Below are 210,770 nucleotides of genomic sequence, written 5' to 3' on the forward strand. Positions count from 1 at the left end.
CGCGATCATCCCCGCCCTGCTCACCTTCACCCTTCGATCCCTCGGGAGCCCGACATGAGTGCCACACACGAGGTCTTCAACCAGGTGCCGCCGCTGATCAATTTCGACGCGGCCGATTACGCGCCGATCCTCGAAGCGCTGCAACGCGACGGCGCCCACGACGCGCTCGAGGAACTGCACGACGTCGGACGCCTCGCCGGAAGCGAGGAGGCGCAGCGCTGGGGCGATCTCGCCGAGGCGCACCCTCCCGTCCTGCGCACCCACGACCGCTACGGCAACCGCATCGACGAGGTGGAGTACGACCCCGCGTACCACCAGCTGATGACCACCGCCGTCGAGATGGGCCTGCACGGCGCACCATGGGCCGACCCGCACCCGCGCGCCCACCTGCTCCGGGCGGCGAAGATGGCGGTGTGGGGCCAGGTCGACGCCGGACACGGCTGCCCGATCTCCATGACATACGCCGTCGTTCCTGCTCTGCGCCACAACCGTGAGCTGGCGGAACAGTACGAACCGTTGCTCACCGCCCGGGTCTACGATCCGGTGCTGCACCCACCACTGACGAAAGCCGGGCTGATCGCCGGGATGTCGATGACGGAGAAGCAGGGCGGCTCCGACGTCCGCGCGGGCACCACCCGAGCCGTGCCGCAGTCCGACGGCAGCTATCTCCTGACCGGCCACAAGTGGTTCACGTCGGCGCCGATGTCCGACGTGTTCCTGGTGCTGGCCCAGGCGCCCGGCGGACTGTCGTGTTTCTTCCTCCCCCGGGTGCTGCCGGACGGCACCCGCAACCGGATGCACCTGCAGCGCCTCAAGGACAAGCTCGGCAACCACTCGAACGCCAGCAGCGAGGTCGAGTACGACGAGGCCGTGGCCTGGCTGGTCGGCGAGGAAGGCCGCGGCGTTCCGACGATCATCGAGATGGTCAACATGACCCGCCTCGACTGCACCATCGGCACGGCCACCGGCATGCGCGTCGGCACCGCGCAGGCCGCGCACCACGCCGTGCACCGCAGCGCGTTCGGCGCCCACCTGGTGGATCAGCCGCTGATGCGGAACGTGCTCGCCGACCTCGCCGTCGAGTCGGAGGCGGCCACGACCGTCGCCCTGTGGCTGGCCGCGCTCACCGACCGGGCGACCGCGGGCGACGAGCACGCGAACACCCTGCGTCGCATCGCGCTGGCGGTCAGCAAGTACTTCGTCTGCAAACGCGGTCCGATCCACGCAGCCGAGGCCCTGGAATGCCTGGGCGGCAACGGGTACGTGGAGGAATCGCGGATGCCGCGCCTGTACCGGGAGGCTCCACTGCTGTCGGTGTGGGAAGGGTCCGGCAACGTCGCCGCCCTGGACACCCTGCGCGCGATCGCGAAACAGCCGGAGACGCTTCAGGTCTTCTTCGACGAACTCGATTCCACCGCGGGCGTCGACGCGCGACTCGATGCCGCGGTCGCGGACCTGAAGGCGAGTTTCGGCGATCTCGACACGCTCGAGCACCGGGCGCGGCGGGTCGTCGGCGACATGGCGCTCGCCCTGCAGGGTTCCCTGCTCGTCCGCCACGGGCACCCCGCGGTGGCCGACGCGTTCTGCGTCAGCCGGCTGTCCGGCGACTGGGGCACCGTGTTCGGGACGCTGCCGACCGGCGTCGACACCGCCGCCATCATCGATCGCGCCACTCCCAAGGTGGGATCGTGACCGGCCACGACGACCACGCCGGCACCCGCCCGGCGGCCTGGCGCGACGGCTGGGACGAGGGCGGCGACTCCCTGTTCTCGGATCGTGAACCGGACCGGGCGGACCACCCGGCGGAGTATCGGACCCTCACCTACGAGGTGACCGGGCGCATCGCCCGGATAGCGTTCAACCGTCCCGACCACGGCAACGCGATCACCGCCGACACTCCTCTCGAACTCGCCGCGACCGTGGAACGCGCCGACCTCGATCCCCGCGTGCACGTGATCCTGCTGTCGGGGCGCGGCAAGGGATTCTGCGGCGGATACGACCTGGGCATCTTCGCCGAGCACGGCGGCCACACCGACGAGGGAGCGGACCGCACGACCGGCACGGTGCTCGATCCGATCGTTCAGGCGCGCAACCACAATCCGTTCGGCAACTGGGATCCGATGGCCGACTACGCGATGATGAGCCGATTCAACCGCGGTTTCGCGAGCCTGCTCCACGCGAACAAGCCGACGGTCGCGAAGATCCACGGATTCTGCGTGGCCGGCGGCACCGACATCGCGCTGTACTGCGACCAGATCGTCGCCGCGGACGACACGAAGATCGGCTATCCCCCGACCCGGGTGTGGGGTGTGCCGGCGGCGGGCATGTGGGCGCACCGCCTCGGCGACCAGCGGGCGAAACGACTCCTCCTCACCGGCGACTGCATCACGGGGCGGCAGGCGGCCGAGTGGGGACTCGCGGTGGAGTCCGCGCCCGCGGAGGAACTCGACCGTCGCACCGAGGACCTCGTCGAGCGGATCGCGAGGATGCCCGTCAATCAGCTGATGATGGTCAAACTCGCACTGAACAGCGCGCTGCTGGCGCAGGGCGTCGCCAATTCGACGATGGTGAGCACCGTCTTCGACGGCATGTCCCGGCACACCCGTGAGGGGTACGCATTCCAATTACGCTCGGCCACCGTCGGATTCCGTGAGGCTGTCCGCGAACGCGACCAACCGTTCGGCGATCACAAGTCGCAGCAGTCGCAGCCGGGATCCTGACCGGCCGCGCGACCACCCACCGGCGCGGGGCAGCAGGTATCGCCCTTCCACGCATTCACGCCTTCCTTCACCGCGATGACCGCGATCACCAGGGCCGCGATCGGATCGGCCCACGACCAGCCGAGGGTGCTGTTGAGCAGCAACCCGACCAGCAGCACCGCGGACAGGTACGTGCACAACAGTGTCTGCTTGGAATCCGCGACCGCGGACAGGGAACCGAGTTCACGGCCGGCCCGGCGCTGCGCCCAGGACAGGACCGGCATCACGGCCAGACTCGCTGCGGCCAGGACGATTCCGACTGTCGAGTGTTGCGCTTCGCCGACGCCCAGCAGCGACCGCACCGCGTCGACGCTCACGTACGCGGCAAGGCCGAAGAACGAGAACGCGATGACGCGCAGCGCGACCTTCTCCCGCGACTCGGGATCGCGTCCCGCGAACTGCCACGCGACCGCGGCCGCCGACGACACCTCGATCACCGAATCCAGGCCGAACCCGATCAATGCCGTCGACGACACCCGCGCACCCTCGGTGAGTGCCACGATCGCTTCGATCACGTTGTAGGTGATCGTCGCGGCGACGAAGAACCTGATCCGGCGGGACAGGATCTGCCTGCGTTCGCCGGACGGCCTGGTGGGGATGCCGAGTTCGGACGCCATCAGCAGCAGCCTTCGGTCTCCGCGTCCGGGCAGCACGACGGATCGACGGCGAGCACCAGGCCGAGCAGGTCGTCGAGGGCACGTGCAATGCGCGGGTCGGCGAGTTCGTACCGGCTCCGCCTGCCCTCCGGCACCGCGACGACCAGACCGCAGCCACGCAGGCACGACAGGTGGTTCGACAGAATCTGCCGGGACACTCCGATCGTCTCGGCCAACTCCGACGGATACCCGGGCCCGGACCGCAGGCTCAGCAGAATCTGCGTGCGGGTGGTGTCCGACAGCGCGTACCCGAAACGTGCGAGAGCGTCCCGATGGACCAGAGTCTCCATGAGCCTGACTGTACATTGGTTTCTGTATTCAGGAAATCATGAATCAATGGTCGAGACTCACGGTTCGGCGTGCTCGGACGCGGCGGCCGCGCGGGCCATGAGGAGGTTCCGTTCCCGGCGGGTGGGTGCGGTCGCCGCGGCGTCCTCGAGGGTCCGGGCCGCCTCGTCGTAGCGGCCGAGGCGTTCGAGGACTTCGCCCCGCACGGCGCCGTAGAGGTGGTGGCGCGCCAGCCGAGGGTCGTCCCGCACGGCGTCGAGCGCAGCGAGCGCGGCCTCGGGCCCGTCCGAATGCAGCAATGCCACCGCACGATTGAGTTCCACCACCGGCGACGGCGCCACCTGCGCCAGCGCGTCGTACAGGGCGACGATCGCCTCCCAGTCGGTGTCCTCGAAACGTGGCGCCCTGGCATGACACCCGGCGATCGCGGCCTGCAGCGAGTAGGGGCCGAGCGGGCGGCCGAGCCCGACAGCCCGTTCCAGCGCCGCATTGCCGTGCGTCAGAAGAGTTCGATCCCACCGCGACCGGTCCTGATCCTGCAGCAGGACCTGCTCGCCGTCGGCACCCGCCCGGGCAGCGAACCGTGAAGCCTGCAACTCGGTGAGCGCCACCAGTCCGTGCACCTCCGGTTCCCCGGGCAGCAGGCCGGCGAGAACACGGGCGAGCCGCATCGCCTCCGACGCGAGGTCACGCCGGATCCAGTCCTCGCCCGACGTGGCGGAGTAGCCCTCGTTGAACACCAGATACACCACCTCGAGCACCGCCGACAACCGCGCCGGAAGTTCCTCGCGTGCGGGCACTTCGAACGGCACCTTCGCCTCCGACAGCGTCCGCTTGGCCCTGCTGATGCGCTGCCCCATCGTCGCCGAGGGGACGAGGAACGCCCGCGCGATCTCGTCGGTGCGCAAACCCCCGACCAGGCGAAGGGTCAATGCCACACGCGATTCCCGCGGAAGCACGGGATGACACGCCACGAAGACCAGAGCCAGCAGGTCGTCCTCCACGCCGTCGACGGCGTCCGGCGCGGGCATCGCGCTCGGCGGTTGCGCGGACGGGTCGGCGGCGATCTCCGTGTACTTCGACTGCCGCGACCGCTCACGGCGAATGCGATCGATCGCCTTGTGCTTGGCCGTGGCCGTCAGCCACGCACCCGGTTTGTCGGGAACGCCCTGCTCCGGCCACTGCTCGAGCGCCAGCACGAACGCGTCCTGAGCGATCTCCTCGGCGATCCCGACGTCACGGACGAGGCGGGTGAGCGACGCGATGAGGCGCGGGGACTCCATGCGCCACACCGCCTCGATCGTGCGCTGGACATCCACCGGACTCAGCCGTTCGGGTGCTGCTCACGGATTCGCGCCGCGAGTGCCTCTTCCTTTTCCCGCAGTTCCGGCGTGAACTCGTCCCCGAAATCCTCCGACTCGAAAATCGGCCGCACCTCGATCAGCTGGCGCAGTCCGGTGCCGGGGTCGGCGGGGCACTTCTTGACCCACTCGATCGCCTCTTCGAGGGATCGCACCTCCCAGATCCAGTATCCCGCGATGATCTCCTTCGACTCGGTGAACGGGCCGTCGACCACCGACGTCGTGCCGCCCTCGAACACCACCCGCGCCCCCGCGCTGGTCGGCTTCAGACCCTGGCCGTCGAGCATGATGCCCGCGTTCACCAATTCCTCGTTGTACGCACCCATCGCCGCCAGCATTTCCTCGGTCGGGGCGATCTTGTCTTCGTCGGCACCTGCACCCTCGATCATCACCATGACTCGCATGATTTCCTCCTCGATTGTGGTCGGTCCCGGCCTTCTTGCCGTGGACTCACACAGTACGTCGAACGGGCTACCACGGATTTCGACATTCGTGGCCCGTGAGTACTTATTAACCGCCCGCGGTTAATAAGTACTCACGGGCGGGACTGCAACACGATGCAACGCTTGCCGCCCGCCCCACTCCGGAGTGTGCTGTATGTCACATACCAAGCGAAGGAGAGGTACATGACACAGACGGTCCAGCCGACTGCGGTGCAGACGTCCCTGACACCTCAGGAACGAGTCGACCTGTGGTTGGCGAGCTTCGAATCCGCTCTCGCCGCACGCGACGTCGAGCGTGCCGCGGGCATGTTCGCAGTCGACAGCTTCTGGCGCGACCTGGTGGCGTTCACCTGGAACCTCAAGACGGTCGAGGGACGCGACGCCGTCGCCGCGATGCTGCACGCACGCCTGGACGACACCGACCCCGTCAACTTCCGCACCACCGAGACCCCGGACGAGGCCGACGGCGTCACCTCGGCGTGGATCGAGTTCGAGACCGCGACGGGCCGGGGCAAGGGACACCTGCGCCTGAAGGGCGACGAGGCGTGGACCTTCCTCACCACCATGCAGGAGTTGAAGGGTCATGAGGAACGCCGGGGACGGAACCGCGTCAAGGGTGCCGTTCACGGTTCCGGCGGCGACACCCTGAGCTGGGCGGAGAAGCGGGAGATCGAGGAGCGGGAACTCGGCTACACCCGCCAGCCGTACGTTCTCGTGATCGGCGGCGGCCAGGGCGGCATCGCGCTCGGCGCGCGGCTGCGCCAACTCGGAGTCCCGGCCATCGTCGTCGACAAGAACGAACGCCCCGGCGACCAGTGGCGCAACCGGTACAAGTCGCTGTGCCTGCACGACCCGGTCTGGTACGACCACCTGCCCTACATGCCGTTCCCGGACAACTGGCCGGTCTTCGCGCCGAAGGACAAGATCGGCGACTGGCTCGAGATGTACACGAAGGTGATGGAGATTCCGTACTGGTCGTCCACCACCTGCACGTCCGCGACGTTCGACGACGAGACCAAGGAGTGGACCGTCGTCCTCGACCGCGACGGCGAGGACGTGGTGCTCTACCCGAAGCAGCTGGTGCTCGCCACCGGCATGTCGGGCAAGCCGAACGTTCCGTCGTTCCCGGGCCAGGACGTCTTCCAGGGCGAGCAGCACCATTCGAGCCGGCACCCCGGTCCGGACGCCTACGTGGGTAAGCGCGTCGTCGTCGTGGGTGCCAACAACTCGGCTCACGACATCTGCAAGGCGCTCTTCGAGAACGGCGCCGACGTGACGATGCTGCAGAGGTCGTCCACGCACATCGTGAAGTCGGATTCCCTGATGGACCTCGGCCTCGGCGACCTCTACTCGGAGCGCGCCGTCGCAGCGGGCATGACGACGGAGAAGGCCGACCTCACGTTCGCGTCGCTGCCGTACAAGATCATGCACGAGTTCCAGATCCCGATCTATCGGAAGATCGCCGAACGGGACAGGGACTTCTACGACCGACTGGAAAGGGCCGGATTCAAGCTCGATTTCGGTGACGACGGGTCCGGTCTGTTCATGAAGTACCTGCGCCGAGGGTCCGGCTACTACATCGACGTCGGCGCATCCGAACTCGTCGCGGACGGCAGCATCCACCTCGTGTCCGGGCAGGTCGACCATCTCACCGAGGACGCTGTGGTTCTGACCGACGCGACGGAATTGCCGGCCGACCTCGTCGTCTACGCCACCGGCTACGGGTCCATGAACGGATGGGCCGCCGACCTCATGGGTCAGGAAGTGGCCGACAAGGTCGGAAAGTGCTGGGGCCTCGGCTCCGACACCACCAAGGATCCCGGACCGTGGGAGGGCGAGCAGCGCAACATGTGGAAGCCGACCCAGCAGGAAGCGTTGTGGTTCCACGGCGGCAACCTGCACCAGTCGCGGCACTACTCGCTGTACCTCGCATTGCAGCTCAAGGCCCGGCACGAGGAGATCCCGACACCGGTGTACGGGCTGCAGGAGGTGAATCACCTCAGCTGATCGGCCCCGACACGCAGCGGCGCCCTCACTCGTCGAGAGTGAGGGCGCTGTTGAAAACTCTGATACCGCTTACCTCGCTTCGAGGACCTCGGTCATCTGTTTGACGGTCTTGGCCGCGAGTACCTCGAACGCGAGTCGGGCGACGGGGTCGGCGAATCGCGCCAGGCCGGTGAATTCGAGATGCGCGCTGTAGGTGATCGACGTCGAGGCGTCGTCCACTTTCTCGAACGCCAGATCGTCCGACGTGGCTGCGGTCTCGTTGCGACCCTCGAAGACGATGTGATCGGGGTCGTCGCGGGTCATGCGGTAGGTGAGTTCGGTGGTGCGCCCGAAGAACGACGAGACGTTGTGCCATTCCGTGCCCACCGCCACCGGACCGGGGGTGGTCTGCTCGCACTTGCCGGTCCCGGGATCCCAGGCCGTGGTGTTCGCGAAGTCGCGCAGGTACGCGACGACCTTCTCGAGCGGTGCGGCGACGGTGAACGTTCTACTGACCTCGGCCACTCGGGCCTCCTATGCGCAGTCGCGGCAAATCAGCTGTCCACCCTCTTCGGACGCGAGACGCGACCGATGATGGACCAGGAAGCAACTGCTGCAAGTGAATTCGTCGGCCCTCTTCGGAATGACGCGGACCGTGAGTTCCTCACCGGACAGGTCGGCGCCGGGCAGTTCGAAGGACTCCGCCGTGTCGGTCTCCTCGACGTCGACGACGGACGACTGCGAGTCGTTCCTCCGTGTCTTCAATTCTTCGAGCGAGTCCGCGGCGAGTTCGTCGTCGACGGTAACCCGTGGTGCGTCGTAGTCGGTTGCCATGACTTCCTCCCTTTGGCTCATGTTCCCCGTGTCGTGAAATTCCACACTTGCGGGGCACGGTTGCTAGACAACGCACCGATCCCGCGTTTTGTTCCCGGGCGGCCACAGCTCGCCCCGTGGTTGCGGGATGCCCGTTCCGGGTACCACTCAATCAGCCGATCGGAAGGTGGTCAGTTGATGACGAGTGCCCGCGACGAGCTCGGCAATCCCGTGCCGGACCCGGAGCCGGTGCCGCCGGATCCGGGCCCGCCTCCTGTGCCGCCGACGCCGACTCCGCCTCACCCGTTTCCTCCCGAGCCGGGCCCGGAACCTGCACCTCCAGAGCCCGGGCCGCAACCGGGGCCGCCGGGACCTCCGACGCCGCCGATTCCCGAGCCGACTCCCCCGTTTCCGCCGCAGATGCACGGCCGGAACCACTCCCTGTAGGTTAGCCTCACCTACAGGGAGGCATGTGGATGCGAACGCTCGACCGCCGCAAGTTCCTGATCGTGAGTGCCGGGGTCGGCCTGGCCGCCGTCGCCGCAGCGTGTTCCTCGGGAACCGCCGCGGACACCGAAGGCAGCACCCGGACGGTGACGCACAAGAAGGGAACGACCGAAGTCCCGGACAACCCCCGGCGGATCGTCACCATCGGCTACTCCGACCAGGACACGCTCCTCGCGTTCGGACGTCAGCCGGTCGGCGTCACCGACTGGTACGGCGACTATCCGGACGCCACCTGGCCCTGGGCCCAGGACGCGCTCGGTGGGACGCACCCCGAAGTCTTCAACCGCGGACAGTTCACCGGTGAGGCCAATTTCGCGTACGAGAACATCGCGAAACTCGATCCCGACCTGATTCTCGCGCTGTACATCGACGTCGACGACGACGCGTATCAGCGGCTCTCGGCCATCGCGCCCACCGTGACGACGTCGCCGGACTACCCCGATTTCGGCATGCCGTGGCAGGACGCCGTCCGGATCGTCGGCACCACCCTGGGTGAGGACGAGAAGGCGAACCAACTCGTAGCCGGCGTGGAGGACCTGGTGGCGCAGCAGCGCGCCGCCCACCCCGAATTCGAGGGCAAGACCGTCGCGGTGGCCGAACTGGGCGACGCCGGCTCGTTCTACGTCCGGTCCCCGAACGACCCGCGTTCACGCCTGATGACGTCGCTCGGGTTCGTCGTCCCGGAGCAGATCGCGCAACTCGCAGGCGATCAGGACGCGTTCACCATCAGCAAGGAGCAGTTCGACATCGTCGACGTCGACGTCCTCGCCTGGAACGTGGGCAGCAGTCCCGGCGCCGAAGCGAAGATCGCCGCCGACCCCGTCTATCAGTCGCTACCGGTGGCGAAGGCCGGGCGAGCCGTGTTCGTCGACGACCCCACCGTCTCCGGCGCTCTCACCTGGGGCACCGTCCTCAGCCTCCCGTACGCCGTCGAGGCACTCGTGCCGAAACTGGCGGACGCCGCCGCCAAACCGGCCTGACGCCGCGGTCACCCGGACTGGTCTTCGAGTCGGGTGAGCGCGACCAGCGTTCGGACCCCGTGGATCATGGCGCGTTCGTCGAGGTTGAAACCCGGCTGGTGAAGCTCCTGCCGGGTGCCAATGCCGTCCCACACGCCGAGTCTGGCCATCGCGCCCGGAACCTTCTCGAGGTACCACGCGAAATCCTCGCCGCCGCTGGACTGATGCGCCTCGGCCAGGTGGTCGAAGCCGACGACCGATTCGATCGCCTCCCGTAAGTCGGCGGTGCAGTCGGGATCGTTGACGACGGGCGGGACGCCCTGCAGGTAGGAGAGTTCGTACCGCACGTTGTACGGCGCGAGCAGATGACAGATCGCGTCCGTGACCAGCGGTTCGAGCGAGGCCCACGTCTCACGGGACGCGCTGCGCAGGGTGCCCACCAGTTCACCCGACTCGGGAACGGAGTTCGCGACCTGCCCGGCGGCCACCTTCCCCCAGGTGAGCACGGTCGCGGTGCGGGCGTCGATCCGGCGGTCGAGTACGGACGCCAATCCGGTCACCAGGACGGCTGTCGCGTGGATGAGATCGCCGGTCAGATGGGGTCGTGCGGTGTGCCCGCCCGCCGACCACAACCGCACGGTGACGGAGTCGTTGGACGACGTGATCGGCCCGGTCCTGGTGGACAGCTTGCCGACCTCGAGGTGCGGGTCGCAGTGCAGTGCAAAGATTTTCGCCACCCCGTCGAGTGCGCCCGCAGCGATCGTGTCGACCGAGCCGCCGGGGGTGGTCTCCTCCGCCGGCTGGAAGACGAGGCGGACGCGGGTCGGCGGCGGGTACTTCACGAGGACGGATGCCGCGCCCATCAGCATCGTGGTGTGGGCGTCGTGACCGCACGCGTGTGACACTCCGGGCACCCTCGACTCGAACGGGAGACCGGTCGTCTCGGCGACCGGCAGCGCGTCGAGGTCGGCCCGCAGCGCAATGCGCTCGCCCGTCTCCGGACCGAGATCGCACCAGAGGCCGGTTCCGCCGGGCATCATGACGGGTTCGAGCCCGAGACCGACGAGATGATCGCGCACGACGCCGGTGGTCCTGCGTTCCTCGAACGACAGTTCCGGATGCGCGTGCAGGTCCCGGCGCCACTCGATGAGCTTCTTCTCGTCGAGCTCCGTCGACTCCGTCCAGGTCATGTCGGCGGTGTCGCCGCGGTCCCAGAACCTCGCGCTCCAATATCTCCGGGTCCGGCCGGCGCCGGTCGACTTCGGGCCGGGCTCGCGCGGCGGCGGCGCCTCCACCTCGGGGAGGTGCTCGGTGCGGCCCGCCGTCTCCGCGAGCAGCAGATCCACCACGTCGGTGAGCCGGCCTCGGCGACCGAGCGCGTGACGTTGCCGGGCGGCGGAGCTCCCGTGGGCGGTCGCCTCGGCGGACAGCGCCACCACGCGGTCCCAGTCGCCGGTCTCCTCGAGCTGCGGGCGCAGCGAATTCACGAAGTCGCCGACGAGATCCGACGCGGGACGTGCCTGCGGAACCGTCACGTCGACGAGCTCTTCCTCCAAACCCGACCGGGCCGCCCGCCACAGTGCCGCCCGCGTCAGGGTCGGGACGACCTCGACGCCCTTCGTCCCGGCGCGCAATCCCTGCACCTCGCGTTCCACGAGTGCCCGGAACAGGGCGGCGATGAGCAGGACCGTGTCCAGTCGCGGGCAGCTGTCGCACACCCGCAACTCGAGGGTCGGAAGTTTCACCGACGGCCGGACGTCGAAATATGCCATTCCGGGATCGCTGATCACCCCGCTGGCGACGAGGTCGTCGATCAGGGCGCCGTATTCGGCGGCCGACGAGACGGGTGCGGCCGGGCCGGTACTGGGCCAGCGCAGCCACAGAAGTGTCCGCGCGCTGGCATAGCCGGTGTCCGCGCCGTCGGACCGGAACGGGGAACTCGCGCTGAGCGCCAGGAGGATGGGCATGTGCGGAGCGACGCGGTGCGCGACCTGCACCGCCTCGTCGCGATCGGGCAGGTCGACGTGAACCTGCGTGCCGCAGATCAGCTGCTCGCGGGCGAGCACCTGGTAGTCGGCGAGCATGCGCCGGTAGCGCTGCGTCCCCGTGACGTGCATCTCGGCGGGCAGCGACAGCGGCATCGAGCCCGCGGCGGCCACGCCGATGCCGAGGCCCTCGGCCGCGTCGATGAGCAGCCTGCGGTGCCGCTGCAGATCGTTCCGCAGGCCGTCGAGGTCGGCGTACACACCGCTGTTGACCTCGACGACGCACTGCTGGAGTTCGTCGACGTACACGTCGTCGGGGAGTCGTGCCAGCAACTCCGGCGCGCGGGTGGTCAGGCGCCGGGTCTTCAGATCGATGAGGTGAAATTCCTCCTCGACGCCCACTTTCCGTGGGTCGCTGGCGAGCACGATGTGCCTCTATTTCTCCGTGGCGCCCTCGGTGTCGTCGAAGAACGCCCAGGTGCCGTCCAGGGGATCGATCACTCGGTATTTCGCCATGGTCGTCGGGTTCCCCGCCCACCCGGGTCTGAATCATCGGACGGAATATCCCGTCCGGCCGCGCAGTTACATCATCTAATTGATCCTTCAACTATCTGGAATCAGGGGTGTCGCATGGAACTCGGGTTGACGACGTTCGCGGAGGTCGGTTCCGGCGGGGTCGGGGCGGTGTCGCCGCGGCAGCGCCTGAAGGATCTGCTCGAAGAGGTCGTCCTGGCCGAGCAGGTCGGCCTCGACGTGTACGGCGTCGGTGAGCACCACCGGGCGGACTTCGCCGCGTCGGCGCCGGCGGTCGTGCTGTCGGCCGCCGCCGCCCGGACGTCCCGCATCGCATTGACCAGTGCGGTCACCGTCCTGAGCTCCGACGACCCGGTGCGGGTGTTCGAGGAATTCGCCACCCTCGACCTGATCTCCGACGGACGCGCCGAGGTGATGGCCGGTCGCGGCTCGTTCACCGAATCGTTCCCGCTCTTCGGTTACGACCTGGCCGACTACGACGACCTGTTCGTCGAGAAACTCGGCCTGCTGCTCGCCCTCCGCGACTCGGAGACCGTGAATTGGTCGGGCCGGCACCGGCCGGCGCTGACAGACCAGTCCGTCTACCCCCGCCCCGAACGGCCCCTTCCCATCTGGGTCGGGGTCGGCGGCAATCCCGAGTCGGTGGCCCGCGCCGGACTGCTCGGCCTACCGATGGCGCTCGCGATCATCGGCGGACAACCCGCCCGCTTCGCACCGCTGGCCGACCTGCACCGCCGTGCGGTGTCGGAAGGCGGGCACGCACCGCAGCCCATCGCCGTCCACGCGCACGGTTACGTCGCGGACACCGAGGACCGGGCGGTTTCGGAGTTCTACCCGTCGTACGCCGCGGCCATGACCGGCCTCGGACGCGAACGCGGATGGGCGCCGATGAACCCGCAGGCATTCGACGGTCTGCGCGGACCCGGCGGTTCGCTCGTGCTCGGCAACCCCGAGCAGGTGGCGGAGAAGATCGCCGGTATGCGCGACACCCTGGGCATCGAGCGGTTCATGCTGCACCCCAGCGTCGGGCCGCTGCCCCACGACAAGGTGATGCGCGCGATCGAACTGCTCGGCACCAAGGTGGCCCCGCTCGTCGAGCAGGCGTGATTCGGGCGGTGGCGGTGCCTAACCCGTACCGTCACCCATCACCGCGCCCTCCCGTCGTGGGTCCGCGCCGCCGACCCACCCCGAGCCCTGGCGCTGCAGCGCACTGAGCCCGCTGGACTGCGGCGCGACCGACACCTGGTGTCCCATCGCCCGCAACTGCACGATCAACGGGTCGTCGGCGCCGTCGTTGGCCGCATTGATGTTCGGATGCTCCCCGCCGACGCCGGTGACCGGGGTGTTGGCGGCCCCGAAGTCGACCGCCGACACCGCCTGCTGCGGGTTCAGACCCCAATCCAGCATTCCCACGAGCGTTTTCACCACGAACTGGATGATCACCGAACCGCCCGGCGACCCCGTGACGTATTGGACGTCTCCCCGCGAACCGTCGCTGCCGCGGTCGAAGACGAGCGTCGGCGCCATCGAACTGCGGGGCCGCTTACCCGGTTCGACACGGTTGGCGAGCGGCGTCCCGTCCGGACCGACGGGCTGCGCCGAGAAGTCGGTGAGCTGATTGTTGAGCACGAAGCCGTCCGTCATGTGGAACGAGCCGAACGCCGATTCCACCGTCGTCGTCATCGACGCGACGTTCCCGTATTTGTCGGCGATCGAGATGTGGCTGGTGCCGTGTTCCTTGTCCTGCGGCTGGACACCGAGGGGGACCGGCCCGAAGTTGCCTGGTTGCGCGGTGCCCATGCTCTTACCGGGGTCGATGAGGACGGCCCGCTGCTTCAGGTAGTCGTCGTTCAGCAGCGTGTCGAGGGAATTTCCCGGCAGCGGAACGAAATCGGAGTCCGCGACGTACTTGTCCCGGTCGGCGTACGCCAGTCGCTCCGCCTCGGAGATGAGATGCACGGCCTCCGCCGTCGGCTTTCCGCCGTTGTCGTCGAGGTTCGTGGGCCCGTACTCCGACAGGTCGAAGTTCTCCAGGATGCCGAGCGTCGCCGCGACCGCCGTGCCGCCGGACGACGGGTTGGGCATGCCGCAGATCTCGTGGTCCCGATACGGCGTGCACAGCGCCGTCCGCTTCTTCGCCTGGTAGTTCGCGAGGTCGTCGAGAGTCATCTGTCCGGGGGTGCGCCCGCCCGACGCCGTCGCCGTCGCATCGACGATGCCCTGGGCGATTGCCCCGGTGTAGAAGGCGTCGGCGCCGCCCGCCGCGATCGCACCGAGCGTCTTGGCCATGGCCGGGTTCGTCAGCTTCGTGCCTGCCGGCTTGGGGCTGCCGTCCGGATTGAGGAAGTACGCCTTCGACGGCTCGTCGAGCGCCAAATCGGGTGCGGACTCGGCGATCTGCCCGGCCATCCGGGGGCTGATCTCGAGTCCCTGGTCCGCGAGCGAGACGGCCGGGTCGAACAGTTCCCGCCACTCGTCCCGGCCGTGCTCGCGGTGCGCCAGTTCGAGCATCCGCACCACCCCGGGAACCCCGATGGACCGTCCGCTCGCCCGGGCGTCCGGCTTTGGCTCGGTGCGGTCGGTGTCGCTGATCCAGCGCAGGTAGTTCTCCGTCGCCGCCATCGGCGCGACCTCGCGCCCGTCGTACGCCTCGACACTCTTCTGCCCGGCGTCGTAGTAGAGCAGGAACGCCCCGCCCCCAATTCCGGAGGACTGCGGTTCGACGAGCCCGAGAACGGTCTGGGCCACGATCAGCGCGTCGGCAGCCGTGCCCCCGTCCCGCAACACCTCACACGCGGCCTGCGTCGACACGGGATTGGCGGTGGAGACCGCGTACGACGCGGTGTTCACCGGCACCATCCCGGAGCGGTAGACCGTTGCGATCTCGGGGTTGGTCGCGAGGTTCTGGGTGGTCGGCGCCGGGCCGGGAGGCGGTGGAGCCTTGGCGATCGGGGTGCCGTTGGGAACGTCCGCACACGTGGCCGCCGGATCGCTCTGCGGTTCCTCGTCCGACGCGCACGCGGCCAGCATGCCGACGCAGAGAGCCGCGGCCAACGAGGCCCGAATTGCAGTTCCGATTCCCGTCACAGGACCCATCAACGAACCCTAACAGCGGGGATCCGGTGCCGACCGGCTAAAGACGAGGTCCGAAGTGCCGGGTCAGGATTCGGTAACCGAGCTCGTGGAGGTGGTGGTGCTCGGGCCACCGGTCGCGGGTCCACGCCGGGTCGGTGTGGGCGGCGGTGATCGCGGCGGTGGTGGAACTGTGCAGATCGAACTCGAGATCCCGGCAGAGTTCCGCGACGGCGGCCGGTTCCCGCGCATCGCCGAGCCGCCCGATCGTCCCGGCCACCTGTTCGTCCGCGTCGCGCAGGATCCGCCGGTACGAACCCGGAAGCACGGTCCACAGCACGAGGATCGCCACCGCCACGCCCAGGACGGTCTCGAGAAGCCGGTCCCGGGTGACGACGACGAGGTCGACGTGGGTTCCGAGGCCGCCGAGAACCAGCGCGAGCGGGGTGATGAACACCATCGCCAGGCCGTAGTTGCGGACGAGGAAGGCCTCCGTCCCCGCCATCAGGAGCGCCACGACGAGTACCAGCGCGGCCGCCGGCAGGTCGAGCGTCGCCAGCGCGGCGAGCAGAACGAGTCCGAGCACCGTTCCGAAGAACCGGTGCAGCCCGCGGTACGTCCCCAGCACGCGGTCGGGGCCCTGGTGCAGGATCATCGCCGCGGTGATCACCGCCCAGTCGGGCCTGCCGACGCCGAGACCCAGCGCCAGGAGACCGGCGGCGGGGCACGCGACCAGCAGTCGCGCGACGATCGTCCAGGATCGGCCCCGCAGATGAGCCGCCCGCGCGAGCCGGTAGCGGATCGACGGCCTGGGCAGCGGGACCTGCGGCCGCAGGTCGTCGACGTCGGAGGCGTGATCCGCGCCCAGACCGTCGACCGCGGCCGCGCACCGCAGGTGAGCCGCACGCAACGTGCGGGTGAGCGGATGATCACGGCCGACGAGGGCGGCGTCGTGGAGGCACTGCCACGCGGCGTGCAGCGACCGCACCGCGTCCCGGCGGGAATTCGGTGCGAGCGTGTCGGAGAGTGCGGCCTCGACTGCCCCGACAGCGGCCGCGACCGCGGCACGCTCGGGGGTGCGTGGGCGCGCGAGCAGCCCCGACATCGACACGAGCAACGCCGACACCGCACCGACCGCCGCCCAGGACGTCACCTCCACCACGGAGACACCGAGGGCGGGCAGCGCGGACGAGATCTCCACCGTGAGCAGCGGAAGGAAAGCACCCGGCGCTCCCAGCCGCAGCCCGTCGACGACGAAGGCGCAGACGGCGACGACGACGGTCATCGCGAGGACGAGCGCCATCCCCCACAGCGGGGAACCGCCCGCCGCGGTCACGTCGTGCACGAACGCGCCGACCGCGGCGCCGACACCGGCCAGGAGGACCATCACAGCGGCGGCGATCGAGACCACCCGCCACCGCACCCGGTACGCCCTGCCCTCGCCGTAGACGACGGCGAAGGCTCCCAGCGTCGCCGTCGCGGCGACCGCAGAGTGTCCGAGCGCGACCCCCGCCAGCGCGGGCAGACACGCCGCCACCCCGGCGCGGACCACGCCCGGCCAGCGCCGGCCATGCTTGGGCACCCCCAGAAGCAACGACCGTGCCGGGGCCGGCGCAGGGATCGGCACACCGCTATCCCGCGACCCGGTTCCCTGGTCCTGCGCTCCTACCGACACGACCACACAGACTACGAGCGGTCGAGTCACTCGAAACAGTCGATGAGGTGCATCTCACGTCGGGTGCGCGGTACCGATCAGGTGTGGGGGTGGTGGAGCGGGCGCCCGTACTCCGCGGCGAGCAGGGCGAGGGCGACGGCACCGGCAAGCAACCCGAAGTCGCGCAGTGCGACGTCGTAGTACCCGGACAGCGTGACCAGGTTGACGATGATCCCGGCCAGCCAGGCCGCGACGACCCAGGCACCGATCCGCGGCGCCACGGCGACGAGGATTCCTGCGACCACTTCGATCACGCCGACGGCGTACATGCCCTGCTGCGCCGTTCCCGGCAGGATGCCGTCGATCCACGGCGCCAGGTAGTTCGGCCAGTCGGTGAGCCAGTTCGTGAACTTGTCCAGCCCGAACAGGATGGGCGCCACGGTGAAGACCGTGCGCAGCACGAGAAAGGCCTGATAGCCGGGGTCGGCCAGGGTGTGCGAACCGTGGCTGACCTCGTGGGGTGTGTTGGTAGTCATGACGACTCCTTCTAAAATCTATGTGTATTGACTATAGAATTCCCGGCAGAATTAAGTCAACGATTTTCGGTTTTACAATGGGTCCATGGATGACACTCCACGCTCGGACGTCTCCGCCGTCTCCTCCCTCGACGAGCCGGTGCGCAGGCGGGTGTACGACCACGTGCGCGCGCAGATGACGCCGGTCAGCCGCGACGACGTCGCCGAGGCGCTGGGCCTCGCCCGCTCGACGTCCGCGTTCCATCTCGAGAAGCTGGCCGACGAGGGGCTGCTGGCGGTCGAGTTCGCGCGGCGCGGGGGACGCTCGGGTCCGGGCGCGGGACGGCCCGCCAAGCTCTACCGACGATCCGACCGTGAGTTCTCCGTACACCTGCCCGAGCGTGCGTACGCGCTCGCCGGGGAGTTGTTCGCCCGGGCGATCGAGGACGCCGATGCCACCGGCACATCACCGCGGGCCGCCCTCGCGGCGCTTGCGCAGGACTTCGGCCGCGGCCTCGGCGCCGACACGGGATGCACGGACGCCGACCTGGTCGCGGCGCTCGCGACGTGCGGTTACGAACCGCGCCTCGCCGACGGCACCATCGTCCTGGTCAACTGCCCGTTCCACGCGCTCGCCCGGCAGCACACGGACATGGTGTGCGGAATGAACCTCGCGCTGCTGTCCGGACTGCTCGACGGCGCGGGATGCGAGGATCGCCGCGCCACATTGGCACCCGCCGAGGGGTACTGCTGCGTGCGGATCGAAGGCGGGGAGCCGGGCCGATCCGCACGTGAGTGACAATGCGTGCCCCGGGACGCTTCGGCACTCACGTGGGGTGGGCGCCGACGACGACGGTGGCGTCCATGTCGTCCGACGTCTCGATCCGGGTGATCAACCCGGCATCCGCGAAAGCCTTCGCGGTGAGAGGGGCCTGACTCTCGCTGGTCTCGATCAGTAGATGACCACCGGGCGCGAGCCAGTCGCGCGCCGCGAGGGTCACCCGCCGCTGGATGTCGAGCCCGTCCACGCCACCGTCGAGTGAGACCCGTGGTTCGTGGAACCGCGCCTCCGGTGGCATCAACCGGATCGCGTCGGTGGGCACGTACGGGGCGTTGGCCACCAGGATGTCGATGCCTCCCCTCAGCGTGGTGGGCAACGGTTCGTACAGGTCGCCCTCGAACACCCGGCCGGGGTCCGCGACGTTGCGTCGCGCGCAGCGGACGGCGGCGGGGTCGATGTCCACCGCGTACAACTCGATGCCGTCGAGCGTCTCGGCGAGCGCGGCCCCCACCGCGCCCGAACCGCAGCACAGGTCGACCACGACAGCGTGCGGGCACGCGAGGGCGGCGGCCTGCTCGACGAGGAACGCGGTACGACGACGCGGCACGAACACCCGCGGATCGACTGCGATCCGGAGCCCGCAGAACTCGGCCCAGCCGAGGACGTGTTCGAGGGGGACACCGGCGACGCGGCGGTCCAGCATCGACGCGAGTTCGTCGGACGTCCGGGCCGCGGAGACGATCAAGCGGGCCTCGTCCTCGGCGAACACACAGCCGGCGGCGCGAAGCCTCGTGACGAGAACGAATTCGAGGGACGGTGAGAGAGACACTGACATGGGAGAGCCTTCCGGAATGCCGAGGGGCGCTCTCCCGGTCACCTTATGTCGGTACGACCGCGCGGTCGCGAAGTGAGAGCACCCGACCTGAACGAACGGACACCGGTCTCACCTCCTCGATACGGATCCTGCTCGGAGTCGCCACACTACCTCCACGAGCGCTCGGCGGGCAGCCGAATAACCGGAAGTGGTGTGGACCGGAGCAAGGGCGGGTACCCCATGTGGCCTGGCCGAATTGACCAGGGAGATCGATCGAAGGTGATGCTCGGACCGCTGCCTCCGCATGGTGGTGGCGGATACAATCGAGGTTTCCGCGCTACGTACGGCGGATCTCGGATAGGACCCCCGATATGGCCGATCAGGCGAAGCTCCTCGACTATCTGAAGCGAGTCACCGCGGAGCTCTACCAAGCGCGGGAAAAGCTCCGCGAGGTCGAGGGCGTGAGCCGCGAACCGATCGCCGTCATCGGTATGGGCTGCCGGTACCCCGGCGGGGTGCGATCGCCGCAGGACCTGTGGCGCCTGGTGGAGTCGGGCACCGACACCGTCGCGGGGTTCCCCGACGACCGGGGCTGGGGCCTGGCGGACCTCTACGATCCGACGGCGGAGCAGGCCGGCAAGACCTACACGGTGCAGGGCAGCTTCCTCGACGACCCGGCGGGGTTCGACCCCGAGGTCTTCGGCATCTCGCCGCGCGAGGCGCTGGCGATGGACCCGCAGCAGCGACTTCTCCTCGAGACGAGCTGGGAGACGTTCGAACATGCCGGCATCGATCCGCGGTCGGTGCACGGCCGCCAGGTCGGCGTCTTCACCGGGCTGTCCGGCATCGACTACGCGGCGCGAGCGGGCGGCATGCCGCCCGAAGACCTCGAGGGGTACTTCATCACCGGCAACGCCATGAGCGTCGCGTCCGGCCGCGTGGCCTACAGCTTCGGCCTGAACGGGCCCGCGATCACGGTGGACACCGCGTGCTCGTCGTCGTTGGTGTCCATCCACCTCGCCATGCAGGCGCTGCGCAGCGGCGAGTGCGAGCTGGCGCTGGCGGGCGGGGCGACTGTCATGGCGACCCCCGCGGTGTTCGTGGAGTTCAGCCGCCAGCGCGGACTGGCCCGGGACGGCCGGTGCAAGGCATTCTCCGCCGCAGCGGACGGCACGGCGTGGGGCGAGGGCGCGGGGATGGTCGCGTTGGAACGACTGTCCGACGCAGAGCGCAAGGGTCGCCGGATACTGGCCGTCATCCGCGGCAGCGCGGTGAACCAGGACGGCGCCAGCAACGGCCTGACCGCCCCGAACCGGCAGGCTCAGGAGCGGGTGATCGCGCAGGCTCTGGCCAATGCGGGAATCGGCCCGGGCGACGTCGACGTGGTCGAGGCGCACGGCACCGGCACGAAACTGGGCGATCCGATCGAGGCGTCCGCCCTGCTGGCCGGTTACGGCCGCGACCGCCCCGCCGACCGGCCGCTGTGGCTCGGCTCGGTGAAGTCGAACCTCGGGCACACCCAGGCGGCCGCCGGCGTCGCCGGGGTGATCAAGATGATCATGGCGATGCGGCACGGCGTCCTGCCGAAGACACTGCACGTCGACCGGCCGACACCGCACGTCGACTGGTCCGCCGGTTCGGTCTCGTTGCTCACCGAGAATCGGGAGTGGCCGGGGTCCGATCGGCCCCGGCGGGCGGCGGTCTCGTCGTTCGGCATCAGCGGCACCAACGCACACGTCGTCCTGGAGGAGTCCCCACCGGTCGAGCCACCGGCGGGTGAATCGTTTACTCCCCCGGACGAAGTCGTGGCCTGGTTCGTCTCGGGTCACACCGAGCTCGCGCTGCGCGCCCAGGCCGAGCGCCTACGCGACTACGTCACCGAGCACCCCGAGCTGACGCCCGCCGCGGTGGCAGGCGCACTGCTGGGTTCCCGTGCCACGTTCGACCACCGCGCCGCCGTGATCGGCGCACGGACTCAGAGCCTGCTGAACGGCCTCGACGCACTCAGCCGGGGCGCGCCCAGCGCCGACGTCGTCACCGGCGTGGCGTTGGAAGCCGGCGACCGGCCGGTGTTCGTCTTCCCCGGTCAGGGTTCGCAGTGGGTGGGCATGGCCACCGAGCTACTGGACACGTCGCCGGTATTCGCCGACACCGTGCGGGAGTGCGCCGACGCGCTGGCCCCGTATACCAACTTCTCACTGCTGGACGTGCTGCGCGACCGTGACCCCGCGGCGCTGGACCGGGTCGACGTGGTGCAACCGGCGCTGTTCGCGATGATGGTCGGTCTCGCGGAACTGTGGCGCTCCCACGGCGTCGAACCGGCGGCCGTCGTCGGACATTCACAGGGCGAGATCGCGGCCGCCTATGTCGCGGGCGCGCTGAGCCTTTCGGACGCGGCACTCGTCGTGGCCGCACGCAGCAGGGTGATCGGCGCGTCGGCCCGGCGGGGCGGCGGGATGGCTTCGGTGGCACTGCCGCAGGACATCGTGCGGGAGAAGATTCAGCCCTGGGCCGGCGCTGTCGAGGTCGCGGCGATCAACGGGCCGTCCGCGACGGTGATCTCCGGACCTGTCGACGCCCTCGACATCCTGGTCGGGCAGTTGCAGGGCGACGGCGTCCAGGCCAGGCGGATCGCGGTGGAGTACGCGTCGCACTGCGCGGACGTCTCCGTCCTGCGTGAACCTATTCTCGACGTCCTCGCCTCGATCACTCCCCGCCGGTCGCGAATTCCGTTCTACTCGTCGGTGACCGGTGGCGTGCTGGACGGCACCGCACTGGACGCGGACTACTGGTACCGCAATCTGCGACGGACGGTCCGGTTCGAGCAAGCGACGAGATCGCTGGTCGCGGACGGGTATCGACTGTTCGTCGAGTCGTGCAGCCATCCCGTCCTCACCGTGCCGTTGCAGGAAACCCTCGATGCGGCGGGTGTCGCCGGCCGAGCCATCGGGACCATCCGGCGCGACCGCGCGGGCCTGCGCCAGTTCACCGCCGCACTCGCCGAGGCACAGGTCCACGGACTGCACGTCCAGTGGGATCGGGTGAGCTGGGCTCGACACGACGATCGGCAGTGGGTGGACCTACCCACGTACGCCTTCCAGCACCGCCGCTACTGGCTGGAAAGCCCCGTGCCGCAGGGCGATTTCGCGTCGACGGGTATGGAAACCGGTGGACATCCGATGCTCGCCGCGTCGGTCGAGCTCGGTGACGGCCGAGGCGCCGTGTTCACGGGTCTGCTGTCGCCACAACGCCTTCCATGGCTGAGCGACCACGGTGTCAGCGGCACCGTCATTCTGCCGGGCACGGCTTTCGTGGAGCTCGCCCTGCACGCCGGGAACCGCGCGGGGTGCGGCCGTCTCGACGAACTCGCCATCGAGGCACCCCTGGTGATTCCCGCCGAGGGTGAGGTCGCATTGCAGGTGAGCGTGCTCGCCGACGGTGAGGCGGGCCGATCCACGGTGTCGGTGCACTCCCGGCCTGCGGATGCCCCGCAGGACACCCCGTGGACCCGGCACGCCACCGGCACGCTCACGGCGGCCGTGGACACCGCCGACTCCCCCGAACAGCAGTGGCCGCCCGCCGATGCCACGCCGATCGACGTCCGAGGTCTGTACGACGTGCTCGACGATGCCGGCTACGAGTACGGCCCGGCCTTCCGTGGTCTCCGGGCGGCCTGGCGGCGCGGCGACGACCTGTACGGCGAGGTGCGACTGAGCGGAGAGGACCCGGTTGCGGCGGTCGCGGGATACGGGATCCACCCGGCGGTGCTCGACGCGGCGCTGCACGTGATTGCGCTCGGAGCCGCAGACTCCGGTGTCCGGCTGCCGTTCGCCTGGGACAAGGTGCAACTGCACGCGGTGGGCGCCACCGCCTTGCGCGTTCACGTCACCACGACCGGACCCGAGCGCTACCGGGTCTCCGCGTACGACGCGGCAGGCAGACCGGTGCTGACCGCCGAATCGCTGGCGCTGCGGCCGCTCGGGGACGCGGGTGTGCCTGCCGCCCGGGTCCGGGACAGCCTCTACCGCGTGGACTGGATGCCGGTGGGTGCGTCCAGCACGGCTCCGGCGGACCTGATGCCGCTCGAGGAGGCGCTTGCCGGCGGTGATCCGGAAGGTCGCGTGCTGTGGCTCGACCGCGATCCGGGCGACGAACCGGACATCCCCGCTCGTGCGCACGCCGCCGCGGAGGCGACGTTGCGGGCGGTCCAGTCCTGGCTCCGCGAGGATCGCCTGGCCGAGACTCGCTTGCTGGTCACGACGAGGCTCGCGGTGGCGGTCCGCGACGACGAACCGGTCGACGACGTGTCTGCCGCCCCCGTGTGGGGGCTGATCGGCGCGGTGCAGAACGAGCACCCGGACCGCATCACGCTGGTCGACCTGGACGTGCCCGCCGGTGATCCTTCGTTGATCTCCATGGCCCTGGCCTGCAACGAGCCTCAGCTGGCCATCCGGGACGGTGTGTTGCTGGCGCCCATGCTCGCCGCGGTGACGCCCGCCGCGGCGGCGCCCGCCGCGGCGGCGCCCGAACCGGGACCCGCACTCTTCGGCCCGGACGGCACGGTCCTGATCACCGGCGGCACCGGGACCATCGGCAGACTGATCGCCCGTCACCTCGTCGCGCGGCACGGGGTGCGCCGACTGGTGCTGACCGGCCGGCACGCGCTCGATGCCGAGGGGGCGGCCGAACTGCGTGCCGACTTCGCCGAGTCGGGGGTGGAGGTCAGAGCTGCCGCCTGCGACGTGGCCGACCGCGCCGCGGTGGCCGCTCTCCTTGCCGGCATTCCCGACCTGTCCGGCGTGATCCACGCCGCCGGGGTGCTCGAGGACGCCACCGCCGCCAGCTTGACCGAGGACCAGTTGCACGCCGTCCTTCGTCCCAAGGTGGACGGTGCCTGGCATCTGCACGAACTCACCCGGGATCGCAACTTGTCGGCGTTCGTACTGTTCTCCTCCGCGGCGGGTGTGCTCGGCGGCGCAGGCCAGGCGAACTATGCGGCGGCGAATGTCTTCCTCGACGCACTCGCGCAGCACCGCCGCGCCCGCGGGCTGCCCGCGACGTCCATGGCCTGGGGACTGTGGGACCGGCCCAGCGGGATGACGTCCCATCTGAATGCGGCCGATCTCGACCGGTTGCAGCGCAGCGGCATCGACACCATCAGCCCGGAGTCGGGTCTGGCCCTGTTCGACGCTGCTCTCGCCGTGAACCGTCCGTTGATCGTGCCGATCCGGCTCTCGACGCGGGCCTCTCGATCCGAGGGTGAGTCGCTGCCGCCGATCCTGCGCCGGGTGCTCGGGGTCCGTCGTCGCCGCACCGCTGCCGCCGATTCCCCGACCGGCCTGGCCGAGGAGTTGCGGGCACTGGACCCCGGCGAGCGGCACAGCCGGGTGCTGGACATCGTCACCACCCACGTGGCGGCCGTACTGGGTCACGAAGGCAAGGAGGCGATCGACCCGGAACGTGCCTTCAAGCAACTCGGTTTCGACTCGCTGACCGCCGTGCAACTGCGCAATCAGCTGGCGACCGCCACCGGTGTGCGACTGGCCGCGACGGTGGTGTTCGACCATCCCACCGCAGACGCGCTGACGCAGGAACTGGTGGCGCGCCTGCTCGGGGACGATGCGGCTCCGCAGCCGGCCGGTCCGACACGTGCCCGCAGGGACGACGATCCGATCGTGATTGTGGGAATGGCGTGCAGATACCCCGGCAAGGTGTACTGCCCGGAGGACCTGTGGCGGCTCGTCCGCGACGGCCGCAACGCCGTGGGCGCGTACCCTCACAACCGGGGCTGGAATCTCGACGAGGTGTACGACCCCGACCCGAACCGGGCCGGTACCACGTACATGAAGGAGGGCGGGTTCCTCTACGACGCAGACGAATTCGATGCCGCGTTCTTCGGCATCAGCCCGCGCGAGGCGATCGCGATGGACCCGCAGCACCGGCTGCTCCTCGAGAGCGCCTGGGAAGCCTTGGAGCAGGCAGGAATCCGGCCGACCGCTCCCGGCCTCACCGACACCGGCGTGTACGTCGGGCTGATGGGCGGCGACTACGGCTTCCATCTGATGACTCAGCGCAACGTCGACGCCGAGGGCTATCTGATGACCGGGACGAGCAACAGCGTGGCGTCCGGCCGGATCTCCTACTCCCTCGGCTTCACCGGTCCCGCGGTCACCGTGGACACGGCCTGCTCGTCGTCGCTGGTGGCCATGCATCTCGCGGCGCGGGCGCTCCGCGACGGGGAATGCACGCTGGCGCTGGCCGGTGGGGCGACGGTGATGGCCACACCCGGTGTGCTGATCGAGTTCAGCCGCCAGCGCGGGCTCGCCTCGGACGGACGCTGCAAGCCGTTCTCCGACCGGGCCGACGGCACCGGGCTCAGCGAGGGCGCGGGAATGGTGGTGCTGGAGCGGCTCAGCGACGCCCGGCGCAACGGCCACCGGGTGCTGGCGATCATCCGCGGATCGGCGGTCAACCAGGACGGGGCGTCCAACGGATTGACCGCCCCGAACGGGCCGTCCCAGGAACGGGTCATCCGCCAAGCGCTGGCCGACGCCGCGCTCGGCCCCACAGACATCGACGCCGTGGAGGCACACGGCACCGGCACGACGCTCGGTGACCCGATCGAGGCGCAGGCGCTGCTGGCCGCGTACGGGCAGGGCCGGGAGGGCCGGCCGCTCTGGCTCGGCTCCGTCAAGTCGAACATCGGCCACTCCCAGGCGGCGGCGGGCGTCGCAGGCGTGATCAAGATGGTGATGGCGATGCGGCACGGGGTGCTGCCACCGAGCCTGCACGGCGACGTCCCCACCCGGCACGTCGACTGGACCGCGGGCGAGGTCTCGCTGCTCGCCGAATCGGTTGCCTGGCCGGAGACCGGACGGCCCCGTCGGGCGGCCGTCTCGTCGTTCGGCATCAGCGGCACCAACTCGCACATGATCCTCGAACAGCCGCCGGAGGACGCGGCGCCGGAGGTCTCGCCGCCGTCGGCGTCACCACTGGTCTGGGTGATCTCCGGAAAGACCGGGGATGCAATGCGGGCACAGGCCACCCGGCTGGCGGAGTTTCTCGACACGGACGAGTCCGAACTCCCGGATCCGGCCGACCTCGCCTACTCGCTGGCCACCACCCGATCCGGTTTCACCCACCGCGCCGCGGTGATCGGAGAAACACTGGCCGACCTGCGCGACGGCCTCGCCCGGATCGTCACGAGTCGACCCGGCGGCAACGTCGTCACCGGGACGAGCGCCCGCGGCAAGACGGCCTTCATGTTCACCGGCCAGGGTGCTCAACGCATCGGGATGGGCCGCGGCCTCTACGACGCCTACCCGGTGTTCGCGAGGGCACTGGACGAGGTGTGCTCCGCACTCGACGAGCACGTGGAAACCCCCGTACGGCAAGTAATCTGGGACGAGTCGGACGGTGGCGGCGCGAAGCTCGACAGCACCGAGTACACCCAACCGGCACTGTTCGCCATCGAGGTCGCGCTCTATCGGCTGCTGCGGGACTGGGGCATCACGCCCGACTATTTGATCGGCCATTCGATCGGCGAGATCACCGCGGCACACGTCGCGGGGGTGTTCAGCCTGCCCGATGCCGCCGCTCTGGTGGGTGACCGTGGGCGGTTGATGCAGTCGACCAAACCGGGTCTGATGATCGCCGTACGGGCACGCGAGGAGGACATCCTGCCGCGGATCGACGGCCGCGTCGATCTCGCGGCCGTCAACGGCGCCGAATCCGTCGTTCTCGCGGGCGCCGAACGCGACGTGCACGCCGTCGCATCCGAACTGTCCTCCGCCGGACTGAAGACCACGACCCTGCGGGTCGAGCGGGCCTTCCATTCGACCCTGATGGACCCCATCCTCGACCAGTTCGCCGCCGTGGTGGCGAGGCTGACGGTGCAGCCGCCGAAGATTCCGGTCGTCTCCAACGTCACCGGGCGCGTCGCCACCGCCGACGAACTCATGTCCCCGGAGTATTGGACCCGACACATCCGGCACGCGGTGCGTTTCCACGACGGCGTCTGCGCCCTCGACGAACTCGGCGTCACCCGCCTCGTCGAAGTCGGTCCCGGCGCGGCCCTGGCGGCACTGGCTGCCGAGGTCGTCCCGAACACGATCGCCACGCTGCCCGGGCGCGGGGACGAAACACACGGGATCATCGAGGCGGTCGCCGCCGCCTACGTGCAGGGCGCAACGATCGACTGGGACCGGGTACTGCCCGGTCGCCGCCGGGTGGCCCTGCCCACCTATGCATTCCAGCGCCGCTCCTACTGGCCGACGGCGTCCACCCGGCACACCGGCGATCCGACCGAACTGGGTCTGACCCCGGCCGATCATCCGCTGCTCGGTGCCGCGGTCACGCTCGACGACGACTCGACACTGTTCACCGGACAGCTGTCGCTGCACCGGGATCCATGGCTCGTGCCACCGACGATCGACGACGGCGACCAGCCGTCGACCGGCGACGCGAAGACGCTGTTGCCTGCGGTGCCGGTCGAACTCGCCTTGCACGCGGCCCACTATGTCGGTCTCGACCACATCGACGAACTCACCCTGCACCAGCCGCTCGTCCTCCCGCCATCGGGACTGGCCTCGATTCGCGTGCTCGTCTCTCCGCCCGGCACCGACGGCGCTCGCACCGTCACGATCTCGTCGAAGCCGGGAGACATCGACGGTCCGGACAGCTGGGTTCGGAACGCCTCGGCGACGATCGACGACGTCGTCGGCCCTGCCGCCGGAGTGCCGCACCAGGACCCGGGCGACACCGAGACCGAGGTGCGCCTCGACGAGGGCACCGACACGAGTGGATTCGGCATCCACCCGGAACTGCTGCAGGCGGCCATCGAACCGCTCCTCGGGTGGGACGGCTGGCCGCTGACCTGGTCGGGGATCCGTCTGCACACCGTCGGCGCAGAGGCGATGACCGCCCGGTTCACTCCCGACGAGGACGGACGGTACCGCGTTGCCGCCGTCGACCCCGCGGGCGAGCCGGTGCTGACCGTCGATGCGCTGCGGGTGGCCCAGCGGGCGGTCGACGGGCAGGACGCGGGCAGGTCGGCGTCTCTGCGACTGCACCGGGCGGCCTGGATCCCGGTGGAGGTGGCCTCGTCCGAACGGCCCCTCGGACCGGCGGTCGTCCTCGGCGCCGAGGGGTTCGGCGACCCGGGTGTGGGTTCGACGTTCCCGCGTTACCCCGACCTCGAGGCGTTGCGGACCGCGATGGAGTCCAGGCCGGACGACGACGACCTGCGTCCGTGGACGGTGCTGGTCGGGTGTGCGACCGAGGGTGACCACGGTCCGGACGCGGCCCACGACCTGTGCGCTCGGGTACTGCGACTGCTCCAGGAGTGGCTCGACGACGAGGCCGTCGCCGACAACCCGCTAGTGATCGTGACGCGCAACGCCATGGTCACCGACGACGGGCAGGACCACGACGCCCGTCCCGACCTCGCCGCCGCGGCGGTGTGGGGTCTCGTCGGCTCCGCACAGAACGAGAACCCGGACCGGTTCGTGCTGATCGACCTCGACGACGCATCCGACGCCGAGGCCGCGATCACGTCGGCATTGGCGAGCGGGGAACCGCAATCGGCGGCCCGGACCGGCACCTTGCGCGCACCTCGGTTGCGGCGCATGCCCGCCGTCGACGAATCGACAGCGTTCGATCCCGGCGGCACCGTTCTGGTCACCGGCGGCACCGGCACGGTCGGATCTCTCGTGGCCCGGCACCTGGTGACCGGGCACGGGGCACGGCACGTGCTGCTGACCAGCCGGCGCGGACCCGACGCCGAGGGCAGCGACCCACTGCGCCGCGAACTGAGCGGTCTGGGCGCCGAGGTGAGCATCGTCGCCTGCGACACCGCGGACGAGTCGGCGGTCGCCGCGCTGCTGGCCGGGATACCGCCCGAACACCCACTCACGGCGGTGATCCACGCGGCCGGCGTGATCGACGACGGCACCCTCGCGTCGCTCACCCCCGAGCGGCTCGACGCGGTCCTGCGGCCGAAGGTCGACGCGGCCTGGAACCTGCACCGGCTGACCGCGAACAGCGACGTTCGGGCGTTCGTCATGTTCTCGTCGCTCGCCGGCATCCTCGGCGCTCCCGGGCAGGCGAACTACGCGGCCGCGAACATGTTCCTCGACGCCCTCGCCCATCACCGTCACGCCCTCGGGCTGCCCGGGCTCTCGATCGCGTGGGGCATGTGGGCGACACCCAGCGCCATGACCGACAACCTCGGCGCGATCGACCTCGCCCGAGCCCGCCTCAGCGGAATGATTCCGATGCCCGCAGCCGACGGCCTGGCCCTCTTCGACAGCGCGCTGGCTGCCGGTGCACCCACGGTCGCGGCCGCACGGTTCGACCACTCCGGTTCGGCCGCACCGTACGTTCCCGCCCCGCTGCGTGGCCTGATCCGGGAATCGCGGCCGCACGCCGCGGGGTCGGACGCGGTCGTGACCGGAGCGAGCGGGTCCGGGCCGTCGGATTGGGCGCAGCGCCTCGCCGACCGGTCGATCCCCGAACAGCGGCACCTGATGCTCGATCTGGTGCGAGGCGGGGCAGCCACGGTGCTCGGCTACGACGCATCGGACTCGGTGGACCCCGACCAGGCGTTCAAGGAACTCGGCTTCGATTCACTGGCGGCCGTGGCGCTCCGCAATCATCTCGGTGCCGCCACGGGGCTGCGGTTGCCGCCGACCATGGTGTTCGACCACCCGAGTCCGCGTGCCGTCGCCGAGTTCCTGCGCTCGGAACTCGTCCCGGATCCGATGTCCGTCGCTCTCGCCGACGTCGACCGGCTTCGCGCGACCATCGACGAACTCGGCGAGGACAGCGAGGCGCGGTCGGCCATCGCGCAGCGCCTCGGAAGTCTGCTGGCGGAGGTCGGCACGTCCGACGATGCACATGCGGCCGCGGTCGACAAGATTCACGCCGCGACGAGTGAGGAGATCCTCGACCTCATCGACCGCGGTCTCTGACCCGGAACAGTGCGGGTGATCGCCGCCGGGAACACCGGCCCCGCAGGCGATACGATCGTCGCCGTCACAGGCCTCGAAAGGAATCACACGCCCCATGCGCCGCACCCTTGCTCTGACCGCCCTCACCGTCTGCTCCGCGGCACTCCTCACCGCCTGCGGTGGCGACAGCGACACCGCCGCCGCCCCCGAGACGACGTCCGCCTCGGCTTCCGTTGCGGCGAGGACGACTGCCGCCACCGCCCCCGGCAGCCGCGTGTTCTCGGTCGCCGACGACCCGCAGACGGCCGCCGACTACCTGGCCTACCTGCGTGCGAACAACCAGACCGTCACCAACGACGACCTGGCGGTCCATCAGGCCGGTGAGATCTGCACCGCCCTCGACGCAGGCAAGCCCCTCGATCAGGTGCGTGAGGAGTGGACGCCGATGCTCACCAACGACGGCGTCTACCCGTACATCATCGGCGCGATCACGCGGTACTGCCCCGATCACGAGAACGTTCTCAACTAGTAGGCGCTTCGCGCCCGTGCGCCTTTCTGGTTGTCGGAGCTACCAAAAAGGCGCACGGGTGGCGGAGCCGCTGCCTTGGGAATACCTGGACGCAGCGGGTGTTACACACCATGAAGTAGTTGAACAATCAATTACCTGAGTACGAGGAGACACCCCATGCCTGCCGTGACGGTCGACAACATCCTTGCCCTGCCGCGTATCGACGCACCCGCTCCCGGCGCCGTCGACCGCCCGGTCCGTTCGCTCACCACCGCTCCCGTCGGATACGAGGGCGAAGGCTTCCCGGTCCGCCGCGCGTTCGCAGGCATCGACCTGTCGGCCCTCGACCCGTTCATCCACATGGACCAGATGGGCGAGGTCGACTACGCACCCGGTGAACCCAAGGGAACACCGTGGCATCCGCACCGCGGCTTCGAGACCGTCACCTACATGATCGACGGCATCATGGAGCATCAGGATTCCAACGGCGGCGGCGGGACCATCGGTGGCGGCGACACCCAGTGGATGACCGCGGGCGGCGGCATCCTGCACATCGAGACCCCACCCGAGCACCTGGTGATGAGCGGTGGCCTGTTCCATGGCGTCCAGCTGTGGGTGAACCTGCCGCGCGACAACAAGATGGCCGCGCCCCGCTACCAGGACATCACCGGTCAAAAGGTGGCCCTGCTGTCCTCGACGGATGGCGGCGCGCTCGTTCGCGTGATCGCCGGCGACGTGGACGGACACCACGGACCCGGGTCCACATACACGCCGATCAGCCTCGTCCACGCGACGATCGCACCGGGCGCCAGCCTGACGCTGCCGTGGAACCCCGAGTTCAACGCGCTCGCCTACGTCCTCGCGGGCGAGGGGCTCGTCGGGTCCGAGCGCCGTCCGATCCGCATGGGCCAGACGGCCGTCTACGGGCGCGGTGACACCCTGACGATCGCCGCGGCCGACACACAGGATTCGCGGACCAAGTCCTTCGAGGTGTTCCTCCTCGGCGGCAAGCCGATCCGCGAGCCCGTCGCGATGGCCGGACCGTTCGTCATGAACACCAAGGCCGAGGTGCTGCAGGCGTTCGAGGACTTCCAGGCCGGCCGCCTGGGTTCCGTTCCGGCAGCACACGAGACGCTCGACTGACCCCACGTGAGTGGCAAAGCGTGCCGGGGCACACAATGCCACTCACGTGCGGAAGGCCCTGCACGACAGACGGTTCGGCGCCCGATCAGGGGCGCCGGATCTTCGCGTCGATACGGTGGATACGCAGGTCGCCCTGCGGGATCCGGAACGTCTCGACCACCCGGACCGTCACGAGGGTGCGGCCGAACAGTCCGGCGTCGAGGAGGTAGTCGACGGTGACGTTCTCGCCGTCGACCGACCACACACAGTCGCGGATCGCCCGGATCACCCGGTACTGGGGACCGCCGGACAGGCTTCGGCGCAGGTGATTTCCGGAGAATGCCGTCTTCAGCCCCACCTCGTACCGCACAGCCCGCGGCTCGATGGGCACCGAGTTGCCGTCGTGGCTGAGCAACGCGTCCAGGTAGGCCCGGGCGACATCGACCTGTGTGTTCATGTCAGTAGTCGAACATTTCGGCCGCGGCGAGCACCAGCGTTTCCGCGTCGTCGCAGCTAGGCGCGGACGCCGCCACGGACGCCGTCAGCCGATTGCTGCGTTTGTCCCGTTCGCTCACCGGACTCGACGGCCGGTTCGTGTCGAACACCGCACCCGGGTAGAAGTAGTAGTGGCATTCGAGTGCGTCCCGGAAGTACGTGAACGTCTTGCCGTCGAGTTCGACCGATTCGGGGCCGCCGGTCTGCGACGGTTCGGGCGACAGCGCCAGTTGCACGGACGCCGCGTCGCCGCCGCGGAGGGTCAGAAGGCACTCGTAGGGACGGCTGCCGGGGGCGAATGTCTCTACTCCCCGTCCGGACATCTTCTCGATCGCCCGGCACGGATCCTGCTGTGCGAGAGGGATATCCGAACGCACCGGCACCGGGGTGCGCAGCCTGTCCGCGACCGATCCGAGCACGGTGCGGGCCTCCGCGCAGTCGTCGCCGGCGGCGGAGTCGCCCGTTCCGCCCGCCCCGTCGAGGTACGAGACGTGCCCCCACCGCCCAGCGGCGTCGTCCGGCACCCCCGGAACCGGGGGCAGCGAGAAGTAGAGGGTGCACGTGCCCGGGAGCGCGCCGACCGCGGGACGCACCTCGATTCCCGACGTCGCCTCGCCCGCACCGGTTTCTTCCGTGGGTTCGCGTTCGCCCACCGTCACCTCGACCCAGACGGGGTTGGCGGGCGTGCCGCGGGGAGGCACCAACTCCGCGTGGCACGTCGACAGATCGCCGACCGGCCCGAACGCGGTGACCTGCCCGAGCGAGGCGACCAGATTCTCGTCGAGCAGTCCGCACGGGGCGATGTCTCGGGCCGCGGCGGCGACGGCCAACTCGACGCGGCTGTGGTCGCTGACCGGCAGGCCGTAGATCGGCTCGCCGACCCCGGCGACGCTCGGCGCCCCCTCCACCACCCCGGCACACGACACCAGCAGCGTCGCAAAAAGCGCGGCCACCAGCGGTGATACCACCGTCGCGCTGCGGCCCACCGCTCTCTCCTCACTCGGACTTCGAACCCCGGCACGCGAACGATGGTGCCCGGAGTACAGTGCTGAGTATGCAGCGCGCACTACTCCTTGGTTGCCGCGACGGGGTCTGATCCAGACTGGCTTCCCGTCGCGGGGTTTCGCGTGCGCCGGTCGACACAGCCGTTGGACTCAGAAAGTCCACATCGAACCTGGAGATCAATCCCATGTCCCCCGCTGACGCCTTTACCTCCGGATCGCGCACCATCACGCCGCCTTCCAAGCCTGCTCCCTCCGATCAGCCGAACTGGAACACGCAGAAGAATTCGTCGATGCCGACGTTCCGCTACCGCTCCTTCTCCGAGGAAGTGGAGCCGGTGTCGCTGCCGGACCGTTCGTGGCCCGACAAGATCATCGACCGCGCGCCGCAGTGGTGCGCCGTCGATCTCCGTGACGGCAACCAGGCGCTGATCGACCCGATGAGCCCCGCCCGCAAGCGCCGCATGTTCGAACTGCTGGTGCGGATGGGCTACAAGGAGATCGAGGTCGGCTTCCCGTCGGCGAGCCAGACGGACTTCGACTTCGTCCGCGAGATCATCGAAGACGGCGCGATTCCGGACGACGTCACCATCCAGGTGCTCACGCAGTCCCGGCCGGAACTGATCAAGCGCACGTTCGAGGCCTGCGAAGGCGCGAACAAGGTGATCGTCCACTTCTACAACTCGACGTCCATCCTGCAGCGCCGGGTGGTGTTCAAGGCCGAGCGCGACGTGATCAAGAAAATCGCGACCGACGCGGCAACCCTGGCCCTCGAAGAGGCGAAGAACTACCCCGACACGCAGTGGCGCTGGGAGTACTCCCCCGAGTCGTACACCGGCACGGAACTCGCGTACGCCAAGGAGGTGTGCGACGCCGTCACCGAGGTGCTGCAGCCGACGCCGGAGAACCCGGTGATCCTGAACCTGCCCGCCACCGTCGAGATGGCGACGCCCAACGTGTACGCCGACTCCATCGAGTGGATGCACCGCAACCTGGCCCGCCGCGACTCGGTCATCCTGTCGCTGCACCCCCACAACGACCGCGGCACCGGCGTGGCCGCCGCCGAGCTGGGCTACCAGGCCGGCGCCGACCGCATCGAGGGCTGCCTGTTCGGTAACGGTGAGCGCACCGGCAACGTCTGCCTGGTCACGCTCGGACTCAACATGTTCACCCGGGGCGTCGACCCGCAGATCGACTTCTCGAACATCGACGAGATCCGCCGCACGGTCGAGTACTGCAACCAGCTGCCCGTCCACGAGCGTCACCCGTACGGCGGCGACCTCGTGTACACCGCGTTCTCCGGCAGCCACCAGGACGCGATCAACAAGGGTCTCGACGCCATGAAGTTCGACGCCGACTCGCAGGACTCGGACGTCGACGACATCCTGTGGGCGGTTCCCTACCTGCCGATCGACCCCAAGGACGTGGGCCGCACGTACGAGGCCGTGATCCGAGTCAACTCGCAGTCCGGCAAGGGCGGCGTCGCGTACATCATGAAGGCCGATCACGGGCTGGTGCTGCCGCGCCGCCTGCAGATCGAGTTCTCGCAAGCGGTCCAGCGGATCACCGACGGTGAGGGTGGCGAGGTGTCGCCCAAGGAGATGTGGGACGTCTTCCACGAGGAGTACCTGGCTCCGATCACGCCGCTCGAGCGGATGAAGCAGAAGGTGACGGCGTCCGAGGAGGACGGCGGCACCGACTCCATCACCGCGACCGTGAAGGTCGACGGCAAGGAGCACGAGATCTCGGGTTCGGGCAACGGCCCGCTCGCCGCGTTCGTCGACGCGCTCGCCACCGTCGACTTCGACGTGCGCGTTCTCGACTACTCCGAGCACGCCATGTCGGCCGGTGACGACGCCCAGGCGGCCGCGTACGTCGAGTGCGCCGTGACCGCTCCCGACGGACGGAACACCGTGGTCTGGGGTGTCGGCATCGCGACGTCGATCACCACCGCGTCGCTGCGCGCCGTCGTTTCGGCGGTCAACCGGGCGCACTGACCGCTTCCCGACCCTCGCTGCCGCAGGCGCGCACCACGCGCACCTGCGGCAGCGTCGTTTCCGCCCGCGGAAAGCGGCTCCCTCCGGCCGCCGGGTGACTACCCTGGTAACGGAGTCCACACCGGACCCGAACCGCCTCGGACCCTTCGGGGGGCGTCGTGAATCTGGCATTTCAACAGCATCGCCCGGTCCGTCCGTTTCCGGCCCGGCGCCGCTCCAAGGGCAGCTTCTTCTACAAGATGATCACGACGACGGATCCCAAGGACCTGGGGATTCTGTACCTGGTCACGTCGTTCGTCTTCTTCCTGGCCGGCGGTTTGATGGCCTTGCTGATCCGCGGCGAACTCGCCGTCCCGGGTTTGCAGTTCCTGTCGAACGAGCAGTACAACCAGCTGTTCACGATGCACGGCACGATCATGCTGCTGCTGTACGCGACGCCGATCGTGTTCGGGTTCGCGAACTACATCCTGCCGCTGCAGATCGGCGCCCCCGACGTCGCGTTCCCTCGTCTCAACGCGTTCAGTTACTGGGCGTTCCTGTTCGGCGGCACCATCGCGATCGCGGGCTTCATCACCCCTGGGGGCGCCGCGGACTTCGGCTGGACCGCGTACTCGCCGCTGACGAGCGCGCTGCACTCGCCGGGTGTCGGCGCCGATCTGTGGATCATGGGGCTGGCGCTGTCCGGCCTCGGCACCATCCTCGGCGGTGTCAACATGATCACCACCGTCATCTGCCTGCGAGCCCCGGGCATGATCATGTTCCGGATGCCGATCTTCACGTGGAACATCTTCGTCACCAGCATCCTGATCCTGGTGGCGTTCCCGATCCTCACCGCCGCGCTGATGGGCCTGTTCGTCGACCGGCATCTCGGCGGGAACCTGTACGACCCGGCCACCGGCGGTGTGCTGCTGTGGCAGCACCTGTTCTGGTTCTTCGGTCACCCCGAGGTGTACATCGTGGCGCTGCCGTTCTTCGGGATCGTCACGGAGATCTTCCCGGTCTTCAGCCGCAAGCCGGTGTTCGGGTACAGCGGGCTCGTCTACGCGACGATCGCCATCGCGGCCCTCTCGATCGCCGTGTGGGCGCACCACATGTACGCGACGGGCGCGGTGCTGTTGCCGTTCTTCTCGTTCATGACGTTCCTGATCGCGGTGCCCACCGGGGTGAAGATCTTCAACTGGATCGGCACCATGTGGAAGGGGCAGCTGACGTTCGAGACCCCCATGCTGTTCTCGCTCGGCTTCCTCATCACGTTCATCTTCGGCGGCCTCACCGGTGTCATCCTCGCGAGCCCGCCGCTGGACTTCCACGTCACCGACAGCTACTTCGTCATCGCCCACTTCCACTACGTGCTGTTCGGGACGATCGTCTTCGCCACGTACGCCGGCATCTACTTCTGGTTCCCGAAGATGACCGGACGCATGCTCGACGAGCGTCTCGGCAAATGGCATTTCTGGACCACGTTCACCGGTTTCCACGGCACGTTCCTCGTCCAGCACTGGCTCGGCGCCGAGGGGATGCCGCGCCGCTACGCCGACTACCTGCCCTCGGACGGCTTCACGGTCCTCAACTCGGTCTCCACGGTGTTCGCGTTCGTCCTGGGCGCGTCGACCGTGCCGTTCGTCTGGAACGTCTTCAAGAGCTACCGCTACGGCGAGGTGGTGACCGTGGACGACCCGTGGGGGTTCGGGAACTCCCTCGAGTGGGCGACGACGTGCCCCCCGCCGCGGCACAACTTCACCGAGCTGCCACGGATCCGCTCCGAGCGTCCCGCGTTCGAACTGCACTATCCGCACATGGTCGACCGGATGCACCGCGAGGCACACGTCGGCGTGCGGGGCGCGGTGGCGCACGCGACCGAACCCGCGACCGCCGACCCGAAGATGAACCGCCAGTAACGTCCGCGTGAAAGTTCCCTTCCCCGAGAACTTCTCGAGGAACCGGATGAAACCGACTCTGTGACAACGGGTTGCAGATACATCTCCGGACGACGCCCAGTTCGCCCGAATTCCGGCCTCATTACTCTCTCGTAGGGTCGACACGCAAGTCCTTGAACGCTTGACAAGCCGATCGGGGCCTCGCAGAAGTTACGCGCGGGTACATTTTTTCGACGTTATGCTCGCATTCCCCGAGCATCGGTCCCGCAATGGCGCAGGTCCGACGATCGCGTTCGGGGCGCCCCTGGAGGTAGTCAAGTGGGTTGTGCAGGGGTGCACTTGTCCGCGAAGGCGGCACCCAGTCCTCGGCGGACATGGCCTTGGCCATCGAAACACTCTGCGGATCAATGAGTTTTACGGAAACGGAGCGATAACAGATGTTCAAGCGAATAGCGATAGTCAACCGCGGCGAAGCGGCGGTCCGCCTGATTCGTGCGGTGCGCGAACTGAACGCCGAGCACAACTACGGCATCCGCACGATCGCCCTCCACACCGAGGCGGAACGCCGCGCGATGTTCGTTCGGCAGGCCGACGAGGGTGTGTGCTTGCGCACAGTCAAGACCGGCACGGCCTACCTCGATCACGCCGAGCTGGCCCGCGCGCTGCGCGAGAGCAAGGCCGACGCCGTGTGGGTCGGCTGGGGCTTCGTCGCCGAGGATCCCGCGTTCGTCGAGGTCTGCGAGCAGCTCGGCATCACGTTCATCGGCCCGCCCGCCGAATCGATGCGCCTGCTGGGCGACAAGGTGGAGGCCAAGCTCCTCGCCGAGAAGGTGGAGGTCCCGGTCGCGCCGTGGAGTGGCGGCCCCGTCGCCACCCGCGCCGACGCCCGCCGTCACGCCCAGGCCATCGGCTACCCGCTCATCATCAAGGCCCGCTCGGGTGGCGGTGGCCGCGGTATCCGCAAGGTGTGGTCGGAGGACGAACTCGAACTCGCGCTCGAGCGCACCCAGGGTGAGGCCCAGCGGTCCTTCGGCGACCCCGTCGTGTTCATCGAACGACTGGTCACCGACGCACGCCACGTCGAGGTACAGGTGATTGCCGACAACTTCGGCAACGTCTGGGCTCCCGGTGTGCGCGACTGCTCCATCCAGCGCAAGAACCAGAAGGTCATCGAGGAGTCCAGCTCGCCGCTCCTCACCACCGAGCAGGCGAACCATCTGCGCACCGTCTCCGCCGAGCTCGTGCGCGCCGCCGGCTACCGCGGCGCCGGCACGGTCGAGTACCTGTACCAGCCCGAGCAGAAGACGTTCACGTTCCTCGAGGTCAACACCCGCCTGCAGGTCGAGCACCCCATCACCGAGGCCACCACGGGCATCGACCTGGTGAAGCTGCAGATCCTCGTCGCCAGCGGTGAGCCGCTGGTCGGCGACTGCCCGCCCGAGTTCGGTCACGCCGTCGAGGCCCGCCTCAACGCGGAGGACGCCGCCAACGGCTTCGCTCCCGCGCCCGGCGCCGTGCAGCTGCTCAAGTTCCCGCTCGGCAGCGGTCTCCGCGTCGACACCGGCATCGCCCAGGGCGACATCATCCCGCCCGACTACGACTCGATGGTCGCCAAGGTCATCGCCTGGGGTCGCGACCGCTCCGAGGCGCTCGCGCGTCTGCGCACCGCTCTCCGCGAGACCACGGTCGTGCTGCAGGGCGGCACCACCACCAAGTCGTTCCTGCTGGATCTGCTGGACCGCGAAGAGGTCATCTCCGCGTCCGCCGACACCGGCTGGCTGGACCGCACCGACGCAGGCACCTCCAACGTCCCGTCCCGGACCGCGGATGTCGCACTGATCGCCGCCGCCATCGACGCCTACGACGCCGAGGAGAAGCTCGAGCGTGAGGCGTTCCTGTCGTCCGCTCGCGGTGGACGCCCCCGCGCCGGCCACGCCATCGGCCGCAAGGTGGAGCTCAGCTACCAGGGCCAGGCCTACGGACTCACCGTCACGCAGGTCGGCGCCCACACCTACCGCGTCGACGGGGACGCCCCCGAGACCGAGGTCGAGGTCGACCGCCTCAGCGAGTTCGAGAGCCGCCTGGTGATCGGCGACCGCCGCCACCACGTCGTCTCGGTCGCAGGCCGCGCCCAGTACCTCGTCGAGGTCGACGGCATCAGCCACCAGATCAGCCAGGACGAGGCCGGCGTCGTCCGCGCACCGGCTCCTGCAGTCGTGGTCGCGGTGCCCGTGTCCGTCGGCGACGAGGTCGAGGTCGGCGCCACGCTGGTCGTCCTCGAGAGCATGAAGATGGAGACCGCGGTCCGCGCCCCCGTCGCAGGCAGGGTGCGGGAAGTTCTCGCCATGGTCAACTCCCAGGTCGACGCCGGAACGGCACTGCTGCGCGTCGAGGAGAGCTCCGAGGAGTCCACCGCTCCGAAGTCGCCTCGCGTCGAGTTCGATCTCGGTGCTCCCGCTTCGCACGGGAACACCCGGGCCGACGCCCTCGAGCAGATCGACGCGCTCGCCGCGCTGCTCACGGGTTACGACGTCAGTGCGAAGCGGGCCGGAGTGCTCCTCGCCGAGTACGAGAAGCTGCGCGCCGAGATCGCGGGCGACCCGGATCTCGTGCAGGCGGAGCTCGCCCTGCTGAACACGTTCGCGGACATCTGCGAGATCGGACGTAACCGTCCGACCGCCGACGAGGAGGACGGTGACGAGCGCGTCCACAGCCCGCGCGAGCACTTCCACACCTACCTCCACACCCTCGACGTCGAGCTCGAAGGCCTGCCCGAGTCGTTCACGACCCGGCTGTCGCGGGCACTGCGCCACTACGACGTCACCGACCTCGAGCGCACCGCCGAGCTGGAGGAGGCGGTCTACCGCCTGTTCCTCGCGCAGCAGCGCATGGACAACCAGGTTCCCGTCATCGCCGCCCTGCTCGATCGGTGGCTGAACGAAAAGAACGCTCCCGGCCGCGCACCCAGCGGACTCGGTGAGGTCCTGGACCGGCTGATCATCGCCACCCAGGTCCGTTACCCGGTGATCGGCAACGTCGCCCGCAACGTGCGGTTCCGGTTCTTCGACGAGCCGCAGATCCGCAAGGCCCGCGAGCAGGTCTACGACGGCGTCCGCGGCAGCCTCGAGTACCTCGCCGAGCGTCCCGACGCCGCCGACTACCAGGAACGCCTCGAGGCACTGGTCGCCACCCCTCAGTCGCTGACCGAGCTCCTCGGGCAGCGGATCGCACGCAAGAGCACGACCGTCGGGCCGCTGCTCGAGGTCGTCACCCGTCGCTACTACGACATCCGCACGCTCGAGGACGTCACGTCCTTCGACCGCAACGGACGGCGTTTCGTCACCGGCAACTTCGATCTGCTCGGCGAGCGCCTGAACCTGGTGTCCGCCGTCGCCGAGTACGCCGAACTGCCCGGTGCGCTCGACGAGATCGGTGCCGTCGCCGCGGAGAACCCCGACAACCTCGTCCTCGACCTCTACCTGTCGTGGACCGCACCGCCCGCCGACCCGAACACCATGTCCGAGGACCTGCGGAAGGCGCTGGCTGCACTGCCCCTGGCCGCGACCTGCCGCCGGGTCACGGTGTCCGTCTTCGGCGGAACCGACATGGACGTCCGCAAGTTCACGTACCGCCCGGACGCAGGTGTCCTGGCGGAAGAGAAGCTGATCCGGGACATGCACCCGCTCACCGGCCAGCGACTCGACCTGTGGCGCCTGAAGAACTTCGACGGCACCCGCCTCCCCGCGGTCGCCGACACGTTCCTGTTCAACCTGGTCTCGCGCGACAATCCCACCGACGAACGCCTCATCGCGCTCGCCGAGGTCCGCGACATCACGCCGGTCCGCAACGAAGACGGCCAGGTCATCGGTGTTCCCGCCGCGGAACGCGTCCTGCAGTCGTGCCTCGACGGCATCCGCCGGGCGCAGGCCACCCGCGGCAGCAAGCGCAAGCTCGACGCCAACCGCGTCGTGCTGTACGTGTGGCCGAAGATCGACGTCCCGGTCGAGGACCTCGAGGCGTTCGCCCGGGTCGCGGCACCGCTCACCGCGGGCGCCGGACTCGAGGAGATCACCGTGATCGCCCGGCTCCAGGGCGAGCCCGGCACGGAGTCGCGGGAGAAGGCTCTGCGCTTCTCCTACCGCACCGGCGCCGGCGTGGTCGTCAAGGTCACCGAGCCGCCGACCGAGCCGCTGCAGCCGCTCGACGCGTACACGCAGAAGGTCCGCAGCTCACGTGCCCGCGGCACCGTCTACCCGTACGAGCTGATCCCGCTGCTCACCGGCCGCGACGGCAGCTTCGTCGAGCACGACCTGGACGAGTCGGGACAGCTGGTTCCCGTCGAGCGTCCGTACGGGCAGAACAAGGCCGGCCTCGTCGTCGGTCTGGTCACAGCCCGCACCGACCGGCATCCCGAGGGAATGACCCGCGTCGCGCTCTTCGGTGACCCGACGAAGGCACTGGGCACCGTCGCGGAAGCCGAGTGCGCCCGCCTCGTCGCCGGTGTGAACCTGGCCGAGAAGCTGGGGGTGCCGGTCGAGTGGTTCGCGCTGTCGTCCGGCGCGACGATCTCCATGGACAGCGGCACCGAGAACATGGACTGGGTGTCCCGCGGCCTGCGTCGCCTCATCACGTTCACGCAGAACGGTGGCGAGGTCAACGTGATCGTGGCCGGCATCAACGTGGGTGCGCAGCCCTACTGGAACGCCGAAGCCACGATGCTGATGCACACCAAGGGCATCCTCGTCATGACGCCGGACAGTGCCATGGTGCTCACCGGTAAGAACTCGCTCGACTACTCGGGTGGCGTCTCGGCCGAGGACAACTTCGGTATCGGCGGTTACGACCGCGTGATGGGCCCGAACGGTGAGGCGCAGTACTGGGCGCCGAACCTGCCCGCCGCGTGCGAGATCCTGTTCGCGCACTACGACCACGCATATGTCGTTGGCGGAGAACGCTTCCCGCGTCGGGCGCAGACCAGCGACCCGATCGGGCGCGACGTGCGGTCCTTCCCGCACATCCACCCGTCCAGCGACTTCACCACGGTCGGCGACATCTTCTCCGCGGAGACGAACCCGGAACGCAAGAAGCCGTTCGACATTCGCACGGTGATGCGTTCACTCGTCGACCAGGACCACACGGTGCTGGAGCGGTGGGCCGACATGGCGGACGCCGACACGTCCGTCGTGTTCGACGCACACCTCGGCGGTTACCCGGTGAGCGTCATCGGCATCGAGTCGCGGGCCATCGCCCGTAAGGGATGGTCGCCGGCCAACGGTCCCGACCAGTGGACCGCGGGAACGCTGTTCCCGCAGTCGTCGAAGAAGACGGCCCGGGCGATCAACGCCGCCAGCGGGAGCCGTCCGCTCGTGGTGCTGGCCAACCTGTCCGGCTTCGACGGTTCCCCGGACTCGCTGCGGCACATCCAGCTCGAGTACGGTGCCGAGATCGGCCGCGCCATCGTCAATTTCGACGGCCCGATCGTGTTCTGCGTCGTCTCCCGCTACCACGGTGGCGCGTTCGTGGTGTTCTCCGGAGCACTGAACGACAACATGGAGGTGCTGGCGGTCGAGGGTTCGTTCGCGTCGGTCCTCGGTGGTGCCCCCGCCGCGGCCGTGGTGTTCACCCGCGAGGTCAACTCTCGGGTGGCAGCCGACCCGTCGATCCGGGAGCTCGAGGCCAACCTGGCGGGCGCCCAGAACGACGCCCAGCAGGCTCACCTGCGGGTGGAGCTGGCGGCCCAGCAGGCTGCGGTGCGCAACGAGAAGCTCGGTGAGGTCGCGGCCGAGTTCGAGGCCGTGCACAACATCCAGCGGGCACAGCGGGTCGGCTCCGTCGACGCCGTCATCCCGGCCGTCGAGCTGCGCCCGTACATCATCGGTGCGGTCGAGCGCGGCATGCGCCGGGCGGTCGAAGCAGGCAAGTAGTCCCCACCCGAACGGCCGCGGCACCTACCGGGTGTCGCGGCCGTTCGGCGTTTCCGCGACCGTGGGCGGGAAGTCTGCACCGGCCGCATTTCACCTGTTTCGGATGACGCGGGTGCCCCGGCCCGGTGCGATAGTCAGCGCAGAGCGAATTCGACTGTGAATGGAGCGCTGCAATGGACTCTTTCTGGGACTTTCTCTGGGTGATCATCGTCACGTTCGGCTTCGTGGCCTACCTGATCCTGCTGTTCTCCATCATCACCGACCTGTTCCGCGACCATAAGACGTCGGGCTGGGCGAAGGCCATCTGGATCATCTTCCTGTTCTTCGTCCCGCTGCTGACCGCGCTCGTGTATCTGATCGTCAAGAGCGACGGCATGGCCCAGCGGTCGATGGCGGCCGCGCAGGAGGTGAAGCAGGCGCAGGACAGCTACATCCGTTCCGTGGCGGGCAAGTCCTCGGCCGAGCAGATCGCGGACGCGAAGGCCCTGCTCGATGCAGGCACCATCACTCAGGCGGAGTACGACACGCTGAAGGCGAAGGCGCTGAGCAGCTGAGCACCCGATCCACCAGAAGGCCCGCCCACCCGGCGGGCCTTCTTCCGTTTCCGGCCCGCTCAGTCCGCGATCCGTGCCGCGACGTCCCGGAACGCCTGCAGCACCGTGGCCACCGCGGGAACGTCGTCGGCTGCCGGCCGCCGGGCCAGCTCGTAGATGCGGGCCGCCCGCACACCCGAGAGCGGCAGCTGAACCACCGCGCGGCTGGTCACCGCATGACGGGCCAGCAGGGCCACCCCGTGACCGCCGGCGACGAGTTCCTCGATGACACGGAAGTCGTTGATGCGCATCACCACATGCGGCTGCACACCGGTCGCGGCGGCCACCGACATCAGCACGTCGTCGACGGGGAACCCGCCGCGCACACTGATCCACCGCTCGTCCGCCAACTGGTCCGGACGCACCGCATCCTGTCCGGCGAGCGGATGGCCGGGCGGCAGGATGAGGTCGATGGGTTCGCGCATCAGCGGTTCCGCCGTCACCCGCGGCGAGGACGTGTCCGGGGCCCGCTCGTCGCGATGCGTCAGCACCACGTCGTAATCGGCGAGCAGGGTGGGCACCGCGGCGGCGGGCAGGTCCTCGTCGCGCGCCTGCACGTCCACCCCACTGCCCGCGAGCGCGTCCAGCAGTCCGGGCAGCAGCAGCGCGGCACCGGACGGGAACAGCGCCACCCGCACCCGGCCGCGCGGCGAACCGCGGTAGGCGCTCATCTCCGCGGCCGCACGGTCCAGGGCGGCCACGACGTCGTCGGCGCGGACGACGAGGGCCTGACCGGCATCCGTCAGCCGCAGCCGGCGTCCGGCGGGTTCGAGCAGGATCACCCCGGCCTCCCGCGAGAGGATCTTGAGCTGTTGCGACACCGCCGACGGCGTCATCGACAACGCCTCCGCGGTCGCCGCCACCGTCCCGCGGTCCGCCAGCTCGCGCAGCACGCGCAACCGGGTCGCATCCATGTAGCAAAACTACATCGATGATGCACTTTAATGCGCTTGTCCTGATTGTTTCCGGCCCTCACGATGGAATGCATGACCTCCCGCGACCGGCTGCTCGGACTCACCGTCGTCGTCCTGTGGGGGCTCAACTTCCTCGCCATTCGCGCGGGCCTCGATCACTTCCCGCCGTTCTTCTTCGCCGCGCTGCGATTCTTCGTCATCGCGATCCCGGTGATCCTGTTCGTTCCCCGGCCGCAGGTCCCGCTGAAGTGGCTGCTGGTGTACGGCCTCGGGTTCGGCGTCGGCCAGTTCGCATTCCTGTTCTGGGCCATGCACGTCGGCATGCCCACCGGGCTGGCGTCGCTGGTCCTGCAGTCCTCGGCGCCGTTCACCGTGGTCCTCGGCGCGGTCCTGCTACGGGAGCGGCTGCGGCCGACGCAGGTGTGCGGACTGCTGGTGGCGATGGCCGGAATGACACTCATCGGCTGGGACCGCGCCCAGCACGCCGCGCTGCTGCCGGTGGCCCTGACGTTGCTCGCGGGACTGTCGTGGGCGCTGGGCAACATCGGCAACCGCAAGGCCGCGTCGGACCAGCCGATGCGGCTGATGCTGTGGATGTGCGTCATTCCGCCGCTGCCGATGCTGGCGCTGTCGCTGGGCGTCGAGGGTCCCTCGGCGGGCTGGGACTCCCTGACGTCGTCGCTGGAGGGCAACGGCCCGCTCGCGCTCGCAGGCCTCGCCTACATCGTGATTCTCGGCACGGTCGCGGGCTCGGGTCTGTGGACGGCCCTCCTCAGCCGCTACCCCGCCGGGATGGTCGCGCCGTTCTCCCTGCTGGTTCCCATCGTCGGGATCGGGGCGTCCTGGCTGGTGCTGCACGAGGAGCCGAGCGTCCTGTCGCTGATCGGCGGGGCCGTCGTCATCGCCGGCGCCGCCGCCACCCAGGTGCGCGGCAAGGTGCGTCCGAGCACACTTTCGCACTCACCTGCCCCTGCGCGAGTCGGCGTCTGACCGGACCCTGTGCAAAACTCGCGGAGTGAGTACTGGAACTGGGATCACGACGCGTGGCAAGGTCGCCCTGCGCGCAGCGGCGACGGCCTCCTGGGCGTCGCAGAAGGCGGGCCGCGGCAAGGGCTCGATGATCGGCGGCCTGATCGCCCTGAAGATCGACCCGACGCTGATGGAGCAGCTGGGCGCCGGCCGGCGCACCGCGGTGATCACCGGCACCAACGGTAAGTCCACCACCACCCGGATGACGGCGGCGGCGCTCTCCACGCTCGGTGAGGTCGCGACACAGGCCGACGGCGCCAACATGGACGCCGGCATCGTCGCGGCACTGAGCACCCGCGTCCACGCGCCCCTCGCCGCCCTCGAGGTCGACGAACTCCACGTCCCGCACGTCAGTGACGCCGTCAATCCCGAGGCCCTGGTTCTGCTCAACCTCAGCCGCGACCAGCTCGACCGCGTCGGCGAGATCAACATGATCGAACGCAAACTCCGCGCCTGCGTCGCCGCGCACCCGGAGTCCGTCGTGATCGCCAACTGCGATGACGTCCTCGTCACCTCGGTGGCCTACGACGCGAAGAACGTCATCTGGGTGGCCGCCGGCGGCGGGTGGGCCAGCGACGCCGCCAGCTGTCCGCGCACCGGCGAACCCATCGTCTGGGAGGGCTCGCACTGGCGCAGCACGGGTTCCGACTTCGCGCGCCCAACCCCCAACTGGTGGCTCGACGACGAAAACCTGTACGGGCCCGACGGTCTGAAGATCCCGATGACCCTCGCCCTGCCCGGGCGCGCCAACCGCGGCAACGCCGCGCAGGCCGTCGCCGCGGCGGTCGCGATGGGCGCGAAGGCGGACGACGCAGTCGCCGCGGCGTCCACCGTCCAGGAGGTCGCGGGCCGCTACAGCACCGTCGAGGTCGGGTCGCACTCCGTGCACATGCTGCTCGCCAAGAATCCCGCCGGCTGGCAGGAAGCGCTGTCGATGATCGACCCGACCGTCGACGGACTCGTGATCGCCGTCAACGGGCAGGTTCCCGACGGCGAGGACCTGTCCTGGCTGTGGGACGTGCGGTTCGAGCACTTCGAGGGCGTCAAGGTGGTGGCCGCCGGCGAACGCGGCACCGACCTGGCCGTCCGCCTCACCTACGCCGGCGTCGAGCACACGCTCGACCCGAACCCGTTGCGGGCCATCGCATCCTGCCCACCCGGCCGCGTCGAGGTGCTCGCCAACTACACCGCCTTCCGCGACCTGAACACCGCCATCGCGAAGGAGGCGCGCAATGCCTGACTCGACCGTACGCATCGGCCTGGTGCTGCCCGACGTGATGGGCACCTACGGCGACGGCGGCAACGCCCTGATCCTCCGGCAGCGACTGCGCATGCGCGGATACGACGCGGAGATCGTCGAGATCACGCTGAACGACCCGGTCCCGGAGTCCCTCGACGTCTACACGCTCGGTGGAGCCGAGGACTCGGCGCAGCGCCTCGCCACCCGGCACCTCGCCAAGCACCCCGGACTGCAGAAGGCCGCCGAACGCGGCGCCCCCGTCCTGGCGATCTGCGCCGCGATCCAGGTGCTCGGCAACTGGTACGAGACGTCGAGCGGCGAACGCGTCGACGGCGTCTCGATGCTCGACGTCACCACGTCCCCGCAGCCGACGCGTTCCATCGGTGAAGTGATCACGACACCACAGATGGACGGATTGACGCAGCCGCTCACGGGGTTCGAAAACCACCGCGGCGGAACCACACTCGGCGCCGACGCCCGCGGCCTCGCCCGGGTCACGCACGGCGTCGGCAACGGCGTCGGGGACGGACTCGAAGGCGTCGTCCAGGGTTCCGTGATCGGCACGTACATGCACGGACCCGCGCTCGCCCGCAACCCCGAACTCGCCGACCTGCTCCTGAAGCGGGCACTGGGCGTCGACGAACTCGCCCCCCTCGACCTGCCCGAGGTCGCACAGCTGCGCCGGGAGCGCCTGCGCGTCTAGGCATGTGAGTGGCAAAGCGTCGCCCCGCACTCTTTCTCACTCACCTGCGCACGTGAGTGAGAAAGAGTGGCCGGGCACTCTTTCTCACTCACGTGGGCAGGCCGGACAGCGACGCGACGCATCGGCCCAGCCTTCGCGGACCAACACCCGGCGCACTTCCTCGAATACCCCGCAGGGGTCGCGGGTCGTCTCCTCCCACCCATAGACCAGCCGTGGACGGTCGGCGAGCTCCGCCGCGTTGTCGCGCCGACGGTCACGGAAACGGGACTGTTGTGCGCTGTGATACTGCTGCCCGTCGAGCCGGACGATCAGCGGCACACCCCTGGGGCTGTAATCGACGTCCTCGTACAGAATCCGGCCGTCCACGACGTGCGGCATCTGACGTTTCCCGCTCGGCAGCCCGTGCGCCCGTTCGACGTCGACTGCGTAGCGATGTTCGAGGGCCGATTGAACGCCGTCGCCGAGCAGCATCACGGCGTCGGCGATGTCGGTCGCATACCGGTGTGGACGCCGGACCTCGAGTTTCCGCCGGAGCACCTCGACGTGGATCTTGCCACTGGTAGCGGCCTCGACGAATCGCAGGGCCGCCTCCCGCGGGGTGGCCTCGGACACCGCAAGGTCGATCACCGTGTCGGCCAACGATGTCCGTGGCCGGCGAAACGGGACCCAGATGTGCTCGAACGCGCGGGACCGATGGACCACGACGCCACCGTGAACGAGTGCGTTGCTTGCCGAGGTCGGGCGCGGACCTCCGGGTGCGCGGACCGTCGGCCTCTGATTCACGGCCGAGCAGTTGTAAGGGACGGTGATGTGGACCGGCGCCGACGGGTCGTCGACGCGGAGCATTCCCCACTCCTCGGCCGCGGTCCGGTGACTCAGGATCGCCCGGCCGCCGTACAGGAGTGCGGCGGAGAGGGCCATCGGGCGGGTGAGTGGACCGTTGGTGACCGCGATGACGCGCGGCAGCACCCGCAACCACTGGCCGGACACCACACGATGCCGGAGTGCGGTGGCACTGACGCCGTGCGCCCGGAGCTGTGCCGTGGTGACGACGCCGTCCTGGGCGTCGAGAATGGCCTGCCATGAGTCGTGTTCCATGCCCGGAACGGTGTCGGCCCGCCCCGACAGGAACCGCCCCTTTCAACCACGTTTTCCACAGCCTGTGGATAACCCATGTGAGTGCCAATGTGCATTCGGGTACACATCGGCACTCGCATGCCGGGCGCAACCGAAGGGTTGCAGAACGGCAGAAAGAGTGCAACCATGGAGTTGCACATCAACCGTCGTCGAAAAAGGTGGCCCACCATGGACGCATCGAGCAGCATCACCCGGACCGTTGTCGTGAACGCCCCGAGATCGGCGGTGTGGGCGGCGATCACGGATCCCGACAAGATCAGCCAGTGGTTCGGGCAGCGCACGTCGCTCGACCTCAGCGTCGGCGGCAAGGCCGCCTTCACCTGGGACGAGCACGGCACCGCCCGCGCCGTCGTCACGGAGGTCGACGAACCGAACGCCTTCGGCTTCCGCTGGGCCGCCGACATCGACGCCGACCCGGTGGTCGGCAACTCCACCCTGGTGCGGTTCACGCTGTCCGAGCACGCCGCCGGCACCGAACTGACCGTCGTCGAGACCGGGTTCGACACCCTCGACCGCGACGTCGCCGACCAGAAGCGGGCCCGCGAGGGCAACGTCCAGGGCTGGCACGCCGAACTCGACGAACTGGTCGCGTACCTGCACGGCGTGAAGGCATGACGGTGGGCACGTACGCCGAACTGGCCTCGGTGTTCGCGGCGCTGTCCGACGAGACCCGCTGGGAGATTCTGACCGAACTCGGCCGGGCCGACCAGTCGGCGTCGTCGCTCGCCACCCGGCTTCCGGTGTCGAGGCAGGCCATCGCGAAGCATCTGAATGCGCTGCAGGCCTGCGGGCTGGTGGAGTCGGTGAAGGTGGGCCGCGAGATCCGCTACCGCGCGCTGGGCGCAGAGCTCAACAAGACGGCGCGAACCCTGGAACGGATCGGCGCCGAGTGGGATCGCCGCCTGGCCGCCATCAAGCAGATCGCGGAATCGATGGAGGAGTAAAGACCCCAGACAGGGGTTCGGCCGGGAATGCTTCTGCATTCTCGGCCGGATCTCTGCTTCTCGAGTTTTCTCTGCTCACAGGTACATTTCCTCGATCCGCATCACTGACGATACACGCGAGTGATCTACGTCACAAGAGGTTCCAGCGGAGTTTTCTTCGTCCGATCGTGTCCCGGCATCGCGAGGGAGACCGCGAACACCAGGACCGCAAGGACCGCGCACACCCCGTAGGCCAACGAGAATCCGGCAGCCGAGGCGACACCACCCACCATGCTCGCCGCCAGGACGGTCGCGACCACCGCGCTGCACATCGTGGTGCCCATCGTCCGCAAAAGCACGTTGACACCGTTGGCCGCAGCCATCTGCGTGGACGGCACGGCCCGGACGATCAGCATCGGCAGCGTGCTGTACACCAGGGCGGTGCCGACGGCCGCGACACCGAGCGCGGCGATCACCATCCACAACTCCTTGTGCGGCACGGTGTGCAGCGCGTAGCCGAGGACGAGACAGATCGCGCCCGACAGGATCGTCACCTTCGACCCGTAGCGTTCGGACACCCGGGCCCCTACCTGCGCGAAGACGATCATCGACAGGCTGGTCGGCAGCTGGCACACCGCGGCCTGGAGGATCGTCAGGCCGTAACCGGCGTCCCCGCGGGGCGCCTGAAGCAGCTGGGTGGTGATGAGGGCATTTCCGTAGAATGCGAAACCGACGAGCAGCGCCATGACGTGCGGCAGCAGCACCGACCGTCGCGCAGACACCCGCAGGTCCACCAGCGGGTTCCGGTTGCGTAGCTGCTGATATCCCCACAGCGCGAACAGGAACACCGCGGACGCGAACATGCCCAGCACAGCGGGACTACCCCAGCCCCACGAGCTGCCCTGGGTGATCGGGACGAGCAGGCAGACGAGGGCCGCGGTCAGACCGACGGCGCCGACCCCGTCGAATCGTCCGCCCGACCGCACCTCGGACTCGCGGATGAACAGCACCGCGGCCGTGGTGACCGCGAGCCCGATTCCCGCGATGACCCAGAAGAGGACGTGCCAGTTGGAGTACTCGGCGACGGAGGCCGCGAACGGCAGTCCGAGCGCTGTGCCGATCCCGAGGGTCGAGCTCATCATGGCGATCGCGCCGTTGACCTTCTCCCGCGGCAATTCGTCGCGGAGGATCGAGATTCCGACCGGGATGACGGCGGCGCCTGCCCCCTGCAGTCCCCGCGCGAAGATCAGGAACGCGATGTCGGACGTCACAGCGCAGATCAACGCTCCGAGCGTCATGAAGACGAAGGCGACGAGGAGCATCCGCTTCTTGCCGAACATGTCGGCAAGCCTGCCGAAGATCGGGGTGACGACCGCACCGACCAGGAGGGTGGTGGTGATCAGCCACGACACCGACGTCTGACTCGCGCCGGTGAACGTCGGCATGCTGGGCAGGAGGGGCACCATGACCGTCTGCAGGACGGCCTGGAACACGCCCGCGAACGCGAGAATCGGGAAGAGGTAACGCGATCCGCCGGCAGAGTCCGGCGGTGCGACCGGCTGATTGGCTAGCACCGACAGTGGGCGCGGCAACGAGATCGTCAAGCGTCACCCCTTGCACAGCTGGTAAATGGCTGTTCACCACATTAGGTGAACAACCATTTACCCCGCAAGCCGGACAATCCGCCCTCAGCCGTCGAGCAACTCCTGCACCAGCGGGGCGTAGTGCGCCACCACCTCTTCCGGGGTGCCCGTCGCGTGCTCCTGCATCATCTTGCGACGCATGACGGCGAGACCCGTCAGCATCGACATCACCAGTTCGGCGCGCAACCGGGCATCCGGACCGGGCAGTCGTTCGGCCAACGCGTCGATCATCTGCGTCGAATAGTTGGCGCGCAGCTTGCGGCTGCTCTCCTCGCTCGGCCCGCTCATGAACAGGATGTTCAGCGACAGCGGCTTGTACGGTTCGAGCGGCCGCGCGAACATCGACACCATCCGCTCACCGAGACCGTCCAGCGGACCGCTGAACACGACCTCCGCGGCCGCACGGAAATCGACGAGCGCATCGAACAACTGCTCCTTCGACCCGAAGTACTTGATGATCAGGGGTGCGCTGACCCCGGCGTCCTCGGCAATGTCCTTGAGCGTGATCTCCCGGTACGGACGCGTCGCGAACGCCCGGCCCGCAGCGTCGACGATCAGCGACCGCGACTGCTCGGCCGTCCGCTTCACCGGCGCGGCAGTACCCGGATCCGACGTCACAGCGTGCGTCTCCCCGACAACGCCCTGCCCAGCGTGAGCTCGTCGGCGAACTCGAGGTCGCCGCCCATCGGCAGACCCGACGCGAGCCGGCTGACCGTCAACCCGGGAAAGTCCCGAAGCATCCGCACCAGATACGTCGCGGTTGCCTCCCCCTCCGTGTTGGGGTCGGTCGCGATGATCACCTCGGAGACGTCGACGCCGTCCTCCTGATTGCCGATGCGCGCGAGCAACTCCCGGATACGGAGCTGATCGGGGCCCACTCCGGACAGCGGATCGAGCGCCCCGCCCAGCACGTGATAGCGGCCCTTGAACTCGCGTGTGCGCTCGACGGCCTGGACGTCTTTCGGCTCCTCGACCACACAGATCACCGTGCGGTCACGGCGCGGATCGGCACAGATGCGGCAGTGCTCCTTGTCGGAGACCGTGCCGCACACCACACAGAACTGGACGCCGTCGCGCACCCGCTGCAGCGCATTCTTGAGCCGGTCGATCTCCGGCGGTTCGACGCTGAGCAGGTGGAACGCGATGCGCTGTGCGCTCTTCGGCCCGACGCCGGGCAGCTTGCCGAGCTCGTCGATCAGATCCTGAACCGGACCTTCGTACACGCCGCGCCTCTAGAAACCGGGAAGACCGGGCAGGCCTCCCCCACCGAATCCACCGGCGAGCGGACCGAGCTTCTGCGCCGCGATCTCCTGCGCCTTGTTCGACGCGTCCTCGATCGCACCGATCACGAGGTCCTGCAGAGTCTCCACATCGTCGGGATCGACGACCTTCGGATCGATCTTCAGACCGACCACTTCACCTGTCCCCTTGACCGTCGCGGTCACGAGTCCGCCACCGGCCTGCCCGGTGACCTCGGCCTCGGCCATCTCCTGCTGAGCGGCCATCAGCTGCTGCTGCATCTGCTGCGCCTGCGCGAGGAGCTGCGACATGTCGGGTTGTCCACCTGGTTGCACTGACGTGGTCCTTTCTGCTGTTTCCCCTGCCAGAGTAGACCGTGACCGTCAGTGCGGTCCGGCGCCGACGCCGTCGTGGGACTCACGCCGACGGCGCCGGAGCGAACCGGCGTCGCGTCAGGCGAGTTCGCGCTCGAGGTTCGCCAGCACCTGCGCCTGAATCTTCTTCAGACCCAGCGGGGCGAACGTCTTCTCGAAGAAGCCGCCGATGCCGCCCGCGCCCTTCCACTCGCTGGACGTGGTGACCGTCGAACCGCTGCCGCTCGGGGCCACGACCCAGGTGGTGACGAGCGACGAGTTCGCGTCCGTCTCGGTGATCGTGTTGCCCGCCACGGTGACCGTGGCCTTGATGTCGCGGGACCGCTTCTCGGTGGCCTTCAACGTCCACTGCGCGACGGTGCCGCCGCCCTGCCCGCCCTCGAGGACGCGGTAGTCCAGGTACTGCTCCGAGAGGATGCGCGGACGCACCGTCTCGTAGTCCGTCAAAGCCGCGAGCGCCTTCTCCGGTGTGGCTGCGACGGTGATCGAACTGCTCGCGCTGACCTGGCCCACTGTTCTGACTCCTCTTGTACGATTTGTACGAAACTGCTTCCTCCTCCCATCCTGCCTTCCGTCCGCGAGTCCGGGCGATGACGTGGCAATCTATTGTGAGGTAGCTCACTTCGACGTGGTCACGACCCGCACATTGATGAGACATTTGTGTGAATCTTCGGTCGACCGCGCCGATATGCGTGGCCTGAACCCGCGGAGAGGGATAGCGTCAGGGTGTGGCTGCCTCTTCGGTTGAACTACTGAAAAGCATGCGGGAGGGTGGACGCCCCTTCCGTGCGCATCGCACTCTGCCCGTCACCGGGATCGACGCTCACCGCGCCGGCGTCGAACGGCTTCTCGCGTCCTACCGCGCGATTCCCACGGACGCCACCGTGCGACTCGCGAAGAAGACGTCCAACCTGTTCCGCGCGCGGGCCCAGACCAGCGCGCCCGGCCTCGACGTCTCCGGCCTCGGCGGAGTCATCTCGGTAGACCCCCAGGCCCGGACCGCGGATGTCGCCGGAATGTGCACGTACGAGGACCTGGTGGACGCCACCCTGCCGTACGGGCTGGCGCCGCTGGTGGTTCCGCAGCTCAAGACCATCACGCTCGGCGGCGCGGTCACCGGTCTCGGCATCGAGTCGACGTCGTTCCGCAACGGGCTCCCCCACGAATCGGTCCTCGAGATCGACGTCCTGACCGGTAGCGGCGACATCGTCACCGCGACACCAGAAGGCGAGAACTCCGACCTGTTCTGGGGATTCCCCAACTCCTACGGAACCCTCGGCTACTCCACACGACTGCGCATCCAGCTCGAGCCCGTCAAACGGTATGTGGCACTGCGCCATCTGCGTTTCGACTCCCTGGACGAGCTGCAGTCGGCGATGGATCGCATCGTCTCCGAACGCGTCCACGACGGCATCACCGTCGACTACCTGGACGGCGTCGTGTTCACCGCGAGCGAAAGTTATCTGACGCTGGGCCATCAGACCGACGAGGGCGGCCCCGTCAGCGACTACACCGGCCAGAACATCTTCTACCGGTCCATCCAGCACAGTTCCGTGAACCACCCCAAAACGGACAAACTCACCATCCGAGACTACCTGTGGCGCTGGGACACCGACTGGTTCTGGTGCTCGCGCGCCTTCGGCGCCCAGAACCCCACCATCCGCCGCCTGTGGCCGAAGAACCTCCTCCGCAGCAGCTTCTACTGGAAGCTCATCGCCCTCGACCACAAGTACGACATCGGCGACCGACTCGAGAAGCGCAAGGGCAACCCGCCGCGCGAACGCGTCGTGCAGGACGTCGAAGTGCCCATCGAGCGCACCGCGGACTTCGTCCGCTGGTTCCTCGACGAGATCCCGATCGAACCGCTGTGGCTGTGCCCGTTGCGGTTGCGTGAACCCGCCCCCGCCGGCGCGTCCGCACAACGCCCCTGGCCCCTGTACCCCCTCGAACCGAAACGCACGTACGTGAACATCGGATTCTGGTCGTCGGTGCCCATCGTCCCGGGCCGACCCGAGGGGGCAGCGAATCGGCTGATCGAGGACAAGGTCAGCGACTTCGACGGACACAAGTCCCTCTACTCCGATTCGTACTATTCACGAGAAGACTTCGAACGCCTCTACTACGGCGGCGATCGATACACGGAACTGAAAAAACGCTACGACCCGAAATCACGATTACTGGACCTTTTCTCCAAGGCGGTGCAACGTCGATGACAACCCTGAAAGCTTCACACTCCCAAGACCACAAGCTGACCATCGCAGAGATTCTCGAAATTCTGTCCGACGGCATGCTCCCCCTGCGGTTCTCCGCCTACGACGGCAGCGCCGCCGGCCCGGAGGACGCCCCCTACGGACTCCACCTCAAGACGACCCGGGGCACCACCTACCTGGCGACCGCCCCCGGCGACCTCGGCATGGCCCGGGCCTACGTGTCCGGCGACCTCGAGGCCCGCGGCGTCCACCCCGGCGACCCGTACGAGATCCTCCGCGTCATGGGCGACGAACTACACTTCCGTCGTCCGTCCGCACTTACGCTCGCCGCCATCACGCGCTCACTCGGCTGGGATCTGCTGCGCCCCATCGCCCCTCCCCCGCAGGAGCATCTCCCTCGGTGGCGTCGAGTCGCGGAAGGGTTGCGGCACTCCAAGTCCCGCGACGCCGAAGTCATCCACCACCACTACGACGTCTCGAACACCTTCTACGAGTACGTCCTCGGCCCGTCCATGACGTACACGTGCGCGTGCTACGACAACACCGAGCAGACCCTCGAAGAGGCGCAGGACAACAAGTACCGCCTCGTCTTCGAGAAGCTCGGCCTCCAGCCCGGCGACCGACTGCTCGACATCGGTTGCGGCTGGGGATCGATGGTCCGGTACGCCGCCCGCCGCGGCGTCAAGGTCATCGGCGCCACCCTGTCCCGCGAACAGGCCGAATGGGCACAGAAGGCCATCGCCGAAGAAGGACTGTCCGACCTCGCCGAGGTCCGGTTCTCCGACTACCGCGACGTCCCCGAGACCGGATTCGACGCCATCTCCTCGATCGGCCTGACCGAGCACATCGGCGTCGGCAACTACCCCGCCTACTTCGGCCTGCTGCAGAGCAAGCTCCGCGAGGGCGGCCGGCTGCTGAACCACTGCATCACCCGGCCCGACAACCAGAGTCAGGCGCGCGCAGGCGGCTTCATCGACCGGTACGTCTTCCCCGACGGCGAACTCACCGGCTCCGGACGCATCATCACCGAAATCCAGAACGTCGGACTCGAGGTGCGGCACGAGGAGAACCTGCGCGAGCACTACGCACTCACCCTCGCCGGATGGTGCCAGAACCTCGTCGACAACTGGGACGCCTGCGTCGCCGAGGTCGGCGAAGGTACCGCACGTGTGTGGGGTCTCTACATGGCCGGGTCGCGACTGGGCTTCGAACGCAACGTCGTTCAGCTGCACCAGGTCCTCGCCGTCAAGCTCGGCCCCAAGGGCGAGGCGCATGTCCCGCTGCGTCCGTGGTGGCAGTAGGCGGCTCCGCCGCCCGTGCGCCTTTTTGGTAGCTAGGACAACCAGAAAGGCGCACAGGCCCGGCAGGGGTTTTCGCCGGGCCTGATCCACCCCTCCCTCACCAGCACGGTCTCCACTTCGCCGGCCACCACGCAGGGGTTCTTCGTCACCTCGTCGAACCCTTAGACGAGTCGCGGACGCCCCTGCAGTTCCGCGGCGTTATCACGTCGACGGTCCCGGAACGCGACCTCCGCCATGGCATGCGCGCGGCGACCGTCGAGTCGCACGATGAGCGGCACACCGTGATCGGTGTAGTCGCAGTCCTCGAACAGGGTGCGCCCGTCCACGACCACCGGCGACTGCCGCCGAGCCCGGGGAAGCCCGTGCGCGTCCTCGACATCGATCGCGTAGCGGTATTCGAGCACCGACTGGACGCCGTCGGCGAGCAGTCGCACCGCATCCACAAGCGCCTTGCCGTAACGACGCGGTCGTCGCTCCTCCATGCGTCGCCGGATGTCGCGCAGTGGGATCCGGGCACTGGTCACGAGAGCGATGAGCCGGGTGTAGGCGTCCCGTGCCGTGGGCTCGGCGATCGCGAGGTCGAGTGCAGTGTCGGCTCGCGTCGTGCGAGGCGGATCCGTGTCGACGGCAATGTAATCGTGGGCCCTCGACCTGTGCACCACGACACCGGGATGCAGCGGTGAGGACAGAGCGATCGGATTACCCGGCTTACGCGACGGACGCATGCCCGTCTCACTCTGGCACCGCGACGACTTCCCGTAGGGCACCGTGATGTGGATCGGCTCGCCGTCGCGGCGAGGGACCATCCCCCATTCCTCCGCGGCGGTGATGTGGCTGAGCATCGAATGGCCGCCGCCGTAGAGGAGAGCGGCGGACAGGATCATGTCCCGGGTCAACGGGCCGTTGGTGACGGCATAGACGCCTTGGAGGACACGGCGCCACTGCCCCGAGTCCAGGAGATGACGAACCCTCCCCCGGGAGAAGCCGAACGGCTCGAGTTGGGACTGCGTGACGATCCCGAACTGGGTGTCGACTAGGCGCTGAAAGTCGTGGAGATCGATGTCGGTCATACGGCGCATCGTCCGATGCGCATCCGACTCCGATGCCGACAAAAACGCGGTTATCCACGATGCCTGTGGATAACCGCGAAGTTGTGGATAACCCGCCCCGTGCGCCTTTTTGGTTGTTGCAGCTACCAAAAAGGCGCACGGGCGGCGGAGCCGCCTATTTCAGCGACGCCGGCGGGGTGAAGCGCTCACCGTACTTGGCGGCGAGTTCCTCGGCGCGCTCGACGAAGCCCGCCTGGCCGCCTTCGTAGCCCTGGATGTACTGCGACACACCGCCGGTCCAGGCGGGGAAGCCGATACCCATGATGGAGCCGATGTTGGCGTCGGCGGTGGTGAGGAGCACGCCTTCGTCGAAGCACTTCTGCGTCTCGATGGCCTCGATGAACAGCATGCGCTCGATGAGGTCCTGGAACGGGACCTCGAGTTCCTTGGAACCGAAGTTCTCCCGGAGACCGGACCACAGGCCGGTGCGCTTGCCGTCGGCGTAGTCGTAGAAGCCGGCGCCGCCGAGTTTGCCCTTGCGGTCGAACTTCTCCACGAGTGTGTTGATGACGTCGCCCGCCGGGTCGGCTGGCAGTTCCTTGCCCTCGGCGAGCAGCGCGTCCGCGGACTCCTTGCGGATCTTCTGCATGAGCGTGAGGTTCAGCTCGTCGGACAGCTGCAGTGGTGCCGCCGGGTAGCCGGCCTGCATGCCTGCCTGCTCGATGGTGGCGGGCTCGATGCCCTCCGCCAGCATGGCGATGGCCTCGTTGATGAACGTGCCGATGACGCGCGAGGTGAAGAAGCCACGCGAGTCGTTGACGACGATCGGCGTCTTGCGGATGGCCTGCACGTAGTCGAAGACGCGCGCGAGGGCTTCATCGGACGTCTTCTCGCCGCGGATGATCTCGACGAGCGGCATCTTGTCGACGGGGGAGAAGAAGTGGATTCCGATGAAGTCCTCTTGGCGCTTCACGCCCGTCGCCAGGCCGGTGATCGGCAGGGTCGACGTGTTCGAGCCGAGCAGGGCCTTCGGGTCGACGATGTCCTCGATCTCCTGGAACACCTTGTGCTTCAGGTCCTGCGACTCGAACACGGCCTCGATGACGAAGTCGACACCGGCGAAGTCGGTGGGGTCGGCGGTCGGCGTGATGCGGTCGAGCAGCGTCTTCGACTTCTCCTCGGTGGTCTTGCCGCGCGAGAGTGCCTTGGCCTCGATGCCCTCGGAGTACGCCTTGCCCTTGTTGGCGGCCTCGATGGTGACGTCCTTGAGGACGACGTCGAAACCGGCCTTCGCGGACACGTAGGCGATGCCCGCGCCCATCATTCCGGCACCGAGCACACCGACCTTGGTGATCGGGGTCTTCTCGATGCCCTCGGGGCGGGAGGCGCCGGAGTTGATGGCCTGCAGGTCGAAGAAGAATGCCTGGATCATGTTCTTCGCGACCTGGCCGGTGACCAGCGACGTGAAGTAGCGGGCCTCGATGAGGAGCGCGTTGTCGATGTCGACCTGCGAACCCTCGACGGCGGCGGCCATGATGGCGCGCGGTGCCGGCATGGGAGCGCCCTTGAGCTGCTTGCGCAGGTTCGCGGGGAACGCGGGCAGGTTGGCTGCGAACGCCGGGGTGGACGGGGTGCCGCCGGGGATCCGGTAGCCCTTCTTGTCCCACGGCTGGACGCCGCCCTCGGGGTTGGCCTTGATCCACGCCTTCGCGGCGGGCACGAGCTCCTCGACCGAGGACACGACCTCGTCGACGAGTCCGACCTCCTTGGCCTGCACCGGTCCACGCTGCTGGCCCTGGAGCAGCACCTGCATGAGCGCGTTCTGCAGGCCGAGCATGCGGACGGTGCGCACGACGCCACCGCCGCCGGGCAGCAGGCCGAGGGTGACCTCGGGCAGGCCGATCTTGACGCCCTTCACGTCCGCGGCGACGCGGTGATGCGTGGCCAGGGCGATCTCGAGTCCGCCACCGAGTGCGGCACCGTTGATGGCGGCGACGACGGGCTTGCCGAGCGTCTCGAGGCGGCGCAGGTCCGACTTGATCGCGACGCTGTGGCTGTAGATCTCGTCGGCGTTCTCCGGACCGACCTTGATCATGTTCTTCAGGTCGCCGCCGGCGAAGAACGTCTTCTTACCGGACGTGATGACGACACCGGTGATGGAGTCCTTCTCGTCGACGAGGCGGTCGACGGTCGCCTTCATCGAGGAGATGCAGGCGTCGTTCATGGTGTTCGCGCCCTGGTTGGGATCGTCGATGGTGAGCACGACGATGCCGTCGGCGTCCTGCTCCCAGTTGATGATGTTCTGCTCGCTCACTGCTTCAAGTCTCCTGATGGTCCGGGCGGTCAGACGCGCTCGATGATGGTGGCGACGCCCATACCGCCGCCGATGCACAAGGTGATGAGGGCGTAGCGCGCGTTACGACGCTCGAGCTCGTCGATCATGGTGCCGGTGATCATGGCGCCGGTGGCTCCGAGCGGGTGACCCATCGCGATGGCACCGCCGTTGACGTTGAGCTTCTCGTCCGGGATGTTCAGGTCCTTCTGGAACTTGAGCACGACGGACGCGAACGCCTCGTTGATCTCGAACAGGTCGATGTCGTCGACGGTCAGACCGGCGGCGGCGAGGACCTTCTTCGAGGCCGGGGTCGGGCCGGTGAGCATGATCGTGGAGTCGGCACCGCTGGTGGCCGTCGCGACGACGCGGGCGCGGGGGGTCAGGCTCATGTCCTTGCCCGCCTGCTCGGATCCGACGAGGACCAGTGCGGCGCCGTCGACGATGCCGGAGCTGTTGCCGCCGTGGTGGACGTGGTTGATCTTCTCGACCCAGTGGTACTTCTGCAGCGCGACGGCGTCGAAGCCGCCCATCTCGCCGACACCGGCGAACGACGGGTTGAGGCCCGCGAGGTTCGCGAGTGTGGTGCCGGGACGCATGTGCTCGTCCTGGTCGAGGACGGTGAGGCCGTTGATGTCCTTGACCGGGACGACGGACTTGGCGAAGTAGCCGCCGGTCCACGCCTTCGCGGCGAGGTCCTGCGAGCGGACGGCGTACGCGTCGACGTCCTCGCGGGAGAAGCCCTCGATGGTGGCGATCAGGTCGGCGCCCACGCCCTGGGGAACGAAGTAGTTGTCGTAGTTGGTGGCCGGGTCGAGCGCCCACGGTCCACCGTCGGAGCCCATCGGCACGCGGGACATCGACTCGACGCCGCCGGCGATGACCAGTTCGTCCCAGCCGGAGCGCACCTTCTGCGCGGCGGTGTTGACGGCCTCGAGGCCGGACGCGCAGAACCGGTTCAGCTGGACGCCGCCGACGGTGTCGGGCAGTCCGGCGTCGTTGACCGCGACGCGGGCGATGTCCATGCCCTGGTCGCCGACGGGGGTGACGACGCCGAGGATCAGGTCCGAGATGCGATCCTCGTCAAGGTCGGGAAAGCGGGCGCGGAGCTCGTCGATCAGGCCGGTGACCAGCGCGATCGGCTTGACCGAGTGCAGCGAACCGGTCTTCTTTCCGCGGCCACGCGGGGTGCGGATGGCTTCATAAATGAATGCCTCTGTGGTCACTGTGGAGTGTTCCTTCCTTATCTGCGTCGACGCCGACCGTGCACACGGCGCTCTGCACGGGGCATACCCCGGCACGTCCACCTTAGAACGTGTTGCAAAACGGAAGGAAGGACCGAAGCGATCCTGGATCGTGACCCAGGCGATCACGCCCGGCCGATCGGCGCGCTGCCCGGCCCGCCTTTTCGTGCTGTAATGACGCCCACCCGCAGTTCGCAGCACCACTACCACCGGATGTTCGCCGAGCACCGGCTGGATGCGATTCTGCGTCCCGGCTCGCTCACCCACGGGGTGCGGCGCGACGCACTCCTGAAACTGCCGCGGCGGTGTGACTCCGCGCGGTCAGGCGTCGAGACCGAGACCCGCGTCCCGTGCCCGGACGATCGCGGTGGGACGGTCGGGCACACCGAGTTTGGCCAGCACGTTCGACACGTGATTGCGTACCGTCTTGGGGCTCAGCACGAGTCGCCGCGAAATGCTCGCGTTGTCGTAGCCGCGGGCGACGAGGTCGAGGACCTCACGCTCCCGGTCGGTCAGCTCGGGAAACACCGTGGGACCCACCCTGCGTGAGGCGGCCATGAAGCTCATCGCACGGGCCGCCACCGCGGCGCCGAGGATCGCCTCACCGTTGGCGACCGCCCGGACCGCCCGTTCGACCTCCCCCGGATCGGCCCCCTTCACCAGATAGCCGCGAGCCCCGGCGCGCACCGACGCGACCAGTGATTCGTCGTCCTCGTGCATGGTCACCACGAGCACCCGCAGTGCGGGATGCCGCTCGACGAGCCGCCGGGTGGCGTCCACCCCCGAGCCGTCCCCGAGTTCGAGGTCCATCAGCACCACGTCGACGTCCCCGTCGACGACGTCGAGCGCCTCGGCGACGGAGCTGGCCTGCGCGGCCACCTCCATGCCGTCCAGGGTCGACAGCAACGCGACCATGCCCAGCCGGAACACCGGGTGATCGTCGACGACGGCGACCCGGATGGACGAGGTGGTGGAATTCGTGGTGCCTGCGCTCATGATGCGGTCAACGGTAACCGGGCCGTGACCACCGTGCCTGTCGGACGGCCGGATTCGATGTGGAGCGTGCCGCCGAGTTCGTGGGCACGCTCCCGCATCGACCGGGTTCCGACGCCGCCGCCCCCAGCCGGATCGAACCCGCACCCGTCGTCGTGGATGACGACCGTCAGCATCTCCCGCGCGAACGTGGCGTCGACGCGGCAGCCGTCGGCGCCGCTGTGCCTGCGCGCGTTGGTGACGGCCTCGACGACGATCCCGTACGCCGCGGCGCTGATCTCGGCCCCCAGCCTCGGCGGCGAATCGGCTTGCACCCGCAGCTGGAAGCCGCTGCGAGACTGGTTGGCTGCCAGTTCGTGTAGCGCCGGGACCAATCCGAGCTCGTCGAGCACCGGCGGGAACATGCTGCGCGACAGCTGCCGGACCCCCTCCACCTGATGGTCGAGTTGCTCCTGCAGCGCGTCGATGAGTTCCGCGGCGGCGGCCGGATCCGAGCCGAGCAGGTTCCGGGCGCCCTGCAGGCCGAGTCGGATACCCGCGAGCGACGGACCGAGCCCGTCGTGCAGTTCGCGGCGAATCATCTGCCGCTCCTCCAGTCGCACGGACGCCAGCCGGCGTCGCGCCTCCTGCAGGTTCTCCGCCGATTGCAGCACGACGAGACCGGCCGTCACCACTGCCGACAGCTCGGTGAGCGACCGGCGGGTGCGCGCCCCCAGCGACTCCCCCGGCGGCGCCGTCACGACCATCGTCCCCAGCACCGCACCGCGGTGGACCAACTCCACCGACTCGGCGTGGCCCGTCGCCGAACCCCACACCGCGGCAACCCCGCTGGTGCGCCGCACGGACACGGACTCGAGCCGCAACGCGACGCCCACGCCTGCAGCCAGTCCCTCCAGGAGTTGTTCCGGGGTCTCGGCACTGCCGAACTGCCGGCCGAGCGTCCGGACGGCTCGCGCCGGATCCTCGCCCTCGCCGTAGACCAGACGATGCACCCTCCGCTGCAGCCACAACCGGACCGGCTGCACCGCGACGGCGACGACACCCGCCGCGACCACCTGCGCCCCCACCGAATCGCCCTCGGGCAGCAGCGCTGTCACGACCGTGGCCACCACCACGTAGAGCACCAGCAGCAGGACGGTCAGGGTGCCGGCCACCGTCGCGCGGCTGACAGCCAGATTCAGCCCCCACATGCGCTGGCGCAGGATGCACACCAGGATCGCGACCGGATAGAACGCCTGAACAGCCAAGTGCACCAACGGGTTGAGCACCCACAGTCCCGGCAGCGACGCGGGCAGCGCCAACGGTATGTACGCGGCCGTCATCAGCGCCGTGCCGAGGCACATCCATCCGAGCCCGACGCGCTCGTCGGGTGGGCCGTGCCGCCACCGCCACCCGCAGTCCGCTGCCGCCGCGAAGCCGACCACGAGGACGGGCACGATCACCCACACGGCGGGGATCCCGGTGAACGTGCGGGACCAGAAGTACCAGGCCGTCGCCGCGGTGCCCGCGAGGACGCCGAGTTTCGCGCCGACACCGAGCGGATGGTCGCGGATCAGCCACGGCACGATCAGGAACAGGCTGAGCGTCCCGGGAATCCACGCCGTGTTCTGCAGCGGCGACAGCACGTCGACCCACGGCAACCCCGGACGCACGAGCGCGAGTTGCGAACAGCTGTAGCTCAGCGCGGCGAGACCCACACCGATCGCGGTGAGCCCCATCATGATCGGCACCGGGTGCACCCGCCGCGCGAGGACGACGCCGGCCACGGTCCCGTAGACCGCTGCCCCGACGACGTCCACCAGGAAGAACAGCTGGTTCGAATCGATGCCCGGATCGGCCCGGACGAACGCCACCACGGACAGGACGACCAGAATCCACGCGGACACCGCCATGACAGCAGCAGGGACGGGCGCACCGCCCGTACCTGCCGACCCCTCGGTCATTCGAGTGTCCTTCTGCTTCACCATGATGCGAACGAGTATCTCCTCTACTCGCGCACGGTGTCGGCGAAAGCGAAACCGATCGCGCTCACCAGCACCCACAGCGGTCCGGTGAACCCGGCGAGGTACTGCAGCGGCGAGACTCCGATGACGGCCGTCACCAGGCCCAGGACCAGGCTGACCCAGCCGATCCACCGCGGGCCCGCCTGTCCGCGAAGCAGTGCGACGGCCACCGCCAGCGCGCTGACCCCCGCACCCACCCACAACCACGGGATGGTGCCCATCCAGTGGCCGCCGACCACCGCGAACTCCGGCACCAGCTGGTCTGTGTCACCGAACCCGAACACCAACTCGGTGGTCAGCCCGGTTCCCAGCAGGCACGCCGATGACGTCAGGACCAGACCGAACGCCGCGACCGACGGCAGGATGCTCTCGGCGGGCAACGCAGCTCGCAGTCGCTGGGAAAGACCGGCCGCGAAGACGAGGATCAGCAGCGCCGCCGTCATGATCGACACGTGCATGACGAGGATCCCGGTGCGCTGTCCGGCGAGGCCGTTCATGATGGCGACCGCGTCGCCGGCCGACGCCTCCGCGTAGACCGCGTCGATCGACATGCTCGCCTGGATGCCGACGATTCCGGCCACGCCGGCGACGACCCCGATGTAGGCCCACCACCGGGCACTTCGCGGCCGCGCGGTCGCCGGGACCACGTTCTGCACGCCGTCTGGAACGTTCACTGTGTTCATGGGACGAGAATCGGACACCCGGCGTCCCGGGCACCAGGGGCGGATGTCCCGATGTGGTGGGACCGGCGGCGCCGGCCCCTTCGGGTCAGCCCTCGAGCTTCTTGGCCCCGAGCATGTCCTTGAGCAGTTCGAACGCCACGTCTTCCGGGTCGCGGCGAGTCGCGGGGTCGGCGGGTTCCGCCGCCTCCGCGAACATCTCTTCCTCGTCCTCGGGTGTGGAGACGGGCGGTGTCGTCGCCGAGGCCTCGTAGTCGATCGGCCCGGGATCGTCCGGGTAGTCGGGTGCCTCCGGCGGCGGAATGTCGTCGTCCGGCTCGGACGACGGACGTGCCTGGCCCGCACCCGGACCCGCATCGGAGCGCCGCGTGTCGGACTGCTGCTGCGGCGGGCGCTGTGCGGTCTTCTCCTGGCTGGGCCGGGAGAACCGCGGGGCGCCTGCCGGCTTCGTCGACGCTGCAGCGGCTTTCGCGACCGGTGGGGGCGGGGCCGTCGGAGCACCGGCCTGATACTCCACTTCCCAGGTGCCGCCGAACATTTCGGCAAGCACCTCGGTGATCACCTGAGCGTTGTGCGGTGACGCGATGCGAGCGCCCAGGTTGGGGACGGGGTGCGCCAGAATCAGTCGGGTGCCTTGAACGTCGTGCACCGTCGCCGCCGACAACATGGCAGGCAGGATCTTGTTCCGCTGACTCACCTTCTCGCGCAGCGAATTCCAGGCCTCTCGCAGCGCAGCAACATCGGGACCGGCCGATGCGACGGGTTCCGTCTCCACCTCGGGGGCGAGCGGCGGCTCCGGCTCGGGAGTCGGCTCCGGAACAGGCGTCGGTTCCGGTACGGGAGTCGGCTCGGGCTCCGGCGCGGGAACAGGGGCCGGCTCGGGCTCCGGCGCGGGAACAGGGGCCGGCTCGGGCTCCGGCGCGGGAACAGGGGTCGGCTCGGGCTCCGGAACAGGCGTCGGCTCGGGAACGGGCTGCGGCGTCGGCTCCGGAACAGGCGTCGGTTCGGGCTGCGGCTCCGGTTCGGGAACGGGTGTCGGTGCGGGCTCGGGAACCGGCCGCGGCATCGGTTCGGGTTCCGGCTCGGGCGGCGGGGGCACGGTGTCAGCCGCGGCCTGGCGCATCGACGGTCGCTGGAACTTCGGTTCCGCTTCCGGCTCGGCTGGCGGTTGCGGCGCACGTGCAGGAGCCGCCGCGGGCCGCTCGGCCGCGTCGACGGCCGGCGCGGACCCGGCGGGCGGAAGTCCGCGTTCGACGCGTTCGAGTCGCTGCAGCACAGCGGACTCCGCATCGGACGCCGCGGGCAGCAGCATCCGGGCGCACATCACTTCGAGCAGCAGGCGGGGGGCGGTGGCGCCGCGCATCTCACCGAGCCCTGCGTGCATCACCTCGGCGTAGCGGGTGAGCGTGGCGGGACCGATTCGCTGGACCTGGGCGCGCATGTGCTCGAGCACGTCGCCGGGCGCGTCGACCAGGCCACGTTCGGCGGCGTCGGGCACCGCCTGCATCAGGATGAGGTCGCGCATGCGCTCGAGCAGGTCGACGGCGAACCGGCGCGGATCGTGCCCGGCGTCCATCACGCGGTCGACCGTCCCGAACAGCGCTGCACCGTCGCCGGTGGCCAGCGCGTCCACGGCGTCGTCGATCAATGCGACGTCCGTGACGCCGAGCAGCGCGAGCGCGCGTGGGTAGGTGACGCCCTCGTCGCCCGCTCCGGCGAGCAGCTGATCGAGGATGCTCAGCGAGTCACGCGGCGAACCGCCGCCCGCGCGGATGACCAGCGGATACACCGGGTCGGCGACCGGCACGCTCTCCTGGTGGCAGATCTTCTCCAGCAGCCCGCGCATCGTGGTCGGCGCGAGCAACCGGAACGGGTAGTGATGGGTGCGCGAACGGATGGTCGGCAGCACCTTTTCGGGTTCGGTGGTGGCGAAGATGAAGATGAGGTGTTCCGGCGGCTCCTCGACGATCTTGAGGAGCGCGTTGAAACCGGCCGTGGTGACCATGTGGGCCTCGTCCACGATGAACACCCGGTACCGCGACTCGGCGGGCGCGTAGAACGCGCGGTCACGCAGCTCACGGGTGTCGTCGACGCCACCGTGGCTGGCCGCGTCGAGTTCGGTGACGTCGAGGTTGCCCGATCCGCCGGGGCCGAGCGCCACACACGAGGAGCACTGGCCGCACGGCGTCGAGGTCGGGCCCTCGACGCAGTTCAGCGATCGGGCCAGGATGCGGGCAGACGACGTCTTGCCACAGCCGCGGGGACCGGAGAACAGATACGCGTGGTTGATCCGTCCGGCGTCGAGAGCGGTGCTCAGTGGTTCGGTGACGTGCTCCTGCCCCACCACCTCGGCGAAGGATGCGGGTCGGTACTTCCGGTACAGGGCCACGCGGAAAGACTACCGGCGGTCCCCGACAGTCCGGTCCGGGTGGTCGAAGCGCCCGCTCGGCACCCGCTCGGGGCGCTACTCACAGGCAGAAATCCGAACGTGACCGCATTGCGTAACACGTTCGCAACGCAGCGGCATCACGGTCGAAACCGCTCGCGGTCATCGTGACTTTCCGCGCCGGGTTTCGTCCCGGTGTGTGAGGAGAATGTCGTGCCTGCAATCGACGCCGGAGCAACCGCCTGGCTTCTGATCAGTACCGCGCTGGTCCTTCTGATGACGCCGGGGCTCGCCCTGTTCTACGGCGGAATGGTCCGTTCCACCGGCGTACTGAACATGATCATGATGAGCTTCGTGTCGATCGCGCTCGTCACGGTCGCGTGGCTGGTGGCCGGCTATTCCCTCATCTTCGGCGACGACATCGGCGGCGGACTGATCGGCGGGCTGGAGCACCTGGGGATGGTGGGCATCGACCCCACCACCGTCCACGGGCAGGTCCCCGAGATCCTGTTCGCGACGTTCCAGCTGACGTTCGCGATCATCACCGCCGCACTGATCAGCGGTGCGATCGCCGATCGGGCCAAGTTCTCGGCCTGGATGATCTTCGTTCCCGTCTGGGCCCTCGTCGTCTACGCACCCGTCGCGCACTGGGTGTGGAACCCGCAGGGCTGGATCGCGCAGTTCGGCGCCCTCGACTACGCGGGCGGACTGGTCGTCGAGATCGTGTCCGGCGCGTCGGGCCTGGCGTTGGCGCTGGTCCTGGGTCCGCGCCTCGGTTTCCGGTCCGAGTCGATGCGCCCCCACAACCTGCCGCTGGTGCTGCTGGGCGTCGGCCTGCTCTGGTTCGGCTGGTTCGGTTTCAACGCCGGCTCCGCGCTCGCCGCCGACGGCACCGCCGCCGCGATCTTCCTGAACACTCTCGTCGCCGGGTGCACCGGTCTGCTCGGCTGGCTCCTCGTCGAGCAGAAGCGGGACGGCCACCCCACCACGTTCGGTGCGGCGTCCGGCGTCGTCGCGGGCCTGGTCGCGATCACCCCGTCCTGCGGCACCGTGAGCATGGTCGGGGCGCTCGTCGTCGGTGCGGTGGCCGGTGTGGTCTGCTCGTTCGCCGTCGGCTGGAAGTTCCGTCTCGGGTACGACGACTCGCTCGACGTCGTGGGAGTCCACCTGATGGGCGGCATCGTGGGCACCATCCTGATCGGCCTGCTGGCCACCGAGGTCATGACCGGCGGGCCGGAAGGCCTCTTCTACGGGGGCGGGTTCGCGCAACTCGGCAAGCAGATGCTGGCCGTCGTGGTCGTCGCCCTGTACGCGTTCGGCGTGACGTACGCGCTGGGCAAACTGATCGACCGGATCTTCGGGTTCCGGGTGAGCGCGGAGGACGAGTCGTCCGGCATCGACCTCGCGTTGCACGCCGAATCGGCGTACGAGCACGGTGTGCTCGGGCACGGACCCCACGGCGGCGGCCAGGGAAACAGCGTCTTCCCGTGGATGCACGAGGCCGAACGCCGGCGGCACCTGGACGCCGAACGGAACCAGAACCCGCCCGATTCCGAGTAGCCGCGGCTACTTCTTCTTCGCTGCCGCAGCCTTCTTCGCCTCGGCCTTCGCGGCCTTCTTGAACTCGCGGACCTCGTGAAGGCTCTTGTCGTCCACGACGTCCGCGATCGAACGCCGGGACCCCTCGGTGCCGTAGTCGCCTGCGGCCTCACGCCAGCCCTTCGGCTCCACACCGATCTGCTTGCCTAGCAGCGCCAGGAAGATGCGGGCCTTCTGGTCGCCGTAGCCCGGCAGCGCCTTCAGCCGCTTCAAGACCTCTCTGCCGTCGGGGTCGCCGCTGGTCCACAACGCCTCGACGCTGCCGTCGTAGTTCTCGACGAGGAATCCGCACAGCGACTGGATGCGAGTGGCCATCGATCCGGGAAACCGGTGGACCGCCGGTGTCTGCGAGCAGACGGCCGCGAACCCTTCCGGATCCATCTCCGCGATGCGGTGCACCTCGAGGCCGCCGAGCCGGTCGTCCAGCTTCTTCGGACCCGCGAACGCCGTCTCCATCGGAACCTGCTGATCGAGCAACATCCCGATGAGCAACGCCAGCGGGTCACTCGCCAGGAGTGCGTCGGCGTCCGGATCCCCTACCAGATTCAGCGTGCGTGCCATGGTTCGATCCTGCCATCCCACGATCGGGCCGGTGCGCCCTTCACCTCGACGCGCGGTTTATTCACAGAGTTATCCACATCACTGCATTACTGCCGGGTAGGGCCGAGCATCGCCGCCATTCCGCCGAGGAGACCGTCGCGCCAGTGCAGGACGTCGTGGCCTCCGCAGAACTCGCGATACCGCACGTCGTGGCCGGTCCCGGTCAACAGGTCGCGCACCTCGCGGTTGGGTTCGGCGAGCATCCATTCGAGTGTCCCGACCTCCACGCTGAATCGGCTGTTCGACGGTGACGTGCTGCGCACGCGGTCCTGGAACGGGATGCCCTCTCCCGAGCCTGGCCACCAGAACGATCCGGAGAGGCTGACGGCACACCCGAACACCTGCGGGCACGTCAGCGCGAGGTAGCAGGCGGTCAGTCCGCCCAGGCTGCAGCCGGCTGCGATCGTCGACGCCGGGTCGTCGGTGACGTCCCATTTCCTCCGTAACCAGGGAAGCAGTTCGCCGGCGAGACCGGCAGCGAATGCGGGATTGCAGCCGAGCTCCTCGGATCGCAGTTCGGGTCCGACACTGTCGACCATCACGACGAGCGGAACCCGGTGCCCGGCATGTCCGAGCGCGTCGACGGCACCCGTGATCGGCAGGTCGACCGCCCATGTCCGGCCGTCCAGCAACACCACGACCGGTCGATTCCGAGCAGTGAGCCCGGGCGGTTCGTAGACCCACACCGACCGTCGCGTGCCCGACAGCGTGAACGTCGTCTCGTGGAGCGCGCCGCCGCCGGGCCGGTCCGTCCACCAGCGCTGCGCGGGCGCCGCCGGCATCACCGCCTCGGAGCTGTCGCCGGTGTGCGCCACCCGCGTCGGGTGTGGGTTGAACGGGTCGGACTGCGCGTCGGCGAGCACACTCCGCCACCACTGGCAGCCCGGGACGTCGCCGGGAACCGTCAATGGTTCCGCGCGGGGGATGAATCGGTAAGCGCCCCGCCACTTCTCGGGGACCTCGACCGAGAGGGACCAGAGGTCGGTGCCGGGTAGCCGCGACAGCGCGGCACGTTCCAGGCGGGAGCGGTCGGTGATTCCGTTGGCGTCGAGGTAGACGTGCCGCGTGCGCGACGTGCGCTCGTCGCCTTCCGGATCGCGCCAGCAGAACGTCGCGACCACGCAGCCGGGGTCTGCCCCGTCCGGTTCGATCACGGGACTGCCCGCGGCGGCGAGACGGTCCCAGAACGCGGGGACGTCGTCGCGCGTCAGGTCGTCGATCGACCGTGCGCGCACGACGCGACGCTCGGGTCCCGGCACTCGTTGCAGCATCCACTTCCCCATTCGAATGTAGGTAACGCTAGCCTAAATTAGTTTCCTTACCCGTGCGAAAGAGAGCCTTACCGTGAAACTTCGTCGCTCACTGGCAGCCGTCGCTGTCCTCGCCGTCGGGATCGGCGCTGCCGCGTGCTCGTCCGATCCCGATTCCGACGCCGCGACCACCGACACCACCGCCGCGTCCGACCAGAGCTGGCCACGCACCGTCACCGACGAGACCGGCAGCGTCACCATCGAACAGAAGCCCGAGCGGATCGTGTCCACCAGCGTCACCCTCACCGGCTCGCTGCTCGCCCTCGACGCCCCGCTGATCGGCACCGGCGCGCAGCGACCGAGCGACGTGACCGACGAGAACGGTCTGTTCACGCAGTGGGCCGACATCGCCGCCGAGCGCGACGTCGAGACGCTGTACCAGGGGGAACCCAACGTCGAGAAGATCACCGCCGCCGATCCGGACCTCATCTTCGTGTCCTCCACCGGCGGCGACTCGGCACTCGACCGGGTGGACACGTTGAAGCAGATCGCACCCGTCGTGGTGCTGCGGTACGACGACAAGTCGTGGCAGGACCTCAGCGGACAGATCGCCGCGGCCATCGGGGCCGAGGAGCAGGCGGGCGCCCTCGTCGCGAAGTTCGACCAGCAGCTCGACGACGCCAAGTCGGCGCTGGGCGACAAGGGCGCTGCGGCGAACCCCGTGAATGTGCTCGCGTACAACTCGCCGGAGGAGTCGCGGATCTTCACCGCCGAATCGGCGCAGGGCATCCTGCTGGAACGCCTCGGATTCTCGCTCGCCGAGCTGCCCGCCGACCTCACCGCCTCCGACAAGGGCATCATGGCCGGCCGCAAGGACGTCGTGCCGGCCGGGCAGGAGAACCTGCCGCGAGCGGTGCCCGGCAACACCACGTTCATCGTGATCGGTGAAGCAGCGGACGCCGAGAGGTTCCTGGCGGATCCGACGTTGCGGGAGACGCCGTCCGTGGAGAAGAAGCAGGTGATCGGGCTCGGGAAGGACAGCTTCCGCCTCGACTACTACAGCGCGTCCAACCTGATCGACCGGGTCACGAACGCAGTGCGATAGCGCTCACCCCGTGTCGGCGCGGCCCATCCCGGGTACCTCTAGGTCAAGGGACTCCGGTCCGTTCGCACGACCCCGAAGGACACCCGATGGCCCAGAACGAAACGAATCGAGCCAGCGGGATGAGCCGCGCCGTGGACAAGGCAACCGACAGCACCACTTTCGAACGGATCGCGCGCGCGGGCCACGTGATGAGCGGTTTCGTCCACCTGCTGATCGCGTACATCATCGTTCAGCTGGCGTTCGGCACCGGCGGCAACGCCGATCAGTCCGGGGCCCTCGGCGCGCTGGCCGCCAAACCCGGTGGCCGGCTCGTGCTGTGGGTGGCGATGGTCGCGTTCATCGCCATGGCGCTGTGGCGGCTCGCCGAAACAGTTCTCGGACCCCACGCCACCGAGAATTCCGAAGCCGACGGCGACGACACGTCCCTGCTGGACCGCGCGAAGGCGTTCGGCCTGGCCGTCGTCTACTTCGCGTTCGCCTTCTCGGCCTACCAATTCGCGAGTGGCGGCGGGAAATCGAGCGGCCAGCAGAACGCCGGACTGAGTGCACGCCTCATGGAGTCCGGGGCAGGCAAGACTCTCCTCGTGGTGGTGGGCCTCGTCGCCATCGCGATCGGCGGGTACCACATCTACAAGGGGGCGGCGAAGAACTTCCTGGACGATCTGAAGGGCACCCCGTCGAGGCTCGTCGAGCCCCTGGGAGTGGTCGGCTACGTAGCCAAAGGCCTCGTCATCGCGGGTGCGGGAGTGCTGGTGATCGTGGCGGTCCTGAACTCCGACCCGTCCAAGGCCACCGGCATCGACGGCGCGGTGAAGACCCTGGGCTCGGCGCCGTTCGGACAGTTCCTCCTGGTCCTCGCCGCACTGGGCATCGCCGCGTACGGGCTGTACAGCTTCGTGATGGCGCGGTACGCCAGGATGTAGAGACACGTCCGGCCGCTCACCCGGCGAGGGTGAGCGGCCGGACGTCGTCTACTAGGACTTCGGCAGGTCCAGGCGTGATTCGGTGGCCGCGAGCAGCACGCACGTCGCGACACCGTTCATCGACTTGTCCAGATCCTCCGTCGAGGGGAAGCTCGGCGCGAGCCGAATGTTCTTGTCCTCGGGGTCGACGCCGTACGGGAACGCCGAACCGGCGGCGGTGAGCGCGATCCCCGCGTCCTTCGCCAGAGCGATGACGCGCTTCGCAGTGCCCTCGACGACGTCCAGACTGATGAAGTACCCGCCCTTCGGCTCCGTCCACGACGCAACCTTCGACGCGCCGAGACGATCCTCGAGGATCTTCAGGACGAGCGCGAACTTCGGCGCCAGGATCTCGCGGTGCTTCTCCATGTGGGCGCGCACGCCCTCGGCGTCACCGAAGAACCGCAGGTGACGCAGCTGGTTCAGCTTGTCGGGACCGATGCTCTTCTTACCGAGGTACTTCTGGTACCAGGCGAGGTTCGCGGTCGAGGAACCGAAGAAGCTGACGCCCGCACCGGCGAACGTGATCTTCGACGTCGACGCGAACACGAGCGGCCGGTTCGGGTTACCCGCTTCCGCGGCCATCCCGAGGACGTCCAGCGACGGCGCCGTCTCGCCGACCAGCGGGTGGACGGCGTAGGCGTTGTCCCAGAACAGCCGGAAGTCGGGGGCGGCGGTCGGCATCGACGCCAACGCCCGCGTGACCTCTTCCGAGTACACCGCGCCCGTGGGGTTGGAGTAGTTGGGAACGGCCCACAAACCCTTGATCTGCGGATCGTTCGCCACCAGCTCGGAGATGACGCCGACGTCGGGGCCGTCCGGGCGCATCGGGATCGGGATCATCTCGATGCCGTAGGTCTCGGTGATCCCGAAGTGGCGGTCGTAACCGGGTACGGGGCACAGGAACTTGACCTTCTCCTCCTGCGACCACGGGCGCGGGGAGTCGGGGGTGCCGTGCAGCAGGGCGAACACGACGTTGTCGTGCATGATCTCGAGGCTGGCGTTGTTGCCGGCGAGCAGGTTCTCGACGGGGATGCCGAGCAGTTCACCGAAGATGGCGCGCAGCTCGGGTAGACCGGTGAGCCCGCCGTAGTTGCGGGTGTCGGTGCCGTTGCCGTCGCGGAAGTCGCCGTCACCGGGCAGTGTCAGCAGCGCCGCCGACAGATCCAGCTGCTCGGGCGAGGGCTTGCCGCGAGTGAGGTCGAGCGTGAGCTTCTCCGTCTTCAGCTGCGCGTAACTCGCAGTCTGGCGCTCGTGCTCCGAAAGTAGTTCCTCATGGCTCATCAACCCGATCTGGGTCTGGTTGGTCATCAGGAGCGGCCTCTCACCGACATCGTGGGTCGGGTATGCGAAAGATAGGGGACCCCGCGCACCCGGCAGAGCCCGTTGACCCTTGCTGCCTTCCGGCCCTGGGGGAGTTCACAGGATGCGCGCCGCGCGGGATCCACCACAGAGTGTAGACGGCCCCGAGCCGTGGTCGGGATCCACCCCGGCCCGGGCCCGACGCCGCACCTCTGACCTCGGCCAGTGCTACCGTCGCCCCGCATTCGGCCACCGTCGGCAAAGGATCGGGATGAAACTCAGAAGGACAGCACATGCGGTGACGCTCGCCGCCGTCGTGGCAGCACTGTCGGCGTGCGGCGGAGGCAGCGACGACGCAGCCACGTCGGACGCGGTGAGCTGGGACGCGGCCGAGCCGTGCACGCTCGCGGACGATGCGACGCTCGCACCGCTTCTCACGGCAGGTGCGGGCGAGGGCACTGCCACCGACAGTCCCGAACGTCGCGCCTGCACGTGGGGCAAGCCCGAGGCACTGAACACCGTGACGATCACCACTACGAGCGCGCCGGAACCGGTCGACCCGCTGCGCACGATCGACGTCGGCGGATTCGAGGCACGGGCGCTCGCCGAGAGCAAGTACCAGTGCATCCTCGAGGTCACCACCGATTCGGGCACCCTGTCGATCGAGACGAAATTCGGTCTCGACGCCACCGCGAACCCGGACACGTCCTGCGACCGGTCCGTCCCCCTCACCGAGCATGCCCTCACCCAGCTGAAGTGGGCCTAGAACGGGCGGCTACCTGGTCGTTTAACGGTGAGCCGCCGTCGTTGGGTATGCTCCTCCACGGAGGATTCGCCTAGTGGCCTATGGCGCTCGCCTGGAACGCGGGTTGGGTTAACGCCCTCAGGGGTTCAAATCCCCTATCCTCCGCCACAGGAACCCCTGTGAACTGCTGAGAAGCGGTTCACAGGGGTTCCTTTTTTGGTCCTCAGAGCGACCACCGACCGGCTGCCGGAGCCGAAAGTCCTGGCCACAGCGGGCGCAACCCGTTATCTTCCTGTTATCGTCTGCGGTGCAGCGTTCGCTGTGCTGTGTGTCGATTCGAGATAAAAGGACATTCGTATGGCGATTCGTCGCACCCGCGCACTGATCGTGGGCTTGGTCGCAGTGTTGGCATCGGGCCTCGTGTCCGTATTGGCCGGAACCGGCGTCGCCCACGCCGACTCGGCCCTGATCTCGGTGTATTCACCGTCGATGGGCAAGGACATTCCCGTCAAGGTGCTCAAGGCCGCGGGCGGCGGCCCCGCGCCGACCCTGTACCTGCTCGACGGTCTGCGAGCACCGGACGACAACAACGGCTGGCTGATCGAGACCGACGTGGAGAGTTTCTTCGCCGGCAAGCACGTCAACGTGGTCATCCCGTTCGGCGGCGGCGGCACCTTCTACTCCGACTGGCAGCGCGACGACCCGAAGCTCGGCCGTGTCAAGTGGGAGACGTTCCTGACCAATGAGCTGCCCCCGGTGATGGCTTCCCAGTTCGGCAGCGACGGGGTGAACAACGCGGTCGCGGGTCTGTCGATGAGCGGCACCTCCGCGTTGAACCTGGCCACTCACCGCCCGGACTTCTACAAGGCGGTCGCGTCGTACAGCGGTTACCCGACGGCCAGTTCGCCCGGCTTCGCGCAGGGCATCCAGGTGTCCGTCGCCCAGATGGGTGGCAACGCGCTGAACATGTGGGGCTTCTGGCCGTCGGGTGCGTGGCTTCGCAACGACCCGCTGCTCAACGTCGGCGCGCTGCGCGGCAAGTCCGTCTACATCTCGTCGGGCGCAGGCTCGACGGCCAGCGATCCGACCGTCGACCCGGACAGCGCCTCGTTCGACCCGGTGAAGTTCTCGCAGACGGTCCCCCTCGAGACCGCCTCCGGTCTGAGCAGCAAGGTTTTCGTGCCCGCGGCGCAGCGCGCAGGCGCCAAGCTGCAGACCCACATCACCGATGACGGTCTCCACACGTGGAACTACTGGCAGGACCGCTTGCACGAGTCCTGGGCCAACACGCTGGCGCCCGCCCTCGGGACCTCCTGAGCCAGGCGTTCGGATCGCCTGACCTACGCCCCAGTGGCCCCCGATCTCCGGATCGGGGGCCACTGTCGTCGGCTGCGGTGTTTGATGTGTGGTGTGCCGATCGACGACAGCAGGCAGATGCTCGCGCTGGCGGTGGCGCTGTCCACGCTGGCCGGCTACGTCGACGCGCTGGGGTTCATCACGCTCGGCGGGTTCTTCGTCGCGTTCATGAGCGGCAATCTCACCCGGTTCAGTGTCGGGTTCGCGGACGCCGCGTGGGCGCACGCGGCGACGGCTGCCGCGGTGATCGGCATGTTCGTCCTCGGCTGTGCCCTGGGAGCCGTGGTCGTGCACCTGTCCGATCGTCGGCACCTGCCCGTCCGGACGACGGTGCTCGCGGTCGTGTCGGGACTGCTGATCGTCGGCGCGGTGGCCGCGACCGTCGGCGCGAGCACCGTGGCCGTCGGCGCGATGCTGCTCGCGATGGGCGCCGAGAACTCCTTCTTCCAGCGCGACGGCGAGGTCACCATCGGTCTCACCTACATGACGGGCGCCCTCGTGAAGATGGGACATCGGCTGGCCGGGGCACTGTTCGGCGGGCCGCGGTGGGCGTGGCTACGACATTTCGCGTTGTGGGCCGGTCTGGTGGTGGGAGCGGTGGCGGGCGCTCTCGCGCACCATTGGATCGGGCTGGACGCCCTGTGGTTCGCTGCCGTGCTGTCGACAGCGCTGACCGTCACCGTCCATCTGAGGATCGACCGCGCTACTCGCCGCCCGCAGTTGTCGTGACCGGGTTGCCGGCGGAGTCGAGGGTCCACCACACGCTGCCGACCGCCTGCCCGTATGCGTCCCCGGGTTCGTTGTCGTCCTTGTAGCGGTACACGGGGCGACCGTTCACGGTGAGCTGATGGGTGCCGTCCGCCGCCGGGATGGTGTCGATGACGACTTCCTGCAACCCCTGGACCGTCGGGTTCTCGGTGACGGACGTGACCGGCGGCCACGACTGCAGGCACGTGTCCCGGCACGAACTGGCGCCGGAGCCGACCTCATCCTTGTCGTACACGTAGACCGTCATGCCACCGTCGTCGACCATTACCTCGCCGAGCGTCGTCGGTCCCATCTTCAGGATCGGTGTTCCGGGCGCGGCGGGCGGGGACGTCGGCGTCGCCGACACCGGGGCGTTGCCGCCCGTGTCGCCGGAATCGGTGCTGTCGTAGGCGCAACTCGAGAAGGTCAGGCTGACGGCGGCGATCGCTGCCAGCGCCCATGTTCGTCTCATGGAGTCCTCGTTCTCTGTGACGGCGAAGTGGCGGGCCTTCAGGGAACCTCTGCGGACCCGTGCATACAGTTCACCTCGAGTTGCGTGCCGGTGCGGGCACTTCGGGCGATTGACCGGCCCGCACGTGTCGGTATCCGTGATTAGGCTCCTGTGCATGGGCTGGTACACGCCGACCTCACCGTCGCCCGACCTCACCGACACCCTGGTGTGCGGGTGGTCCGCGCGCATTCAGGGCGAGCATCTGCTGGTGCCGGACGCGTGCATGGACCTCCTGTGGATCCGGGGTGTGGGAATCCGCGTGTGCGGTCCCGAAACCACGGCGTGGTCGTTCACGCTGCCGCCGGGCACCGAATCCGTCGGCGTCCGTTTCCGTCCCGGCGCCGCCTCGCATCTGCTGCGGACGTCGGCGGCCGAGGTTCGCAACATCCGCGTCGGACTCGGGGACGTGCTCGGGTCCGCGTGGGAACGGACACTGACCGACCGGCTCGACAACGCGCCCGGTTACGCGGAACGAATCGCCTTGTTCGAGAACGCCGTGCGCGCGTGGCGGAACCGCGGACCGGAGGCCGACCCGCTGATCGGCACCGTCCGGCAGGCTCTCGCCCGGCACTCGTGGAACGTGGGCGCGCTCGCCGACGCCGCCTCCGTCACGGAGCGGCAACTGCAGCGGCGATGCAACGACGCGTTCGGATACGGGCCCGCGACCCTCCGCGGAATCCTGCGGCTGCAACGGTTCATGGCGCTGGCGCAGTCGGGGACGCGGACCGGACTCGCCGAACTCGCCGCCACCGTCGGCTACAGCGACCAGGCGCACCTGTCGCGGGAATGCCGGCGGATCTCCTCGCTCACCCCGTCCGACCTCCTCGCCAGTGAGGCCCCCGACTGGCACGGGACGGAATCCGTCGTCGATGTCGGAAATGTTCAAGCCCTCGGGCCCCGGACGGGGGAAGAATCGGCAGCATGACCTCGACAACCGAAACCCCCGCAGCCCACTACCGCGACCTCGCCGCGAAGTTCACGAAGCGAGTCGAATCCGTGCCCGCCGAACGCTGGGACGACGCGTCCCCGTGTGACGGCTGGACGGCCCGCGACGTCGTGCGGCACGTGATCGACACGCAGCGCTACATCGTCACCGTCGTCGATCTGGAACTGCCGGAGCCGCCGTCCGTCGACGAAGACCCGGTTGCCGCGTGGGCGGCCACGCGCGACGGCATGCAGGAGATCCTGAACGACCCGGCTCTCGTGAGTCGCGAGTACGACGGGCACTTCGGCCGCACCGACCTCGGCAAGACCATCGACAGCTTCTACTGCTTCGACCTGGTGGTCCACGGCTGGGACCTCGCCCGGGCCACCGGCCTCGACGAGACCATCCCCGCCGATGACCTCACCTGGGTGAGTGGGGTGGCGGAGCAGCTGGGCGAAAGCATCCGGACGGCCGGGGTGTGCGGCCCCGCCGTAAACGTCCCCGCGGACGCCGACGAGCAGACCAGGGTCCTGGCCTTCCTCGGCCGCAAGGCCTGACCCGAGCGCCTGCCCGGTCGCGCTTGTAACCTCGGGTCATGAGCGTGCCGGGCAGGATTGCCGCGCTGACGGCGGTGTCACTCGCCGCGGTGCTGCTCGGCGGTGACGTGGTCGCGGTGGCCGATCCCGAACCCCGGGGCGCGTCCGGGCTGCCGGCGCGTGGCCTCGTCACCTCGGCGCCCCTCACATCCGCGGTCATGTTCGCCGGGACCACCGGCGAGGCCGCTCCCTCACAGCGGGTTCCGGGTGAGGAGTCGGACGGGATGTCGGCCACGAGCCACCGCTTCGACGAGTACCCGTACATGCGGTACGAGGTCCGGTTCGGCCCGGAGTCCGCAGGCACGGACGTGACCTGGCACGGGCGTTCGGTGAATCTCGACGACCTCGCGATGCACGTGTGGGACGACGAGAAGGAGAGCTGGGGTGAGCCGGTCGCGACGGCGCAACCGTCCGATCCGGGCGCTCCGGTCACTCTGACCACCCGGATCGAGGGCGAGGACTCCGCGCAGATCCTCGTCATCGACGGTCCGCGACGGGACCGGAGTTTCCGCGAGGCCAACGCGACAGCCGATCAGCAGTTCGCCGACCCGAACGCGTACGACTTCGCGCTGCAGCACATCACCGACACCCAGTACGTGTCGCGGGACCGGCCGCAGGTGTACTTCGACATGACCCGCTGGACCGCCGAGAACGCCGCCGAACGCAAGATCGCGTATTCCATGCACACCGGCGACCTCGTCCAGAGTTGGATTCGTCCGGGAGCACCCGAGTCCCGCGCCCGGCCCGAGTTCGAGGTCGCGGACAAGGCGATGGCGACGCTCGAAGAGGCCGGCATTCCCTACGGCGTCCTGCCCGGCAACCACGACAACCTGTGGAACGTCGGCGGACGGCTCATTCCCGGCGAGCACGAGAAGAACCACGCCCTCTACAACGAGTTCTTCGGGCCGTGGCGGTACCGCGACCAGCCGTACTGGGGCGAATCCGTCACGGACACGGACAATTCGGCGCACTACGACCTGCTCGACATCGCCGGCGCGAAGTTCCTGATGCTCTACATCGGCTACAACCCGCCCGAGCACGTGCTGCAGTGGGCGGAGGACGTGCTCGCCGACCACCCGGACCGCAATGTGGTGATCGGCAGCCACTACTACCTGGACGAGGACGGCTCGCTGCGGATGAGCGGATTCGGCGACATCGGTAGCAGTGCGGGACAGCAGATCTGGAACCGGCTCGTCGTTCCCTTCGACACGGTGTTCCTTGTCCTCGCGGGACACGTCGACGGGCAGACGACGGTCGCCGATCGGAAGGTGGGCGACACGGACCGGAAGGTCGTGGAGTTGCTCGCCGACTACCAGTACTTCACGGTGGACAGCCGCCGGGAGACCGGGTTCCAGCGACTCCTGCAGTTCGATCTCGACGGCGGAACGCTCGCCGTCACGACGCACTCTCCCACGCTGGACAGCTTCCGGGTGGAGGACTTCGATCCGCAGCGTCGCTACCAGCCCGGTGACGGGGACTTCGTCACCGATGTGGAGCTGCGGGCCGACCTCCCGCGCGCCGTCATGCCCACGCCCTGAGATGTAGGTCGATCAGCTGCGCGACGAAACTTTCCACGTCGAAGTCGCCGACGATCACGTCGATGCTGCGGGTGACGCGGAGGGTCGCCACCCCGTGCAGCTGGGTCCACAGGTTCAACGCGACCAGATGCGGGTCCGCGGCGCCTGCGTCCGCGACGAGTGCGACGACCGTCTCGAACAGGGGTTTCGAGTGTTGCCGCAGGTCCTCTCCCGACCCCTCGAGCAGGTCGTGCCGGAACATCAATTCGAACAAGGTGCGGTGGGTGTCGGCGAAGGAGAGGTACTGCCGTGCCGTCCGCCGCACGCGTGCGCGGGGATCGGCCTCGGACGCGATCGCCGACCGGAGTTCATCGGACAGCGCGGCGAATCCCGATGCGGCGATCGCGGCGAGCAGCGCCTTGTGGGTGGGAAAATACCGTCGCGGCGCGCCGTGCGAGACACCCGCGTGCCGGGCGACGGCGCGCAGCCCGACGGCGTCGATGCCGCCCTCGTCCAGCAATTCGCGGCCGCAGTCGATCAGCCGCACGCGCAGGGGTTGTGCTTCTCCACTCATGTAGACAGTGTCTATCATTGCGGTAGTAGACAATGTCTACTCCACTTTGGCGCCCGAGTCAGGAGTTCACCGTGTGGTACTGGATCTTCAAGTACGTGCTGATCGGACCGGTGCTGCGGATCTTCGGGCGGCCCACGATCGACGGCACGCACCACATTCCGGCGTCGGGCCCGGTGATCCTGGCGAGCAACCACCTCACCGTCGTCGACTCGTTCTTCCTCGTCCTGATGGTGCGCAGGCGCATCACGTTCGTGGCCAAGAGCGAGTACTTCACCGAGGGCGGCGCGAAGGGCCGGGCAAAACGCTGGTTCTTCACCGCGGCCGGCCAGGTGCCGATCGACCGGTCCGGGGCCTCCGCGGCGGAATCCGCGCTGAACACCGCGAAAAAGATCCTGGGCGACGGCAAGGTCTGGGGAATCTACCCCGAGGGCACCCGGTCGCCCGACGGCCGACTCCACAAGGGCAAGACCGGAATCGCCCGGGTCGCGCTCGCAACGGGCGCCCCGGTCGTGCCCGTCGCCATGCACGGCACCCGGCAGGTCAACCCCGTCGGATCGCGGATGTGGCGGTTCGGCAAGGTGACGGTGACCGTCGGCGAACCGCTCGACTTCTCCCGATTCTCCGAGCTACGCGACAACCGGCACGTCGTCCGGGCCGCGACGGACGAGCTGATGCACGCCCTCATGACACTGTCGGGCCAGGAGTACGTGGACGACTACGCGCTCAGGCGTCCGGCGTAGCGACGGCACGCGTCACGAGATCGGCGACGAGCCGCTCCGTGTCGACCCCCTCGAGCACGCCGGGCAGCGTCAGGTGCTCGACGATGAGCGCGTTCATCGCTAGGTAGAGCATCAGCACGGTGCTGCGATCACCGGGCAGTCCCGAGTCGAGGTGAAACCCGATGTCGCGCTCCAGATTCTCGGAGATCGTGCGCGTCAGCGTGGTCCGCAACTCGGGCCGCCGGACCGCTTCGAGTCGCAATTCCTGCAGCGCGAGATAGCCGGTGCGGTCGCGGGTGATCCTGCCGAACAGCCCCTGCATGTACTCGATCGCGAGCTCGAGATTCTGCGGCTTGCGACCGCTTTCCGCGATGACCGAGGGGTCGGGGCCCATCCGCTCGTGAATCTGCTTGCCGACCTGGTCGAACAGGTCGTCGCGGCTGGCGAAGTAGTTGGACGCCGTCCCCTTGGGGACGCTCGCCTCGATGTCGACTGCGCGGAAGGTGAGGCCGCGCGCACCCTCTCGCGCGAGCACTTCGATCGCGGCGTTCACGAGCGCCGCACGTCGTTCCGGATTCTGCGCCATCGACACTCCTCGACAAAAGGACTTGCAACCACTGCAGTCATAGTACTACAAATGGAGTAGTTACCGACCACGGGAGGACTCACATGCGAAAGCTCGTCTACTACGTCGCCGCCACCATCGACGGATTCATCGCCGGCGCCGACGGCACGGACCCCACCGGCACCATCTTCGAGATCGACGGCGACCACATGCCCGTGATGATCGCCGAGTACCCCGAGACGGTTCCCACCCACATGCGGGCACCGCTGGGAATCGATGCCCCGAACAAGCATTTCGACACACTGCTCATGGGCCGCGCCAGTTACCAGCCCGGCCTCGACCTGGGCGTGACCAGCCCGTACGCACACCTGCGGCAGTACGTCTTCTCGACCACCATCACCGACTCGCCCGACCCGGACGTCGAGATCGTCTCGGGCGATCCGATCGAGAAGGTGCGCGAACTCAAGCGGGAGGACGGCAAGGACATCTGGCTGTGCGGCGGCGGCAAGCTCGCCGCCGCAGTGCAGCCCGAGATCGACGAGCTCCGGATCAAGCTCAATCCCGTGGCGATCGGCACCGGCATTCCGCTGTTCGACGGCGAATTCGGCCCCCAGCGGTTCCGGCTGGCCGCGAGCCGCGCCTTCGAGAGCGGGATGATTTTCCTGACGTACGTCCGCCGATAACCGAAGTCACACCCGCCACTCGAGGCAACACGGGCGCCTGACGCGTGTATTGATTCAATACGTCAGTAATGTTCGAGGCATGCGCGAACGCCGATACTCGTCCACCAGCCCCGAACGCCTGGCCGCAGCCCTGTTCGACGTCGCGGCCGAGTCGGGTCTCGAGGGCGCCAGCGTGCGCGAGGTCGCCAAGAGGGCGGGTGTGTCCATCGGAGCCGTGCAGCACCACTTCTCCACGAAGGACGAGATGTTCGCGTTCGCCCTGCGAACCTTCGTCGACACACTGCTCGCCCGACTGTCGGAGGTCGAGCGCGGCGGGGATCCCGCCCGGGCCCTGTTCGGCGCGATGTCCCAGTTGCTGCCGCTCGACGAGGCGCGGTCGCGGGAGGCGCACGTCATGGCGGCATTCGCCGTCCGGGCCGCGACCTCCCCGTCGCTCGCCGAGATCCGGCGCAAGACCCTGTTCACCATCCGCACCGGACTGTCCGCCGTGCTCATCGGAATCGGCACCCCGGAGGCGGAAACCCGTGCGGCGCTTCTCCTCGCCACAGTCGACGGCCTCGCCCTCGATGCGATCGGCAGTCCGGCGCTGTACCCGCCCGCGTACCTCGAGCACGCCCTCGACATTCAGATCGGCATGATTCTGCAGGGCGCCGACGTCGTGCCGTCGTCGTCGATCGAACTGGCCAGCTGACCCCTCGGCCGATGTCACATCCCTCTCGTCGAAGTGAGCCGCTGTCACATCGGGTGGAGGGTGCGGGACGGTTCGCGCCCAGCCCGTCCGGCGACCTGCACCTCGGCAACCTGCGGACGGCCGTGCTGGCGTGGCTGTTCGCCCGGTCCACCGGCCGGCGGTTCCTCATGCGCGTCGAAGACCTCGACCGCGTCCGCGAGGGCGCCCGGGACCGGCAACTGGCCGACCTCGCGGAACTCGGCCTCGACTGGGACGGCGACGTCGTCTCGCAGTCGCACCGACTGCCGCGGTACGACGCGGCCATCGCCGAACTCCACGCCGCCGGCCTCACGTACGAGTGCTTCTGCACGAGAAGAGAAATCCTGAAAGCGGCGTCGGCGCCGCACGCACCGCAGGGTGCCTACCCGGGGACCTGCCGCAACCTGACGCCGGACGAACGCGCAGACCGGCTCGCAGGCGGACGACCACCCGCGCTGCGTCTGCGCTCCGGCGTCACCTCGTTCACCATCGACGACGTCCTGCACGGCAGCTATTCCGGCATGGTGGACGATCTCGTGCTGCGTCGCGGCGACGGAACACCCGCCTACAACCTCGCGGTGGTCGTCGACGACGCCGCCCAGGGAATCGATCAGGTGGTGCGCGGCGACGACCTGCTCTCGTCCGCGCCCCGCCAGGCCTACCTCGCCGGGCTGCTCGGGTTGACCGCCCCCACCTACGCGCACGTGGCCCTCGCACTCAACGAGGACGGCAAACGGCTCGCGAAACGCGACGGCGCCGTCACCCTCACCGACCAGAAAGCGTTGGGACGCACCCCGAGCGACGTCCTCGGGGTGCTGGCGACGTCACTCGGGCTCGCGGAACCGGGCGAGGTGGTCGATCTCGGGATACTCCTCGACCGGTTCGACCCGGCCCGCCTGCACCGCGAACCGTGGGTGGTCAGGCTCCCGACGCCGCCGCAATCACCATGATCACGAAGAACAGGATCCAGCCGACGACGTAGGCACCGCCGATGGCGATTCCGGCGATCGCGAGTCCTCGGCCCTCCTGCCCGGACTGCTTGATCTGGCCCAGCGCAATGATGCCGAGGATGATGCCGACGATGGAGCCGAGGCCGTAGAAGCATCCACCGACGATCGACGTGATCAGCGACGCGATCGCGAGACCGTTCGTCCCCAGCGGCCGCGGGTAGGGCGCGCCGTACGGGTTCGGTGCGCCGTACTGCGGGGCGGGACCGCCGTATTGGCCCGGAGCCCCGTACTGGTTGGGGGCGCTGTACTGATTCGGGGCGGCATACGGGTTGGGCGTCCCGTACTGCTGGTTCGGAGCCCCGTACTGGTCGCCGCCGTACTGATTCTGATTGGGCGAGGCATACGGATTCGGAGAAGTCCCGTACGCGCCCGGCGGCTGATAGTCGGGGTACTTCTCGGTGGGCGCCGAATAGGTGGGGTAACCGGATTCGTCGACCCCGTATCCGTCCCGCGGCAAGCCGGGAACCTCGCCGTAAGTGGGTGGTGTTTGCCCGTCGTACGGATTCGAATCGTCCGATCCCCCAGAATTAGTCACGATAACCAGCGTAAAGCATCAAAACCGCAGGAGAAGAAGCAGACCAAAGGGAGGCGAGTAAAGGATTGTCCACGTAGTGTTTATTCGCACTGTCACGCGCGAGCATTCAACTCTTGCTGAGGGGATCACATGACGACTGGTGGATACGACCCTAACGACAAACCTGAAGGTGGTGACCAGGGCGGATACCCCCCGCAGGGCAATCCTCCACCGCCGCCCGGTGGTTATCCGCCGCCCCCGGGGAATTACCCTCCGCCGCCGCAGGGACCGCCGCCCGGCGGATATCCGCCACCGCCGCCCGGCGGAAACTACCCGCCCCCGCCCGGCGGAAACTATCCACCGCCCCCCGGTAATTACCCGCCGCCGCAAGGACCCCCGCCCGGCGGAAATTACCCGCCGCCGCAGGGCAATTACCCGCCGCCGCCGCAGGGACCGCCGCCCGGCGGTTATCCGCCGCCCCCGCCGATGTCGGGTTACGGCACGCCCGGGCAGACGCCGGGGCAGTTCTCCGTGGGCGACGCGATCGGCTACGGCTGGAACAAGTTCAAGGACAACGCGCTCATCTGGATCGGAATTCTGCTGATCGCTGCCATCATCCAGGTGGTGCTGAACCTCGTCTTCGGCGGCTTCAGCACGTCGTCCGACATGAGCGCGGCCTTCTCGGTGTGGCGCATCGTCGGCACGATCGTCACCACCATCGTCGGCTACCTGATCAATGCGGCTCTCGTGCGGGGCGCACTGCACGAGGTGGACGGGAACAAGCCGGCCTTCGGGTCGTTCTTCCAGTTCACCAACGTCGGGGCGATCATCATCGCCAGCGTGATCATCGGTGTGGCCACCACCATCGGTTTCGTCCTGCTCATCATCCCGGGTCTCATCGTGATCTTCCTGACCTGGTGGACGCTGCAGTTCGTCATCGATCAGAACGAGGACGCGATCACCGGCATCAAGTCGAGCTTCCGCGTGATCTCGCAGAACGTCGGCCCGGTGCTGCTGCTGGCCCTCGCTCTCGTCGGCATCAACATCGTCGGTGCAATCCTCTGCGGCGTCGGACTTCTCGTCTCGATCCCGATCACGATCATCGCGTCGACCTACGCGTACCGCGTGCTCACCGGCCGTTACGTCGCGGCCTGACCGCTCGCTCCCACGGGTGGGCGTGCTTCCTGTCTTCGAGGACGGAAAGTACGCTCACCCGTTTTGCTACTCCCGTCACTCGAGTCACTCCCACCCCTTGCGTAAGGTGCTCAGGCGTCATCCGAGACATTCAGGACTCGAGATTCGAGGGGGAACACATGACTACCGGTGGATTCGATCCAGGCCAGGGACAACAGCCGTTCGGCAGGCAGCAGTACGGGCAACCGCACAACAACGGGGCGGAGCAGCAGCAGTACGGACAGCAGTTCGGGGCACCGCCGCAGTTCGATTCGGCGCAGCAGTTCGGCACCCAGCCGTTCGCGCAGCCGGACTTCGGGTTCGACCCGTCCCGCCCCGGTGAACTTCTTCCCCGCCTCGGCGCGCGGGTGATCGACGGCCTGATCGTCGGCATCCCGATGGCCGTGGTCAGCACCGTCCTCGCGCTGGTGCTGGGCAACTTCCTGGGCAGCGTCCTCGGCGCGATCCTCACCGCGGCCGCCGCCGTCGGCTACTTCGTCTTCCTCGAAACGACGAAGGGGCAGACCCTGGGCAAGCAGATTCTGGGCCTGCGCGTCGAGGGGCCGAACGGCGGACTCCCCACCCAGCAGCAGTCGCTGACCAGGAACGGCTTCTACGTCCTGTCCGCACTCGGCGGGTTTCCGCTCCTCGGGTTCCTGTTCGGACTGCTCGGTGTCGTCGCCGCGATCGTCATCGGGGTGACCATCAACGGCAGCCCCACCAAGCAGGGCAAGCACGACGAACTGGCCGGCGGCACGCGCGTCGTCCAGGGCTAGTCCCGGGCTAGTCCGAACCACGTCCTACCGTGCGGGTGAACGTACCTTTCGTCGCGTCAGATCGGACAAAAGGTACGTTCACCCGTTCCTGATTCGCGCCCCTCCACCTGCAGGTGCTTGGATTGCGGCGTGACAGCCTCAGATCAGCAGACCAAACAAGACGACCACGCGTCGTTCGCGCACGTCAGCCGGGGGTATTACCCGACGTTCGTTGCCCTCTTCACCGCGACGCTGCTGATCTCGAATATCTGCGCGACGAAAGGCGTCGCATTCTTCGCCGACTCGTCGCTCACGCTCGGGCCGCTGCAGATCCTGCCGATCATCACCGACGGCGGCTTCTTCCTGTTCCCGCTGGCCTACATTCTCGGCGACGTGCTCAGCGAGGTGTACGGGTTCAAGTCGACGCGTCGCGCGATCTACCTGGGCTTCGGCGCCCTGATCCTGGCCGCGTTCTGCTTCTGGCTCCTCATCGAACTGCCGTCCGCCGACTTCTACGAGAACCAGGAAGCGCTGCGGTCCGTCGTCGGCGTCTACCCGCGACTGCTGCTCGCCGGGCTGGCCGGTTACTTCGTCGGGCAGATGCTGAACTCGGTGACGCTGGTCCTCATCAAGGAGCGCACCAAGGAGAAGCACCTGTGGGCGCGGCTCATCGGTTCCACCATCGTCGGTGAGTTCGCCGACACCCTGATCTTCTGCTCCATCGCCGCCGGCGCGATCGGCATCAGCACGTGGAGCGATTTCGTCAACTACGTGATCGTCGGCTTCCTGTGGAAGACCCTCGTGGAGGTACTGGTCATGCCGATCACGTACCGCGTCATCGCCTACGTGAAGAAGCGCGAACCCACCTACCAGCTCTGACCCCCACGTGAGTGGGAATGTGTGCCCGAGGACGCTTTCCCACTCACGTGCGGTAGAAGCGGCCCAGGGTGTCGGCTTTGAACTCGTCGAAGTAGCCACCTTCGATGCTGGCGCGGATCTGATCGACCAACCGGACGGTGAAGCGTTCGTTGTGAATCGTGCACAACGTCGACGCCAGCATCTCCTTCGCCTTGAACAAATGGTGAATGTAGGCGCTGGTGTAATTCGCGCAGGTGTAGCAATCGCAGTTCTCGTCGATGGGCGTGAAATCACGACGGAATCGGCTGGTGTTGATGTTGAACCGGCCGTCCGGGTGGTAGATCGCGGCGTTGCGCGCGACGCGTGACGGATTCACGCAGTCGAACGTGTCGGCGCCGTTCTCGATGGCCACGAAGAAGTCGTCCGGCTCGCTGATGCCGAGCATGTGCCGAGGCTTGTGCTCGGGCAATTCCTCGTTGCACCAGCGGACGATGGTGCCCAGGTTCTGCTTCTCGAGCGCTCCGCCGATGCCGTACCCGTCGAAACCGCGGCCGCTCTCCCCCGTGATCGACTCCAGCCCCCGGCACGCCTGCCTCCGCAGGTCCTCGTACTGCGCGCCCTGCACCACCCCGAACAGCGCCTGATACGGGCGGTGGGAGCGCTCCACGGTTAGCTTCTCGTGCTCGGCGATGCAGCGCACCGCCCACGCCTGCGTCCGCTCCACCGACTGCTCCTGGTACCCGCGGGTGTTCAGCAGCGTGGTGAGCTCGTCGAACGCGAACATGATGTCGGCGCCGAGCTGGTGCTGGATCTGCATCGACACCTCGGGAGTGAACCGGTGCCGCGATCCGTCCAGGTGCGATTTGAACGTGACGCCGTCGTCGTCGACGGTCGCGAGGCGTTCCTTACCCTTGGCGATGACGTCATCGGAGCGCACCCCGACGGCTTCCATCGCGAGGACCTTCTTGAACCCGACGCCCAGCGACATGACCTGGAATCCGCCGCTGTCGGTGAACGTCGGGCCGTCCCAGTTCATGAACTTGCCCAGACCCCCGGCCTCGTCGACGATGTCCGGCCCGGGCTGCAGGTACAGGTGGTACGCGTTGGCGAGCAGCGACTGCGCGCCCAGCTCCTTCATGCTCTCCGGCAGCACCGCCTTGACGGTGGCCTTGGTACCGACGGCCACGAACGACGGCGTCGCGATGTCACCGTGCGGGGTGTGAATGGTTCCGGTCCGGCCCAGCTGTCCCTCGAGTCGGGTACCGACGGTGAAGAACGGATCGGGCGGGGTCGGGACTACGGCATTCACGGATGTATCCAATCACGGGCGACATTTCCGACGACACATCACTACTTCGTTCGAAAATGGGTACAGAGAGTGTGACGATCCCATCCCTTCGACCGGAGGAACCGCCATGAGCGAGGAGAAGGCCGGCCATCGGATCGACAGGCGAACGTTTCTCTCGGGTGCGGCGGTCGCCGGCGGGGTGACCGTGATGTCGGGCCTCTTCGACCGTCGGGCGGATGCGTCGGAGCTACCGCTGCGCCGCCAGCCGAATAGTTACGTGCAGCCCAACATCGTGTTCATCGTCGTCGACGAGATGCGGTTTCCCCAGGTATTTCCGGCCGGGATCAGCACTGCGGACCAGTTCCTGCAGCGGTTCATGCCCAACCTCTACAAGCTGTGGGCGCCGGGGGTGAAGTTCACGCAGCACTACACGGCCGGGGTGGCGTGCAGCCCCGGCCGTGCGTGTTTCGTCACCGGGCTGTATCCGCTGCAGAACTGGATGTTGCAGACGCGGACCGGCAATCGGGCGTCCCCCGTCCCGTCGCCCGCGATGGGGAGGGAGTTCCCGACGTACGGCAAGCTGCTGCGGCAGGCGGGCTACGTCACGCCGTACGTCGGCAAGTGGCATCTGTCGCCGTCGCCCGACGAGGACTCGGGGCTCGCCCCCGGCTACCTCGAGGAGTACGGGTTCGACGGACTGACCATGCCCGACATCATCGGATTGAACGGTGAGGGATTCGAATTCGACGGGCACATCGCCGACCAGGCCGCGGCGTGGTTGTCGACGCGTAAACCCGGGGACGGCCCGTTCTGCCTCACGGCGAGCTTCGTCAATCCCCACGACCAGCAGTTCTTCTGGGCCGGAACGGAAGCGGAACGGTATCAGTCGCTGTACGCGAACAACGTTCCCCCGCTCAGCCCCGCCCGGGCCTGGTCGGTGACCACCGCCGAGAGCGACCCTCCACGGCTGGGTTATCCGTCCGTGCCCCCCAACTGGGAACCCGAGAAGGCGCTGCAGTCGAAACCGAGCACCCAGGTGTTCGCGCGGGAGTTCCAGGCCCTGGTGTGGGGCGGCGTCACCGACGACGTCCAGAATCTGTCGAACTACTACCTCCAGCCCTACGGTCAGGGCACCGATCCCGACCGTCACATCGCGTTCGCGCCGTACACGTACTGGGAGCGGGCCCTGGACAGTTACACCAACGTGCTGTCGATGGTCGATCACCACATCGGCACGGTGATCAACTCGCTACCGGAAGACGTCGCGGCGAACACAGTTTTCGTCATGACGTCCGATCACGGCGAATACGCCGGGGCGCACGGCTTCGTCGCCGGCAAGCTGTCCACCGCCTACGACGAGGCGTTCCACATCCCGCTGATCGTCGCCGACCCGACCGGGCGATTCACCGGCGACACCGACACCCCACGCGGCCAGTTCACGTCGAGCGTCGACGTGGTGCCGCTGCTCGCGACGCTCGGGCACGGCGACCGGAACTGGATGTCCGGAGACCTGTTCGCCACGTACGCCGAACGCGTCGACCTCATGCCGTTGCTGCGGAGCAACGCCGCGGCCGGCCGCGACCACGTCGTCCTCGCCACCAACGAGCACGCACCGCAGGGGATCAACTGGAACAACTCCCCCACCCACATCTACGTGTTGCGCACCCCCGAGGCGAAGGTCGCGGTGTATTCGAAGTGGTTGGGGCCCACCGCCTACGTCGACCCGGCGTCGTTCCAGTACGAGTTCTACGACTACGCCACCGAACGCGGTCGGGCGGAACTCGACAACACCTTCGATCACGACCCGCGCGGTCCGGCCATGGCCGCCCAGCTGATGACCCAGTACCTGCCGACTCAGCTCGCCGCGCCGCTACCCCCGGCGTTCGCTCAGCAGGGTGCCGACGCGATGGCCCGGTACCTCGCCTACATCCAGCTGATCAACCGGTACACGCCCGGCGAGATCGACCGCGAGGGTATCGACAAGCTGACCGCGTTCGGGGAGGTGTTCTGACGGCCATGGCCGAGAGAGTCGTTGCCGCCGTACTGGTTCTGCTGCTGTGGTCCGGTGGGGCCTCCCTCGCGTCCGCGGCGCCCCCTCCGACGGCGCAGTGCGCATGGCAGTTCATGTCCAACTCGACCGTGCTCGACGTCGCCTTCCCCGACGCCAACGCGACGTACTGGGTTCTGCCCTACGCGTTGGGGCCCGGTGACACCATCGAACTGAGCGGCACCTACCCGGCCGCCCGCTACTTCTCCCTCAACACGTACGGGACGAACTTCGACACCGTCGACACGTTGCGCGACAACCAGATCGGACCCGACCCCGGCAGCGGAAACCCGTTCGACGACGCCGCCGCCGGTGCCCTGCCCGCAACCCAGAAGCGCTGGCACGCGACGGTCGTGACCGGTCCGGCCGATCACTCGCGCAACCAGATTCAGGCCCTGCCCGACGGCACCGACGCGCAGTCGGTACCCGTCGGCTTCCTCATCATCCGGGTGTACGTGCCCGACGACCCGGCATCGCCGACCGGCGGCGTTCCGCTACCCGACGTGACGCTGACGTTCGGGGGCCGGACGTCGCCGGTGCCGACGTGCGGATCCGAATTCGATCCCTCCGCCTACGACAACGGCCCACTCGGACAGGTCGCGGAGGCCGGTTTCGACCAGATCATCGCCGGCGCCGCGTCCGGCGCGTTCCCCGGCAACGTGCCCGAGGCGACGTTCGTGAACCCCGCGAGCACGTCGGGCCTGTTTCCCAACGGCGACAACAAGTATGTCGGGGCGGGGCTGACGTATCGGCCCGGACGCATCGTCGTCGTGCAGGGCCGGGCGCCGACGTTCCCCGACACCCGTGCCGGCCAACCCGTCACGGCACCCGGCCGGCAGGTGCGGTACTGGTCGATGTGCCAGAACGATCAGGTGACGCCGTACCCGGTCGTCGCGTGCGCCGCCGACTTCCAGACACGCACCGACGGCGACGGCAACTACACGTACGTCGTCGCCGCGCCGCAGGACGTCCCCGCCCGCGCCGCGTCCGACCCGACCGTCACCGTGATCCCCTGGGGTTCCACCGACGTCGCGAAGAAGGTGCTGTTCCTGCGGTACATGCTGCCGTCCGACGCCTTCTACCCACAGTCGGTGCAGGCGTCGCAGAGCAATCACACCGACCCCGCCACCACGATGGGTCCGTACTATCCGCGCTCCGCCTACTGCGACACCGCCACGTTCCAAGCCGGGGGAAGCACTGCGTGCCTGTGAGTACTTCTTAACCACGGGCGGTTAATAAGTACTCACGGGCGGTTGCGCAGATCGAGGGCGACATCGGTGATCATGTCTTCCTGTCCGCCGACGAGGCCTCGCGCGCCCACCTCGACGAGGATGTCTCGGGTATCGAGACCGTAGGTCGCCGCGGCATTCTCGGCGTGCCTGAGGAAACTCGAGTAAACCCCTGCATACCCGAGGGTCAACGTTTCCCGGTCCACCTGCACCGGCCGGTCCTGCAGGGGCCGGACCAGGTCGTCGGCCGCGTCCTGCAGCGAGAACAGGTCGCACGAGTGCTTCCAACCGGACAGGTCCGCCACCGCCACGAAAGGCTCGATCGGACAGTTGCCGGCCCCGGCACCATGCCCGGCCAGGGACGCATCGACGCGGATCGCACCTTCCTCGACCGCGACGACGGAATTCGCGACGGACAGCGAGAGGTTCTGGTGTGCGTGGATCCCTATCTGAGTACTCGGCTCGAGGATGTCCCGGTAGGCACGGACTCGATCCCGGACGCCGCCCATCGTCAGCCGGCCACCGGAGTCGGTCACATACACGCACTGTGCGCCGTAGGACTCCATCAACCGGGCCTGTGCCGCAAGTTCCTGCGGTGATGCCATGTGGGACATCATCAGGAACCCGGACACGTCCATGCCCAGTTCGCGTGCGGTCGCGATGTGCTGGGCGGAGACGTCCGCCTCGGTGCAGTGCGTGGCCACTCGGACGGATGCGACCCCGATGTCGCGCGCCCGCCTCAGGTCGTCGATCGTGCCGATGCCGGGGAGTAGGAGTGTGGTCAGTTTCGCCGACTTCAGCACGGACGCCGCTGCTTCGAGCCATTCCCAGTCGGTGTGCGAGCCCGGACCGTAGGTAAGCGAATGCCCGGCCAGTCCGTCTCCGTGCGATACCTCGATCGCATCGACGCCCGCCCCATCGAGAGCACCGGCAATCGCCGCAATGTTCGCGGGAGTGATCCGGTGCCGGATCGCATGCATCCCGTCTCGCAGGGTCACGTCCTGGATGTAGAGAGCCGCCCCCTCGGTGACGTACTCGCGCGTCTCGACGGTCACGAAACCACCTTTTCTTTCGTCTGAGCTGCGATCTCTCGGGCCACACCGAGCGCCGCCGAGGTCATGATGTCCAGGTTTCCCGCGTACGCGGGAAGATAGTGCGCGGCGCCCTCGACTTCGAGGAATACCGAGACCTTCCACAGCGGACCGACGTGATCGGTCAGAGTGAGCGTCGACTCGGTGACCGCGGTGAACTGAACCTGCTGCTTGAGCCGATACCCCGGAACATACGCGGCCACCTTCGCCACCATCGATTCGATCGAGGCCACGATCTCGGTCTTCCTGTCCTCCCCGACCAACGCCAGGACGGTGTCCCGCATGATCAGGGGCGGCTCGGCCGGATTCAGCACGATGATCGCCTTACCGCGCGCGGCACCGCCGACCTTCACGATCGCCTCCGACGTGGCCTCGGTGAACTCGTCGATGTTCGCCCGGGTTCCCGGTCCTGCCGACTTGGATGCGATCGACGCCACGATCTCGGCCCAGTACACCGGCGTAATCTGCGAAACGGCCGCAACGATCGGGATGGTTGCCTGACCGCCGCAGGTGACCATGTTGACGTTCGGCGCCTCGAGGTGCTCGTCGAGGTTCACCGACGGCACCACGTACGGTCCGATCGCCGCGGGCGTGAGGTCGATCAGGCGTTTTCCGAAGGGACGCAGCATTTTCTCGTTGAACTCGTGCGCCTTCGCGGACGTGGCGTCGAAGACGATCTCGATCTCGTCGAACCGTGGGTGGTCGATCAGCCCCTGCACACCCGTGGAGATTGCGCCGACCCCCAGACGCGCCGCGCGCGCGAGCCCGTCCGAGGTCGGGTCGATTCCGACGAGCGCGAGAACCTCGAGTTCACCTTCGGCCAGCCGTTTGATCTTGATCAGCAGATCGGTGCCGATGTTGCCCGGACCGATGATCGCCACTTTCGTGCTCACAGTGATGCTCCAGACGTGAAAGAGATGGACACACAGCCGATACCGCTGATCGTCGCCGTGTAGGTGACGCCGGGTGCGACGGGCACCATCGGTCCGAGTGCGCCGGACAGCACCACCTCACCGGCACGGAGGGGCGAGCCGAGCTCGCGGGACGTGTTCGCCAACCACGCCAACGCCGCCCACGGCGAGCCGAGACAGTCGGAACCCCTACCGTGCGAGACGACGGTGTCGTTCGCGGCCATCGACATCGAAATCGCGGTCAGGTCCGGCAACTCGGATGCGGTAACCCGATCTCCCAGTACGTACAGTCCCGAGGACGCGTTGTCGGCGATGGTGTCGCCGAGGGTGATGTCCCACGCCGCAACACGTGAATCCACGATCTCGAGGGCGGCCACACCACACTCCACATACGTACGTACGGTGACTGCGTCCACCTCCACATCGACGTTCGCACTCAGGACGAACGCGATCTCGGCCTCGACCTTCGGCTGCAGCAGCCGGCTCACATCGACCGGTTCCGCCACCGGGCAGTTCATATCCGAGAACAAGACCCCGAAGTCGGGCTGATCCACTCCCAGTTGCGCCTGAACCGCGGGCGACGTCAATCCGATCTTGCGGCCGACGGGCGTTCGGCCGCCTGCCACGAAGTCCGCGACGATGCGTGACTGCACCGCATACGCTGCCGCGATATCCGAGCGGCCGATCAGGTCTCGCACCGGCGCACACGGCACACCGTCACGCTGTGCGGTCGACAACCGCGCCGCAGCCTCCGCGATCTGCCCGAACTCCACCGTCGATGGGCTGGTCATCGATTCGCGCCTCCGTCAGATTTGGTCCCGCGCCTCTACCGCTCGGGAGATAGTGGCAACGTGCCCCAGCGGGACTGCCCGGTCAACGCACTCGGTCCGCTCAGCTGACCGGTCACGCGGCGCGGACACCCACCGGATCTGTCCCTCGGTTTACTCACCGAACCTCATTCGTGTTGCAGACCGGCCGATAAGTCGATACTGACTCCTCAACGAAACTGTTCGACCGTCACTTCTACACATCGAGGTATGCACCTGATGCCAGAGCCATCGAGACTCACCTCCGCCTTCCTACGACCCGCGGTGTCGGATGGAATCGCGACCATCACCATCGACCGCCCGCCGGCCAACGCTTTCAACCCCGCGCTGATCGCGGAATTCCTGCAGGTGCTTCCGCCGCTCGCCGACGACCCGGACGTTCGGTGCATCGTCCTCCGAGGCACGGGCCGGTTCTTCGTCGCCGGCGCGGACATCGCCGTCATGCGCGATCTCACCGAGGCCACCCAACGCGCGATGCGCCCATGGGTCGACGTCCAGCGTTTGCTCGAGACCGCCCCGAAGCCCGTCGTCGCAGCCCTGAACGGTCATGCCCTCGGCGGCGGTGCCGAACTGGCTCTGGCCTGCGACATGCGGGTGATGACGGAATCCGCGACCATCGGCTTTCCCGAGATATCGCTCGGTTTGTTCCCGGGCGCGGGTGGCAGTCAGAGACTGCCCCGGCTGCTGGGTGCGCACCGGGCGAAACTGCTGATGATCGAAGGTACTCGGCTCACATCCGCCGAGGCATTGCGCATCGGACTGGTGGACCGGGTTGTCCCCGACGCGGAATTCGACGAGCACATCCGCTCGACCGCACACTCGCTCGCGAACAAGCCGACCCGGACGATCGGCTTGCTCAAGCGCGTCGTCGAGGAGGGCCGGACGTTGCCCCTCGACCAGGCGCTGGACGTCGAATTCTCCGCCGTGCTCGAGCTCATCGCCACCGCTGACACCGCCGAGGGACTACAGGCTTTCCTCGACAAACGGGCGCCCACCTTCACCGGGCGCTGACACTAACACCGTGACACACCATGTTCTGAAGGGAACCGCATGAAGACCAATTTCTGGCGACGCGGGGTAGCGGCTGTGGCGGCGCTCGCCGCCGTCGCCGTCGCCACCACAGCGTGTACCCGTCCCGCCACGACGGCGGCCACCACCGCGGGCGACCTGGTGCGTATCTCGGTGGGTGTCGACCCGTCCTATGCACCGATCTTCCTTGCCGACCGCGAAGGGATGTTCGAAGCAGCGGGCCTCGATGTACAGGTCATCCAGACCGAGGGTGGCGCTGCCGGTGCACAGAACGTCGTCGCCGGCATGTCTGAACTGTCCGGAAACGCGAACTCGACTGCGCTCACCGTCATGGCCGGCAATCCCGGGCTGCGTGCGCTGGGTGTGTACGAGGAGTCCGACCGCTACTTCCAGGTCGTTCTCCGCGACGGCGTCACGCCCGACTCGATCAAGACCATGGGGGTCTTCCCCGGCATCGGGCTGTACTTCACCGACCGGTATCTACGGAGTCTGGGACTCGATCCCGCCGGGGTCAACCTCGTGACGACGAGTCCGCCCGAACAGCCCGCGCTTCTCGCGCGCGGCGACATCGACGGGTTCATCTCGTTCGATCCCTGGGTCACGCAAGCCGTCGACTCGGGAAGTCACGTCGCCGGGACGACGGGCGACTTCGGGGCCAAGTACTCGCAATGGCTGATCGCGTCGGACAGCTGGCTGAGCACCCACGAGGAACTCGCCGGCCGCGTGTTCCGCGTGATAGCGCAGGCCGCAGACATCGTCGACGCAGATCCTGACCGGGCCGCGACGGCGGTAGCCGAAGCAATCCAGATGGATCCGGCCGAAGTGCGTAACCAGGTCACCCAGATCGACTTCCGCGGACGCGATTTCACTCCCGACGACATCGAGCAGGCACGGCAACTGGTCGACTTCTTCCGCGCTCAGGGGAAGATCCCGGGTGACATAGATCCGCAGGAAGTCCTGCTGAGCGGCTGGTTCGACCAGAACACGCAGTAGCTGCGCCGACCACTCTGCTGACCGGACCGGTACGGGTCCGGTCAGCAGAACAGAATGATGCCCCTCCGCTCGGCCTGGTCATAGTGTCTATCCCACGCTCCCGGACGGAGGGCACGCATACCAGTACGGAATGGAGCAACCGTGGTCGAATCCGCTATTCGCGTCGTGGAACTGTCGAGCCCGTTCGCCCGGTTCGCGGGCCGGGTCCTCGTGGGGCTCGGGTACGAGGTCATTCTCGTCGAGCCGCCGGAGGGCGATCCGACGCGCCGCGAACTCGACGGATACGCCTTCGCCCATTGGCATGGAGGCAAACGCTCGGTCGTGCTCGACCTGTCTACCGACGCCGATCGCGGCGTACTCGACGAACTGATCGCGGGGGCGGACATTCTCCTCGACGGCAGCACTGTCGGTTCGGAACCATCTGTTTCCCAACATGATTCACTCGTCCACGTGCGGGTCACACCGTTCGGCATCACCGGCCCGCGGAGGACCTGGGCGGCAACGAACCTCACGGTAGCGGCATCGGGCGGGATGATGGCGCAGGTCGGCGAGCCCGACGGTCCCCCACTCTCGCTGCCCGAGGGCCAAGCCGAGCAACTCGCCGGCGTCAACGCGGCGATCGGCGCCCTGCTCGGCCTGCGGGCCAGGCGGTTCGGCCCCGCGCCGTTCATCGACATATCGGCCCAGGAATGCGTGGCGGCAAGCCTCGAGGCGGCGACGCTCGCGTACGTGCACGAAGACCGCATTCCCGGTCGGCCGGGCCGCGTGCACCCGCTGGTCCCGCACGGATTGTTCCGCGCCGCCGACGGGTTTCTCGGGGGTGGACTCGGCGGCAGTCCCCGAATGTGGGATGCCACCCTGCAGTGGCTGATCGAGGAAGGCGTCCAGGACGACCTGGATCACCCCCGCTGGAGCGACCCCGTCGAACGGAAAACCCACCAGGATCACCTCTTCGAGGTTCTGCAGCGATTTCTGTCGAAATGGCCGAAGGAGGAGTTCGCCGTCCGCGCGCAGGACCGCAAACTTCCGTGGGCCGCGGTGGACGGCCCCGCCGAACTGCTGATCAACCCCCAATTGAACGATCGTGACTTCTTCCTCGACGTAGTGTCCGACGACGGGGTGACCCGCGATCTCGGATTCGGATTCGCGTTCCCCGAGGGTCGGCGGGTCCGTGAGCTCGTCGTCCCGGGACTCGGCTCAGACCAGTCGCTGGCGACCGAATCTCGCACTCCCGCAGTACCACCCACAGAAGGGACGCAACCAGGGAGGCGCAGCCTCGACGGGATCCGAGTGCTCGACCTGACCTGGGTTCTCGCCGGTCCCTACTGCACCCGGATCCTCGCCGACCACGGTGCCGAGGTCATCAAGGTCGAATCGTCGGGGCGGCCCGACCCGACCAGGTTCGCACCCGCCATGCACCTGTCCCGCGGTCCGCACGACGATCCCGATACCAGTGGCTACTTCAACGACGTCAACCGCAACAAACGCAGCATCACCCTCAATACCCGCTCACCCGAAGGCCTCGCGGTGCTCGCCGACCTGATCGCCGAGAGCGATGTCGTGATCGAGAACTTCAGCTCCTCCGTGATGGAGAAGATGGGGCTCGGATACGAGCGGCTCCGCGAACTGCGTCCCGATATCGTGTACGTCTCGATGTCCGGCATGGGCCACACGGGTCCGCGCAGCAGCTGGGTGTCGTACGCGGACATCGTATCCGCCAGTACGGGACTGACGGCATTGACAGGATGGGGCTCCGAAGACGTCGTCGGCGTCATCTACGGTCACGGCGACATCGTGGCCGGGTTGCAGGCTGCGACCGCGACCCTGGCCGCCCTCGAGCACCGGGATCACACCGGCCGAGGGCAGCACGTCGACCTGTCGCAGCTCGAGGCGATGGCCGCACACATGGGGACCAGCGTCATCCAGTCGACCGGCACGGGCCGGCTGCCGGAACCGAACGGAAATGCTCACGCCGAGTATGCGCCCCATGGGGTGTTCCGCTGTCTGGGCCCGGACCGCTGGACGGCAATCGCCGTGCGGGACGAGTCCGACTGGCGCTCACTGTGCGAGTTGATCGAACGCCCGGAATGGTCGGATGCCGAGGGCTTTCGTACGGCCGGGCAACGCCGGGTGCGGAACCCGGAGATCGCGGCGGCCGTCACGGCGTGGACCAGGACGCTGCCCGCGGAGGCAGTCACCGAGATGCTGCAGCGCGCGGGCGTGCCCGCGGGCACCGTGCAGGACGGCAGGGACCTGGTCGAGGCTGATGCTCATCTGCGCGACCGCGGCTTCTTCGTACGACGGACACACCCCCGCGCGGGCGCCTTTCTGCACGAGGGGGTACCTGTCCGCCTCGATCGCGCGGCCGGCGAAGTACGCAGTGCCGCACCCCTTCTGGGTGCCGACACCGACGAGGTTCTCGGCGGCGTACTGCGGTACTCGAACGACAAGATCGCCGACTTGCGTGCGAACGCAATTCTCAGCTGAAACCCGCACATTCATCCGAAGGAGACATATGCGCGCCGCGCGGCTACACAATTTCGGTCAGGCCCCTGTCATCGACGAGATCGACACCCCCACCCGGGAGACGGGGCAGACGCTGGTCCGCATCGATGCGGCGGCGCTCGGCCACCTCGATATGACCGTCGCGAGCGGGAAGTTCAACGTCAAGCCCCCGCTGCCCCACATCGGCGGCACCGACGGCGCTGCAACGGTGGTCGAATCGGACACGTTCGCACCCGGAACCAGGGTGCTCGTGCGTGGTGGCGGCATCGGCCTGTTCAAGAACGGATGCTGGGCCGAGTACCTCGTCGCAGCAGACAAGGTTTTCACGCCGTTCGATTCCGGTCTCGCGCCGGAGATGGCCGCGACGTTCTTCCTGCCGAGCACCACCGGATACGTCGCCGTGAACGATGTCGCGAAGGTCTGCGCCGGGGAACGGGTGATGGTGTCCGGCGCGTCGGGTGCGGTCGGGTCGATGGCCGCCCAGTTCGCTCAGCTCGCCGGCGCCGCCGAGGTGATCGGAATCGTGCCCCGGCCCGATCAGGTGGATCTGCTTCCCGCCGGTGTGCGGCCGGTCGTCGGTCGCGGTGCCGAGTTGGCGAAGGCGCTCGGCGACGAACCCGTCGCCGAAGTGTTGATCGACACCCTCGCGGGTGACTCCCTCCCGCCGCTCCTCGAGCGCGTCACGCCCGGCGGTCGGGCTGCGCTCATCGGATACACGCTGGGAACCGAACTCACTCTCGACCTCCCCAATTGGCTGCTCAGCGACGTACAGCTTCTGCCGGTGAACATGATGCGCAAGGGAGCACGGCAGGCGGAGCTCGCCCCAGAATTGATCGGCCGACTCGTGGCGGGCGAATTGCAGCTCGCGGTGCAGCAATTCGCACTCGACGACATTGCCGACGCCCTGCAGTCGATGCGTGAGGGCAAAGTGGCCGGGCGCGCCGTAGTCGTACCCTGACGTCATGCCCGTAGAGAAAGTGGAGCCGCACCTCCCCGAGGCGATGACCATCCCGGCACTGCTGATCGCCAGGGCCGAGGTCTTCGGCGATCATGTTGCACTCCGCGCCGGAGACGTCCAGGTCACCTACCGCGAACTCGTCGGCAGGGCAGCGTCGATGGCCGCTTCTCTCTTCCGGCACGGCGTTCGCAGCGGCGACCGGGTCGCCGCGATGTCGGCCAACCGTATCGAAATCATCGATCTGCTCCTCGGCTGCAGTTGGCTGGGCGCCACAGCGGTGCCGCTCAACATCGCGTTGCGTGGCGACGGACTGAAGCACGTGCTCGACGAGTCCGGCGCGGGGCGGTTGTTGGTCGAGCCGGAGTTTCTCGAACGAGTGGATTCGGCAGGATTCGCGGGCGAGCGCTGGGTCCTCGGATCCGCGGCGGCTCCGCACGCCGACCCCGGAGCCGCGCATCCACTGTGTGGCCCGGCACCCGTCGGCGCACTCGATATCGCCGCCGTACTCTTCACCTCGGGCACCACCGGGATGCCCAAAGGTGTGCGGTGCCCGCACGCCCAGTTCCTCTGGTGGGGCGAGGGCGTCGGCCGGTCGCTCGATCTCGGAACCGAGGATGTTCTCTACAACTGTCTTCCCCTCTTCCACACCAACGCCATCAATGCTTTGTTCGCGGCGCTCGCATGGGGCGGCACTTTTGTCATGGGCGAAAGGTTCTCGGTGAGTCGGCACTGGACACAGGTCGAGGAGTGCGGTGCGACGGTGATCTATCTCCTCGGCGCGATGGTGGCCATGCTGATGAACCAACCGCCGTCAGCGGCGGATCGTGCGCACCGCGTGACGCGTTCGCTGTCTCCCGCGACGCCCGCGCACCTGTGTGAGCCGTTCCGGGAGCGCTTCGGAATCGAACTCGTCGACGGCTTCGGGTCGACCGAAACCAACCTCGTCCTGGGGACGCTTCCGGGCAGGCGGCGGCCCGGATACCCCGGCAGGGTGATGGACGGATACGAGGCCACCGTCGTCGCCAACGGCGTGGTGGTACCTGACGGGGCCCCCGGGGAGCTGGTAGTTCGCAGTCTGCGGAACGGCGGATTCGCCGACGGATACCTGGGAGATCCCACCCCACCCGCAGGCTCCTGGGTGCGCACGGGTGACCGCGTGATCCGTGAACCGGACGGCTGGTTCCGGTTCGTGGACCGTATCAAGGACGTCATCCGACGCCGCGGCGAGAATGTGTCGGCGACCGAGGTCGAGTCGGTACTGTCGCAGCATCCCGGTGTCTCGCAGGTGGCCGTGTTCCCCGTGCCGTCCGCGCTCGCCGAGGACGAGGTGATGGCGGCGGTGGTGCCGTGCGAGGGAATCACCCTCGAGCCCGCGGACCTGTTGCGCTTCGCCGAGGCACACCTTGCCTACTTCGCACTCCCCCGGTACATCGACCTCGTGGATTCGCTCCCGCTCACCGAGACCGGCAAGGTGCGCAAACCGGAACTCCGTTCCCGGGGCGTCTGCGAGAACACCTGGGACGCCGAACGGCAGGGGTATCAGCCGCTCAGAGACCGCTGAGTTCGCCGGTCGACGTCATTTTCCGCACCCGTTGAACGAGCACATCGTCGGACTGCAGGTCACGTCACGGGTAGCCGCGTCGCCCGGGGAGTGCGCGCATTTCATCGCATGCAGGGTCCGGGTGATGCCCACGCCGGCGGTCCGCAGGGCGCCGGTGATCCGGCTGACGTTCAGCCGGGCAGTGGGCGCCGTGACAGAGAGAGCACCGGCCAGGGTGCGCGGTCCGCTGAAGACCGGCACGGCGACGCTCATGTAGCCCAAACGGGTCTCTTCCACCTCGACCGCGAGTTGGTCGTTGCGCATGCGGTCGAGCTGCTGACGGAGGACGCCGACCGACATCGTGGTGCGGTTGGTCAACGCGGTGAAGCCCTGCTCGACTACCTCGTCGAACACGGACTGCGGCGAGAACGCCAAGATCATCTTTCCGGTCGCCGTGCAGTAGAGAGGCAACCTGCCCGCGACCCGCGACTGCTGGTTGAGTCCGCGATGCCCGATGATCTTCTCGATGTACAGGACGTCGATACCGTCGCGGACCGCGAAATGCACCGTCTCCTGAGTCGCGAGGAGCAGATCCTCCATGTACGGGAGCGCCGCATCGCGCAGGATGCGCTGCCGAGGCACCAACTGACCCAGCTCGAACAGTCGCAGCCCCAGTCGATACTTGGTACCCGCACGCTCGAGGAGACCCCACTCGACCAGTTCCCCGGCCAGCCGGTGCACCGTCGCCTTCGCGACACCGCTGCGACGGGCGAGCTCGGTCAGCGACAGGTCGCTGTGGTCGCTGTCGAAGGCATCCAGGATCAGACGCGCCTTACCCAGGACGGACGACAGGTCTGCGGAAGCCGGCTGTCCGGCCGACTTGATGGGTACTACCGATCCGAGTTCGACGGATTTCCGTGCGGCTGTCGTCATGGGTGCCTCCTGGCGAGTCTGGCGAGCAGTACGGTCGATCGACTTCCTGGGTGCGCTGTGCCCACCTGATGTCGCGACGCTACGGGACCGGCCACCTGAGACGCACGCCACACGGTCCGTTCAGTGGACCCGTTCCACAGAGTTTACATTCGGCGCCCCGACCTGGATCGATGCGAGAAATTCACGCACCGCCGACGCGACGGCCACCGCCTCGCGTTCGATGAGGGCCACCGTGCCCTCCTCGATCACGACGCAGTCGACTGACGGCGCCGCCGCGAGTCGCGAGCGCAGGGTGGGGACGTTCGGCATCGAGAACGGGTCCTTGCCGGCGCAGATCAGGAGCACAGGTACCGCCACCGATCCGATGCGGTCCTCCATCCGGTATCGGGCGCACGCCCGGTGGCCCTCGGCCGGGTCGACCCCGGGCGCGAGCGCGTCGTGGATGAACCGGTCCAGCAGTCCGGCGGCCGGCTCGGGATAGTACGGACGACGCAGCTCCCACAGGGTCTGCAGGTGCGCACCGTCCTCGGCTCGCTGCGCCCGGTCGACTCCCCCGCTCCCGGAATGTCCGGTCCGATAGTTCTCGTCGGCCCACGGACAGGACGACAGAACCACCGCATCGAGTCTGTCGCTGTGCGCGGCCGCCATTTCCATGGCCACCGCAGCACCCGTGTGGTGTCCGAGGACCACGAGGCGGTCCACACCCAGCGAGTCCAGCAGTTCCCAGGCGCCACGCGCGAAGGCCTCGATGGTCTGCGGCGCCCGCAGTGGGGCACTGGCGCCGAAACCCACCATGTCCATCGCGATCACCCTGCGATCGACGGCGAGCAGGGGAATCAATTCACGAAACTCGTCCCAGGACCGAGGCGTCTGGTGCAGGAGAAGCAGCACCGGCCCGTCGCCCTGCTCTGCGTAGTGCACCTGACCGAAAGAGGTGTCCGCATAAGCGAACCGGAGGTCCGTGCCCATCAGTACGACGCGACCATCGGGGTATCGACGCCGACCACGTCGATCTTCGCGGCACCGCCGGGGTTACCCACCGGCTCCGCGCGGGTCGGCAGGATGTCGAGGAAGAACTTCTTGTTGTCTTCCTTGAAACCCGGCTCCGCCTTGCGATCGACTGTGATCGCCTCCACGGGACACGCCAGTTCGCAGGCCCCGCAGTCGATGCACTCGTTCGGATTGATATAGAGCTTGCGCTCGCCTTCGTAAATGCAATCGACCGGGCATTCCTCCATGCACGAGCGGTCGGTGTAGTCGATGCATGCCTCGCCTATGACAAAAGCCATTGTTCAGCCTTCCTGCTCGGTGGAATGTCCGGGAAAGATCTCCGCCTCCGGGTCGAGTACGGCCGCGGCATTGTTGACGGCGGTCGCGGCCTCGCCGAAACCCACGGCGATGAGGCGGACCTTGCCGGGATACTCGGTGATGTCACCGGCTGCGTACACGCGCCGCACGTTGGTTTCCATGCGCGTGTTGACAACGATGTGGCGAGTGTCGATATCGATCCCCCACTCCGCCATCGGACCGAGGTCTGCCGTGAAACCCAGTGCCGCAATGACGGACTGGGCGGGAATCGTGGTCGTGGTCTTGTCGAGCTTGTGGGCGATGTCGACCTCGGAGATCCAGCCGTTGCCGCGCACGTCCGACACGTCGGCGTTGACCAGCACCTGCACCGAGCTGTCGTATACCTTGGCCACGGTCGACTTGTGTGCCCGGAACTTGTCGCGACGATGCACCAAGGTGACCGAGCGGGCCATCGACTCCAGGTGAATCGCCCAGTCGAACGCGCTGTCGCCGCCCCCGACGATCACCACGTCCTTGCCGACGTGAGCCGACAGGTCCGGCACGAAGTAACTCAGACCGCGGTCGAGGAAATCGAGTCCCCTCGTCAGCGGACGTGGAGTGAAGGTGCCGATGCCGCCCGTGACGATCACCGCCCCCGCCGTGATGGACCGGCCTTTGCTGGTGCCGACCACTGCGTTACCCGCTGCGTCGTGAGTGAGACTCTGCGCCTGCTCCCCCAGCAGATAGGTGGGGCCGAACTGATCAGCCTGCGCGAGTAGACCTTCGACGAGATCTCTGCCTCGCACGGAAGGGAAGCCTGCGATGTCGAGGATCGCCTTTTCGGGGTACATGGCGCTCACCTGACCGCCCGGCTCCGCAAGTGCGTCGACGACGGCGACCCGAAGACCTCTGAAGCCCGCGTAATACGCTCCGTAGAGTCCGGCCGGCCCGGCGCCGATGATCAGAATGTCGACGTCGAGCTCGGTTCCGGTCGACGCGAGGGGCGTAGTAGTCATGTCCGGAACGCTAATCATCCTGCGGTAGTGAACAAATGAAATCGGTCCGGTGAGCAGACTGTGTTCACTGCGGCGCCGGGACACGACAGAGCGGACCTGCCGCCCGGAAATGTGGGCCGGCAGATCCGCTCGAAGTGTGCGAGTAACCGAGCTGAGACTCAGGTCATGCTGCGAAGACCTCAGGCTCCTCGGCCGCGATCTTCTGAATGATGGTGGAGTAGGCGAACCAGCCCACCTTCTCGGTACCCACGGCCTCGTACGTCTGGGCCGCGATCTTGTCGTGCAGTTCAACCGGATCACCGGCGGCTCGGGCCGCGAGCTCAGCCTGCATCGAACGCTCCATAGACACGTACCACCACACCGCACTCTCCACCGACGTGCCTACGGTGAGATGACCGTGGTTGGTGAGGATCACCGCCTTGCCGGATCCGAGTGCGCCCGCGATACGCAGGCCCTCCTCCTCGTCCAGCGCGACCCCGTGATACTCCTCGTAGAGCGAATGGTCGTCGTAGAACGCGCACGCGTCCTGCGTGATCGGCGACAGCAACCGGTGCAGTGAGGAAAACGCCTTGCCCTGCAGTCCGTGGGCGTGGACGGCGCCGATCACGTCGGGTCTGGCGTCGTGCACCTTGGAATGGATGACGAACGCGGCCCGATTGAGCATTCCGTGACCGGAGAGGATCGTGCCGTCCGAGTCCACGTGCAACAGTTCGTCGGGCATCACCTGCGAGAAATGACGTCCGAAGGGCGCCGTCCAGAAGGTGTCGGTCCGTTCCGGGTCGCGCGCCGTGATGTGACCGGAGATGCCCTCGTCGAGACCGAATTGCGACAGGATTCGGTATCCGCCGATGACCGCGATCTTGCGGCGGCGTCGCTCCTGCTCGAGATCGTGATATTCCGGTGGGCCGGGAATGCCGGCGAGCTCGGCGATGGTGGGTGACTGATTCATTGCGCCCCTTACTATTTCACACCGTAGCGAGAGAGGAACTTCGCCGAGAACATCCGCAGGATACGGTCGAAGATGAAGCCCATGATGCCGAGAACGATGATTCCGACGAACGTCCAGTCGATGCGACCGTAGTTGCGGGCCTGCCAGATCATCGAGCCGATCCCGTGATCAGCGGCGACGATCTCGGCGGACACGATGGTGAGAAAGCTGTTGCCCATTGCCAGCCGAGCTCCCGTGACGATGCCCGGAACCGACGACGGCAGCACGACCGTCTTCATGAGCTGCAGTTTGTTTGCGCCGAGGTTGGTCGCGGCCTGAAGTTTGTTCTCACTGATCGCAACCGTGGCCGCGATGGTGCTGACCGTGACGATGAAGACCGACGTGTAGAAGATGAGCACTACCTTCGAGGTCTCGCCGATGCCGAACCACACCACCGCGAGCGTCACGAACGCGATCGGCGGGATGAACCGAAAGAACTCGATGTACGGATCCAGCAGTTGACGCACGATGTTGATGCGCCCCATCAGGATTCCGATCGGGGCACCGATCACGACACCGAGGCTCCATCCGACGAGGATCCGCTGTGCAGACGCCCAGATCGAGGTCCACAGCACGCCGCTCTCCGCGAGTTCCACCGCGGCCGTCCACACCTCGATCGGCGAGGCGATGGTCGTCGGCCCGTACCACCACGCCAGGAACGACCAGATTCCGAGACCGATCACACCTGAGGCCACCCACAGCAACCCGGTGCGGGCCGCCGCGCCGGCGACGCCCACCGACCGCTTCTGCGCACGTTTCGCTTTCACGCTGCGGGTCGGCACGGCCGGCCCCTGGACAACGGCGGTCATAGCTGGTCCTCCTCGATCCCCTGGTTGCGCAACGACGCCACCACTTCGGCGCGAATGTCGTCACGTAGTTGTTCGTACAGATCGATCACGTCCGGATGGGCTCGGTCGCGCGGTCTCGGCGCATTCACCTCATAGACGCTCTTGATGCGCGCCCGTGGTCCCGCAGACATGACCACCACTCGATCGGCGAGCGTGAGTGCCTCGTCGATGTCGTGGGTGACGAAGACGACGGTGCAACCGGTGTGCCGCCAGATCTTGTCCAGCTCGATCTGCAGCACCTGGCGGGTCTGCGCATCGAGGGCACCGAACGGCTCGTCCATCAAGACGAGGGAAGGCTGATTGGCCAGCACGCGGGCAATCTGTACCCGCTGGCGCATGCCCCCGGACAGCTGCGACGGAAACTTCGCACCCGCATGGGGAAGACCCACCATCGCCAGATACTCGGCCGCGATCCTTGCCTGCTCGGCCTTGCCGGCGCCGTGCATGCGCGGGCCGTAGGCGACATTCTGGCTGACGGTCATCCACTCGAAGAGCGCTACCGAGCTCTGGAACACCATGCCCGCGTGGGCGTTACTTCCCCGCACCTCCTCGCCAGCGCAGATGATCTCACCCGCGCTGGGGTCGACGAAGCCCGCCATGGAGGACAGCAGCGTCGACTTTCCGCAGCCGCTGGGGCCGAGGAGGCAGACGAACTCTCCCGGCTGCACATCCAGTTCGATACCGGAAACGATCTCTGCGGCGCCGAAACTGATTCCCAGATCACGTATTTCGACGGGAACACCCTTGATCGTTGCGACGCTCATTGCGCACTCTCCTTGTACCAGTCGAGGAGCATCGCCGAGGCGAGGTCCGGCTGTTCGGTCAGGACGCCGATCTTCTCGTAGAAGTCGACGACGGATTGGGCGGACTCGATATCCTTCGTGGTGAGATTCTCGACCGCGAAATCGATTTCGTCGATCGCGGCAATCGTCTGATCTTCACCGACATTGACTGCGGACCTGGTCGCTGCGGCGGCGACCCGGGGGTCTGCTTCGACCCGCTCGGTTGCCTTGTCGAGGACCTGGGCCACTGTGCGGGCGGTGTCTTCGTTCGCGTCGAGCCACGGCTGCGTGGTGATCGTCCACTGATGGTAGAACCAGTCGTAGTCCCCGGTCCGCGCGACGACATGCCCGGTGCCCTGGTCCAGGGCGGCAGCCGGCCACGGCTCCCACATCACGAAGCCGTCGATGTCGCCCCGGCTGAGCAACGCGGGCATGTCGGTAGGGGTGGCCGTGATCATCTCGACCGAACCGGCCGGAACGCCGTTGGCCTCGAGATACTTGTCCGTGGAGATCTGGCTCAGTCCGGGAACGATACCCATCTTCTCGACGTCGGCCGCCGAGTTCACCCCGTTCCGCAGGACGACCTTGATGTAGTCGCCGGAGGCCTCGTACGAGTACATGGCCCGGAGTGACGGGTTCTGGCGCAGCTGGGCGATCGTGGTCGTATCGGAGCTTCCGGCGAGCTGAACCTGACCCGTCGAGAGGGCGTCGACCGCTTCACCGCCACGGCCGAACTGCACCAGCTGCACATCCAGACCCGCGTCCGCGAACATGCCCTCCTGGTCGGCCACGAAGAACGGCGCATACGAGGCGTCGATCCCGACAGCAATCCTGATCGGTCCGCCGCCGGCCGAATCCGCGGTGCTCTGGGTTGCGGGGCGACTGCACCCACCGATCGTGACCGTGAGGAGCAGTGCTGCCGACGCAAGGGCAGTCTTGCCGAGTTGTGATCGCCAGGCCATTAACCGACACCTTCGTTCTGTGATCTGGGCCGCAAATGCGGGCGTGCATGAAGAAACCTAACCGCGCTGACCAGGCCCGAGAATCATCTCGGTCCACCATGCGGACCCCGGTGCAAAACTTACTTCGATGCAACATTCGGCCACGGTGCAGTGCAGTTTCCGGAAACGACGACGAAACATCGACCGCTTCAGGCTCTCGCTACACCGTCCACCTGGGGCTGTCTCCCGCGCACACTCGTGCGACATTGTCGGCCGTCATCGAGTAGATCCGCTGCCGCGCGGTAGCGCTGCCACCGGCGATGTGAGGGCTCAGCAGGACGGTGTCGAGGGTCCGTAGTTCACTGCCCGGGTCGAGCGGCTCCGTCGCGAACACATCGAGTGCGGCGCCCGCCACCGTTCCCGAACGCAGTGCCGCGACGAGTGCGGTCTCGTCCACCACCTCCCCGCGTGAGACATTGACGACGAGCGCCCCGCTCCGGAGCGTCGACAGCGCTGCCGCCGATATCAGCCCACGCGTCTCTTCGGTCACCGGCACGGCCACGACCAGCACTTCTGCTGTCTTCAGCAGATCCCGCAACGGCAGGAAGCGAGCTGTCCCGTCCCGGCGAGGGGTGCGAGCCGAATACGCTACGTCGCATCCGAATGCCGCGAACAGCGCCGCGCACCGGCGCCCGATCTCACCGAAGCCGACGATCCCGATCCGGAGTTCGCCGAGGTCACGGCAACGCCTCGACAGTATCGCCTCCTGGGGCCAGCGTCCCGCAGCCACTTCTGCGTGGGCCCAGTGAACGGACCTGCTCAGGCTCGCTGCCGCGACGACCGCCCATTCGGCGACCGACGCCGCATTCGCGCCCGGAGTGTTGGCAACCGGAACCCCCACGGAAGCCCACGCACCCACGTCGATGAAGTTCACGCCGACCCCGGGCTGCTGAATCAGCTTCAACCGGGACGCGAGAGCTGCCTCGGCGGAGCCCAGCGGCAGCGCGCCGCTCCAGTCGCCGACGACGATGTCGGCCTCCGGCAGCAGTTCGCGTAACTCACCGACGGTACGGAACCTCGGACGAACCACGTAATCCGTGTCGCCGACCGCACGCCGGATCGCCGAACCCAGCCCATCGTCCTCGTCGGCAGCCAGCACCAGGATGCGATTCACCGATCGTCCCACTCTCGTCTCGTATGCACGACTGGCCGGCCACGCGCGGAATGCGTGGCCGGCCAGTGGTGCACGGCTCGGTGAGCTCAGGCAGGCGCTTTCGCCTGGGCGGAGGCCTTCGCAAGGAACTCGAGGCTCAGCGGGTTATACAGCGCCGCCTGCTCGTGCTGCGGCCAGTGCCCGCACTCGGGGTAGAGCTGCAGCTGAGCTCCGCGGATGTCCTCGGCCATCTTCTGCGCCTCCGGGACGTCACCGAACGGATTGTCGTGACCCCATACGACCAAGGTCGGCGCTTGGATCTTCGCCAGCCGATCCGGACGCAGCAGGTTTCGCTGACGAGTGTCCATCTCCTGCAGCGACAGCAGGTTGTGGATGTTCGCAACGAAGTCGGGCTGATGGTAGATCCGATGGCGTGCCTCGACCAGTTCCTCCGTCGCGTCCGCCGGGTCGTGCATGAGGAGGTGCAGCCGGGCCCGGGTCAGCTCGATGTCGTCGCTCTGGACCGCCTTGGTTGTCGAGGACTTGATGCGCTCCATGACGGCAGGGTTCGCGACTGTGCCTCCCGCAGCGAGCAATTGGAGCGAGAGGACACGATCCGGCAGCTCGCTCGCCAGATGAGCGGCGACCCAGCCGCCGAGCGACTCGCCCACCAGGTGGGCCCGGTCGAGTCCGACGGCATCCAGGTAGTTCACGAGATGCTCCACGTATCGAGGGATCTCGTAGGCGTAGTCCGGCTTACCTGTATAGCCGTGCCCGAGCATGTCGATGGCGTGGCATCGGTAGTACGGCGCGTGCGCGGCGATGTTGCGGGCGAACGCTTCGAGGTGGCCGCTGGTGCCGTGCAGGAACACCACCGCCTCGTCGCCGGAGCCCGCCTGAAGCGAGCGCGTCGGCACTCCGGCGGCGTCCACCGTCTTCAGTGTGAAGTCCAGTCCGGCCAGTTCGTTCCAGATTGTCATTGTTGAATCCTTCGCTACGGTGAGTACGAATGGGAGGGGTCGAGCACGGCAACGCCCATTCCGGTGAGCCATTCCGGAATCGCCTCATAGGCAAGGCGTTCGGCGGGGATGTAGTCCATCATCGCGGCCATCATCAGCCACGTCCGCAGTTCCTGCGCGCCGTTGCCTGCCTGCTCCTCGATCTCGCTCGTGGAGTAGCCGGCCAGTTCCGACGCCTTTCCCGCGGTGAACAGGTCGAGGATGTGATCGTCGAACTCCGGGGTGATAGCGGCCTCCGCGGCCCGGATGATCTGTCGGCGGCGCACGTCGTAGTCGGACCAGTTCTCCCGGCCGTCGAGCCATGCCTGGACCATGAAGTCCTCGTCCTCACCGTGCGGGTCACGCCAGTCCGGCCACGGGAGCCGATGCGAGAGACCGCCGGAGGCGACGACGACGACCCGTGTGTCGGCGGGGTAGTCGGCGATCGCCGCACGCAAGGCGTCGGCAAGTTCCGCGCACCGCTCGAACGTCGGCAGCGGCGGCGCGAACACGTTGACCACGAGGGGGACGATCGGCACGTCGAGACCGTCGAGCAGGTACTGGATCGCATGGGACTGGCCGTGATCGATCTGCAGGCGGGCCGAGTACGCCAGGTCGAACCGTCCACTTTCGATCAATTCGTTCGCCAGGTGCCGGGCGAGGTCGACATCGACCTTCTGCGGTCCCTGTGGGGTCCCGGACTCACCGCTCGAATTACATTCGCCGACACCGAGAGTGAACGCAGGAATGAGGTCGAGCCAGAATCCACGGAAGTGGTTCGAGCCGAGAATCAACACCACATCGGGTCTCGCGGCCGCGATCCGGTCCCTCGTGGCGTACAGCGCGTCGCGGAACCGCTCGGCCTCGGCCTTGTGGGTGGTCTCCTCCCAGTGAGTGTTCATCAGGGTGCTGTGGGACGCCCCGACACCCAGCACGATCTTCGCCATCAGTCCACTCCTACTTCGTCGAGCGAGCGGGTGACCGTGTCGAGGGCGACACGGATGAGATATCTGGTGAGCTTCTCCGCCTCCCCGAGGTCCACCGTGTTCATCCCCATCGCGAAGTCCACCTCGAAAGGCGCATCCACCACCTTCGGCATCCCCACACGCACGGTGGGGATCCCGCGCCCGCGAAGGATGTTCGCATCCGTAGCACCGCTCGCGTCGTGGAACTCCGTGTGCGGGGCGCCTTCCACCGCTTCCCACGCCTCGACGGCGCTGCGGCACAACCACATCTGTGGATCCGAGCCCTCACCCGGAATCGACAGGACCTGTTCCACATCGATCCGGATTCCGCCGAGTTCATCGGAAATCTCCCGCACAGCCGCGACGAGCTCGCGCTTGGCGGCGCTCGGTGTGGTGCGCGGGCTGAGCCGAAGATCCACCATCATCCGGACGTTCTCCGGCGTGAACGAGGCAGTGCGCTCCCACCCGCCCCGGATATTCGCAACCATCCCCTGGGGCATAACGAGGCCGTCTCGGTGGGCCTGCGAGTACTTGGGGAACCACTCCTCGAGTCGTGTGGCCACTGCACCGGCCAGGGCAACCGGATTCCGGTAGGGCAGCCGGTGGCGGGAGCCCACGTACGTGTGGCTGCCGTGCACGGTGATCTCGAACCAGGCGAGGCCGACCTCCTCCCAGGACACTGTCCAGCCCGGCTTGGCGATCAGCGCGAAATCGGCCCTCACACCCTGTTCGAGCAGGTAGGAACAGCCCACACCCTGTCCGGTGTTTCGCCGCGGGTTCCCTACGCCGGGGCGGGCATTCGTCGGCATTCCACCCGCACCGAACCCCAGCAGGAGATCGCCCGACAGTGGGATGCCGGCCGCGCGGATGGCCTCCCCGGCGGCCATCACGCAGGCCGCGTGTCCCTTGGGATTCGAGGCGCCGAGTCCGATGACGTAGTCATCGTCGGCCACGGCGCGCGGAAGCATGTCGGCTCGCAGCGACTCCCCCGCCCAGGGAAGATCTTCCTCCGGGTTGCCACTGGTCACCGTGTCGATCGGGGCATACAGCAACAGATCCGGCCCAGTGCCGTTCCCGCGGACGCGTCCCCACGAATTCGCCTGCCGATCATCGAGATACATCGTGTGCGACTCGATCCCCGACGCCTCGAGCGTCGCGGTGATGTGCCGAGCCAACGGAGCCTCGTCTCCCGTCGGGCTGGGAATGTCGACGAGTCCGGTCAGCAGTTCGCGAAGACGGTCACGGTCGACGTGCGAGCACGCCTGCTCCGTCCATCGCCGGCGCTGCGCATCGAGGCCGGCGAGCGCATCCACCTGTCCGACCGTCATCGATTGACCTGATGTACCTGGGTGTTGCTGCGTGTCGCGATGAACCGCCATGCGATCGGCACGCCCGCGACGACGGCCCCACCGGCAATCAGAGTGATCAGATTCTTGAGCATGATACTTCCTCTACTCGCTGGTTTTCACGGGGTCCGCGGACTTGGCTGCTGCACCGCCACGAGATGCGGGCACTCTCCGCTCACGGGCCCGGACCGCCGGTTCGGGGACGAATTTCGCCGCAGCCGAGAGTTTTTCGGAGTATTCCTCCTCGGCGAGGTTGCGCCACGTGGTCAGCGACACGTCGGGCCGGTACAGCTTCTCGGGCGGCGCATCGGTGACCTCCACCATCCACGCATCCTGACCGGAGAACTGACCGTGGAACAGCCAGCGGATGGCGCCGAGATACTTCAGGTAGAACCCGAGCGTCTTCCTGGCCCCGGAGACGAAGTTCACCATCAATCCGACGTACTGGTGACGGTCGTCGTCGACCGGCACGTAGAACTCGTAATGAATGAAGCTCGGGTATGCGATGCGGAGCACGCCCGGCATGGACAGCGACGCGAACCCGGGGAAATTCTGTGCCGCGATGACGGGATTCACCTGTAGTCCGGCACCGACGTTGCCGATCTGCGACACCTTGCTCTCGTCGGGCTTCTTCTTCCACCACCGCTTGTTGGTCCATTTCCCCACGCCGGGGAAGTCGGCCTCCCAGTACACCTCGTCCTGCACCCGGAAGATCCAGCGACCCTCCGGCACGATGCTGGTGATGTTCCAGGTCGGCATCGGCTTGAACAGCCTCCACAGCGCCGTGCGGTGCAGGTACTTCGCATGCCCCTCGTCGAAGCCGTTCTCGCAGGCGAAACGCCAGTTCCCCTCGCGCGGCTGAATGCGCCCACCGACGATCCCGGCGTTCTCGACCAGTTCACGCGGCAGTTGGTCGTCGATCGACGGTGCCGGCTCGTTCGCGATGGGGATGTACACCCAGACGAGTCCGAGCCGCTCCTCGACCGCGTACGTCTGCACCGACAGCTTGCCGCAGATCTTCGAGTCCGGCCCGTCCGTGATGACCGCGGCAAGCTTGCCGTCGGTCAGGCGGTACGTCCATCCGTGATACGGACAGCTCACAGTTCCCGGAAACTGCTGGTCGCCTTCCGACAGCGGCACACCGCGATGCGGGCAACGGTCGTGGAGTGCGTACGCCTTCCCCGCGTCACGAATGATTGCCAGCTTCTCTCCGCAGATCGTGAAGCTCTTCGGGTCCTTCGTGATGTGACTGGACCAGGTGACGGGGTACCAGTAGCCCCGGTACCCACTACCCGCCGCGTTGTACTTGGGCCACGCCGTCCAGTCCTGCCGACCGGCCGCACGCGGCCGCTCCGGGAACGCCTGCGTGGCTTCCGGCGCCTCGACACCAGTCATGTGAAGTCCTCTCGACACGAGATGTTTGATAGTGCGATCTTGGGTGAACACTGTTCGACCGCCAACGGATCCGGTTCGCTCAGCAGACCGGTTTCATGTTTGCGATCACCACCGCCTCCCCGACCGCGCACAGGGTGCCACCTGCGGCGCGCTCCTCGAGATCGAGTGTGATCAGCCCGTCCGAGATCTCGCGGACGACGCCGGTGACGACGAGTTCGCAGCCCACGTACGCGGGTGCACGGTTGCGCCATCCGACGGAGACGACGGCTGCAGGCTCCCCGGCGAACAGCGCGGCAGCCCGGAAGAACAGTGCCCCTTGCAACTGCGCCATCACGACCGGGGAGTCGAGCCCCTCGATCCTGGCGTACTCGGGGTCGTAGTGGATGCGGTGGGCATTGTGGGTGGCTGCGCCGAACCGGAGAAGGAGCACCGGATTCGTCTGCTGAGCAATGGATCCGATCTTCTGCCCGACCTCGGCGTCGCCTCCGAATTCAGCGATCATCGGACGATGAACCTTTCGGTGACGGTCGCGAGATCGCCCGCACCGGACGCACGGTAGGTCTTCGACACTGTCAGGAGAAGGAAGTCCGAGCCCGGCCTGCCCTTTCGTTCCACCGTGTCGAGGCTGCGGCGCACCGTGATCGGATCGCCGAGAGGAACCGGGCGGTGGAAGGTGACGCTCTGCCCGCCCGCCATCAGCCGCACGTCCAGTCCGTCGGTCCCGGGAACCTCGTCCCGGAACATGCCGTCGGCCCGGTATTCGGCAGCGACGCCTCCGCCGGGCCCCCGGAGCACGCTGGGCAGATACAGGGGATGCACTTCGAAACCTGCGGAATCCGGGTCGAGGAGACGCGGGTCGACCTCACCGCATGCACGCGCGAACGCGACTGTCTCCTGTGCGCGTAGTGGGCCGAGATCCCGGTACTCGACCGTGCCGACGATGGCTCCGGCGCGGTCTTCGGCGGCTCTCAAGTCTGGTCTCATGCGCCGACGCTAGGGCCATGCCGCGCCACCGAGCCACAGACCGGGACCGCCCAGCGGACCCCGATGCTTCCCACGGACGGCTTCATCCGGTCAGGTGGACACATGCCAAAACCACCGAACAGCTTGTACGCCAGCGCCGATGGCGTGAAATTCCATTACCACGACCTCGGTGAGGGAGACCCCACGATCTTCCTTCACGGCGGCGGACCGGGATGCACTGCGTGGTCCGACTTCGGACCGGTCGCCCCCCTGTTCGCGCGCGATCGTCGGGCGATCCTCGTGGACATCCTGCAGTACGGCCAGTCCGACAAATGCACTATCACCGGTCCGATGTGGGACTTCCACGCCGCGAAGATCGTTGCCCTCCTCGACGAACTGGGGATCGCCCGCGCCGACTTCGTCTGCAACTCCTGGGGCGGGACGATCGCCCTCAATCTTGCAGCCAAGTACCCCGACCGCGTTCGTGCGTTGGTGATCACCGGCAGCATGCCCGTGTTCTACGGACCCCTCGCTCCCTTGCCGGAGAACGGCCACCGTGGACGCACCGCCCGGGACGTCTACTACGGCGGCGAGGGACCGACCCGGGAGAAGATGCGCCAGTTGATCACTCGACTCGAGTGGTTCGACGGGGACAAGCTCCCCGAAGAGACCCTCGACATGCGTTACGAGCAGAGCCTCGACCCCGAGGAAATGGCACTCGCCGCGGCGTCGGACAACCCGCGAGGTGAGTGGCAGGACCTCACCGCCGAACTCGGGATGATCACGGCCCCTGTGCTGTTCGCCTGGGGAATGAACGACGCCTTCCTCACCCCCGACTACCCCCTGATGCTGGCCCGCATGATCGAGCACGGCCACCTGTACGTAATGGACAAGGCATCACATCACCTCCAAGAGGAACGTCCGTACGACTACTACTCCGCTGTGACCGGCTTCCTTGACCAGCAGCATCCGTGATGCCGAGGCCGACGCGCCTCCCGACGGCGGAAGCCGGCTCCGGCTGGTACTGATCCTCGGGGTGCTCACCGCCCTCGGGCCGTTCACGGTCGACATGTATCTCCCGGCCCTGCCGACGATTACCGCCGACTTCCACACGACCGATGCCGCAGTGCAACTCACCCTGACGGGCACGTTGATCGGCCTCGCGATCGGCCAGCTCGTCGTCGGCCCGTTGTCGGACATCTACGGCAGGCGCCGTCCGCTCGTCGTGGGCACGGTCCTTCATGTGGGCGCATCGGTCGCATGTTTCTTCGCTCCCTCCATCACGGTGCTCGGTGCCCTGCGAACCCTTCAGGGATTCGGCGCCGCCGCGACGGGCGTCATCGCGATGGCCGTCGTCCGCGACCTGTTCGTCGGTCGCGCCGCGGCGGTCGTCCTGTCCCGGCTGATGCTCGTGATGGGGGTCGCGCCGATCCTCGCTCCTTCGGTCGGCGGCCTCCTCCTGACCGCGGTCTCGTGGCAGGGGGTCTTCCTGGTTCTCGCCGGGCTCGGCATCCTGATGATGCTGCTGGGCGGGTACGCGATGCCGGAGACCCTTCCACCTTCATCTCGCTCGGCACGCGGGATAGCTCCGGTGGCGACGACCTACCTCACGCTGAGCCGTGATCTCCATTTCGTCGTACTGGCGCTGGTGTGCGGGCTGGGACGGGCCGTCCTGTGGGCCTACATCGCCGGTTCGTCCTTCGTGATGCAAGACCAGTTCGGACTCGCCCCGGCGTCGTACGGCTTCGCCTTCGCCACCGGCGCGGTGGTGTTGATCGGTGCGTCCCAACTCAACGTGGTCCTACTCGACAGGTGGTCGCCACTCCGCATCAGCGTCGTCTCACTTCTCGTGAGCACCGCCGTCGGCGCGGGCTTCATCGCCCTGGCAGCCACCGACACCGGCGGCTTCCTCGGCTTTGCACTCCCGGTCCTGACGCTTCTCTGCGCGACCGGGTTCGTGATGCCGAACGCGCCGGCGCTGGCGCTGTCGCGTCACGGGCAGGCTGCCGGGACGGCCGCCGCAATGGTCGGTTTCGCACAGTTCGGCGCTGCGGCCGTCGTTGCCCCCGTGGTCGGCGTACTCGGCAACACAAGCCTCGCGGTGGCAATCGCGATGACGGGGTCGGCAGCACTCGGCTTCGTCGCCCTGGCATCGGTGGGCCGGGGCTTCGGAGCGCGAATACTTACGCCGAACGCTCGAGAGAGTGCAGCGTCCGGCTGATCCCGAGGCCCGCGGACGTCAAGTGGCCGGTCAGCCTGTCGAGGTTCATCCGGGAGGTGGAGGTGGACAGTCCGACCGCGCCCACCAGCACCGAACGGCTGAACACCGGCACCGCAATGCTGGCGACGCCGAGCAGCATCTCCTCGATCTCGACCGCCATCATGTTCTGCCGGACGCTCTCGAGCTGGCGGTGCAGGTGTGCCGCGGACGCGACCGAGCGCGGGGTGATCGGACGAAGTCCGCTCTCGACGACCTGCTCGACGAGGGCGGGCGGAGAGAACGCGAGGATCGCCTTCCCCGTCGCCGTGACGTACAGCGGCAGGCGCCCGGCGAGGCGTGACGGCATTTCGACGGCCCCGTGCCCCGAAATCTTGTCGACGTAGAGAACATCGAGGCCGTCCCGGATCGCAAGATGCACCGTCGCACCGGTCGCAGCGTGCAACTCCTGCAGGAAGGGCAGGGCCGCGTCACGGATTATCCGTTGCGCAGGCACCAGCTGTCCCAGCTCGAAGAGGCGGAGTCCCAGGCGATACTTGGTCCCGACCCGCTCGAGGAGACCCCACTCCACCAAACCGTTGGCGAGCCGGTGCGTCGTAGCCTTGGCGACTCCACTGCGCCGGGACAATTCGGTGAGCGACAGAGCCCCCGATTCCACATCGAACGCTTCGAGCAGCAACCGCGCCTTGCCTAGTACCGATTGCATTGCCAGGCGCCTCCAAACAGACCTGACCTGTGAGTACTTATTAACCGCCCGTGGTTAACAAGTACTCACAGGCGTTTACGCACTGACGAACTGGCTGTTGTACAGGCGGTAGTACGCGCCGCGGGTGAGGAGCAGGTCGTCGTGGCTGCCCTGCTCGACGATGCGACCGTCCTCCATGACGACGATGAGGTCGGCGTCGCGGATGGTCGACAACCGGTGTGCGATCACGAAACTCGTGCGATCGCTGCGCAAAACCGCGGTCGCGTGCTGCACCAGCAATTCGGTGCGGGTGTCGACGGAACTGGTTGCCTCGTCGAGGATCAGGATCGACGGCTGCGAGATGAACGCGCGGGCGATGGTGATCAACTGCTTCTCACCGGCACTGATGTTGCTGCCCTCTTCGTCGATGACGGTGTCGTAGCCGTCGGGCAGCGAGTGGACGAACCGGTCGACGTAGCTGATCCGCGCGGCCGCCTGGATCTCCTCCTCGGTGGCGTCGGGACGTCCGTACGCGATGTTGTCGCGGATGGTGCCGCCGAACAGCCACGCGTCCTGCAGCACCATGCCGATGCGGGACCGCAGGTCGTCGCGCGACATCTCGGCGATGTCGACGCCGTCGAGGAGGATCTTGCCGCCGCCGAGTTCGTAGAACCGCAGGATCAGGTTGACCAGTGTGGTCTTGCCGGCGCCGGTGGGTCCGACGATGGCGACCATTTGACCGGGTTCCGCCACCAGCGACAGGTTCTCGATCAGCGGATTCTCCGGCGAGTAGCTGAACGACACGTCCGAGAACTCCACCCGGCCGCGGGGCTCCGACGGCGTCGGCGCTTCGGCGAGGTCGGGCTCCTCCTCGTCCTCGTCGAGGATGGCGAACACCCGCTCGGCGGACGCCACGCCCGACTGCATGAGGTTGACCATGGCCCCGATCTGGGTGAGGGGCTGGGTGAACTGGCGCGAGTACTGGATGAAGGCCTGGACGTCGCCGAGGCTCATCGTGCCGGACGCCACCCGCATGCCACCGAGCACGGCGATGGCCACGAAGTTGAGGTTTCCGAGGAACATGATCGCGGGCATGATCAGACCCGAGATGAACTGGGCCCGGTAGCTGGCCTGGTAGAGCGCCTCGTTCTGCTCCTCGAACCGGGCCTCCACCTCACGGCTGCGGCCGAACACGGTGACCAGTTCGTGGCCCGTGTACGCCTCCTCCACGTGAGAGTTGAGGGCTCCGGTCGACTTCCACTGCGACACGAAGTGGGTCTTGGACCGTTTCGCGATCTGGGCGGTCACCAGGATCGACAGCGGCACCGTCAGTACCGCGATCAACGCGAGCATGGGCGAGATGACGATCATCATCACGAGGATGCCGATCACCGTCATCGCCGACACGATCAGCTGACTCATCGTCTGCTGCAACGACTGCGAGACGTTGTCGATGTCGTTGGTGACCCGGCTCAGCAGGTCGCCGCGGGAATGGGAGTCGAAGTAGCGCAGCGGAAGTCGATGGATCTTCCGTTCGACCTCGGCGCGCAGGTTCTTCACGACGCCCTGCACGATGATGTTCAGCAGGAAACCCGACAACCACATGAACACCGCCGACCCCAGGTACAGGGCCAGCACGATCGCCAGAACCCGGCCGAGCGCGCTGAAGTCGATGCCGACACCGGGCACGACGGCCATGCCGGACACCATGTCGGCGAACGTGTTCTGACCGTCGGCCCGCAGCGCGGCCACGGCTTGGTCCTTCGACATCCCGGCGGGCAACTGCGCGCCGATGATGCCGTCGAAGATCAGGTTCGTGCCCTGACCGAGCATGCGCGGCGCGATCGAGGTGAGCACCACCGACACGGCAGCCACCAGGAAAACGATGCCGACGGCGATCCGGTGGGGACGCAGCCGCCTCAGCAGCCGCTTGGTGGACGGCCACAGGTCGTTCGGCTTGGATCCCGGGGCACCCGGAGCGACCGGTCCCGGAATACGCGGGCCGGCGGGCCTTTCGGCGGTGGTGGTGGTTGCGCGATCGCTCATAGTGCTTCCTGGACCGATCGTTGGGATTCGACGATCTCGACGTAACACGGACACGTCGCGAGCAGTTGGTCGTGCGTGCCGATTCCGACCACCGCGCCGTCCTCGAGGACCACGATCTGCTCGGCCTCCACGATCGTCGAGACACGTTGGGCGACGACGATGACGCACGCGTCCGAGGTCTCGGGTTTGAGCGCCGCACGCAGCCGGGCGTCGGTGGTGAGGTCGAGGGCGGAGAAGGAATCGTCGAACAGGTAGATCGACGGACGACGGACCAGCGCACGTGCGATCGCGAGCCGCTGCCGCTGACCACCGGAGACGGTGGTGCCGCCCTGCGCGATCGGGGTGTCGAGACCCTCGGGCATCGCCCGGACGAAATCGGCGGCCTGCGCGATCTCCAGTGCCCGCCACAGCTCGTCGTCGGTGGCGTCGGGTTTGCCGTACCGCAGGTTGGTGGCGACGGTGCCCGAGAACAGGTACGGCCGCTGCGGAACCAGTCCGATGCCGGACCGCAGGACGTCCAGGTCGATGCGGCGCACCTCCGTGTCGGACACGGTGACCGAACCCGACGTGGCGTCGATGAGGCGCGGGATCAGCGACAGCAGCGTCGTCTTACCGGAACCGGTGCCGCCGATGATCGCGGTGGTCTTGCCGGGTTCGGCGCGGAAGCTGATGTCGCGCAACACGGGTTCGTCGGCGCCGGGGAACTTGAACTGGGCGTCGCGCAGTTCCACCACACCGGGGTTTTCCAGCACGGTGACCGCGTCGACCGGCGGCACGACGGTGGAATCGGTGTCGAGCACCTCGCCGATACGTTCGGCGCAGACGGTGGCGCGGGGGGCCATCATCGCGATGAACGACGCCATCATCACCGACATCAGGATCTGCATGATGTAGCTGAGCATCGCGGTCAGCGAGCCGACCTGCATGGTGCCGCTGTTGATCTCGTGGCCGCCGAACCAGATGACGGCGACACTGGTGATGTTCGCGATGACCATCACGAGGGGGAACATCACCGCCGTCAACCTGCCGACCCGCAGGGCGGTCTGGGTGAGCTGCTCGTTCGCGTCGCCGAACCGCGCCACCTCGGAGCGCTCGCGGACGAACGCCCGCACCACCCGGATACCGGTGATCTGCTCACGGAGCACCCGGTTGACGCCGTCGATGCGGGTCTGCATCTCCCGGAACGCGGGCACCATCCGCGAAATCACGAAACCCATGGACAGCGCGAGCACCGGCACGGTGACCGCCAGGATCCAGGCGAGCCCGGCGTCCTCCCGGATCGACATCACGACACCGCCGACGCACATGATCGGCGCCATCACCAGGATCGTGCAGCTCATCACGACGAGCATCTGCACCTGCTGCACGTCGTTGGTGTTGCGGGTGATCAGGGACGGCGCGCCGAAGCGGCCGAATTCGCGGGACGAGAAGCTCCCGACCTGATGCATCACGGCGCGGCGCACGTCGCGCCCGAAACCCATTGCGGCCCGGGCGCCGAAGAACACGGAACCGATCGAGCAGATGATCTGCACGACGGTGACGAGCAGCATCATGACGCCCGTGGACAGGATGTACGCGGTGTCGCCCTTGGTGACGCCGTTGTCGATGAGATCGGCGTTCAGACTGGGCAGGTACAGGGCGGCCGCGGTCGCGACCAGCTGGAACAGGACGACCGCCGTGAGCTCCCGCTTGTACGGGCGGAGGTACGTCGTGAGCAGGGCATTCAACATGGGCAGCGATCCTGGCGGGTCATCATTATGTCCGAAGGTTACCAACAGAAGGCCTACGGCCTTGTGCGCCTTTCTGGTAGCAGCCGCTACCAGAAAGGCGCACGGGCGCGAAGCGCCTACCGGACGGGCTGCAGCGATTCGTCCGCGTCGTGCAGGACCTTCTTCAGCTTCTCGCCCTCGATGTCGACGTTGGGCAGGATCTTGTCCAGCCACTTCGGCAGCCACCAGGCCTTGTCGCCGAGCAGTGCCATCACGGACGGGATGATCACCATGCGCACGACGAAGGCATCGAAGAACACGGCCGCCGCCAGGGCGAAGCCGATCGACTTGATGAACGAGTTCGGCTCGGCGATGAAGGCCGCGAACACCGAGATCATGATGACCGCGGCGGCGCTGACCACCCGGGCACCGTGGTTGAAGCCGACGGTGACGGCCTGCTTCGCGGTCGCGCCGTGGACATATTCCTCCCGCATCCGGGTCACCAGGAACACCTGGTAGTCCATCGCGAGACCGAACACGACGCCGATCAGGAAGATCGGCATGAAGCTGACGATCGGCTGCGGGTTGGAGATGATGCCGCCCCAGCCCTCCTGGAACACCGCAACGGTGGCACCGAACGTGGCCGCGACGCTGAGCAGGAAGCCGAGCGTGGCCGTCAGCGGCACGAGCAGCGAGCGGAACACGAGCAGCAGCAGGAGGAAGGCCAGGCCCACGACCACCGCGAGGTACGGAATCAGCGCGTCCTGCAGCGTGTCGGACACGTCGCCTTCGAGCGCGGTCTGCCCGGTGACGCCGTAGTTGACGCCGATCGAGTCGTGCAGATCTGCCTCCGCACCGCGGATGTTGCTCACCAGGTCCATCGTGGCCGGATCGCTGGGCGCGCTGCTCGGCGTCACCAGGATCTGCGCGGTGTCGCCGGCCTTGTTCACGCCGACGACCTGAGCGTTCGACACGTCGTCCTGCGCGGTGATGGTCTTCACGACCTCACCGAACGCCTCCGACGGCGTGCCGGTGGTGACGTCCTTGGCGTCGACGACGACGAGCAGCGGACCGTTCTTGCCAGGTCCGAAGCCTTCGCTCACGAGGTCGTAGGCCTGCCGGGAGCTGGTGGCGGGGTCGCCGGTGCCCTCGCCGGGCAGGGCCAGGCTCAGGCCGGCCGCGGGGATCGCGAGCGCCCCGAGCACCACGACGCCGGCGATCAGCGGAATTGCGGGCCGGCGGACCACGGCGCTGATGTATCGCAGGGCGAGGCTCGGCTTGCCCTCGTCGTCCTCGAGGTCACGACTGCTGAGGAACGGGATCTTGCCTGCGAACGCCTTCTTCCCGAACAGCCCGAGGATCGCGGGCAGAAGCGTCAAGGCGATCGAGACGGCGATGAACACCGTGAACGCGGCGGCGGCACCCATGTCGGAGAGGAACGGGATCCCGACGACGCGCAGCGCGATCAGGGCGATGATCACCGTGAGACCGGCGAACACCACGGCGGAACCGGCGGTGCCGACGGCGCGTCCGGCCGCTTCCGAGCGGTCGTCCGTGAGGGTGAGTTCGTGCCGGAACCGGGACACGATGAACAGCGAGTAGTCGATGGCGACGGCCAGGCCGATCATGATGGCCAGCGTGGGCGTCATCGAGCTGAGGTCGGTGAAGCCGGTGGCGACGGTGATCCCGAGGCTGCCGATCATGATGCCGATGATCGCGGTGATCAACGGCAGACCTGCGGCGACGAGCGAGCCGAACGTCAGCGCGAGCACGACAGCTGCCACGCCGATGCCGACGAGTTCGGTGGCGCCGCCGGGCGGCTCGGCTTCGTTGGCGACCGAACCACTGATCTCGACGGTCAGCCCGGCGTTGCGGCCGGCGTCGGCAGCGGCCGAGATCTGGTCGCGCAGAGCCTGGTCGACGTCCCCCATGCCGCCCTTGAACGGCACCTCGACGTAGCCGACGGTCTTGTCGGCGTTGAGCGGAGACAGTGCCTGTGCGTTCGCGACGGCGGCCTCTTCACCGATTCCCTTGTCGGCCGCGGTCGACTTCGCCATCTCGACGAGCTGCTCGTTCGCGGTGACGGGGTTGACCAGCGCCTTCGCGGCGTCGGCACCCGAGGCGGTGGCGGGATCGACCTTGGCGGCGTCCTGGACCTGTTCGATGCCGCGCACCTTGGTGAGCACCGCGTCCATCGCCTGCCGACTCTGCTCGCTCTCGAGGGTCTGCCCCTCGGGAGCGGCGAACACGTAGCGCGCGCTGACGGCGTTCATCGGGTCGCTGCCCGCGGCCTCGGGGAAGCGTTCGGCCATCAGGTCCTGCGCCTGCTGTGCGGGGGTGCCCGGGATGGAGAACGAGTCCTTCGTGGGCCCGGACAGCGTTGCCGCCCCGACGCCCATGAGGACCAGGATCACCAACCAGACGCTGAGGACCGCGCCTTTTCGCCGGTAGGCGAATCTGCCGATCCGATAGAGATAGGTGGCCACGAGAGACTCCTTCTGAGTCGGTGGAACGAAGGGTGTTTCGGGGCAGCCGGTTACGGCTGCGGGATTCCCTGACGGAGTTGACGCATGGCGTCGCGGACCAGTTCTTCGGGCCCGCTCGCGCCGGACTTGCCGCTCATCCACAGGTCGAGCGACGCCTTGCACGCCGATCCGACCGCCAGGTGCAGCAGGTTGGGGTAGAGGTCGGTGTCGATGTTCGTGCCCGTACGTTCGGCGATCACCTCACCGACCAAACGGGTGACGCGCAGGTGCACTTCGAGTTTCTTCGCGAGCAGCGCGGGGCTGGTCTCGACGAGTTCCATCATCACCGCGGTCTCTTCGAGCGGTTTCGCGGGATCGGTGACGATCTGGACCACCACGTACTCGAGGGAATCCCAGATCGGCTCGTCCTCGGGACGGGCGCGGAGCAGGTCCACCCAGTCGTGGACGGACTGCTCGAAGTGCGCGAGTACCGCCTCCTCCTTGCTGGAGAAGTAGTTGTGGAACGTCCGAGTCGAGACTCCCGCCTCGGACGCGATGGCGTCGGCAGTGACGCATTCGATGCCCAGCGCGCGGGCCAGGCGTGCGGCGGCGCCGCTGAGGGCTGCGCGCGTGGCGGCCTTCTTGCGGTCCCGCAATCCGATTTCCGAAATCACTACTCCAACGGTACAGAACTTGCAGAGCTCTGCAAATTTGCGTGAGAGTGCAACTTTTATGTTCTTGCCCACAGTTCGCGCAGCACTGTGTCGGGAGTCACCGCGGCGTTACGGTGGATTCATGTCCGATCCGACGGCGCCACTGTCGTTCCGGGCGGACGAGATCGACCGCGCCGCCCTGGACCAACTCGCCGCCGTCCTCGACCTGCAAGCCGCGCGGCCGGGAATCCGGCGACTGCGCGAGTGGTCGTTTGCCGCCCTGCAGGTGCAGCCGGGCGAAAGCGCTCTCGACATCGGATCGGGCACGGGGTCGGAGACGCGTGCCCTCGCCGCCGCGGTCACCGCGTCGGGTCGCGCGATCGGGCTCGATCCGAATCCCGGCATGGCCCTCCTCGCCCGGGAGCGGACCGAGGCGGAGGGCTCGACCGCGCAGTTCGTGATCGGCGACGCGTATTCGCTGCCGTTCCCCGACAACCGCCTCGACGTCGTGCGGTGCGAGCGGGTGTTCCAGCACCTGAGCGAGCCGGACCGCGCGGCGGCGGAAGTGGCCCGCGTTCTGCGCCCCGGCGGGCGCGGCGTCATCGTCGACAGCGACTGGGGCACGGCGATCATGCACCCCGGCGATCCCCTGATCCTGCAGAAGATCATGGACGTGATGCTGTCCCACACCGCGAACCCGCACTCCGGACGGCTGCTCTCGGGGCAGCTCACGTCCGCCGGACTCGTCGTCGAGGACATCGGCACTGAGGCGTTGATCCAGGATCCGGGCGACGTGACCGGCCCACTCGTCCAGATGATGACCGCCGCCGCGATCGCCGAGGGAGCGATCACCGACGTGCAGAGCGTCGAGCTGCTGGACCAGTTGAACGCCGCCGCCCGCAGCGGCGACTTCCACATGTCGGTGACGATGTTCGCGTATCTCGTTCGCAAGCCCTGACGAAACCCTTCCGACATTCGGAAACCGAGTGCGGTGGATCACCTCCGGTGCCGCACAGTGGTGGAGACGACGCTGACGCCTCACCGAGTCCGGCGTCACGAATAACGCAGCAGCCCAGCATATTCCGGAGGCCCACATGTCCACGATCGCCCGCAACCAGTGGTACGTCGCAGCCTACGGCCGTGAGGTCGGACGCGAACTGTTCTCACGCACCATCTGCGAGGAGCCGATCCTGTTCTGGCGGACCGAGGCCGGCGAGGCCGTCGCGATGAGCGACCGGTGCGTGCACCGCCGCTACCCGCTGTCCGAGGCGCCGAGCCGGCTCGACGGCGACAAGGTGGTCTGCGGCTATCACGGTTTCACCTATGGCAGCGACGGCGGTTGCGTGTTCGTGCCCGGCCAGGCGCGTGTTCCCCGTACCGCCCGGCTGCGCTCGTACCAGGTGGTCGAGCAGGACTCGTTCGTGTGGGTCTGGATCGCCGACCCCGAGAATCCCGAGCAGGGCGACCCGACCCGCATCCCCCGCGCACCGTGGATGGACTCCCCCGACTACACCGTGGTGTCCGGCATGGAACCGATCGACTGCAACTACGGCCTGCTCGTCGACAACCTGATGGACCTCTCGCACGAGACGTACCTGCACGGCGGCTACATCGGTACTCCCGAGGTTGCGGAAACCCCGATCACCACGGAGATCGACGAGGACCGGAACGTCATCTACGTGTCCCGGCACATGGACGACGCCGAGTGCCCGCCGTTCTACTCGAAGTCCACCGGCATCGAGGGACGCATCACCCGCTGGCAGGACATCGAGTACACGCCGCCGTGCCTGTACCTGCTGCACAGCCGCATCGCCCCGATCGGCGCACCGCTGCCCGGCGACGACGGCACCGACCCGCACGCGTTCCACAGCGAGATCGTCTACGCGATCACTCCGTCGACGGAGAATTCCACCCTCGACTTCTGGGCCGTTGCCCGCGACTTCGCGCTCGGCGACGACGCCGTCACCACATTCCTCGCCGAGAACAACCGGACCGTCGTGATGCAGGACGTCGTGGCTCTGAACATCCTGCAGCAGGCCCTCGACACGGAGAAGGACGGCTACCAGGAACTGTCGATCAACATCGACGCCGGCGGCCTCGGCGCACGCCGGATCCTGAAGAAGCTGGTCGACGCGCCGCAGGCCGTCACCGCCGCGGCGGTGGGCTGAGCCGTGGAACCCACCAGGATGCTCCGCGGCACCAACGTGATGCGCATTGTCTGGCTTCCGGGGTCGGACCTGCTCGAGGGCGAGTGCCACTGCGGCGCGCGCCACGTGGCGGAAGAACCCGCCGCCCTCTGGGAGTGGTTGCTCGCCCACCCCGAGGGACACCACCCCGCCGATCCGCCGGTGCCCGCCACGCCGCTGCCCGCGGCGCCGGAATCCGCTTCCGTTCCCGTCTGACCCCGGAGAGACCGCCATGCCTATCCCACCCGAACCCGTACTCGAGCTGGAGCTGACCACCAGGACCACCGGCGCCGACGGCGTCGTCGTCCTGGAGTTCCGCGACCCGTCCGGCTCCGACCTGCCCACGTGGACGCCGGGTGCGCACATCGATCTGGTGCTGACGCCGGAGCTCACCCGCCAGTACTCGCTGTGCGGCGACCCGGCCGACAATCGGATCTGGCGCGTCGCCGTGCTGCGGGAGGCGATGGGCCGCGGCGGCTCGCAGTTCGTGCACGACAAGCTGAGCGAGGGCGACCGCGTCACGGTCCGGGGACCGCGCAACCATTTCGAGCTCGAGCCGTCGCCGCGGTACGTGTTCGTCGCGGGCGGCATCGGGATCACGCCGATCCTCACCATGGCGCACGCCGCGGAGAACGCCGGCGCCGACTGGACCCTCGTCTACGGCGGGCGCAGCCGCAGTTCGATGGCGTTCGCCGACGCACTCGCCGAGCGGTTCGGCGACCGGGTGGTCGTGCACCCCGAGGACGAGCACGGCCTCATCGACCTACCGGGACTGCTCGGCGACGTCCGGGACAACACCCTCGTCTACTGCTGTGGGCCCGCGCCACTGCTCGACGCCGTCACCGGTCACTGCGACAGCTGGCCGTCCGGCGCGCTGCACATCGAACGCTTCGCGGCCAAGGATCTCGAGGAGCCGGTCCGGGCCGAGGGGTTCGAGGTGGAGCTGACACTCACCGGCAAGACCGTCACGGTGGCACCCGAGCAGTCGATCCTGCAGGCCGTCACCGCCGCAGGCGTCCAGGTGCTGTCGTCCTGCGAGGAAGGGACGTGCGGAACCTGCGAGACGGCCGTGCTCGGCGGTACTGTCGATCACCGGGATTCCCTGCTCACAGCGGACGAGCAGGCCGCCAACGACACCATGATGATTTGCGTCTCGCGTGCGAGCTGTCCACGCCTGACGCTGGAACTGTGAGACGGAGAACGAGCAAATGGCGATCACCGGATCGGTGACCATTCGCTCGTTGCGGCTCCTCGAGCTCTTCACCCCGACCACGCCGCGGCTGACCCTCAGCGATCTGTCACGTAAGTCGGGGTACCCGCTCAGCACCGTGCACCGGCTGACCAGCGACCTCATCGAATGGGGCGCCCTCGAACGTGACAGCAGCGGCCGCTTCACGGTCGGGCTCAAGCTGTGGGAGATCGCGTCGCTCGCCCCGCGCGGCACGATGCTGCGCGAACTGGCGATGCCGGTGATGGAGGACCTGTCACAGATCACGCGGGAGAACGTCCAGCTCGGCATCGCCGAGGGCACCGAGGTCGTGTTCGTCGAACGCATCGCCGGGCAGAAGGCCGTGCCCGTCCAGACCCGCGTCGGCGGCAGGTTCCCGCTGACGGCATCCGGCATCGGCCTGGCCCTGCTCGCGTACATGCCCGCCGACGTGCAGGAGCAGGTGCTGACCGGGCCGATCGAGAAGTTCACCGACCGGACCGTCACCGACCCCGTCGTACTGCGACGGACGCTCGCCGAGATCCGCCGATCCGAGGTCGCGATCAGTGATCGTCAGGTGACCCTGGACGCTGTCTCCGTCGCGGCGCCGATCTTCGAACGACCCGGAACGGCGGTCGCGGCCGTGTCGCTGGTGGTGTCGGCGGAGAACGCGTCGCTGAACGCGCTGGTCCCGCTGGTGCGTGCGGCCGGCCGGACGATCAGCCGCGCGCTGCGCCCTCGTCAGCCGTCGTAACCGGGCGGGTTCGACGCTCCCAGGCCCCCGGGTCGGACGTCAGCGCGGTGAGGAAACCCGGTAGCTGCTCGTTCGCCACGTCCGCCAGGCTCACGTTCTCGAGCACGGCCCGCAGGTTCACCCGCACCGCGATCCACACGTCCTGCAATTTGGCCGCCGGCCCGCAGTAGTCGACGTCCTCGGGGCGCTCCCCCCGCACCGACGCCAGCGGACCTTCGACGGTCCGGATGACGTCGGCGATCGTGATGTCCTCCGCCGGACGGGCCAGCCAGTAGCCGCCGTCGGGTCCGCGTCTGCTGTTGACCAGTCCCCCGCGCCGGAGGTCGGCGAGGACGGCCTCGAGGAACTTGTGCGGAATGGTCTGCGACTGTGCCAGGAACTCGGCCTTGGACGGGGACGGCCCGGCAGCGGCCAGTTCGATCAGCGTCCGCACGGCGTAGTCCACCTTTGCGGTGATGTGCACACCGAATTCCTACCATCCAAGTATGAAAACGGGCAACTCACCCCCGCACCGGACGACCGTGCGAGCTGGATAGTGACACGTGTCACCGCGGAGTACATTGAACTGGACGATCGTCTTGTGTGGAGGAAAGCAGTATGTGGGAGACCGTGACGTCGGCGTGGAATTCGACGCTGCTGACGCCCCTGCACGAGCCGGTGACGCTGGCCATCCCGGCCTTCGTGCTGTTCCTCGCCATCGAATGGTTCGCGGCCCGGAACCTCGAGGACGCGACGTTCGACCCCGACGGTCGGTCCCGCCCGGTGCGCGGAGGTTACGAGCGCCGCGACGCGCGGGCGAGCGTGGCGATGGGCGCCGTGTCCATCCTGACGACGACGTTCTGGAAGCTGCTGGCCCTGATCGGGTACTCCGCCATCTGGGTGTACCTCGCGCCGTGGCACCTACCCGCGGACACCTGGTACACGTGGGTGATCCTCATCCTCGGCGTCGACGCGCTGTTCTACGCGTATCACCGGATGGCGCACCGCATCCGCCTGATCTGGGCGACGCACCAGGCGCACCATTCGAGTGAGTACTTCAACTTCTCCACCGCGCTCCGCCAGAAGTGGAACAACAGCGCCGAAATCCTGATGTGGATTCCGTTGCCGCTGATCGGCATTCCGCCGTGGATGGTGTTCATCGGATTCTCCGTGAACCTCGTCTACCAATTCTGGGTCCACACCGAGCGCATCGGCACGCTGCCCCGGCCCATCGAGTTCGTGTTCAACACGCCCTCACACCACCGCGTCCACCACGGCTGCGACCCCGAATACCTCGACCGCAACTACGCCGGCATCCTCATCGTGTGGGACCGGATGTTCGGCACATTCCAACCCGAAACCCACCGCCCCACCTACGGACTCACCAAACCGGTGGGCACCTACAACATCTGGAAACTGCAGACCCACGAATACGGCGCCATCGTCCGGGATTGGCGCCGGGCGTCGCGACAAGCTCGGCTACGTGTTCGGGCCGCCCGGCTGGGCGCCGTCAGGAACGCGCGAAACTGACGAGGAAGTCGACCGTGCCGTTGCCGTCCACGGTCACGAAGCCCAGTGACGGCGGCGTCACACCGAAGTCCGTCCAGGTCACCGGGATGCTGCCCGAGGCGATGAGGTCGTCGCCGGAGCGCAGCACGTCGATGTCGACGGACACCGGACGCGACTGCCCCTTGAGCGTCAACGTGCCCTGGGCGGTGACCGTCCCCACGGAACCGTCCGCAGGCAGCCCGGACAGATCGACGGGGGAATCGACTGTGAACGTGGCGGTCGGGAACGTGCTCGTGTCCATCACGTTGCCGCGGAACTGGTTGTCGCGGCGGGACTGATCGGTCGCGATGGTCGCCACCTGCACGGTCACCTCGCCCGCGGTGAGTTTCTCGCCCTCGACGGTCGCGTTGCCGGTCACGTCGCCGGTCGACCCGACCACCGTGACGCTGGCGCCGTTGAGGATCTCGTGGACGGTGTACCCCGCGGCCGTCTGGTTGGAGCCCTGACCCGGCGTGACGGTCCACTGCCCGTCGACCGATCCGGTGGCCGCCTCCGCGCCCTCGGTCGACACCGAGGCCGCCGGTGCGTCGTCCTCTGCGATGAACTGGCCGTAGAACCACGGGCCCACCAGCACCGCGATCACGACGATGACGACTGCGCCGACCAACCACCACAGCTTTTTCATGAGATCAGGCTAGTTGCAGCTTCAATGGATGTCACTCGGCACGACCTGGGAGAGCACTGTGAACAACGGTCACGGGACGATGGAATCGATGTAGCCGCCGTCGACCCGCACCGCCGCACTTTCAGGATATCGCCGCGAGGAGGTCTTGCCGCAAGACCCGTGGTGTGCCATACGCTGCTCGGCTGTGCCCATCAGCGGGGCATCACGAGAAGGGGACGAGATGGCAGATGTGATCGTCGTGGGGAGCGGTCCGGCCGGAATGATGCTGGCCGGTGAGTTGGCCCTGGCGGGCGTTGATGTGGCGATCATGGAGCGGCGCCCGACAGGAGAATTGACGGAATCCCGTGCGGGTGGCTTCCACTCCCGCACCATCGAGATCCTCGACCAGCGTGGGATCGCCGATCGATTCCTGGCGGCGGGGCAGACGGCGCAGACCGCCCGATTCGGCAGCACAGTTCTGGATATCAGCGACTTTCCGACGCGGCACCCGTATGGGCTCGGCCTGTGGCAGAGACGGATGCAACCGATCCTCGAGGGCTGGATCGACCAGCTCGGAGTGCCCGTTCATCGCGGCCGTGAGGTGGTCGGTTTCGTCCAGGACGAAACCGGTGTCGATGTCGGCCTCGCTGATGGCGAGAAGGTCCGAGCGAAGTATCTCGTCGGCGCTGACGGCGGCCGCAGCGTGATCCGCAAGACTGCGGGTATCGACTTCCCCGGCTGGGACGCGACCCGCAGCAACCTGATCGCCGAAGTGGAAGTATCCGAGGAACCCCCGTCCGGTATCCGTCAAGACGAGACCGGGGTCCACGGCTTCACTTTGATGGAAGACGGGCGCACCTACCGTGTCATCACGACGCAGCGGCAGCTGAGCTCGGGGGACGAACCCACATTGACCGACCTCAGCGATGCTCTCGACGCGGTGTACGGAACAGACTTCGGAATCCACACACCAACCTCGATGTCCAGGTTCACCGACGCGACCCGGCAGGCCGCGACCTATCGGAAGGGGCGCGTGCTGCTCGTCGGCGATGCCGCCCACATCCACTATCCCGCCGGCGGTCAAGGGATCGGTCTGGGCATCCAGGACGCCGTCAACCTCGGGTGGAAGCTCGCACAGGTGGTCGATGGCATCTCACCCGAATCCCTACTGGACACCTACCACGCGGAGCGGCACCCGGTCGGTGCCCGCGCGCTCGCGCACTCGATGGCACAAACAGTCCTGCAGCGCCAGGACGCACGGACCGCGGCACTCGCTGAAACCGTCAACGAACTGATGTCGATGGATCAGCCTCGCAAGCACGTCGCCGCACTCATCCACGGCCTCGACATCGCCTACGACCTCGGGGAGGGACATCCCCTCCTCGGACGTCGCATGCCAGACCTCGACCTCGACCTCGACACCGGAGACGGTCCGTCACGGGTCTTCACGCTCCTCCACGACGCCGAGCCGATACTGCTCAACCTGGCCGAGCCGGGCCACCTCGACGTCACCCCATGGGCCGAGCGAGTGCGCCTGGTCGATGCCCGGTGCACCGCCGCCTGGCGACTGCCCATCGTCGGCGACGTGGCACCCCCTACCGCAGTATTGATCCGCCCGGATGGATATGTCGGCTGGGTGGGACAGGGAACCGACCAAGGGCTGACAGACGCGCTCACCCTCTGGTTCGGCCCCGGGTTGTCGAGCCGATGACAATCATCCCCAGGGCCGGTGGTGAGCCGAGTCGATGCAAATGTCTGTGCCCCTTCCCTCCAGGACACGCTGACGAACAATCCCGGCCCGGATGCACAAAAAAACTCCCCACCTGCGTGTGCAGGTGGGGAGCTTTGGCGGTGGCGGAGGGATTTGAACCCTTCTGGACATCGAGGTCAGACTACGAAATTGGCGTCTACCTGCGTTCTTACGTCACTCCGCTTCACGGTGAATCACCGTGTTTCGTGGCCAAGTGTGGCCAAATTGTGGTCACGCCCGATCGCGTTCGCCAGTCCCGCCGCTACAGCAGCGACGACGGCGCGACTTCTAGCACCTCGGCGATATCGACGAGCGACTCCAAGGACATCGGCCCCGGTCGCTCGAGCCACTCCAGGAGGGTATCTGTCGATTCACCCACGGCGGCCGCGAGAGTGCCCACGCCGATGCCGATTCTCTGCATCTGCTCGACGATGCTGGTAGCAGGCTTCTCGGTTGCCCGCGGTGCCTCGAGCTTCACCTTCCGGAACTCGGACTTGATCCGATCCTCCTGGGTGATCGCGAGGGGGGTCGCACGGCTCATGGTCTCGTCGAGCCAGTCCTGCATCGCAGGAGTCCAGGTCGCGGTGGCGTTCTCGGTCAAGGCTCGTTCCTCAGTTCTGCGCAAAAGGGATGATGTTTCAACTATCGGTCATTCATATCGGGTGCGCCGATCGACAGCTATCCGTCGAGTTCTTCGGCGTACGCTGCCTCGGGGTCGTGCTCCCCACCGCCGAGAGGCCACAGCTTGAACCGGCGGACCCGACCGGCCGCGGCATGAATGGCGTCGAGTTCGGCCTCGATCTGTCGACCGGATCGGCCAGGACGATGCACCGGCGGCAACGGCCGGGAGGTCAGCTCCCGGATACGGTCCCGCTCGGCCCGGGTGAACTCGCGGCGGCCGCCGGACTTCGGCGCATCGGCAACGCGGGCCATTACCCGGCGCCCCGGTCCCAGCGAGAGCGAGCGGCGCGCTGGTGGCGAGCCGACTTGGCCGGACCGACACCCTCCGGGTTGAGCTTCGCGACCAGGTCAACGACCTGGCGGTCGAGCATCCGCAATTCCGCGGACAGCTTGACCACGGTCGCCGGATTCTGCTCGCCGGCCATCTCGGACGCGAACAGCTTCCGCACGTGCTCTGCGCGGTCTACGGTCTCGCCGGCCCGCTCCAGAATCGCCTCCTCTGCTTCACTCCAGACGAGTGTCTGACCCTGATCGGACGACGCACGGGCCAGTGCGTCATTCTGCGCTTTGACCAGCCGTTTTCCGGCGGTCGTTTTCGGTGCTCTCACGGCCTATTCCTTCCGAATCTCAAGAGTCTGGTTGCAGTGCAGCCGGTGGCTTGCCCTATGTCATCCGGGGGAAGTCGACCCGGGGGGAAGGGGTGGGCCACCCCCCCGCCCCTGGTCACACCCCCCCGGGGGGTTCGTTTCAGCGGCCCTCACGCTGCCCCGGTGTGCTGACTGGTCAGCATGTTCGCCTGGTTGATCGTGACTGCGATTGTGTCCCAACCACATTCACACGTGATGCGGAACTGCACGCGGTATGGGCCTAGCAGGTGGAACTGTGTGACCTGGAATCGGTGGCCGGGGTGGTCGTCACTGCGAGCGACCACCACCGGCCCCCATCCGCCTATCCGTACGACCACTGGTCAGTCCGTCGTGCCCTGGTCGCGCTCGGCCTTGACCCGCTCTGCCTCGACACGAGCCGCTTCCGCGTACTTCCGTCGCTGGGCAGCGATGGACTCGACGATCCGGCGAGGCCGATCGGTGAACTGCTCGCCGAACTGGTCACCGAACTTGCTCGGCACATCCTGCATCTGTCTCAGTCCTCACCGAGCAGAGCGCTCACGATGCCGGTGACCGTGTGGCGCGCGGTCGTCGTGAGTCCGTTGTCTCGGGTGATGCGGTACTGGTCGAGCTTCGGGTGTACGTCGACGATGAAGGTCTCAGCGGTAGCGCTGTAGCCCGCACCATTCAGCCAGTCGAACGTAGCCAATCCTGCCACTGCCTCCTCGAGCGCTGCGGACAGTGCAGCTGCAGCCTCGTCGACCTTCTGCCTCGCCTCAGGTCCAGGCCTCGCGGCGTCGACTGCTGCGGTGGCTGCCTCGTCCAGGTCACCAGTGATTGCACGGACGGCGGCCTGGTGTGCAGCGATCGCCCGGACGGCTGCGTCGCGGTCGGCGTCGAGCTTGGCCGCGGCGGCGGGTGCGGGGATCGTCTTGCCTGCGCGGGCAGCCTTCGCTGCAGTCTCGGCGTCGGTGGCCTGGGCCTCGATGTCGCGCTCACGGTGTCCGAGGTGCTCCGATTCACGCTGTGCGGTGCGAAGCCGGTCCTTCGCGGTGTCCAGCTCGGTCAGCAGCTTTGCTACATCCGCGGGCAGCGCGTCGGCCGGCGGGCGGTGGGCGGGCGAGAATCGGTCTCCGCCTCGGGTAATGGCTCTCATGCTTCATGCTCCTTCGGGTTAGGGAATGCTTCGTCGAGCAGTTCGTCGAGTTCGTCGTCGGTGAGGGCCGCCAGGTAGTCGGCGACCTCTCGCCTCGTCGGTGGTGTCACGCTGCGTTCCGTCCGTCGATGTGGTCCTGCACGGCCTGTCGGTCGAGGACCCAGCGGCCGCCGGAGAGTCGGCCGTCGAGCTGCGGTGCCAGGCGTCGGGCCTGGCGATTGCTGCAGTTGAGCATCCGGGCCGCCTCCTCGGTGGTGATCCACTCGGTTGTTCGTGTCCCAGTGTTGCTGTTGCCCAATGCTTTACCGTCCGATTGTCCGCTGTCGGCCAGCTCGGCAGCGAGTTCGGCGAGATGCGCGGGGACACGCAGCCCGTTGCGGTGCCGTGAGGTGACCGCGACGACCACGGCGTAACGCAGGGCTTCAACCGCGCTACCGGTGAGCAGTAGTACGTCCGGGGCGAGCCGTTGCACGGGTGGCCTGTTCATCGCCGAACCCCCTCGGCCGCCAGGGCGCCAATGCCGACGACGCCGGAATGAGTGAGTGGGTTTGTGATGCTCGGGGCGCCGCCCGCCGTCGAGGTTCTGTGAGCGCGCTCTACTGCACGTAGCACGGGCTCGAGAAGTCCCACGTGGATGGGAACGCCGTAGGTATCGGAGAGCTGACCTCCGCGCTTCCGAATCTCCGAGTCGATGACAATGGCCGCAATTCGCACGCTCGCTGCCCGCCAGACCTTCGCGCCACCGAACTTCGGTTCAATTGGTGCGTCGACAATCCTGCCCATCGGCTCCACCAGCGTCAGGACCGGCATCGGAAAGTCCGAGCTGTACCCCCTCTCGAACACCGTGTGTCGATACGTCTCCCGGATCATGGCGCTGGCGTCTTCGACGAAGTAGATCCCACATCGGCAGTTCGGCCCGGGAACGTCTGTGCATCCGTACGTGGCGCATTCGGCAGTGATTATCGGGGATTGGTACGAGTCGCACGCCCCCCACTTCGAGGTCAGGTATCCGTCTTCGTTGAGGGACCACATCCGCCAGCCACCCCGGGGCACGGGCGTCATAGCGTTTCTCCCGCTGCCTCAGAGGCGTCATGCAGGGCATCGGCCAGGGCGCGAGCCTCGGTCGTTGTCATGGCGATGTGCAGTCCGGCGAGGCGGAGCAGGACCGGCCTCGTTGCCTCAAGATCGGTCGTGACCTGCGTTCGAACGTTCCGCGCATGCAGTTTCATCAACTTCCCTCGCCTTCGAGTGCAGCGGTGATTTGATCGACGACGGACGGGAGCGCGGCAACCGGGACGATCAGCAGATTTGGATTCTTGACGACCGGGATGTGCCCCGGGGTGGCGGTCGGGCAATAGATCAAGGACTTCGGCGGGACACCGACCCCCGTAGGTACCGAGTACTTCGCGCCCAGCTCCACAGCCAGCGCCCCCGGGTCGTCGACGAGCCCGAGGTGGGGCACCCAGAGCTGCCGGATAGTGGCGGTCTCCGCTCGGTACTCCGGGAACACGGTGTCATTTCGTGGATCAATGAAGGTGGTATCGAGCACGACGTCGCCCGCGAGTTCCACCCGACCCAGAATCAACGTGAGGTGTGGCGTCTCCTGGTGGAACTTGACGGCCATTTTCAGCAACCGGCGAGCGGTGTTGGCGTATTGATTATCTGGATCGGCATAGACGCCACAGCTGCAGTTCGCCCCGGGTGGCGTGTGGTCCGACGCGCTGCAGCTTGCTCGGATCGACGTTTCTGTCCAGGGGACGCCGATTCGACTCCTAACCCTGCTCTCGACGTATGGAGAGCGGAGGACGGCATCCTCGGTCGTGTCGACCGACCAGATTCGCCAACCGAAGGCGGTGCCTGATGGGTTCTCGATCCCGAGCGCGTTGGCGACATTGATTGAGTGCGCGTTGGCGGGGGCGATCCCGGGCGCGGTGTCGACGTCGATGCCGGGCGTGCTGGCGACATTGATTCCGAGCGTATTGGCGATGCTGCTTGCAAATGTCATGCGATGGCCTTCCGGGTCGTGAACTTCTCAGGTGTTTCTCGGAGGCGCCCCGCCCACACTCCAGTGCTGACGTGCTCGGCGGCAGCGGAGTGGCAGGCAGCCCGGACGGGGCATCCGCGGCAGACGCGGCGCGCGGCGTCGAGACGGTCGGCCCGGTCCTCGTCCGACTCGCCATCGATTGCGTCGTCGAACCACGGCGCCCGACCGGCACAGGCCGCCCCCTCGAGGTCTGGGTTCACCAGAGCCTCGAGGAGAGGGGGCAGTTGGTTCTTGCGGGGGGTCATGCGGTCCCCCAGACGAACGCAGCGAGCTCGCGGGCACGGTCCAGGTCTCCGTGTTGAACGGCGTCGCGGAGAGCGAGCAGTATTTCCAGGTTGTCGTCCCTGATCTCGGTCATCGGCACCAGGGTCACCGTGCGCTTGTCGTTGTCGGTCATGCTGCGTCTCCTCCAATGCGGTCGCCTGAGCCGAGCCACTGTCCCGGCTTACGTCCCGGTGTGTGGACGATCGGCGCCGAGGTCGGGTCGACCGCCGGCGGCGTGACGAGGCACTCGACGTGCGCCGAGATGCGCGGGTTGCAGGGCTCGTCGCACACCTTGCACAGGTGCTCAGGGGTAGCCGCAATATCCGCAATATCCGCAGAATTGGCGTTATGGCTGGTCAACGACGATTCGCCCTGCGCTGCAGAACGGTCCGCAATATCCGCAATATCCGCAGAATTGCTGACCGCCGACGTGCGCTTTCCCTGATTCTGCGTATTGCGCGTATTTTGCGGCGAGGGTTCAGCGCTCCACACACTCGGATGAACCCGGTACTTCGGCGACGGGCGACGGCCTCGGCCGGACCGCTCCTCGGGCTCGACAGGTTCGATCCACCCGAACTCGACCAGCAGATTCAGCGCCGGTCGCGCGTCGTCGATCGTGGGCAGCCACGACCGTGCAGAGGTGGTCACGAGATCACGTTCTGAGAAGATCCCGAACTTGTCCGGACCGCGACGCTCGACGAGTTTCATAATTCGACGAGCCATTGCCCGCTCGTCACTCCCCCGCGCCATACCGTCGAACACGTGCAGCGCGTGAGTCGTGAAGTACTCGGCGAAGCGGACACCCGCGCGCATCGCCTCCACGCTGATCTCGGTAGACCGGCTCTCGGTGACGTGAATCAGGCCAGCGATGCGGATAGCTGCACCGACCACCTTTGATGCCCACCCTCGAATGTGGGCGAGATCGGCCCCGTCGGCGAGGCGTGACTCGACTTCGCGCGCATACCTGAGCCGCTCGGCGTCCGCGTCATCGGTGAGTGTGAGCACCTGGACGTCATCGCGGGCACGTAGTCGGGTGGCGAGGTCGGTAACCGTCTGGGCGTACAACGCTTGTGCGGCCTGGTCGAGCGGCTGTGTGTCGACCTCGCGATGCCCCACACGCGAAGTCGGCCAGGCGTAGAGGAACCGCGCCATCAGTCCGGAGTCGTGAAACAGCTTGTTCCCTGACGCGGTGGCCAGGACTCCCGGCTGGATCATCAGCGCCAACGTGAGTGCGGGGCTGTTGATGAACTCGGAAGGCCGGCCTTTCCGGTCGACCCTGATCCGATCCCCCGCATGTGCTTTGAGGAACGCAGACAGGTCGGGATTGCTGTCGTACCGTCCAGCGAACGTGTTGAACAGTCCACCCTCGGCGGAGATGATCGCCAGTTTCCCGCCTTGATCGGCGAGCAGGGACACCATCGCTTCCGGCGTCACGTCATCAGCGATGATGCGGGGCAGGCTCGGAACGGTCATCTCAGCGGCAGCGGCGGCCAGCCCAGTGGCATCGGCGGTGAGCTTGATCCTCTTGTCAGCGTCGGCGGCGTTGCCCGCATCACGTTTGGCCTTCTCTGCTGCCTTCTCGGCGATCTCCTTGAGCGTTTGCGCCTCGGCAACCAACGGGGCCTTCTGCTCGGCGAGCACTTGCTCGAGGTCGTGCAGCGGCTTGGCCATCGCTTCCGATACCGACGACTTGCGCTCACCGGGTTCGGCGATCACCAGTGGCCAGACGTTCACAGGCTCCCGGTACCCGACTCTCGGCTCTACCTCCACGTATCCGCCAGCGGCAGCCGAGAGCGCACCGAGCGCCATCGCGCCCGCCATGCCCGCGTTCACCTGCGACGACTCGGCGACGGTGCGGACCATCGCGGCGATCGACTCCGGCAGCGCGTCGACGGGGAAGTCGAGAAGGTCGACAGCCCGATCGAGTGGCGTGGGCAATTCTGCGGATTCTGCGTATTTTGCGGTGGGGCTATCGACCACCTGAAACTCGTCGAGTCCGTGCCCCGCGGCGATGTGGTCGGCGGCGTCCTTGCCTGTCGCGGCCTGGACCATGACGACCGCTTCGGCGATCGGCTCCACGATCTCGAGCACGTCGGTGGCATGCCTCAGCCCGGGCTCGTCGTTGTCCGCGACGATCACCACTGTGTGACCGGTCAGCGGCGACCAGTCGAATTTGGCCGCCTTGCCCGCACCCATTGCCGAGCAGACCGCGACAGCTCCCACGGACTCGAGGGCGTGAACGTCCTTCTCCCCCTCGACGACGTAGACCGGAATGCCGGTCTGGTGCTCTGCGAGCAGCTCGGCCCGGTAAAGCGCCGAGCCTTGCGTGTTCCCTGCCTGGCGGAACTTCTTTGTGGGAGTGCGGAAGACGGTGCGCCCGTCCGAGTAGCTGTAGCTTGCGCCCTTCGGATCGTCGAACAGGTCAGCCATCTTGAGTCCGAGTTCAGCCAGAACCGCGTCCTTGTCGTCGGCGTGGCTGTTCATCAGCACCTGGCCGGCGATCTGCCGAAACGTGATCGAGCGGTCAGTCGGCGAGTGGCCGGGCGCCTGGGCAGAAGCCGTGTCGCCGGCCCCGTCCTTCCAGGCGAGTCCCTGGTCGCGCCAGTGGTCACGCAGCCTGTCGATAGCGGTCACGCCGCCTCCCCACTGCCCTTGGTCTTCTCCGTGCGACGCCAGACGCGTGCCGGTGAGTCCCAGTTACCGGGTACAGCACGCGGCCCATAGGCGTAGAACTCGATGTATCCACGCCGATTCAGTTCACGGATGACAGCGCCGAGACGGCATGCCTTGTCGTCGACGTACCCGGGCAGTAGCTCCCCGAGTTGCGCAGCGGTGAACTGGGCTCCGACTGTCATTCCCGAGAGCGCCTGCACGGCGAGCGGGATGAGGTCAGAGTGGGCGCCTGCCAGGGCCTTAGCGGTCCCGGCTGACGTAAGATTTGACTCAGGCATTTCTGGTGCCCTTTCGCTGGTCACGGCCGGGGCGGGGAGAGAGTCCCCCGCCTCGGACAGCTTTTTCAACTGGTTCGGTTGCGTCGGGCCTGTTGAAAAGCGTTGCGGCTCAGGCCTAGTCAGGCCGCCCCGAGAACTCACATATCAGCCACGTGAGGCTTTGCATCGCGAGCACGGCCGCGAGGACGAGTTCGGTCGTGGTCACAAGCCCTCCCGAAACTCGGCCTCGGCGGCGGTCGGGATGTCCGATAGGGTGGCCACAGAATCTGCTCCTACTTCTCGGTTGGTGTGGTTCGCTTCGCCCTCGATGCCCTGGCCGGCATCGGGGGCGCTTTCGTCGTTCGGGCGGGGCTCGTAGTCGTGCTCGACGCCGAGCAGGTGATGCAGTCGTCGCGGGTAGTCGCACCGCAGGCAGGTCGGCTCGTCGCCGAAGTAAAGGCTCACGCCGCTCCCGGCCGCTCGTCGGTGCGCTGCATCGCCTGGGCGTCGACCCACGAATACACATCAGCCCAGTCGTAGAGCACCCGCTTGCCGAGCTTTCTGAACTTCGGGCCCGTGCCCTTGTAGCGCTCCTGTGCGAGGGCCGCCACGGTGATGCGCCGGTACGCGGCAACTTCTTGCGGAGTAGCCAGCGGGACTCGCTTGTCTGCCTCGGTCATTTCAACTCCCTCTCAGGCTTCGGATTTCCGAAGCTCTAGGAAGATGAGAGCACATCACTACAGGTCTCGTCAAGCTTCGGATTTCCGAGTACTGTGACGGCCATGAACTCGAAGGACTTCGCCACCGTTGCCGATATCGTCGGCCGCAATGCGCAACGACTGCGCGGTGACCACAAGATCGAGGACGTCGCGATTCAAGCGCGAGCGCTTGGGCTCAGATGGAATTCCGGTCGTGTTTCGGACCTAGAGCGAGGTCGGATAAGTCCAACTCTTCCAACGCTTTTCGCGCTCGCCAACGTCCTCAGTGCAGTAACCGAGAAGCAGGTTTCGGTTGCGGATCTAGTCCGGACTCGCGAGTGGGTGGCGGTGACTGATCGAATGGTCGTTCGCGGCGAACGGTTGGCGACTGCCCTCGAGGGCGGGCCAACTCGGATCGAAATGGAAGACATGTACGTCGACCCGCACGACGTCGCGGCTGCGATCCGGATCACGCGTGCGTCGGGGCTGAGGGGAGCGGTACCCCTTGCGAACGCCGTACGTGAAACAACCGAGGCGGAACACAAGATTGCCCGTTCGCTGGGGGTGTCACTGGCTCAGGTCGCACAGGCCGCGATGGATCTCTGGGGCAGGTCACTGACCGCGGAGCGGGATGACAGGGCCGGAACCGGCGCGAGCGCACAGAAGCGCGGGCGGGTGTCTCGCGAACTCAAGGCGGAACTGAGAGCGAGGCTCGAGCATGGCCACGATTGAGCCGTACGAGGCCAAGGCTGGGAAGCGCTACCGAGTCCGATATCGCACGCCAGACCACCGACAGACCACGAAACGCGGTTTCAAGACGAAGCGTGACGCCGAGGCCTTCGCGAACACGGTGGAGGTGCAGAAGCTCACCGGCGACTACGTCGCGCCGGCGCTCGGGCGGATCACGGTCAGCGAGCTGGCTCCCGCGTGGCTCGAGCGCAAGGCGGCCGACGTCGCACCGTCGAACTACCGAACCCTCGACTCGGCGTGGCGAACGCACGTAGCGCCCCGCTGGGCCTCCGCTCGAGTCGTCGAGATCGAGCCCGCCGCGGTCGAGCAGTGGATTGCGAGCATGTCGCGCACGGGTAGCGGGCCGACCACGGTCATTCGGGCCTATGGCGTCCTCGCGGGAATCCTTGACGACGCGGTGAAGTCGCGGCGACTGGCGAAGAATCCGGCCCGTGGTGTGGAGAACCTGCCCCGGAAGACGGGGAAGCGGCACGTCTACCTGTCTGCCGAGGACGTCGCACGATTGGCACACGAATCGAGGCAGCATCGCACGCTGGTGCTCACGCTGGCCTACACGGGGCTGCGATGGGGCGAAGCCGTCGCACTGAAGGTCCGCGACGTCGAGTTCCTGCGACGTCGCATCACCGTCCACGACAACGCAGTGCAGCTCGGCGTCGACCACGCGGAAGGGCTCACGAAGAGCAGGCGGACGCGGTCCGTCCCGGCCCCTCAGTTCATCCTGGACGTGCTTTCACAGCAGTGTGCGGGTAAGGACCCCACCGATCTCGTCTTTCCGGGCCCAGATGGTCACTACCTGCCGAGGCCGAAGTCGGACGGTGGCTGGTTCGTCGGCGCGGTGAAGCGCGCCAAGGTCCAGCAGATCACCCCACACGATCTACGCCACACGACAGCAAGCCTCGCGGTCTCCGCCGGCGTGAACGTCCTCGCGCTCGCCAGGATGCTCGGTCACACGTCAGCGAAAGTGACACTCGACACATATGCGGACCTGTTCGACAGCGATCTAGACGCCGTCGCGGTGACCATGAATGACGCCTATTCACCTGCGAGTGTGGTCAAAGTGTGGTCAAACGAGACCGCGTGACCATAGTCCGGAGGCACGAAAAAGGCCCCCACCTGGATTAACAGGTGGGGGCCTTCTGGCGGTGGCGGAGGGATTTGAACCCTCGGACGGGGGTTACCCGTCACACGCTTTCGAGGCGTGCTCCTTAGGCCGCTCGGACACGCCACCGCCGGTGACTTTACCGGATGTGACGCCCGAGCCCGAAATCGCCAGGTGAAGCCGTTTAAGTCAGCTTGTCCTTGAGGTTCTTGGCGGCGTCCTTGACCTTCTCGCCGGCATCCTTCACCGCCGACGACGCCTGGTCGGCCTTGCCCTCGTCGCGCAGGTCCGGATCGCCCGTGGCTTTGCCGGTGGCTTCCTTCGCGTGGCCCTTGAGGTCTTCCGCCTTGTTCGAAGCTTTGTCTGCGATTCCCACGAGATACCTCCGTGAATCCGATTTCGAACCCGGGGACGGGTCCGGCGGCGCCTCGTCGGCGCCTTTTTCCAGAGAAGCACGGGTCATGCGGACCCGGCCACATTGTGTCGAGTACCCCACGAAAGAGTTTGAAACCGGTCAGCGCCGTTCACGGAAGAAGTCTTCGAGGATTCCGGCGCATTCGTCCTCGAGAACACCGCCCCTGACCTGCGGTCGGTGGGTGAGACGGCGGTCACGGACCACATCCCACAGCGAGCCGACGGCGCCGGTCTTCGGCTCCCACGCCCCGAACACGACCCGGGAGATCCGGGCCAGCACGAGCGCGCCCGCACACATGGTGCACGGCTCCAGCGTCACCGCGAGCGTCGCCCCCTCGAGGCGCCACCCGTCGCCGTACACCCGTGCGGCGGCCCGCAACGCGATGATCTCCGCGTGGGCCGTCGGATCCGACATCGCCTCCCGCGAGTTCACGGCCCGCGACACCTCGACACCGTCGGCGTCGAACACCACCGCACCCACGGGCACGTCGGCATCGGTGGCGGCGCGGGCCGCCTCGATCGCCGCGCGGATCATCCGCTCGTCGTCCTGAAGAGTCACGGCGCGTGGAACTACCGGGGAAGCTTGTCGAGAACCCCGGCCAGCTCCGTGGTGAACCCGAGCCGCTGCGCGATCATCCCGAGCTGCTCGTCGGGATACAGGTCCGTCTCGGACGTGATGACAGCCAGAACGGGTTCGGGCAGACCGAGGTCGGCGAGCAACGACAGATCCCCTTCCTCCCACGGCTCGATGTCGTCGAGGTCGTCCGGATCGATGTCCGGGACCTCGATGTTGAGCGCCTCGAGAACGTCGGCGGCGATGTCGTAGTCGATGGCGGCAGTGGCGTCGGACAGCAGCAGACGAGTTCCCGACGGCGCAGGCCGGAGCACGACGAAGAATTCGTCGTCCACGTCCAGCAGACCGAAGAACGCGCCCGCGCTACGGAGGGCTCGAAGCTCCTCCTCCGCGACGCTGAGACTGGTCAGAGCAGCCGAAGTGAGGGCCTTGACCTTCCACCGGCCGTCCTCGTGTACTACCGCGACACCGAAGCCCTCCAGATCCTCTGCCCGATCCGACGAGGCGCTGTTGTTTTCCGCGCGCTGTGCACCCATGAGCGCAACGGTAGCCCGCGGGGTGCCGGTAAATGAAGTCCGCACTCGAATGTGCCAACCTGTTCGGGTGTCTGATACCCCTTCCGCACCCCCGGTGTGCGTGCTCGGCCTGGGCTTGATCGGCGGTTCACTGCTGCGTGCGGCGGTCCGGGCGGGCCGCGAAGCGTGGGGTCACAACCGATCCGCGCCGTCCGTCGACGCCGCCCGGGCGGACGGTTTCGACGCCGACACCGATCTGGTTGCGGTGCTCCAGCGTGCGTCGGCCGAGTCGGCGCTGATCGTGATCGCGGTCCCCGTGCCCGCCGTCGCCGCCACTCTCACCGCGATCGCCCTGTACGCACCGAACTGCTCGATCACCGACGTCGTCAGCGTCAAGGCGGAGGTCGCGGCGGCGGCTGCCCGTCAGGGACTCGCCGACCGCTACGTGGGCGGGCACCCGATGGCGGGAACGTCGGCGTCCGGGTGGAGCGTCGGCAGCGCCGACCTGTTCCGGGAGGCCGTGTGGGTGGTCGGCACCGACGACGGCGTCGACCCCGCCATCTGGACACAGGTGGCGCAGCTCGCGCTGGACTGCGGTTCCGTCGTCGTGCCCGCCGAGTCCGCCGAACACGACCGGGCGGTCGCGCGCATCTCACACCTGCCGCACCTACTGGCCGAGACCCTCGCGATCACCGGTGCCCGGGGCGGACCGCTGGCGCTCGGCCTGGCAGCCGGCTCGTTCCGCGACGGCACCCGCGTGGCCGGCAGTGCCCCCGGACTCGTCCGGGCCATGTGCGAGGGCAACCGGGACGCCCTGCTGATCGCCCTGGACGAGGCGCTGGTACTGCTGCAGGACGCGCGGACCGAACTGGCGGAACAGTCGTCGGCGGCGGCGCTCGTCGAGGCCGGTCACACCGCTCGCCTGACGTACGACAACCAGGAGACGTGGGAAATCACCGGCATCGTTCCCGGCCGCGAAGGCTGGATCGACGACATGCGTGATGCGGGTCGGCGAGGAGGGCGGCTCCGCCGCCTGTGAGCCTTTCTGGTTGCCGGAGCTACCAAAAAGGCGCACGAGCGCGGAGCGCCTAAATCCGTTCGGCCAGGCCCGGGTAGTCGATGATGAACCCGTCGCGGTCGACGGTCACCGAGGAACTCGACACCGGCGACAGCACGTGGATGCCGTCCGGACCGCTGCTGTAGGTGAGGATCGCGCCCTCGACCCGCAGGTCCAGCAGGTTCACGTAGACGACGGGGACCTCGACGTCCTCGGATCCGAGGTGCAGTCCGTACCGCCGGATGGGCAGGGCGTTGAAGAAGGGGCTGAGCACCATGTCGACGTCGAGGGCGCCGTCGAACGTGGACCGCTGGTGGTTGGCGCCGTGCTCCACCATCCACGTGCCCTCTTCGTCCCGGCTGATCGACATCTGCCGCTCGCCGGCCGCGACGGACGTCCGCAGCGACAGCCGGCGGGTGACGCCGCTTTCGTCGGTGACGAGGTCGTAGGACGCGCTGAACGCCGGATGCTCGGGGCACTCGCCGCCGATGATCCGGCCTGCTGCCTTGATGCGGTCGCCGTTGAGCTGGACGCGCACCGATTCCATTCGGGGTGCGTTGTCCGCCCGCCACGTCAGTACTGCGGGCCAGGTCGAGGCACCGGAGGCTTGGATGCTCACCTGTCTACGGTAAGCGACGACGGCTCCCGGGGTGGCAACGGGCCGAGTTTCGTTGCAGCAGAGTTGTCGAGAGCCAGTGCCCGGGCTCGTTCCGTGACCGCGATGCGCGACGAGAAAACGACGAGGGCGCCGAGTCCGACCGCCACGTTCAGCAGCGCCCCGAACTCCTGGGCGACGAAGTCGAACACCTCGGTGAGCAGCACCGTGACCAGGGCCGCGGCCCGCAGGAACTGCAGCGGCCACAGCTTCCCGTTCCGCAGTCGCACGATGGCCGACCAGCAGAGGACGAACGCGATCGCGGACCCGGTGAGCTGGCCGACCGTCGTGATGTCCGTCCCCTCGTCGCCGCGGAGGTCGTCGTCGAGCGTGATCACGGCACTGAGCAGTCCCAGGGTGGAGAACAGGGTGAGGAGTACGGCCGCGGTCCAGAGCATGCCGGGACCCTTGGCGAACGCGGGGGTCGCGCGCCGGGCGAGCTCCCGGGCCGTGGGCACGGTCCGGCCGTTCCGGTCCGGGCAGTGGGCGAGCAGATCCCGGACCGACGTCAGCGTCGCCTCGTCCGCGCCGGCGGCGGCCGCCCGGCGCAGCTGCGCCAGCGCCTGGTCCCGGCGTGCGCGGTCCAGGCCGCGGTCCAGGCCGGCGAGCGCGATGGCGGCCGCGTTGGCGACATCCTCGGTCGGGGTCGGCGGCCGGACGTCGTGCAGCGACCGGTTGACCAGCAGCAACACGACGATCACCACGTACATGATCGCGATGGACGGCCGGTAGAAGTAGTCGTTGGACTTGGTGACGAACTTGCCGATCTCGTCGAGGAACAATCCGAACCCGATGCCGCCGATCACGACGCCCAGGACGCGCGGTTTCATCCCGAGGAACGAGAACACGGTCACGAGCGCCACGACCATCCCGAGTCCGCCCCACAGGACGTGCGCGATGTGCAGCGACGAGCCCCCGACCTGTGGATAACCGGTGAGGTGAAGGTAGGCGCGGGTGAGCAGGATCGTGACGATCCCGATGATCACGAACGCTTCGACGAGGCCGCTGCCCTGAGCGTCGCGCAGGAGGTGCGACCGGTTCCGGAAACCCGAGATCATGGCGCCTCCCTGTGCTCCCACCTACAGGAAGTCTATGTGGCTCCGCCACCCGTGAGTACTTATTAACCCCCCGCCGTTGATAAGTACTCACGGGTCGTTGGTCAAAGCGGGCACAGATCTCGAGTAACGTTCTCGGGTGACTGGTTCGTGAGGAAGGGTGCCGTGACGTCAACCGGGAGCATGGTGGGCCTGTTCGCCGGTATCGGCGGGCTCGAGTTGGGTCTGAGAGAGCACGGCTGGAACACCGAACTGCTCTGTGAGATCGACCCGGGCGCCCAGGCGGTTCTGCGTACCCGATTCACGGACGTCCCTGTGCATTCCGACGTCACCAAGCTGCGTTCCCTCCCTCAGGACATCGAACTCGTCGCCGCCGGTTTTCCTTGCCAGGACCTCTCGCAGGCCGGCCGGACCGCCGGCATCACGGGTTCGCGTTCCGGCCTCGTCGACGAGGTGTTCCGGTTGGTGAAGCGGAAGAAGGGTCCGCGCTGGCTCCTGATCGAGAACGTGCCGTTCATGCTGCAGCTGGGCCGCGGGGCTGCTATGAGACACATCACGGACGCCCTCGAGGACCTCGGCTACATGTGGGCGTACCGGGTGGTCGATGCGCGCGCGTTCGGGCTCCCCCAGCGCCGTCAGCGGGTCCTGATGCTCGCCTCGCGCACGGAGGACCCGCGTGCGGTGCTGTTCGGTGAGGACGCCGGGGAACGCCCCGTCGACGACCACGCCGACTTCCCGTGCGGTTTCTACTGGACCGAGGGCACCCGCGGTCTCGGGTGGGCGGTCAATGCCGTCCCCACGCTGAAGGGCGGTTCGTCCGTCGGTATCGCGAGCCCGCCCGCCGTGCGACTGCCGTCGGGCGAGATCGTGACGCCCGGACTCATGGACGCCGAACGCCTGCAGGGCTTCGACCCCGACTGGACGGCGCCCGCCGCGCTGGTCCCCGGTCTGCGGAACAGTCATCGGTGGAAGCTGGTGGGCAACGCCGTGAGTGTGCGGATGGCGTCGTGGGTCGGCCGGCGTTTGCTCGAGCCGGCGGACTACGAGCGGGGTATCGAGACGCCGATGAAGCCCGGCGACGCGTGGCCGGTGGCAGCGTGGGGCAGCAATCGTCAGGTGTTCCGCGTGCACACCTCGACGTGGCCGGTGCAGGAGCCGTACGAGGATCTCAGCGGATTCCTCGAGGACACCCGGCTACTGTCGGCGCGCGCGACCGCCGGCTTCCTGAAGCGGGCGCGGATGGGCAATCTACGTTTCGTTCCCGGGTTCATCGACGACGTCGAGAGCCACCTCGACCGCATGGGCGGCTTCCCTGAGGCCGCCGCGTAGCGGACGGACCCGCGATGCCCGCCACCGATCCCGCGACCAGCGCCCGGATGCGGGCGCAGCGGCGTCGCGACACCGCACCCGAACTCGCACTGCGCCGGGAACTGCACCGGCGCGGGGTCCGGTACTACGTGGACCGGGCGCCGATGAAGGGCGTCCGGCGGCGCGCCGACCTGGTGTTTCCGCGACGGAAGGTGGCCGTGTACGTGGACGGGTGCTTCTGGCACAGCTGCCCGCAGCACGCCACGTTCCCGAAGAACAACGCGCAGTGGTGGGCCGAGAAACTCGCCGGGAACGTCACCCGCGATCGTGACACCGACACGAGGCTGACCGACGCCGGGTGGACGGTGGTGCGGATCTGGGAGCACGAGAATCCGGTGGTCGCCGCGGACAGGGTCCAGGAAGCACTGGACGACGCGTGACCCCCGCTTCGCCGACCGTGGCGGTGGAGGTGTTACATATTCCACCCCTAGGGGTATGGTCGCCCGCCGCGGATCGGTGCAGGATGGTGTCATCAGCAACCATTCGAACCCCTTCGGAGGCGCATGATGATCCGCCGTATCCTCGCGGCGGCCTCCATTGCGTTTGCAGCAGCGGCCGTCCCACTCGTCGGTCCGGCGACCTTTGCCGTGGCTGCACCAGGCGACACATACATCAGCAACCCCCCAGCCAACCCGACGGACCAGAGCTTCTGCGACGACCAGGCCGCCCTCGCCAACAATCTCGCCGCGAAGGGCGACTTTGCGCGTGCCGACGGGGTCGTGTCGGCCGCGAACATGAGCGGTTGCCGCATCTATACGTTCCACAGCCCGTAATCGGTTGCCGTTCCGGCAACCGGATTCCCGGTTCGACGGGCCCGGCGGCCACAGTGGGAGCATGACCCACGAGCAGGCACCGGACATGACCGATTTCTTCAGCCAGGCGTTCTGGGACGAGCGCTATCGTTCGACTACCGCGGTGTGGAGCGGCAACCCCAACCCGCACCTCGTCGAGCAGGTCGCGGACGTGACCCCGGGCAGCGCGCTGGACGTGGGCAGCGGCGAGGGCGCCGACGCGCTCTGGTTGGCGGCCCGCGGGTGGAACGTCACCGGAGTGGACGTGTCGACGGTGGCGTTGGAACGCGCTGCCGCACGGGCCGCCGAAGCCGGTGCCGACATCGCGGACCGGACGACGTGGGAGCAGGCCGACATCCTGTCGTGGGAGCCGCCGGCCCGCCTATTCGACCTGGTGTCGGCACATTTCATGCATCTGCCCGGGCCTGCCCGCGAGGCCCTGCACCGTCGCCTGGCCGGAGCGGTCCGTGTCGGCGGGCGGCTTCTCGTCGTCGGACATCACCCTTCCGATCTGGAGACGTCCGTCGGGCGGCCCAACGTTCCCGACATGCTGTTCACACCGGAACAGGTCGCTGCCGTACTGGACCCCGCGGAGTGGGAGATTCTGGTGTCGGCGGCACCCTCGCGTGAGGCGCGCGACCCCGAGGGGCAACCGGTCACCATTCACGACACCGTTCTGCACGCGGTCCGCCGGGCCTGACGACGGTCTACTGTGTGGGCACGATCTGTTCCGAGTGCCGAGACGAGGACGCCGTGGCCGACCTGTTCGTGAAAGTCCTTCAGCTGCATCAGTTCGTCTACGAACGCAGCGGCGGATGGGTGGGGCATCGGTTGCTGTTCGGGATGCCGACCCTGCTGCTGCACAGTGTCGGCCGGAAGTCCGGGCAGCCGCGCACGTCCGCGTTGACGTACGGCCGCGACGGCGCAAGCTTTCTGGTCGTCGCGTCGAAGGGCGGTGCGCCCACGTCGCCCGCGTGGATGCACAACGTGCTGGCCGCGCCGACTTGCGAGATCCAGGTGGGGCGCGACCACATCACCGTGGTGGCGCGGAAAGTTCTGCCGGGCGACCCGGATTACGACCGGATGTGGGCGACGATGAACGAGATCAACCACGGCCGGTACCGCGACTATCAGAAGAAGACGGACCGGCCGATTCCCGTCATCGCGCTCACCCCGAACCGCTGACTCGCCGGTACGGCCTCACCGGAACTCGTCGACGTGCCCCGACGCCCACTGCGCGAAGGTGGTTGCCGGGCGTCCGGTGAGTTGCTCGACGAGGCGATTCGCCTGCTGGGGAGCGTCGACCAGGCTCGCCATCCCGTCCAGGTACCAGCGGGCGTACTCCCCCATCGCCGGCGTCAGGACATCCACGGCCTCGTCCAGCGACACCTGCCGGTACTCGATGTTCCGGCCGAGCGCGGCGCCGAGTTCTCGGACGAGGTCGGCGCGGGTGATCGTCTCGGGACCGGTGAGTTCGTACGACGCGCCGACGTGCCCGCCCTCGAGGAGAGCGACGGCCGCGACCTCGGCGATGTCGTCCATGGCGATCGGCGCGTTCGCCGCCGTCGGGTACGGCTCACGCACGGTGTCTCCCGCGGCGATCTGCGGGGCCAGGATTCCCGCGTTCTCCATGAACTCGCCGGGCCAGAGGTGCGTCCACTCGATGCCGGACACCTCGACGGCCCGTGCGACGTCACCCCAGTGGCCGTCGTGGGGACCGGACAGGTCGACGACGTGCCGGACTCCGGCCTGCTTCGCCAGGGCGAGCGCGTCCGGGGCGGTGTCGGGAGTCGGTGCGAGGTAAAGGGAATCGACGCCCTCGAACGCCGCGGGCAGGCTCTCGAGTCTGCGGAGGTATCCCTCGACGGCGGTGACCGAGTCCGGAAGTTGCGCCTTGTCAGGATGATTGGTGAGGGCCCGGACGTCCGTCGCACCGCGTGCGAGCAGGTGGTCGACGAGCATTCTGCCGATGTTCCCGGTTGCCCCCGTCACGAGAATCGTCATGCCCTGCACGCTACTGAGCGCGGCGCCGCCGCGGCAAGACATGTGAGTGGCAAAGTGTGCTCGCGCACGCTTTGCCACTCACATGAGGTCAGCTGGTCGGCGGGGCGGACGTCGAGGACGTTGCCGGGGTCACCGAGGGCGTCGGCGTGGCCGGGGACGACGCGTCCGAATTCTGCACCCCGGCACTGAGCTTGTAGACGTGTTCCGGCGAGATGATCTCCGTGACGGCCCCCGCCAGCGCCGTGCTCGGTTCGCTGCCCTGGTAGGGGACGTCGGTGTTGATCATGATCGCGAGGGTGGTCTCCTGCTCGGGAAGGTAGACGCAGACCGTCTGGTACCCGGGGAGGCTGCCGTTGTGCCCGATCCAGCCCGCGACGTCGAAGATGCCCAGCCCGTAGCCGACGTCGGATGCCAGACCCGGTGCGTTCACCGTCTCGAGCCGTTGCGCCTGTGTGGCCGGCTGCAGCAGTGTGCCGGTGGCCAGCGCGGGCGCCCAGATCCGCAGGTCGTCGAGGGTCGAGATCATCGCGCCCGCCGCCCATCCCCAGGACGGATTCCAATCGGTGGCCACGGCTTCCTTGTCGTCCAAGGTCTGCTCCGTGTAGCCCTGTGCGTGTGGTTCGGGGAACGTGTTGGTGGTCGGGAAGCTCGTGTCCGCCATCTTCAGCGGCTGCACGATCTTCTGCGTCACGTACTCCGGGAGCGGCAGTCCGCTGACCTTTTCGACGACGAGCCCCAGCAGTGTCGTGTTCGTGTTGGAGTACTCGAATCCCTGCCCGGGTGGGAACGACGCGGGCTGCGCGAACGCGTAGTCCAGCAGTTGCTGCGGGGTGAACGCCGCCTGCGGGTCGGTGAGCAACGCCTTCTGGAAGTCCTCGTTGGCCGAGTAGTTGGCCAGCCCGCTCTGCATCCGGGCGAGCTGGCGCAGCGTGATCTGATCACCCAGCGGCACGCCCGCCACGTACTTCGAGATCGGATCGTCGAGAGCGAGCTTGTCCTCGTCGGCCAGCTGCAGCACACCCGTGACCGTGAACGTCTTTGTCACACTGCCGATTCGGTGGTAAAAGTCGGTCTCCATCGGTGCGCCGGTGGTCTTGTCGGCGACGCCGAACGCCTTCACATAGTTGCCGTCAGGCCCCCACACGCCCACGATCGCGCCGGGAATCGCGGCCATCGACATCGTCTTCTCGATCGCCTCGTCGAGCCGGTCCGCGACACCGGGGTCGATCTGTGCGTCCGCTCCGGCGTTCGGCGTTCCCGCCTGCGTCGTCGTGGAGGTGGCGGAGGTGCCCGTGGAGGAGGAATCGTCGGAGCATGCCGCGGGCACTACCAGCAGCAGTGCCGCTGCGGCCGCCGCGAGGCCTCGTCGCCGATTCGTCCTGGTCACGACCTGAGCTGTCATCGTGCGTCCCGTCGTCGAGGTGCCCCTCTCGGGAATTTACTCCGCGCCCGCCGGGCGAATGTACCTTTCGGCGCTTCTGAGGCGACCGGCGATACATTCGCCCTACTGCGCTCTCTCGGTCCCGTATTCGGCCAGCAGCCGCTTCTCCTCGTCGCGATGCGGGTAGAAGAAGAACACCACCACGGCCCCGGCGCACACCACCAGGATCGCGGCGAGGTACGCGCGATCGTCGCCGTCGAGGAAGGCGTTGCGGGCGGCGGCGATGATCTGCTCGGCGTACTGCGGGTAGCGTTCCGCGAGCACTTCGGCGCTCGAATACGACTTCGTGAGCGCCGCTTGGGTTTCCGGGGTGATCTGGCTCGAGTCCGGCGATGCGGCGATCGTGGCCGACAGCGACTTCGCGTAACCGGCGGTCAGCACCGCGCCGAGGATCGACTGCATGATCGCGCCGCCGAGGTCGCGTTGCAGGTCGGACGTGCCGGAGGCCATGCCCGCCCGCGACACCGGCACCGAACCGGTGAGCGACCGCGACGCCGGGGTCCCGGCGAACCCGACCCCGATGCCCACGAACGCATAAGCGAGGGCCACCCACCAGTAGGTCGCGTTTTCGTCCCACCACACCAGCGCGACAACCAGTCCGAGGACGACGAACAGGTAGCCGAGCAGCAGTGTGAACCGGGCTCCGTGCGATTCGACGAGTTTCGCGGAACGGGGTGCGACGATGACCATCGCGACGGCGGCGGGGATGATCGCGGATCCGGCGGCGAGCGTGGAGTACTCGAGCACGTTCTGCAGGAACTGCTGCCCGATGAACATCGCACCCATCAACGCGCCGAACACGATCACCCCGCCGACGGCGGCCACCCAGAACGTCGGGCGGGCGGCGATGTGCAGATCGAACAGCGGGTGCGCCGCCCGCCGTTGCTGCAGGAAGAACGCGGCTCCCGCGGCGAGGGCGATCAACCCGAGACCGAGAGCGAGCGCCCCGGAGCCGTCCACCGGTGCGAAATTGATCGCGAGGATGAGGGCGGCAATGAAGACGACGGAGATGATGCCGCCGAGATTGTCGACGGGATCGGTCGTCTCGTTGACGTGGGCGGGCACCCACAGGATGGCGGCGACGAGGGCGAGACCGGCGAGCGGAAGGGTCACGAGGAACACCGAGCCCCAATGGAACTGCTCGAGCAGCGCGCCCGACACGATCGGCCCGAGCGAGGAGATCGCGCCACCGAGGGCCGACCACAGTGCGATCGCCTTGGTCCGGGGCGGTCCCGACCACAGCGCGGTGATGATCGCGAGGGTGGTGGGGAACGCGAGCCCGGCGGAGACACCGCCGAGAACACGTGCGAGGAACAGTATTTCGAAGTTCCCGGCGAATCCCGCGATCGCCGACGCCGGCAGTGACAGCGCCATGCCGAGCACGAGCAGCTGTTTGCGCCCGTAGCGGTCGCCGAGCGCCCCCAGATAGAGGACCGACGCGGCGAGCCCGAGGGAGTACGCCACGGCGACGAGGTTCAGCTGCGTCTGACTCGCGTCGAAGGCGCGGCCGATGTCGGGGAGCGCGACGTTCGCGACGGACAGGTTCAGGTTGGCGACGGCGGCGACGAGGATGAGGGTCGCGAGGATCAGCGTCGCTCGGGCCGGCGCCTGCGTCGTTTCGGTTCGAGTCACTGTCTGCTCCCGGGGTTCTGGTCTCCTCGTGGGCTCGGCGTGTCGGCCGCCGGTTGGGGGCTGGATGCGAGCAGCGACGCCGTGAGCGGGAAGAGGAGGACGGTGATCGCGCCGGCCGCGACGAGCACGGAGGCGTTGGCGGACGTCATGTCACCGGAGTCGACGGCCACGCCGGTGACGGCCACGATCAGCGGCAGACCGGTTCCCGCATACAGCGCCAGCTGGGTGCGTTCACGGACGGTGAAGGGTGGATCGGTGCCGTCGGCGCCCCGGTCGAACCTGCCGGCGACGTAGACCGGGCCTGCCCGCACCAACAGGATCAGCACGACGAACGCGATGAGGACGCCGGGTTCGGACGCCACCGCGGCGACGTCGATCGCCATCCCGGACGTCACGAAGAAGATCGGGATCAGGAACCCGAACGCCAGGCCGTCGAGCTTCGTTTCGAGCGTGACGTCGCCTTCGGGTGTGGCCCGCCGCAGGATGAACCCGGCCGCGAAGGCACCGAGGATCGTGTCGAGCCCGAACGACGCCGCCAGCACGGTGAGTGCGACGAGGAGCAGCATGGTCAGCCGGACCGTCGTCTGCGACGTCGTCTCCGATCCCGACCGGATGATCGCGGTGATCCGGGAACCCTCCCGCCGCACGCGGGCGGGGATGAACGCGACCAGCACCGCCGCGGCCGTGAACAGTCCGAGGACCACGATGGACGCCACCGACCCGCGGGAGCCGAGCAGGACCGCCATGGCGACGACGGGTCCGAGTTCGCCGAACGCACCGTGATTGAGGATCGTCCGGCCCAGCCGGGTGTCGAGGGCGCCCGCGTCACGGAGGATCGGGAGCAGCGTGCCGAGCGCTGTCGACGTCATGGCAATGGCCACCGCGGTTCCGGCGTCGACCACGTGGACGACGCTCAGCAGCGACACGACAGCGAACGCCAGGGCCAGCGAGACCAGCCACGTCAGCAGGGCCCGCCTGCCGCCGCGACCGGTGATCTCGGCCGTGTCGATCTCGTACCCGGCCAGCAGGAAGAGCAGCCCCAGCCCCAGGTCGCGCAGCAGCTCGATCTCGCTGCCCTCGACCGCCAGGTCGAAGACGTGCGGGCCGATGACGATCCCGGCGACGAGCAGAAGTACCACCTCTGGCACCAGCTTCCGGGGAAACAACCCGGCGAGCAGCGGGGCGATCACGGCGCATGCCACGATCCAGAAAAGCGACGCTCCCACGGAAGGCATGCATCACCCCGTCTCTCGAACCACCGGACACAGCACTGCGTCCGAGCCTCACAGAGCCCGGACCACGGGACATCATCCGTGACGGATGAACGCCGCCGCGCGGAATCACCCGTCGTGGATGATGCGCAACTCCCGGCCGATGGCGATCATCGACACCAGGGCACCCCAGCGCAGGGAGAGATGATGTCGAATACAGCTGAAGATGTCGGTCCGGTCGCGTTTCTTTTCCTCACCTTTCCGGGCGAGCGGGCCGATCCCCAGGTGATCGACACATTCCGCGACGTCGTCGCCCAGGGAGTGGTCACCATTCTCGATCTCGTGTTCATCTCCAAGGGAACCGACGGCACGCTGCGCCAGGTGGAGGTGGACGAGGACCTCGACAGCATCGGCCTCGCCGCCCTGTCCCTCGAAGCCAAGGCCCTGATCAGCGACGAGGACCTCGAGGTGGTGCGCGAGTCACTGGAGCCGGGCACGTCCGCGGTGGCGATCGTGTACGAGCAGACGTGGGCGCGGAAGGTCGCGGCCGCCTCCCGGCAGGCCGGTGGCGAGGTAGCTCTCCACCTGCACATCCCGCGCGAGGTGGTCGAGGCGGCCATCGCCGCCGCGGTCTGACTCGTCACCCACAGAAACGGAGCACATCATGGTTTTCAGGGGTCCACGCCGCATGGGACGTCCCGGGCTGCTCGGCACGGTGGCCCGGACGGCGGTCATCACCGGCACCGCGCGGGCGACGTCGAACGCGATGAACCGGCGCGCCGCCAACAAGCAGGCGGAGGAACAGGAGCGGATCGACCAGGCAGCCCAGCAGCAGTACGCGGAACAGCAAGCAGCGCAACAGCAGTACGCCCAGCAGGCACCTCCGCCGCCACCGGCACCCGCGGGCGACGACCTGGTGTCCCGCATCCAGGAACTAGCCCGCCTGAAGGAGGCCGGCGTTCTCACGGACGAGGAGTTCACGGCAGCGAAGGCGAAATTGCTCCAGTCCTGAGGACGCAGTAATGCCGCATCGTCAGTAGAACTCGACGGTGTCGACGCGGTTGATCAGCTCCTCGCCGTCGAGGAACCGGGTGGCATTGCGCGCGAACAGGTCCGCGATGAGGCGATCCTCCGCGGGGTTCAACGCCGCGGTGTGCGGGCTGACCAGCACGTTCGGGTGAGCCCACAGCGGACTGTCCGACGCCAGGGGCTCGGACGCGAACACGTCCAGCGCGGCGAACCCGACCCGCCCGTCCTCGATCGCGGCGGTCATGGCGACCTCGTCGACGACGGTGCCCCGGCCCACGCTCACCACCGTCACGCCGGGCTTGACCGCGCCGAATACCTTTGCGCTGACGAGACCTTCGGTGGCGCTGGTTCCGGGCAGCGTCACGACGATGCCGTCCGCGTCTCCGACCACATCGGCCAGCCGATCGGGGTGCACGATCTCGTCGACACCCTCGACCGCGGTGTCGCGCCTGCTCGTTCCCACGACGGTGGCGCCGTTAGCCTTCAGCTTCAGTGCCGTCGCGCGGCCGATGCTGCCCAGCCCGACGATGACGATGCGCTGCCCGGACACGGTTCCCATGGCCCACCGGCCGCTCCACACCTTGTCGCGCTGCTGGGCGAGCAGGCGCGGGAGAGTCTTGGCGCCGGCCAGCAGGCCGAAGACGGCGAACTCGGCCAACGGTTCCGCGTGCACACCGGCGGAGGTGCTGAACGCGATGCGGTCGAGTTGCTCGTCGGTGAGGCCGGCCGCCTTCACCTGCGCCCCGCCGCCGGCGGGCATCGTGTGCACCCAGCGGAGTCCGGGGTTGACGCCTGCCGTCCTCGTCAGTGCCGCGGGATTCTCGTCGGGCACGCCGTACAGGGCTTGCGCCGAATCGACCAGGTCGTCGAAGGCCTTCTGCTGCTCCGTGGTCCGGGAGAACGACGGATCGCCGGAGTGATCACCCGGGAACCGGGAGGGCGGCAGCAGATCCTGCTCGCGGATGAAGTCGATGCGCGGTTCCGCCCGGGTGACGAGGCTGATGAGCTCTTCGCTCACGGGGGTCGCGGCGACGACGCGGAGTCGCCCGTCGAGTGGCTTCGGGTCGTGTGCACTCACTGCAGATTCCTTCGCTACGGGCCGATGCTGACCATATGTTCAGGATAAAAACTCTGCACTAATCATGTGATTCAGTCAACAGTTTTTGTTACGTATGACAAATAGCGTCCCGCGCGGTATCGTCCTCGGCACGCCAGTGACCTGGGTCACTACACCGACCTGTTTGTGACCGCGCTCGACGTGGTCCCGTCCCACAACGGAGCAGAAGATGTCCCCAGAATCGAAGATTCAAGTAGGCGCAGACTCGAAGATGCCGGAAGGCAGCAGTGAATCCACCCGACCGGTCCGCGCCTCCGACGACCCGGAGTACGCCGCGAACCTCAAGCGCGCGACGCTCGCCAGTTCCATCGGCAGTGCGCTCGAGTACTACGACTTCGCCCTGTACGGCCTGGCATCGGCACTGATATTCGGCCAGCTGTTCTTCCCCGCCATGGGTGCGTCGGCTGCGTTGATGGCCAGTTTCGGCACGTACGCCGTCGGCTTCCTCGCCCGGCCCGTCGGCGGCCTGTTCTTCGGCGCCCTCGGGGACCGCCTCGGACGCAAGGCCGTCCTGATGATCACGATCGCGATCATGGGCGGCGCGAGCACGCTGATCGGCGTCCTGCCGACCGGCGCGCAGGTGGGCATCTGGGCCCCGATCCTGCTGGTCGCGCTGCGACTGCTGCAAGGCTTCGGCGCGGGCGCCGAGCAGGCCGGTGCCACCACACTGATGGCGGAGTACTCGCCCACCGAGCGCCGCGGATTCTTCTCCGCACTCCCGTTCGTCGGGATCATGGTGGGCACCCTGATGGCGTCCGGGGTCTTCGCGATCCTCGGCCAGATCGATCGCGAACTCCTCCTCGCCTGGGTGTGGCGGGTGCCGTTCCTCGCGTCCGTCTTCCTCATCGCGGTCGCCGTGTTCATTCGGCTCCGCATGCAGGAGAGCCCCACGTTCGTCAAGCTGGAGAAGCAGGATCAGATCAGCGAGAGCCCGTTCCGGGAACTGATCGGCAGCTCGATGCCCAGCGTGCTCCGCGGCATCGGCCTGCGGATGGCCGAGAACGGCGGCTCGTACATCTTCCAGACCCTCGGCATCAGCTACGTGACGACGGTGGTGGGTGTCAGCAAGTCGATCGGACCGCTCGCCATCGCCTGCGGCGCCGCCATCGGCATGCTCGTCATCCCGTTCTCGGGCGCGCTGTCGGACCGCTTCGGCCGGATGCGGGTGTACCGGTTCGGTGCGGCGCTGCAGCTCGTCCTCGCGGTCCCGTCGTGGTGGCTGCTCTCGCTCGGCAACCCGTATCTCGTGGTGGCGACGCTCGCGGTCAGCTACGGGATCGGCGTCAACGTGATGCTCGGCGCGCAGTGCGCGGCCCTGCCCGAACTGTTCGGAAATCGCCACCGCTACATCGGCGTCGCGGTCGCCCGGGAGACGAGCGCCATCCTCGCCGGCGGCATCGCACCCTTCGTCGGCGCACTGCTGCTGTCGCTGCTCAACAACTCGTGGGTGCCGCTCGCCATCTACGTTCTGATCCTCAGCGTCATCACGTTCGCCACCACGTTCGTGACGCCCGAAACCCGTGGCCGCGACCTCGCGCTCGCCTGGGACGCGATGGCCGATCCAGTCCACGGACCGGATGCCGTTGCCACCGAGTCGAAGGATCGGGTCGACGCATGAGGCTGGCCCGCATCGCCACCGACTCCGGACCACGGCCGGTGTGCCAGCGCGACGGTCGCTGGCACGAAGTGACGGATCCGTACGCCGACACCCTGACGTTCACCGGACCCGCACACGACCTCGACGGCGCGCGGCTGCTCGCGCCCGCCGAACCGCGGGTCCTGCTCGGGATGGCCCACAACGGCGCACCCGGAGATCGAGACCTGCCGTTGCAGGCATTCATGAAGTCGACGCGCACGGTGATCGGCCCCGAGGATCCGATCGTCGTCGACGAAGGGCTGGGGCAGGTCAACGTGGAGGGCGAGCTGGCCGTCGTCATCCGGCGCATGTGCCGCCGGCTTCGCCCCGAGGACGTCCCATCCGCAATCCTCGGATACACGATCGGCAACGACGTCACCGCCGTCGAGCAGATAGCGCTGGACGACAAGCTCACCCAGGCGAAGCACGGCGACGGCTTCACCCCGCTGGGACCGTGGATCGAGACAGATCTCGGCTCCGAGGACGTTCCGATCACCGTGCGCGTCAACGACGCGACCGTGGCGGAGGCGTCCACGCGGCAGCTCGCCTGGAACGTGTCCGAGCAACTGGTCCATCTCACCCGGTATCTGACCCTCGGTCCGGGAGACGTGGTGCTCACGGGTTGCCCGTTCACGTTCAGCCCGGTCAAACCGGGCGACCGCGCCGAGATCTCGCTCGGCGGAATCGGCACGCTCGGCAACCCGGTGCGTGCGCTGTGAATCTCCTCGATCTGTCCGGGCGCATCGCCCTGGTCACCAGTTCGAGCCGGGGAATCGGCTACGCACTCGCGCGGGGCCTGGCCGAGGCGGGCGCCACGATCGTCCTCAAACGGGGTGTCGGCCGAACTCCTCGCACAGGCACGTGAGCGGCTCCGCGAGGAGTTCGGCGAGACCCGTGTCCACGCGTACGCGTTCGACGTCACGGATCCCGAGCGGGTGACCGACGCCGTCGAGCGGATCGAGTCGGAGGTCGGGCCGATCGAGATCCTGGTGAACAACGCTGCGCTGCAACATCGTCAGCCGCTGCTCGACGTCACCCTCGAGGACTGGAACAGGGTGCTCACGACAGACCTCACCAGCGCCTTTCTCGTCGGGCGCGCGGTCGCACGGTGCCAGATCGCCCGCGGGAGCGGGAAGATCTTGACGTCCTCTCGGCCGTGAACGACCGAGAATCCCCTCGAGACTCGCGTCTCGAGGTTCCTGTTTCACCGACAGTTGCCGCCCCACACGTTATGTGCGAGGTGGTCTCACACCGTCTCCGCAGGCTGCCACCGTCAGTCCGACGGCCAAAATATTCTTCGCCGCGTTCACATCCCGGTCGTGGACGACGCCGCATCGGCACGTCCACTCCCGCACGTCCAGCGGCATCGTCGACGCGACCTCCCCGCACACCGAGCAGGTCTTCGACGACGGAAAGAACCGGTCGATCACCACCACCCGCCGCCCGTACCAGTCTGCCTTGTACTCGAGCATCGACCGGAACTCGGACCAACTCGCATCGGAGATCGCCCGAGACAACGACCGATTCTTGACCATGTTCCGCACACTCAGATCCTCGATGGCGATCACTTGATTTTCGCGCACCAGTCGAGTGGAGAGTCTGTGCAGATGATCGCGACGCCGATCGGCGATCCGGCCATGAATCTTCGCGACCTTCAGGCGGGCCTTGGCCCGGTTACGGGATCCCTTCTCCTTCTTGGCCAGCACCCGCTGCGCCTTCGCCAGCCGCTCACGGTCCGTGCGCTCGTGGCGGGGTTGGAGGATCGAGATGTAGTACTGACCACGAGCATTGCGCGACACCGTCACCTGCGACGGCACGGCCCCCTCCGGTAACGGCCTCGACCACCGGATATCCAGGGGTTCGGACTGCTTGGCCAACCGGAGCTGCCCGCCGCGGTAGGTGAAGCAGTTCGAGTAGTAGGTCGCCGAATCCTTCGAGTGGCCCTTCCTCTTGAATTGCGGGTAGCGGGACTGCTTGCGCCAGGAACCTGTCGAACGCCCCCTGCAACTGCCGCAGCGCCTCCTGCAACGGCCCCTTCGACGGCTCCGACAACCACTCGGTCTCGGTGTCCCGCTTCCATCCGGTGAGCATCTTCGAGGTGTCCGCGTAGGTGACCCGCCGCCGCTCCTGCGACCAGGCACGCGAGCGCTCGGCCAACGCCCGGTTGTAGACATACCGGGTGCACCCGAACGTCCGAGCAAGCTGATCAGCCTGCACCGCAGTCGGATAGAAGCGGTACTTGAACGCCCGCTTCACCACCCTCCCCGCCATAACCCAGACACTAGCCACACCGTCCGACAAACCCAGATCGGCTATCCCGGACCCCGAGTTCGACGCGTGGCTCCGCGGCCGCGCGCCGGCAGGCCGGTGGGGCACCCCGGACGATCTCGTGGGTCCCGCGGTGTGGCTGGCGTCGGACGGATCCCGGTACGTCAACGGTCAGGTGATCTTCATCGACGGCGGGATGACGTCGGTGGTCTGAGGACTACCCGCCGACCGCGGCCGCCGGTTCGGTCTGCAGTTCACCGAAGGAGCGGCGGGTGTGCAGGACGAGTTCGCGGAGCGCGGGGCCCCCGAGTCTCTTCCAGACCAGCGCGAGCACGGCCGGGATGTCGACGTCGTCCAGTGCGATCGCCGTCAACCGCCCTCGGTAATCCGTCGCCATCGACTCGCTGAGGATCGCGATCCCCAGTCCGCGGATCGCGAGGTCGGCGACGGCGTCGGGCGCACTCGCCTGCAGGGCGATGTCGGGGCGGAGGCCGGCGGCCGCACACGCCTGGTCGAAGACCGTTCGGATCCCCGTTCCGGTCGGCATACATACGATCGCATGGTCGCCGAGTTCGGCCAGGGCGACGCGCGAACGCCCGGACAGCGGGTGCCCGGGCGGCACGGCCGCGACGAGACCCTCGCTGATGATCGGGAAGGCATCCAAACCTTCCGGCGGGGCGGTCGCGGTGCCGACGAGGGCGAGATCGATCGCACCGGCGCGGACACGTTCGACGAGGCGGTCGGAACTGTCCTCGGTCAGCGTGATCTCGATTCCCGGGTGCGCGACGTGGAACGCGGACAGCGCGTCGAACAGCGGCTTCACCGTGCAGGCGGTGACCATCCCGACGACGAGCCGGCCCCGGATCAGCTGGTTCACGTCGTCCACGGCCTGCCGCATCGCGTCGGCCGAGGCGAGTGCCGCGCGGGCGTGCCCGAGCGCCGCCTCTCCCGCGGACGTGAGCGTCGCGGTCCGGCTCGATCGGTCGATCAGCGTGGCGCCGACGTCGTGCTCGAGCTGCCGGATCTGCGCACTGATCCCCGACTGGCTGATGTGGACGCGTTCCGCGGCGCGGGTGAAGTTCGCTTCCTCGGCAACCGCGACGAAGTACTCGAGCTGCCTGAGTTCCATAAGCAGTAATTCTAGTATTCAGCAGAACTATCTGTTGGACTTCCGGTTGCGGCGACACCATTGTGGGATGTGAGAGCAGTTCACCCACGAAAGGATTTCCGTGTCCGACTACGAGAAGGCCCTGAACCCCGAAGATCTGACCCGACTGTTCGTCGAGCGCAGCAATGCCGGCGACGCGGCCGGAGTCGCCGCCCTGTACGAGGAGAACGCCGTCATGGCGTATCCGCCCGGCAGCCGGACGGTCGGCCGGGCAGCCATCCAGAAATTATGGGAGTCGGTGCTCGCGAACGCGCCGCACTTCGAACCGGAGACACCGCTCCCCACGCTGATCAGTGACGACATCGCGCTCACGTCCACCCCACCCAAGGACGGATCCGGCGCGCGGGCGCAGGTCGTCCGCAGGCAACCGGACGGAACCTGGCTCCGACTGCTCGACCAGCCGGAGTTCGTCCCGCCCACCAGCTGAGGTCACGGCCGTGCCGGCCCCTACACGGCATGAACTTCGTTGTCCACCATTGCATCTGCATTCGGATCGGTGGGACGATAGAGGTCATGCGCAGACCGCGTTGGCCGGCAGTAGCACCACCCACCACCGGAGGACACCGGGTGCACGGCCCCCTGCTCCTCACGACCGAAGACCACCTCACGCTCGAGCTGTTCGAGGTCGTGGCGTTCCCGGACGGCCTCCACCTCCGGATGGCCCTGACCGCGACGGGCAGGCCCGCGGAGCTGGCGCAGTACGAGACCCGCTCGCTGTCCGACCCCGACGATCCCTCGACACGGTGGTCCTATCTCTCAGTGCGGGCACGCGTCGACGACATCGAAGGTGAGGCCGACCCCTACCATCCGGCGGCGGCGTCGAAGCCGTGCCGGAGCGGGCCCCCCGAGTACCGCACCGAACCGAACTACTGGCTGGATGCGATACCCACGTCGGGATTCATCGCGGTCACCGCCGGCTGGCCACGGATCGGTCTCGGTTCGACGACCACCACGATCGGTCTCGAATCGAGCACGCGAACGTCGTGACCGGTCCCGGTCGGCGTCAGGTGCAGCAGTTGGGGTCGAGGACCACCCGCAGCGCGTCGAGCGCGTCCGGCTGCGCACTGTAGAAGACGTTCATGCCGCGGCGGACGGGCTGGACCATTCCGGCCCTCTTGAGCTGGCCGAGATGGTGACTGACGGTCGATTCGGACAGGCCCACGCCGGTCGCGAGGTCGCACGTGCACACCTCGCCGTCGCTCGCGGTCAGCAGGATCGACATCAGCCTGATGCGGACCGGGTCGGCCAGCGCCTTGAGGCGCAGCGCGAGGTGCAGGGCGGCCTCGTCGGTCATCGGGGCGGCCGAGACGGGCGCGCAGCAGATCGGTGCGGAGACATCTACGACCGGCAACGTCTTGGGCATGACTCCATCCTCCCCGGTTCTTGACATATGTCAAAAAGGTGGGATTCTAGGAATGAAAGTAATTCGACATATGTCACACAGGTGGAGGTTGTCATGTCCCGCGCCCAGCTCGCCCTCAATGTCGACAATCTGGAGGAAGCAGTCACGTTCTACTCGAAACTGTTCGATACACAACCGGCGAAACTGAAGCCGGGATACGCGAACTTCGCCATCGCGCAGCCACCCCTCAAGCTGGTGCTGCTGGAGAACCCCGGTGAGGGCGGCACCATCAACCACCTCGGCGTCGAGGTCGAATCGAGCGCCCGGGTGCACGAGGAGATCGCGCGGCTGACCGGGGAAGGCCTGTTCACCGACGAGGAGATCGGCACCACCTGTTGCTTCGCGACCCAGGACAAGGTGTGGGTCACCGGCCCCGCCGGCGAGAAGTGGGAGGTCTACACCGTGCTCGCCGACTCCGACACGTTCGGGTCGAGCCCCCGGCACCTCGACCCCGAGGCCGAGGGGGCCACCTGCTGCGGCACCGCCGCGGACGGGGAGAAGGCCACCGCGGGCACGTCCTGCTGCTAGCCCGGCCGACAAAGAGAAACCCCGCCAGCTGCATCACTGCAGTTGACGGGGTTTCTTTGTGCGCCCGAAGGGATTCGAACCCCTAACCTCTTGATCCGTAGTCAAGTGCTCTATCCGTTGAGCTACGGGCGCATGTTCTTCAGTTGTCTAGCTTGCACCGGCCGACTAGGCCCGGTGTGGCGGAGGCGAGAGGATTTGAACCTCCGGTCCCTCGTAAAAGGGACAACTCATTAGCAGTGAGTCCCATTCGGCCGCTCTGGCACGCCTCCCTGGGGTGGTTCCGATCCCTTCGGACCGCCGGTGCGAAAGATTACACACCTTTCCACCACAAAGGCAAAACGGCTGGTCAGAGCATACGGATGGCCGCTTTATCGCAGGTGGCTGTCGAACCAGTCGAAGATCCGCCGCTGCGCGTCGACGATGGCCTGGGCGCCCGGGTCGTCGTCCTTGCCGTCGGGCACCTGAGGCGGTTCGTCGGCCCGGTGCGCGAGCCCGGCATAACTCACGACGAGCCCTGCGACGTCGGACTTGGCGGTGGCGTCGCGCAGCAGCTCGACCTGATCGGGTGGCGTGGACGGATCGTCCTCCCCGTACAGACCGAGCCAGGGGGCCTTCAGGTCGGGGGCGGCGTGCACCAGCGCAGGCGCCTCCTCCGACAGCGGCTCGACGATCCCGCGGGCGGCGACGCTCACCGCGGCGCCGACGGGACGCGTCGTGGCGACGAGCAGGGCGGCGGTCCCGGCGTCGTCGAAACCCAGCACGCCCACACAGTCGGCGTAGATGCCCCGCGCGATCAGCCAGTCGAAGGTGGCGTCGAAGTCGGCGAACAGGGATTCGCCGAACACCTCGACATCGCTGGGCGCCGGTTCCCGGTGGAAGAGGTGCGGCGCTACCGTCACCCACCCCTCCATCGCGAGCGAGCGCATCAGATCGAGGAGAGGTTCGCTGAACGTGCGCGACTCGTGCAGGACCACGATCCCGCCCCGTGCCGGACCTTCCGGTTCCACTGCCGTGAGCGGAACACGCAATTGAGGGTTTTCCGGCGCGTCTGCGGACGTCCGCAGGGCTGCACTGTCCCTGAAGAATCCCGACATGTTCCTACCTTGGCACGAAGGGGGCGTCGGCGCAGTGGATCGGGAGGCGCATAATCGCCTGGTGACTCCGCGAACCAGGGCAGACCTCGACACGATCCCGGCCTACATCCCCGGCAAGAACTTTCCGGGCGCGATCAAGCTGGCGAGCAACGAGACCACGCTGGGTCCGTTGCCGAGTGTGCGCGACGCCATCGCGGACGCCGTCGGCAACGCCAACCGCTATCCGGACAACGGTCACGTCGCCCTGATCACGGCACTGGCCGATCACCTCGGGGTGGCCACCGAGAACATCGCCGCGGGTTGCGGTTCGGTGAGCCTTTGCCAGGAGTTGGTGCAGGCCACGTGCAACCACGGTGACGAGGTCATCTTCGCGTGGCGGTCGTTCGAGGCCTATCCCGTGGTCACGCTGGTGGCCGGGGCGACGCCCGTCAAGGTTCCGCTCACCGCCGACCACGGTCACGACCTCGACGCGATGCTGGCCGCGATCACCGACCGCACCCGGCTGATCTTCGTCTGCAACCCGAACAACCCCACCGGCAACGCGCTGACGAAGGCCGAACTCGAGCGGTTCCTCGACGCCGTTCCCGCCGACGTCCTGGTGGCCCTCGACGAGGCCTACTTCGAGTACAACCGGTCCGACGCCGACGGCATCGAACTGTTCCGCGGACGCCCCAACGTGGTGGTGCTGCGCACGTTCTCCAAGGCCTACGGCCTCGCCGGCATCCGCGTGGGGTACGCAGTCGCCGATCCCACGGTCGTCACCGCGCTGACCAAGGTGCACATCGCGTTCGCGGTCAACGCCGTCGCGCAGGCCGCGGCCATCGCGTCGCTGGCCGCGTCCGGAGAGCTGCTGGCACGCACGGACGGCGTCGTCGCCGAGCGCAACCGGGTGCGCGACGCCCTGCTCGCCGCCGGGTACGAGGTGCCCGAATCGGCCGCCAACTTCGTCTTCCTCCCGTTGGGCACGCCCTCCGGAGCGTTCGCCGCCGCCAGCGCCGAGACCGGTGTGCTGCTGCGGCCGTACGGCGACGACGGGGTGCGGATCACGATCGGCGATCCCGAGGAGAACGACGCGTTCCTCGCCTTCGCGACGAGCACCGAGGCGCGCTCGATCGCGAACGTCGCGGTCCGGGCGTAACGCTCGAGACGTAAACGTTACCCACGGGCACAACGCCCGTGACTCCTTGTTGGCAGACTCAGTGAGGTTTTGCCGAAGGGAGCCCCCATATGCGTCGCCGCGCCGCGCTCCGCACCGCTGTGCCGGCTGCCGGACTGGCAATGGCGCTGGCGATCTCGGTGACGTCGGGGCTGTCCGCGGCGCAGGCGCAGGACGCTGCGGTTTCCGTCCGGCTCCTCGCCTTCAACGACCTCCACGGCAGCCTCGAACCGCCGCCCGGCGTCCGGAGCCAGGTGAAGCAAGCCGACGGCTCACTTGTCCCCGCCGGCGGCGCCGCCTACCTGGCCGCGTACGTCGACCAGCTGCGCGGCCAGGCGACCCATTCACTGCTGTATTCGGTGGGTGACAACTGGGGATCGTCGGCGCTCGAATCCGCGATGTTCCACGACGAACCGACCGTGCAGCTGCTCAACAGGATGGGCGTCGACGCGTCCGCGATCGGCAATCACGAACTCGACGAGGGATACACGGAGTTCCGGCGGATGCAGACCGGTGGCTGCCATCCCACCGACGGTTGCCGGTTCGGAAACACGTTCGAGGGCGCGAACTTCCCGCTCCTCGCGGCGAACATGGAATTCGACGACGGCGCGCCCGCGACGCTGCCGTTCACCGTCAACTACGTCGAGGGAATACCAGTCGGGGTCATCGCGACCATGCCCGCCGGCACCGCAACAATGGTGACCCCGGAGGGGGTGGGAGGGCTGCGCTTCACGGACGAACTCGCCGCCGTCGACCGGACCGCGGATCTCCTCGACTTCTTCGGCGTGCGGGCCATCGCGTTGCTGATGCACAAGGGAGCCGAACCCGCAGCCGACAACGGCCCCAACTCGTGCGAGGTGACGTCCGGACCCGCACGGGATCTCGCGCTGCGCGCGTCCCCGAAGGTCGACGTCATCTTCACGGCTGACAGCCACCAGCAGTACAACTGCTCGTTTCCCGACCCGATGGGGAACCCGCGCGTCATGATGCAGGGCGCGTCGCACGGCCGGATCGTCTCGGTGGTCGACGTGTCGATCGACCGCACCACCCGCGACGTCCTGCGCGACCGCGCGTCCGCGTTCAATCAGGTGGTCACCCACGACATCCCGTCGGACCCCGACATACAGGCGCTCGCCGACGATGCCGCCGCCCGGGCCTCCGAGATCGGTGCGGCGCGCGTGGCGTCGCTGACGGGCGACCTCACCCGCGACGAGACCCGCAGCGGCGAGTCCACCCTCGGTAACGTCGTCGCCGACGCCCAGTGGGCGGCGGGTTCCGGGCACGGCGCCCAGATGGCACTCACCAACCCCGGCGGACTCCGCGAGGATCTGCTGCGCGGCGGCCCGGACGGCGCCGTCACATACGGGCAGACCTACGCCGCTCAACCCTTCGGCAACACCCTCGAGGTCCTGACGGTCACCGGCGCGACCCTGAAAACTGCGCTGGAGCAGCAGTTCCAGCCGCGCGGAGACGGCACGATCACGGAACGGATCCTCGCCCCGTCGAGTTCGCTGACGTACACCATGAACCGTTCGGCGACTGTCGGCGAACGCATCTCGGACATCCGGGTGAACGGCGACGCCGTCGTCCCCGAGGGCACCTACCGGGTGGCCGTCAACAAGTTCCTCGCCGACGGCGGCGACGGCTTCGACGCCTTCCGTGTCCGCGCCGAGGCCGTGCACGCGGGCTGCGACCTCGACGCCTTCACGGCATATCTGGGGACGAATTCACCGGTGACGCCACCCAACACCGACCGGATCACCGTCGCCGGATAGGGACGCCGATCAGACGCCGAGCGCGCTCTTCAGGACGGGCCACGAGGTGCGCAGTTCGTCCTGCCAGTACGGCCACGAATGCGTGCCGACGGGGCGGTAGACGAACGTCGCCGGGATCGCGAGCTGGGTCATGCGCTGCTGGAACGTCTGCGTGCAGACGTTCGCCGCCGCCTCGAGGGGTCCGCCCACCGCGATCGTGGACGCGATGTCACCGCTGATCTCGTACGGTCCGGGGAGCCCGCTGCCCGTCGAGATGTAGATCTGCTTGCCGCGCAGGGCTTCGGCGTTCACCGAGGGGTCGTGAGCGGTCCAGGCCGGATCGGTGTCGGGACCCCACATGTTGGCCGGGTTCCCGCCCTTGAACGCCACCGTGCCCCGCACCGAGTCCCGCGAGCTGGGCTGGGAGTTGTCGAGGCATCCGCTGTAGGCGGCGAGTCCGCGGTAGAGCTGCGGATGCCTGGTGACGAGGTTGGCGGCGCCCATCGCGCCCATCGACACACCCGCGACGGCGTTGACGCCGTTGCCGCTGAAGTTCTTGTCGATGATCGGCGGGAGTTCGTTGGCCAGGAACGTCTCCCACTTGTTGACACCGAGCGTGGGGTCGGGCGCCTGCCAGTCGGTGTAGTAGCTGGCGGTGCCGCCCACCGGCAGCACCACGTTGACCTTCTTGTCGGCGAAGAACTGGACCACGTCCGTCTTCTGCGTCCAGGTGCTCTCCCGGAAGTCCGACTCGGCCCCCGCGCTGACCCCGTCGAGCAGGTACAGCGACGGCCTCGACCCGCCGCCGGCGGGATGCAGCACCTGCACCTGCACGACGCGGCCCATGGCGGGGGAATTGATGAAGACGGCACTGCGGGTGCCGGTGAGCGGGACGATCTTGTCGACGCTCGCGACGCCACCTCCCTGAGGCGCGACCGGAGCAGGTGCCGGGTCGGCCACAGCAGTGAACGCCGGCCCCATGAGGGTCAGTGACACTGCCAGACCGACGGCAGCCATTGCTTCGCGACGCATAAAGAAATCCCTCTTCCCCGGACTGTGTGGACCCCGATTGCACAGTACAAAATGCGTCCGGTCAACAAGAGCTTAGAGGTTTTGTGACAGCTGTGTGCTCCAGCGTGATCACGTTGTAGTCACCACAGTTCGCGGCCGGGGGGAGGCGCTCGACCGTTGGGTGCGCCCAACCCTGTGAGCAGGGATTTCGATCGGTTGTCCCGGCTCATCCGACCTCGGCAGGGGCACCCGTTTCACACAGCCGCACCCCTTCTCGCGCCCGGATACGGCGCGGGAGGGGTGCGGCTGTGGATGCCGGACCGTTACTTGGGCAGGGCGGACTTCAGCTGGTCGAGACCGTCGCCGCCGAGTTCGTCGAGGGCGGCGCGGCGACCCGTCATCGCCAGCACGAGCGCCAGCATCGGGCCGGAGACCTCGGGCCCCGATCCGGTGGTCCAGTCGGTGTCGGTTGCCCGCAGCGTCAGTCCCGCGACCCGGGACTTCGACCCGATCAGCAGGTTCGAGTTCTTGTAGAAGTCGGCGACGCGGACGACCGCGTCCATCGGGTACTCGTGTGCGATGCCGAGCGGTCGGCGGATGTCCTCGGCGTGGACGATCATCTCGCCCAGCATGGCGTCGATCGGGCCGGGCGGATGCGTGGAGTCACTCATGTGCGCCCGGAACTCGTCGAGCGACTCCGCCGGTGTTCCTTCCTCTTCGTGTGCGATGTCCTTGTCGAACATGGTGTTGATCCGAAATCCCGACCCGACGAGTTTTCCGACGAACTTCGGCGGCGTCATCTTCTCCGTCGCCGTCATGTGCGCGAACACGTCCCGCACAGTCCACCGCTCGCAGAGCGACGGCGTCGACCACTGTGTATCGGTCAGCGGTTCGAGGTCGTCCACCAGTGCGCGGCGTTCGTCGTGAATCGTGGGCCAGGGGCTTGACGTTGTCATTTCTCACTCCCTCGTCGCTATGAATTCTCCCACCTCACGACCGCTGCGGCGAGACCCATTGCACAACGTGTTAGTCACGACTAACGTATGGATCGTGCTCGATCAGTTGGAAGTCGCAGCTGAGCCCACCCGGAGACGCCTCATGCAACTGCTGACATCAGGTGAACAGACCGTCAACAACCTCGCCGCACACTTCCCCGCGAGCCGGTCGGCGATCTCGCAACATCTCCGGGTGCTCACCGAGGCCGGGCTGGTCACTGCTCGCAAGGACGGACGCTTCAGGTACTACCGGCTCGACCCGCAGGGACTCGCGCAACTCCGCATGTTGTTCGACTCCTTCTGGATCGACGAACTCGACCGCCTCGTCGCGGACGCCACCGACGAAGCAGCTTCCAAAGGAGACAGCTGATGCCATTCGACAAGACCGTCGTCGTCCCGCTGGACCCGGACGCCACGTTCGACCTCGTCACCCGACCGGAACGCTTGCGGCGATGGCAGACCGTCGCGGCCCGCGTCGACCTGCAGGCAGGTGGCGAGTACCGGTGGACCGTCGTTCCCGGACATTCGGCCGCGGGCACCTTCCGCGAGATCGTGCCCGGCAAGCGGGTGGTGTACACGTGGGGATGGGAAGGCGACGACGAACTCCCGCCGGGAGCGTCCACCGTGACGGTGACCCTGACCCCCACCGCAGGCGGGACCGAGGTGCGACTCGTGCACGACGGGCTCACCGACGAACAGGCCGTCCGCCACGCGGAGGGCTGGAACCACTACCTCGACCGTCTCGTCGCCGCCGCGCAGAAGAGCGACGCCGGACCCGACGACTGGGCGGCCGTACCCGATCCGCTCGACGAACTGTCCAGTGCGGAGGCGACATTGGCGGTCGTGCAACGTGTCCTGCGCGACGTCACGGCCGAGGACATGTCCAAGCAGACGGCGTGCACCGAGTTCACCGTCTCGCAGCTCGCCGATCATCTCGTCGGTTCGATCACGGCTCTCGGTGGCGCGGCGGGCGCGACGTTCGACGACGACCCCGGCAAACCCGTCGAGGCCAGAATCGCCGACCTCGCCCAACCTGCACTGGAGGCGTGGCGGAGTCGCGGCCTGGACGGCACGGTGACGATCGGGCCGAACGACATCCCCGCCACTGTCGCCACCGGGATCCTCTCCATCGAATTCCTCGTTCACGCCTGGGATTTCGCGGCAGCGACCGGAGTTGAGGTGGCGGTATCCGAGCCTCTCGCCGAATACGTGCTGTCGCTGACACACAAGATCATCACGCCCGAAGGCAGGAAGGTCGTCGGATTCGACGACCCCGTACCCGCCCCGCACACCAGCGACGCGGTCACCCGGCTCATCGCCTACACCGGCCGCCACCCCGTCCCGGCGGCCTGACACCTCACACGGAAAGGTCCAGTCATGCCCACCAAGTCGGAATACGCCCAGGGAACACCGAGCTGGGTAGACCTCCAAACCAGCGATCAGGACGCGGCCAAGAAGTTCTATTCGGAACTGCTCGGCTGGGAGTACGACGACCGGCCGATGCCCGAGGGCCCCGTCTATTCGATGGCCACCGTGCGCGGCGAGAACGTGGCCGCGATTGCGCCACTACAACCCGACGCGGCCGCAGCCGGGGCGCCGGCGAATTGGAACACCTACATCGCAGTCGACGACGTCGACGAGACGGTCGCGAAGGTCCCCGGCGCAGGCGGTCAGGTTCTGATGCCGGCGTTCGACGTGGGGGAAGCCGGCCGCATGTCGTTCGTCACCGACCCCACCGGGGCGGCCGTCGGACTGTGGCAGGCGAACAAGCACATCGGCGCCACCCTCGTCGGCGACCCGGGCACATGCCTGTGGAACGAACTGAACACCGGCGACGTCGACAAGGCGCTCGCGTTTTACAACAGCGTCTTCGGGATCACCTCGTCGAAGATGCCGATGGGACCGGAGTACACCTACACGCTGTTGGAGGTCGGCGACGATCAGGTCGGTGGATGCGGTGAGCCGATGACGCCCGGCACGCCGAACCACTGGCGGGTGTACTTCGCGGTCGAGGACGTCGACGCCAGTGCTGCGAAGGTCGTCGAACTCGGCGGCACGATCGTCGAAGAAGCGATGGACATCCCCACCGTCGGCCGCATGGCCGCTGTCACCGACCCGCAGGGCGCGATCTTCAGCATCATGACGCCCGAGGAACGTCAGGATCAGTAGGCCGTGAAGATGCCCAAACCCTCCGAGGAGGACAAACAGTTCTTCCGATCGCTGATTCCCGACACCCCCGGTGTCGAGGTGAAGCCGATGTTCGGCAACCTGGGCGCGTTCGTCAACGGCAACATGTTTGCCGGGCTCCTCGGACCGAAAGTCGGGCTGAGGTTCCTCACCGAGCAGGCGAAGGACGAGCTGGCGTCGTCGGACGGCGTCGGCCCGTTCGGTCCGGGAGAAAAGCCGCTGCGCGAGTATCTCGCCCTGCCGGATCGGTGGCGTGGCACCCCCGACCGCGCCACACCGTGGGTGGAACGCGCGATCGCCGAGATCGGCGCACTGCCGCCGAAGCAGCCGAAACCCCGGAAGAGGTAGAGATACGACAACAGCCCTGACCTGGAAAGAAACCAGATCAGGGCTGCCGGTCGTTGGCGGAAGCGGAGGGATTTGAACCCCCGGTCGCTTTCACGACGCTCGCTTTCAAGGCGAGTGCATTCGGCCGCTCTGCCACGCTTCCGTGGGCGATCTTATCGGTACGGAGGCGCCGGCGGGCAACCGGTCAGCGGTCGCCGATCGCCTTGTCGACGCGTTCGAACACTTCGGCGAGAACCTTGAGCTGAGCCTTGGTGAGCAGATCGACGAGGTTGCTGCGCACCCCGGCCACATGGGTGGGGGCCGCTTCGGCCAGCCGGGCGCGGCCTTCGTCGGTGATGACGGCGAGCACTCCGCGGCCGTCCTCGAGGCAGGTGTCGCGGGTGACCATGCCCTGCGATTCCATCCGCCGGATCTGGTGGGTGAGGCGGCTGCGGGAGGAGAGGACGCCGTCCGCGAGGTCGCTCATGCGCAGCGAACCGTCCGGCGACTCGGACAGCAGCACCAGAATGCGGTAGTCCGCGAGGGAGAGATCGTGTTTCTCCTGCAGATCCCGGTTGAGGACGTCCATCAGCCGCTGATTGCCGTCCATGTAACCGCGCCAGGCGCGCATCTCGGCCGGGGTCAACCAGTTGGTCGCGGCTTCGGCGTCGGAGGTTTCTGCTGTCACAGGTTCACAGTCTAGTAGTGAGACATTACTTTCCAGTAGCGTGCGGTCCCCGGAAACGCCGAACGCGCCGCTGTGATCGCTCACCGCCACCGGGCGCCGACGCATTTCGCTAGCGTCGTCCCCATGTATGCGATCACGATCGATCAACCGGGCGGCCCCGAAGTCATGAAGTGGGCGGAGCAGCCGGACCCGGAACTTCCACCCGGTCACGTCCTCCTCGACGTAGCCGCGACGGCCGTCAACCGCGCCGACCTGTTGCAGCGTCAGGGGTTCTATCCCCCACCGCCCGGAGCCAGCGACGTCCTCGGGCTCGAATGTTCCGGCACGATCGCCGAACTCGGCGAGGGAGTGTCGGGGTGGTCCGTCGGCGACCAGGTGTGCGCGCTGCTGGCCGGCGGCGGATACGCGGAGAAGGTGGCTGTCCCCGCGTCGCAGCTTCTCCCGCTCCCCGAAGGGGTGGACCTGCTCGTCGCCGCATCACTGCCGGAGGTCGCGTGCACGGTGTGGTCGAACGTCGTGATGGGCGCCGGACTGTCCCGCGGCGACGTGCTGCTGGTGCACGGCGGTGGCGGCGGCATCGGCACGCACGCCATTCAGGTGGGCGTCGCGCTGGGGGCCCGCGTGGCCGTCACCGCCGGCTCCGAGGAGAAGCTGGCGCGCTGCCGCGAACTCGGCGCCGACATCCTCGTCAACTACCGCGAAGCCGATTTCGTCGACGAGATCCGCAAGGCGACCGACCGACACGGCGCCGATGTGATCCTCGACAACATGGGCGGCTCGTACCTCGACCGCAACGTCGACGTGCTCGCCGCCGACGGCAGGCTCGTCGTCATCGGCATGCAGGGCGGCCGCAAGGGCGAACTGGACCTCGGCAAGTTGCTGTCCAAGCGCGGCCACGTGACGGCGGCCGGACTGCGGGGGCGGGCCGAGTCGGGACACGAGGGCAAGGCCGACATCGTCGCCGACGTCCGCAAGCGGCTGTGGCCGCTCATCGCGGAGGGCGCGGTCCATCCCATCGTCTCGGCGGAACTGCCCATCACCGAGGCGCCGCGCGGGCACGAACTGCTGGACTCGGCGGACACCGTCGGCAAGGTGATCCTGACGATCCCGCGGAACTGACGGTCTGCCCGGCTGTCGTCGTCGCCCGATGTGACATTCGTCCACTTGGGCGGAACCGATGTCACATCGGGCGCAGCAGGGCGGCGAGTCTGCTCAGCCCAGGGTGGCGAGCTCCTTCACGAGCTGGTCGATCTCGTGGCGGGTGGTGTACGGCGCGAGACCGATGGTGACGGCGCCGCCCTCGTCGTTGACGCCCAGTGCATCGAGCAGCCGAGAGCCGCCGTGGACGCCGCTGACGGTGGCGATGCGCTTGTCGGCGAGGTGCGACGCCACCTTGTCGGCCGACACTCCGGCGACGGTGAAGCTGAGCGCCGGAACCCGGCTGGGCGAGCGCCCGATGACCATGACCTGCGGAAGCCGCTTCAGCGACGACATGAGGTGGTCGAACAGGGTGTCCTGGTAGTTCTGCAGCGAGCTGATGGACGCCTCGAGCTTCTGACGCCGGGAACCGGTAGCCGACTCGTCGAGATTCGCCAGGAAGTCGATCGACGTGGTGAGGCCGGCGAGGAGCGCGAACTGGTGCACCCCGACCTCGAGACGTTCGACACCCCGCGCGTACGGATTGAGCGACACGGCGGGGATGCGGTCGAGGAGGGTCGGGTCGCGGAAGACGAGTGCCCCGACCTGCGGTCCACCCCAGGAGGTGGCACCGACGGCGACGACGTCCGCTCCGAGTTCGTTGATGTCGACGTGCGCGTAGGGGGCGGCGCCGATCGCGTCGACGACCATCAGTCCACCGACTTCGTGGACGCGGTCCGAGGCGACGCGGACGTCGGGCGCCGAGCCGACGATCGGGGAGGCGGCGGTGAGTGCGACGAGACGCGTCGTGGTGGTGATGAGGTCCTGGAACTGCCAGCTGGGGAGTTCGCACGTCTCGATCTCGACCTCCGCCCACCGCACCTGGGCGCCGTAGCGGCTGGCGACTCTGAGCCAGGGCGCGACGTTCGCTTCCTCGTCGAGGCGGGAGAGCACCAGCCCGGTTCCGAGGCCGAGTCGCGTGCTCAGCGACTCCGCCAGCCAGGCGAGGAGAACGGATCGGTCGGGTCCGAGGACGACCCCGGCGGGATCGCCTCCGACCAGGTCGGCGACGGCTGCTCGGGCCGCATCGAGTACCGCCGCACTGCGCCGGCTGGACACATGTCGCCCGGTCGACGAAGAGGCAGACGCCCGGAAGGCCGTGGAGACAGTGCGCGACACCGCGTCCGGAATCTGCATGCCGGCCTGCGGATCGAGATGGATCCAACCGTCGCCGAGTGAGGGGATGAGTCCCCGAACGCGGGCAACGTCGTAAGCCATGCCCGACACTCTAAGACCCCAAGTCAATACGGTCGAAGCCAGCCATCGATTGTTGTGGAGTGCAACAAAGATGGAACGGCCCAAATCGGACGCACCTTCGCACTGCCGACCGGGAACAGACAAGATGGAGGCATGACGAACTCGGAGAATGAACACGTCGTCGTGATCGGCCCCGACGGTCAGCCCATGGCCATCCCCGTCGCCGAGGCCGCGGCCAAGCCCGACGGCTCCGAAACTGCGGGGGTCGAGAACGGGAACGGCACGGAGTCGGTGGCCGACATGGTGGAGCAGCCGGCCAAGGTCATGCGCATCGGAACCATGATCAAGCAGCTCCTCGAGGAGGTGCGCGCGGCACCGCTCGACGATGCCAGCCGCAACCGGTTGAAGGAGATCCACAAGTCGTCGATCCGCGAGCTCGAGCAGGGCCTCGCCGCCGAGCTGCGCGACGAACTCGAACGCCTCACGCTGCCCTTCACCGACGACACCGTCCCCACCGACGCCGAACTCCGCATCGCGCAGGCGCAGCTGGTGGGGTGGCTCGAAGGACTGTTCCACGGCATCCAGACGGCCCTGTTCGCCCAGCAGATGGCGGCCCGCTCGCAGCTCGAGCAGATGCGTCAGGGAGCCCTGCCTCCGGGCATCAGCATGGGCAACCCGCACGGGGCGCACAACAACGATCCGGGGTCGCAGTCGAGCGGTACCGGCCAGTACCTGTAGCAACGGGCGAAACAGCATGGAACTCGACTCCCGGTAGGCTCGGTGCCCGTGTCAGCATCCGCTATCGAAACCGAGGCCGCAGGCGGCCCGCTCCCGACGTCCGATTCGCAGACCTTCCGTCGCGCGTTCAAGGACCTCAGGGACGGCTTCGCTCAGCGCGAGCTGTGGCTGAGCCTCGGCTGGCAGGACATCAAGCAGCGTTACCGCCGGTCGGTGATCGGCCCGTTCTGGATCACGATCGCGACCGGTGTGCAGGCCGCGGCGATGGGCATCCTGTACTCCGCCCTGCTGGACATCCCGCTGGACGAGTTCCTGCCGTACGTCACCGTGGGTCTGATCGTCTGGAACCTGATCAGCGCGAGCATCCTCGAGGGATCCGAGGTGTTCATCGCCAACGAGGGGCTGATCAAACAGCTGCCGTCGGCGCTGAGCGTCCACGTCTACCGACTGGTGTGGCGGCAACTGCTGCTGTTCGCCCACAACCTCGTGATCTACGTCATCATGCTGTTCGCGTTCGGGGTGTGGCGGCACCTGACCTGGATGTCGCTGGCCGCGATCCCGGCGATCGCGCTGATCGTCGTCAACGCGGCGTGGGTGTCGATCATGTTCGGCATCTTCTCCACCCGGTACCGGGACATCGCGCCGATCCTGGGCAGCATGACGCTGCTGCTGTTCGTGCTGACCCCGATCATGTGGACGACGCAGAGCCTCGAGGCGCAGGGCGGGCAGGCCGCCGAGCGCGTCAAGCTCGCCGAGCTGAACCCGCTGTTCCACTACCTCGACATCGTGCGCGCCCCCATGATCGGTCAGGACCAGCAGGCGTACCACTGGTACATCGTGCTGACCATCACCGTCGTCGGATGGACCGCCGCCATCCTCGCGCTTCGCAAGTACCGGGCCCGTGTGCCCTACTGGGTTTAGGGGTCTGATCAATGACAGAACACGTGAGTATCGAGACGCGGGACGCCTGCGTCGACTTCCCGATCTTCGACGCCAAGTCCCGGTCGCTGAAGAAGGCGTTCCTCGGCAAGGCCGGCGGATCCATCGGGCGCAACAATTCGGACGTCGTGGTGGTCGAGGCCCTGCGCGACATCAACCTGTCGCTGAAGGAAGGCGACCGGATCGGCCTGGTCGGCCACAACGGCGCAGGCAAGTCGACGCTGCTGCGGCTGCTGTCCGGCATCTACGAACCCACCCGCGGCAGCGCAAGCATCCGCGGCCGCGTGGCCCCGGTCTTCGACCTCGGCGTGGGCATGGACCCCGAGATCTCCGGCTACGAAAACATCATCATCCGCGGACTGTTCCTCGGGCAGACCCGCAAGCAGATGCTCGCGAAGATGGACGAGATCGCCGACTTCACCGAGCTGGGCGAGTACCTGTCGATGCCGCTGCGCACGTACTCCACCGGTATGCGCGTGCGCGTAGCGATGGGTGTGGTCACCAGCATCGACCCGGAGATCCTGCTGCTCGACGAGGGCATCGGCGCCGTCGACGCGGAGTTCATGAAGAAGGCGCGCGTGCGTCTGCAGGCGCTGGTGGAGCGCTCCGGCATCCTGGTGTTCGCCAGCCACTCCAACGAGTTCCTCGCCCAGCTCTGCGACACGGCCATGTGGATCGACCACGGTCGGATCCGGCAGCAGGGTGGCATCGAGGACGTCGTCCGCGCGTACGAGGGTGACGACGCCGCCGACCACGTCCGGCACGTCATCTACGAGTTGGACCGGGAGAAGTCCGGGATCACCGCTTCGGCCGAACGGGACGCCCGTAGCGACAGATCGAACGAGCGTCCCGTTCGCACGGCCGCGGAAGCCGAGGCGGAGTCCGCGTGAGCGCTGCTGCCGAGCGGATCGTCGGTGTCGTCGTCACCCACAAGCGCCGCGAACTGCTGGCGGAATCGCTGAAGGTCCTCGGCTCGCAGACGCGTCCGCTGGATCATCTGGTGGTCGTGGACAACGCCGCCGAGGACGACGTGCGTGAGCTCGTCGAATCATCCGGGATCCCCACGAGCTACCTCGGTTCGCAGCACAATCTGGGCGGGGCCGGCGGTTTCGCGCTGGGGATCCTGTACGCCCTCTCGCTCGGCGCCGACTGGGTGTGGCTCGCCGACGACGACGGACGGCCCGAGGGACCGAAGGTCCTGGAGACGCTGCTCGACTGCGCGCAGCGGCACGGCCTGGCCGAGGTCTCCCCCGTGGTCTGCGACATCGACGACCCCGACCGTCTCGCGTTCCCCCTGCGCCGCGGTGTGGAGTGGCGACGGCTGCGTTCCGAACTGTTCGCCGACGGCGACGACTCCGCCGACCTGCTGCCCGGTATCGCGTCGCTGTTCAACGGCGCTCTGTTCCGCGCGTCGGCGATCGATACGGTCGGCGTTCCCGACCTGCGCCTGTTCGTCCGCGGCGACGAGGTGGAGGTGCATCGCCGGCTGGTGCGGTCGGGGCTGCCGTTCGGCACCTGCCTGCAGACGGCGTACGTGCACCCGAACGGCGCGGAGGAGTTCAAGCCGATCCTCGGCGGCCGGATGCACACGCAGTACCCGGACAACGAGACGAAACGGTTCTTCACGTACCGCAATCGCGGCTATCTGTTGTCCCAGCCGGGCATGCGGAAGCTGCTGCCGCAGGAGTGGGTGCGGTTCGGGTGGTATTTCCTCGTCACGCGGCGCGATCCGCAGGGTCTGCGTGAGTGGATGCGGTTGCGGAAGCTGGGCCGTCAGGAGCGGTTCGAGCGGCCGTAATTCGGTTGCGCCCGGGTTCCGCCGGGTGGGAGCATCGTGGGGTTCCGGTCGAAAAGATCCCGATGTGTTGCGAAGGAGTGAGTGTTCGATGACTGTCTCGTCGGTCGACGCCGTGTGCGTCCACTCCCCCTTCCCTCTCGCCTGACCGAACCCGTGCAGTGGTCCGGTCGGCACTCATCGACCCGAGGATCACACCCACCATGTTCGACCCTGGACAACTCCTGCCCTACGGCTGGAACGACACACTTTCCGATACCTTCGACAACTATCCGGCCGACGGTCGCGAACCCGGGCGGGTGATCCGCGTGGACCGCGGTCGCTGCGACGTCGCCGCGCCTGCGGGCATCGTCCGCGCACTCGCCGGCGAGCACCCGCTCTGCACCGGCGACTGGGTGACGCTTCACCGTCACGGCGACGAGATCGCCGTCGCCGACCTGCTCCCCCGGCGCAGCGCGATCGTCCGGTCGTCCGCGTCCGGCCGGTCGGAGGGCCAGCTCCTCGCGGCCAACGTCGACACGGTGGTGATCGCCGCGGCACTCGACACCGCCCTCGATCTCGGACGCATCGAACGCCTGCTGGCCCTGGCGTGGGAGAGCGGCGCCCAGCCGGTGGTCGTGCTCACCAAATCCGATACCGTGCAGGATGTTTCCCTCGCGACCGCGGAGGTGGCAGCGGTGGCGCCGGGTGCGACCGTGCTCGCGGTGAGCGCCGACACCGGCGACGGCATCGACGTCCTCACCGCCGTGATCGACGGGACGGTCGCGCTCATCGGACCGTCCGGCGCGGGCAAGTCGACGCTCGCGAACGCGTTGCTCGCCGAGGACGTGCTCGCCACCGGACGCGTCCGCGAGGGCGACCACAAGGGACGTCACACGACGGCGCACCGTGAACTCCTGCCGCTGCCCTACGGGGGCGCCCTGATCGACACGCCGGGACTGCGGGGTGTCGGCATGTGGGACGCCGCCGAGGGCATCGACAAGACGTTTCCCGAGATCGAGGAGTTCGCGGCGCGGTGCCGGTTCGCGGACTGCTCGCACGGGACCGAACCCGGTTGCGCGGTGCTCGATGCGGTGGAGCGCGGCGAACTGCCCGAGCGCAGGCTTGCCAGCTACCGCAAACTGATTCGCGAGAACGGGTGGATCGCGTCGCGCACCGACGCGAGACTGCGGGCCGAGCGCGAACGCGAGTGGAAGAGCATCGCCCGCTGGCAACGGCAGATGTACCGCAGTCGCGGTCACTGACACGGGTCCGAACCGCATCCCGGTTCGAGCGGTGAGCCGGGATGCGGACTGGCAACATGGGTATATGTTCGATCTTCGGAGAAAGGCCCGTCTCAAGCTTCAACGTGCCATGTCCGAGGTGGTAGCCGAATCGGATCGGCGGTCCCGCGAGCTCGTCGAGAACCAGCACGACCAGACCCTGGCCGAGCTGAGCGCGACCAATCAGGAACTCGCGCGGGTGCTGTCCGAGCTGTCCGATGCCCGCATGGAGATCTCCGACGTCCAGCAGCGGCTCGGCGAACTCGAGCAGCAGGCGCGCCGCGACATCACGCAGGCGCTGGACGTGCGGGCCACGAAGGAGGCCGCGGCGTTCGTGCTCGAACACATGCCGAAGGCGCCCGTGTTCTGGAATCCGCAGGACACGCTACGCTACGGACTGTCGCAGGTGGAGGTCGAGGGGCTGGCCCTCGAGTTCGGGGTGGCGTCGGGCACCACGCTCCGGATCATCGTCGAACAGTTGAAGGACGCCGAGCACGAGGTGTTCGGGTTCGACGTGTTCTCCGGTCTGCCGCAGACGTGGCGCACCGGATTCCCGGCCGGGGAGTTCGCGCAGGAGAAACTGCCGCAGGTGCGGGGCGCGCAGTTGGTGCCCGGACTCTTCGAGGACACGCTGGCGGGCTTCCTCGAGAAGCACCCGGGACCGGTGTCGTTCGTGCACCTCGACGCCGACCTGTACTCGTCCACGAAGTCGGTGCTCGACCGGCTCGAACATCGGCTGGTCGCGGGCACGGTGATCGTGTTCGACGAGTTCTTCAACTTCCCGGGCTGGCAGGAGCACGAGTACCTGGCGTGGACGGAGTTCGTCGACCGCACCGGCATCGGCTTCGAGTACCTGAGCTACACCGCGAACCACGAGCAGGTGGTCGCGCGGATCACCGCACCAGCTTCACCGCCTGCGTGACGTTGAACGTCGCGCGTTCGTCGATCCGCAGTCCGGACCGCGCGAGCGCGGCGAACGCCTCGGTGGTCTCGAAGTGGAACGGCGGCAGCGTCCACACCTCGTTGGACGTGTGCCGGATGATGCGCTCGGTGTCGCGTTCGTAGTCGGTGAAGAACCAGACCACGGAGCACGAGTCGAGCGCGCCCGCGACGTCGGGGACGGCGAGTTCGTCGTCCCACAGCGACCCCCTGCTCGCGGCCGTGATTCCGAGCCCGATGTCGCGGGTGCCGTCGAATGCCTCCGGCCGCACGTTCTTCACGAGTCGCAGTGACGTGGGGTTCCACGCCGGTTTGTCGAACAGCACGCAGTCGCCGGGGCGGAGGTGTTCCACGGCGAAACCGTTGACGGTGCTGAAGTCCATGCCGCTGGGTTTCGCCCACTGCTCGCGCTGCTGAAGATAACTCGGCGATGCGGCCACCGCGAACACAGCGAGCACCGCGGCGGACTGCCACCACTTCCGGGTCAGGGCAGCGAGGCAGAGTCCGCCGGCGAGGGCCACCGCGGGCGTCGTGAACGTGAAGTACCGCGGGAGATACACCGGGCTGCGCAGGAGCGAATACGCGAGCAGCGCCGCCATCGGCACCGCGATCCACGGCAGTGCGACGGACAGCACCGGGGGCAGCCGGTGACCGCGCACCAGCGCCACGAACCCGGCCACCACCAGGACGGCGAACAGCACCGCGAACCACGGTGCGCCGACGAACCACTGGTACTCGGCGACGGCCCGCGGCAGATGGTCGTCGAGCGGCGGGATCCACGCCACCTGGACGGATTCCCGGCGCACCAGCGCCACGAACGGCGCCGCGACCACCGCCCCCGCGGCCGTGGCCGTCGGCCATCCGAGCCAGGACCGCCGGGCCTCGCGCAGCAGCAGGATCGTCAGCAGGTGCGCGGGAACGAGGGTGATCAGGTAGACGAACAACACGATCGACACTGCCAGGCCGGCAGCGTACAGCGCCCACAGCCACCAGCGCCGGAACCTCAGTGCCGCAAGGAGAATCACGGTCAGCCAGACCGCGGCGGCAGCTGTGGCCGCGTACCCGCGGGCCTCCGCGGCAGCCCACGTGACGCTTGGCAGGATCACGAACAGGATCCCGGACAGCACCGCCACCCGCCTGGTCGAAATCAGCGCACCGAGCACCACCACCCCTGCGCCCGCCGCGCCCACGGCCAGGGCGCTCGGGAACCGCGCCGAGAACTCCGAGGCACCGAACACCGCGAACCAGTAATGCATCCCGACGTAGTACAGCCCGTGCACGGCGTCGATGTGGCCGAGCAGATTCGACAGGTCGGGCCGGGACCGCTGACTCGAATACAGCGTCGCGACCTCGTCGTACCAGAACGACGGACGCCAACTCCACGCCGCGCCGAGCACCACACCGACAGCGAAGACGAGGAACGAATCCCGGAGCAGCCCACGTATATCGCGGGCCTGCAACGGTCCGGCCAACGTCACTTACCGTACAGGCGAGCCCAGTTCTCCCGGCTGGTGAGCTGCGGCAACGCGTCCCGGTACTGGCGCTGCGTCGACGCCGCGTCCTCGCGGAACCGCTTCATCAGCTTCGCGGTCCGGGCCGTGAGCTCACGGGCCGTCTCCTTGTCGCGGCGGCGCACCCGCACCCCGGACTGGGAGGCGTCGGTGATGACGGCGGTGTCGAACAGCGACACGTGCCACCAGTGCGCCTCGGCCACAGGGATACTCGCGACACCGTGCTGGGTGCGGCCGAGCCACTGGTACGCGGCCCGCTTGGCGAGGACGAGGTCGATCTTGCTCTTGTCCGGCTCGAAACCGGCGTACCGGGTGACGAGGTCGGAGTTGCGGACACCGGGAATGTTCGTCGCGGGATGCTTGACGGTCTCGGGGAACCGCTTGCGCTCCTCCCGGATCGACGCCAGCACGGCCTGACCGCCGTCCTCGAGCACCTTCGGGCCCTCGAGGAAGTCCTCGATACCACGAATCATGGTGTACGCCAGCCCGTACTGCATCGACACGAGATACTGGGTGATCTCCCGCGCCATCCGCGTGCTCAACGACTTGGCGTCGAAGTCACTGTGCAGCGCGGCAGCGATCAGCGAGTTGCGGATGCTGAAGTACTTGGCCCAGTCGTCGCGGTCCTTCCAGTGGAAGTCCGCGTGCCACACACCGGCATTGGGCAGCGTGACGGTGACGAACCCGGCCGCGCGGGCGCGGATGCCGTACTCGATGTCGTCCCACTGGAAGAACATCGGCAGCGGAAGCCCGATCTGCGCGACCACCTCGGCGGGGATCAGGCACGACCACCACGCGTTGTAGCCGGCGTCGACGCGCTTGTGCTGCTTCTTCTTGAGCAGATTGATGTCGTGCCGCGACCCGGCCGCCCAGCGGCCCGCCTTCAGCTTCGACAGGTCCGCTTCCTCCGCGCTGACGTGCAGGTGCTCCGGGTTCATCAGGTACAGCATCTGCGCGCCGACGAGCGTCGGCTCCGTGGTGACGTTGGCGAATGCGTTCATCCGCAGGATCGACTCCGGCTCGCACAGGATGTCGTCGTCCATCAGGATCAGGTTGGCGTGCTCGTTGATGCCCGACACCTCGTACATGCCGCGGGTGAATCCGCCGGCCCCGCCGAGGTTCGGCTGCCGCAGGTAGACGAGCTTGTCGCCCAGGATCTCGGCGACCTCGGTGAACTTCTCCCGGTCCGACACGTGGTCGCTGCCCTGGTCGACCACGTACACGGCGTCGATGCCGGACGACATCGTCGAGTCGTTCGCGATGGCGGCGACGGTCTCGGCGCAGTCGTCGGCGCGGTTGAACGTGCAGATCGCGATCGCGGCGGGACGGATCACCGACGGCGCGGCGACGGTCCACTCCAGTTCACTCACGGCGAGGGGGCCGTCGACGGCGGTGAACTCGACCCACAGGGAGCCGCCGTCGAGGTAGGCGTCCAGCTTCGTGGACAGCGTCGCCGTGCCCGAGCCGTCGATGTCCGTCGTCGCGAGGATGCGGGAGTTGCCGCCCGAATCGGAGCCGCGCAGCGCCACCACGGCGCGCCCGTCGGCCTCGTGGTGGAACCCGACCGTGACGTCGGTGACCGTGGTCCAGCGCTGGTAGTAGCTGGCCGCGAACCGGCCGAAGTAGGTGTCGGTGTCGACCGTCGCGCCCTTCTCGAGGTGCACGACGTAGCGCTCGCGGTGGGCGCGGCCCTTGACGATCCTGGCGTACAGGTCGTCCTTGACCCGGGTGGTCGGTCCCGTGAAGAGACCTCGCGCCACCACGAGGCGGTCGGGTGCGCGATGCTCGGTGAGAGCACTCCGTACCGCGGCCGTGCTCCCGTCCACAGGTGCTACCGACGCAGACTCGTTCATAGTGCTCCTACTGTTCCCCGCGAGAGGTGGGCTGGACCGCGCCACGGCGACGGCACGATCCTCTTCTCGGTTCGCAGGGTATCAACCTCACGACGCGCTCCCCGACCGTGCGAGACGACCTCCGTCCCGGTGGCGGGCCCGCAGCCGGAACAGTCCCACCCCCATGGCGAGCACATCGGCCCTGGATATGCGGGTTTCGTGGCTGTCGTGATCGTCGCTCAGACGCACCGGGACCTCGACCGGCACGATGCCTGCCCGCTCCGCGAGGTAGACGAGTTCGGTGGTGAACAGGAACCCGGGCTCGACGAGGTCGGGAACCAGTCCCCGCATCAGGTCGCCGTCCATCAAAACGGTGCCCTGCGGGTCGCCGGTGCGCATCCCGAGAACCACGCGCCGCAGCGCGGCGAAACCCCACGTCAGGGTGCCCCGAAGGGCGCCGCGCCGCACCTGCGAGTCGGGGTGGGCCTTGGAACCGATCACGACTTCGGGCAGCCGGCCGTCGTGGCCGGCGGCGAACGTCTCGGCGCCGTCGAGGTCGTCGAACCCGAACGGCAGGTCGTCGGCGGTCAGCAGCACGTGCGCGCCGCGACTCGCCTCCGCTCCCGTCCGCAACGCATTGCCCATGCCCTTCTCGCTCCGCAGGACGGTGAGCGACACAGGTCCGGGCGTCCAGTCGGCGGCGAGGCGGGTGCAGATGTCCACGGTGTCGTCGGTGGATCCGTTCTCCACGACGATGATCTCGACGTCGTGGCCGGCCAGTCGTTCGGCCACCCGGCGGACGGTCTGCTCGATGACCGCGGCCGAATTGTAAGCGGGGACGACGACCGACAGCGCCTTCGGCGCACGTGCGCCTTTTTGGTCGTGGGAACAACCGAAAAGGCGCACGGGCGCAGCCTAACTCGTAGGCTCGGAGTCCGTGGCACCCTCCGCGTCCGTGTCTTCGACGTTCACCCGATCGATACACCGCATGCCCGAGTGGATGGTGGCACTGGCGGTCGCGGTGGCTGCCGCGGCCATCGCGACGATTCCGCGGATCGTGTACGACCGCTTCTACTACGGCGGCGACATGCTGGAGTCGTTCGTGCCGTCCTGGCACCGGATCGGCACGGAACTCCTGGCCGGGCGGTGGCTCACCGTCAATCCCGATGCCTGGATCGGCGGAAACTATGCGGGTGAGGCCGCCTACGGTCTCTACAACCCGGTCAACCTGGCCAACTACCTCCTGGCCGCGAAATTCGAGAACCTGTCCGTCGCGGCGTTCGTGATCATGGCCGAGTTCCTGGCGCTGTTCGCCCTCGCCACGTATCTGCTGTGCCGCGAATACGGCGCCCGTCGCGGTTCCGCGATCCTCGCCGGACTGACGATTCCCTTCAGCGGTTTCACCCTGTTCTACGAGGCGGCGGGCTGGCCGTCCGGGATGATGGCCGTCGCGTGGGTGACGCTGTTCTGGTGGTCGTCGCTCCGCCTCTCCCGCGGGCGCACGAACCCTGTGGTCACCTTCGTGATCGGCGCACTGACGGTGAGCATGGGCAACCCGTACGCCGCGCTGGGCGCGGTGGTCGTTCTCCTCGGCATCGGGATAGGCCTGCTCGCACAGCGGCAGTTCTTCCGGTTGGTCGTGCTGGTGATCACCGGCGCGTGCGCGGGCACCGCCGCGCTGGTGACGTACCTGCCACTGTTTCTCAGCGTCGACGTCACCACCCGCGCCGGCAGCACCGGCATCTTCAACGACACGTTCCTGCAGCCGCAGATCGGCGGCCCCGCGGGAATGAGCAGCCCGTCGTATCTCCCCGTGATCATGACGTTCGGGGGTCCCGTCGAGGTGATCCCGTCGCTGTACCTCGCGTGGTTCGTGCTGCCGCTGCTGCCGTGGCTGCCGTGGGGCCGGATCCGCGCGCTGTTCGCGTCCTCGCAGTTCCGTCGCGCGCACGGGCGACCGCTGATCAGTCTGGGCGTCATCGCGGTCGTCTACTTCCTCTTCACGTTCGGACCGTCGAACGTCGGGATGTTCCGGTGGCCGATCCGGCTGGTCGAGTACCTGTACCTGTGCGTGGTGATCGGCCTGTCGCTCGCGCTGTCGCTGGGCATTGCCCGCGGCCGGGTGCGTCAGCGGGCGACGGCGTCGGCCCTGCTGATCGTGCTGGGCTTCTACCTGGCGTTCTCGTCCTCCCCCGCCCTGACGCTGCGACACACGCTGTTCGCGCTGCTCGTCGCGGCCCTGTGCGTGCTCGCGTACACCGCCTGGCGCGCTCGGGGCCCGAATGCTCACGTCGCCGCCCTGGTCCTGGGCACCGTGGTGGTGACCGCCGCGCAGGTGTGGTCCCTCACCCGCGACGTCGAGCGCGGCACTCGCGTCGACCCGGCGAGTACGTCGGTGCTGTCCGAGCAGACGGACCGCTACCAGGGCACCGTTCTGCAACTCGCCGACCTGGACGACACGTCCCACGAGGACGTCACCGCAGGCCGGATCCTGTTCGGCAACGAGATCATGGCGTCGTCCGCCGAGGGCAGCATCAACGCCTACACCGGCATCGGGTTCACCGAGTTCCAGGAAGCCCTGTGCATGGACTACCGCGGCGCCGTCTGCCCCGGGGTGTACGGGGCGCTCTGGCGGCCGGTGAACGCGGACATCCCGATCCCGCTGATCGATTACCTGCGGGTGTCGACGCTCGTGGTGGAGCACGGGCTCGTGCCCGAGGTGGAGACGGCACCGCCCCCACCCGGCTGGCACGTCACCGAACGCAGCGACTCGCGGACGGTGTTGCAGCGTGACCGGCCGCTGCCCTTGCCCGGGCGTGTGTCGTTCGCGTCCGACGGCGTCCGGGTGCTCTCGTCCGACTCGAGCGCGGCGACGGAGACCGTGCGGGTGGCAGGCAGCGGCGGCACCGTCTCGTTCGCGCGCCTCGCGTGGCCCGGCTACTCGGCCACCGTCGACGGCGAGCCGGTGGACGCGACCGCGGGCTGGCACGGTCTGCTCGAGGTGTCGGTGCCGCCGGGTGACCACGAACTGGTCGTGACGTTCCGGCCGCCGCGGCAGAACCTGTCCGTCGCGGCATTCGGCGGAGCGACGGTCGTGGTGCTGATCCTGTCCGTCGTCGATCCGGTGGTACGCCGGCGGAAGCTCAGCGCGGCGACCACCCGGACGACGTGAACGCGGACGCCTCGGTGGAGCCGGATTGCGCGACCGCCGCGGACGACAACGCGTCGGCGATCAGCTGGTGGCCGATCTGGTTCGGGTGGTCGCCGTCGTCGGCCAGCAGCCCGGTGGGATCTCCGTCGCCCCACGTCCCCTTGAACGTGCTGAACAGGTCGACGTAGGTGGCGCCCTCCGCACCCGCGACCTCCGAGATGACGTCGTTTGCGCGCAACGTCAGCACGGCACTGTCCCGGAGGAACTGCGGGCCGTACAACTCGCGGGCCACGTCGCCGTCCGGGAAGACGTCCCAGTACCCGGTGACCAGGACCGCGGTCGGCTGACCGGCCCGCAGTTCGGCGATGCGGTCGAGCACGGACGTCAGCGTGGTCTGCAGCTGCGGCAGGACGGGTTCGAAGCAGCCGAGCCCGTCATCGCCACCGCAGTCGCCGCCCAGGTAGTCGTCGAGTTCGGTGTAGAAGTCGTTGGCGCCAATCGTGACGGTGACGAGGTCGGCGTCACGGACGGCGTCGGCGTCGTATTGGCCTGGCTCGAGGGAATCGAGCAGATCGGTACTGGTCCAGCCCCCGACACCCAGGTCGGCCACCTGCACGGGCAGCGCGTCGTCGTCGGACAGCTGATCGCCGAACAGTTCCACGAACGGCGTGCAACCGGGGCATCCGTCACCGGCCGGGATGGAATCCCCCAGGCCCACGAGAGTTGCGCCCGCGGGCGGCGATTGTGGCTGCGGCTGTGCCACGGGCGGTGCCACAGTCGTGGAACAGCCGGCGAGGAGCGGAATCACGACCGCTACGGGAACACCGAGAATCCAGCGTCGCACGGGGCCTCCCCATCACGTCCTGCGCCTCGGAGGGAGCGCTCGTCACCGGTCCGGACGAATTCTACCGACGGTCGCGCTCGGCTGCCGTTCCCCGCGGGACCGTGCGGACGTGCGCCCGCTCGCCCTGGGGACCGAACAGGCTGAGGATTTCCGCCGGCTGCGGTCCGGGGTTGCCGAACCAGTGCGGGACGTGGGTGTCGAACTCCGCGACCTCCCCCGGCGTCAGGATCACGTCGTGTTCGCCGAGCAGCAGTCGCAGCCGGCCGGACAGGACGTACAGCCATTCGTAGCCCTCGTGGACCTGCAGGTTCGGGATGCCGCTCGGGTCACCCGGCGGGATCACGTGCTTGAACGCCTGGATCCCGCCGGGCCTGCGGGTCAGCGGGATGATCGTCGAGCCGTTGCGCTCGAGGGGCCGCAGATGGACGCGGGGGTCGCCGGTGGCGGGTGCGTCGACGAGTTCGTCCAGGGGCAGCTGGTGGGCCCGCGCCAGGAGCAGCATCAGCTCGAGGGTGGGTTTCCGCTGGCCGGACTCGAGCCGCGACAGGGTGCTCACCGAGATCCCGGTGGACTCGGACAGCTGGGCGAGGGTCGCGCCGCGCTGCTGGCGGAGAGCCTTCAGCCGCGGTCCCACGGCATCGAGGACCCCGTCCAGATCGGGTACGTCGTCGTTCACACACACCATGTTGCCACAGCGGCAAACTTGCTTGCCAGTTTCGCGGGCTCCCCGGACAGTGGACGTCACGAGGTCGACGAACGAAGGAGAACGCGATGGAAGACAGTTACGACGTAGTGGTCGTCGGCGGCGGCGCAGCCGGACTCGGCGGGGCTGTGGCCCTGTCGCGGGCACGCCGATCGGTGCTCGTGATCGACGCCGGCTCCCCGCGCAACGCACCGGCCGGGCACATTCACAACTATCTCGGCCGAGAGGGCACCCCTCCCGGTGAACTACTGGCCATCGGACGCGAAGAGGTCGCCGGGTACGGCGGCGAGATCGTGACCGGCACCGTCACGTCCGCCGACAACGTCGGGGACGGCCAGTTCCGGGTGACGCTCGCCGACGGCGCGACCGTGCGGGCGCGGAGACTGCTCGTGACCACCGGCCTCGTCGACGTGCTCCCCGACATCCCCGGGGTGGCCGAGCGATGGGGACGGGACGTCCTGCACTGCCCCTACTGCCACGGCTGGGAGGTCCGAGACCAGCCGGTCGGCGTCCTGGCCGGCAGTCCGCTGGCGGTGCACCAGGCGCTGATGTGGCGGCAGTGGACCGAGAACGTGACACTGTTCCTGAACGACGCGAACGAACCCACCGGCGAGGAGTACGAGCAGCTCGCGGCACGCGGTATCGCCATGATCGACGGACGTGTCGCCGGACTCGAGGTGCAGGGCGACCGGCTGACCGGTGTCCGGCTGCGCACGGGTCAGGTCTTCCCCCTCACCGCCGTGGTGGTCCCTCCCCTGTTCAGGGCGCGCGCCGACTTCCTCACCAGCCTCGGCCTGGACACCACCGAGATGGAGATGGGTGGGCACGTGATCGGCACCGCCGTCGCCGCCGACGCGACCGGCGCCACCGCGGTTCCGGGGGTATGGGTGGCCGGCAACGTCGCAGACCCGAAGGCGCAGGTGATCGTCGCGGCCGGGGCCGGTCTGAGCGCCGCGGCAGCTCTCAACGCCGACCTCATCGCGGAAGACACCCGGCTGGCGGTGGCCGGAGCGCTCAGCCGGTAGCCGACACGGTCGCCTCGTGGACCACGCGATGCGCGGGCAGGATCGAGTCACGTTCCGCGTCGGCATCCCCCTCGCCGCCGATCAGCCCGACGTAATGCGCTAGCTGGGCGGCGAGGGGTTCGTCGCTGTAGCGGAGGGTGGGGATCTCGATCACCGTCTGCTGCTTGTAGCCGTCGCGGTCGGCGGGCAGGTCGTCGTCGATGTGCCGGTAGATGGTGATGTCGCGGCGCAGGAGATCGATCTCGATCAGGCGGTCCGGCTCCAGCAGCGACAACTGCCGGACCTTCCGCTGACTCACCCGGCTGGCCGAGATGGTGGCCACCGCACCGGATTCGAAACGCAGCACCGCCTCCGCGCAGTCCTCGGCCTCGTTGCGCCGCGAACTGTCGTGGAAGTACCCGAACTCGGCCTTCACACCGACGGGCGGTGATCCGACGAAACCGATCGCGAGGTCGACGTCGTGGATCAGCAGGTCGGTCGCGACGCCGGTGGGGATGCGGGAGACGAACGGCGAGTGCCGGATTCCGTTGACCTGCCACACGTCACCGGCGAATTCGCGGGCCGTCCGGACCGCCGGGTTGAACCGCTCGAGCAGGCCGCACATCAGCGGGACACCCGTCGCGGCGGCGCGTTTCACCAGATCGGTGCTCTCCTCGTACGTTGCGGCGAGCGGCTTTTCGACGAGCACGGGCTTGCCGAGGTCGAGGACGCGGCCCGCCAATTCGTAGTGGGTGGGTGTCGCCGCCGCGACGACGGCGGCGTCGATGCCGTCCAGGTCGTCGAAATCCGCAGCCCACGTGGCACCGAACCGTGCGGCCACCTCCCGCCCGTGTTCCTCTCGCGGTTCCACGAGCAGGGCGAGGTCACACAGCGAGGACTGTGCGAGAACGCGGGCGTGCAGCGAACCCATCCTGCCGGATCCGATGAGGGCGATCCGCGGTCGCGTGGACGTCATCACGCCTCCATCGCCTCGCGCACCGCGGCGACGATCCGGTCGACGTCGTCGGTGGAGAGCGCGGCGTGGACGGGAATGCTGAGGCACCGGCGGGCCACGGACGTCGCGACCGGCGTCGGCGAGGCGATCACCCGGGGATGCTCGCGGTAGCAGTCGTAGTCGTAGACGGTTCTCGGGTAGTAGACCCCGCTGCCGACTTCCCGATCGCCCAGGCGCTGCGCGAGGGTGTCGCGGTCGATCGGTGCATCGGGCGCGAGGATCACGGTGAACTGGTGCCACACGTGCCCACGGCCCGCGAGTTCCGACGGCAGAACGAGACCTTCGACGTCTTTCAGACCGGTCCGCAGTGCCTCCGCATTGCGCCGGCGCGACTCCACCTGTTGCAGATAGGAACCCAGCTGCGGCAAACCGAGACTGGCCTGCAGATCCGTCATCCGGAAGTTCTGGCCCGCCATCTCGTACTCGTAGCGGCGTCGCATGCCCTGATTCCGCAGCACGCGCAACCGGTCGGCCACCGCGTCGTCGTCCGTCGTGACCATGCCGCCCTCGGCGGTGGTGAGATTCTTGGTGGCATAGAACGAGAAGCAGCCGAGTCCGAAGCTGCCCGCACCCTTGCCGTCGAACGTGGCACCGTGCGCCTGCGCGGCGTCCTCGACCACAGCGAGGCCCCGGGTCTCGGCCAGCGGCATCAGCGCACCCATGTCCGCGGTCTGCCCGTACAGATGCACCGGCATCAGCACCCGGGTGCGGTCGTTCACGCACTGCGCCACGACGTCGGGGTCGAGCGCGAAATCGGCCTCCCCGATGTCCGCGAACCGGGCCGTCGCGCCGGAATCGAGAATCGCGTTGAGCGTGGCCACGAACGTGAACGGGGTGGTGAGCACCTCGTCGCCCGGCTGGAGATCCAGCACCCGCAGTGCCGCGATCAGCGCGGTGGTGCCACTGTTCACGGCCACGGCGTGCCGGGTGCCGACGAGTTCGGCGAACCCCTCCTCGAACCTCGCGACCTTCGGTCCCTGCGCGACCATCCCGGATCGCAGGGTGTCGAGAACCTCGCGCTCGACGTCCTCTCCGAAAGAGATACTCGAGATCGCGATCACGGTTCCTCCGATAGATTGACGTGCGTTCACACCGTCTTCACAGATTGCACCCTCTTGAAGGTTCCCACGGTCTGCACGGCTCCTGGAAGGAATCCGAAACTTTCATGACCATCGGTGAAAACTGCGAGATCCACCCGACCGTCGTGATAGGCGACGGCGTCACTGTCGGGGACCGTGTGAGCATCGGACCGTATGCCGTCCTCACCGGACCTCTCGACATCGGCGACGACTGCTGGATCGGCGCCCACGCGACGCTCGGGGCGCCCCCGGAGTGGATCGGGAAGACGCATCCCCGCACGTGGACGGAGGTCAGCCCGCATCAGGGTGTCGTGATCGGCGCGGGCACCGTGATCCGGGAGATGAGCGCCGTCCAGCAGGGCGCCGAGCGGCCGACGACCATCGGCCGCGGCGGATTCGTCATGAACCACACGTCCGTCGAGCACGACGTCCGGATCGGCGACGACTGCGTCCTCTCGCCGTCCAGCACCCTCGGCGGTCACGTGACCCTCGCCGACGGGGTCAATCTCGGCATGAGCGCGGTGGTGCATCAGCGGCGGGTGATCGGTGCGCGCGCAATGGTCGGAATGGGATCGGTCGTCGCCAAGGACATTCCGCCGTTCGCCACGGTGTTCGGCAACCCCGCCGCCCTGCGCGGCACCAACCGGGTGGGCATGAGCCGCGCCGGGATCGCCGACCGAGACATCGCGGCCGTGGCGAAGTTGTACGCCAAGGGGCGCCTCGATGACGACGTGGAACTCCCGCATTCGCTCGCCGACGCGTTCGCCTGGTGGCGGGAGTTGGCGGTGAAACCGCTCGTTTCCTGATCCGGCGCCCTCCGATTGCTATCGTCGGAAACGAACGCTGCACCGCCGCAGCGCACTGCCGGTGAGGGGGTGGTTCTCGTGGACGCCGATCCCGAGATCGTCCCGGACCGCGGCGGTCGCGCCGTGCTGACGAACGCGCTGCGGATCCTCGTCACCCTCGCGATAGTCGTCGCCATCGTGTTCGCCGTGAAATCGCAGTGGGCCGAGGTCAGGGACACGATCACCCAGCTGGACTGGTGGGCACTCGTCGTCTCCGCGGTGTTCGTCTTCCTCGGCATGGGCGCGGCGGTGCGCGCGTGGCAGCACGCGCTCGGCGCCCTCGAACACCCGATTCCCGCGTTCGACGCCGCCCGCTGCTACCTGGTCGGCCAGCTCGGCAAGTATCTGCCGGGCAGCGTGTGGGCGTTCGTCCTCCAGACCGAGCTCGTGCGCCGGGCCGGGGTGTCGCGGGCCAACGGATTCGTCGCCGTCCTCGTCACCGTCGGGCTGAGCATCACGTCGGCGCTGGTCGTCGGGCTGCTGGCGCTGCCCGCCCTGTTCCACATCAGCACCGTCGCGGCGGTCGCGGTGATCGTTCTCGTCCCGATCGCCCTCGTATGCTGCTATCCCCCGGTCCTCACCCGGCTGGTGAACCTGGCCCTGCGGATCCTGCGGCGCGCCCCGCTGCAGCGGCAGCTGACCATGCACAAGATCGGGCGGGCCCTCGGCTGGTGCGCCGTCAGCTGGGTCCTCTACGGCGTGCATCTCTGGTTCCTCGCGTCGAGCTCGGCGGGATTCGAGGCGGGCACCCTGGTGCAGTGCATCGGCGCGATCGCCCTCGGCATGTGCGCCGGCGTGCTGGTGGTGGTCGCGCCGTCCGGCATCGGGGTCCGCGAGGCCGTCGTCGTCGCGGCCCTGTCCCCGTTCATGGACAGCGGGGTCGCGCTCGGGCTGGCTCTCGCGTCACGCCTGGTGTTCACGCTGTGCGAGGTGCTCGCCGGCTTCGTCGCCTCGATCGCCGGTTCTCGTTCGCTGCGCAACGCCCTCGTTCACGAGGATTCCCGGGTACCGCAGCCGTCGTGAGGAGACCGCGATGACGGATGCCTGGGAGATCGATCCCGCGTACGAGCTCTATATCGGCCGCTGGAGCAGGCTGGTCGCTCCAGCGTTCCTGCGGTGGCTGGCCGCCGGCCCCGGCGGCGCATGGTGCGACGTGGGTTGCGGGACCGGCGCCCTCGCCCACACCGTTCTCCGCACAGCGGATCCGGTCGGGGTGGTCGGAGTCGAGCCGTCACAGCCCTTCGCGGCGTCGGCTCGGGCACGCACGGACGATCCCCGTTTCGACGTCCGGTCGGGCACCGCCGAATCCATCCCCGCCGGGGACGGCGAGTTCGACCGGGTGGTGTCCGGGCTGGTCCTCAACTTCGTTCCCCACCCGATCGAGGGGCTCGCCGAGATGCGCCGAGTCACGCGAGCCGGCGGGACGATAGCCGGGTACGTGTGGGACTACGCCGACGGGATGCAGATGATTCGCGCATTCTGGGACGCCGCACGCGAACTCGACGAGGCGGCCGCGAACCTCGACGAGGGCGTCCGCTTCCCGCTCTGCCGGCCGCAGCCTCTCCGCGACGCACTGGCCACCGCGGGTCTGGCCGGGGTGGAAGTGCACCCGCTCGACATTCCCACCGTGTTCGCCGGCTTCGACGATTTCTGGCGCCCATTTCTGGGCGGTCAAGGGCCCGCGCCCGGATACTGCTCGTCCCTCCCCGCCGGGCGCCGAGACGAGCTTCGCGACCTGCTCGATACCCGCTTGCGGCGCGACGACGCGGGCCGCATCGCACTGACGGCGAGAGCGTGGGCGTTCCGCGGAACCGTCAGCCGATGACGGATTCCGTGGCCGCATACGCCTTCTCCGCGGATTCCTTCTGCGCCCGCCACCACGACTCGTTGTCGCGGTACCACCGCACCGTGGCCTCGAGCCCGCTGCGGAAATCCTTGTACTGCGGCGTCCAACCCAGTTCGGTGCGCAGCCGGGTCGAGTCGATCGCGTAGCGCAGGTCGTGGCCCGGGCGGTCGGTGACGAAGTCGAGGTCGCCGGCATCGCGGCCGAACAGCTCGAGCAGCGTTCCGACGACGGTCCGGTTGTCGACCTCGCCGTCCGCACCGATCAGATACGTCTGACCGAGACTCCCCTTGTCCAGGATCGTCCAGACGGCCGCGTTGTGGTCGTCGACGTGGATCCAGTCGCGCACGTTCTTCCCGCTGCCGTACAACCGGGGGCGCACCCCGTCGATCAGGTTGGTGATCTGGCGCGGAATGAACTTCTCGACGTGCTGGTACGGACCGTAGTTGTTGGAACAGTTCGACAGGGTGGCCCGCACCCCGAACGACCGCGCCCAGGCCCGCACCAGCAGATCGCTGGACGCCTTGGTGGCCGAGTACGGGCTCGACGGGTTGTAGGGGGTCGACTCGGTGAAGCGCTCGGGGTCGTCCAGTTCGAGGTCGCCGTACACCTCGTCGGTGGAGATGTGGTGATACCGGACGTCGTGGGCGCGGACGGCCTGCAGCAGCGAGAACGTGCCCATCACGTTCGTCTGCACGAACGGCGTCGGATCGGCCAGCGAATTGTCGTTGTGCGATTCCGCGGCGAAGTGGATCACCGCGTCCGAGTCCGCGACCAGACGGTCCACCAGCGCGAAATCCGCCACATCGCCGTGCACGAACTCGATGCGGTCGGCCACCGGGTCGAGCGACCGCCGGTTGCCGGCGTACGTCAGCGCGTCGAGCACCGTCACCTGCACGTCCGGCCGCTCGGCGACCGTCTGGTGCACGAAGTTCGCACCGATGAACCCGGCGCCGCCTGTCACGAGAAGCCTCATGTGCACCCACCCTAGTGGGGCGCCCGAGTTTCTATCCGACGCGAACACTGGAACACTGCGCACATGCGCGGAATCATCCTGGCAGGCGGCACCGGGTCCCGGTTGCACCCGATCACTCTCGGAGTGAGCAAGCAACTGGTCCCGGTCTACGACAAGCCGATGATCTACTACCCGCTCTCCACCCTGATGCTGGCCAACATCCGGGACATCCTCGTCATCACCACCCCGCACGACGCCGAGCAGTTCCGCCGGCTCCTCGGCGACGGCTCCCAGTTCGGGGTGAACCTCACGTACAAGGTGCAGGAGGAACCGAACGGCCTGGCGCAGGCGTTCGTGCTCGGCGCCGACCACGTCGGCAACGAGTCCGTGTCGCTCGTGCTCGGCGACAACATCTTCTACGGCCCCGGCCTCGGTTCCCGGCTGAACCGCTTCGAGAACATCGACGGCGGCGCCGTGTTCGCCTATTGGGTATCCGATCCCAGTTCCTACGGTGTGGTCGAATTCGACGACACGGGCCGAGCTATTTCGATCGAGGAGAAGCCCGCCACCCCGAAGTCGAACTTCTCGATCCCCGGGCTCTACTTCTACGACAACGACGTCGTCTCGATCGCGCGCGACCTGAAGCCGTCGGACCGCGGCGAGTACGAGATCACCGACGTCAACCAGGCCTACCTGCAGTCCGGACGGCTGCAGGTCGAGGTGCTTCCCCGCGGAACCGCGTGGCTCGACACCGGCACCGTCGATTCGCTGCTCGAGGCGTCGAACTTCGTGCGCACGCTCGAACACCGGCAGGGACTGAAGATCGGCGTCCCGGAAGAAGTCGCGTGGCGCCGCGGGTTCATCACCGACGCCGAATTATGTGCCCGCGCCGAAACTCTCGGCAAGTCGGGGTACGGCGACTATCTTCTCGAACTCCTCGAGCGCGGCAAGGACTGGTGACAGTGGAGTATCGGGAACTGAAGGTTCCGGGCGCCTGGGAGATCACCCCGCGGCAGTTCGGCGACGACCGCGGCGTGTTCCTCGAATGGTTCAAGGGCTCGGAGTTCGAGGCCGCCGTCGGGCACACCCTCGAACTCGCGCAGGCCAACTGCTCGGTGTCCGCCGCCGGGGTCCTGCGCGGCATCCACTTCACCGACAACCCGCCCGGACAGGCGAAATACGTCACCTGCGTCAAGGGTGCGTTCCTCGACGTCATCGTCGACCTGCGGGTCGGGTCGCCGATGTTCGGGCAGTGGGATTCGGTGCTCATCGACGACGTCGACCGCCGCGCCGTGTACCTTCCGGCCGGTGTCGGCCACGCGATCCTGTCGCTCGAGGACGCGTCGACCGTGATGTACCTGTGCTCGATCGAGTACACCCCGGCCCTCGACCACGACCTTCATCCGCTCGACCCCGAACTGGGAATCGACTGGCCCACGGTGGGCCGGGACGGCAGCCCGCTGACGTTCCAGCTGTCCGAGAAGGATTCGGCCGCACCGTCTCTGAAACAGGCCATGGACGCCGGAGTGCTGCCCACCTTCCCCATGTGAGTGTTTTTGCGTGCCCGAGCACTCGATGCCACTCACATGGGGGTGGCAGGATGCGGACATGACAACTGACATCAGCGAGCGGCTGGAGGTCCGGCGGGCTGTCGCCGCGGACCCGGCGACGATCTTCGGTCTACTCTGCGATCCCGAGGGACATGTGGCGATCGATAGTTCCGGGATGCTGATGTCCGCGGAAGGGGACCGCGTCACGGCGGCGGGCGACACGTTCGTCGTGCACATGGACCGCGACGCGTTGAACGACTTCGACCTCGGTCTCTACGACGTGACGGTGACGATCGAGACATTCGTGCCCGACCGGGAGATCTCCTGGAAGGTCCTCGGGCAGATCCGGCCGCAGATCGGGCACGTGTACGGCTACCGGCTCGATCCGATCGACGAGGGAACAATGGTGACGTCGTTCTACGACTGGTCGTCCATCGACCCGGTCTGGCGCGAGTCCGGGATCTTCCCGGTGATTTCCGAGAACGCCCTGCGCGCGACGCTCGGCATCCTCGCGCGCACGGTCGCCCCCGGACGTCCGCGACCACAAATCGATCCAGAGAATTGAAACGTGTTCTAGTATCGAGGGCGTGAACTTCGTCGTCGTCGACCATCCCCGGCCGGGCATCGCCCTGGTGACGCTCAACCGCCCGGAACGCATGAATGCGATGGCGTTCGACGTGATGATCCCGTTCCGCGACGCGCTGGAGGAGATCAGCAACGACAACTCGGTGCGCGCAGTGGTGATCACCGGCGCGGGCCGCGGCTTCTGCTCCGGCGCCGACCAGAGGTCCTCGGGCACGCTCCCCCACGTCGACGGCCTCACCCCGCCGACCGTCGCCCTGCGGGCCATGGAGATGCTCGACAACGTGGTGCTCTCGCTCCGCCGGATGCATCAGCCGGTGATCAGCGCCGTCAACGGCGCGGCCATCGGAGGCGGCCTGTGCCTGGCGCTCGCCTCCGACATCCGGATCGCGGCGGACGACGCCTACTTCCGGGCGGCCGGCATCAACAACGGCCTGACCGCGAGTGAGCTGGGCCTGAGTTACCTGCTGCCGCGGGCGATCGGTTCGTCCCGCGCGTTCGAGATCATGCTGTCCGGTCGGGACGTGCACGCCGACGAGGCCGAGCGGATCGGACTCGTGTCGCGGTGCGTGCCCGGCGAGGACCTCCTGGACGAATGCTTCGACCTCGCCGAGCGCATGTCGCGGTTCTCCCGGCCGGGTCTGGAACTGACGAAGCGCACGCTGTGGTCCGGGCTCGACGCCGCCTCACTCGAAGCCCACATCCACCAGGAGGGCCTCGGACAGCTGCTGGTGCGGCTGCTGACCGACAACTTCGAGGAGGCCACCGCCGCGCGGAAGGACAAGCGCGAACCGCAGTTCCGGGACCGGCACTAGGGCAGAGACAGGCGTCAGGCCCGGGACAACCGCGCCGCCGACGGCGCGAACTCGCGCAGGGTGAACGAATTCGACACGACCGCACGTAGTTCGGCGAGCCCCCCGGACAGCACACCGGCCGCCCGCGCCTGCACCAGGACGTTGCCGAGGGCGGAACCCTCGACGGGTCCGGCGACGACGGGCAGCCCGGTGGCGTCCGCCGTCAGCTGGCACAGCAGGGCGTTCTGGGATCCGCCGCCGACGATGTGCACCACATCGATCGGCGTGCCGGTGAGCTCGACGACCGACTGCACCGACCGCCGGTACGCGTCCGCGAGACTGTCCAGCACACACCGGATCACTTCGGCCGGGCCCTCCGGGACGCGCTGACCCGTCCGCGCACATTCGGCGGCGATGCGGGCGGGCATGTCGCCCGGCGGCAGGAAAACCGGCAGGTCCGGGTCGACGACGGAGCCGAGGTCGGTCAGCGCGGCGGCGTCCTCCAGCAGTTCCTGCAGTGACACCTCCAGCCCGTCCGCCTGCCACTGCCGCATCGACTCCTGCACCAGCCACATGCCCATCACGTTCCGCAGCAACCGGGTGGTGCCGTCGACGCCGGCCTCGTTGGTGAACCCGGCCGCCCGCACGTCCTCGGTGCGCACGGGGACGGACAGTTCCGCCCCCACCAGCGACCACGTCCCCGACGCGATGTACGCGAACCGCGTGCTCGCCGCGGGTACCGCGACGACGGCCGACGCCGTGTCGTGGCTGCCGACGGCCACCACCGTCGGGGGACGGTCCGTGGTCCCGATCTCGTCGGCGACGTCGGGCCGAACGGCCCCGATCACTGAACCGGGTTCCACCACCGGGGGCAGCACACGGTCGTCGAGACCGAGCCGCGCGACCAGCGCACGGTCCCAGTCGCGGCTCACCGGATCGAGCAGACCGGTGGTGGACGCGTTGGTCACCTCGCCTGCGCGAACCCCGCTGAGCCAGTACGCCAGAAGGTCGGGGATCATCAGCAACTGCTCCGCGACGTCGAGCCGCTGCGCGCCGCTCTCCCGCTCGGCCAGCAATTGGTACACCGTGTTGAACGGCAGTTGCGCGATGCCGTTGCGCTCGAACAACTCCCGATCCGGTATCGACGATCGCACCCCGGCCGCGACGCCCCACGTCCGCTGGTCGCGGTAGTGGTACGGCATCCCGAGGAGGGAGCCGTCACCGCCGAGCAGCCCGTAATCCACCGCCCACGTGTCGATTCCGATCGACACGAGGACGTCACCGCGGGCCTCGGCCTCCGTTGCCGCGGCCCGCAGCCCGTCCAGCACACCCCGATAGAGGCCGGCCAGATCCCAGTGCAGCGATCCACCCAGCCGGACCGGGCGGTTGGGGAAACGCGCAACCTCGTCGAGGGTGATCACGCCGTCGGCGACGCCGCCCAGCATCACCCGCCCGCTGGAGGCACCCAGGTCGATCGCGGCGAACGCGTCCATCAGCGCAGGAACGCCGCAGCGACACCGGCATCCACCGGGATGTGCAGTCCGGTCGTGTGCGTGAGGTCGCCGCCGGTGAGCGCGAACACCGCGTTGGCGACGTGCTCGGGCAGCACCTCCCGCTTGAGCAGGGTGCGCTGCGCGTAGTACTCGCCCAGCTTCTCCTCCTCGACGCCGTACACGGCGGCCCGCTTGGCGCCCCAGCCGCCGGCGAAGATGCCCGAACCCCGCACCACACCGTCCGGGTTGATGCCGTTGACGCGGATGCCGTACTCGCCCAGCTCCGCCGCGAGCAGACGCACCTGGTGCGCCTGGTCGGCCTTCGTCGCCGAGTACGCGATGTTGTTGGGCCCGGCGAACACCGAGTTCTTCGACGAGATGTAGACGATGTCGCCGCCCATCGCCTGGGCGGTCATCACCCGCGCCGCCTCCCGCGACACCAGGAACGAGCCCTTCGCCATCACGTCGTGCTGCAGGTCCCAATCCTTCTCGGTGGTCTCGAGCAGCGGCTTGGAGATCGACAGCCCCGCATTGTTGACGACGAGATCGACTCCGCCGAACGCCAGGACCGCGGCCTCGAACGCCGCGGCGACCTGGTCGGCGCTGGTCACGTCCGCTGCGACCCCCACGGCGACGTCGCTGCCGCCGATCTCGGCAGCAGCCTCGGCCGCCTTCGCCTGGTCGAGGTCGGCGATGACGACGCACGCACCCTCCGCGGCGAGGCGCTGCGCGATCGCCTTGCCGATTCCCGACGCCGAACCGGTGACCAGGGCGATGCGGGTGGCGAGCGGCGCCGGCTTCGGCAGGCGCGCCAGCTTCGCCTCCTCGAGGGCCCAGTACTCGATGCGGAACTTCTCCCGCTCGTCGATCGGTTGGTACGTGGAGATGGCCTCGGCGCCGCGCATCACGTTGATCGCGTTGACGTAGAACTCGCCCGCCACCCGCGCGGTCTGCTTGTTCGCGCCGAACGAGAACATCCCGACGCCGGGGACCAGGACGATTGCCGGGTCGGCACCGCGCATCGCCGGGCTGCCCTGCTCCGCGTACTCGTCGTAGTACCGGGCATAGTCCTCGCGGTAGGCGGCGTGCAGTTCACGCAGTCGCGCGGTGACGTCCTCGAGCGACGCGGCCGGCGGCAGGTCGAGGACCATCGGCCGGACCTTGGTGCGGAGGAAATGATCCGGGCACGACGTGCCCAGCGCGGCGAGACGCGGATGCTCCTGCGCCGCCAGGAAGTTCAGCACCTCCTCGCTGTCGGTGAAGTGCCCCACCTGCGGGCGATCGGTGGAGGCCAGTCCACGCAACAGCGGGAACAGTGCGGCGGCGCGGCGGCGACGCTCCTCGGCAGGCAGTGCCCCGTAGCCCGCGATCGCGGGACCGAACGGCTGCTCGCGGCCGTTGTCGGCGATGAACTGCTCGGCCGTGCGAATGATCTCGAGCGAACGCTGCTCGCATTCCTCGCTCGTCGACCCCCACGCGGTGATGCCGTGACCACCCAGGATGCAGCCGATCGCCTGCGGGTTCGCCTCCGCGATGGCCGAGATGTCGAGGCCCAGCTGGAAACCGGGGCGGCGCCACGGCACCCACACCACACGGTCGCCGAAGCACTTGCGGGTCAGCTCCTCACCGTCCGCGGCGGTCGCGAGCGCGATGCCGGAATCGGGGTGCAGGTGGTCGACGTGCGGCGCGTTCACCAGACCGTGCATGGCGGTGTCGATCGACGGCGCGGCACCGCCCTTGCCGTGCAGGCAGTAGTCGAATGCGGCGACCATGTCGTCCTCGGCGTCGAGGCCCGGGTAGACGTCGGTCAGGGCGCGGACCCGGTCGAGACGCAGCGCGGCGAGACCGGCGGGCTTCAGCGTGCCGAGGTCTCCGCCGGAACCCTTCACCCAGACGAGTTCCACCTCGGCGCCGGTCACGGGGTCGACGTCGGTGCCCTTGGCGGAGGTATTGCCGCCGGCGTAGTTGGTGTTCCGAGCGTCGGCACCCAGTCTGTTGGACCGTGCGATCAGTTCGGCAATGGTGCTCGTGGCGTTCACTTCTTGTTTCTCCCTCGAGATTCTTGACTTCAGACCCGGATGAATTCGATGCCGAGCAACTCTGCTGCGGCCTTGATCGCGCCGGCACGGTGCCCGACGCACAACGCCCAGTGGTGACCCGTCCCGGTGGCGCTCCACTCGTCCGTCCACTCCCCCGGGTCCCGGCCGAAGTCGACCCGGGACGTGGTGTTGCCGATCGCCAGGAGCGGTCCGGGGACCACTTCACCCTCGGACGCGATGAACGAGTACGAGCCGTCGCGGTTCTGCCCGACCGCGAAGGTCGTGACGGGCCCGTGTGTCACGTCGAACTCGACGCTGACGCCGTACCCCCGCTTGCCGTGATAGACACCGAGACCGCGGAGCAGCGGTTCGGCGGACGAGATCTGCAGATGGGCCGGTCCGTCGTGACCCATTTCGACGACGCCGTCGCGGAAGTTCAGTGCCTGCAATTCCGTGAACGATCCACCGGCGCCCATCCGGTCCGAGACCAGCATCGCGACCGCGGTGCGGATGTCGTACTCCCCGGCCAGCGGAATACCGCGGGCGGTGAGCAGGGACGCTCCGAGAATCATTCCGGCGCCGAGCTGTTCGTGCAGTTCACCGTCGAGCCCGCGGTGGTAGTACGCCATGGCGTCGAGAGCGAAGTCCGCGACGATGCGGTCGAGTCCGACGGAGACCCTGGCTCCCCAGGCCAGATCGTCCGCGTTCACCGAATCATCAAGCGCGAAAACCTCTTTCGCGAGCGCGACACGGTCGGCCGTCTCGCGATCGGAGACCGCATCGACCCGTACCCGGAGGTCGTCGAATTCGAGCACCTCCACGTGCGCGCCGAACTGGGACGACAACAGGGTCATGTCGGTCGAGATGTCGAGCATCCCCGGGTACAGGTGACCCATGAGCCCGAGCCGGCCGTGCCGCAGGGCGGCCCGTGCCGAGGCGGCACTCACCCAGGCGTCGATGCGCCGCCAGGCGTTCTCGTCGTGCAGGTACCCGGACACCGACCGGAAGTCGATGCCACTGCGCCGGAACACGTTCGCGACCTCCGGCAGCGGGCACTGCCCGCAGTAGGCCAGCCACGTCCCCGTGTCGGTGTTCGCGTGATCCATCGCCTCGGTCGGCTGCAGATCGATCAGCAGCACCGGTACGTTGGTCCGCTGCGCGATCGGCAGCACCATCGACGACGTCAGGTAGGTGGTCAGGAAGATCACCACCAGGTCGCAGTCGGCCTGCCTCAGCGTCTCGGCCGCGACGGCGGACTCCTGCGGGTCCGAGACGAACCCGGCATCGACGACCTGACAGTCCTGCTCCTCGAATCGGCCCGTCACGTACCGGGCGGACTCCTGCAGGACACCCCGGAGGCTTGGGAACTGCGGCCAGTAGGCGCCGAGCCCACCCGATACCAGCCCCAGCCGGGTCTTCCGGGGACGCACGCGTTCGAGGCGGGCGGGCACGGCGTCCGTCGTCGTATCGGTCATCACGCGCCCCAGCTCGCCTGGTTTCCGCCGACCCGCTCGTGCTCGATCCGCTCCAGGTATCCGGAGCGGGCGAACGCGCCGATCGGGTCGGCTTCCCTGCCCTGCGATTCACGCAGTTCCGCCAGCAGCGGCCGGACGTCGGTGTTGTATCCGTCCATCAGCACCGCGTGGGCACCGAGCACGTCACCCGACTGCTGGGCCGCCTCGAGTGCGTCCCCGTCGACGAGCAGTGCCTTGGCCGTGGCTTCCTGGACGTTCATGATCGACCGGATCTGGCCGGGGATCTTCGGCTCGATGTTGTGGCACTGGTCGAGCATGAAGTTCACCCCGGAGTCCGGGCGATGCGCGCCCGCCCGGACGATCTCGTGCATGATCCGGAACAGCTGGAACGGGTCCGCGGATCCGACGATCAGGTCGTCGTCGGCGTAGAAGCGGGAGTTGAAATCGAAGGCGCCGAGCCGTCCCTGCCGGATCAGCTGGGCGACGATGAATTCGATGTTCGTGCCCGGCGCGTGATGGCCGGTGTCCAGGACGACCTGCGCCTTCTCGCCCAGCGCCAGGCAGTGCAGCAGCGACGTTCCCCAGTCGGGGATGTCGGTGGTGTAGAAGTACGGCTCGAAGAACTTGTACTCGATCAGCAGGCGGTGATCGTCGTCGAGTTCGGCGTAGATCTTCTGCAGCGAATCGGCGAGCCGATCCTGCCGGGCGCGGATCGAATCCTGGCCGGCGTAGTTGGTGCCGTCGGGCAGCCACAGCTTCAGATCCTTCGAGCCCGTGGCCCGCATGACGTCGATGCACTCGACGTGGTGGGCGACGGCCTTCGCGCGGATCTTCGGGTCGGCGTTGGTCAGCGACCCCAGCTTGTAGTCGTCGTCCTGGAACACGTTGGAGTTGATCGCCCCCAGCGACACCCCCTGATCGGCGGCGAACGCGGCGAGCTTGCCGAAGTCGTCGACGCGGTCCCACGGGATGTGCAGCGACACCCTCGGCGCCGCCCCGGTCACACGGTGCACCTGTGCGGCGTCCTCGATCTTCTCGTACGGATCCCGCGGGACGCCGGCCGTGGCGAACACCTTGAACCGGGTGCCGGAATTCCCGTATGCCCAACTGGGCACTTCGATTCCGAAGTCGGCGAGGGCGGAGATGTCGCCGGCCGTGCGCCGAGTGTCAGTTGCCGTCATGGTGAATCATCCTTCGGTGGAGATCGTGTGGTCGAGATGGGTGTGTAGCTGGGCGTCCAGGTCGAAGATCTCGGTGAGGAGCGTGAATCCCTCGTCGGGGGCCACACCGTCGAGTTCGAAGAACGGCGCCATGTCGTGTTGCCACCGCCGGTTGACGTCGGTGCGCGCCATGGCCGCCTGCGCCTGTTCGAGATCGGCCGACTCGACGTAGCCGACGATCAGCCCGTCCGGCCGGATGTGCAGCGAATAGTTGTGCCACCCGCTGGCTTTCAGTGCCTCGAGCATCTCCGGCCAGACCTGGGCGTGCCGGCGAACGTACTCGTCGATCCGGTCCGGCCGGAGTTGCAGGGTGAAGCAGTACTTGGTCATCGGACGGTTCAGAAGTTGTACTGGTCGATGGTGTTCGCGTCGAACACGGTGGGCGGGCCGAGCACGACCTCGCCGCCGGCGCCGATCGTGTACTCGCCGAGCTTGCCCGCCGTGAACTTCTGTCCCTCGGCGCCGGTGATCTGACCGGATGCCAGTGCGGCACCGGCGTAGGCGGAGAGGTAGCCGATGTTGGTCGGGTCCCAGAGGGCGAATTCCTTGACGGTGCCGTTCTTGACGTACTCCCGCATCTGGTTCGGGGTGCCGAGGCCGGTGAGCACGATGTTGCTCTTGTAGCTCGACGACGAGATGTAGCGCGCCGCCGCCGCGATGCCGACCGTCGTGGGCGATACGATCGCCTTCAGGTCGGGGTAGGTCTGCAGGAGGCCTTGCGTTTCCTGGAACGACTTCTGGTCGTCGTCGTTGCCGTACACCGTGGCCACCAGCTGGATGTTCTGGTACTCCGGCTTGCTCGCGAGCTCGGCCTTCAGCACCTCGATCCAGGCGTTCTGGTTGGTGGCGTTGGGGGTGGCGGACAGCACCGCGATCTTGCCGGTGCCGCCGATCTGCTCGCTCGTCATCTTCGCGAGCGTCTCACCGACACCCTGCGTGGTGGCCTGGTTGATGAACAGGTCGCGGCAGTCCTCGGCCGCGTCCGAATCGAACGTCACGACCTTGATGCCGGCGTCGCGGGCCTGGTTCAGCGACGGGCACACGGCGTTCGGATCGTTCGCGGCGATGTTGATCACGTTCTGGCCCTGCTGGATCAGCGTGTTGATGTAGGACACCTGCGAGGACGCGCTCGCATCGTTGGGGCCGACGAGCTTGTACTCGCCGCCGAACTCCTCCACTGCGGTCTTGCCGCCCCCGACCTCGATGTCCGAGTACGGGTTGTTGAGCTGCTTGGGGAGGAACGCGACCTGCAGACCGTCCTGGATCGGCGCGTCGGGGTTCGCGGTACCGGTGGCGCGGTCGCCACCGCCCGAGTTCGACGCCGAATCCTGGGTGGTGCCGCCGCAGGCCGTCAGTCCGATCGAGACTGCGACGATCCCCGCCAGGGGAACGAAGGTCCGGCGGAATCGGGTCATGGTGGATCCTTTCCTCGTGTTCGCGTCACTGCGAACGCTGAAGTGAGAAAGAGCAGGGGAATTCAGGAGGGGTTCTGCAGCTTTCGACGCTGCGCGGACGCCCGCACGGTCTTCAGCAGGTTCGGCAGCAGAACCGCCACGATCAGGAGAACGCCGGTGACGATGGTGAGCGCCTCGTTCGAGATGTCCTCGAGGCGCAGCGCATTCTGCAGTGTGGCGAGCAGCACCACCGCGGCGAGCACGCCGGCCAACCGGCCCTTGCCGCCGAAGATCGACACACCGCCGAGGAGCACCGCGGCGACCACGGCGAGTTCGAGACCGGATCCGTTGTCGGCCCGGGCGCTCGAGTACCGCAGACTCCACAGCACTCCGGCGAGGGCGGCGACCGCGCCGCACACCACGTAGAGCCAGAACTTCAGCCGCGCCCCGTCGATCCCGGCGAAGCGTGCGGCCGTGTCGCTGGCGCCCGTGGCGTAGATGTCGCGGCCGAGCGGGGTGGCCTGGAGGATCACCGCGAACACCAGAGCCACCACGACCAGCGGAATGGCGAGATTGGGGATGGACGTGCCGCCGACCGTTCCCGTCACCCACGACGTGTACGCGCGGGGGAAGTTGGATACCGCCTGGTCACCGAGGAGGACGAACGCGAGCCCACGGAAGAGGGCAAGGGTGCCGATCGTGACGGCCAGGGACGGCAGTCCCAGCTTCGCGACCAGGAAACCGTTGAGGGCACCGAGGACGCAGCCGAGCAGGATGCAGATAGGGATGATCATCTCGATGGCGAAGCCGTTGTTCCACATCCAGCCCATCGCGGCGCCGCTCAGCCCCAGGACGCTCGCCACCGACAGGTCGATCTCGCCGGCGATGATGATGAACGTCATCGGCAGTGCGATCAGGAAGATCGGCGCCAGATCGAGGACGAGGAACGCGAAGTTCCGGCTGCTCCCGAAGTCGGGGTTGGTGACCGACGCGACCACCAGCACGACGACCGTGATGGCGATGATCGCCGAGTCCCAGCCGGCGAGCAACTCGCGGACCCGGCCGACCGTCGACGTCCGACCTGCGGTGTCCGGCTGTGCGGTCGTCGCCGGCTCGATGGTGTCAGTCGACATGGGCGCTCCTCTTCCGAAGTTGCTGTGCGGCACGCACCGCGAGCAGCCGATCGGCTGCGATGGCGACGAGAATCAGCGCACCGACGATGGCCTGCTGCCAGAACTGGTTGATCTGGAGAACGGGCAGCGAACTGTTGATGGTGGTCAGGAGCAGCGCGCCGAGCGCGGCGCCCCAGACGGTGCCGACGCCGCCGACCACGGCCACACCGCCCACGACGGCGGCCGCGATCACGTTGAGTTCGTAGCCGGATCCGGCGGCGGCGTCGACTGTGCCGAAACGCGCCGCGAACATGACCCCGGCGATTCCGGCCATGGCCCCGGAGAAGACGAAGGCGAGCAGGATGCGCTTGCCGACGGCGATGCCCGCGAGTTCGGCGGCGTGGCCGTTCGACCCGATGGCGTAGAGGTCGCGGCCACTGCGGTACCGACGGAGATACACCCCGGCGAGGATCACCGCCACCACCGCGACGACGACGAGCACGGGGACACCGAGAAGTGTTGCGGTGCCCAGCTTCAGGAAGTTCGACGGCATCTCGTCGGCGGTGATCTGCTCGCCGCCTGCCCACAGGTAGGCGATGCCCCGGAAGATGTACATCGTGCCGAGCGTGACGACCAGGGCGGGAACTCCGCCGAACCGCACCAGCAGCGCGTTGGCGAGTCCGCAGATCGCGCCGACCACGATTCCGGCGAGGATGCCGAACACGATCGGCACGCCGTCGGGCCCCTGCATGACACTGCCCGCGGCGAACGCCGACAAGCCGAGAACCGAACCGACCGAGAGGTCGATGTTCTTGGTGATCATGACGACGGTCTGCCCGACCACCAGAACTCCGACGATCGATGCCGCCAGCAGGATGTCGCGAATACTCTGAGAGGACAGGAAATTGCTGTTCTGCATCGTGGTGATCACGACCAGCACGATCAGCGCGGCGAGGATGCCGAGCGAACGGACCTGCAGCACCTTCTCGATCAGGGACGTCCCCCCGTCCGATTTCACCGATGGCTTCGCGGCACCTGCAGGCGCGACGCGGGTGGGTGCGCTCACTGGTGCACCATCCTTGTGTCGGTGGTTTCAGATGGACTGCCGATGCACCCGAGGTGCCGCCGGGTCACTGCCCTGCTCGCTTGACACGATCGATGTCCGGCATGAGTTCTGCAGGACCCGGCGGTCGCCCGGGCCGCGCCGACCGTCGACAGGGCTGAGCGCCACCGAGCTCCGAACAGTGAGCGAACCGGCTGCCGCGTCCCGGCACCGCACGAGGGTGCCTCCCCACTGGGTCTAGCAGCGAGGAGGCTGACATGAAGTCTGCC

196 protein-coding genes, 5 tRNA genes, 1 other RNA gene and 5 pseudogenes (1 of these 207 cut by a window edge) are annotated in these 210,770 nt (G+C 67.8%); 93 read left to right on the forward strand and 114 right to left on the reverse strand.

The genetic code is table 11. From position 1 onward, the window contains the following. The 3 genes in view from ACFVJ3_RS03220 to ACFVJ3_RS03230 are tightly spaced (each overlapping or abutting the next) and all read left to right on the forward strand, a layout consistent with a single transcriptional unit that may run on beyond the window. On the forward strand, positions 1–58 hold the 3' end of the coding sequence (locus ACFVJ3_RS03220) for a TetR/AcrR family transcriptional regulator (protein WP_378450868.1). Its footprint begins 554 nt before the window's first position; only the last 58 of its 612 coding nucleotides appear in the window; its start codon lies off the left edge, out of view; the stop codon is at positions 56–58. Next, positions 55–1,692, forward strand: a complete 1,638-nt coding sequence (locus tag ACFVJ3_RS03225) for an acyl-CoA dehydrogenase family protein (RefSeq protein ID WP_378450686.1) — start codon at positions 55–57, stop codon at positions 1,690–1,692. Before ACFVJ3_RS03220 ends, ACFVJ3_RS03225 begins: the two co-directional genes overlap by 4 nt. Continuing rightward, complete coding sequence (locus ACFVJ3_RS03230) at positions 1,689–2,720, forward strand: crotonase/enoyl-CoA hydratase family protein (RefSeq protein WP_378450687.1); 1,032 nt, start codon at positions 1,689–1,691, stop codon at positions 2,718–2,720. Before ACFVJ3_RS03225 ends, ACFVJ3_RS03230 begins: the two co-directional genes overlap by 4 nt. On the opposite strand, the gene ACFVJ3_RS03235 is transcribed toward ACFVJ3_RS03230, so the two are convergent. The 4 genes from ACFVJ3_RS03235 to ACFVJ3_RS03250 are packed head-to-tail and all read right to left on the reverse strand — an operon-like array spanning position 2,687 to position 5,468. Then, entirely contained in the window at positions 2,687–3,376 is a 690-nt protein-coding gene (locus tag ACFVJ3_RS03235) for a cation transporter (protein ID WP_378450688.1), read from the reverse strand. The genes ACFVJ3_RS03230 and ACFVJ3_RS03235 overlap by 34 nt on opposite strands. After that, positions 3,376–3,705 carry an ArsR/SmtB family transcription factor gene (locus tag ACFVJ3_RS03240; RefSeq protein ID WP_378450689.1) on the reverse strand — a complete coding sequence of 110 codons (330 nt, stop codon included), beginning with the start codon at positions 3,703–3,705 and terminating at the stop codon, positions 3,376–3,378. The genes ACFVJ3_RS03235 and ACFVJ3_RS03240 overlap by 1 nt, the downstream gene beginning before the upstream one ends. A gap of 57 nt (positions 3,706–3,762) precedes the next feature. Beyond that, complete coding sequence (locus tag ACFVJ3_RS03245) at positions 3,763–5,022, reverse strand: RNA polymerase sigma factor (protein ID WP_378450690.1); 1,260 nt, start codon at positions 5,020–5,022, stop codon at positions 3,763–3,765. Between the two features lie 5 nt (positions 5,023–5,027). Beyond that, on the reverse strand, positions 5,028–5,468 hold the full coding sequence (locus tag ACFVJ3_RS03250; RefSeq protein ID WP_005248606.1) for a YciI family protein: 441 nt from the start codon (positions 5,466–5,468) through the stop codon (positions 5,028–5,030). Positions 5,469–5,690: 222 nt separating this feature from the next. On the opposite strand from ACFVJ3_RS03250, the gene ACFVJ3_RS03255 reads away from it, so the two are divergent. Then, positions 5,691–7,514 (forward strand): NAD(P)-binding domain-containing protein, encoded by a 1,824-nt coding sequence (locus ACFVJ3_RS03255; RefSeq protein WP_378450691.1) that lies wholly within the window; start codon positions 5,691–5,693, stop codon positions 7,512–7,514. A 69-nt stretch (positions 7,515–7,583) separates the two neighbouring features. On the opposite strand, the gene ACFVJ3_RS03260 is transcribed toward ACFVJ3_RS03255, so the two are convergent. Continuing rightward, positions 7,584–8,018: an SRPBCC family protein gene (locus ACFVJ3_RS03260; protein WP_378450692.1), complete on the reverse strand. Its 435-nt coding sequence runs from the start codon at positions 8,016–8,018 to the stop codon at positions 7,584–7,586. A 9-nt stretch (positions 8,019–8,027) separates the two neighbouring features. Then, the gene (locus ACFVJ3_RS03265) at positions 8,028–8,327 is read right to left on the reverse strand and encodes a DUF4193 domain-containing protein (RefSeq protein WP_073359047.1); all 300 of its coding nucleotides are present in this window, start codon (positions 8,325–8,327) and stop codon (positions 8,028–8,030) included. A gap of 449 nt (positions 8,328–8,776) precedes the next feature. Here ACFVJ3_RS03265 and ACFVJ3_RS03270 point away from each other — a divergent pair, with 449 nt between their 5' ends. After that, positions 8,777–9,793, forward strand: coding sequence for an iron-siderophore ABC transporter substrate-binding protein (locus ACFVJ3_RS03270; RefSeq protein ID WP_378450693.1), 1,017 nt, complete (start codon positions 8,777–8,779; stop codon positions 9,791–9,793). 8 nt (positions 9,794–9,801) lie between these two features. Here the strand turns inward: ACFVJ3_RS03270 and ACFVJ3_RS03275 are convergent, their stop codons facing one another. Then, entirely contained in the window at positions 9,802–12,183 is a 2,382-nt protein-coding gene (locus ACFVJ3_RS03275) for a glutamate--cysteine ligase (RefSeq protein WP_378450694.1), read from the reverse strand. Between the two features lie 204 nt (positions 12,184–12,387). On the opposite strand from ACFVJ3_RS03275, the gene ACFVJ3_RS03280 reads away from it, so the two are divergent. Next, entirely contained in the window at positions 12,388–13,398 is a 1,011-nt protein-coding gene (locus ACFVJ3_RS03280) for an LLM class flavin-dependent oxidoreductase (protein WP_378450695.1), read from the forward strand. An 18-nt stretch (positions 13,399–13,416) separates the two neighbouring features. On the opposite strand, the gene ggt is transcribed toward ACFVJ3_RS03280, so the two are convergent. From ggt to ACFVJ3_RS03295, 3 genes are all read right to left on the reverse strand, one after another. Further along, entirely contained in the window at positions 13,417–15,387 is a 1,971-nt protein-coding gene (gene ggt / locus ACFVJ3_RS03285; RefSeq protein ID WP_378450696.1) for a gamma-glutamyltransferase, read from the reverse strand. A gap of 37 nt (positions 15,388–15,424) precedes the next feature. After that, on the reverse strand, positions 15,425–16,945 hold the full coding sequence (locus ACFVJ3_RS03290; RefSeq protein ID WP_378450697.1) for an FUSC family protein: 1,521 nt from the start codon (positions 16,943–16,945) through the stop codon (positions 15,425–15,427). A 170-nt stretch (positions 16,946–17,115) separates the two neighbouring features. Further along, positions 17,116–17,553: a hypothetical protein gene (locus ACFVJ3_RS03295; protein ID WP_378450698.1), complete on the reverse strand. Its 438-nt coding sequence runs from the start codon at positions 17,551–17,553 to the stop codon at positions 17,116–17,118. An 85-nt stretch (positions 17,554–17,638) separates the two neighbouring features. On the opposite strand from ACFVJ3_RS03295, the gene ACFVJ3_RS03300 reads away from it, so the two are divergent. Next, on the forward strand, positions 17,639–18,331 hold the full coding sequence (locus ACFVJ3_RS03300; RefSeq protein ID WP_378450699.1) for a helix-turn-helix transcriptional regulator: 693 nt from the start codon (positions 17,639–17,641) through the stop codon (positions 18,329–18,331). A gap of 28 nt (positions 18,332–18,359) precedes the next feature. Here the strand turns inward: ACFVJ3_RS03300 and ACFVJ3_RS03305 are convergent, their stop codons facing one another. Beyond that, positions 18,360–19,148, reverse strand: coding sequence for a putative protein N(5)-glutamine methyltransferase (locus ACFVJ3_RS03305; protein WP_378450700.1), 789 nt, complete (start codon positions 19,146–19,148; stop codon positions 18,360–18,362). Positions 19,149–19,498: 350 nt separating this feature from the next. On the opposite strand from ACFVJ3_RS03305, the gene ACFVJ3_RS03310 reads away from it, so the two are divergent. From ACFVJ3_RS03310 to ACFVJ3_RS03320, 3 genes are all read left to right on the forward strand, one after another. Continuing rightward, complete coding sequence (locus ACFVJ3_RS03310; protein ID WP_378450701.1) at positions 19,499–30,097, forward strand: SDR family NAD(P)-dependent oxidoreductase; 10,599 nt, start codon at positions 19,499–19,501, stop codon at positions 30,095–30,097. Positions 30,098–30,191: 94 nt separating this feature from the next. After that, entirely contained in the window at positions 30,192–30,605 is a 414-nt protein-coding gene (locus ACFVJ3_RS03315; protein ID WP_378450702.1) for a DUF732 domain-containing protein, read from the forward strand. A gap of 156 nt (positions 30,606–30,761) precedes the next feature. After that, positions 30,762–31,727 (forward strand): pirin family protein, encoded by a 966-nt coding sequence (locus tag ACFVJ3_RS03320; protein ID WP_378450703.1) that lies wholly within the window; start codon positions 30,762–30,764, stop codon positions 31,725–31,727. An 85-nt stretch (positions 31,728–31,812) separates the two neighbouring features. Here the strand turns inward: ACFVJ3_RS03320 and ACFVJ3_RS03325 are convergent, their stop codons facing one another. Both ACFVJ3_RS03325 and ACFVJ3_RS03330 read right to left on the reverse strand, forming a co-directional pair. Then, on the reverse strand, positions 31,813–32,163 hold the full coding sequence (locus ACFVJ3_RS03325) for a hypothetical protein (protein ID WP_378450704.1): 351 nt from the start codon (positions 32,161–32,163) through the stop codon (positions 31,813–31,815). Between the two features lies 1 nt (position 32,164). Continuing rightward, on the reverse strand, positions 32,165–33,187 hold the full coding sequence (locus ACFVJ3_RS03330; protein ID WP_378450705.1) for a hypothetical protein: 1,023 nt from the start codon (positions 33,185–33,187) through the stop codon (positions 32,165–32,167). Between the two features lie 203 nt (positions 33,188–33,390). Here ACFVJ3_RS03330 and leuA point away from each other — a divergent pair, with 203 nt between their 5' ends. From leuA to ACFVJ3_RS03350, 4 genes are all read left to right on the forward strand, one after another. After that, the gene (leuA, locus tag ACFVJ3_RS03335) at positions 33,391–35,199 is read left to right on the forward strand and encodes a 2-isopropylmalate synthase (protein WP_378450706.1); all 1,809 of its coding nucleotides are present in this window, start codon (positions 33,391–33,393) and stop codon (positions 35,197–35,199) included. 158 nt (positions 35,200–35,357) lie between these two features. After that, a complete protein-coding gene (gene ctaD, locus ACFVJ3_RS03340; protein ID WP_378450707.1) occupies positions 35,358–37,097 on the forward strand; it encodes a cytochrome c oxidase subunit I in 1,740 nt (579 codons plus the stop codon). A 416-nt stretch (positions 37,098–37,513) separates the two neighbouring features. Further along, entirely contained in the window at positions 37,514–43,000 is a 5,487-nt protein-coding gene (locus ACFVJ3_RS03345; RefSeq protein ID WP_378450708.1) for a biotin carboxylase N-terminal domain-containing protein, read from the forward strand. 173 nt (positions 43,001–43,173) lie between these two features. Next, complete coding sequence (locus tag ACFVJ3_RS03350; RefSeq protein WP_378450709.1) at positions 43,174–43,554, forward strand: SHOCT domain-containing protein; 381 nt, start codon at positions 43,174–43,176, stop codon at positions 43,552–43,554. A 59-nt stretch (positions 43,555–43,613) separates the two neighbouring features. Here the strand turns inward: ACFVJ3_RS03350 and ACFVJ3_RS03355 are convergent, their stop codons facing one another. Next, positions 43,614–44,507, reverse strand: coding sequence for a LysR family transcriptional regulator (locus ACFVJ3_RS03355; RefSeq protein WP_378450710.1), 894 nt, complete (start codon positions 44,505–44,507; stop codon positions 43,614–43,616). A 72-nt stretch (positions 44,508–44,579) separates the two neighbouring features. Between ACFVJ3_RS03355 and ACFVJ3_RS03360 the strand changes: the two genes are divergently transcribed. From ACFVJ3_RS03360 to ACFVJ3_RS03370, 3 genes are read left to right on the forward strand one after another with little or no spacing between them, the layout of a single operon-like run. Continuing rightward, entirely contained in the window at positions 44,580–45,497 is a 918-nt protein-coding gene (locus ACFVJ3_RS03360; protein ID WP_378450711.1) for an EamA family transporter, read from the forward strand. Between the two features lie 25 nt (positions 45,498–45,522). Beyond that, a complete protein-coding gene (locus ACFVJ3_RS03365) occupies positions 45,523–46,776 on the forward strand; it encodes a MurT ligase domain-containing protein (RefSeq protein WP_378450712.1) in 1,254 nt (417 codons plus the stop codon). After that, positions 46,769–47,479 carry a type 1 glutamine amidotransferase gene (locus ACFVJ3_RS03370; protein WP_378450713.1) on the forward strand — a complete coding sequence of 237 codons (711 nt, stop codon included), beginning with the start codon at positions 46,769–46,771 and terminating at the stop codon, positions 47,477–47,479. The genes ACFVJ3_RS03365 and ACFVJ3_RS03370 overlap by 8 nt, the downstream gene beginning before the upstream one ends. Positions 47,480–47,563: 84 nt before the next feature. Here the strand turns inward: ACFVJ3_RS03370 and ACFVJ3_RS03375 are convergent, their stop codons facing one another. After that, complete coding sequence (locus ACFVJ3_RS03375) at positions 47,564–48,577, reverse strand: type IV toxin-antitoxin system AbiEi family antitoxin domain-containing protein (RefSeq protein WP_378450714.1); 1,014 nt, start codon at positions 48,575–48,577, stop codon at positions 47,564–47,566. Between the two features lie 207 nt (positions 48,578–48,784). On the opposite strand from ACFVJ3_RS03375, the gene ACFVJ3_RS03380 reads away from it, so the two are divergent. Beyond that, entirely contained in the window at positions 48,785–49,231 is a 447-nt protein-coding gene (locus tag ACFVJ3_RS03380) for an SRPBCC family protein (protein ID WP_378450715.1), read from the forward strand. Further along, positions 49,228–49,560 carry a metalloregulator ArsR/SmtB family transcription factor gene (locus ACFVJ3_RS03385; RefSeq protein ID WP_005248640.1) on the forward strand — a complete coding sequence of 111 codons (333 nt, stop codon included), beginning with the start codon at positions 49,228–49,230 and terminating at the stop codon, positions 49,558–49,560. The genes ACFVJ3_RS03380 and ACFVJ3_RS03385 overlap by 4 nt, the downstream gene beginning before the upstream one ends. Before the next feature lie 125 nt (positions 49,561–49,685). On the opposite strand, the gene ACFVJ3_RS03390 is transcribed toward ACFVJ3_RS03385, so the two are convergent. From ACFVJ3_RS03390 to ACFVJ3_RS03410, 5 genes are all read right to left on the reverse strand, one after another. Continuing rightward, a complete protein-coding gene (locus ACFVJ3_RS03390; protein ID WP_378450716.1) occupies positions 49,686–51,143 on the reverse strand; it encodes an MFS transporter in 1,458 nt (485 codons plus the stop codon). 84 nt (positions 51,144–51,227) lie between these two features. Continuing rightward, positions 51,228–51,800, reverse strand: coding sequence for a TetR family transcriptional regulator (locus ACFVJ3_RS03395; protein ID WP_378450717.1), 573 nt, complete (start codon positions 51,798–51,800; stop codon positions 51,228–51,230). After that, entirely contained in the window at positions 51,797–52,405 is a 609-nt protein-coding gene (gene recR, locus ACFVJ3_RS03400) for a recombination mediator RecR (RefSeq protein ID WP_005248644.1), read from the reverse strand. Before recR ends, ACFVJ3_RS03395 begins: the two co-directional genes overlap by 4 nt. Positions 52,406–52,414: 9 nt before the next feature. Beyond that, the gene (locus tag ACFVJ3_RS03405; RefSeq protein WP_005253373.1) at positions 52,415–52,732 is read right to left on the reverse strand and encodes a YbaB/EbfC family nucleoid-associated protein; all 318 of its coding nucleotides are present in this window, start codon (positions 52,730–52,732) and stop codon (positions 52,415–52,417) included. Between the two features lie 141 nt (positions 52,733–52,873). After that, entirely contained in the window at positions 52,874–53,308 is a 435-nt protein-coding gene (locus ACFVJ3_RS03410) for an SRPBCC family protein (protein ID WP_378450718.1), read from the reverse strand. Positions 53,309–53,556: 248 nt separating this feature from the next. Here ACFVJ3_RS03410 and ACFVJ3_RS03415 point away from each other — a divergent pair, with 248 nt between their 5' ends. Together ACFVJ3_RS03415 and ACFVJ3_RS03420 are read left to right on the forward strand one after the other, a co-directional pair. Continuing rightward, positions 53,557–55,008, forward strand: a complete 1,452-nt coding sequence (locus ACFVJ3_RS03415) for an FAD-binding oxidoreductase (RefSeq protein ID WP_378450869.1) — start codon at positions 53,557–53,559, stop codon at positions 55,006–55,008. Beyond that, complete coding sequence (locus ACFVJ3_RS03420) at positions 55,005–56,306, forward strand: class I SAM-dependent methyltransferase (protein WP_378450719.1); 1,302 nt, start codon at positions 55,005–55,007, stop codon at positions 56,304–56,306. The genes ACFVJ3_RS03415 and ACFVJ3_RS03420 overlap by 4 nt, the downstream gene beginning before the upstream one ends. Before the next feature lie 32 nt (positions 56,307–56,338). Here the strand turns inward: ACFVJ3_RS03420 and ACFVJ3_RS03425 are convergent. From ACFVJ3_RS03425 to ACFVJ3_RS03455, 7 genes and pseudogenes are all read right to left on the reverse strand, one after another. After that, a pseudogene (locus tag ACFVJ3_RS03425) lies at positions 56,339–57,376 on the reverse strand (type IV toxin-antitoxin system AbiEi family antitoxin domain-containing protein). A gap of 154 nt (positions 57,377–57,530) precedes the next feature. Next, positions 57,531–59,669 (reverse strand): 3-hydroxyacyl-CoA dehydrogenase NAD-binding domain-containing protein, encoded by a 2,139-nt coding sequence (locus tag ACFVJ3_RS03430; RefSeq protein WP_378450720.1) that lies wholly within the window; start codon positions 59,667–59,669, stop codon positions 57,531–57,533. A 29-nt stretch (positions 59,670–59,698) separates the two neighbouring features. Then, entirely contained in the window at positions 59,699–60,913 is a 1,215-nt protein-coding gene (locus ACFVJ3_RS03435) for an acetyl-CoA C-acetyltransferase (RefSeq protein WP_378450721.1), read from the reverse strand. A gap of 339 nt (positions 60,914–61,252) precedes the next feature. Then, positions 61,253–61,927 carry a response regulator gene (locus ACFVJ3_RS03440; RefSeq protein ID WP_378450722.1) on the reverse strand — a complete coding sequence of 225 codons (675 nt, stop codon included), beginning with the start codon at positions 61,925–61,927 and terminating at the stop codon, positions 61,253–61,255. Next, a complete protein-coding gene (locus ACFVJ3_RS03445) occupies positions 61,924–63,867 on the reverse strand; it encodes a sensor histidine kinase (protein ID WP_378450723.1) in 1,944 nt (647 codons plus the stop codon). Before ACFVJ3_RS03445 ends, ACFVJ3_RS03440 begins: the two co-directional genes overlap by 4 nt. A 44-nt stretch (positions 63,868–63,911) precedes the next feature. Continuing rightward, complete coding sequence (locus tag ACFVJ3_RS03450) at positions 63,912–64,610, reverse strand: hypothetical protein (protein WP_378450724.1); 699 nt, start codon at positions 64,608–64,610, stop codon at positions 63,912–63,914. 85 nt (positions 64,611–64,695) lie between these two features. Then, positions 64,696–66,996: a DNA polymerase III subunit gamma and tau gene (locus tag ACFVJ3_RS03455; RefSeq protein ID WP_378450725.1), complete on the reverse strand. Its 2,301-nt coding sequence runs from the start codon at positions 66,994–66,996 to the stop codon at positions 64,696–64,698. Positions 66,997–67,206: 210 nt separating this feature from the next. Here ACFVJ3_RS03455 and ACFVJ3_RS03460 point away from each other — a divergent pair, with 210 nt between their 5' ends. Next, a complete protein-coding gene (locus tag ACFVJ3_RS03460; RefSeq protein WP_378450726.1) occupies positions 67,207–68,553 on the forward strand; it encodes an ammonium transporter in 1,347 nt (448 codons plus the stop codon). A gap of 6 nt (positions 68,554–68,559) precedes the next feature. Here ACFVJ3_RS03460 and ACFVJ3_RS03465 read toward each other — a convergent pair whose 3' ends face one another. Both ACFVJ3_RS03465 and fes read right to left on the reverse strand, forming a co-directional pair. After that, the gene (locus tag ACFVJ3_RS03465; protein WP_378450727.1) at positions 68,560–69,153 is read right to left on the reverse strand and encodes an HhH-GPD-type base excision DNA repair protein; all 594 of its coding nucleotides are present in this window, start codon (positions 69,151–69,153) and stop codon (positions 68,560–68,562) included. An 86-nt stretch (positions 69,154–69,239) separates the two neighbouring features. After that, complete coding sequence (fes, locus tag ACFVJ3_RS03470; protein WP_378450728.1) at positions 69,240–70,463, reverse strand: enterochelin esterase; 1,224 nt, start codon at positions 70,461–70,463, stop codon at positions 69,240–69,242. A gap of 73 nt (positions 70,464–70,536) precedes the next feature. Between fes and fepB the strand changes: the two genes are divergently transcribed. Next, positions 70,537–71,547 carry a Fe2+-enterobactin ABC transporter substrate-binding protein gene (gene fepB, locus ACFVJ3_RS03475; protein ID WP_378450729.1) on the forward strand — a complete coding sequence of 337 codons (1,011 nt, stop codon included), beginning with the start codon at positions 70,537–70,539 and terminating at the stop codon, positions 71,545–71,547. A gap of 86 nt (positions 71,548–71,633) precedes the next feature. Continuing rightward, positions 71,634–72,470, forward strand: coding sequence for a DUF1206 domain-containing protein (locus tag ACFVJ3_RS03480; protein ID WP_378450730.1), 837 nt, complete (start codon positions 71,634–71,636; stop codon positions 72,468–72,470). 51 nt (positions 72,471–72,521) lie between these two features. On the opposite strand, the gene ACFVJ3_RS03485 is transcribed toward ACFVJ3_RS03480, so the two are convergent. Then, the gene (locus ACFVJ3_RS03485; RefSeq protein ID WP_378450731.1) at positions 72,522–73,820 is read right to left on the reverse strand and encodes an aminotransferase class I/II-fold pyridoxal phosphate-dependent enzyme; all 1,299 of its coding nucleotides are present in this window, start codon (positions 73,818–73,820) and stop codon (positions 72,522–72,524) included. A 43-nt stretch (positions 73,821–73,863) separates the two neighbouring features. Then, positions 73,864–73,958: signal recognition particle sRNA small type (gene ffs, locus ACFVJ3_RS03490), an RNA gene on the reverse strand. A 124-nt stretch (positions 73,959–74,082) separates the two neighbouring features. Here ffs and ACFVJ3_RS03495 point away from each other — a divergent pair. The 4 genes from ACFVJ3_RS03495 to ACFVJ3_RS03510 all read left to right on the forward strand — a co-directional run bounded on the left by ACFVJ3_RS03495 (position 74,083) and on the right by ACFVJ3_RS03510 (position 76,641). Next, positions 74,083–74,577 carry a DUF3558 family protein gene (locus ACFVJ3_RS03495; protein WP_378450732.1) on the forward strand — a complete coding sequence of 165 codons (495 nt, stop codon included), beginning with the start codon at positions 74,083–74,085 and terminating at the stop codon, positions 74,575–74,577. Between the two features lie 59 nt (positions 74,578–74,636). Continuing rightward, positions 74,637–74,724 (forward strand) — tRNA-Ser (locus tag ACFVJ3_RS03500). Positions 74,725–74,913: 189 nt separating this feature from the next. Next, positions 74,914–75,873: an alpha/beta hydrolase gene (locus ACFVJ3_RS03505; protein ID WP_378450733.1), complete on the forward strand. Its 960-nt coding sequence runs from the start codon at positions 74,914–74,916 to the stop codon at positions 75,871–75,873. An 84-nt stretch (positions 75,874–75,957) separates the two neighbouring features. Continuing rightward, positions 75,958–76,641 (forward strand): YoaK family protein, encoded by a 684-nt coding sequence (locus ACFVJ3_RS03510; protein WP_378450734.1) that lies wholly within the window; start codon positions 75,958–75,960, stop codon positions 76,639–76,641. On the opposite strand, the gene ACFVJ3_RS03515 is transcribed toward ACFVJ3_RS03510, so the two are convergent. Next, positions 76,616–77,131: a hypothetical protein gene (locus ACFVJ3_RS03515; protein WP_378450735.1), complete on the reverse strand. Its 516-nt coding sequence runs from the start codon at positions 77,129–77,131 to the stop codon at positions 76,616–76,618. The genes ACFVJ3_RS03510 and ACFVJ3_RS03515 overlap by 26 nt on opposite strands. Before the next feature lie 154 nt (positions 77,132–77,285). Between ACFVJ3_RS03515 and ACFVJ3_RS03520 the strand changes: the two genes are divergently transcribed. The 3 genes from ACFVJ3_RS03520 to ACFVJ3_RS03530 are packed head-to-tail and all read left to right on the forward strand — an operon-like array spanning position 77,286 to position 80,229. Then, on the forward strand, positions 77,286–78,095 hold the full coding sequence (locus ACFVJ3_RS03520) for a helix-turn-helix domain-containing protein (protein WP_378450736.1): 810 nt from the start codon (positions 77,286–77,288) through the stop codon (positions 78,093–78,095). Beyond that, positions 78,092–78,652 (forward strand): TIGR03086 family metal-binding protein, encoded by a 561-nt coding sequence (locus ACFVJ3_RS03525; RefSeq protein ID WP_378450737.1) that lies wholly within the window; start codon positions 78,092–78,094, stop codon positions 78,650–78,652. The genes ACFVJ3_RS03520 and ACFVJ3_RS03525 overlap by 4 nt, the downstream gene beginning before the upstream one ends. Positions 78,653–78,690: 38 nt before the next feature. After that, on the forward strand, positions 78,691–80,229 hold the full coding sequence (locus ACFVJ3_RS03530) for a metallophosphoesterase (RefSeq protein WP_378450738.1): 1,539 nt from the start codon (positions 78,691–78,693) through the stop codon (positions 80,227–80,229). Here the strand turns inward: ACFVJ3_RS03530 and ACFVJ3_RS03535 are convergent. After that, positions 80,213–80,800 (reverse strand): TetR/AcrR family transcriptional regulator, encoded by a 588-nt coding sequence (locus tag ACFVJ3_RS03535; RefSeq protein ID WP_378450739.1) that lies wholly within the window; start codon positions 80,798–80,800, stop codon positions 80,213–80,215. The genes ACFVJ3_RS03530 and ACFVJ3_RS03535 overlap by 17 nt on opposite strands. A 53-nt stretch (positions 80,801–80,853) precedes the next feature. Here ACFVJ3_RS03535 and ACFVJ3_RS03540 point away from each other — a divergent pair, with 53 nt between their 5' ends. Further along, positions 80,854–81,522 (forward strand): lysophospholipid acyltransferase family protein, encoded by a 669-nt coding sequence (locus tag ACFVJ3_RS03540; RefSeq protein ID WP_378450870.1) that lies wholly within the window; start codon positions 80,854–80,856, stop codon positions 81,520–81,522. On the opposite strand, the gene ACFVJ3_RS03545 is transcribed toward ACFVJ3_RS03540, so the two are convergent. Further along, positions 81,506–82,087, reverse strand: a complete 582-nt coding sequence (locus ACFVJ3_RS03545; RefSeq protein WP_378450740.1) for a TetR/AcrR family transcriptional regulator — start codon at positions 82,085–82,087, stop codon at positions 81,506–81,508. The genes ACFVJ3_RS03540 and ACFVJ3_RS03545 overlap by 17 nt on opposite strands. An 83-nt stretch (positions 82,088–82,170) precedes the next feature. On the opposite strand from ACFVJ3_RS03545, the gene ACFVJ3_RS03550 reads away from it, so the two are divergent. The 3 genes from ACFVJ3_RS03550 to gluQRS all read left to right on the forward strand — a co-directional run bounded on the left by ACFVJ3_RS03550 (position 82,171) and on the right by gluQRS (position 84,408). Further along, positions 82,171–82,749 carry a dihydrofolate reductase family protein gene (locus ACFVJ3_RS03550; RefSeq protein WP_378450741.1) on the forward strand — a complete coding sequence of 193 codons (579 nt, stop codon included), beginning with the start codon at positions 82,171–82,173 and terminating at the stop codon, positions 82,747–82,749. 79 nt (positions 82,750–82,828) lie between these two features. Next, on the forward strand, positions 82,829–83,440 hold the full coding sequence (locus ACFVJ3_RS03555; protein ID WP_378450742.1) for a TetR/AcrR family transcriptional regulator: 612 nt from the start codon (positions 82,829–82,831) through the stop codon (positions 83,438–83,440). 11 nt (positions 83,441–83,451) lie between these two features. Continuing rightward, a complete protein-coding gene (gene gluQRS / locus ACFVJ3_RS03560) occupies positions 83,452–84,408 on the forward strand; it encodes a tRNA glutamyl-Q(34) synthetase GluQRS (RefSeq protein WP_378450743.1) in 957 nt (318 codons plus the stop codon). Here the strand turns inward: gluQRS and ACFVJ3_RS03565 are convergent. Beyond that, positions 84,377–84,925: a DUF4190 domain-containing protein gene (locus ACFVJ3_RS03565; protein WP_378450871.1), complete on the reverse strand. Its 549-nt coding sequence runs from the start codon at positions 84,923–84,925 to the stop codon at positions 84,377–84,379. The genes gluQRS and ACFVJ3_RS03565 overlap by 32 nt on opposite strands. A 207-nt stretch (positions 84,926–85,132) precedes the next feature. Here ACFVJ3_RS03565 and ACFVJ3_RS03570 point away from each other — a divergent pair, with 207 nt between their 5' ends. From ACFVJ3_RS03570 to ACFVJ3_RS03580, 3 genes are all read left to right on the forward strand, one after another. Continuing rightward, entirely contained in the window at positions 85,133–86,137 is a 1,005-nt protein-coding gene (locus ACFVJ3_RS03570) for a hypothetical protein (protein ID WP_378450744.1), read from the forward strand. Positions 86,138–86,295: 158 nt separating this feature from the next. Further along, positions 86,296–86,931, forward strand: a complete 636-nt coding sequence (locus tag ACFVJ3_RS03575) for an RDD family protein (RefSeq protein ID WP_378450745.1) — start codon at positions 86,296–86,298, stop codon at positions 86,929–86,931. A gap of 129 nt (positions 86,932–87,060) precedes the next feature. Further along, on the forward strand, positions 87,061–87,789 hold the full coding sequence (locus ACFVJ3_RS03580; protein ID WP_378450746.1) for a queuosine precursor transporter: 729 nt from the start codon (positions 87,061–87,063) through the stop codon (positions 87,787–87,789). Between the two features lie 43 nt (positions 87,790–87,832). On the opposite strand, the gene tgt is transcribed toward ACFVJ3_RS03580, so the two are convergent. Then, complete coding sequence (gene tgt, locus ACFVJ3_RS03585) at positions 87,833–89,077, reverse strand: tRNA guanosine(34) transglycosylase Tgt (protein ID WP_378450747.1); 1,245 nt, start codon at positions 89,075–89,077, stop codon at positions 87,833–87,835. Between the two features lie 106 nt (positions 89,078–89,183). On the opposite strand from tgt, the gene ACFVJ3_RS03590 reads away from it, so the two are divergent. Next, entirely contained in the window at positions 89,184–91,067 is a 1,884-nt protein-coding gene (locus ACFVJ3_RS03590) for a sulfatase-like hydrolase/transferase (RefSeq protein ID WP_378450748.1), read from the forward strand. A 5-nt stretch (positions 91,068–91,072) separates the two neighbouring features. Then, the gene (locus ACFVJ3_RS03595; RefSeq protein ID WP_378450749.1) at positions 91,073–92,314 is read left to right on the forward strand and encodes a hypothetical protein; all 1,242 of its coding nucleotides are present in this window, start codon (positions 91,073–91,075) and stop codon (positions 92,312–92,314) included. Between the two features lie 32 nt (positions 92,315–92,346). On the opposite strand, the gene dmpG is transcribed toward ACFVJ3_RS03595, so the two are convergent. The 3 genes from dmpG to ACFVJ3_RS03610 are packed head-to-tail and all read right to left on the reverse strand — an operon-like array spanning position 92,347 to position 95,125. Beyond that, positions 92,347–93,387, reverse strand: coding sequence for a 4-hydroxy-2-oxovalerate aldolase (gene dmpG, locus ACFVJ3_RS03600; RefSeq protein WP_378450750.1), 1,041 nt, complete (start codon positions 93,385–93,387; stop codon positions 92,347–92,349). Next, the gene (locus ACFVJ3_RS03605; RefSeq protein WP_378450751.1) at positions 93,384–94,316 is read right to left on the reverse strand and encodes an acetaldehyde dehydrogenase (acetylating); all 933 of its coding nucleotides are present in this window, start codon (positions 94,314–94,316) and stop codon (positions 93,384–93,386) included. Before ACFVJ3_RS03605 ends, dmpG begins: the two co-directional genes overlap by 4 nt. Next, positions 94,313–95,125: a 2-keto-4-pentenoate hydratase gene (locus ACFVJ3_RS03610; RefSeq protein WP_378450752.1), complete on the reverse strand. Its 813-nt coding sequence runs from the start codon at positions 95,123–95,125 to the stop codon at positions 94,313–94,315. Before ACFVJ3_RS03610 ends, ACFVJ3_RS03605 begins: the two co-directional genes overlap by 4 nt. Positions 95,126–95,380: 255 nt before the next feature. On the opposite strand from ACFVJ3_RS03610, the gene ACFVJ3_RS03615 reads away from it, so the two are divergent. The 5 genes from ACFVJ3_RS03615 (at position 95,381) to ACFVJ3_RS03635 (ending at position 102,207) form a co-directional block, all read left to right on the forward strand. Beyond that, complete coding sequence (locus ACFVJ3_RS03615; protein WP_378450753.1) at positions 95,381–96,172, forward strand: enoyl-CoA hydratase/isomerase family protein; 792 nt, start codon at positions 95,381–95,383, stop codon at positions 96,170–96,172. A gap of 39 nt (positions 96,173–96,211) precedes the next feature. Next, complete coding sequence (locus tag ACFVJ3_RS03620; RefSeq protein WP_378450754.1) at positions 96,212–97,183, forward strand: ABC transporter substrate-binding protein; 972 nt, start codon at positions 96,212–96,214, stop codon at positions 97,181–97,183. 141 nt (positions 97,184–97,324) lie between these two features. Next, positions 97,325–99,670 carry a CoA transferase gene (locus ACFVJ3_RS03625; RefSeq protein WP_378450755.1) on the forward strand — a complete coding sequence of 782 codons (2,346 nt, stop codon included), beginning with the start codon at positions 97,325–97,327 and terminating at the stop codon, positions 99,668–99,670. Positions 99,671–99,698: 28 nt separating this feature from the next. Beyond that, complete coding sequence (locus ACFVJ3_RS03630; protein WP_378450756.1) at positions 99,699–100,646, forward strand: zinc-binding alcohol dehydrogenase family protein; 948 nt, start codon at positions 99,699–99,701, stop codon at positions 100,644–100,646. A gap of 4 nt (positions 100,647–100,650) precedes the next feature. Then, complete coding sequence (locus tag ACFVJ3_RS03635) at positions 100,651–102,207, forward strand: AMP-binding protein (protein WP_378450757.1); 1,557 nt, start codon at positions 100,651–100,653, stop codon at positions 102,205–102,207. A gap of 15 nt (positions 102,208–102,222) precedes the next feature. Here the strand turns inward: ACFVJ3_RS03635 and ACFVJ3_RS03640 are convergent, their stop codons facing one another. The 15 genes from ACFVJ3_RS03640 to ACFVJ3_RS03710 all read right to left on the reverse strand — a co-directional run bounded on the left by ACFVJ3_RS03640 (position 102,223) and on the right by ACFVJ3_RS03710 (position 115,822). After that, a complete protein-coding gene (locus ACFVJ3_RS03640) occupies positions 102,223–103,119 on the reverse strand; it encodes an IclR family transcriptional regulator (RefSeq protein ID WP_378450758.1) in 897 nt (298 codons plus the stop codon). Between the two features lie 120 nt (positions 103,120–103,239). Next, on the reverse strand, positions 103,240–104,088 hold the full coding sequence (locus ACFVJ3_RS03645) for an alpha/beta fold hydrolase (RefSeq protein WP_378450759.1): 849 nt from the start codon (positions 104,086–104,088) through the stop codon (positions 103,240–103,242). Further along, positions 104,088–104,408: a ferredoxin family protein gene (locus ACFVJ3_RS03650; RefSeq protein WP_378450760.1), complete on the reverse strand. Its 321-nt coding sequence runs from the start codon at positions 104,406–104,408 to the stop codon at positions 104,088–104,090. Before ACFVJ3_RS03650 ends, ACFVJ3_RS03645 begins: the two co-directional genes overlap by 1 nt. Positions 104,409–104,411: 3 nt before the next feature. Then, the gene (locus ACFVJ3_RS03655; RefSeq protein WP_378450761.1) at positions 104,412–105,422 is read right to left on the reverse strand and encodes an NAD(P)/FAD-dependent oxidoreductase; all 1,011 of its coding nucleotides are present in this window, start codon (positions 105,420–105,422) and stop codon (positions 104,412–104,414) included. Between the two features lie 163 nt (positions 105,423–105,585). After that, positions 105,586–106,371, reverse strand: coding sequence for a class II aldolase/adducin family protein (locus ACFVJ3_RS03660; protein ID WP_378450762.1), 786 nt, complete (start codon positions 106,369–106,371; stop codon positions 105,586–105,588). A gap of 11 nt (positions 106,372–106,382) precedes the next feature. Then, positions 106,383–107,219: an ABC transporter permease gene (locus tag ACFVJ3_RS03665; protein WP_378450763.1), complete on the reverse strand. Its 837-nt coding sequence runs from the start codon at positions 107,217–107,219 to the stop codon at positions 106,383–106,385. Beyond that, positions 107,216–108,022 (reverse strand): ABC transporter ATP-binding protein, encoded by an 807-nt coding sequence (locus ACFVJ3_RS03670; protein ID WP_378450764.1) that lies wholly within the window; start codon positions 108,020–108,022, stop codon positions 107,216–107,218. Before ACFVJ3_RS03670 ends, ACFVJ3_RS03665 begins: the two co-directional genes overlap by 4 nt. Continuing rightward, positions 108,019–109,002 (reverse strand): ABC transporter substrate-binding protein, encoded by a 984-nt coding sequence (locus ACFVJ3_RS03675; RefSeq protein WP_378450765.1) that lies wholly within the window; start codon positions 109,000–109,002, stop codon positions 108,019–108,021. Before ACFVJ3_RS03675 ends, ACFVJ3_RS03670 begins: the two co-directional genes overlap by 4 nt. 199 nt (positions 109,003–109,201) lie before the next feature. After that, the gene (locus tag ACFVJ3_RS03680) at positions 109,202–110,155 is read right to left on the reverse strand and encodes an NAD(P)-dependent oxidoreductase (RefSeq protein WP_378450766.1); all 954 of its coding nucleotides are present in this window, start codon (positions 110,153–110,155) and stop codon (positions 109,202–109,204) included. 86 nt (positions 110,156–110,241) lie between these two features. Further along, positions 110,242–111,114 carry an alpha/beta fold hydrolase gene (locus ACFVJ3_RS03685; RefSeq protein WP_378450767.1) on the reverse strand — a complete coding sequence of 291 codons (873 nt, stop codon included), beginning with the start codon at positions 111,112–111,114 and terminating at the stop codon, positions 110,242–110,244. A 14-nt stretch (positions 111,115–111,128) separates the two neighbouring features. Beyond that, positions 111,129–112,079, reverse strand: a complete 951-nt coding sequence (locus tag ACFVJ3_RS03690; protein ID WP_378450768.1) for a catechol 1,2-dioxygenase — start codon at positions 112,077–112,079, stop codon at positions 111,129–111,131. Further along, positions 112,079–113,425 carry a M20 family metallopeptidase gene (locus ACFVJ3_RS03695; protein ID WP_378450769.1) on the reverse strand — a complete coding sequence of 449 codons (1,347 nt, stop codon included), beginning with the start codon at positions 113,423–113,425 and terminating at the stop codon, positions 112,079–112,081. Before ACFVJ3_RS03695 ends, ACFVJ3_RS03690 begins: the two co-directional genes overlap by 1 nt. A 123-nt stretch (positions 113,426–113,548) precedes the next feature. Continuing rightward, positions 113,549–114,838 (reverse strand): Rieske 2Fe-2S domain-containing protein, encoded by a 1,290-nt coding sequence (locus ACFVJ3_RS03700; protein ID WP_378450770.1) that lies wholly within the window; start codon positions 114,836–114,838, stop codon positions 113,549–113,551. 79 nt (positions 114,839–114,917) lie between these two features. Next, entirely contained in the window at positions 114,918–115,340 is a 423-nt protein-coding gene (locus ACFVJ3_RS03705; RefSeq protein ID WP_378450771.1) for an acyl dehydratase, read from the reverse strand. Next, positions 115,337–115,822 carry a MaoC family dehydratase N-terminal domain-containing protein gene (locus tag ACFVJ3_RS03710; RefSeq protein ID WP_378450772.1) on the reverse strand — a complete coding sequence of 162 codons (486 nt, stop codon included), beginning with the start codon at positions 115,820–115,822 and terminating at the stop codon, positions 115,337–115,339. Before ACFVJ3_RS03710 ends, ACFVJ3_RS03705 begins: the two co-directional genes overlap by 4 nt. A 102-nt stretch (positions 115,823–115,924) precedes the next feature. Here ACFVJ3_RS03710 and ACFVJ3_RS03715 point away from each other — a divergent pair, with 102 nt between their 5' ends. Together ACFVJ3_RS03715 and ACFVJ3_RS03720 are read left to right on the forward strand one after the other, a co-directional pair. Beyond that, on the forward strand, positions 115,925–116,776 hold the full coding sequence (locus ACFVJ3_RS03715; RefSeq protein ID WP_378450773.1) for an alpha/beta fold hydrolase: 852 nt from the start codon (positions 115,925–115,927) through the stop codon (positions 116,774–116,776). Continuing rightward, positions 116,757–118,022 (forward strand): multidrug effflux MFS transporter, encoded by a 1,266-nt coding sequence (locus ACFVJ3_RS03720; RefSeq protein ID WP_378450774.1) that lies wholly within the window; start codon positions 116,757–116,759, stop codon positions 118,020–118,022. Before ACFVJ3_RS03715 ends, ACFVJ3_RS03720 begins: the two co-directional genes overlap by 20 nt. Here ACFVJ3_RS03720 and ACFVJ3_RS03725 read toward each other — a convergent pair. From ACFVJ3_RS03725 to ACFVJ3_RS03745, 5 genes are all read right to left on the reverse strand, one after another. After that, on the reverse strand, positions 117,985–118,725 hold the full coding sequence (locus ACFVJ3_RS03725) for an IclR family transcriptional regulator (protein ID WP_378450775.1): 741 nt from the start codon (positions 118,723–118,725) through the stop codon (positions 117,985–117,987). The two genes, ACFVJ3_RS03720 and ACFVJ3_RS03725, sit on opposite strands and share 38 nt — an antisense overlap. Before the next feature lie 75 nt (positions 118,726–118,800). Then, on the reverse strand, positions 118,801–120,750 hold the full coding sequence (locus ACFVJ3_RS03730) for an ABC transporter ATP-binding protein (protein WP_378450776.1): 1,950 nt from the start codon (positions 120,748–120,750) through the stop codon (positions 118,801–118,803). Beyond that, positions 120,747–122,480: an ABC transporter ATP-binding protein gene (locus ACFVJ3_RS03735; protein WP_378450777.1), complete on the reverse strand. Its 1,734-nt coding sequence runs from the start codon at positions 122,478–122,480 to the stop codon at positions 120,747–120,749. Before ACFVJ3_RS03735 ends, ACFVJ3_RS03730 begins: the two co-directional genes overlap by 4 nt. Positions 122,481–122,596: 116 nt before the next feature. Beyond that, positions 122,597–124,945 carry an MMPL family transporter gene (locus ACFVJ3_RS03740; protein ID WP_378450778.1) on the reverse strand — a complete coding sequence of 783 codons (2,349 nt, stop codon included), beginning with the start codon at positions 124,943–124,945 and terminating at the stop codon, positions 122,597–122,599. 50 nt (positions 124,946–124,995) lie between these two features. Next, positions 124,996–125,598, reverse strand: a complete 603-nt coding sequence (locus ACFVJ3_RS03745) for a TetR/AcrR family transcriptional regulator (RefSeq protein WP_378450779.1) — start codon at positions 125,596–125,598, stop codon at positions 124,996–124,998. 121 nt (positions 125,599–125,719) lie between these two features. On the opposite strand from ACFVJ3_RS03745, the gene ACFVJ3_RS03750 reads away from it, so the two are divergent. The 5 genes from ACFVJ3_RS03750 (at position 125,720) to ACFVJ3_RS03770 (ending at position 129,724) form a co-directional block, all read left to right on the forward strand. After that, on the forward strand, positions 125,720–126,535 hold the full coding sequence (locus ACFVJ3_RS03750; RefSeq protein WP_378450780.1) for a class I SAM-dependent methyltransferase: 816 nt from the start codon (positions 125,720–125,722) through the stop codon (positions 126,533–126,535). A 136-nt stretch (positions 126,536–126,671) separates the two neighbouring features. After that, positions 126,672–127,745 (forward strand): aromatic ring-hydroxylating dioxygenase subunit alpha, encoded by a 1,074-nt coding sequence (locus ACFVJ3_RS03755; protein WP_378450781.1) that lies wholly within the window; start codon positions 126,672–126,674, stop codon positions 127,743–127,745. Positions 127,746–127,763: 18 nt separating this feature from the next. Beyond that, on the forward strand, positions 127,764–127,979 hold the full coding sequence (locus ACFVJ3_RS03760; protein ID WP_378450872.1) for a hypothetical protein: 216 nt from the start codon (positions 127,764–127,766) through the stop codon (positions 127,977–127,979). Positions 127,980–127,995: 16 nt separating this feature from the next. Beyond that, positions 127,996–128,955, forward strand: coding sequence for a PDR/VanB family oxidoreductase (locus tag ACFVJ3_RS03765; protein ID WP_378450782.1), 960 nt, complete (start codon positions 127,996–127,998; stop codon positions 128,953–128,955). 16 nt (positions 128,956–128,971) lie between these two features. Then, positions 128,972–129,724, forward strand: a complete 753-nt coding sequence (locus tag ACFVJ3_RS03770) for an IclR family transcriptional regulator (protein WP_378450783.1) — start codon at positions 128,972–128,974, stop codon at positions 129,722–129,724. Here the strand turns inward: ACFVJ3_RS03770 and ACFVJ3_RS03775 are convergent. Then, entirely contained in the window at positions 129,690–130,187 is a 498-nt protein-coding gene (locus ACFVJ3_RS03775) for an RrF2 family transcriptional regulator (protein ID WP_378450784.1), read from the reverse strand. The genes ACFVJ3_RS03770 and ACFVJ3_RS03775 overlap by 35 nt on opposite strands. A 134-nt stretch (positions 130,188–130,321) precedes the next feature. Between ACFVJ3_RS03775 and ACFVJ3_RS03780 the strand changes: the two are divergent. Further along, positions 130,322–131,282: pseudogene (locus tag ACFVJ3_RS03780) on the forward strand (sterol desaturase family protein). Here ACFVJ3_RS03780 and ACFVJ3_RS03785 read toward each other — a convergent pair. Beyond that, positions 131,214–131,897 carry a YceI family protein gene (locus ACFVJ3_RS03785; protein ID WP_378450785.1) on the reverse strand — a complete coding sequence of 228 codons (684 nt, stop codon included), beginning with the start codon at positions 131,895–131,897 and terminating at the stop codon, positions 131,214–131,216. The pseudogene ACFVJ3_RS03780 and the gene ACFVJ3_RS03785 overlap by 69 nt on opposite strands. Before the next feature lie 220 nt (positions 131,898–132,117). Between ACFVJ3_RS03785 and ACFVJ3_RS03790 the strand changes: the two genes are divergently transcribed. Next, positions 132,118–133,587, forward strand: coding sequence for an FAD-dependent monooxygenase (locus ACFVJ3_RS03790; RefSeq protein WP_378450786.1), 1,470 nt, complete (start codon positions 132,118–132,120; stop codon positions 133,585–133,587). A gap of 301 nt (positions 133,588–133,888) precedes the next feature. Here the strand turns inward: ACFVJ3_RS03790 and ACFVJ3_RS03795 are convergent, their stop codons facing one another. The 14 genes from ACFVJ3_RS03795 to ACFVJ3_RS03860 all read right to left on the reverse strand — a co-directional run bounded on the left by ACFVJ3_RS03795 (position 133,889) and on the right by ACFVJ3_RS03860 (position 141,986). Beyond that, positions 133,889–134,227 carry a hypothetical protein gene (locus ACFVJ3_RS03795; RefSeq protein WP_378450787.1) on the reverse strand — a complete coding sequence of 113 codons (339 nt, stop codon included), beginning with the start codon at positions 134,225–134,227 and terminating at the stop codon, positions 133,889–133,891. A 77-nt stretch (positions 134,228–134,304) separates the two neighbouring features. After that, the gene (locus ACFVJ3_RS03800) at positions 134,305–134,559 is read right to left on the reverse strand and encodes a hypothetical protein (protein WP_378450788.1); all 255 of its coding nucleotides are present in this window, start codon (positions 134,557–134,559) and stop codon (positions 134,305–134,307) included. Beyond that, the gene (locus ACFVJ3_RS03805) at positions 134,559–134,915 is read right to left on the reverse strand and encodes a hypothetical protein (RefSeq protein ID WP_378450789.1); all 357 of its coding nucleotides are present in this window, start codon (positions 134,913–134,915) and stop codon (positions 134,559–134,561) included. Before ACFVJ3_RS03805 ends, ACFVJ3_RS03800 begins: the two co-directional genes overlap by 1 nt. Before the next feature lie 359 nt (positions 134,916–135,274). Beyond that, positions 135,275–135,442, reverse strand: coding sequence for a hypothetical protein (locus ACFVJ3_RS03810; protein WP_378450790.1), 168 nt, complete (start codon positions 135,440–135,442; stop codon positions 135,275–135,277). 5 nt (positions 135,443–135,447) lie between these two features. Beyond that, on the reverse strand, positions 135,448–136,068 hold the full coding sequence (locus ACFVJ3_RS03815) for a hypothetical protein (RefSeq protein WP_378450791.1): 621 nt from the start codon (positions 136,066–136,068) through the stop codon (positions 135,448–135,450). Between the two features lie 106 nt (positions 136,069–136,174). After that, positions 136,175–136,555, reverse strand: a complete 381-nt coding sequence (locus ACFVJ3_RS03820) for a hypothetical protein (RefSeq protein WP_378450792.1) — start codon at positions 136,553–136,555, stop codon at positions 136,175–136,177. Further along, complete coding sequence (locus tag ACFVJ3_RS03825) at positions 136,552–137,130, reverse strand: hypothetical protein (protein ID WP_378450793.1); 579 nt, start codon at positions 137,128–137,130, stop codon at positions 136,552–136,554. The genes ACFVJ3_RS03820 and ACFVJ3_RS03825 overlap by 4 nt, the downstream gene beginning before the upstream one ends. Positions 137,131–137,296: 166 nt before the next feature. Then, positions 137,297–138,073 (reverse strand): hypothetical protein, encoded by a 777-nt coding sequence (locus ACFVJ3_RS03830; protein ID WP_378450794.1) that lies wholly within the window; start codon positions 138,071–138,073, stop codon positions 137,297–137,299. After that, the gene (locus ACFVJ3_RS03835) at positions 138,070–138,357 is read right to left on the reverse strand and encodes a WhiB family transcriptional regulator (protein ID WP_378450795.1); all 288 of its coding nucleotides are present in this window, start codon (positions 138,355–138,357) and stop codon (positions 138,070–138,072) included. Before ACFVJ3_RS03835 ends, ACFVJ3_RS03830 begins: the two co-directional genes overlap by 4 nt. After that, the gene (locus tag ACFVJ3_RS03840) at positions 138,354–138,509 is read right to left on the reverse strand and encodes a hypothetical protein (RefSeq protein ID WP_378450796.1); all 156 of its coding nucleotides are present in this window, start codon (positions 138,507–138,509) and stop codon (positions 138,354–138,356) included. The genes ACFVJ3_RS03835 and ACFVJ3_RS03840 overlap by 4 nt, the downstream gene beginning before the upstream one ends. Continuing rightward, positions 138,506–141,010, reverse strand: coding sequence for a DUF3987 domain-containing protein (locus ACFVJ3_RS03845; RefSeq protein WP_378450797.1), 2,505 nt, complete (start codon positions 141,008–141,010; stop codon positions 138,506–138,508). Before ACFVJ3_RS03845 ends, ACFVJ3_RS03840 begins: the two co-directional genes overlap by 4 nt. Further along, the gene (locus tag ACFVJ3_RS03850; RefSeq protein ID WP_378450798.1) at positions 141,007–141,231 is read right to left on the reverse strand and encodes a hypothetical protein; all 225 of its coding nucleotides are present in this window, start codon (positions 141,229–141,231) and stop codon (positions 141,007–141,009) included. Before ACFVJ3_RS03850 ends, ACFVJ3_RS03845 begins: the two co-directional genes overlap by 4 nt. Before the next feature lie 297 nt (positions 141,232–141,528). Next, on the reverse strand, positions 141,529–141,771 hold the full coding sequence (locus tag ACFVJ3_RS03855) for a hypothetical protein (RefSeq protein WP_378450799.1): 243 nt from the start codon (positions 141,769–141,771) through the stop codon (positions 141,529–141,531). Next, complete coding sequence (locus ACFVJ3_RS03860) at positions 141,768–141,986, reverse strand: helix-turn-helix transcriptional regulator (RefSeq protein WP_378450800.1); 219 nt, start codon at positions 141,984–141,986, stop codon at positions 141,768–141,770. The genes ACFVJ3_RS03855 and ACFVJ3_RS03860 overlap by 4 nt, the downstream gene beginning before the upstream one ends. A 102-nt stretch (positions 141,987–142,088) precedes the next feature. On the opposite strand from ACFVJ3_RS03860, the gene ACFVJ3_RS03865 reads away from it, so the two are divergent. Both ACFVJ3_RS03865 and ACFVJ3_RS03870 read left to right on the forward strand, forming a co-directional pair. Next, the gene (locus ACFVJ3_RS03865) at positions 142,089–142,736 is read left to right on the forward strand and encodes a hypothetical protein (protein WP_378450801.1); all 648 of its coding nucleotides are present in this window, start codon (positions 142,089–142,091) and stop codon (positions 142,734–142,736) included. Next, entirely contained in the window at positions 142,723–143,835 is a 1,113-nt protein-coding gene (locus tag ACFVJ3_RS03870) for a tyrosine-type recombinase/integrase (protein WP_378450802.1), read from the forward strand. The genes ACFVJ3_RS03865 and ACFVJ3_RS03870 overlap by 14 nt, the downstream gene beginning before the upstream one ends. A gap of 56 nt (positions 143,836–143,891) precedes the next feature. Here the strand turns inward: ACFVJ3_RS03870 and ACFVJ3_RS03875 are convergent. From ACFVJ3_RS03875 to ACFVJ3_RS03890, 4 genes are all read right to left on the reverse strand, one after another. Then, positions 143,892–143,982 (reverse strand) — tRNA-Ser (locus tag ACFVJ3_RS03875). Between the two features lie 55 nt (positions 143,983–144,037). Then, the gene (locus ACFVJ3_RS03880) at positions 144,038–144,229 is read right to left on the reverse strand and encodes a CsbD family protein (protein WP_378450803.1); all 192 of its coding nucleotides are present in this window, start codon (positions 144,227–144,229) and stop codon (positions 144,038–144,040) included. Positions 144,230–144,367: 138 nt separating this feature from the next. Further along, positions 144,368–144,826 (reverse strand): nucleoside deaminase, encoded by a 459-nt coding sequence (locus ACFVJ3_RS03885; protein WP_005561213.1) that lies wholly within the window; start codon positions 144,824–144,826, stop codon positions 144,368–144,370. Between the two features lie 11 nt (positions 144,827–144,837). Next, positions 144,838–145,377 carry a tRNA adenosine deaminase-associated protein gene (locus tag ACFVJ3_RS03890; protein WP_378450804.1) on the reverse strand — a complete coding sequence of 180 codons (540 nt, stop codon included), beginning with the start codon at positions 145,375–145,377 and terminating at the stop codon, positions 144,838–144,840. A gap of 49 nt (positions 145,378–145,426) precedes the next feature. Here ACFVJ3_RS03890 and ACFVJ3_RS03895 point away from each other — a divergent pair, with 49 nt between their 5' ends. Continuing rightward, the gene (locus ACFVJ3_RS03895) at positions 145,427–146,395 is read left to right on the forward strand and encodes a prephenate dehydrogenase (protein ID WP_378450805.1); all 969 of its coding nucleotides are present in this window, start codon (positions 145,427–145,429) and stop codon (positions 146,393–146,395) included. A 49-nt stretch (positions 146,396–146,444) separates the two neighbouring features. On the opposite strand, the gene ACFVJ3_RS03900 is transcribed toward ACFVJ3_RS03895, so the two are convergent. Continuing rightward, a complete protein-coding gene (locus ACFVJ3_RS03900; RefSeq protein ID WP_005248751.1) occupies positions 146,445–147,032 on the reverse strand; it encodes a putative glycolipid-binding domain-containing protein in 588 nt (195 codons plus the stop codon). Next, positions 147,029–148,126 (reverse strand): hypothetical protein, encoded by a 1,098-nt coding sequence (locus tag ACFVJ3_RS03905; protein WP_378450873.1) that lies wholly within the window; start codon positions 148,124–148,126, stop codon positions 147,029–147,031. Before ACFVJ3_RS03905 ends, ACFVJ3_RS03900 begins: the two co-directional genes overlap by 4 nt. A 180-nt stretch (positions 148,127–148,306) precedes the next feature. Here ACFVJ3_RS03905 and ACFVJ3_RS03910 point away from each other — a divergent pair, with 180 nt between their 5' ends. The 5 genes from ACFVJ3_RS03910 (at position 148,307) to ACFVJ3_RS03930 (ending at position 151,467) form a co-directional block, all read left to right on the forward strand. Next, the gene (locus ACFVJ3_RS03910; RefSeq protein WP_378450874.1) at positions 148,307–149,452 is read left to right on the forward strand and encodes a DNA cytosine methyltransferase; all 1,146 of its coding nucleotides are present in this window, start codon (positions 148,307–148,309) and stop codon (positions 149,450–149,452) included. A 14-nt stretch (positions 149,453–149,466) separates the two neighbouring features. Beyond that, positions 149,467–149,871, forward strand: coding sequence for a very short patch repair endonuclease (locus ACFVJ3_RS03915; RefSeq protein ID WP_378450806.1), 405 nt, complete (start codon positions 149,467–149,469; stop codon positions 149,869–149,871). A 123-nt stretch (positions 149,872–149,994) separates the two neighbouring features. Then, the gene (locus tag ACFVJ3_RS03920; RefSeq protein ID WP_378450807.1) at positions 149,995–150,264 is read left to right on the forward strand and encodes a hypothetical protein; all 270 of its coding nucleotides are present in this window, start codon (positions 149,995–149,997) and stop codon (positions 150,262–150,264) included. Positions 150,265–150,325: 61 nt separating this feature from the next. After that, complete coding sequence (locus ACFVJ3_RS03925) at positions 150,326–150,982, forward strand: class I SAM-dependent methyltransferase (protein ID WP_378450808.1); 657 nt, start codon at positions 150,326–150,328, stop codon at positions 150,980–150,982. Positions 150,983–151,035: 53 nt separating this feature from the next. Continuing rightward, on the forward strand, positions 151,036–151,467 hold the full coding sequence (locus ACFVJ3_RS03930) for a nitroreductase family deazaflavin-dependent oxidoreductase (RefSeq protein WP_378450875.1): 432 nt from the start codon (positions 151,036–151,038) through the stop codon (positions 151,465–151,467). Between the two features lie 15 nt (positions 151,468–151,482). On the opposite strand, the gene ACFVJ3_RS03935 is transcribed toward ACFVJ3_RS03930, so the two are convergent. The 4 genes from ACFVJ3_RS03935 to ACFVJ3_RS03950 all read right to left on the reverse strand — a co-directional run bounded on the left by ACFVJ3_RS03935 (position 151,483) and on the right by ACFVJ3_RS03950 (position 156,594). Next, positions 151,483–152,286 carry an NAD(P)H-binding protein gene (locus ACFVJ3_RS03935; protein ID WP_378450809.1) on the reverse strand — a complete coding sequence of 268 codons (804 nt, stop codon included), beginning with the start codon at positions 152,284–152,286 and terminating at the stop codon, positions 151,483–151,485. 88 nt (positions 152,287–152,374) lie between these two features. Continuing rightward, positions 152,375–153,688: a serine hydrolase domain-containing protein gene (locus tag ACFVJ3_RS03940; RefSeq protein ID WP_378450810.1), complete on the reverse strand. Its 1,314-nt coding sequence runs from the start codon at positions 153,686–153,688 to the stop codon at positions 152,375–152,377. Positions 153,689–153,790: 102 nt separating this feature from the next. After that, positions 153,791–155,359 (reverse strand): MFS transporter, encoded by a 1,569-nt coding sequence (locus ACFVJ3_RS03945; protein ID WP_378450811.1) that lies wholly within the window; start codon positions 155,357–155,359, stop codon positions 153,791–153,793. Beyond that, positions 155,356–156,594 carry a cation:proton antiporter gene (locus tag ACFVJ3_RS03950; RefSeq protein ID WP_378450812.1) on the reverse strand — a complete coding sequence of 413 codons (1,239 nt, stop codon included), beginning with the start codon at positions 156,592–156,594 and terminating at the stop codon, positions 155,356–155,358. The genes ACFVJ3_RS03945 and ACFVJ3_RS03950 overlap by 4 nt, the downstream gene beginning before the upstream one ends. Before the next feature lie 183 nt (positions 156,595–156,777). Here ACFVJ3_RS03950 and ACFVJ3_RS03955 point away from each other — a divergent pair, with 183 nt between their 5' ends. Next, positions 156,778–157,206, forward strand: coding sequence for a DUF6325 family protein (locus tag ACFVJ3_RS03955; RefSeq protein WP_378450813.1), 429 nt, complete (start codon positions 156,778–156,780; stop codon positions 157,204–157,206). A gap of 28 nt (positions 157,207–157,234) precedes the next feature. After that, entirely contained in the window at positions 157,235–157,582 is a 348-nt protein-coding gene (locus ACFVJ3_RS03960; protein ID WP_378450814.1) for an SHOCT domain-containing protein, read from the forward strand. Positions 157,583–157,603: 21 nt separating this feature from the next. On the opposite strand, the gene ACFVJ3_RS03965 is transcribed toward ACFVJ3_RS03960, so the two are convergent. Then, complete coding sequence (locus ACFVJ3_RS03965; protein WP_378450815.1) at positions 157,604–158,677, reverse strand: D-2-hydroxyacid dehydrogenase; 1,074 nt, start codon at positions 158,675–158,677, stop codon at positions 157,604–157,606. A 208-nt stretch (positions 158,678–158,885) separates the two neighbouring features. Between ACFVJ3_RS03965 and ACFVJ3_RS03970 the strand changes: the two genes are divergently transcribed. The 3 genes and pseudogenes from ACFVJ3_RS03970 to ACFVJ3_RS03980 all read left to right on the forward strand — a co-directional run. Continuing rightward, positions 158,886–160,334: an MFS transporter gene (locus ACFVJ3_RS03970; protein WP_378450816.1), complete on the forward strand. Its 1,449-nt coding sequence runs from the start codon at positions 158,886–158,888 to the stop codon at positions 160,332–160,334. Beyond that, the gene (locus ACFVJ3_RS03975) at positions 160,331–161,071 is read left to right on the forward strand and encodes a fumarylacetoacetate hydrolase family protein (RefSeq protein WP_378450817.1); all 741 of its coding nucleotides are present in this window, start codon (positions 160,331–160,333) and stop codon (positions 161,069–161,071) included. Before ACFVJ3_RS03970 ends, ACFVJ3_RS03975 begins: the two co-directional genes overlap by 4 nt. After that, positions 161,068–161,494: pseudogene (locus tag ACFVJ3_RS03980) on the forward strand (SDR family NAD(P)-dependent oxidoreductase); the annotation flags it as partial. The gene ACFVJ3_RS03975 and the pseudogene ACFVJ3_RS03980, both read left to right, overlap by 4 nt. 87 nt (positions 161,495–161,581) lie before the next feature. Here the strand turns inward: ACFVJ3_RS03980 and ACFVJ3_RS03985 are convergent. Then, a pseudogene (locus ACFVJ3_RS03985) lies at positions 161,582–162,623 on the reverse strand (RNA-guided endonuclease TnpB family protein). On the opposite strand from ACFVJ3_RS03985, the gene ACFVJ3_RS03990 reads away from it, so the two are divergent. Further along, complete coding sequence (locus tag ACFVJ3_RS03990) at positions 162,592–162,834, forward strand: SDR family oxidoreductase (protein ID WP_378450818.1); 243 nt, start codon at positions 162,592–162,594, stop codon at positions 162,832–162,834. The pseudogene ACFVJ3_RS03985 and the gene ACFVJ3_RS03990 sit on opposite strands and share 32 nt — an antisense overlap. 3 nt (positions 162,835–162,837) lie before the next feature. On the opposite strand, the gene ACFVJ3_RS03995 is transcribed toward ACFVJ3_RS03990, so the two are convergent. Continuing rightward, a complete protein-coding gene (locus ACFVJ3_RS03995) occupies positions 162,838–163,749 on the reverse strand; it encodes a LysR family transcriptional regulator (protein WP_378450819.1) in 912 nt (303 codons plus the stop codon). A gap of 100 nt (positions 163,750–163,849) precedes the next feature. Between ACFVJ3_RS03995 and ACFVJ3_RS04000 the strand changes: the two genes are divergently transcribed. Together ACFVJ3_RS04000 and ACFVJ3_RS04005 are read left to right on the forward strand one after the other, a co-directional pair. After that, a complete protein-coding gene (locus tag ACFVJ3_RS04000) occupies positions 163,850–164,215 on the forward strand; it encodes a YybH family protein (RefSeq protein ID WP_378450820.1) in 366 nt (121 codons plus the stop codon). Between the two features lie 86 nt (positions 164,216–164,301). Next, positions 164,302–164,775 (forward strand): hypothetical protein, encoded by a 474-nt coding sequence (locus ACFVJ3_RS04005; protein ID WP_378450821.1) that lies wholly within the window; start codon positions 164,302–164,304, stop codon positions 164,773–164,775. 16 nt (positions 164,776–164,791) lie between these two features. Here the strand turns inward: ACFVJ3_RS04005 and ACFVJ3_RS04010 are convergent, their stop codons facing one another. After that, a complete protein-coding gene (locus ACFVJ3_RS04010) occupies positions 164,792–165,151 on the reverse strand; it encodes an Rv2640c family ArsR-like transcriptional regulator (protein ID WP_378450822.1) in 360 nt (119 codons plus the stop codon). Positions 165,152–165,244: 93 nt separating this feature from the next. On the opposite strand from ACFVJ3_RS04010, the gene ACFVJ3_RS04015 reads away from it, so the two are divergent. Then, the gene (locus tag ACFVJ3_RS04015) at positions 165,245–165,718 is read left to right on the forward strand and encodes an ArsI/CadI family heavy metal resistance metalloenzyme (RefSeq protein ID WP_378450823.1); all 474 of its coding nucleotides are present in this window, start codon (positions 165,245–165,247) and stop codon (positions 165,716–165,718) included. Between the two features lie 59 nt (positions 165,719–165,777). Here ACFVJ3_RS04015 and ACFVJ3_RS04020 read toward each other — a convergent pair. The 3 genes from ACFVJ3_RS04020 to ACFVJ3_RS04030 all read right to left on the reverse strand — a co-directional run bounded on the left by ACFVJ3_RS04020 (position 165,778) and on the right by ACFVJ3_RS04030 (position 166,812). Then, a tRNA-Arg gene (locus tag ACFVJ3_RS04020) sits at positions 165,778–165,850 on the reverse strand. 45 nt (positions 165,851–165,895) lie between these two features. After that, positions 165,896–165,987 (reverse strand) — tRNA-Ser (locus ACFVJ3_RS04025). 99 nt (positions 165,988–166,086) lie between these two features. Then, entirely contained in the window at positions 166,087–166,812 is a 726-nt protein-coding gene (locus ACFVJ3_RS04030) for a dienelactone hydrolase family protein (RefSeq protein WP_378450824.1), read from the reverse strand. A 61-nt stretch (positions 166,813–166,873) separates the two neighbouring features. Here ACFVJ3_RS04030 and hisC point away from each other — a divergent pair, with 61 nt between their 5' ends. Continuing rightward, positions 166,874–167,950, forward strand: a complete 1,077-nt coding sequence (gene hisC, locus ACFVJ3_RS04035; protein WP_378450825.1) for a histidinol-phosphate transaminase — start codon at positions 166,874–166,876, stop codon at positions 167,948–167,950. A gap of 89 nt (positions 167,951–168,039) precedes the next feature. Further along, on the forward strand, positions 168,040–169,743 hold the full coding sequence (locus ACFVJ3_RS04040) for a bifunctional metallophosphatase/5'-nucleotidase (protein ID WP_378450826.1): 1,704 nt from the start codon (positions 168,040–168,042) through the stop codon (positions 169,741–169,743). Between the two features lie 9 nt (positions 169,744–169,752). Here ACFVJ3_RS04040 and ACFVJ3_RS04045 read toward each other — a convergent pair whose 3' ends face one another. Beyond that, entirely contained in the window at positions 169,753–170,754 is a 1,002-nt protein-coding gene (locus ACFVJ3_RS04045) for an alpha/beta hydrolase (RefSeq protein ID WP_378450827.1), read from the reverse strand. Positions 170,755–171,056: 302 nt separating this feature from the next. Continuing rightward, positions 171,057–171,689 carry a maleylpyruvate isomerase family mycothiol-dependent enzyme gene (locus ACFVJ3_RS04050; protein ID WP_378450828.1) on the reverse strand — a complete coding sequence of 211 codons (633 nt, stop codon included), beginning with the start codon at positions 171,687–171,689 and terminating at the stop codon, positions 171,057–171,059. Positions 171,690–171,783: 94 nt separating this feature from the next. Between ACFVJ3_RS04050 and ACFVJ3_RS04055 the strand changes: the two genes are divergently transcribed. From ACFVJ3_RS04055 to ACFVJ3_RS04070, 4 genes are read left to right on the forward strand one after another with little or no spacing between them, the layout of a single operon-like run. Next, a complete protein-coding gene (locus tag ACFVJ3_RS04055) occupies positions 171,784–172,098 on the forward strand; it encodes an ArsR/SmtB family transcription factor (protein WP_378450829.1) in 315 nt (104 codons plus the stop codon). Further along, complete coding sequence (locus ACFVJ3_RS04060) at positions 172,098–173,081, forward strand: TIGR03086 family metal-binding protein (protein ID WP_378450830.1); 984 nt, start codon at positions 172,098–172,100, stop codon at positions 173,079–173,081. The genes ACFVJ3_RS04055 and ACFVJ3_RS04060 overlap by 1 nt, the downstream gene beginning before the upstream one ends. 24 nt (positions 173,082–173,105) lie before the next feature. Further along, positions 173,106–173,897 (forward strand): VOC family protein, encoded by a 792-nt coding sequence (locus tag ACFVJ3_RS04065; protein ID WP_378450831.1) that lies wholly within the window; start codon positions 173,106–173,108, stop codon positions 173,895–173,897. Positions 173,898–173,900: 3 nt separating this feature from the next. Beyond that, positions 173,901–174,263: a TfoX/Sxy family protein gene (locus ACFVJ3_RS04070; RefSeq protein WP_378450832.1), complete on the forward strand. Its 363-nt coding sequence runs from the start codon at positions 173,901–173,903 to the stop codon at positions 174,261–174,263. A gap of 54 nt (positions 174,264–174,317) precedes the next feature. On the opposite strand, the gene ACFVJ3_RS04075 is transcribed toward ACFVJ3_RS04070, so the two are convergent. After that, positions 174,318–174,405: transfer RNA gene (locus ACFVJ3_RS04075), tRNA-Ser, on the reverse strand. A gap of 42 nt (positions 174,406–174,447) precedes the next feature. Continuing rightward, positions 174,448–174,930: a MarR family winged helix-turn-helix transcriptional regulator gene (locus ACFVJ3_RS04080; protein ID WP_378450833.1), complete on the reverse strand. Its 483-nt coding sequence runs from the start codon at positions 174,928–174,930 to the stop codon at positions 174,448–174,450. A gap of 123 nt (positions 174,931–175,053) precedes the next feature. On the opposite strand from ACFVJ3_RS04080, the gene ACFVJ3_RS04085 reads away from it, so the two are divergent. Then, the gene (locus ACFVJ3_RS04085) at positions 175,054–176,049 is read left to right on the forward strand and encodes an NAD(P)H-quinone oxidoreductase (RefSeq protein WP_378450834.1); all 996 of its coding nucleotides are present in this window, start codon (positions 175,054–175,056) and stop codon (positions 176,047–176,049) included. Positions 176,050–176,142: 93 nt separating this feature from the next. Here ACFVJ3_RS04085 and ACFVJ3_RS04090 read toward each other — a convergent pair whose 3' ends face one another. Beyond that, positions 176,143–177,345 (reverse strand): cysteine desulfurase-like protein, encoded by a 1,203-nt coding sequence (locus ACFVJ3_RS04090; protein ID WP_378450835.1) that lies wholly within the window; start codon positions 177,343–177,345, stop codon positions 176,143–176,145. A 132-nt stretch (positions 177,346–177,477) separates the two neighbouring features. Between ACFVJ3_RS04090 and ACFVJ3_RS04095 the strand changes: the two genes are divergently transcribed. The 6 genes from ACFVJ3_RS04095 to ACFVJ3_RS04120 all read left to right on the forward strand — a co-directional run bounded on the left by ACFVJ3_RS04095 (position 177,478) and on the right by ACFVJ3_RS04120 (position 182,980). Then, positions 177,478–178,062: a bacterial proteasome activator family protein gene (locus tag ACFVJ3_RS04095; RefSeq protein WP_378450836.1), complete on the forward strand. Its 585-nt coding sequence runs from the start codon at positions 177,478–177,480 to the stop codon at positions 178,060–178,062. 48 nt (positions 178,063–178,110) lie between these two features. After that, positions 178,111–178,983 carry an ABC transporter permease gene (locus ACFVJ3_RS04100; protein WP_378450837.1) on the forward strand — a complete coding sequence of 291 codons (873 nt, stop codon included), beginning with the start codon at positions 178,111–178,113 and terminating at the stop codon, positions 178,981–178,983. Positions 178,984–178,994: 11 nt separating this feature from the next. Then, positions 178,995–179,891, forward strand: a complete 897-nt coding sequence (locus ACFVJ3_RS04105; RefSeq protein WP_378450838.1) for an ABC transporter ATP-binding protein — start codon at positions 178,995–178,997, stop codon at positions 179,889–179,891. Then, on the forward strand, positions 179,888–180,799 hold the full coding sequence (locus ACFVJ3_RS04110) for a glycosyltransferase (RefSeq protein ID WP_037228110.1): 912 nt from the start codon (positions 179,888–179,890) through the stop codon (positions 180,797–180,799). The genes ACFVJ3_RS04105 and ACFVJ3_RS04110 overlap by 4 nt, the downstream gene beginning before the upstream one ends. A 200-nt stretch (positions 180,800–180,999) precedes the next feature. Continuing rightward, entirely contained in the window at positions 181,000–182,040 is a 1,041-nt protein-coding gene (gene rsgA / locus ACFVJ3_RS04115; protein WP_378450839.1) for a ribosome small subunit-dependent GTPase A, read from the forward strand. Positions 182,041–182,104: 64 nt separating this feature from the next. Then, entirely contained in the window at positions 182,105–182,980 is an 876-nt protein-coding gene (locus tag ACFVJ3_RS04120; protein ID WP_378450840.1) for a class I SAM-dependent methyltransferase, read from the forward strand. Here the strand turns inward: ACFVJ3_RS04120 and ACFVJ3_RS04125 are convergent. The 3 genes from ACFVJ3_RS04125 to ACFVJ3_RS04135 form a co-directional block, all read right to left on the reverse strand. Beyond that, positions 182,952–184,475 carry a glycosyltransferase family 39 protein gene (locus ACFVJ3_RS04125; RefSeq protein WP_378450841.1) on the reverse strand — a complete coding sequence of 508 codons (1,524 nt, stop codon included), beginning with the start codon at positions 184,473–184,475 and terminating at the stop codon, positions 182,952–182,954. The two genes, ACFVJ3_RS04120 and ACFVJ3_RS04125, sit on opposite strands and share 29 nt — an antisense overlap. After that, the gene (locus tag ACFVJ3_RS04130) at positions 184,472–186,361 is read right to left on the reverse strand and encodes a glycosyltransferase (RefSeq protein WP_378450842.1); all 1,890 of its coding nucleotides are present in this window, start codon (positions 186,359–186,361) and stop codon (positions 184,472–184,474) included. The genes ACFVJ3_RS04125 and ACFVJ3_RS04130 overlap by 4 nt, the downstream gene beginning before the upstream one ends. Before the next feature lie 87 nt (positions 186,362–186,448). After that, complete coding sequence (locus tag ACFVJ3_RS04135) at positions 186,449–187,246, reverse strand: glycosyltransferase (protein WP_378450843.1); 798 nt, start codon at positions 187,244–187,246, stop codon at positions 186,449–186,451. Positions 187,247–187,328: 82 nt separating this feature from the next. Here ACFVJ3_RS04135 and ACFVJ3_RS04140 point away from each other — a divergent pair, with 82 nt between their 5' ends. After that, positions 187,329–189,512, forward strand: a complete 2,184-nt coding sequence (locus ACFVJ3_RS04140; RefSeq protein ID WP_378450876.1) for a hypothetical protein — start codon at positions 187,329–187,331, stop codon at positions 189,510–189,512. On the opposite strand, the gene ACFVJ3_RS04145 is transcribed toward ACFVJ3_RS04140, so the two are convergent. Together ACFVJ3_RS04145 and ACFVJ3_RS04150 are read right to left on the reverse strand one after the other, a co-directional pair. Next, positions 189,484–190,335: an SGNH/GDSL hydrolase family protein gene (locus ACFVJ3_RS04145; protein WP_378450844.1), complete on the reverse strand. Its 852-nt coding sequence runs from the start codon at positions 190,333–190,335 to the stop codon at positions 189,484–189,486. The two genes, ACFVJ3_RS04140 and ACFVJ3_RS04145, sit on opposite strands and share 29 nt — an antisense overlap. A gap of 61 nt (positions 190,336–190,396) precedes the next feature. Continuing rightward, the gene (locus tag ACFVJ3_RS04150) at positions 190,397–191,020 is read right to left on the reverse strand and encodes a helix-turn-helix domain-containing protein (protein WP_378450845.1); all 624 of its coding nucleotides are present in this window, start codon (positions 191,018–191,020) and stop codon (positions 190,397–190,399) included. Between the two features lie 86 nt (positions 191,021–191,106). Between ACFVJ3_RS04150 and ACFVJ3_RS04155 the strand changes: the two genes are divergently transcribed. Then, positions 191,107–192,063, forward strand: coding sequence for an NAD(P)/FAD-dependent oxidoreductase (locus ACFVJ3_RS04155; RefSeq protein WP_378450846.1), 957 nt, complete (start codon positions 191,107–191,109; stop codon positions 192,061–192,063). On the opposite strand, the gene ACFVJ3_RS04160 is transcribed toward ACFVJ3_RS04155, so the two are convergent. Next, the gene (locus ACFVJ3_RS04160) at positions 192,053–193,018 is read right to left on the reverse strand and encodes a Gfo/Idh/MocA family protein (RefSeq protein WP_378450847.1); all 966 of its coding nucleotides are present in this window, start codon (positions 193,016–193,018) and stop codon (positions 192,053–192,055) included. The two genes, ACFVJ3_RS04155 and ACFVJ3_RS04160, sit on opposite strands and share 11 nt — an antisense overlap. Then, on the reverse strand, positions 193,018–194,118 hold the full coding sequence (locus ACFVJ3_RS04165; RefSeq protein WP_378450848.1) for a DegT/DnrJ/EryC1/StrS family aminotransferase: 1,101 nt from the start codon (positions 194,116–194,118) through the stop codon (positions 193,018–193,020). The genes ACFVJ3_RS04160 and ACFVJ3_RS04165 overlap by 1 nt, the downstream gene beginning before the upstream one ends. A gap of 104 nt (positions 194,119–194,222) precedes the next feature. Here ACFVJ3_RS04165 and ACFVJ3_RS04170 point away from each other — a divergent pair, with 104 nt between their 5' ends. From ACFVJ3_RS04170 to ACFVJ3_RS04180, 3 genes are all read left to right on the forward strand, one after another. After that, on the forward strand, positions 194,223–194,942 hold the full coding sequence (locus ACFVJ3_RS04170; RefSeq protein ID WP_378450849.1) for a DapH/DapD/GlmU-related protein: 720 nt from the start codon (positions 194,223–194,225) through the stop codon (positions 194,940–194,942). Positions 194,943–195,011: 69 nt separating this feature from the next. Next, positions 195,012–196,004 carry a YbhN family protein gene (locus ACFVJ3_RS04175; protein ID WP_378450850.1) on the forward strand — a complete coding sequence of 331 codons (993 nt, stop codon included), beginning with the start codon at positions 195,012–195,014 and terminating at the stop codon, positions 196,002–196,004. A 10-nt stretch (positions 196,005–196,014) separates the two neighbouring features. Then, entirely contained in the window at positions 196,015–196,806 is a 792-nt protein-coding gene (locus ACFVJ3_RS04180) for a class I SAM-dependent methyltransferase (RefSeq protein ID WP_378450851.1), read from the forward strand. On the opposite strand, the gene rfbB is transcribed toward ACFVJ3_RS04180, so the two are convergent. Then, the gene (rfbB, locus tag ACFVJ3_RS04185) at positions 196,796–197,800 is read right to left on the reverse strand and encodes a dTDP-glucose 4,6-dehydratase (protein WP_378450852.1); all 1,005 of its coding nucleotides are present in this window, start codon (positions 197,798–197,800) and stop codon (positions 196,796–196,798) included. The two genes, ACFVJ3_RS04180 and rfbB, sit on opposite strands and share 11 nt — an antisense overlap. Before the next feature lie 63 nt (positions 197,801–197,863). Between rfbB and rfbA the strand changes: the two genes are divergently transcribed. From rfbA to ACFVJ3_RS04205, 4 genes are read left to right on the forward strand one after another with little or no spacing between them, the layout of a single operon-like run. Further along, on the forward strand, positions 197,864–198,739 hold the full coding sequence (gene rfbA, locus ACFVJ3_RS04190; RefSeq protein WP_378450853.1) for a glucose-1-phosphate thymidylyltransferase RfbA: 876 nt from the start codon (positions 197,864–197,866) through the stop codon (positions 198,737–198,739). A gap of 2 nt (positions 198,740–198,741) precedes the next feature. After that, on the forward strand, positions 198,742–199,329 hold the full coding sequence (locus ACFVJ3_RS04195) for a dTDP-4-dehydrorhamnose 3,5-epimerase family protein (RefSeq protein WP_378450877.1): 588 nt from the start codon (positions 198,742–198,744) through the stop codon (positions 199,327–199,329). Positions 199,330–199,387: 58 nt separating this feature from the next. After that, positions 199,388–199,894, forward strand: a complete 507-nt coding sequence (locus ACFVJ3_RS04200) for a polyketide cyclase (RefSeq protein ID WP_378450854.1) — start codon at positions 199,388–199,390, stop codon at positions 199,892–199,894. Between the two features lie 22 nt (positions 199,895–199,916). Continuing rightward, entirely contained in the window at positions 199,917–200,726 is an 810-nt protein-coding gene (locus ACFVJ3_RS04205; RefSeq protein ID WP_378450855.1) for an enoyl-CoA hydratase, read from the forward strand. Positions 200,727–200,740: 14 nt separating this feature from the next. Here ACFVJ3_RS04205 and ACFVJ3_RS04210 read toward each other — a convergent pair whose 3' ends face one another. The 9 genes and pseudogenes from ACFVJ3_RS04210 to ACFVJ3_RS04250 form a co-directional block, all read right to left on the reverse strand. Beyond that, complete coding sequence (locus tag ACFVJ3_RS04210) at positions 200,741–202,198, reverse strand: rhamnulokinase family protein (RefSeq protein WP_378450856.1); 1,458 nt, start codon at positions 202,196–202,198, stop codon at positions 200,741–200,743. Next, positions 202,198–204,237 carry a bifunctional aldolase/short-chain dehydrogenase gene (locus tag ACFVJ3_RS04215; protein ID WP_378450857.1) on the reverse strand — a complete coding sequence of 680 codons (2,040 nt, stop codon included), beginning with the start codon at positions 204,235–204,237 and terminating at the stop codon, positions 202,198–202,200. Before ACFVJ3_RS04215 ends, ACFVJ3_RS04210 begins: the two co-directional genes overlap by 1 nt. 29 nt (positions 204,238–204,266) lie before the next feature. Next, on the reverse strand, positions 204,267–205,712 hold the full coding sequence (locus ACFVJ3_RS04220) for an arabinose isomerase (protein ID WP_378450858.1): 1,446 nt from the start codon (positions 205,710–205,712) through the stop codon (positions 204,267–204,269). Then, the gene (gene rhaI, locus ACFVJ3_RS04225; protein ID WP_378450859.1) at positions 205,712–206,893 is read right to left on the reverse strand and encodes an L-rhamnose isomerase; all 1,182 of its coding nucleotides are present in this window, start codon (positions 206,891–206,893) and stop codon (positions 205,712–205,714) included. Before rhaI ends, ACFVJ3_RS04220 begins: the two co-directional genes overlap by 1 nt. Before the next feature lie 6 nt (positions 206,894–206,899). After that, positions 206,900–207,262 carry an L-rhamnose mutarotase gene (locus ACFVJ3_RS04230; protein WP_378450860.1) on the reverse strand — a complete coding sequence of 121 codons (363 nt, stop codon included), beginning with the start codon at positions 207,260–207,262 and terminating at the stop codon, positions 206,900–206,902. A gap of 8 nt (positions 207,263–207,270) precedes the next feature. Next, on the reverse strand, positions 207,271–208,347 hold the full coding sequence (gene rhaS, locus ACFVJ3_RS04235; RefSeq protein ID WP_378450861.1) for a rhamnose ABC transporter substrate-binding protein: 1,077 nt from the start codon (positions 208,345–208,347) through the stop codon (positions 207,271–207,273). Positions 208,348–208,409: 62 nt separating this feature from the next. Further along, positions 208,410–209,459, reverse strand: a complete 1,050-nt coding sequence (locus ACFVJ3_RS04240) for an ABC transporter permease (RefSeq protein ID WP_378450862.1) — start codon at positions 209,457–209,459, stop codon at positions 208,410–208,412. Next, positions 209,449–210,504, reverse strand: a complete 1,056-nt coding sequence (locus ACFVJ3_RS04245; protein WP_378450863.1) for an ABC transporter permease — start codon at positions 210,502–210,504, stop codon at positions 209,449–209,451. The genes ACFVJ3_RS04240 and ACFVJ3_RS04245 overlap by 11 nt, the downstream gene beginning before the upstream one ends. After that, a pseudogene (locus ACFVJ3_RS04250) lies at positions 210,501–210,683 on the reverse strand (hypothetical protein); the annotation flags it as partial. The pseudogene ACFVJ3_RS04250 and the gene ACFVJ3_RS04245, both read right to left, overlap by 4 nt. Positions 210,684–210,770 lie beyond the last annotated feature (87 nt).

This window comes from Rhodococcus sp. NPDC127593, from assembly GCF_042671975.1.
Classification (GTDB): domain Bacteria; phylum Actinomycetota; class Actinomycetes; order Mycobacteriales; family Mycobacteriaceae; genus Rhodococcus_F.

Excerpts from the sequence above, each read along its gene's own strand:
- ACFVJ3_RS03380 (WP_378450715.1), top strand. The coding sequence starts at position 48,785 with ATGGACGCATCGAGCAGCATCACCCGGACCGTTGTCGTGAACGCCCCG.
- ACFVJ3_RS03755 (WP_378450781.1), top strand. The coding sequence starts at position 126,672 with ATGTCCACGATCGCCCGCAACCAGTGGTACGTCGCAGCCTACGGCCGT.
- ACFVJ3_RS04240 (WP_378450862.1), bottom strand. The coding sequence starts at position 209,459 with ATGTCGACTGACACCATCGAGCCGGCGACGACCGCACAGCCGGACACC.
- ACFVJ3_RS03235 (WP_378450688.1), bottom strand. The coding sequence starts at position 3,376 with ATGGCGTCCGAACTCGGCATCCCCACCAGGCCGTCCGGCGAACGCAGG.
- ACFVJ3_RS03480 (WP_378450730.1), top strand. The coding sequence starts at position 71,634 with ATGGCCCAGAACGAAACGAATCGAGCCAGCGGGATGAGCCGCGCCGTG.
- ACFVJ3_RS03925 (WP_378450808.1), top strand. The coding sequence starts at position 150,326 with ATGACCCACGAGCAGGCACCGGACATGACCGATTTCTTCAGCCAGGCG.
- ACFVJ3_RS04005 (WP_378450821.1), top strand. The coding sequence starts at position 164,302 with ATGCGCAGACCGCGTTGGCCGGCAGTAGCACCACCCACCACCGGAGGA.
- ACFVJ3_RS03685 (WP_378450767.1), bottom strand. The coding sequence starts at position 111,114 with ATGACAATCTGGAACGAACTGGCCGGACTGGACTTCACACTGAAGACG.
- ACFVJ3_RS03790 (WP_378450786.1), top strand. The coding sequence starts at position 132,118 with ATGGCAGATGTGATCGTCGTGGGGAGCGGTCCGGCCGGAATGATGCTG.
- ACFVJ3_RS03270 (WP_378450693.1), top strand. The coding sequence starts at position 8,777 with ATGTGGATGCGAACGCTCGACCGCCGCAAGTTCCTGATCGTGAGTGCC.
- ACFVJ3_RS04105 (WP_378450838.1), top strand. The coding sequence starts at position 178,995 with ATGACAGAACACGTGAGTATCGAGACGCGGGACGCCTGCGTCGACTTC.
- ACFVJ3_RS03295 (WP_378450698.1), bottom strand. The coding sequence starts at position 17,553 with ATGACTACCAACACACCCCACGAGGTCAGCCACGGTTCGCACACCCTG.
- ACFVJ3_RS03830 (WP_378450794.1), bottom strand. The coding sequence starts at position 138,073 with ATGACATTTGCAAGCAGCATCGCCAATACGCTCGGAATCAATGTCGCC.
- ACFVJ3_RS04155 (WP_378450846.1), top strand. The coding sequence starts at position 191,107 with ATGGAAGACAGTTACGACGTAGTGGTCGTCGGCGGCGGCGCAGCCGGA.
- ACFVJ3_RS03485 (WP_378450731.1), bottom strand. The coding sequence starts at position 73,820 with ATGACCAACCAGACCCAGATCGGGTTGATGAGCCATGAGGAACTACTT.
- ACFVJ3_RS03345 (WP_378450708.1), top strand. The coding sequence starts at position 37,514 with ATGTTCAAGCGAATAGCGATAGTCAACCGCGGCGAAGCGGCGGTCCGC.
- ACFVJ3_RS03575 (WP_378450745.1), top strand. The coding sequence starts at position 86,296 with ATGACTACCGGTGGATTCGATCCAGGCCAGGGACAACAGCCGTTCGGC.
- ACFVJ3_RS04160 (WP_378450847.1), bottom strand. The coding sequence starts at position 193,018 with ATGACGTCCACGCGACCGCGGATCGCCCTCATCGGATCCGGCAGGATG.
- ACFVJ3_RS03525 (WP_378450737.1), top strand. The coding sequence starts at position 78,092 with ATGACCTCGACAACCGAAACCCCCGCAGCCCACTACCGCGACCTCGCC.
- ACFVJ3_RS04090 (WP_378450835.1), bottom strand. The coding sequence starts at position 177,345 with ATGGCTTACGACGTTGCCCGCGTTCGGGGACTCATCCCCTCACTCGGC.
- ACFVJ3_RS03505 (WP_378450733.1), top strand. The coding sequence starts at position 74,914 with ATGGCGATTCGTCGCACCCGCGCACTGATCGTGGGCTTGGTCGCAGTG.
- ACFVJ3_RS03665 (WP_378450763.1), bottom strand. The coding sequence starts at position 107,219 with ATGACCGCCGTTGTCCAGGGGCCGGCCGTGCCGACCCGCAGCGTGAAA.
- ACFVJ3_RS03360 (WP_378450711.1), top strand. The coding sequence starts at position 44,580 with ATGACCTCCCGCGACCGGCTGCTCGGACTCACCGTCGTCGTCCTGTGG.
- ACFVJ3_RS03895 (WP_378450805.1), top strand. The coding sequence starts at position 145,427 with ATGTGCCAACCTGTTCGGGTGTCTGATACCCCTTCCGCACCCCCGGTG.
- ACFVJ3_RS03370 (WP_378450713.1), top strand. The coding sequence starts at position 46,769 with ATGCCTGACTCGACCGTACGCATCGGCCTGGTGCTGCCCGACGTGATG.
- ACFVJ3_RS03510 (WP_378450734.1), top strand. The coding sequence starts at position 75,958 with ATGTGTGGTGTGCCGATCGACGACAGCAGGCAGATGCTCGCGCTGGCG.
- ACFVJ3_RS03255 (WP_378450691.1), top strand. The coding sequence starts at position 5,691 with ATGACACAGACGGTCCAGCCGACTGCGGTGCAGACGTCCCTGACACCT.
- ACFVJ3_RS03820 (WP_378450792.1), bottom strand. The coding sequence starts at position 136,555 with ATGAACAGGCCACCCGTGCAACGGCTCGCCCCGGACGTACTACTGCTC.
- ACFVJ3_RS03960 (WP_378450814.1), top strand. The coding sequence starts at position 157,235 with ATGGTTTTCAGGGGTCCACGCCGCATGGGACGTCCCGGGCTGCTCGGC.
- rfbB (WP_378450852.1), bottom strand. The coding sequence starts at position 197,800 with ATGAGGCTTCTCGTGACAGGCGGCGCCGGGTTCATCGGTGCGAACTTC.
- ACFVJ3_RS04015 (WP_378450823.1), top strand. The coding sequence starts at position 165,245 with ATGTCCCGCGCCCAGCTCGCCCTCAATGTCGACAATCTGGAGGAAGCA.
- ACFVJ3_RS04045 (WP_378450827.1), bottom strand. The coding sequence starts at position 170,754 with ATGCGTCGCGAAGCAATGGCTGCCGTCGGTCTGGCAGTGTCACTGACC.
- ACFVJ3_RS03405 (WP_005253373.1), bottom strand. The coding sequence starts at position 52,732 with ATGTCGCAGCTCCTCGCGCAGGCGCAGCAGATGCAGCAGCAGCTGATG.
- ACFVJ3_RS03355 (WP_378450710.1), bottom strand. The coding sequence starts at position 44,507 with ATGGATGCGACCCGGTTGCGCGTGCTGCGCGAGCTGGCGGACCGCGGG.
- ACFVJ3_RS04010 (WP_378450822.1), bottom strand. The coding sequence starts at position 165,151 with ATGCCCAAGACGTTGCCGGTCGTAGATGTCTCCGCACCGATCTGCTGC.
- ACFVJ3_RS03920 (WP_378450807.1), top strand. The coding sequence starts at position 149,995 with ATGATGATCCGCCGTATCCTCGCGGCGGCCTCCATTGCGTTTGCAGCA.
- ACFVJ3_RS03515 (WP_378450735.1), bottom strand. The coding sequence starts at position 77,131 with ATGAGACGAACATGGGCGCTGGCAGCGATCGCCGCCGTCAGCCTGACC.
- ACFVJ3_RS03420 (WP_378450719.1), top strand. The coding sequence starts at position 55,005 with ATGACAACCCTGAAAGCTTCACACTCCCAAGACCACAAGCTGACCATC.
- ACFVJ3_RS03750 (WP_378450780.1), top strand. The coding sequence starts at position 125,720 with ATGTCCGATCCGACGGCGCCACTGTCGTTCCGGGCGGACGAGATCGAC.
- ACFVJ3_RS04200 (WP_378450854.1), top strand. The coding sequence starts at position 199,388 with ATGACAACTGACATCAGCGAGCGGCTGGAGGTCCGGCGGGCTGTCGCC.
- ACFVJ3_RS03415 (WP_378450869.1), top strand. The coding sequence starts at position 53,557 with ATGCGGGAGGGTGGACGCCCCTTCCGTGCGCATCGCACTCTGCCCGTC.
- ACFVJ3_RS03700 (WP_378450770.1), bottom strand. The coding sequence starts at position 114,838 with ATGACTGGTGTCGAGGCGCCGGAAGCCACGCAGGCGTTCCCGGAGCGG.
- ACFVJ3_RS03770 (WP_378450783.1), top strand. The coding sequence starts at position 128,972 with ATGGCGATCACCGGATCGGTGACCATTCGCTCGTTGCGGCTCCTCGAG.
- ACFVJ3_RS03550 (WP_378450741.1), top strand. The coding sequence starts at position 82,171 with ATGCGAAAGCTCGTCTACTACGTCGCCGCCACCATCGACGGATTCATC.
- ACFVJ3_RS03535 (WP_378450739.1), bottom strand. The coding sequence starts at position 80,800 with ATGATAGACACTGTCTACATGAGTGGAGAAGCACAACCCCTGCGCGTG.
- ACFVJ3_RS04230 (WP_378450860.1), bottom strand. The coding sequence starts at position 207,262 with ATGACCAAGTACTGCTTCACCCTGCAACTCCGGCCGGACCGGATCGAC.
- ACFVJ3_RS04085 (WP_378450834.1), top strand. The coding sequence starts at position 175,054 with ATGTATGCGATCACGATCGATCAACCGGGCGGCCCCGAAGTCATGAAG.
- ACFVJ3_RS04065 (WP_378450831.1), top strand. The coding sequence starts at position 173,106 with ATGCCCACCAAGTCGGAATACGCCCAGGGAACACCGAGCTGGGTAGAC.
- ACFVJ3_RS03890 (WP_378450804.1), bottom strand. The coding sequence starts at position 145,377 with ATGGGTGCACAGCGCGCGGAAAACAACAGCGCCTCGTCGGATCGGGCA.
- leuA (WP_378450706.1), top strand. The coding sequence starts at position 33,391 with ATGTCCCCCGCTGACGCCTTTACCTCCGGATCGCGCACCATCACGCCG.
- ACFVJ3_RS03545 (WP_378450740.1), bottom strand. The coding sequence starts at position 82,087 with ATGGCGCAGAATCCGGAACGACGTGCGGCGCTCGTGAACGCCGCGATC.
- ACFVJ3_RS03375 (WP_378450714.1), bottom strand. The coding sequence starts at position 48,577 with ATGGAACACGACTCATGGCAGGCCATTCTCGACGCCCAGGACGGCGTC.
- ACFVJ3_RS04140 (WP_378450876.1), top strand. The coding sequence starts at position 187,329 with ATGCCCGAGTGGATGGTGGCACTGGCGGTCGCGGTGGCTGCCGCGGCC.
- ACFVJ3_RS03975 (WP_378450817.1), top strand. The coding sequence starts at position 160,331 with ATGAGGCTGGCCCGCATCGCCACCGACTCCGGACCACGGCCGGTGTGC.
- ACFVJ3_RS03810 (WP_378450790.1), bottom strand. The coding sequence starts at position 135,442 with ATGCAGGATGTGCCGAGCAAGTTCGGTGACCAGTTCGGCGAGCAGTTC.
- ACFVJ3_RS04050 (WP_378450828.1), bottom strand. The coding sequence starts at position 171,689 with ATGACAACGTCAAGCCCCTGGCCCACGATTCACGACGAACGCCGCGCA.
- ACFVJ3_RS03860 (WP_378450800.1), bottom strand. The coding sequence starts at position 141,986 with ATGACCGAGGCAGACAAGCGAGTCCCGCTGGCTACTCCGCAAGAAGTT.
- ACFVJ3_RS04130 (WP_378450842.1), bottom strand. The coding sequence starts at position 186,361 with ATGAACGAGTCTGCGTCGGTAGCACCTGTGGACGGGAGCACGGCCGCG.
- ACFVJ3_RS03950 (WP_378450812.1), bottom strand. The coding sequence starts at position 156,594 with ATGCCTTCCGTGGGAGCGTCGCTTTTCTGGATCGTGGCATGCGCCGTG.
- ACFVJ3_RS03465 (WP_378450727.1), bottom strand. The coding sequence starts at position 69,153 with ATGGCACGCACGCTGAATCTGGTAGGGGATCCGGACGCCGACGCACTC.
- ACFVJ3_RS03850 (WP_378450798.1), bottom strand. The coding sequence starts at position 141,231 with ATGACAGTCGGAGCCCAGTTCACCGCTGCGCAACTCGGGGAGCTACTG.
- ACFVJ3_RS04170 (WP_378450849.1), top strand. The coding sequence starts at position 194,223 with ATGACCATCGGTGAAAACTGCGAGATCCACCCGACCGTCGTGATAGGC.
- ACFVJ3_RS03325 (WP_378450704.1), bottom strand. The coding sequence starts at position 32,163 with ATGAACACACAGGTCGATGTCGCCCGGGCCTACCTGGACGCGTTGCTC.
- ACFVJ3_RS03710 (WP_378450772.1), bottom strand. The coding sequence starts at position 115,822 with ATGAGACCAGACTTGAGAGCCGCCGAAGACCGCGCCGGAGCCATCGTC.
- ACFVJ3_RS04040 (WP_378450826.1), top strand. The coding sequence starts at position 168,040 with ATGCGTCGCCGCGCCGCGCTCCGCACCGCTGTGCCGGCTGCCGGACTG.
- ACFVJ3_RS03620 (WP_378450754.1), top strand. The coding sequence starts at position 96,212 with ATGAAGACCAATTTCTGGCGACGCGGGGTAGCGGCTGTGGCGGCGCTC.
- ACFVJ3_RS03495 (WP_378450732.1), top strand. The coding sequence starts at position 74,083 with ATGAAACTCAGAAGGACAGCACATGCGGTGACGCTCGCCGCCGTCGTG.
- ACFVJ3_RS03645 (WP_378450759.1), bottom strand. The coding sequence starts at position 104,088 with ATGGGCACGGACCTCCGGTTCGCTTATGCGGACACCTCTTTCGGTCAG.
- ACFVJ3_RS03695 (WP_378450769.1), bottom strand. The coding sequence starts at position 113,425 with ATGACGGTCGGACAGGTGGATGCGCTCGCCGGCCTCGATGCGCAGCGC.
- ACFVJ3_RS03450 (WP_378450724.1), bottom strand. The coding sequence starts at position 64,610 with ATGAACACAGTGAACGTTCCAGACGGCGTGCAGAACGTGGTCCCGGCG.
- ACFVJ3_RS03735 (WP_378450777.1), bottom strand. The coding sequence starts at position 122,480 with ATGTTGAATGCCCTGCTCACGACGTACCTCCGCCCGTACAAGCGGGAG.
- ACFVJ3_RS03520 (WP_378450736.1), top strand. The coding sequence starts at position 77,286 with ATGGGCTGGTACACGCCGACCTCACCGTCGCCCGACCTCACCGACACC.
- ACFVJ3_RS03715 (WP_378450773.1), top strand. The coding sequence starts at position 115,925 with ATGCCAAAACCACCGAACAGCTTGTACGCCAGCGCCGATGGCGTGAAA.
- ACFVJ3_RS03315 (WP_378450702.1), top strand. The coding sequence starts at position 30,192 with ATGCGCCGCACCCTTGCTCTGACCGCCCTCACCGTCTGCTCCGCGGCA.
- fes (WP_378450728.1), bottom strand. The coding sequence starts at position 70,463 with ATGCTGCAACGAGTGCCGGGACCCGAGCGTCGCGTCGTGCGCGCACGG.
- ACFVJ3_RS03635 (WP_378450757.1), top strand. The coding sequence starts at position 100,651 with ATGCCCGTAGAGAAAGTGGAGCCGCACCTCCCCGAGGCGATGACCATC.
- ACFVJ3_RS03660 (WP_378450762.1), bottom strand. The coding sequence starts at position 106,371 with ATGAATCAGTCACCCACCATCGCCGAGCTCGCCGGCATTCCCGGCCCA.
- ACFVJ3_RS03955 (WP_378450813.1), top strand. The coding sequence starts at position 156,778 with ATGTCGAATACAGCTGAAGATGTCGGTCCGGTCGCGTTTCTTTTCCTC.
- ACFVJ3_RS03765 (WP_378450782.1), top strand. The coding sequence starts at position 127,996 with ATGCCTATCCCACCCGAACCCGTACTCGAGCTGGAGCTGACCACCAGG.
- ACFVJ3_RS03785 (WP_378450785.1), bottom strand. The coding sequence starts at position 131,897 with ATGAAAAAGCTGTGGTGGTTGGTCGGCGCAGTCGTCATCGTCGTGATC.
- ACFVJ3_RS03240 (WP_378450689.1), bottom strand. The coding sequence starts at position 3,705 with ATGGAGACTCTGGTCCATCGGGACGCTCTCGCACGTTTCGGGTACGCG.
- ACFVJ3_RS03690 (WP_378450768.1), bottom strand. The coding sequence starts at position 112,079 with ATGGCGAAGATCGTGCTGGGTGTCGGGGCGTCCCACAGCACCCTGATG.
- ACFVJ3_RS03670 (WP_378450764.1), bottom strand. The coding sequence starts at position 108,022 with ATGAGCGTCGCAACGATCAAGGGTGTTCCCGTCGAAATACGTGATCTG.
- ACFVJ3_RS03870 (WP_378450802.1), top strand. The coding sequence starts at position 142,723 with ATGGCCACGATTGAGCCGTACGAGGCCAAGGCTGGGAAGCGCTACCGA.
- ACFVJ3_RS04030 (WP_378450824.1), bottom strand. The coding sequence starts at position 166,812 with ATGTCGGGATTCTTCAGGGACAGTGCAGCCCTGCGGACGTCCGCAGAC.
- rhaS (WP_378450861.1), bottom strand. The coding sequence starts at position 208,347 with ATGACCCGATTCCGCCGGACCTTCGTTCCCCTGGCGGGGATCGTCGCA.
- rhaI (WP_378450859.1), bottom strand. The coding sequence starts at position 206,893 with ATGACGGCAACTGACACTCGGCGCACGGCCGGCGACATCTCCGCCCTC.
- ACFVJ3_RS03840 (WP_378450796.1), bottom strand. The coding sequence starts at position 138,509 with ATGACCGACAACGACAAGCGCACGGTGACCCTGGTGCCGATGACCGAG.
- gluQRS (WP_378450743.1), top strand. The coding sequence starts at position 83,452 with ATGTCACATCCCTCTCGTCGAAGTGAGCCGCTGTCACATCGGGTGGAG.
- ACFVJ3_RS03320 (WP_378450703.1), top strand. The coding sequence starts at position 30,762 with ATGCCTGCCGTGACGGTCGACAACATCCTTGCCCTGCCGCGTATCGAC.
- ACFVJ3_RS03970 (WP_378450816.1), top strand. The coding sequence starts at position 158,886 with ATGTCCCCAGAATCGAAGATTCAAGTAGGCGCAGACTCGAAGATGCCG.
- ACFVJ3_RS03705 (WP_378450771.1), bottom strand. The coding sequence starts at position 115,340 with ATGATCGCTGAATTCGGAGGCGACGCCGAGGTCGGGCAGAAGATCGGA.
- ACFVJ3_RS03225 (WP_378450686.1), top strand. The coding sequence starts at position 55 with ATGAGTGCCACACACGAGGTCTTCAACCAGGTGCCGCCGCTGATCAAT.
- ACFVJ3_RS03280 (WP_378450695.1), top strand. The coding sequence starts at position 12,388 with ATGGAACTCGGGTTGACGACGTTCGCGGAGGTCGGTTCCGGCGGGGTC.
- ACFVJ3_RS03650 (WP_378450760.1), bottom strand. The coding sequence starts at position 104,408 with ATGGCTTTTGTCATAGGCGAGGCATGCATCGACTACACCGACCGCTCG.
- ACFVJ3_RS03725 (WP_378450775.1), bottom strand. The coding sequence starts at position 118,725 with ATGCAATCGGTACTAGGCAAGGCGCGGTTGCTGCTCGAAGCGTTCGAT.
- ACFVJ3_RS03865 (WP_378450801.1), top strand. The coding sequence starts at position 142,089 with ATGAACTCGAAGGACTTCGCCACCGTTGCCGATATCGTCGGCCGCAAT.
- ACFVJ3_RS03915 (WP_378450806.1), top strand. The coding sequence starts at position 149,467 with ATGCCCGCCACCGATCCCGCGACCAGCGCCCGGATGCGGGCGCAGCGG.
- ACFVJ3_RS03265 (WP_073359047.1), bottom strand. The coding sequence starts at position 8,327 with ATGGCAACCGACTACGACGCACCACGGGTTACCGTCGACGACGAACTC.
- ACFVJ3_RS03615 (WP_378450753.1), top strand. The coding sequence starts at position 95,381 with ATGCCAGAGCCATCGAGACTCACCTCCGCCTTCCTACGACCCGCGGTG.
- ACFVJ3_RS03905 (WP_378450873.1), bottom strand. The coding sequence starts at position 148,126 with ATGATCTCGGGTTTCCGGAACCGGTCGCACCTCCTGCGCGACGCTCAG.
- ACFVJ3_RS03350 (WP_378450709.1), top strand. The coding sequence starts at position 43,174 with ATGGACTCTTTCTGGGACTTTCTCTGGGTGATCATCGTCACGTTCGGC.
- ACFVJ3_RS03530 (WP_378450738.1), top strand. The coding sequence starts at position 78,691 with ATGAGCGTGCCGGGCAGGATTGCCGCGCTGACGGCGGTGTCACTCGCC.
- ACFVJ3_RS04150 (WP_378450845.1), bottom strand. The coding sequence starts at position 191,020 with ATGGTGTGTGTGAACGACGACGTACCCGATCTGGACGGGGTCCTCGAT.
- ACFVJ3_RS04180 (WP_378450851.1), top strand. The coding sequence starts at position 196,015 with ATGACGGATGCCTGGGAGATCGATCCCGCGTACGAGCTCTATATCGGC.
- ACFVJ3_RS04120 (WP_378450840.1), top strand. The coding sequence starts at position 182,105 with ATGTTCGATCTTCGGAGAAAGGCCCGTCTCAAGCTTCAACGTGCCATG.
- ACFVJ3_RS03730 (WP_378450776.1), bottom strand. The coding sequence starts at position 120,750 with ATGAGCGATCGCGCAACCACCACCACCGCCGAAAGGCCCGCCGGCCCG.
- ACFVJ3_RS03305 (WP_378450700.1), bottom strand. The coding sequence starts at position 19,148 with ATGTCAGTGTCTCTCTCACCGTCCCTCGAATTCGTTCTCGTCACGAGG.
- ACFVJ3_RS03590 (WP_378450748.1), top strand. The coding sequence starts at position 89,184 with ATGAGCGAGGAGAAGGCCGGCCATCGGATCGACAGGCGAACGTTTCTC.
- rfbA (WP_378450853.1), top strand. The coding sequence starts at position 197,864 with ATGCGCGGAATCATCCTGGCAGGCGGCACCGGGTCCCGGTTGCACCCG.
- ACFVJ3_RS03815 (WP_378450791.1), bottom strand. The coding sequence starts at position 136,068 with ATGAGAGCCATTACCCGAGGCGGAGACCGATTCTCGCCCGCCCACCGC.
- ACFVJ3_RS03310 (WP_378450701.1), top strand. The coding sequence starts at position 19,499 with ATGGCCGATCAGGCGAAGCTCCTCGACTATCTGAAGCGAGTCACCGCG.
- ACFVJ3_RS03385 (WP_005248640.1), top strand. The coding sequence starts at position 49,228 with ATGACGGTGGGCACGTACGCCGAACTGGCCTCGGTGTTCGCGGCGCTG.
- ACFVJ3_RS03910 (WP_378450874.1), top strand. The coding sequence starts at position 148,307 with ATGGTGGGCCTGTTCGCCGGTATCGGCGGGCTCGAGTTGGGTCTGAGA.
- ACFVJ3_RS03300 (WP_378450699.1), top strand. The coding sequence starts at position 17,639 with ATGGATGACACTCCACGCTCGGACGTCTCCGCCGTCTCCTCCCTCGAC.
- ACFVJ3_RS03250 (WP_005248606.1), bottom strand. The coding sequence starts at position 5,468 with ATGCGAGTCATGGTGATGATCGAGGGTGCAGGTGCCGACGAAGACAAG.
- ACFVJ3_RS03555 (WP_378450742.1), top strand. The coding sequence starts at position 82,829 with ATGCGCGAACGCCGATACTCGTCCACCAGCCCCGAACGCCTGGCCGCA.
- ACFVJ3_RS03640 (WP_378450758.1), bottom strand. The coding sequence starts at position 103,119 with ATGACGACAGCCGCACGGAAATCCGTCGAACTCGGATCGGTAGTACCC.
- ACFVJ3_RS03825 (WP_378450793.1), bottom strand. The coding sequence starts at position 137,130 with ATGACGCCCGTGCCCCGGGGTGGCTGGCGGATGTGGTCCCTCAACGAA.
- ACFVJ3_RS03800 (WP_378450788.1), bottom strand. The coding sequence starts at position 134,559 with ATGGCCCGCGTTGCCGATGCGCCGAAGTCCGGCGGCCGCCGCGAGTTC.
- ACFVJ3_RS03440 (WP_378450722.1), bottom strand. The coding sequence starts at position 61,927 with ATGAGCGCAGGCACCACGAATTCCACCACCTCGTCCATCCGGGTCGCC.
- ACFVJ3_RS03935 (WP_378450809.1), bottom strand. The coding sequence starts at position 152,286 with ATGACGATTCTCGTGACGGGGGCAACCGGGAACATCGGCAGAATGCTC.
- ACFVJ3_RS03995 (WP_378450819.1), bottom strand. The coding sequence starts at position 163,749 with ATGGAACTCAGGCAGCTCGAGTACTTCGTCGCGGTTGCCGAGGAAGCG.
- ACFVJ3_RS04095 (WP_378450836.1), top strand. The coding sequence starts at position 177,478 with ATGACGAACTCGGAGAATGAACACGTCGTCGTGATCGGCCCCGACGGT.
- ACFVJ3_RS03835 (WP_378450795.1), bottom strand. The coding sequence starts at position 138,357 with ATGACCCCCCGCAAGAACCAACTGCCCCCTCTCCTCGAGGCTCTGGTG.
- ggt (WP_378450696.1), bottom strand. The coding sequence starts at position 15,387 with ATGGGTCCTGTGACGGGAATCGGAACTGCAATTCGGGCCTCGTTGGCC.
- ACFVJ3_RS03655 (WP_378450761.1), bottom strand. The coding sequence starts at position 105,422 with ATGACTACTACGCCCCTCGCGTCGACCGGAACCGAGCTCGACGTCGAC.
- ACFVJ3_RS04210 (WP_378450856.1), bottom strand. The coding sequence starts at position 202,198 with ATGGACGCGTTCGCCGCGATCGACCTGGGTGCCTCCAGCGGGCGGGTG.
- ACFVJ3_RS03570 (WP_378450744.1), top strand. The coding sequence starts at position 85,133 with ATGACGACTGGTGGATACGACCCTAACGACAAACCTGAAGGTGGTGAC.
- ACFVJ3_RS04220 (WP_378450858.1), bottom strand. The coding sequence starts at position 205,712 with ATGACCGATACGACGACGGACGCCGTGCCCGCCCGCCTCGAACGCGTG.
- ACFVJ3_RS03675 (WP_378450765.1), bottom strand. The coding sequence starts at position 109,002 with ATGGCCTGGCGATCACAACTCGGCAAGACTGCCCTTGCGTCGGCAGCA.
- ACFVJ3_RS03445 (WP_378450723.1), bottom strand. The coding sequence starts at position 63,867 with ATGACCGAGGGGTCGGCAGGTACGGGCGGTGCGCCCGTCCCTGCTGCT.
- rsgA (WP_378450839.1), top strand. The coding sequence starts at position 181,000 with ATGTTCGACCCTGGACAACTCCTGCCCTACGGCTGGAACGACACACTT.
- ACFVJ3_RS04060 (WP_378450830.1), top strand. The coding sequence starts at position 172,098 with ATGCCATTCGACAAGACCGTCGTCGTCCCGCTGGACCCGGACGCCACG.
- ACFVJ3_RS03610 (WP_378450752.1), bottom strand. The coding sequence starts at position 95,125 with ATGACCAGCCCATCGACGGTGGAGTTCGGGCAGATCGCGGAGGCTGCG.
- ACFVJ3_RS03940 (WP_378450810.1), bottom strand. The coding sequence starts at position 153,688 with ATGACAGCTCAGGTCGTGACCAGGACGAATCGGCGACGAGGCCTCGCG.
- ACFVJ3_RS03760 (WP_378450872.1), top strand. The coding sequence starts at position 127,764 with ATGCTCCGCGGCACCAACGTGATGCGCATTGTCTGGCTTCCGGGGTCG.
- ACFVJ3_RS03595 (WP_378450749.1), top strand. The coding sequence starts at position 91,073 with ATGGCCGAGAGAGTCGTTGCCGCCGTACTGGTTCTGCTGCTGTGGTCC.
- ACFVJ3_RS03630 (WP_378450756.1), top strand. The coding sequence starts at position 99,699 with ATGCGCGCCGCGCGGCTACACAATTTCGGTCAGGCCCCTGTCATCGAC.